Below are 230,686 nucleotides of genomic sequence, written 5' to 3'. Positions count from 1 at the left end.
AGAAGATGTGGCGGCCCAAGGTTCCGATCGCCATCGCCGTCGGCGAGCCGATCCAGCCGACGTTGCCGCCCACCGAGCTGACCGCGCTGCTGCGCTCGCGCATGCAGCATCTGCTCGAGCAGGTCCAGGATGCCTACGGCCCCTATCCGGCCGGTGAGTTCTGGGTGCCGCACAAGCTGGGCGGGGGTGCGCCGACGCCGGCGCAGGCGGCCGAGCTGGAGGCCGCCGAGGCCGCCGAGAAGGCGGCCCGCAGGGCGCAGCGCGACGGGACAGGACCGCCGGGATAGGCAGCCATGGAGCCCGTCTTCCGCACTCTGGAGATCGCCGCCTCGACCGCGGTCAGGGCAGCCGGGACCAAGATCATCGTCGACTATCTGATCGGTAGGACCGGCGCCATCCCGGTCACCGAGGCGACCATCAGCCACGCCTTCGAGTCGAAGGACTTCAAGAACGGAGCGGTACGCATGTCGCTGGTCCCCTACACCGTTCGGTACGGCGAATCGTTGCCGCGTCGGGCCTCGGAGCGCAGTTGATGTTGCCCGCACTAATCGCCACCGACGTGGACGGCACCCTGCTCAACGACGATGAGCGCGTCACCGACCGGACCCGCCAGGTCATCCGGGCCGCGGTGGCATCGGGTGCGCACTTCGTCCTGGCCACGGGCCGCCCGCCGCGTTGGATCCCGCCGATCGTGGAAGCCCTGGGGTTCGCGCCGATGGCGGTGTGCGCCAACGGTGCGGTGATCTACGACCCCGAGCATGACCGGGTCATCTCCGCGCGCACGTTGCCGGTCGACGTGCTCGGCGAGCTCGCCGAGATCGCGACCCGCGTGATCCCCGGTGTGGGGCTGGCGGTCGAACGGGTGGGCCGCAGTGCGCACGACTCGGCTACCCCGCAGTTCGTCAGTTCGCCCGGTTATGAACATGCCTGGCTCAATCCGGACAACACCGAGGTGTCCTTCGAGGACCTGCTGAGCGCCCCGGCGGTCAAGCTGTTGATCCGCAAGGCCGGGGCGCGTAGCTCCGATATGGCCGAGGTGTTGCTCAAACACATTGGTATCCAGGGGGATATCACCTACTCGACCAACAACGGCCTCATCGAGGTCAATCCGATCGGCACCAGTAAGGCCACCGGGGTCGAAGAGGTGGCCAGGCCGCTGGAGATCACCGCGCAGGACGTGGTGGCGTTCGGTGACATGCCCAACGACGTGCCGATGCTGCGCTGGGCGGGCCTCGGCGTGGCGATGGGCAATGCCCACCCGGAGGCGATCGCGGCCGCCAACGAGGTCACCGCACCCAATACCGACGACGGGTTGGCGCGGGTGCTCGAACGCTGGTGGCTCTAGCCGGCCCGACTGGTGGGCGCGGGACGAATTACCTTGCGGGTTCGGTACAGCCCGGCCGCCATCAGCGCCACATACGTATAGGGCATCACCATCACCGGTGATCCGGTCGCCAGAAAAAATCTGGTCGCCATGACGGCGTCATGAACGCCGACCCACAGTAGGCAGAACGCGAGGAACCACCAGGCCCATGGTTGACCCGCCCGCAGCGCGAAGCGCGATACAACGATGACCGCCACCGCAGCAGCGGCGACGTTGACGCCGCCGACCGAACCGAGGAGCCGCAGCCACCCGTCTGCCTCGGCGCTCACCGAGGACAGTCCTGAGTACGTGAAGTCCAGGTGACCCAGGCCCGTCCACACCGGAGATTGTGGCCTGGCTGCAGCGATCCAGAACGTCAACAAGGTCATCAGTCCTGCGATCAGCGGTACGAAACCGGCCGCGAAGGTCAGCCACCACCCGGCGACCGGCGAAGCGGTCTGTCGGTCCTGCAGGGCTGATGCGGGCAGTGAAGGGGAATTCATGCCAGCGTGGTGTGGTCCTGGTGCCCCCGCGTTACAGGACTAGCCGGCCGGCTCCAGGATCGGATTGGCGATGCGGGTGAAGCGTTCCAGCTGAACCGGCGGACCATCCACCGGCGGTGGCGGCATGACCAGGGTCAACCCGTCGATCACCCGCAGCACGTTGTGCGTCTGCCGGTCGAAGTTCAGTGTGCCGTGCTGGAAGTTCTGCACGATCCACTCGGGTTCCTGAATCTCGCCGCTGGTCGGCAGTCCCAGCGCGCCGCGCTCGTAACCCAGTGACGCCCACGCTTCATAGATCGCGCCGGTCAACGGCTGCGCCCCGCTCGACGGTGACCAGTAGACCGCACCGTGCTCGAACGTCGCATACCGTGCGTCACCGTCGCCGGCGGCTTCCGGGCTCGAGGGTGCCCCCAGGGGACCGTCCTTGCCGCCCATGGCTTCCCAGCGGTCGAATATCGCCCCACCGCGCAGTGAGTCGACGATGTCTGGCGGCCGGTTGAACCGGGCGGCGATGTCGCGGATCACGGGCAGTGCGGCATAGCCTGCGTTACCGGGGCATTCGGTGTTGCCGACGTCGCGGTGGGCGAAGATCGTCGGCAATGTCGGAGTCGAACCGGCGGGGAAGAACGTGTAGTCGCCACCGGCCGACGTCAATTGCACTGTGCCCAAGGGGTTGACACGGTCGAGGCCCATCCGCCAGCCGAGCAACCGGCCCACGGTACGGATCATGACGTCGTCGGGCGGGACCGTCTCGAAGTCGCCGATCATCGACACGCCCCACACGTCCCGGTTGAACCCGCCGGTGTGAGATCCCTGGACATCCTTGGTGATTCCGCCCGCGCGCCCCTCGAACACCTGGCCGTACTTGTCCACCAGCGCGTTGTAGGCAATGTCGCACCAGCCCAGTGTGCGGGTGTGATATGCGTAGATCGATCGTACGATCGCAGCCGAATCCTCCGGCGCGTAGTCGTTGCTGCCCGCGGTGTGGTGGACGACTGCGGCCCGTATTCCACCGCCGTATATCGGTGCACCACAACGCATGTGGTCGTCAGCGCCCCATTGGGAACGGCTGATGATATTCGGTGGCTGGCCGGGTCCCAGTGCCGCGGTCGGCGGTGTCCACTGCGAGTCGACCGGCGCCTTGGGCGGTGTGATCAGGACCGCTGAGATGTTCTGCGCGAAGGGCTGTTCGACGTTGGCCGGCACGTAGCCGAGTTCCTTGCCGGCATCCAGGCCGTGCTCGGGGGGCGCGGTGGTGACGGGAGCGCCCTTGGGCCTGTTGACGGCGATCTGCACGGCGGTGGTGGTGCCGACGAACACCGGGTCGGTGCCGCGGGGTCCGCCGGACTGGCCGTCGTCTGCGTTGGATTCCAGTGTGTCGGCCTTGTACCAGGGGCCCCAGGAGCCGTCCGGCCGCTTGGCCCGCACCTCGGCGGTGGTTCCGGTCAGGTCGGTGCCGGTGAGTGCCACCATCGAGAACGGCGCGGACTGGCTGATCTCGCGGATCGTCTGGCCGTCGCCCAGCCCGGTCAAGGGTTGTTGGTTGAGCACCGTGTCAGCAGCGCTGGGTCCGTCCTTGTGCTCGGATCCGGGTACTCCGTTGATTGCCCACGGCAGGATGACGACAGTCGCCGCGAGCGCGGTGAACAGGATCGTCGGTGTGGGTCGTCGAGACGGCACACAGCGATGTTACGTATGTGATATCTGATGCCAGTGTTTCGACACGGGCCAGTGTGCAGAAAGTGATTATTGGTTCCTGCAACGGCACCGCAGGGGCCTCTCCGGGTGCACAGACCTTCCGGTCGGCCCCACCCTGCGGTGCCGTTCTGATGCAGGCTTCTTATCCGGCCGGAGCCGCTGCTGCAGGTGCCGCCGCGGCCGCCGACGAGGCGCCTTGAATCGCCTGCGTGATCGACGGCATCAGGACACCTTTGAGCAGGTCAACGGCCTGCCCAACACCAAGCTGGTTGGCTGCGCTGCTCAGATCGCTGATGATCCCGCCCGAGCTGGTCGGCGCGGTCGGCACCCCCAGCGAGGGATCACCGAGGATCGGGTAGGTCCCGGCGACCGGGCCCAGGGGCGCGCTGATCGGCTGCTCGTTGGGCAGTCCGATACCGGTGGCCGACGGGCTGGTGAGTGACGGGGTCCCCAGCTGGGGTGTCGTCAGACCCGGCGTGGTCAGGCCCGGATCGGTGAGCGACGGCGTCGTGGCCGCCGCGCCGCCCGGAAGCGTCGCACTCGGCGTCGTCAGACCAGGTGTGGTCAGACCGGGTGTGGTCAGACCCGGCGTGGTCAGACTGGGCGTGGTCAGGCTGGGCGTGGTCAGCCCCGGCGTGGTCAGGCTGGGCGTGGTCAGCCCCGGCGTGGTCAGGCCAGGAGTGGTCAGACCGGGCGTGGTCAGGCTCGGGGTGGTCAGACCAGGGGTGGTCAGGCTCGGGGTGGTCAGACCGGGGGCGGTGAGCCCCGGCGTGGTCAGTGCCGGCCCGGCCTGAACGGGCTGCGCGCCTGCCGGGCTCAAGCCTGTCGGCAGCGGAGGGATGTTGATCCCGAACTGCGACAGACCCTGCTGGAGTGCGGACAGCAATTCGTTAGGCAGGTCGGTGACGACAGCGGCCTGGACGAAATCATGGTGCTCTGGTGCCGCGGTGTTGGACGTCAGTTCGATGACACCAACGGCTGCAAACGGACTTGCGACGGCCAAGGCGGCGACTGCGCTCATGGCTGTCGAGAGCTTGCGTCGACGACGGTTAGGCACGGAAGTCTCCTCAATGTAGACATCAGTTCATGTCTGAACTTCTTTCGCGAGCCCCGAAATTCGGCCGTGCGCCGAGACCGAAGCCAACGTGTTCGATGGTACGGCTGTGACTAGTGTGTCTAGAGTGACGATGCGGAATCGTGAGCCAATCGCGACCTTGATTGAGATGGAACGCCACTACTTCTCCTGATGGCACCCCGGCTTGAGATGCGGGTCACATAGGCCGGGTCGGATACCCTAGGCGCCGATGACCTTTCCTGATTCCCGGGTCGCTCCGCTCCTGCCCACCGGCCCCCCTGATCTCTTCGTCGTCGGCTCGGGCTTCTTCGGCCTGACGATCGCTGAACGCGCGGCCACCCAACTGGGCAAGCGCGTCCTGGTCGTCGAGCGTCGCAGCCATATCGGCGGCAATGCCTATTCCGAACCCGAGCCGCAGACCGGCATCGAGATCCACAAGTACGGCGCTCACCTGTTCCACACGTCGAACACCAGAGTGTGGGACTACGTCCGCCAGTTCACCGACTTCACCGGCTACCAGCATCGCGTGTTCGCCATGCACAACGGCCAGGCCTACCAGTTCCCGATGGGCCTGGGCCTGGTCGCCCAGTTCTTCGGCCGGTACTACAGCCCGGCCGAGGCGCGGGCCCTGATCGCCGAGCAGTCCGCCGAGATCGACATCGCCGACGCGCAGAACCTCGAGGAGAAGGCCATCTCGTTGATCGGCCGGCCGCTCTACGAGGCGTTCGTGCGGGACTACACCGCCAAGCAGTGGCAGACCGACCCCAAGGAACTGCCCGCGGCCAATATCACCCGGCTGCCGGTCCGCTACACCTTCGACAATCGCTACTTCAACGACACCTACGAGGGCCTGCCGGTCGACGGCTACACGAAGTGGCTGGAGAACATGGCCGCCGACGAGCGCATCGAGGTGCGCACCGACACCGACTGGTTCGACGTCCGTGAAGAACTCCGTGCTGCGGCCCCCGAGGCCCCGGTGATCTACACCGGTCCGCTGGACCGCTACTTCGACTACGCCGAGGGACGGCTGGGCTGGCGCACCCTGGACTTCGAGGTCGAGGTGCTGCCAACCGGGGACTTCCAGGGCACGCCGGTGATGAATTACAACGACCTCGACGTGCCCTACACCCGCATCCACGAGTTCCGGCACTTCCATCCCGAGCGGCAGTACCCCACCGACAAAACCGTGATCATGCGGGAGTACTCCCGCTTCGCCGATGACGACGACGAGCCGTACTACCCGATCAACACCGAATCCGACCGCGCGCTGCTGGCCTCCTACCGGGCCAGAGCCAAGGAGGAGACCGCCTCGGCGAAAGTACTCTTTGGTGGCAGGCTGGGCACTTATCAGTATCTGGACATGCACATGGCCATTGCCAGCGCGCTGAGCATGTTCGACAACGTCCTGGCGCCCCATCTGCGCGACGGGACCCCGCTTACGGAAAGCAGCACAGAATGAGCGACATCCCGTCCGGGCCCATCGCGACCGGCGAGACCAGAGCGGTGAGCCTGCTGGCCCGCGTGATCCTGCCGCGCCCCGGTGAACCGCTGGACGTCCGCAAGCTCTATATCGAAGAGTCCGAGACCAATTCCCGGCGCGCGCACGCACCCAACCGCACCACGCTGGAGATCGGCTCGGAGTCCGAGGTCTCGTTCGCCACCTACTTCAACGCGTTCCCGGCCAGCTATTGGCGCCGGTGGTCGACGCTGGACTCGGTGGTGCTGCGAGTCGAGCTCACCGGATCGGCGCGCGTCGACGTCTACCGCTCCAAGGCCACCGGGGCCCGCATCACCGTCGGTGGCACCGAGGTCACCAGCCCGGACGCCGAGACACCCACGGCCGCCGAGTTCGAGATCGGCCTGGACCCGTTCGAGGACGGCGGCTGGATCTGGTTCGACATCACCACCGACACCAAGGTGACGTTGCACAAGGCCGCTTGGTACGCATCCGTGCCCGCTCCCTCGCGGGCCAACATCACCGTCGGTATCCCGACCTTCAACCGCCCGGCCGACTGCGTTAATGCCCTCAAGGCCCTGACGTCGGATCCATTGGTGGACGAGGTCATCGGTGCGGTGATCGTCACCGACCAGGGTGCCGACAAAGCCTGCGCACATCCTGACTTCCCTGCCGCCGCAGCGCGTTTGGGCGACCGGCTCACGATTCACAACCAGCCCAACCTCGGTGGCTCCGGCGGCTACAGCCGCGTGATGTACGAGGCGCTGAAGAACACCGACTGTGAGCAGATCCTGTTCATGGACGACGACATCCGCATCGAGCCCGACTCGGTGCTGCGTGCCCTGGCGCTCAACCGCTTCGCCAAGACCCCCACCCTCATCGGTGGGCAGATGCTCAACCTGCAGGAGCCGTCGCATCTGCACGTCATGGGCGAGGTCGTCGACCGGTCCAACTTCATGTGGACCAATGCGCCCCACACCGAGTACGACCACGACTTCGCCAAGTACCCGCTCAGTGACGACGACGAGCGCAGCCTTGCCCTGCACCGCCGCATCGACGTCGACTACAACGGCTGGTGGATGTGCATGATCCCGCGCCAGGTCGCCGAGGAACTCGGGCAGCCGCTTCCGCTGTTCATCAAGTGGGACGACGCCGACTACGGGCTGCGTGCCGGTGAGCACGGCTACGGAACGGTGACGATGCCCGGCACCGCGATCTGGCACATGGCCTGGAGCGACAAGGACGACGCCATCGACTGGCAGGCCTACTTCCACCTGCGTAACCGGCTGGTGGTCTCGGCCCTGCACTGGGACGGCCCGGTGCGCGGACTGTTGGTGAGCTCGCTGAAGGCGACGTTCAAACACCTTCTTTCCCTTGAATATTCGACGGTCGCGATCCAGAACAAGGCCATCGCCGACTTCCTGGCCGGCCCCGAGCACATCTTCTCCATCCTGGAGTCGGCTCTGCCGGAGGTCCGCAGCATGCGTGCCCAGTACCCCGATGCCGTCGTCCTTGCGGGCGCCACCTCATTGCCCAAGCCCAGTGGCCGAACCAGAGTGCACAAGCCGCCGGTGTCGTTGCCCGCCATCGGATTCCGGCTGGCCCGGGGTGTGCTGCACCAGCTGCGCAAGGAGAACCCGGACCACCACGAGCGCCCGCAGCTCAACGTCCCCACTCAGGATGCCCGCTGGTTCCTGCTGTGCAAGGTCGACGGCGTCACCGTCACCACCGCGGACGGCCGGGGCGTGGTGTTCCGCCAGCGCGACCGGGCCAAGATGTTCGCGCTGCTGCGTGCCTCGATGCGTCAGCACATCAGGCTGGCCCGCAAGTACAACCGGATGCGCAAGGTATACCGCCAGGCGCTGCCGGTGCTCTCCAGCAAGGAGAAGTGGGAGACGGTGCTGTTCGACAAAGCCGCGGTCAATGCCTGACCGCGAGCCGGTCGCCCCGCCGCCCAGCGGCGAGGTCGCCGCGCTGGTGGCGGTGCAGTCGCGACTAGCCACCCCGCCGGTGCTCACCGTCGCCCGGGCCATGTCGCACTTCGGTGAGCACGCCCAGGGCTGGGTGGCGCTGTCCGCGGTCGGCGCGCTGGTGTCATGCACGCGGCGCCGGGACTGGCTGCTGGTCGGTGTCGGCGCGGTGGCCGCACATGCCGCGGCGATCGCGATCAAACTCGTGGTGCGCCGCAAGCGTCCGCATCACCCGGCTATCGCCGTCAATGTCGGCACGCCGAGTGCCCTGAGCTTCCCCTCGGCGCATGCCACCTCGTCGACCGCCGCGGCTATGCTGCTGTGCCGGGCCACTCGCTCACCGCTTCCGCTGGTTGTGGTGCCCGCGATGGCCCTATCGCGGCTCGTGCTCGGTGTGCACTACCCGACCGATGTGCTCGCCGGGGCAGCTGTGGGCGCGGTGGTCGCGCGCACGGCCGCCCGCTTTGCCTCACCGCAGAAGGAGACGCAGAAGTGAGTGAGGAAGCGGCACCGGTCACCGGGCCCCCGAGCAATCTGGCCGCTGGCATCGTCAAGGCCATCCGCCCCCGACAGTGGGTGAAGAACCTGCTGGTGCTGGCAGCTCCGCTGGCAGCGCTGGGTCGCGACGTGCACTACGACTACGGCGACGTGCTGTTCAAGGTGTCGATCGCTTTCGTGGTGTTCTGCCTGGCGGCGTCGTCGATCTATCTGGTGAACGACGCCCGCGACGTGGAAGCCGACCGGGCCCACCCGACCAAGAGGTTCCGGCCGATCGCCGCCGGTGTGCTGCCCGTCGGGCTGGCCTACGGCATCGCGACCGTGCTGGGGGTCGCCTCGCTGGGCATCGCCTGGTGGCTCAAGCCGCAGCTGGCGCTGGTGATGGCGGTCTATATCGCGATTCAGCTGGCGTACTGCTTCGGCCTCAAACATCAAGCGGTGCTTGACATCTGCATCGTCTCCTCAGGTTTCTTGATCCGCGCCATCGCCGGTGGTGTGGCGGCAGGCATTCCGCTGTCCCAGTGGTTCCTGCTGGTGATGGCCTTCGGATCGCTGTTCATGGCGGCCGGAAAGCGTTATGCCGAACTGCAACTCGCCGAACGCACCGGGGCCAAGATCCGCAAATCGCTGGAGCGCTACACCAGCACCTACCTGCGCTTCGTGTGGACCCTGTCGGCGACCGCGGTGGTCCTCTGCTACGGCCTGTTCGCCTTCGAACGGGACGGCACCACCGGGTCCTGGTGGGCGGTGTCGATCGTGCCGTTCACCATCGCGATTCTTCGCTACGCCGTCGACGTCGACGGCGGACTGGCCGGGGAACCCGAGGAGATCGCACTGCGCGACCGGGTGTTGCAGCTGTTGGGGCTTTTGTGGATCGGAACAGTAGTTGCAGCGATCGTCTTCAGTTGAGCTGCTGACTCCTGAACCCGGCGGGGTGAAACCCGAAGGGCCCAAGAAGCTTTGGGCCCTGGCTTTCCCGTATGCACCGGTCACCCGAATCAGCCTGTGGGTCAGCGTTGTGGTGGTCGCCGGGCTGTTCGGCTGGGGTGCATGGCAACGCCGCTGGATCGCCGATGACGGCCTGATCGTGTTGCGCACCGTGCGCAACCTGCTGGCCGGCAACGGCCCGGTGTTCAACGCCGGCGAGCGGGTGGAGTCCAACACCTCGACGCTGTGGACCTACCTCAACTACCTGGGTGCGGTGATCGGCGGGCCGGTACGTCTGGAATACGTGGCGCTGACGCTGGCGCTGTCGCTCTCGGTGGCCGGTGTGGTCCTGGTGATGCTGGGCACCGCCCGGCTCTACGCGCCGAGCCTGCGAGGCCGAAGTGCCCTGCTGCTGCCGGCCGGCGTGGTGGTCTACATCGCGATCCCGCCGGCCCGGGACTTCGCCACCTCGGGGCTGGAGAACGGTCTCGTGCTCGCCTGGATCGGCCTGCTGTGGTGGATGCTGGTCTGCTGGTCCCAGCGTCCCCTTTCGCGGCCCGCCACCCCTTGGTTCACCGCGGCACTGGCTGTGGTTGCCGGGCTGAGCGTGTTGGTCCGGCCCGAACTGGCACTCATCGGCGGGCTGGCGCTGCTGATGATGTTCATCTGCGCGCGCGGCTGGCGCGCCCGCGTGCTCATCGTGGTCGCCGGCGGCCTGCTGCCGGTCGCCTACCAGATCTTCCGGATGGGGTACTACGCCCTGCTGGTCCCGCAGACCGCGCTGGCCAAGGACGCCACCGGCGACAAGTGGGGCCAGGGACTGATCTATCTGGCCAACTTCAACAAGCCCTACGCGCTGTGGATCCCGGCGCTGCTGCTCATCGGTCTGGCCGCAGTGCTGCTCGCCGGTCGCGCCACACCGTGGTGGGTCCGGACCCCCGAGGCGCCCCGCGGTTCCGGTCGGCTGGTCCACCGCATTCAGAGCCCTGCCGCGGTGGTGATCTTCATGCTCCTGAGCGGGCTGCTGCAAGGGCTGTACTGGATTCGCCAGGGCGGCGATTTCATGCACGGGCGGGTTTTGCTGACCCCGGTGTTCTGCCTGCTGGCCCCGATATCGGTGATTCCCTTCGCCTTGCCCGACGGCATCCGATTCTCTCGGGAGAAGGGGCGCCTGCTGGCCGGCGCGGCCTGCGCACTGTGGCTCGCGGTCATCGGGTGGTCGCTGTGGGCGGCCAACTCGCCGGGAATGGGCTCGGACGCCACCCGTGTCACCTACTCCGGCATCGTCGACGAGCGCCGGTTCTACTCCCAGGCCACCGGTCACGCGCACCCGCTCACCGCCGCCGACTACCTGGACTACCCGCGGATGCGTGCGGTGGTGGTGGCCATCAACAACACACCAGACGGTGCCCTGCTGCTGCCGTCGGGTAACTACGACGTATGGGACGTCGTCCCCGCATTCCCGCCGCCTCCGCCTCCGCCCGGTGTGCCGATGGACACCTGGCGTCGTCAAATCGCGCCTCACACAGTCTTTTTCACCAACCTGGGTATGGTCGGGATGAACGTCGGACTCAACACCAGGGTGATCGACCAGATCGGCCTGGCCAATCCGCTGGCCGCGCACACCGCGCGCCTCGAGGACGCCCGCATCGGGCACGACAAGAACCTCTTCCCGGACTGGGCGGTCGCCGAGGGGCCGTGGCTCAAGGAACACCCCTACGTTCCGCCCTACCTCGACGAGGGGTGGATCAAAGAGGCCGGGGTGGCGTTGCAGTGCCCCGAGACCGCCAGGAAGCTGGAGTCCATCCGGGCCCCGCTCGGCGTTCGTCGCTTCCTGTCCAACGTCATGCATTCCCTCGATTTCACCGGATATCGGATCAATCGGGTGCCCCAGTACGAGCTGTTGCGCTGCGGACTCGATGAGCCCGCGTTGGACGGCACCCCGTACACTGGGTTACCGGCCACCGGGCCCTAGCCGTCGCAGGACGTTAGCTGGGAGGGCCCCGGCCGGTAACGCTGCGGTCAGTTCGCGGCGATACACAGCGCAAGTGGGGAAACGCTTGCCCAGACCAATGTCGGCAGATAGCGGCAGACGCATGCCGTGGAACGGATAACAGAGCAACCGATGCTTCGTGCAGTGAGTGGGTCGGGCGTGCGCGCCCTGGGCCACCGACTGACCGCCACGGTGGCCACCGTCCTGATGATGTCGGGCATGGCAGCGATGGCAGGTTCCACACCCAGCGCCAAGGCGTTCTCCCGAGACGGTCTTCCGGTGGAGTACCTCGACGTGTACTCGGCCTCGATGGGCCGCAACGTCCGCGTCCAATTTCAGACCGGAGCCGCCGGGCCGGCGCCTGCCGCGCCGACCAAGGCCGTCTACCTGCTCGACGGCCTGCGTGCCCAGGACGACTACAGCGGCTGGGACATCAACACCCCGGCCTTCGAATGGTTCTACGGCTCGGGTGTCTCGGTGGTGATGCCCGTCGGCGGGCAGTCCAGCTTCTACTCCGACTGGTATTCGGCGTCGAGCTTCAACAGGCAGACCTATACCTACAAGTGGGAGACCTTCCTCACCCGCGAGCTGCCGGAGTGGCTGGCGGCCAACCGGCAGGTCTCCCGGACCGGCAACGGCGTCGTCGGCCTGTCGATGTCCGGCGGGGCCGCACTGATCCTGTCGGCGTATCACCCGCAGCAGTTCGTCTACGCCGCATCGCTGTCGGGTTTCCTCAACCCGTCCTCGGTGCTGATGCAGCAGGCCATCCGGGTGGCCATGCTCGACGCCGGCGGCTACAACGTCGACAACATGTGGGGTGCGCCCTGGGATCCGGCGTGGAAGCGCAACGCCCCGATCGCGCAGGCCGCCACCATCGCACGCAACGGCACCCGGCTGTGGATCTACTGCGCACCCGGCGGGCAGACCGACATCGATCAGGCCGCCGACCCGAGCCTGGCGTTGAGTGCCAACAGCCTGGAGTCCATGGCGATCAAGAGCAACAAGGATTTCCAGGCCGCCTACACCAGCGCCGGCGGCACCAATGCGACCTTCAGCTTCCCGCCGTCGGGCAATCATTCGTGGCCTTATTGGGGGGCTCAGTTGACCGCTCTGAAACCCGACCTGATCAGCACAATCAACCGATGAGAGCCAATCACGAGGAGATCTCTGAAGAGGAACGATCACATCAACTGTGGTTGACTACCAGGGCACTGCCGCGCGGATCGCATGCGGTGCGGCACACACAAAAAAGATGGGAATAGTTGTATGAAGTTCGTTGAGAAGTTGCGAGGCGCATGGCTGCGCCGGCTGACGGTCGCCGCCGCGGCTGCCGCCGTGCTGCCCGGCCTGATCGGCGTCGTCGGCGGCTCCGCAACGGCCGGAGCGTTCTCCAAGCCAGGCCTCCCGGTGGAATACCTGGATGTGCCGTCGGCCGGTATGGGCCGCGACATCCGCATCCAGTTCCAGAGCGGTGGCGCCAACTCACCGGCGGTCTACCTGCTCGACGGTCTGCGCGCCCAGGACGACTTCAACGGCTGGGACATCAACACCCCCGCCTTCGAGTGGTACTACGGCTCGGGCCTGTCGGTGATCATGCCCGTCGGTGGCCAGTCCAGCTTCTACAGCGACTGGTACAAGCCGGCGTGTGGCAAGGCCGGCTGCCAGACCTACAAGTGGGAGACCTTCCTGACCCAGGAGCTGCCGGCCTGGCTGGCGGCCAACAAGGCGGTCAAGCCGACCGGTAGTGCCGCCGTCGGTCTGTCGATGGCCGGTTCGGCCGCACTGACCCTGGCGATCTGGCATCCCGAGCAGTTCCCCTATGCCGCCGCGCTGTCGGGCTTCCTGAACCTGTCCGAGGGCTGGTGGCCGATGCTGGTCAACGTTTCGATGGGTGATGCCGGCGGTTTCAAGGCCAACGACATGTGGGGTCCGACCGAAGACCCGAACAGCGCCTGGAAGCGCAACGACCCGTTGGTCAACATCCAGAAGTTGATCGACAACAACACCCGCATCTGGATCTACTGCGGCGACGGTAAGCCGTCGGACCTGGATGCCGGCACCAGCACAGGCAACCTGTTCAATGCCAAGTTCCTGGAAGGGTTCACGTTGCGGACCAACAAGACGTTCCGTGACACCTACCTGGCTGACGGTGGCACCAACGGGGTCTTCAACTTCCCGGCCAACGGCACCCACCAGTGGAACTACTGGGGCCAGCAGCTCCAGCAGATGAAGCCGGACATCCAGCGCGTCCTCGGGGCCACCCCGACCGCCTGATCCGTCGGCATCGACATCCGCTCAACGGCGGCGCCCCGATTCGTTCGGGTCGCCGCCGTTGGCGTTCAGGGATCGATGCCCCGGCCACTGCCGCATGTGATTCACTACCTGCAGGTGGCCGGGGTCTTTTTATTGTGACGAGTCGACGTGAGGTGCCCATGAAGATGTTGTCGAGGTTGTTCGGCGGAGTGTGCGCGGCAGCCCTGGCTGTCGGTGTCTGGGGTGCGACGGCCCCGACGGGCCACGCCGCCGGCGTCGAGTACCTGATGGTTCCGTCCCCGGCGATGGGGCGCGACATCCCGGTGGCCTTCCAGGCCGGCGGTCCGCACGCCGTGGTTCTCCTCGACGCATTCAACGCCGGTGATCCCGTCAGCAACTGGGTGACCGCAGGCAATGCGATGAACACCCTCGCCGGTAAGGGCATCTCGGTGGTGGCCCCGGCCAGCGGCGCGTTCACTCTCTACACCAACTGGGAGCAGGACGGCACCCGGCAATGGGAGACCTTCCTGTCCGACGAACTGCCCAACTGGCTGGCGGCCAACAAGGGTCTGGCCCCCAGCGGGCACGCGATCGTCGGCGCCTCCCAAGGCGGCACCGGCGCCCTGATGGAGGCCACCTTCCATCCCGACCGCTACCGCTACGCCGGCTCGCTGTCGGGCTTCCCGAACCCGTCGAACACCTTCGTCAACGGTGCTCTCACGGCCGGCATGAACGAATTCGGCGGCGTCAACACCCAGGCGATGTGGGGTGCCGCCCAACTCGGCCGGTGGAAGTGGCACGACCCCGACGTGCACGCCCAGCTGCTGGTCGACAACAACACCCGGCTGTGGGTGTTCAGCCCGCAAACCACGTCGTGCTCCGACGTCCCGGCGATGCTGGGCTACTGCGACCAGGCCCAGGGCGGCAACCGCACGTTCTACGCGCACTACCGCGCGCTGGGCGGCCGCAACGGCCACTTCGACTTCCCGGTCGACGGTCAGCACGATTGGGGCAGCTGGTCGGCTCAACTGGCCGCCATGGCGAACGACGTTGCGGCAGCAATCAAATAGTGCACGTTCTGTGACCAACTGTTAGCCATCCGCAACCACTCGGCGATCCTGGGTGCATGTGTTCACCCGGTACCGTGGAGACGTGCAGCCCACGGATGCCCGGGTGACCGGCAACGCTGCCGGTGAGGCGACGGCGCCCACCGGTTCGTCGCGGCACGTCCTGGCCGTGGCCGGCCTGTTGGTACCGGCGGCCTGGCTGTTGATCGGCTGTAGCGCCGGGGAGGATCTGGTCACCACCGCCGCCCCGGCGGAACAGGTGCTGGGGCCGGTGCACGGGCAGGGCGCATCGTTGTCGCCCGACAACGAGATGCAGTCGGCCAAGCTCGACGTCACCCCGGTTCAGCGTTCCTTCCTGGACGCGTTGTCCGGCGCGGGTGTGCACCCCTCCAGCGAGTTGCAGGCGCTGTCCATCGGCTCCTCGGTGTGCCAGGCCCACGCGGCCGGCCAAAGTGACCAGGCGGTGTGGGACTACATCGCCCCGATGGTGCGCAGCGACGTCGCCGATGCCCCCTCGTCGTCAGCGCAGACGGCTTCCGACATCCAGGTGAACACGGCGACCGCGGATTACATCCGCATCGCCACCCAACGCCTCTGCTAGCAGGAAGACAGCTCCCCTCTCAATGGCTCGAAAAACCCGGACTAATGCCCGGCGCCGCCGGCACCGCATCCTCGGCCTGATCGCTGCGGGTGCGATGGCGATCGCGGTGGCACTGATCGTCGCGATCATCGTGATCGTGGTGCGTAAACCGGAGTCACCGCCGAGCGCGGTGCCACCCACGGCGGTCCCGCCGACCACGGCTCAGCCCGGCAAGAAGCCGCGCCCGGAGTTCCAGGACGCCAGTTGCCCGGACGTGCAGCTGATCGCCATCCCCGGCACGTGGGAGTCCTCGCCGACCGACGATCCGCTCAACCCGACGCAGTTCCCCATCGCGCTGCTGCGCAACGTGACCGGGCCGCTCACCGAGCAGTTCGGGCGTGACCGCGTCGAGGTGTACACCGTTCCCTACACCGCGCAGTTCCACAATCCGCTGTCGGCCGACAAGCAGATGTCGTACAACGACAGCCGCACCGAGGGAACCCGCGCCACGGTCAAGGCCATGACCGAGATGAACGAGCGTTGCCCGTTGACCTCGTATGTGATCGTCGGCTTCTCCCAGGGCGCGGTGATCGGTGGCGACCTGGCCAGCGACATCGGCAATGGCCGCGGCCCGGTCGACGAGGACCTGGTGCTGGGTGTGACGTTGATCGCCGACGGCCGCAGGCAGGACAACGTCGGTCAGGACATCGGCCCCAACCCGCCGGGGCAGGGCGCGGAGATCACGCTGCACGAGGTACCCGTGCTCTCGGCGATGGGGCTGACCATGAGCGGCGAACGCCCGGGCGGGTTCGGCGCGCTGAACAACCGGACCAACCAGATCTGCGCGCCGGGGGACCTGATCTGCGCCGCACCGGAGCAGGCGTTCAACATCACCAACCTGCCGGAGACCCTCGATGTCCTCGCCGGGGGCGCCGGGCAGCCGGTGCACGCGATGTACAACACGCCGCAGTTCTGGAACCTCGACGGCCAGACGGCGACGGCGTGGACACTGAATTGGGCGCGTGACGTCATCCAGAACGCTCCGGTACCGAAACACGGATGATGCGGTAACGACACCCGATCCGATTTGGCCGCCGCCGCTACTGCGCCTAACATTAAGAAGAAAATAAGAGCTACGGCGTCGGGGTATCCAGAATCTCGGTACAGCCGGGACTTAGATGTTCTCTGTACCATCTGTGAGGTTTGGGCCCCGCGACGCAGGGTGACCGGTGGCGCGACCTACGCGCGGCCGCCGAAGGACCCGACACAGAAGTGTTGTGACAGGAGAGTGGTATGCCGTTCCATAACCCGTTCATCAAGAACGGCCGCATCACCTTCCCTGAGGGCGCCAGTGTGGTCAAGCACGTCGAGCGCTGGGCCAAAGTCCGCGGCGACAAGCTCGCCTACCGTTTTCTCGACTTCTCCACCGAACGCGACGGCCTGGTTCGCGAGCTGCGCTGGGCCGAGTTCAGCACCCGTAACCGCGCCGTGGCCGCCCGGCTGCAGCAGGTGACCCAGCCCGGTGACCGAGTAGCCATCCTGTGCCCGCAGAACCTCGAGTACCTCATCGCCATGTTCGGCACGATGTACTCGGGTCGTATCGCGGTGCCGCTGTTCGACCCGTCCGAGCCCGGCCACGTCGGTCGTCTGCATGCGGTCCTCGATGACTGCGCGCCGTCGGCGATCCTGACCACCACCGATTCGGCCGAAGGTGTGCGCAAGTTCTTCCGCAGCCGCCCGGCCAAGGACCGGCCCCGCGTCATCGCGGTCGATGCCGTGCCCGACGAGGTCGGTGCGACGTGGGAGCACTACGACAGCATCGACGAGAGCACCGTCGCCTACCTGCAGTACACGTCGGGCTCGACCCGGATCCCCACCGGTGTCCAGATCACCCACCTGAACCTGGCCACCAACATCGTCCAGGTTATCGAGGCTCTCGAGGGTGAAGAGGGCGACCGTGGTGTCTCGTGGTTGCCGTTCTTCCACGACATGGGTCTGATCACCGCGTTGCTGTCACCGATGATCGGCCACTACTTCACCTTCATGACGCCCGCGGCGTTCGTTCGCCGCCCCGGCCGGTGGATTCGTGAGCTGGCCCGCAAGCCCGGCGACACCGGCGGCACCATCTCGGTGGCCCCGAACTTCGCGTTCGACCACGCCGCTGCGCGTGGCCTGCCCAAGGACGACGAGGAGCCGCTGGACCTGTCCAACGTCAAGGCGATCCTCAACGGCAGCGAGCCGATCTCGGCGGCCACCGTGCGCCGCTTCAACGATGCCTTCGGGCCGTTCGGCTTCCAGCCCAAGGCCATCAAGCCGTCCTACGGCCTGGCCGAGGCCACGCTGTTCGTGTCGACCACCCCGTCCTCGGAGGAGCCGACGATCATCTCGGTGGACCGCGACGAGCTGAACGCAGGGCGCTTCGTCGCCGTTCCGGACGACTCTCCCAAGGCCGTCGCCCAGGCCGGCGCGGGCAAGATCGGGGTCGACGAGTGGGCGGTGATCGTCGACAACGATTCGGCCACCGAACTTGTCGACGGCCAGATCGGCGAGATCTGGATCAGCGGCCAGAACATGGGCACCGGCTACTGGAACAAGCCCGAAGAGACCATTGCCACCTTCCAGAACATCCTCAAGTCGCGTACCAACCCGTCGCACGCCGACGGCGCGGCAGACGACGCAACGTGGGTGCGCACTGGTGACCTGGGCGCCTATCACGATGGCGAGCTCTACATCACCGGGCGCACCAAGGACCTGGTGATCATCGACGGCCGCAACCACTATCCGCAGGATCTGGAGTACTCCGCGCAGGAGGCCACCAAGGCGGTGCGCACCGGATTCGTCGCGGCGTTCTCGGTGCCGGCCAACCGGCTTCCCGACGAGGTGTTCGAGAACGCCCACGCGGGTCTCAAGCGCGATGCCGACGACACCTCCGAGCAGCTGGTGATCGTCGCAGAGCGAGCACCCGGCTCGCACAAGCTCGAGCTGGGGCCGGTCGTCGACGACATCCGCGCGGCGGTCGCCGTGCGGCACGGTGTCACGGTGCGTGACGTGCTGTTGACGCCGGCCGGCGCGATCCCGCGTACCTCCAGCGGCAAGATCGGCCGGCGCGCCTGCCGGTCGGCCTACCTGGACGGCAGCCTGCGCAGCGGGAAGGTCGCCAATGCCTTCCCGGACGAGACCGAATGACGACTGGAAGAAGTTCCTAAGTGGACGAAGGGGCGTACGGCACGAGACCGTGGTCGAACGCTCCCTCGTACGAGGTGAGGCCTGATGTCTGAATCAAACACGCCCCCAGAAGATTTCACGACGACTGACCCGGAGCCGGCAGCGGTAACCCCGGCCCGAACCGACATGACTGTGGCCGAGATGCGCGAGTGGCTGCGCAACTGGGTGGCCAATGCCACCGCACAGTCGCCGGATAAGATCGACGAGTCCACCGCGATGGTGGAGCTCGGACTGTCCTCGCGTGACGCGGTGGCGATGGCCTCCGACATCGAGGACCTCACCGGTGTCACGCTGACCGCCACGGTGGCCTTCCGTCACCCGACCATCGAAGCGCTGGCCACCGTCATCATCGAAGGCGAGCCGGAGGTCGAGTACAGCGACGACGAGCAGGACTGGGCCCGCACCGTCGACGAAGGTGTCGCCAACATCGCGATCGTCGGTCTGGCCACCCGTTTCCCGGGGGACATGAACACTCCCGACGAGATGTGGCAGGCGCTGCTCGAGGGCCGCGACGCGATCACCGATCTGCCGGACGGCCGCTGGGCCGAGTTCATGACCGAGCCCCGGCTGGCCGAGCGGATCGCCAAGGCCCGCACCCGCGGCGGCTACATCAAGGACCTCAAGGGTTTCGACGCCGAGTTCTTCGCGCTGTCGAAGATGGAAGCCGACAACATGGATCCGCAGCAGCGGATGGTGCTCGAACTCACCTGGGAGGCACTGGAATACGCCCGCATCCCCGCCTCCAGCCTGCGCGGGGAGAGTGTCGGCGTCTTCATCGGCAGCTCCACCAACGACTACAGCTACCTGGCCATGATGGATCCGCGTACCGCGCATCCCTACGCCATCACCGGTACGGCGAGCTCCATCATCGCCAACCGGGTGTCCTACTTCTATGACTTCCGCGGCCCGTCGGTCGCCGTCGACACCGCCTGCTCCAGCTCGCTGGTGGCCGTTCACCAGGGCATGCAGGCGTTGCGTGCCGGCGAGGCCGACGTCGTCGTCGCGGGTGGGGTCAACGCGCTGGTGACCCCGGCGGTGACGCTGGGCTTCGACGAGGTCGGTGGCGTGCTGGCCGCCGACGGCCGGATCAAGTCGTTCTCGGCCGACGCCGACGGCTACGCGCGGTCGGAGGGCGGCGGCGTCCTGGTGCTCAAGCGCCTCGCCGATGCCCGCCGCGACGGCGACGAGATCCTGGCGGTGATCGCCGGTGGTGCGATCAACCACGACGGGCGCTCCAACGGCCTGTTGGCACCGAACCCGGATGCGCAGGCCGAGGTCCTACGTAAGGCCTACAAAGACGCCGGTATCAACCCGCGCAGCGTCGACTACATCGAGGCACACGGCACCGGAACGATCCTCGGTGACCCGATCGAGGCCGACGCGCTGGGCCGTGTGATCGGCCGCGGCCGGCCCGCCGACGAGCCGGCGCTGCTGGGCGCGGTCAAGTCCAATGTCGGGCACCTGGAGTCGGCGGCCGGTGCGGCCAGCCTTGCCAAGGTGGCACTGTCGTTGAGCCGCAACAAGATTCCGGCGTCGATCAACTACGCGGGACCCAACCCGTACATCGACTTCGACGGCGTGCACCTCAAGGTGGCCGAGACCGCGACCGACTGGCCCCGCTACAGCGGCCATGCGATCGCCGGTGTGTCGGGCTTCGGCTTCGGCGGTGCCAACGCGCACCTGGTGCTGCGCGAGGTGCTGCCGTCGGATCTCGTCGAGCCCGAGCCGGTTTCCGAACCGGTGGAGGACAAGTCTGCCTCCGATGCGGACGCGGTCTATGTCGGCGGTGTGCTCGTCGAGGATGACGAGGACGACTTCGTCGGGGGCTACGACTATGAGTCCGCGGAGTACGGAACCGAAGGCTCCGAACCCGAACTGCCAGGCCTCACCGAGGAGGCGCTCGAGCTCATCGAGGCCGCCCGCGCAGAGTGGGAGGCCCGCGACGACAAGCCGGTTCCTGTTGTCCCCATTGTCATTTCGGGCTTCCTGACCTCCCGTAAGCGGGCCGCTGCGGCTGACTTGGCGGACTGGATCGACAGCGCCGAAGGCCGGGACTCGTCGCTGGAGTCCATCGGCCGTGCGCTGTCGCGGCGCAACCACGGCCGCTCGCGGGCCGTCGTGATGGCCCACGACCACGACGAGGCCGTCAAGGGTCTGCGTGCGATCGCCGACGGCAAGCAGAGCCCGTTGGTGTACAGCGCCGACGGCCCGGTCACCAACGGACCGGTGTGGGTGCTGGCCGGATTCGGTGCGCAGCACCGCAAGATGGGTAAAGAGCTGTATCTGCGCGACGACGTGTTCGCCGAGTGGATCAACAAGGTCGACGCGCTGATCCAGGACGAGCGGGGCTACTCGATCGTCGAGTTGATCCTCGACGACGCCATCGACTACACCAACGACACCTGCGAATACCCGATCGAGGTCGTCCAGACGGTCATCTTCGCCCTCCAGATCGCGCTGGGTGAACTGCTGCGCCACCACGGCGCCACACCCGGTGCGCTGGTGGGACAGTCGCTCGGTGAAGCCGCCGCGGCGTACTTCGCCGGCGGGCTGTCGCTGGCCGACGCCACCCGCACCATCTGCTCGCGTGCGCACCTCATGGGTGAGGGCGAGGCAATGCTGTTCGGTGAGTACATCCGGCTGATGGCGCTGGTGGAGTACTCCGCCGACGAGGTCAAGACGGTGTTCTCGGACTACCCCGACCTGGAGGTGTGCGTCTACGCCGCACCGACCCAGACCGTCATCGGCGGTCCGCCGGACCAGATCGACGCCATCGTCGCCCGCGCCGAAGCCGAGGGCAAGTTCGCGCGCAAGCTACAGACCAAGGGCGCCAGCCACACTCAGCAGATGGATCCGCTGCTCGGTGAGCTTTCGGCCGAGATCACCGGGATCGAGCCGCATCCGCTGCGGATCCCGTACTACTCGACGGTGCACGAGGGCAGCTTGATCCGCGCCGGCGGTGAGCCGATCCACGACGTCGAGTACTGGAAGAAGGGTCTGCGCCACAGCGTCTACTTCACCCAGGGCATCCGCAACGCCGTCGACAACGGGCACACCACGTTCCTGGAGTTGGCGCCGAATCCGGTGGCGCTCATGCAGGTTGGCTTGACCACCGCGTCGGCTGGGCTGCATGACGCGCAGCTCATCGCGACCCTGGCCCGCAAGCAGGACGAAGTCGAGTCGATGATCGCGGCGATGGCGCAGCTCTATGCGTACGGCCACGACCTGGACATCCGGACTCTGTTCGGGCCAGGCGAGTTCGCCGCCGTCCCGCCGACCCGGTTCAAGCGCAAGGACCATTGGCTCAACGCGCAGTTCTCGGCCGACGGCTCGACGATGATCCCCGGCACCCACGTGGCAACCCCCGACGGCAAGCATGTCTGGGAGTTCGCGGGCCAGGGCCAGACGGATCTGGCCGCGTTGGTGAAAGCCGCTGCGGTACAGGTGCTTCCGGATGCGACGTTGACCGCCTCGGAGCAGCGCGCGGTGCCTGGTGACGGCGCCCGGCTGGTGACCACGTTGACCCGCCACCCCGGCGGCGCGTCGGTGCAGGTGCATGCGCGTATCGATGAGTCGTTCACGCTGGTGTACGACGCGATCGTCGCCCGCTCCGGTGCTGTGTCGGCACTGCCGGCGGCAGTGGCCACCGGAGTCGCGGTGAGCGAGCCCGCCGCAGCAGCACCCGAAGATGACGCTCGATCTGATGTCGCCGCCGGAGCGGCTCCGGCCATCCTGACCGACAATCTCGCTGCCGGCGCCGGTGTCGCTGCGTCGCTGGGCAAGTGGTCCCCGGATTCCGGTGAGACGGTGCATGACCGGCTGTCGACGATCGTGGGCAGCGCCATGGGGTATGAGCCCGAGGACCTCCCGTGGGAGGTGCCGCTGATCGAGCTGGGCTTGGACTCACTGATGGCGGTGCGGATCAAGAACCGGGTCGAGTATGACTTCGATATGCCGCCGATCCAGTTGACCGCGGTCCGGGACGCCAACCTCTACGCCGTCGAGAAGCTCATCGAATACGCGATCGAGCACCGCGACGAGGTCGACCAGCTGGCCGAGGCGCAGAAGGGCAAGACGGCCGAGGAGATCGCTGCCGCCCAAGCCGAGCTGCTGGGCGGGGCGACCACGGTCGCCGAACTCGAGGCCAAGCTCGCCGAGGCCGGCCATCCGCTGGCTGACGAGTCGGAGCCTGCCGCGGTTCCGCCGCCGCCGACCAACCCGGCCGGGCCGAACATCCCGCCGCCGCCGACAGATCCGTCGGGCCCGGGTAAATCTGCCGCTGCGGCGGCTGCCAAGGTCCTCACCCAGGAGGCCGTAACCGAGGCGCTGGGCGCCGACGTCCCGCCGCGCGAGGCCGCCGAGCGGGTGACCTTCGCGACGTGGGCCATCGTCACCGGCAAGTCGCCGGGCGGCATCTTCAACGAGTTGCCTGCCGTCGACGACGACACCGCCACCAAGATCGCCGCACGGCTCTCGGAACGGGCCGAGGGCACCATCGCCGTCGAGGACGTCAAGAAGGCCAGAACCATCGAGGAGTTGGCCACCACGGTGCGCGGGTTCCTCGAGGCTGGTGAGCTCGAGGGCTTCGTGCGCACGCTGCGCGCGCCGAAAGAGGGCTCCACCCACGTTCCGGTGTTCGTGTTCCACCCGGCCGGCGGGTCGACCGTCGTCTACGAACCCCTGCTCAAGCGTCTGCCGCCGGAGACCCCGGTCTACGGACTCGAGCGTGTCGAGGGCTCCATCGAGGAACGGGCCGCCGAGTATGTGCCCAAGCTGATGGAGTTGGGCGGCAAGGGCCCGTACATCCTGGCCGGCTGGTCGCTGGGTGGCGCGCTGGCCTACGCCTGCGCGGTCGGTCTCAAGCGCAACGGTTGTGACGTCCGCTTCGTGGGGCTCATCGACACGGTGCGCGCCGGCGAGGAGGTGCCGCAGACCAAGGAGGAGATCCGGGCCCGCTGGGACCGCTACGCGCTGTTCGCCCAGCGGACGTTCAACGTCGAGATTCCGGAGATTCCCTACGAGCAGCTCGAGCAGCTCGACGACGACGGTCAGGTGCGCTTCGTGCTCGACGCCGTCAAGGACGCCGGGGTCGACATCCCGGGCGGCATCATCGAGCACCAGCGGACGTCGTATCTGGACAACCGGGCACTCGACACCGCCAACATCGAGCAGTACGACGGTCACGTCACGCTGTACATGGCCGATCGCTACCACGATGACGCGATCATGTTCGAGCCGCGCTACGGAATTCGCCAGCCCGATGGCGGCTGGGGTGAGTTCGTCTCCGAGCTCGAAGTCGTTCCGATCGGGGGCGAGCACATCCAGGCGATCGACGAGCCGTACATTGCGAAGGTGGGCGCCCACATGAGCGCGGCGATCAACCGCATTGATGCTGAGGAGAACCAGTGACCGCCAGCACAACTGCCGAGAAGCTGGCCGAACTCCGCGCGAAGCTGGAGCTGGCCAAGGAGCCCGGCGGGGAGGCGGCCGCCAAGCGCGACAAGCGCGGCATCCCCAGCGCCCGTGCCCGCATCCACTCGTTGCTCGACCCGGGTAGCTTCCTGGAGATCGGTGCACTGGCCCGTACCCCGGGTGACCCGAACGCGCTCTTCGGCGACGGCGTGGTCACCGGCCACGGCACCATCAACGGCCGCCCGGTGGGCGTCTTCTCCCACGATCAGACCGTCTTCGGCGGTTCGGTGGGCGAGATGTTCGGCCGCAAGGTGGCCAAGCTGATGGAGTGGGTCGCCATGGTCGGCTGCCCGATCATCGGCATCAACGACTCCGGCGGCGCCCGCATCCAGGACGCCGTCACCTCGCTGGCCTGGTACGCCGAACTCGGCCGCCGCCATGAACTGCTGTCCGGTGTGGTGCCGCAGATCTCGATCATCCTGGGCAAGTGCGCGGGCGGCGCGGTGTACTCGCCGATCCAGACCGACCTGATTGTCGCGGTGCGTGACCAGGGCTACATGTTCGTCACCGGACCCGACGTCATCAAGGACGTCACCGGCGAGGAGGTCACCCTCGACGAACTCGGTGGTGCGGACTACCAGGCCCGGTACGGCAACATCCACCAGGTCGTCGACTCCGAGAAGGACGCCTTCACTTACGTTCGCGATTTCTTGGAGTTCCTGCCGCCCAACATGTTCGATGACGCCCCGGTGGTCAATCCTGGCCTGGAGCCCGAGATCACCCCGCACGACCTGGAACTGGACAGTCTGGTTCCCGATGCGGACAACACCGCTTACGACATGCACGAGATTCTGATCCGGATCTTCGACGATGGGGACTTCCTCGATGTGGCGGCCCAGGCCGGCCAGGCGATGATCACCGGTTTCGCCCGCGTGGACGGACGCCCGGTCGGTGTGGTGGCCAACCAGCCGATGTACATGTCGGGTGCGATCGACAACGAGGCTTCCGACAAGGCGGCGCGGTTCGTCCGGTTCTGCGACTCCTTCAACCTCCCGCTGGTCTTTGTCGTCGACACCCCGGGCTTCCTGCCCGGCGTGGAGCAGGAGAAGAACGGCATCATCAAACGCGGCGGCCGCTTCCTCTACGCCGTCGTCGAGGCCATGGTGCCGAAGGTGACGCTGACTATCCGCAAGTCCTACGGCGGCGCATACGCGGTAATGGGCTCCAAGCAACTCACCGCGGATCTCAACTTCGCGTGGCCTACCGCCCGGATTGCGGTGATCGGCGCCGACGGTGCTGCCCAGCTGCTGGTCAAGCGGTTCCCGGACCCCAAGGCTCCCGAGGTGCAGAAGATTCGCGCCGACTTCGTCGAGGGCTACAACCTCAACATCGCGATCCCCTACATTGCCGCCGAGCGTGGATTCATCGATGCGGTGATCGAGCCGCACCAGACCCGGCTACTGCTGCGTCAGACACTGAAGTTGTTGCGCGACAAGCAGGTCACTCGCGTGCTGCGTAAGCACGGCCTGATCCCGATCTAATCAGATGACCAGGCTGGCGGCCGGTGACGTGGTCGAACCCGTTGCACTCACCGCACTGGACGGATCGGTCATCGCCGTGCCGGGACCGGGACGGGTGCACCTGCAGTTCCGCCGGTTCGCCGGCTGCCCGATCTGCAGCCTGCACCTGCGTGGCTTCGCCGGCCGGCACGCCGAGATCGCGGCCGCCGGTATCACCGAGGTGGCGTTCTTCCACTCGTCCGCCGAGCACCTGCGTGGTTATCAGGCCGACCTGCCCTTCGCCGTCGTCGCCGACCTCGACCGGGGGTACTACCGCAGCTTCGGGGTGGAGAAGGGTGTGCGGTCACTGGCCAACCCGCGGGCGCTGGCCGCGGCTTTCCGCGGCGGCCGGCAGTGGATGGCGCATCGCGGCGACCCGGACTGGGCCGGTGTGGGGGACAACGACGGGACGACGCATCTCGGGCTGCCTGCCGACTTCCTGATCGACACCGACGGCACCCTGCTCGCCGTGCACTACGGCAGCCACGCCGACGACCAGTGGTCGGTCGATCAGCTGCTGGAAATTAGCCGGACCAGCTAGTTTCCGGCTATCCACAGAACTTACTCACACCTGTGTAATTCGAAGTAACTTAGCGCCGGTGTCATTTTTGACGAAACAACAGTCCCGTCGGGGCCCCCGAACTACCGTGACGAGGTGACCACCGAGCCGCTCGCCACCACCGGCCGGGACGGCCGCCACCTCTACACCTGCCCGCTATGTGAAGCCATGTGCGGCTTGGAAATTCAGGTCGAAAGCGGCCGCGTGGCCAGTATCCGGGGCAACCCCGACGACGTGTGGAGCCGCGGGCACCTGTGCCCCAAGGGCACCTCGCTGGGCGCCATTCATCACGACCCGGACCGCATCCGGGCACCGATGATCAAGGTCGACGGTCAGTGGCATGAGGTCAGCTGGGACGAGGCGTTCCGGCGCTGCACCGAACTGCTGGCTCCGGTGATCGCCGAGCACGGTATCGGGGCGGTCACCTGTTATACCGGCAACCCGCTGGCGCACTCATTCTCGCTGGGCCGCTATACCGGCGTGCTGCTGGGCATGTCCGGCATCCCGGTCAGCTACTCGCCGGGCACGGTCGATCAGTGGCCCAAGAACCTGTCCTCGCACCTGATGTACGGCAACTGGTGGGGCTTCCCGGTGCCCGATATCGAGCGCACCGACCTGTTGGTGATCATGGGTGCCAACCCGGCGGCATCGCAGGGTTCGCTGCTGGCCGCACCCGATGTCATGGGCATCATCTCCGGTATCGACACCGTGATCGTCATCGACCCGGTGCGCACCCCCACCGCGGCCAAGGCCGACGAATGGCTGCCCATCACCCCGGGCACCGACGCCGCCCTGCTGCTTGCGGTCGTGCAGACCCTGTTCGCCGAGAACCTGGTGAACCTCGGCCGGCTCGGTGACCACATCGACGGCGTCGACACCCTGCGCGAGGCGGCAGCGGACTGGACGCCCGAGCGGGTGGCCCCGGTCACCGGCATCGACGCCGACCGCATCAAACAGCTGACCCGCCAACTGGCGGAGACGGAACGAGCCGTCGTCTACGGCCGAATCGGCTTGTGCAATCAGGAGTTCGGCAGCCTGGCCAGCTGGCTCGTCGACGTTGTCAACATCCTCACCGGACACTTCGACACCCCGGGCGGTGCGATGTTCCCGCGCCCGGCGGTCTGGACTGTCACCGCCCAGCCGCAGCCCGGGATGGAAGGCGGACTGCCCGAGTTCGGTCGCTGGAAGACCCGGGTGCGCGGCGCCAAGGAGGTGCTCGGCCAGGTGCCGGTGTCGTGTCTGGCCGAGGAGATCGAGACCCCGGGTGAGGGCCAGATCAAGGCGCTGATCACCGTCGCCGGAAACCCGGTGCTGTCCACCCCGGGTGGGCACCGTCTCGCCGAACTGCTGCCGCAACTCGACGCGATGATCGCCGTCGACCTGTGGCTCAACGAAACCACCAGCCACGCCGACGTCATCCTGCCGGGGCTGTCGCCGTTGGAGCAGCCGCACCACGACGACCTGATCCTGGCGTTCGCGATCGGGAGCATCTCCAACTACTCCGCGCCGGTGTTCAACCCCGAGGACCCGGATCGGCCGCAGGAGTGGGAGATCCTGGTCCGCCTGACCGGGCTGTGTGCGGGAACGCCTGCCGAGGACGTCGATGTCGCCGCCATCGACGACGGCTTCTTCGACTACCTCTGCTTCACGCAGGGTCTCGACGGTGCCGAGATCCGCAGCCACTATCGCAGCGGCGGGCCCGACCGCATCCTGGACCTCACGCTTCGCACCGGGCCGTTCGGTGACCGCTACGGCCAGAACCCGGGCGGTCTGTCGCTCGACCTGCTCAAAGCTCACCCGAATGGCATCCACTTCGGCCCGATGGTGGCCCAGGTGCCCGACATCCTCAACACCACCGACAAGAAGATCCGGTTGGCCCCGCAGTATCTGCTCGACGACCTGCCCCGGCTGGCGGGCCGGCTGGAGCGTGAGCCCGAGGAACTGGTGTTGGTCAGCCGTCGGCACCTGCGCTCGAATAACTCGTGGCTGCACAATGTTTCGGCGTTGATGAAGGGTCGCGACCGGTGCACGCTGCTGATGCACCCGGCGGACGCGACCCGTCGCGGGGTGGCCGACGGCGACACCGTCAGCGTCGCCTCCTCGGCGGGCCGCATCGAGGTTGCCGTCGAGGTGACCGATGCCATCAAGCCGGGGGTTGTCTCCATGCCGCACGGCTGGGGTCACGGTCAGCCGGGAACCCGGCTGTCGGTGGCCAACGGCTCACCCGGGGTGAACACCAACATCCTTTCTCCGCCAACATTTCTCGACGAGCCCTCGGGTAACGGCGCGCTCAACGGCATCCCGGTCACGGTGGCCGTCGCGTCAGGCCAGTTGCCGTGAACTGGCTTCGAGTGTGGGCCTAAAGTGCGAATTCGCGACGAAATGTGTACATAGCCCACACGATCGAGGCATGACACGAGGAGATCAATCATGAGCACGGTCGATATGGACGCCGTCCGCAGCGCAGGCGCCGCCATCGGCGAGGCCGTGAGCATCTTCATGCTCAGCCCGGAAACGATGGAAAAGAGCCTGGCCGCCGGTTACCCGGACCCGTTCGCCGCGTACTTCGCCGGCCGCGGCGGGGTACTGGGCCGGGCCACCGGCACCACCATCAACGCCGTGTTCGCCGTCTTCGAGCCGACCGTGGCCCGAACCTGCTGGGAGGCCGGCGTCGCCGTGCACGACGCGCCTGAGAGCGCGCGGCTGTACTGGGAGCAGGCCGCAGACTTCGGCCGCGCTCATCTGGCCGGAGCCGAGGGCCTGGACCAGATCGCCGAGTTGGGCGAGAAGGTGATCGCCGCCGCGCCGGAGCCGGGCCTGCCGCTCTACGCCGGTTGGCGCGCCATGCCGCTCGCGGACGACTCCGCGGCACGGGCGTTCCAGGTGATGTTTGTGCTGCGCGAACTGCGGGCCGCCGTGCACTTCAACGCGCTGACGATCTCCGGGATCAGCCCGGTCGAGGCGCACCTGCTCAACAAGGGCCCCGAGTACGCCGCGTTCATGGGGTGGCAGCCGCCCTACGTGGAGGTCGATCCGGCCAAGAAGGGCCGCTATACCGAGGTTGAGGAGCTGACCAACCGCCGGATCGCCGAGATCATCGGAGCCGTGCTGAGCCCCGCGGAGACCGAGGACTTGGCGCGGCTCAGTATTGCTGCGCTCGCCAGGCTCAAGGCACCCACGGAAAGCTAGATCGAATCGCCGCGATTCTGGGCGTCGACGACGGCGTCAGAATTTTTTCAACGGTGTGATTGTGGTTGCGCAGATAACAAAGCTGCAGTTGGGGCGCAGTCATGCCGGTAGCTGTCGTGGCGACGCGCCACGACGCGCACCGGGAAGGGGTGTGGCGAACTTATTGCTCGTGTGACACCCTCCGGGTACGAATTCCACAGTCAACTGCCAGGAATCGCTCGACGCTAAGGGAGAACATGAGGGTTATCGGTCGGCTGCTGGTAGCGATGATCGCCGCTGTCGCGGCATTGTTCGTGGGTACGGGTACCTCGAACGCGGGTCTGGACAATCAGCTGAGCTTGGTCGACGGCGGTGGCCGTACGTTGACGATTCAGCAGTGGGACACCTTCCTCGACGGTGTGTTCCCCCTGGACCGCAACCGGCTGACCCGTGAGTGGTTCCACTCCGGCAAGGCGGTCTACAGCGTGGTCGGCGACGGTGCCGACGACTTCGCGGGCACCTTGGAGCTGGGCTACCAGGTCGGCTTCCCGTGGTCACTCGGTGTGGGTATCAACTTCAGCTACACCACCCCCAACATCCTGCTCGACGACGTGGACCTGTCCCCGACGGGTTTCAACCCGCTGGGCTCGGTCATCACCCCGAACCTGTTTCCGGGTGTGTCGATCAGCGCTGACCTGGGCAACGGCCCCGGTATCCAGGAAGTCGCCACCTTCTCGGTGGACGTCGAGGGCCCCAACGGCTCGGTGGCCGTGGCGAATGCCCACGGCACCGTCACCGGTGCGGCCGGCGGCGTGCTGCTGCGCCCCTTCGCCCGCCTGATCTCCAAGGCCGGTGACAGCGTCACCACCTACGGCGAACCCTGGAACATGAACTGATCCGACGGATCGGGAGCGTGACTACGATTCCGGGGTGCCCTGGGAACACCTGCCGCTGATCGGGGGGTGGCTTCGCACCACTCGTGTCGAAGCCACCCGGGTCACTGTCGCGGCCGCGACCAAGATCACCGAGTTGGTGCTCGACCAGATCGATCTGACGGCGCTGGTCCGCGAGCGCGTCGATATTGATGCCATCGTGGCCGATGTCGACATCGACGCCATCATCGCCAGAATTGATCTGATCGGGCTGGCCGACCAGATCATCGACGGGGTCGATCTGCCCACGATCATCCGGGAGTCCACCGGGACCGTCACCGCCGAAGTGATGACCGACGTCCGCACCCAAACCGCCCGTGCCGACGACGTCGTCTCCGGTTTCGTCGACCGGATGCTCGGCCGCAACCAGGACCCCCAGGACCTTCAGTGACCAATGCCGGCATCGTGTCGCGTGGCCTGGCGGCCCTGGTCGACATGCTGGTCGTCATCGGGACCATGGGGCTGCTATATCTCGGGCTGGTGCTGACCACGCTGATCGTCAGCCCGACCGCGTTCCGGTTCCCGGCGCCGAACGTGATCTTCTCGACCGCGGTGACGTTCGCGGTGTCGGTGTTGTATCTGACCGCGTGCTGGACGCTGTCCGGGCGGACCGTGGGTGCGGTGCTGCTGGGGGTGCGGGTGATCGGGCGGCGCTCGGAGCGCATGCCGTTGGCGGTTGCCGTGCTGCGTGCCCTCGGGTGTGTGCTGTTCCCCATCGGGCTGCTGTGGGTCGCCGTCGACAAAAAGCGACGTTCCGTGCAGGACGTCATACTGGGCAGCCGTGTCGTCTACGACCGTCCCGCGTGACTAGGATTCCCCAATGCCGTTAGCGGACGGCCAGGTCGTTGCTGGTTACACCATTGTTCGGACCTTGGGTGCCGGAGGAATGGGTGAGGTCTACCTCGTCCAGCATCCGCGACTGCCACGACACGATGCGCTGAAGGTGCTCGGGTCGGCGGTCAGCCGTGACGAGGAGTACCGGCAGCGGTTCAACCTGGAAGCAGACATGGTCGCCACCCTGTCGCATCCGCACATCGTGACGATCTACGACCGCGGCGAGTTCGAGGACAAGCTGTGGATCGCGATGGAGTTCATCGACGGCACCGATGCCTCGCATCTGCTCGCCGATCGCTACCCGTACGGGATGCCGCCCGACGACGTCGTGCGGATCGTCACCGCGGTGGCCGAGGCGCTCGACTACGCGCACAGTCGTGGGCTGCTGCACCGCGACATCAAGCCGGCCAACATCCTGCTGGGCCGTCCCGACTCCGGTGACCGGCGTGTCGCACTGGCCGACTTCGGTATCGCCCGCTGGATGGGGCAGGCCAGCAATCTCACCGGAACCAATATGACGGTCGGGACGGTGGCCTACGCCGCCCCCGAGCAACTCAAGGGCGAGGAGATCGACGGTCACGCCGACCAGTACGCCCTGGCCGCCACCGCGTATCACCTGCTGACCGGAATGCCGCCGTTTCAGCACACTAACCCGGCCATCGTCATCAGCCAGCATCTCAGTTCGGATCCCCCGGCGATCGGCGCCACACGTCCGGAACTCGCCGGGCTGGGCCCGGTGTTCGCCAAGGCGCTGGCCAAGAAAGCCGACGCCCGGTATGCGCGCTGCGTGGACTTCGCGGGTGATCTCAGGCGCGGTCTTGGTGCTGCCGAGTTCGAGTCAGGTGCGGTCCATGTGACAGCCCTGTCGGCGACGGCGGGCCGGCCGAAGAAGGTCGTGGGTTCCCGCGCCCGGCACGCCAAACCGGAGTCGGTCCGGTCCCGTCGGCGGTTGTTGATTCCTGCGGTCTTGGGTGCGGTGATCGTCTTCGCCGGTGCGGCCGCCGGGGTCAGCCTGCTGTTCGGTCACCGCGGCGTGCACACCACGGCGACCACTCAGTCACCCGCGGCGGCACCGCCCCCGCCACCGGCCGTCTCGAGCCGAATGGATCTGCCGATCGTGGTGATCGGCGCCAATTGCGCGGTGATGGGGGCGGCGGCCGTCAGTGAGACGGGTGCGGCTGCCTACTGCGCGCACGCCGAACCGGGTGCGCCGAACACGGTGTGGTCGCTGCAACCTGAGCAGCTGCTCCGCGATCGGCAGTCACCGGCCGGGTGATTACAGGCCGATCCACTGGCCGAGGAACCAGAAGCCCCAGCCGTGGCCATTGCCTGCGGGCATCGGCTGTACCCACTGCCCGTTGTAGTTGAACGGCTGATGATCCTGGCGAGCCTGATTGATGCCCGGTCCGCCCGGCCCGCCAGGTCCGCCCGGTCCGCCCGGACCCTGTTGGCAGGCAGCCGGATTCGGCCCGCCACAGGGCTGGCCGGGGTCTGCACTGGCGGTGCCGACGCCCAGCCCGAACAGGCCGGCTGCACCGATAGCGGTCGCCGCGGTCGCGGTGGACACCATGCGCTTGAGATTCATCGCTTACTCCGATTAAGTCGGTTGTGTTTGCGATCTCAACGGTATGGATGACCGATTGGCGCGAGCTGTGTCGAGGTTAGGCCCACACTGGGCATTGGGTAACAGGTCGAAAACGGTCCGCAGACAACGTATCTGACGCCTGCGTCAGGTTCGCTCGGTGGGCAGTGTCTCGCCGCGGAAGAAGGCCGGCGCCTTGATGTTCCACAGGATCATCAGCACCACCCCGAATGCCAGGCTGAGTACGCCGACGACGAACACCGTGCCGATACCGGCGACCGAGCCGCCGGAGCCGTACTCGGGGTCGACCATGTGATAGGCCTCGGTGATGCCCACCGGGATGAGGATCAGGGCCCCGATACCCGGCAGGATGACCTGCTCCAGCGCGGTCTTCACCGACCGAAATGCGGTGCGCCAGAAGTACACCACCGAGGACACCGCGACCACCGAGTAGTAGGTCATGATGGCGATGCCGACGCTGTAGACCGAATCCTCCACGATGGATTCGCTGACCAGGGTGAGGCCCCCGTAGATCGCCAGACTGGTCAGGCCGATCACCCAGGTGGCGAACTTCGGCGTCTGGCTCACCTCGTCGACCGAGGCGAACCGGTTCGGCAGCGCTTTGTACGTGGCCATCGACAGCACCCCGCGGGCGGTCGGCATCACCGTGGACATCGTGGCCGAGAACGCCGAGATGCCGACGATCAGCGCGGCGATCACCGCGCCCCGGGTGCCGATGGCCTGACCGGCCAGCGTGGTGAAGACGTCGTCGATGTTGGTGGGATTGGTCAGGCTGGTCGGGCTGGTTTCGTCGATACCTGCGAAAGCCAGTGCGGCGACGCTGAATACGACGTAGGTGACGACGGTGATGATGATGGCCGTCACGCCGCTGCGGCCGGCCTGCTCGGGGGTGCCGGTGGTCTCCTCGGACATCGCCAGTGAGGCGTCGAAGCCCCAGAAGATGAAAATGGCGACCAGGAATCCGCCCAGCAGCGCCCCGGGGCTCTCGATGGCGAAGGGGTTGAACCACTCGAGGGAGAACGCCTCGGCGGTCGGGCTCTGGTGGCCACGGAACGCGGCGATCACCATGATGCCCGCGAACACGGCCAGCCCGCCGTACTGCACGATGGTCAGGATCAGCGTGGTCCGCGACGACTCCTCGGCGCCGCGCGCCACCAGCCAGGTAGTCGTCAGAATGAACACCGCGGCCACCAGCACGTTGAACCAGGACGGCGGATCGTCGAGGCCGAGCACGACTGCGGTGGCATTGACCAGAATTCCCGCCGCACCGACGCCGGCGAGAATGCTGGAGAGCACCAGCGCATAGCCGCCGATCCAGCCGATGTGTGGCGCGATCGCCTTGGATCCCCAGGTGAACACGGTGCCCGCGTCCGGGGCAGCGTCGGTGAGGTGCTTGTAGGCCACGGCGACGAAGTACATCGGGATGACCGCGATGATGAACACGATCGGCAGCTGGTAGCCCGACTCCGCCGCCCCGTGACCCAGCGCCCCGGTCAGCGAGTAGGCCGGTGCGGTGGCAGCCAGGCCGATCGCCACCGCGCCGACCAAGGACACCGAGCCCTTCTTGAGGCCTTTGGAGCGCAGGCCGTGCATCAAGGGGTCGATGATCGCCGCGTCGTCAGCCATCCTGGGATTCTGTCACCGCGGCGGGCCGTGGGCGTGGCTACGCCTTGATTACGCCTTGATTCGGATGCGTCCCGGCTTCCACAGCCCGCTGCGGGTAGCGGTGCCCAGATCGATCTGGGCCGGCTCGGCGTCGACGATCGTCGCGAACTTACGCAGCGAGCCCCAGTCGCGGCCCCAGTCGTGGGACAGGTAGGTGGCCATCACGTTCTGGCGCAGTAACAGGTCGCTGATGCCGAGCAGACCGCCGTTGCGGCCGTCCTCCCAGGTGTCGGTGTCCTGCTTCTTGGCGGTGTAGTCCGGTGTGATGCGGAACTTCGGCACCTCGGTGACACCGTTGGCGTGCAGCATCGGCTGCTGGCAGGGGAAGGCCAGGCCTACCGCCCAGTCCATCAACACTGGCTGTGTGGAGCCGACGTACTCCTGCACCGAGCGTAACTCCGGAACCCGCGGCGGCGTCACGGCGATCCAATCGCCCTGCGAGAGCGAGCGGTCCTGGGCCACGATCCGCACCGCGGTGGCGTCCGACGGCATCTCCGAGCGGGCGAATCTCAGGTTGCGCCATGACGGTGCGGGCCCGAGGTCGTAGGGGGCCACCCGGCCGGCCGGCACCGGCGCGCCGTCGGGGCCGAGCCTGCCGTACTCCAGCTCCACGAGCTGTCCGTCGGTCAGACCGTTGAGGACGCTGCGCCCGGCGATGGTGCCCGCGGCGGTGACGACCACCAGCGGATGACCGCTGTCGTTGGGCGGCAACGTGTACCAGGCCGAGTTCAGCGTCGCTTCCTGCTGCGGGCCGGCGGCATAGCTGCCTGCCAGTGCCACGCGGGCCGGATCGAGGCCGTACGGTAGCGGCACGGTCGAGCCGTTGACTCCCGGGGTGGCCAGCTTGATCGACTGGTCCCAGTCGTAGTCGGTGCCGGGCTGCGGGTTGGTCATCCGAATCGACTCGGCGACAATGTGTTCCGGCACCCCGCTGGGGGTGAATCCGACGGGCTTGGTGCCGCCCAGCGGCCCCAGCGGACCGTAATCACCGGGCAGCGGACTGAGGAAGCCCGCATTGGGGTCGGGCTCCACGAGAACGTCGTCGGCCAGACCGCAGCCGCCGGAGAACGACCGCAGGTTCGCCCACGCGTTGGAGTAGGTCGGGTACTGGCGCACGATTCCCGCCGTCATCGAGCCCACGAACACCAGCACCATCAGTCCGGCCGCCAATGGGATCGGCGCCGCGGTGGCGGCCCGCGCCAGCCGGCCCTCGCCGTGGTCGCGGGAGTTGAAGTGCAGCCAGACGGTGTAGAGCGCGGAGACCACGAAGAGGAAGAAAAAGATTGTGCTGACGGTGATTCCGGCGATCCGCGGCATCGCGTTGTTGAACGGCACACCGTAACTCGACACGTACCACCAGCCGTTGGTGGTCGCGAAGCACAGTGCCAGCACGAAGAGCACCGCGGTGACGACGGTCATCCGGTTGCGCGACCAGCGCAGCACCTTCGGCGAGACCAGCACGGTGGCCAGCGCGGCCATCGCCGCACCCACGGCGGCGAACAAGCCGAAGTGATGCACCCACTTGGTCGGGGTGAACATCAGGAAGAACATCGTCGCGAAGATGACACCCATCAGCCGCCAGGCCGGTCCGCGGGCCACGCCGGGAACTCGCTTGCGGCGCAACATCACGAACATCGAGATGAACAGCGACAGCGCGGTGATCAGGAAACCGAACCGGCGCGACAGCGAGCCGTCGACGGTCGGCAGGATCAGGTAGTAGTAGCGCAGGTTCTCGGTGTACCAGGCCTGGCTGGGCCCGATGTCGGTGCGAATCCTGGTCGCCTCCAGCACCGTTGCCAGGGTCTGGTCGGCGAAGACGACGACCAGCACGATCGTGCCCGCCGCCAGCAGTGGCGCGATGAGCGGCCAGGTGCCCACGATGGCGCGGCGGCGCACCAGGATTCGCAGAATCGGGCGGCCACCGGCGATGAGCGCTGCCACGGCGATCAGCCCGGTGGGCTGGATGCCGAGGGTGAAGGCGGCGCTGATGATTGCCAGCGCGAACGGGGTCAGCCGGCCGGAGATGATCGCGCGTTCGATGAGCACGTAGGTGATCAGGGCGCCGGTGGCGATCTGACCTTCGGGGCGAAGACCGTTGTTGAACGGCATCCACGCCGCCATCAACACCAGGCCCGCGGCCCACAGTGCGGGTCTGCTGCCTTCGACGGCGGGACCCAAGCGGGGCAACACTTCCCGCGACAGCAGCAGCCAGCACAGCAGCGCGCAGAACAGGTCCGGCAGGCGCATCCAGATGCTGGCGTCGGACACGTGCGTCATCAGGGCCAGCACGTTGTAGAACCAGCCGAACGGGTCCTCGGGACTGCCGAACCAGCGGAAGTAGTTCGACATGTAGCCGGCGTGGTCGGCCACCCGGGCCATACCGAGGATGTAGCCGTCGTCCGAGGAGTTCGCACCGATGACGTGCCACACCAGGAACCCGGTCACCACGGTGGCGTCGACGGCGGTGAATGTGCGCCAGCGCTGGGGAATCCACGAGTGCATGCGGTGGCCGTCGAGCCGGTCCAGCCGCCACAGTGCGCTCAGCGCGACCGCCGTGGCGGCGATCGCCAGCAGCATCGCGGCCAGCTTCAGCGCTGTCGGCTTGGTGGAGAACCGGGTGTCGATGGTGGCCGAGAACGTCAGGCCCGGGGGAGCGGGCCCGGTCAGGTCGGTGAACACCCCGACGATCGCGGGCCGCAGGTTCGGGTCGGGGAACCCGCTGCGCATCTCCTTGCCCGTGGTCGGATCGGTCAGCCCGACAAAGGTCGCGAACGTGCCAGCTTCGTCCGAGCTGATCTCGATCCGGGAGCAGCCAGCGATCTTCGACCGCGGCACGCTGGCGATCACCACGTTGCGGTCGGTGATGTCGACCCGCTGCGCGGTGACGTTGACGAACAGCGAATTCAGCGCTGCCTCTTTGCCTTTCTTCGGTGCGAGACCCAGCACCAAACCGCCCTGGGCAGGCATGGATCCGATGACGTCGCACGGAATCGTGGCGGTCAGCGACACCGGCGCCTGAGAGATCAGCGGCGAGGTGACATTGCCGAACTGTCCGCCTTGCGGCCAATTCAGCGTGGCGGTGGTCTGCACCACCGGCAGCAGCGGCGTCAGCACCGCCAGCACGAAGCCCACCAAGCCGGAGATCGTCGCCACCCAGCGGGTGACCTTCACATCGTGGGCCGCGTCGCGGGCGTTGGCGGCGAGAGTCTGTGTCATGGCGCCCCTGTCACGGCAAAGCCCTGATCGGTCCGTTGCGGCTCCAGCCGAACACCTTCACCGAACCCTGGTCGATGACGGCGGTCGGCGCCTGGTCGGCGGGCACCAGGCGGATGTAGCGCTCCAGGGCGCCCCAGTCCCGGTACCAGTCGTTGCGCAGGTAGGTCGGGATGGTCGCGGTGGTCAGCAGCGCCTGGATGAACAGGAACGGGCCGCCGGCGCGGGCCGACTGCCACATATTCGACGACACCACAACCTGTTTGAGGTTGGGCAGAATCCGGTACTCGGGCAGTTCGGCGACGCCGAGGTGTTCGGCGAACGGCCGCTGGCACGGGAAGTTCGCCGCGGTGGCGATGTCCATCAGGATCGGCGTCTTGGCGCCCAGGAACTCACTTGCGGTCTGTAGCACCGGCACCCGCGGCGGGGTGAATCCGAACCACTGGTCGTCGCTCAGGTTCGGGTCGTCGGCCACAATGCGTGCCACATTGGCCTCCGGCGGCGCCCACGCCAGCGGGAAACGCAGGTTGCGCCAAGCCTTTTGGGCGATGACATCGATGGGCTGCACCGAGTTCAGCGCCTGGAAGCTGCCGTCGGGCCGCGCCACACCCCACTGCAGTTTCAACGACTGGCCGTAATTGAACTGGCCCTCTTCGTCGTAGAACCAGATCGCGCCCGCGGCGGCGACGGTGACCAGCGGCCGGTCGGGGGTGCGCGGCGGCAACTGGTACCACGCCGAGGTGGCCTTGGCGGCGACGGTGTTCTCCTTGTAGGAGCCCATTACCGGGGTGGTCTTGGGGTCCAGGCCGAACGGCAGGAACACCCGGGATCCGTTCACGCCCTCAGGTCCGTAGCCGCCGCCGGTGCCCGCCGCGAAAGCGATGCCCGCGTTGGGCTTGTTGGGCGAGCCGTCGGAGTTGACCGTGCCCGGGTTGGCGACGAACGGCTCGGCAGGCTCGAGGGTGTCGCTGATTCCGTTGGGGGTGAAGCCGATCGGGTTCTCCCCGCCCAGCGGACCGTACTGGCCCCACTTCTGGCCCGGAACCGGTTGCAACATACCGGCATTCGGATCCGGCTCGACGAGGACGTCGTCGGCCATGGCGCAGCTGTTGTTCGACAGACCTGAGCTCAGCGCCGACACGTTGGCCTTGGCGGTGGTGTACACCGGGTAGCGCTGCACGAACGCCTTGGTCATCGAGCCGACCTCGAGCAGCACCATGATGATCGCGAACACCAGCAGCGGGGTCGAGGCCAGCACCCGATTGCGGCGGGTGTTCTTGACCTCGGTGTGCCCGGCGTAGTCCATCCGGAAGTGCAGCCACCCCGCCAGCAGGCCGGTGACGACGGCCAGGCCGAGGAACATGCTCGTCACCGGCTGGTGGGCGATGACGGGCTGGCGGTCGAACCACGGCACCCCGTAGTTGCCGACGTAGAACCAGCCGTTGATCCCCGAGGTCGCCCAGGCCAGCACGAACAGCAGAGCGGTGACCCACAGCGCGAGGTTGCGTCGGTTGTGCAGGCCCACCCTGGCGAAGGCGAACGCGGCGACCCCGCCCAGCGCGCCGGCCAGTCCGGCGAACGCACCGAACTGCACCGCCCACTTGGTGGGGGTGAACGTCAGCAGCAGCAGACCGATCGCGGTGCTGCCGACCAGGCGCCACACCGGCCCGTTGGCCACCCCGGGTACCCGGCCGCGCCGCAGCAGCACGGCCAGCAGGCCGAACAGGCACAGCAGCATCAGCAGGACGGCGAAGCGCCGCGTCAGCGAGCTTTCGACGTTGTCTTCGACGGTCAGGAAGTAGTAGCGCAGGAAGTCCTGGTACCAGGCGATCGTGGGACCGACGACGTATTTGATGCGGGCGGATTCGGCGACGGTGGCCAGCGTCTGGTCGCGGAACACCACCACGAAGATCGTCGAGAGCGCAGCGGCCAGCGCGGCCAACGGCGCCAGCAGTCCTGCGGCGGCGCGGCGGCTGCTGATGACCTGCCAGATTGCCCGGGACCCCACCAGCAGCGGTGCGGTGGCGATCAGGCCCTGGGGCGCGAGCGTCACGCTGAACACCACGATCACGATGGCGACGGCCGCAGGCAGCAGTCTGCGGGTGGCGATGGTGTTCTCGACCAGAATCCACGCGGCCAGCGCGCCGAAGGCGATCAGCGGCTCGGGCCGAAGGCCGTTGTTGAAGGGCAGCCAGGCCGCCAGGAACACCGCGCCTGCCGTCCATACCGCGGCCCGGTCGAGCGAGAGCCGCCTGCCCAGCCGGGGCAGTACGCAGCGGCTCAGGATCAGCCAGGTGGCGATGCCAGCCAGCGTTGCGGGAAGCCGCATCCACACCCCGGCGGTGCTCACCGAGGCGAGGTGGGCCAGCACCGACTGGTACCAGTCGAACGGGGCTTCGGTGGCGCCGAAGAACCGGAAGTAGTTGGCGGTGTAGCCGGCCTCGCCGGACACCCGCGCGATGGTCAGGTTGTAGCCGTCGTCGGAGGAGATGGCGCCGATGACGTGCCAGAGCGCCAAGGTGCCGAGTACCGCGACATCAGCCAGCCAGGTGGCCCATCCGACCCGCCAGAACCGCCGCCATGCCCCGGCGACCCGCCGGCCCGATCGCGCGTCGAGCACCGCGAGCGCAACCAGCGAGGCAACCACGCAGGCGATGCCCAGGGCCATCACGACGAGCTTCAGCGAGGTGGGGTCGGTGATGAACCGGGTGTCGATGTCGACCCGTGCCGACAGTCCGGCTTGCGGTGGCACTTTCAGGTCGGTGAAGATCCCGGCGATCTGGGGCTTCTTCTCCGGCGACAGGGTGCCGGTGGCACCGGGGATCCCGACGAAGTCGGCTCCCGTGCCGCCCGGGCCCGCCCACAGGTGCAGCGTGCTGCAGGCCGGTGTCGCCACCGCGGAGCGCGGCGCCACGGCGGCCACCGTGTCGCGGAATGCGACGACGACGGTCTCGGCGTTGGCCCGGACGAACAGGCCGTTGCGGCTGGCGTCGATACCGGCCGGCGGGATCGTCGAGAACACCAGGCCGCCCTCGGCGGGCAGGGTCGCGATGGCCTGGCAGGGGATCGACACATCCATCGACTGCGGGGCCCCGGACACCAGGGGCGCGGTGATGTCACCGACCCGGTCCCCCTGCGGCCACTGGATGGCCGCGGTGGTCTGGGTGACCGGCAGCAGCGGCGTCAGCCCGCACAGCACGATGCCCAGGAGGCCGGCGACGACGGCGACGAGCTTCGCGATCCGGAGAGAAGCGTCGCTGTCGCTAGGCACGAGGCTCGATGGTAGGCGACGCGGCTTAGTGGACTTGGAAGGCCTGCGGGGGCGCACCGATTTGAGACTGGATTGCAGCCCTAAGGACTACGTCGGCCGCAGCGGAGCCGGGCTCCAGAAGCCGCTGCGGGTGGCGGTGCCGAGGTCCAGGCGAGCCGGCTGGGCGTTGGGGTAGAACGCGTTGAGCCGCTGCAGCGCGCCCCAGTCCCGGAACCAGTCGTCCTTGAGGTAGGTCGGCACGGTGACCGCGCGGTACAGCAGTTCGCTGATGCCCAGCGGGCCGCCGCCGATGTTGTCCATCACCGGCGAGTTGGCCTCGGCGCCGAACCGGTCCGGCAGGATCCGCCACTTCGGCGGCTCGATGACGCCGTTCTGGTGGCCGAACGGCCGCTGGCAGGGGAATGCCAAGCCGACCAGCCAGTCCAGCAGCACCGGGTCGGCGGAGCCGACGACCTCCTGCAGCGTGCGGAGCTTGGGGATGCGGGGCGGGGTCAGCGCGATCCAGTGTTGCGGGGCAAGGTCGTCGTCTGAGGCGACGACGCGGATCTGGGTGGCATCGCGCGGGATCGCGGCCAACGGGGCCCGCAGGTTGCGCCAGGCCGGTGCGGCGCCGATATCGGCGAAGCCCAGCCCGCCGCCGGGCTTGTTGGCGGCAGCGCCCTCGTCGGTGGCCCATTGCACCTGGACCTCGTCCTGGTCGAACCGGCCGGCGGCCGACACCACCAGCAGCGGAGACGAGCGCCAGTCGTCGGGCAACCGGTACCAGGCCGACCGCAGCCTGGCGGGCTGCTGAATGCCCGAGCGCCAGCTTCCCAGCACCGGGGTGCGGGACGGGTCGAGCCCGTAGGGCAGCCGGGCGCGGGAGCCGTTGACGCCGGCGGCCGCGGTGGTACCGCCCTCGGTGCCGGCCTCACTGCTGGTAGCCACGCCGTCGTCCTCGGCGAGGCTGCCGCCGCCGGGCGGTTCCAGCACCGGGTCGGCGGAGACGTCAGCGGGAACGCCGCCGGGGGTGAAGCCTTCGGCGGTCGAGCCCAGTCCCGCGCCGAGGGGGACGCCGATCGGGATGAGTGTCCCGGCGTTGGGGTCGAGTTCGACCATGACGTCGTCGGCCAGACCGCACGTCTTGCCGGTCAGCGCCTGCAGATTCGAGCGGCCCACCGACCACGCCGGCCACTGCTCGGTCATCCCGAGCGTCAGCGACAGCACCTCGAAGATCACCAGCAGCCAGGCCACCACCGCCAGCGGTGAGCCGACGATCCCCGACCACCACCGCCGCCGGCCGGTGCTGCCGTTGTCGCGGCCGGAGAAGTGGAACCACGCGGCCAGCAGCAGTGTCAGCACGGTCAGCCCGAGCAGGAACGTGGTGAACCCGAAGTGCCATTCGGGGAACTGATTGGACCACGGCACACCGAAGTTGGAGACGTACCACCAGCCGTTGACGCTGGCGAACGACAGCGCGGTCACGAACAGCACCAGCGCGGCGAACATAGTTCGGTTGCGCCGGGATCGGAGCACGTGCGCGGTGACCGCGACGGCCGCCAGCGCACCGAGTGATCCGGCCAGACCGGCGAACACCCCGAAGTGGTGCGTCCACTTGGTCGGGGTGAACATCATCGCCAGGAACGAGATGATCGTGATGCCGATGATGCGCCGGCTCGGCCCCGCGGCGGTGCCCGGGATGTGGCCGCGGCGCAGGATCATCGCCACCGACACCGCCACGGCGATCAGCAGGGCCAGGACGGCGAACCGCCGCGCGACCGAGCCGTCGGGGCTGGCCATGAACAGCCGCTCGTAGCGGATGTGCTCGTCGAACCAGCTCAGGCTCGGCCCGACGGCAGACTTGAGCGTGTTGGCCTGGATCTCCCCGACCAGGGTCTGGTCCCGGAAGATCAGGATGATCGTCACCGTCGCGGCGGCCAGGATGGGCGCCAGCAGCGGCAGCAGCCCGAACTGCCGGGAGCGGCGGTGCAGGATCGTGCGCAGCGGCCCGATGGCCACCAGCAGCGCACCGATCGAGGCGATACCGGTCGGGCCGGAGAACAGGGTCAGCGCGCCGACGATGCAGGCGAAGGCCACCGGCAGCAGGCGGCTGGTGGCGACGCCGCGCTCCACGCAGATCCAGGTCAGCAGGATGCCGATAGCGATGATCGGTTCGGGGCGCAGGCCGTTGTTCAGCGGCAGCCAGAACGCCAGGAACATGCCCGCCGCCGTCCACGCCGCCGCCCGCGTCGTCTTGACGGCATGGCCCAGCCGGGGGATCACCTCGCGGCTGATGATCCACCAGCAGGCCAGCGCCATCACCAGCGTGGGCAGCCGCATCCAGACGCTGGCCGTCGACACGTGTGCCCACAGCGCCAGCAGGTCGTAGTACCAGCCGAACGGGGCTTCCGGGGTGCCGAACCAGCGGTAGTAGTTGGCCATGTAGCCGGCGTGCTCGGAGACCCGGGCCATCGTGAGGATGTAGCCGTCGTCGGAGGTGTTGGCGCCGACGAAGTGCCACCACACCAGGACCGCGATGACGACCCCGTCCAGTGCGCCCAGTGACCACCACCGCGGCGGCAGGAAGCGGCGGTGCCGCATTCCGTCGGCGGTGTCCATGACGTGCAGCGCGATCAACGCGACGATCGTCAGCACGACGCCGAGGACCATCGCGGCCATCTTCAGCGCGGACGGCGCGCTGCTGTAGCGGGTGTCGATGGTGGCCGACAGGCTCAGGCCGGGCGGCGCCGGTCCGGTCAGGTCGGTGAAGACCCCGACGATCTGAGGCCGGAAGTCGTAACCGCCGCGCTCACCTTTGAGCGGCGCCCCGGGATCGTCACTGTCGGGTCCCTTGGTCAGGCCGACGAACTCGGCGGTGACCTTGTCGGCGTGGGCGGTGAACGTCACCTTCTGGCAGGCCGGGCTGAGCACCTGGGACAGCGGTGCCACGACGACGGGGGTGTTGCGGACGACGATGACCAGGCTGTCGTTGGCGCGCTGGATCAGAAGGCCGCGGTCGACCGCTTTGGGAGCCTGCTTGGGGACGGTGGACAGCAGCACGGTCCGGCCGGTGGGCGCGAGCCCGGCGGCCGCCTGGCAGGGCACCTCGATGTTCAGGTCGGTGGCCACGTAGCTGATGAGCGGTGCCGTGACGCTGTCCAGGACACCGTTCTGTGGCCAGTTGAGTTCGGCAGTGGTCTGCTTGACGGGCAGCAACGGCGTGAGGATCGCCAGTGCGGCACCCAGCAGACCGGCGATCACGGCGACGAGACGCGCGGTCCGATAGTTCGCCCGCGTCTGCTCCACGGAGCTAGATGGTAATTGCCGGGTGCGCGAGCCAGTCACTACGGATTCCTGATGGCCAGGATGAACGGTCCGATGTCCTTGACGGTGAACTGCGGACCCTTGAACAACTCGGCGTTGAGTTCGACGGCGTAGCGCCGCACGTTGGGCTGGTTGGGGTAGACGTCCTGGGCCAGTCGCAGGGTGTAGGTGTCGTTGGCTCCGCGGCGCATCAGGAACACCGTCGGCGCCTTCCACGGCAGCGTGTCGAGGGCTTTGACGAACTGGTCGGTGTTCTTGAGCTCACCCCACGATTCGATGGCCGCTGCACGCTTGTCGAACTCGGCAAGCGGATTGGCGTAGTGCGAGGTCAGCCCCTGGAATCCGTAGTACGGGTAGTAGGACAGGAAGCTGTAGTCGGCAGTCATCACCACGGTGTCCTCGCGGGGTCTGCCGGTGATCTGCTGGATGGCCCCGTCGATCTGGTCGTAGTACTTCTCGGCGCCGGGCGGTCTGCGGTCACCACGCTGGCCGTTGCCGTCGGTGTCGGTGTAGGCAACGGTCAGGTCGGGGCGCAGCACGTCGGGGATGTCCTGGCTGAAGCCGATGGCCCCGATCAGCCCGATCGCGGCGGCCACCGGGATGACCTTGCGGGTGGTCCTGGCGGCGATCACCACGGCGATCTCGATGAAGCCGAAGGCGCCTGCGGCGGACAGCAGGACGGTGAGGGTGGGCTGCAGCCGGAAGGACAGCAGTGTGGTGCCGACCAGGGTGGTCAGCATCGACAGCAGCGACCAGGCGTAGAGCGACAGCACCCCAATGCCCAGGGCGGCTGCGCGTACCGAGGTGCTGGCCCGCCAGACCAGCCACAGCGTCCCGAGCATGCACAGCGCGCCCAGCAGGGAGAACTGCAGCATCGGGAAGGTCAGGACGGCGCCGTCGGCGGGCAGGTAGTGCTGGGCGCTGCCGGTGTCGCTCATCGGGCCCTTGGCGGCCCGCAGCAGGAACGGCAGCCAGGTGATCAGTGCGATGGCCCCGGCGATGACGCCCGCTACCAGCAGCCGCAGCAGCGGGCCGAAACTGCGGCGGCCGACCGCGACCAGCACGGCCATCACGACGACGGTGAACGCCGTATAGCCCAGCAGCAGGGTGTAGAAGGTGGCGGCGACGCCGAGGAAGATCCCGACGCCGACGACGGCGGCCCAGCCGCCGCTGCGGGCCCCTCCGCGCAGGCCCGACCAGGCCAGTACGAGCACCGGCGGGATCAGCACGGTGATCATCGCCGCGTACGGCTCCGGCGAGCCGTAGGCGAGCATGACGGCCGCGGTGGCGATCGTGACCACCAACGCGTACTCGAATCGAATCAGCGCCGACCACAACACCATTGCCAGCACCACCGCGATGGCGATCGAGGTGATGGCCCAGGGTTTGAACATCTCCCAGGCCGGTGTTCCGGTGAGTGCGGCAGCGCGTCCGCCCAGCCAGAACCAGCCCGGCGGGTAGAAGGGCGGCAGACCGGAGTAGGTCATGTCGCGCAGAGCCGGGCTCTCGGTGAGCCTGGCGAGGTATTCGGTGCGGAACTGCTGGTCCACCGAGATGCCGAAGAGGTAGAGCTTGGTGGCGCCCAGCGGCATGCCGAGGGTCACCACCGTAAACGCCGAGAGGACGACCGCCGCGGCGATGCGGGCCAGCCAGGCACGTCCGCGGCGCCAGAGGAAACCCGTGCCGACCAGCAGGACCAGGCAGCCGACCTGGCCGACGGTGGTCAGGGCGTGCAGCTGGTTCGACGACGGGAACGCGGGCCATTCGACCGTGGCGATCGCGAACAGCGAGATGGCCGAAACGACAACGGCGACACAGGCTCCCGCGACCATCTGGCCGGTCGTGGCCAAGACGCTGCGCATGCGGGGCTAGATCGGCAGCTTGCGGAAGATCGGGCGCGGAATGTGCCGCAGCACCGACATCAGGACCCGCACCTGGCCCGGCGCCCACACCAGGGTCTTGCCCTTGGCGGCCGACGTCACGGCCAGTTCGGCGACGTCGTCGGCGTTGACGGTGAAGGGTGCTTCCTTGGCGCCGGTGGCCTTCCAGTGTTCCAGTGTGGTGGTGGTGCGCACCTGGCCGGGCCGGATCACCAGTACGTGAACACCGAACTCGCGCAAGGCCTCTCCGAGGCCGAGGTAAAAGCCGTCGAGGCCGGCTTTGGTGGAACCGTAGACGAAGTTGTTGCGACGCACTCGCTCACCGGCCACCGAGCTCATGGCGATGATCTGGCCGGAGCCCTGGGCGCGCATCTTCTCGCCGATCAGCACACCCACCGAAACCGCTGCGGTGTAGTTGATCTGGGCGCTCAGTACCGCCTTGGCCTGGTTCTGCCAGAGTTCCTCGGCATCGCCAAGGATGCCGAACGCCACGATTGCGACGTCGACATCACCGTGTGCCCAAGCCTTTTCGACGACATCGGGGTGGCTGGCGGTGTCCAGGGCATCGAAGTCGACGTATTCCACCGACTTCGCGCCGGCGGCCTCCAGTTGTGCGATGGCGGCATCGCGCTTAGGGGCATTCGGCAGGTCCGCCAGGGTGACCCGCGCCTTGGCGTTGCGCAGATAACGCGCGACGATGGCCAGGCCGATCTCGGAGGTTCCGCCCAGCAGCAGGATCGTCTGCGGGTTGCCGGTGGCGTCGAAGACCATTTAGTAAAGCTCCAAGCGTCGGGCCATATCGGACATGAATACCCCGTCTGGATCCACCTTGCGGCGCACTGCAATCCACTCGTCGATACGTGGATACATGGCGTGGAAGGTGTCCGCCGTGGTGCGAGAATCCTTGGCTGTGTAGAGCCGCCCACCGAACTGCAGCACGCGGCTGTCCAGCTCGTCGACGAACTCGCTGAGCCCGGCCTTGATGGGGAAATCCACGCACACGTTCCAGCCGGGGATCGGAAAGCTCAGCGGGGCTTGGTTTCCCGGCCCGAAGAGCTTGAACACGTTGAGGAACGAGTAGTGCCCGGAGCGCTGGATGTCGACGATGATGGCCTTGAACTCGTCGACCGCCTCGGTCGGCACCACGAACTGGTACTGCAGGAAGCCGGCCGGCCCGTAGGCCCGGTTCCACTCGCCGAACATGTCCAGCGGGTGGTAGAACTGCGTCAGGTTCTGGACCTTGCCGCGGTAGGTACCCGACTTGCGGTACCACAGTTCGCCGATCGGGCCGAAGGTGTACTTGTTGGCCAGCCCGTTGGGAAAGACGTCGGGCAGCGTAAGTAGTTGTGGCGCATCGAACTTCAGGGGGTTCTTCTGCAGCTTCTTGGGAAGCTGGTCCAGCCGGGCCAGTGAGCCGCGGGAGATGGCGGCGCGGCCCAGCTTCGGCGGAGCGCTGATCGCGTCGAACCATGCGCTGGAGTAGGTGTAGTTGGATTCGCTTCCGTCACTGTGGAAGGCGATGGTCTCGTCCAGAGTGTGGGTGACGTCACCGTCGGCGATGAAGTAGGCGGTCTCGGTGGGGGTCATCTCGATGGTGGCCCGCAGGATGATGCCGGTAAGTCCGTTGCCGCCGACGGTTGCCCAGAACACGTCGGCGCCTTCGCCGTCGGGCGTGACGGTGCGGACCTGCCCGTCAGCGGTCAGCAGCTCCATCGATCGCACGTGGTTGCCGAAGCTGCCGGCGCTGTGGTGGTTCTTGCCGTGGATGTCGCATCCGATCGCACCGCCGACGGTGACCTGGCGGGTGCCCGGCAGCACCGGCACCCACAGCCCGAACGGCAGGGCGGCCTTCATCAGCTGGTCGAGGTTCACGCCCGCGTCGACGTCGACCAGGCGGGTGTCGGAGTCGATGGAGTGGATGCGGTCCAGCGCGCTCATATCGATGACCAGACCGCCGCCGTTCTGGGCGTTGTCGCCGTAGGAACGGCCCAGCCCGCGGGCGATCACACCGCGCTGATTGTCGTCGGCGGCGCGCGCCACGGCCTTGACGATCACCTCGGGGTCCGGCGTCGACAACACCTCGGCGACGGTGGGCGCGGTGCGTCCCCAGCCGCTCAGGCGCCGGGTTGTCGTGGTTGTGGACATCGTGACGAGGGTACCGTGCGGGGCCCTACGGTCACCGCAGCCGGAAGATCCAGACCCGTTGAACGATGAAGTTGATCACGGTCGCGGTGCCCTGTGCGATCACGAACGCGACGGGTAGCGCCCAGGTGCGGTAGTCGAGAAGATGCAGGGTGAAGTGGTTAAGCCCCACCTGGACGGCGAAGGTCAGCGCGTAGAGCGCCATGACCGCCAGGAACCGGGACCGGCTGGGCGGAGCCTGGAACGTCCAGCGCCGATTGATCAGGTAGGCCGTGATCGTCCCGACGATGAAGCTCAGCGCCTTGGCGAGGTCCACCTGGACGCCCCCGGCCTTGTACAGCAGGACATAGAGGCCGAAGTCGACGATCGCGGACAAGCCACCGGTGACGACGAACCGCACGACCTGCGTTCTGAGGCTCAGCGGGGCCGCCGGGGTTGTCTCGGACACGCGCTGAAGCTTAGTTTCCCCGGGCCGCTTCGCGTCAGCGCCGTGACCTGTGCACCATAGAGGTGTGCAGGACCTGCTCGAGAGATGGGCGGAGTTACTCGCCCGGCATACCGCGGACCCCGGCGCTCAGAACGTCGGCCGCGAGCTGCTGGCTGCCTGGTCGGAGCCGCACCGCCGCTACCACTCCCTTGAACACCTGCGCGACATCCTCGGTCATGTCGAGGAGCTGGCCGTTCTCGCCGAGGATGCCGATGCCGTCCGACTGGCTGCCTGGTACCACGACTCGGTGTACGCGGGACGCCCCGACGACGAGGAGCTCAGCGCCCGCCGGGCTGAGGACGACCTGTCCGGGTTGGGGGTGCCACCGCAGTTGGTCGACGAAGTGGCCCGGTTGATCCGGATGACCGTCACCCACGATCCGGCGCCCGGCGACCACAACGGGGAGGTGCTCTCCGATGCGGATCTGGCGTCACTGGCCGTACCCCGTGAGCGGTATGTGGCCAACACCGCTGCCATCCGTGCGGAGTACCGGCACGTCCCCGACGACGTGTTCCGCAAGGGGCGTCTGCAGGTGTTGGCCAGTCTGCTGGGCGGTCCGGGTGTCTTCCGCACCGAGCATGCTCGCCGGCATTGGGAGCCGCTGGCGCAGGAGAACCTGCGGGCCGAGTTGGCGACGCTGACCGGCTGACCGGATTCCGTTGCCCCCCAATGGCTTCACCAGGTATCGGGGGTGGCGCCGTCGCGGCAGGTTGCGCGGGGTCGATCGTCGCGCTGGCGAAGGGTCGTTGGACCCTATGCGAGCCACTCATTGCCGGGGCAAAATCTGGCCATGACAGTCGAACAGGGTCCGATTACGGTACTCAGCGCTGACGAGAGTTGGGATCTGCTGAACAGCGTCGCGCTGGGTCGGCTGGTCACCCATATCGGCGATCAGCTCGAGATCTTCCCGGTCAACTTCGTCACCCAGAACCGCACGCTGCTGTTCCGGACCGCGGAGGGCACCAAGTTGTTCAGCACTGTGATGAACGACAAGGTGCTCTTCGAGGTCGACGATCACACGACCAGTGAGGGCTGGAGCGTGATTGTCCGCGGCACGGCTCAGGTGTTGACCGCCGCCGACGACGTCCACGAAGCCGAACGGGCGCAACTCCTGCCGTGGGTGGCGACTGAGAAGCTTCGCTTCGTGCGCGTGACGCCGTCGGAGGTTTCCGGCCGACGCTTCCGGTTCGGGCCCGAACCCGACCATGGGTCCTACCCGGGCTGAGCCCGGCTAGTTCTTCGCGTGCCGCGCTGATGCGGCGGCTGCCTTGTGTCCGGTGGGCGCCTTAGCCACGGAGGCCGATGCCGACGTGGTGGCCTTGTGTTGAGCCGCGGCCCCGCCCACTACGACGTCGTTGATGTGGAAGCCCGGCCCGCTACCGCGAACGGACCCGGACCCGCCGCGACCGTGTTGCTCTTGCCCAAGATCGTGAATGCCACGCTGGCGAAGGCGGCATTGGGCGGGAAGATGTCGTAACTCGCCGTCGAGGTGTGGTCGGTGAACAGGTTGGTGGCGTTGCTCAGCGCCCCGAATGCCTCGGCGTCACTGCCGGTTCCGAAGAAGCTGAATGCGGTATTGCCCACGCCCCTTGCCTGAGCGGTCTGGTCTTGCCCGAGCACCACGGCAAGGTTGCCAATGCCCTCTGACTCGCTCACCGCGAGCGGACGGCCAGGGCCCCGCAATGCCAGTGTGATGTTGCCGATCTGGGTTGTGCCGGTGAACGGGCTGGTGCCCAGGCCGGCATTGGCGCCGGTGTTGTCGCCGCTGGCCACCGCGATGGAGAACAGGCCACCCGTCTGCGCGTAACTCTTGGTGCCCACGGCGATCGCGGTGTTGAAGTACCCGCCGCCGCCCAGGAAGGGTCCATTGGCGATGTAGGCCTGCGCATCCGTGCCGATCGCGAATGCGGCACCGAACAGGCCGCCGGCGTGGGCGGTTGCATTGTTGCCGAGTGCGATCGCGATGGTGGTGATGGTGCTGCTGCAATCGGCGCTGTTGCCGATGCCGAAGAACGACGCGCAGCTCGCGTTGGCTGCGGGAGCTGAGCCCAGCCCCGCTGTCGCGAGCGTGCCTGCGGCAGCCGCGCAGGCCAGAAGTGTCCCGGAATACCTAGCCTTACCTGCGCTGCGTAGACGCATGTCATCTCCTCATATAAGGAGCACCCCGGGGAGTAATTTACGCGGGCGTCAGTACGGAGCGGGGGATTTTGCGCAACCGGGTCAGAACGGCGCCGGTGCGTTGCGGTCGGCGACCAGAACGTCATTGAGCGCACGCTCACGCCGGATGTTCAAGGCGCGCTGGGCAGCCCGGGTTCGTCGCCGGGCCGGCATCATCAGGCCCGTTGCTCGCGGCGGGTCACCCGATGGCTCGGGTAGTTCAGCGGTCGTGGTGTTCCACTGCGGGATGAGTAATCGGCTGCCGGGATGGGTGACGTAGCGCTTGCCCGCCGGCGATGTCCAGATGAGCGTTCCGTCCGGCAACTGTCGATCGGACCAGCCCTCCCAAAATGTCTTGAGCAGGTGGTGTTTTCGGCACTTGCACGACAGGTTCGACGCGTGTGTCGGGCCGAGCGGCCACGGCACCGTATGGTCGATATCGCAGAACTCCGCTGGCACATCGCAATTCGGGAATCGGCAGGTCAGGTCGCGCAGGCGAACGAACTCAGCCAAGGCGGTCGAGGGTCGATAGCCCGGTTCCGGCTCGTCGCCCGGCCGTCGCAGGAAGCGCACCTTGGCTCCCGAGCGGATCATCTGCGCGAGCAGAGCAGGCGGCACGATTCCGCCACGCCCGGTGAGTACCGCGGTCGACGGCTTGGCGGTCGGCTCGGGTTCCGGGCTGGGTGTCAACAGCTCGGCCAATGGCGTGTCCCGCGTGAACCGCAGCTTCTCGGTCTCACCCGACATGGCCGGATCCGGTTCACCGGCAAGCACTTCAGCCTCTGTCAGGACGTGGATCACGATGCTCGACCCGCGGCCATCGTCGGAACCCGCGGGGCATTCGGGTGAGCCGCAGGTGCAGGCCAGCCGGTCGGAACCGGCCGCCAGCGCGCCGAGGGCATCGGCCCGGCGCTGGGCGATGGTGCGCGGGTCGTCGTCGCAGACACCATGCGCCATCTGGGTGAGCCGGCGATCCAGCATCGCCGCATCCGTCGAAAACAGCCGACCCCGCAACGCTGTTGTGCCCGCCGCGTCGTCGCGGGATCCCAGTTCCACGTCGCGACTGCGCGCCTTTGCGCGTGTCCGTCGCAGCGCTGCCGGGTCGTACCGGTCGATCCACACGTCGATGGCTTGCCCCAGTTTGTACTCCGACATCGGACCCCAGAGCACCGCGGCTTCGGCGAGGGCGCTGTCGATGAGAGCCAGCGCCTCCTCGTCTTCGACGAGCATGGTGCGCCAGCCGATGGCGCTGCACACCTGATAGCTCAGCCGGCCTGCCATGAACAGTGCGCCGACCCGGGGAAGGCGATGCCGCATGGCCTGACTCAGGTGCATCTCGCCCGAGGCACGGCCATGCGGGATGCCCAACGCCGCTGAGACCTCCGCGGCTGCGGCGTCCCAGGAATCACACGCCCAGCGATCCCGCGCGTCGTCCCCGCAGCGTCGCCGCACCAGCTCACCGACGGCCGCGATCCGGCGCGCGGCGGCCTTCGCCTCACTGACGGCCCACTCCTCGATAGCGGCGACTACAGCGCCGTCATCAGCGGAGACAAGACCACTATCGAACATACGTTCGAGTATACTCAACCCGGCGACAAGTTGCCTTCTCCTGAGACAACACAGGTCTGACCACGCGACTCATCTGAAATGCGCCCGTACGGGTGGTGCGCGCGCATCTTGACGTTAGGCCAACGGTCCGACGAGAACCGCCCGGTGCTACACCCAGTACGGAACCCGCGCCCGGTATTGCCGTAGCGCCAACGCCGCCAGCAGCCAGCCGATCACCGTCAGGGCGAGCACCACGATCCAGTGCCGCAGCTCCTGATGGGCGCCCAGCAGTGGGGCACGCAGGATGTCCAGGTAGTGCAACAGCGGGTTCAGCTCGATGATCTTGGCCCACCGGCCCGCGCCCTGCTGCTCGAGTGTCTCGGCGTTCCAGATGATCGGTGTCATGAAGAACAGCAGCTGCACGATCGAGAACAGCAGCGGGCCGATATCGCGGTAGCGGGTGGCCAGGATGCCGAAGCAGAACGAGACCCATACGCAGTTCAGCATGATCAACAGCAGCGCCGGGATCACCGTCAAGTCGGCCCATGACCACGGTTTGGGGAAGATCATCGCGATCACGACGTAGATGACGATGTTGTGCCCGAACAGGATCATCTGCCGCCACACCAACCGGTACACATGCACGCTCAGCGGAGTGGGCAGCTGCTTGATCAGCCCCTCGTTGGCGATGAACACGTCGGCGCCTTCCAGGATGGAGGCGTTGATCATGTTCCAGATGATCAGCCCGAGCGTCACGTAGGGCAGATGCTCGGAGAGCTTGAGGTGGAACAGCTGCGAGTAGAGCGCACCCATCGCCACGGCGGTGGCGCCGGTGGCGATGGTGATCCACCACGGGCCCAGTACCGAGCGACGGTACTTCTGCTTGATGTCCTGCCAGCCCAGGTGCAGCCAGAGCTCGCGCTTGCGGAAGCCGTCGATCAGGTCACCCCAGGCCCGGGTGAAGGTCTTCGACTGTGCGGCGGCGTCGGTGAAGGTCACGCTGAAGGCCTCCCGAACCTCTCCTTGCGGCCCATGCGCCGCAATCGAATCCACTCGCGTAGTCCGGCCGGATCGCGGCGGGTCACCAGGAAGTACCAGCCGAAGCGCAGCCACTCCTGGGGTAGCAGCTTGCGCAGACCCGGCTGCGCCAGCAGATAACCGCGGTTCCGGTAGGTGAAGAAGCGTTTGGTCGGATCGTCGGGGTACTGCGTGTGCATCCGCCCGCCGAGGATCGGCTTGAACTCGTCGGTGCCGTACGGGTGCAGGTACACCGCGTCCAGGCAGGTGCCGAACGGGAGCCCGCTGCGTACCAGCCGGCGGTGCAGCTCGACCTCGTCGCCCCGGACGAACAGACGCAAGTCCGGAACGCCAACGGCGGTAAGGGTTTCCGCGCGGAATAGTGCACCGTTGAACAGCGACGCGATTCCCGGCAGCAGGTCCTGGCCTTCGCCGTCGGTTCGCAGTTCCTCGACGCGCCGTCGCCACACCAGGCCGCGCCGCAGCGGGAACGCCAGTCGGTCGGGGTGGTCGAGGTCGCACACCATGGGTGATACCTCGGCCAGGCCGTGCTTCGCCGCGCAGGCCAGCAGCGTGGCCAGTACGTCGCTGTCCTTGGGGCGGCCGTCGTCGTCAGCCAGCCAGACCCAGTCCGCGCCCAGAGTCAGCGCGTGCAACATACCCAGCGCGAATCCGCCTGCACCGCCGAGGTTTCGGCGTGAACCGAGGTAGGTCGTGGGCACCGGCTGGCCCACCACCAGGTCCCGGACCTGTTCGTCGTCATCGTTGTCGACCACGATGAGGTGGTCCACCATCCGGCTCTGGGTGGACAGCACATCGAGCGACTTGGCGAGATCGTCGGGGCGGCGGTGGGTGACGACGACCGCGCACACCAGATCGGTCACTGAGTGGCCCAATCGCCGCTCGATTCTTCTGTCGGCGACCAGTCGCCTCGGTGTTCCTCGAGCACCTCGCGCACGTGCCGGGCGGCATCCTCGCCCTCGTAGGCGCGCACCACGTCCTCGATCTCACCGCTCATCCTGATCGTGCCATGGTCGATCCACATCGCGGTCTTGCACAGCCGCGCCAGGAATTCGTTGGAATGGCTTGCGAAGACCAGGATTCCGGAGCGCTCGACCAAACTCTGCAACCGCGACTGGGCCTTCTTCAGGAAGTCGGCGTCCACAGCGCCGATGCCTTCGTCGAGCAACAGGATCTCCGGGTCGATACTGGTGACCACGCCCATCGCCAGCCGAACCCGCATACCCGTCGAGTAGGTCCGCAGCGGCATCGACAGGTACTCGCCCAGTTCGGTGAACTCGGCGATCTCGTCGACCTTGGCGGCCATCTGCTTGCGGGTCTGGCCGAGGAACAGTCCCCGGATGATGATGTTCTCGTAGCCGGAGATCTCCGGGTCCATCCCGACGCCGAGGTCGAAAACCGGTGCGACACGGCCACGTACGGTCGCCGAACCCCGCGTCGGCTCGTAGATCCCGGACAGCAGCCGCAACAGGGTGGACTTGCCGGCCCCGTTGTGGCCGACCAGCCCGACCCGGTCGCCCATCTTCAGCGACAGCGTGATGTCGCGCAACGCCTCGATGACGACGACGTTCTCGTTGTTACGCCCGATCGCGCCGCCGGCCTTGCCGAGGAACGCCTTCTTCAGCGATCTCGTCTTGGCGTCGAAGATCGGGAACTCGACCCAGGCCTCGCGGGTCTCGATGTAGGGATCGGCTGCGGACACTGCGCTACAGGTACTGCCCGGTCCCATGACCGCCGGGGCCGCCGGGTACTCCCGGCTGTCCGATGCCGGGCGGCAAGGCGCCCTGGCGCATGTGCTCCAGTTGGGCGCGGGCGGCCATCTGCTGAGCGAACAGCGCGGTCTGAATTCCGTGGAAAAGCCCCTCGAGCCAGCCGACCAGCTGTGCCTGTGCGATGCGCAGTTCGGCATCTGAGGGCACGGTCTCTTCGGAGAACGGCAGCGCCAGGCGCTCCAACTCCTCGCGAAGCTCCGGAGCCAGGCCATCCTCGAGCTCCCGGATGGAGGTGGCGTGGATCTCGCGCAGCCGGGTGCGGCTCGCGTCGTCAAGCGGAGCCGCCCGGACCTCCTCGAGCAGTTGCTTGATCATCGTGCCGATCCGCATCACCTTGGCCGGCTGTTCCACCAGTTCGGTGATCGAACGCTCGTCGTCGCCGCCGCCCGGCAGTGCATCCGGGCCGCTGATGATTTCGATGTTGTCGTCGTCGGTATTGGCTGTCATGCGCTGAGCATTCCCTTGCCCCGTAGTTTCATCGGCTGTCCGCCGGCGTCGACCCGCGCCACTCGTAGATGCGGGCCTCACCGTTGTCGTAGATCTTCGCCCACGACGCGGACTTGTCTAGTGACACTAGACCGTCGGGCATCACGAACCCGCGAACTATCCGGCTGCCGGTCAGGACGTAGCGGATGTTCAGTGCCTTGACCGCCTCGGCGATGCGGGGATCGTGATCGGCGTCATCGGCGTACGCCCAAAAGACGAATCGGTGGTACCCGGGACCCTGCTGCACCGGGTAGTCGTAGTGCGTCCACAGTGGGTGCAGGCCCGCGACCGCGTACATCCAGGCGGTGCCGTCCGTATTGGCGTTGCCGATCAACGTGTCCCGCGCACCGGGCAGGCTGGCCAGGTACGCCATCGCCGCGAGGTCCTTGTTGTCGACCATCACCTGGTCGTACTTCTCGCCCATCAGATACCGGTGCCGCGGGAAGTAATGCCAGCTCAACGCGACGACCACCGCGATCAGCAGGGACGCCGTCGCACCTATCCACACGCCGCGGTCCGGGTCGGACGCGCCCCGCCGCCGGGCCAGCCGCCGCGCCCCCGCCATCACCAGCACCGCCAGCGACCACAGCGCGACGCCCGCCATCGGCGCGAGCAGCAATGTCACCACCGCCGAGAGCCGGCGCGGGTCGCTGTAGAACAGGTCGCTGTACTTACCGGTGATCACCCCGATGGGTCCGCCGAACGGGGCCGAGGAATGCACGATCGACACCACCAGCAGCGCCCACACCGCCGCCGGCCACCAGACCCGCCTGACCAGCAGCAGGACGAATCCCGCGGCGGCCAGTCCGATGAGGATGTTCTGGATCGGGAAGTCGTTGAGGTGCCGGGTGTGCTGGACGATCGCGTCGAAGAGCGCCTTCTTGCGGCCCTCGTGGGTGAGGAAGGCGTGCCCGGTGATGATCTCGGCTTGTTGCAGCACGCCCAGGAACTGGGGCAGCAGCACGGCGAGCGTCGTCGCCGCGATGGTAACCAGCGTCACGAAGTCGCGGAACCTGCCCAGCAGGGGGTGCCACAGCGCGTCGAGCAGCCACCACGCCGCCACGAACGTGACCACCACCACGCCGCCGGTGATGTGCACCGAGAACACCCCGACCAGGGCCAGCACCGCCAACGGGACGCGCTCCGGGTGTCGCAGCGACGAGGTGATCAGGACAAACGCCGGCACCGCGAGGCCGTAGGCCGCCATGTTCGGCATCGAGGCGGTGTCGAATTCGACGTAGGGCACCGAGGTGAACGACGCCGAGAGCGCAGCCGCGGTGGCCGCAGCCCCCGCGGTGCGCCATTGCGACATACGGGGCCGCAGCACCTGCCAGGTCAGCAGCGCCGCGCTGAGCGGAAAGAGCCAGCACGCCGCCGCCAGCGCGCTCAGGGTGTACGCGGTGGTCGGCGCGGCACCGGTCAGTTGGGCCAGCACCGCGCCGAGGGCGTGGAAGGCCGACGGGTAGTAGAGCGCGGCGTGAGTCTCGACGTTGCGTAGCTCACCCATGTGGGTCGGGGAGGCCTGGCCGGTGTCGAGGATCCAGCGGATGGTGTTGGCGTGCCACACCGAGTCCCAGTTGCTGGGGATCGATTGCCAGTGGGGCGTGCCCTTCCAGGCTGCGAAACCGATCACGAGGGCACCGAGAACAACCCCGGCTCCCGCCAGCAGGGCCGGGCCCGGCGATACCGCGGGCCTGGCGCTATCCAGATTGCGTAACCGGGTGAGCAGAACCCGCAAACCCAGGACGATTGCTGCCACAACGATCAGGGCGGCGAGCGCGGTCAGCGCGTTCCACGGAATCCCGACCGCACCGAACGGGATGATGGCCACGCTCACAACGCCGTAGGTCAGCGCAGGGCCGACGGCGAGGGCGACGGGCCAGCTCAGCCGCCCCGCCATCGCCACCACAGCGCCTGGCAGGGTCAGCAACAGGACCGCGGTCAGGACTCCGAACCCGAAGCTCACTGGACTAGTATGGCTGCCGAGGTGATCCTGGCTTCAGCGCCGCTGGCGGGGCCGGAGGCGCCATCGCTGTCTCGGTAGCGAAATCGCTGACGCTTTAAGGTGGGCTGCATGCCATATGACGTTGCCCGGGTGCGAGGTCTGCACCCAGCGCTGGGCGACGGATGGATGCGCTTCGATGCCCAGGCGGGGATGCTGATCCCCGAGTCCGTTGCCACGACCGTGTCGACGGCGTTTCGCGGTTCGGCGACCAACCTCGCCAGCCCGCACCCGTCCTCGCGGCGCAGCGTCGCGGTTCTCGAGGCGGCCCGCCAGGCCGTTGCCGACCTCGTCAACGGTGACCCCGGCGGGGTGGTGCTCGGTGCGGACCGATCGATCCTTCTGACGTCGCTGGCCGACGCGTCGTCGTCGCGCGCGGGGATCGGCTATGAAGTGGTCCTGAGCCGACTCGACGACGAGGCGAATATCGCGCCGTGGCTGCGTGCGGCCAACCGATATGGCGCGAAGGTCAAGTGGGCCGAGGTCGACATCGAGACCGGCGAGCTGCCCACCTGGCAGTGGGAGAACCTGATCACCCCGCCCACCCGGCTGGTGGCGCTGACGTCGGCGTCCTCGACGTTGGGCACGATGACCGACGTCGGCGCCGTCACCAAGCTCGTGCACGACGTCGGCGGACTGGTCGTGGTGGACCATTCGGCGGCTGCGCCCTATCAGCTGCTGGACATCAACGAGGTCGAGGCCGACGTGGTCGCGCTCAACGCGCCGGCCTGGGGCGGCCCGCCGATCGGCGCGCTGGTGTTCCGCAACCCGTCCTTGATCGACTCCTTCGGTTCGGTGTCGATGAACCCGTATGCCAGTGGCCCGGCTCGCCTGGAGCTCGGTGGCCACCAGTACGGGATGTTGGCCGGTGTGGTCGCCAGCGTGGAATACCTGGCCGGGCTCGACGAGTCCGCTCGGGGTACCAGACGCGAAAGACTCGGCGTATCAATGCAATCGGCGAACGGCTACCTCAGCCAGCTGTTCGACTACCTGATGACCTCGCTGCGGTCGCTTCCACTGGTGATGGTCATCGGCCACCCCGAGGCACACATTCCGGTGGTGAGCTTCGCGGTCAATGGCGTGCCCGCCGAACGGGTTGTCCAGCGGCTGGCCGACAACGGAATCCTGGCCATCTGCAACGCCAGTTCACGCGTACTCGACCTGATCGGCGTGAACGACATCGGCGGCGCGGTCACCATCGGACTGGCGCACTATTCGACCCTGGGTGAAGTCGACCAGCTGGTCCGCGCGCTGGCTTCGCTGGGCTGAACCACTATTCGCTGACGGTCAGCAGGACCTTTCCGTAGGTCTGTCCACTGGCCAGCGCCCGATGCGCCTGGACGGCGTCGGTGATCGGGTAGCGCCCACCGATGACGGGACGCACCCGGCCGTCGCCGACCATCGGCCATACCGATTCCACCACCGCCGCGACGATCGCGCTCTTGCCGTGCGCACCCTCGACCGGTCGGGCGCGCAGCGTAGTTCCGATCACGCGCAGCCGCTTCGTCAATAACTTGCCGATGTTGAGTTCGGCTTTGACGCCGCCCTGCATGCCGATGATGACCAGCCGGCCGTCCGGCGCCAGTGCGTTGAGATTCCGGTCGAGGTAGGCCGCGCCCATGATGTCGAGAATCACGTCGGCACCCGCGCCGCCGGTGGCTTCGCGGATGCGATCGACGAAATCTTCGGCACCGTAAGAAATCACGGTGTCGGCACCGAATTCGCGACAGAGTTCAAGCTTTTCCGCTGAACCCGCGGTCGCAGCCACCACAGCACCGAGTGCATGCGCGACCTGGATGGCGTGCGTGCCGATGCCGCTGGCGCCGCCGTGCACGAGCAACACTTCACCGGGCTGCAGCGCGGCGGCGGTCACCACGTTCGACCACACGGTGCACGCCACCTCCGGTAGCGCGGCGGCGTCGTGCAGGCTCACACCGGCGGGCAACGGCATCACCTGACCGGCGGGCACCGCCACATATTCTGCGTAACCACCGCCTGCCAGCAAAGCGCAAACCTCTTGTCCCACGCTCCATTCCGAGACACCATCAGCCACAGCGGCGATGACGCCGGAGACCTCGAGTCCCAGAATCGGGCTCGCGCCCGGCGGCGGCGGATAGTTGCCGGCGGCCTGCAGCAGATCGGCCCGGTTGACTCCCGCAGAGCTGACCTTGATCAGTACCTCGCCGTGTTCCGGTGAGACATCGGGTACTTCCCGCCAGAGCAGGTTGTCGGAGGACTCGGCGACGATGGCGTACATGCCCTAAACGTACTACCGGTACGTTTCGCCCGAAGCGAGGCTTTTGGCCTCGAACTCGGTAGCGTCGCTTACGATTGCGCTATGGGAGGGATTATTGCGGGGCGGACTGCATCTGAAATGCCGGGACTAGATATTGCCGAGCAACGAGCTTGGCAAAATTTTCTAGACGCGGCGCTGCGACTCTACGGAACGTTGAATCGTGGCTTGGTGGACAAACACAAGCTGACGCTGGTGGATGTCCGTTTGTTGGAGATCTTGGACAACTCTGAGACAGGGTCGGCGCGGATGGGGGATCTCGCCGAGCAACTCATGTCGTTGCCGAGTCGGGTGACGCGCCAGATTCGGCGTCTGGAGACGGCCGGGTTGGTGCGTCGTGACGCGAGCCCTGATGACGGGCGCGGAGTCTTGGCGAGCATCACCGATCGCGGCCGCGAGGTGGTCGAGGAAGCGATGCTCACCTACGCGCGTGGCGTACGGGAGAACTTCCTCGGGCCGCTGTCGCGTCCTCAGATGTCGGCGATGGGGGAGAACTGCCGCAGGATCAGCGCATCGCTGAAAACCGGCGGCTCTTCGGCGAAAATCGGCCGGGTCTAGCTCGGCCGATACCCGCATCGGAAACGCACACCGCTACGCTTGTTCGCGGTGGCGTGGCAGAGCGGCCTAATGCACTCGCCTTGAAAGCGAGAGACGGCTAACACCGTCCGGGGGTTCAAATCCCTCCGCCACCGCTCTGTGATGGGTGGGGGCTGCTTCCTGGCAGTCGGTTGGCGCCTTTCTGGCGGTTCGGTGCGTGGCTACTGTGCACCGGCGACCGAGTTTCTGTGGGTCACCTTGAGGACCGTGCTTTGGCGGCCAAGTCGGGCGTACAACGGAGTTACAGGCGACAAATTCGTTGCTCGGCCAGTCGATGAGGACTGGTCGGGCCGGTTGACGCCGCCCTCCACGCGCTCGAAAGGTGTTGTCCCAGATGAACTCACATGCGAATCTGCAAGAAGGCTCGGATTCCCGTAAGAGGTTGCTGGCAGCGACCGTAGGCAGTGCCGCCCTAGCGGTGATGGCTCTGTTCGGCATCGCCCATTCGCTTCCGGCTGGAGGGACCGGTGTCAGCGCGGACTCGGGTGCCGAGACCAAGTTCCCGCCCTACTCTTCGCCGGCGGTGCATCCGATCGAGATGGGCGCCACGACCACGACCCAGCCGACGGATGAGCCCACTGTCCTGGCAACGTCGAAGGCCGTGCCTGCGATCAAGGCCGGCTAGGCGCGCTATTCGCCGGTGAACTCCGGCTTGCGCTTCTCGAACATCGCCTTGATGCCCTCACCGAGGTCCTTCGACGGCAGGAACGCCGAGTTCCACGCCGCGACATAGCGCAGGCTGGCGGCGACATCTGCGGTGCGCTGCTCGTCGAGCACGTCCTTGATGCCGTGCACCACCAGCGGTGAGTTGGCGGCGATCTCCGCGGCGGTGGCGTGCGCTGCGGCCAGGCTGGCCTCGGGGTCGGGGTAGACGTCGTTGACCAAGCCGATCTTCTCGGCGCGGACGGCGTCGATGTCCCTGCCGGTCAGGGCCAGCTCGCGCAGGTGACCGTCGTTGAGGATGAAGGGCAGCCGCGCCAGGCTGCCTACGTCGGCGACGATCGACAGCTTGACCTCGCGTATTGAGAACTTCGCGTCGGCGCTGGCATAGCGGATGTCGACCGCACTGATGAGGTCCACACCGCCGCCGATGCACCAGCCGTGGATCGAGGCGATGGTGGGGGTGCGGCAGTCGGCCACCGCGGTGATCGACTGCTGCATGCCCTTGAGCTTCTTGTGGAACTCGGCGCGCGGGCGGGCCGACGGATCGCCGCCCGCCGACGGCAGCATGCCGCCCATGGCCATCAGGTCCAGGCCGTAGCTGAAGTTGCGGCCCGAGCCGGTCAGTACGATCGCGCGGACCTCGGGGTCGGCGTCCAGGTCGGCGAAGACGGCCGGCATCTCGGCCCAGAAAGCGGGGCCCATGGCATTGCCCTTGCCCGGTCCGAGCAGCGTGACCTGGGCGACGTTGTCCTTGACCTCGATGGCCAGCGATTCGTAAGGCTCACTCATGCCACGAGGCTACGACGCGGAACTAATCCAGGGTCACCTGGGGCCGCCGTGCGGCGATGCCGGCGCCGATGGCGAAGAACGCCACCAGGAGGGCGCCGACACCGATGGCGATCGGCGTCGAGTTGCCGACGAGGGCGGGCAGGTTCTGCAGGATCAGGCCGAACGCGATCACCAGGCCGACCAGGCCAAGACCGGGTGCGATGAAGGCGCGCCAGGTCGACACCTCGAGCTGGCCCGCTTTCTTGCGGCGTGCGAAGAACACCAGCACGGCAACAGTGGTCGCGATCAGCAACGTGGTGATACCGACCGTGGAGATGCCCGCCAGCCAGGTGTAGAACTGCGTCACCGGGTCGAGCTTGAACAAGATGCCGATCAGGATCGCCACCGCCACGATGACCGCGTCGGCCCCGGAGGCCAGGTGCGGTGAGCCGTGGCTTTCGTGCGCCTCTCCGAGTTGGCCGGGGAAGACGTTGCGATTGGACAGTGTGAACACGTATCGCGCGACGATGTTGTGGAACGACAGGATGCAGGCGAACAGGCTGGTGACGAAGAGCACCTGCACGATGTGCAAGCCAGCCGTACCGAGGTACTCCTGGGTGGCGGTGGGCAGCACGTCCGACGGAGTGTTGACGGCGGCCTCGACCACCCGGCTGTCGCCCCAGGCGCTGATCAGCGCCCAGGTCGAGACCGTGTAGAAGACGCCGATGAGGATGACGGCCAGGTACGTGGCGCGCGGGATGGTGTGCAACGGGTCGCGGGCCTCATCGCGGAACACGGCGGTCGCTTCGAACCCGATGAAGCTCAGGATCGCAAAGAGAAGCGCCAGACCTGGTGCGCCCGAGACGATTTCAGACGGTGTGATGATGCCGGTGGACAGTCCCTCGTGACCGCCGGTGAAGATGACGGCGGCGTCGAGTGCGAGCACGATGGCAACCTCGCCGATCAGAAGGATGCCGAGGACGTTGCGGGACAGGTCGATGTTGAAGTGGCCCAGCAGCGTGACAATCGCGAACGCGATGAAAGCCCAAATACCCCAGTGAATTTGGGGAAGCCCGTAGGAGGCGAACAGCGCCTGGGCGCCCTGGCCGATCAGGCCGTAGACCGCGATCTCAAGGGTGAGATACGAGATCAGCGCGACGAATGCGAACCCGAACCCGGGGATTCGTCCCAGGCCCTTGCCGATATAGGAGTAGAAGGCTCCGGCATCCGGCACATACGGCGTGAGGGCGGTGAATCCGACTGCGAACAGCAGGATGATCACGGTGCTGACGACGAAGATGGCGGGAAAGCCGGTGCCGTTGCCGATGCCGATGCCCAGCGGCACCGGGCCGCCCATCACGCCCAATGGTGAGGCGGCTGCCACCACCACGAACACGATGCCCCACACGCCCAGCGTGCCGCGGAGCTTGCGGTGCGGGCGCTCGCCCGTCGCGGTTGCGGTGGCCGAAGCCACGCCCGATTCGTCAATCTGGTTCGACATGGTGTCCCCTCGAGGGTTGATCTCCTTCGAAGACAGGGAAGTCCACGAGGGGTCCGTCTTCGCGCCTGCCGAACGGTAACCGCGTGTGCTGCCCGGCTGGATACTTCTGATCAGCGCGATTGCATGCCGCGCTCGCGCGGCCGCGGCGGCGTAAGACAGTCGGGTGAGTCGATCAACGCAGCCCCCGTCGAGTACGACGTTCGGGGTCGAAGAAGAGTTCCTGTTGGTCGATGCCGGGACGGGCATTCCGGCCGGGCAGAACCTGGCCGTCGTCGAGGCCGCGAAAGCCCTCGGCCTGAGCCTGTCCACCGAGTTCGCCAACTGCCAGGTCGAGATCGACACCTCGGTGCACACCTCCGCGGCCGAGCTGCGTGACGAACTCGCTCACGCGCGAACCCTGGCCGCCAGGGCCGCGGCGAGCCTGGGGGCGCGGCTGCTCCCGGCCGGGGTTCCGCCGGTCGGCAAGCCACCCTTCACGCTCACCGACAGCAGCCGCTTCGAGTGGATCACCGACTCCTTCGGCAGCCTCACCTACGGGCAGGTGATCTGCGGCTGCCACGTGCACGTCGGTATGCCGGACCGCGAAACTGCCTTGCAGGTAAGCAATTACGTCCGGCTGTGGTTGCCGGCGCTGCTGGCGCTCAGCGCCAATTCGGCGGTGTACGGCGGCTTCGACACCGGCTACGCGAGTTGGCGTGCGGTGCAACAGACCGGCTGGCCGGTGTCGGGACCCCCGCCCTACTTCCGGTCGGTAGAGCACTTCAACGAACTCGCCGCCGTGCTGCACGAGACCGGCGCGGTGCTCGACGAACGGATGCTCTACTGGGACATCCGGCCATCGAGTCACCTGCCGACAATCGAAGTGCGGGTCAGTGACGTCCCGGCCACCGTCGACGAGACGGTGACGTTGGCGACCCTCATTCGCGCTCTGGTGATCACGGCGCTCGGTGAACTCGACGCCGGGCGCACCGCGGCGGAGATCGGGACGGAGACGTTGGTGGCCGCGAAGTGGAAGGCGGCCCACGACGGTGTGACAGGACAGGGATACGACGTGCTGGGTGGCACTATCACCTCGGCGCGCGCCGTTCTGGAGTCTCTCGTGACGTGGGTGACGCCGGCGCTCGAGGAGCTCAGCGAACTCGCCAACGTTCGGCAGTCGCTGCAACGGACTCTCACCGATGGCAATGGTGCTGTGCAGCAGCGCGCTGCGCTCAGATCGGACGGCGGGCTCGCCGCCGTCGTCGAGCTACTGAGCCAGCCGACCGCCGACGGCGTATCCCAGGCCGCGAGCTGACCGGGGTGAGCCTTCGGCGCTGCGCGTGGTCGCCGTAATGCGTTGTCCGCGTTCGCTGGCGGTCGTTGCGCCCCACACCCCGAACTGCTCGGGGGTATTGATCGCGTGCTCCAGGCATTGAACCTTGATGGGGCAGCCCCAGCAGATGTTCTTGGCCTGTTGTTCGAGTCTGCGACGGTCCCGCCGTGGACTGTCCTCGGGAAAGAACACTTCCACGGGGTGCCCGACACAGTTGCCGGCCGACTGCCACTCCCACTCACGCACGAACGGCTGGGCAAGCGGCCGGGGATTACTGCGCGAAGGTTTCGCCACGGGATTATTCCGCCGCACCATGATGTTTCCCCTCCAATGGCGTCGAACTGGCACTGTGACCGCAATCATGGTCGGCGAAGCCCGCTGGCCCGAGGTATCGGATCGTTGTGAATCTGGACCATACAATCTGCCCGACTCCAACCCTGGTGCGTACCAGTCGGGTCCACTTCATTGAGGCATCGTGAAGTTCCTTCTCCTCACTCTGATCGCCCATCAACAGGACCCTGTGTCGGGTGAGAAGAAGAGCCCTGCCGAGCGGCTCAACGAGGTCATCGAATCAGCGGTGCTCGCCGAGGAACTCGGGTTCGACGGCTTCGCCGTGGGCGAGCGGCACGAGGACCCGTTCATCTCCTCCTCGCCGCCCGTGGTGCTGAGCAACATCGCCGCCCGGACATCGACGATCGGTCTGTTCACGGCGGTGACCACGCTGAGTCTGCTCGACCCGGTCCGCGCCTTCGAGGACTACTCCACGCTCGACAACCTGTCCGGCGGCCGTCTGGAGCTGATCATCGGCAAGGGCAACGGCACCGCGCAGGCCGATCTGTTTCACGTGACCCCCACCGACCAGTGGGATCGCAATCGTGAAGGCTACGAGCTCTTCCGCCTGCTCTGGGAGCGCGAACTGGTGACGTGGTCCGGCCAGTTCCGCCCGCCTCTCGTCGACGCCAAGGCGCTGCCCCGGCCGCTGCAGCCCCACCTCCGCATCTGGCACGGAAGCGCCACGAGCACAGAGTCCGTCGATCTCGCCGCCCGACACGGCGACCCATTGTTCTCGGCCAACGTGACCTTCCCCATCGAGCCCTACGCCGAGCTGGTCCGGCACTACCGGCAGCGCTGGGAGTCCTACGGCCATCGTCCCGAGGACGCGCTCGTCGGTGCCGGAACCGCGGGCTTCCACATCGCGCCTACGTCACAGCAGGCGATAGAGGAGTATCGGCCTGTCTTCCAGACCCGGCTGGAGTTTCACCGCCGGGCCGGGCTTCCGGTGGTCTTCGAGTCCATCGACGACTTCGTCGAGCGCAGTTCGGCTTTGATCGGCAGCCCGCAGCAGGTGATCGACAAGGTGGGCCGCTATCACGAACAGCTCGGCCATGAGGTCATCCACCTCAGTGCCGACACCGACGGTGGCTCCGCCGCCCAGAGGCGCCGTAGCCTGGAGCTGTTCCAGTCGGAGGTGGCGCCGGTGCTGCGAGATTTCATCCCGAGCAGGCCACTGAGTGCCCAGTCGAGACTGAAAGGGGCTCCGCTGTGAGTAGTCCGGAGGATTTCGCCGCGTCCTGGAAAGGGTGGCACACCGAACGAGAGCGCTACTTCGGCGATCCGCTCGGCTGGGTGAGTATCACCGGGTTGCACTGGCTCACCGACGAATTCGAGACGATCGATGACCTTCCCGGCCGCTGGCGGGCCGACACCGAGGCGGCCTACGTCGAGGGAATCGCGGGTCTCGACAGGCTCGAACCGGTGGAGGGCGCGCCGGGGTTGATCGTCGAGGACGGTGATCGGCGCATCGAGGTGATCCGCCGGACCGGCTCGGTGGCCCTGCGGGTGCACGACCCCAAGGCGCCATACCTGCTGTCCTACAACGGTATTCCCGCGTACCCGCCGAGCGGCGGCTGGGTGGTGCCGGGCCGGTTCACCCCGTACACGCAGCCCACCACCGTGACCACCGGTGCTGTCGTGGAAGGACTGGAGCACCACCACAGCGCCGTCGGCGTCGTCGACTTCGAGTTGTCGGGCGCCGGGCAGCAACTCGTCGCCTTCGCCGGCGCGCAGGGCGGCCTGCACGTGCTGTTCACCGATGCCACCAGTGGCGTGACGACATACCCTGCCGCCAGGTCGCTGGCGATCGCCGCACCCGACCCCGACGGTGCGGTGACACTCGACTTCAACCGAGCATCGAACCTGCCGTGCGCGTTCACCGACTACGCGACCTGCCCGGTGGCACCCGCGCAGAACAAGCTCACCGTCGCCGTCGAGGCAGGCGAAAAGACGCCCCGGCGCTAACCCGTGTTCGACCCGCCTTCGGCGATGCGTCGTACGGCGTCGATGAACACGTCGATTTCGTCGTAGGTGTTGTAGAACGCGAAGGACGGCCGCACGGTGGTTTCGACTCCCATGCGCCGCAGGATGGGTTGTGCGCAGTGGTGTCCGGCGCGTACGGCGATGCCTTCGGCGTTGAGGGCTTTGCCGATTTCGATCGGGTCGTGGCCGGCCAGGACGAAGGACAGCACGCTGGCTTTTTCATCGGCGGTGCCGATCAGGCGTACGCCGGGGATGGCGGCCAGCCGCGGGGTGGCGTAGTCCAGTAGTGCGTGTTCGTAGGCTGCGATCCGGTCGATGCCGACTTTCTCGACGTAGCGCAGCGCTTCCCCCAATCCGACGGCGTCGGCGATGTTGCCGGTGCCGGCTTCGAATTTGTTGGGCAGGCCTTGGTAGATCGAGCGTTCGATGGTGACGTCGGCGATCATGTTGCCCCCGCCCTGCCACGGCGGTGTCTCGGCCAGTGCTTCTTCGGTGCCGTAGAGCACCCCGATGCCGGTGGGGCCGAAGATCTTATGTCCGGAGAACACCAGGAAGTCCGCACCGGTCTCGGAGACGTCGATCGGGATGTGCGGCACGGATTGGGCGGCGTCGATGAGCACCCGGGCGCCGTAGCGGTGGCCGAGTTCGACGATCTTCTCCACCGGGGTCACGGTGCCCAGGGCGTTGGAGACCTGGGTGGCTGAGACCAGTTTGGTGCGGGGGCCGAGCAGGTCTTCGAATTCGCTGAGCAGCAGGTTTCCGGCGTCGTCGACGGGGGCGACTTTGAGGATCGCGCCGGTCTGTTTGGCGATCATCTGCCAGGGAACGATATTGGCGTGGTGCTCGAGGTTGGTGATGACGATCTCGTCGCCGGGCTTGAGGTGCTTGCCGCCCCAGGCTTTGGCCACCAGGTTGATGGCTTCGGTGGTGCCGCGCACGAAGATGATCTGCTCGGATTTCGGTGCGCCGATGAAGCGGCGCACGGTGTCGCGGGCTTCTTCGTAGGCGTCGGTGGCGCGGGCGGCCAGTTCGTGGGCGGCGCGGTGGATGTTGGAGTTTTCGTGGGCGTAGAAGTAGGCCAGGCGGTCGATGACGGCTTGGGGTTTTTGGGTGGTGGCGGCGTTGTCGAACCAGATCAGTGGTTTGCCGTTGACCGTTTCGCGCAGGATCGGGAAGTCCGCGCGGATGGCGTGGACGTCGAAGATCTCGTGCTTGTCGGGGATCTGCGGCACCGGTTGGGTCAACCCGGGAACCGCCGAGGTGAAGTAGTAGTTCGCCTCGTCTCCGGTTGGGGCCGAAGCGGATTGGGGTGCCGACAGGAAACTGAGATCGGGAATCCCGGGGACTTCATGCAGAAAACCGGGAACGGACCCGCGCGGCGCCACCGGCGCGGTCGGGGTGGCACCGGCCAACACCCCCGGCACCGTCGGAACGATGCCGTCGGGCACGGCGAACTCCTCCAGGTGCGGCGGGGCGTAGACATCGGCCACGCCCGAGGCGGCGTGACCCGCCGACGGTGCGGTGGTCAGGTCCGGTGCAGTACCGCGCGGTGCCACCGGAACGGTTCCCGGCGGAACCGGTTCCGGCCCAGGTGAACTCGGCGGCGGCAACGTCACACTCGGAGCTTCGAGGAACACCGCAGGCGGCGAGAAGGGAACCCCACCCGCCGCGGCCGAGGCGTAGGACGCCGCGGCTGTGGTGTCGGGAACCGACCCGCGGGGTGCCGGCGGCACCGTTTGCGGCGGTGAATCGTTGCCGGGCCGGATGCTGGCCGCGAGCAATTGTGTTGCCATGGCGGCCAGTTCGGCCTCGCTGATCGGGAGGCCGCCTTCGGCGGCTACCGATCGATACTCACTTGTACTCATGGTATTGGTCCACCGCCGCGCCTTCGAGCACTGCCAGCGCGTCATCGGTGAGCACGGCCAGCGAGGAGTACAGCGTCACCAGGTAGGAGGCGATACCGGAGCGGTCGATGCCGGTGAAACGCACCGACAGACCCGGGGCCTGCTCACCGACCAGACCCGGCTGGAACAGCCCGACCACGCCTTGGCGTTCCTCACCGGTGCGCACCAGGATGAACTTGGTCTTGCCCTTCTCCACCGGCACCTTGTCACTGGGGATGATCGGGATCCCGCGCCAGGTGATGAACTGCGCACCGAACAGGTTGACCACCACCGGGGGCACCCCACGCCAGGTGGCCTCGCGGCCGAAGGCTGCGACGCCGAGTGGGTGGGTCAAGATGAACGCCGGGGTCTTCCACACCTTGGTCAGCAGCGCATCGAGATCATCGGGGGTCGGGGCGCCCTTGATGGTCTTGATCGTCTGCTCCGGGGTGACCTGGGACAGCAACCCGTACTCGGGGTTGTTGATCAGCTCGGATTCCTGGCGTTCCTTGATCGTCTCGATCGTCAGCCGCAGCTGCTGGGTGATCTGATCGTGCGGGCTGGAATACAGATCCGAGACCCGGGTGTGCACGTCGAGCAGCGTGGAGATGGCCCGCAACGTGATCTCGCGCGGGCTGGTCTGGTAGTCGACATAGGTCTGAGGCAGCGGGTCTTCGATGTTCTCCCCGCCGACCTCGGCATGGATCGCTACCCGGTCGGGATTGACCACCCGGTTGACCCGGTAGATACCGGCCTCGACCGGCACCCAGCTCAACAGATGCAGCAAAAACCGCGGAGTAATGGTCTCCAACTGCGGGACCGTCTTGGTCGCGTTCGCGAGTTGCCGCGCGGCAAGCGCACCAAGCGCCTGAGACTCATTCTGGGCTGACGTCATTGTGGTTCCTCCCGACTAATGGACGCCCCAATGATGGTGCCTGCAGCTGGGAGTTGCACAGGTTTGAACATCAGCGTGATGCGAACCCCCATGTGGTTTGGCCCGCACATCGCGTATGGTATGGGGCATGCAACAGCACGCTCCGCTGCGCTTTGTCTCCACGCGCTGCCTTGACGTGCACTTCTGTTGTTGTTGTTGATTCTTCTGACGCCGTAAATCCCTGCGCTCAGCCCGCCGCCTTTTGGCGCGTTGATCTGCGCTGTCGACGTATCCAGAGAGATCAACCCGATGACAACTTTCGCTGTCCCAGCCCCCGCTGTCGCGCCGGTCGCCGTCCGGCGCCGGGTGAGCCCGACACCGTCCGTCGATCTGTCGCGGATGACCCGGTACCGCCCGGGCACCTACTCGCACACCGTCGACACCATTCTGTTCACCGACGGCACGTCGGCGCGCACCGACCTGATCCGGCTCAACCCGAACATCGAGGCCTACTCCCTGGACTTCGCCGGTGTCTCACCGAGCAGACCGTCGCGCTACCGCGCCGATACCTGGTCGGCGGTGCCGCACCTGCAAGCCCGCGCCCACGAGGCCGAGGTTGACTGGATTCTGCGTAACTCCTTCCCGACGCTGTCGACCACTGAGATCAGCCGCCGGCTCCGCGCCGCGGGCTACCCGCTCGGCACCCGCAACATCGCCGAGCACGAGGCCATCGCCGGCACCCAGGCCGCCATCTGGCGGCTGACCAACGGACTCGAACTCGACGATCGTCCGCTCAACATCCCGGCTCGCGTCCTGCACACCAGTGACTCGGTGCGCGTCGAGTTCGACGGTGAGCGGCAACTGGCCGGCTATAGCGCGATGGTCTCGTCGAGCACCGAATCGGTTCTGACACTGCAGAAGTCGGCCGACGCGGTGGCCTGGGAGGATGTGCCAACCTCGCACCTGAGGGTGACTGAGGGTGTCGGCCTGATCAGCAAGACGCTCGGTGTCGGCAGCACGATTTCCGACAACCGCACCAACCGCGGCGGCCAGGGTTTCCGGCATTACCGGCTGCTCATCGACGGGGACGCCACCGTCAGCGACGTGAGCTTCGAACTTCACGGTTCGCGCACCTACCGCAACGCCGAGCCCGTCGTGCACCTCTATGACTACCTGCTCTCCGGGGCCCGCTCGGCAGCCCGGCAGACGGTGACCCCGTCGCTGCTGGCCTCGTCCGCCGCCGTCGATGGTGCGGTAGTGGGCCCGTTCCGATTGGCCGCCACCGACGCCGCTGCGGTCCGGGTGTCCGACGGTCATACCGTGGTCGACGCCGACGGCGCTGCTGTAATCCAGCCCCTGGAGCCCGGTGCCGAGTTCTATCTGAGGGTGCTCCCCGGTTCGTCGGGGGCGACCCTCACCATCGAGGTTCCCGGCCGGGCGGGCGGATTCGGTGGCCGGGTGATCACGGGCGTGGCCCGTGACGAGGTGGCCGGTGGGTACACGCCCCTGGCTTTGGCCGTCCCTGCCCAGTTGGTGGTCGAGTTCGACGTCGAGTGGGCAGCGGCGGTCGCAACCGCTCTGTAGCGCTGTCGGTGGGCCGTCGTACGGTGGGCTCATGGGCGACGAATTCACCGCAGGACCCGAAGCTGCACCGACCGATGAACTGGCTAGCGCCGAAGCGACGCTGAAAGTGCTCCAGCAGGCGGTACACCGCATCGCCACCGACGACCTCTCCAAACAGACCCCGTGCCGCACGTTCGATGTCGCCGGTCTCACCGACCACGTCCTGAACTCCATCACGTTGCTCGGCCAGGCCGCCGGGGCCGAGATCCCCGACCGTGACACCAACGACTCCGTGGAACGCCAGATCATCGCCGCCGCCCGTCCTGCACTGGACGCGTGGCATCGGCGCGGGCTGGACGGGACGGTTCCCTTCGGTGCGGGTGAGGCGCCCGCGGGCTTCATGGCGAGCATTCTGTCGCTCGAGTTCCTGGTCCACGCTTGGGATTACGCGGCCGCCACCGGTCAGCCGGTTCATGTCTCCGACTCGCTGGTCGACTACGTCTCGGGCCTGGTGCATCGCATCATCACCCCGGAGGGCCGGGTGCGGGCCGGCTTCGACGATCCCGTCGAGGTATCCGCCGACGCGTCGGCGCTGGACCGGCTGATCGCATTCACCGGCCGGGTGCCGGTCAGCTGACGGTCTTGATCCAGTCGGCGGCGAAGGCCAAGAAGGTGTCGTTCTCTTCGGGCGCGCCGATCGTCACCCGCACGCCGTCGGTGCCGTAGGGGCGGACCAGCACGCGGGCGTTGGCGGCCTGCTCGACGAAGTCCAGCGTGTGCTCGGCCAGTGGCAGCCACACGAAGTTGGCTTGGGTGGGCGGGAACGAATAGCCCAGATCGGCCAGCGCCGCGGTGACCCGGCGGCGTTCGGCGACGACGGCGTCGGTGCGGGCCATCAACTCGTCGGCCGCGTGCACCGAGGCGATCGCCGCGGCCTGCGACACCGTGGTGGCGGTGAACGGCACGTAGACCTTGCCCAGGGCGGTGATCACGTCAGGATCGCCGACCGCGTAGCCCACCCGCAGGCCGGCCAGGCCGTAGGCCTTGGAAAAAGTGCGTAGCACAACCACATTCGGGTGCGTTCGGGCCAGCCTCAGGCTGTCGGGGACCATGCCGTCGCGGATGTACTCGACGTAGGCCTCGTCGATGACGACAAGGATGTCCGACGGCACCGCGTCGACGAACCGGGCCAGCTCGTCGGGGTCGACGACCGTCGACGTGGGGTTGTTCGGGTTGCAGACGAAAATGAGCCGGGTGCGGTCGGTGATCGCGGCCAGCATGGCGTCCAGGTCGAAGGTGTGGTCGCGCAGCGGGATCTGGACCGGGGTGGCGCCGGCCACCCGCACTTGCAGCGGGTAGATCTCGAAGCTGCGCCAGCCGAAGACCACCTCGTCGCCGACGCTCGTGGTGATCTGGATGAGCTGCTGGCACAGGCTCACCGAGCCGCAGCCCACCGCGATGTTCTCGGGGGCGACGTCGACGTCCTTGCTCAAGTGCTTGGCCAGCTCGTCCTTGAGTTCGATGTAGCCGTTGTCGGGGTAGCGGTTGATGGTCTCGGCGGCGACCGCGATGGCCTCCCGGACGCTGGGCAGCGGGCCGTGCACGGTTTCGTTGCTGGCCAGCTTGATCGCACCCGGCACGGTCTTGCCCGGTGTGTAGGCCGGAATATCAGCCAGTTCGGGGCGCAGGCGAGCGGTCACGTGCCCAAGTCTAGGGGCCTGGCAGAACCGCTTTGCCATCGGTTATCCGGCCTGTGTACTCTCATCCATCGGCGGTTCTGGGGCTGCAGTATGGCTCCGGTACGCTGAGGAAGTTCAGGAGGCGTGCCAGAGCGGCCGAATGGGACTCACTGCTAATGAGTTGTCCCCCTTAAAGGGGACCGGAGGTTCAAATCCTCTCGCCTCCGCCGCGGCTGACTCGTCAGCCGAGAACAACTGAATACGAAGGCGCCCGTAGCTCAACGGATAGAGCATCTGACTACGGATCAGAAGGTTAGGGGTTCGAATCCCTTCGGGCGCACTCAACATCATCATCGGGCCTGTCGTCCTGCTTGCTTGACATTCCCTCCTGGCGATTCCGTGTTTCTACTCGCTCCGGTGGCGGATACTCGCGGTTGAACCGGTCGACAATTTCTTTTTGGCGCTCGGACTCCCGCTTCCATGCCGCGCGCACTCGACTGCCAGCAGCGGCCACGATGGCGACGCTGAGGATGGCGCTGGCGGCCCACGCCGCCCACGACCGTTCTGGTATGGCCAACCCAATCACCATGACGAGGGCCAGCGCGGTTCCGAAGTAAAGCCAGAAGCGTTTCATGCAACGGCGGCCATCATCGCGGCGCGCATCTCGTCATCCCACACCGTGCTGGGCGCCGCGCCGCCACCCCGATGGGATCGGTTTGGCAACGCACGTGTTCATGATGGCAAACCGTAGACCTGAGGTTGCGACCGCAAGTATGTTTTCTGGGAAATTCCCATACCGTCGTATTGTCTACTCGACGTGGGGAGGTTCCCGCACGACGATGCCACCGGTCGGCGTTAGTACGCTCCGGCGTTCTCGCCCATATCGGTGTACTGCGGGACCTGCGGCTGCGGCACATTTCCGGTGCCGCCGGCGTTCTCGCCCTCTTTCCAGTACAGATCGTCGGTGGGCAGGGGAGCCGGCCCGGTGCCCTGGGCGTTCTCGTTGGCGTCCCAGTAGTACGGCTCATTGGGATCGGGCCACAAAAGGCCGCTGCCGGAGTCGTCGGCCGACGCCGTCGCCGCCGGGGCCAGGAGAATCCCGGCCGCCGCTACGAGGACCAGACCCATAGTTCGCGCACACACCATGAGGACAATGGTGGCCGACAAATCCCCTCTGCGGCTGCTTTCAGGTAAACGGCGTCTGAACGCTGCCCCGTGGCCCTAAGAGCGGTTCGCGGCGGGCACGGGGGGTTCGGTCACCCGGACGCGGGTCGCACGCAATCGTCGGACGAGGTAGCGCAGCGCCTGCAGTTGGACCACACCCACCACGATGACAGGCCACAGCGCGCCCGCCACCAGTGCGGCTGCTGCTCGGACCGCGTCACTGGGGGCGTCGAGGGACTGGAAGTGATAGCTCACGTGCCACGCGATGGCCGCTACGAGAATCGCCGCTACGAGGTACAGCGCAATCCACACCGGACTACACCTCCTCGGCTCGCGAGTAGCTAACCCGTTCAGCGTTGCAGACCTGTCTGTGGCCTTTCTGACCACACGCCGTGAAAAGTCTGAGAGGTACCCGATTGGTGCCGAGTCTTTACCGTTGCGTGACAATCACTTACGTGACTGTCAAGCCGCCGTCGACCACGATCGTCTGCCCGGCGACGTAACCGCCCGCCGGGGATGCCAGCCACACTGCCGTGGCTGCCAGCTCCACCGGATCACCGGTGCGTCCCAACAGGATTCGCGGCATCTGGCTGTCCAGATAACCCGGCTTGTACTCGTCGGTCATCTCGCTCTTGAAGAATCCGGGAGCCAGCGCGTTGACCCGAATTCCCTTGCGCGGTCCCCATTGCTGGGCCAGATCACGAGTCAGGCCGATCACCCCGGCCTTCGAGGCGGCGTAGGCCGCCTGCGGCAGGCCGGCGGTGGTGATGCCCAGAATGCTGGCGATATTGACGATCGAGCTTCCGGGCTGCATCACCCGTCCGCACGCCTGCGCCATCCAGTAGGAACCGTTGAGGTTGACGTCGACGACCCTGCGGAAGTCGTCGGGCGCCTCCCGGGTGGCGGGCACGGCCGTGCCGACACCGGCGTTGTTGATCAGGACGTCGACGCGGCCGAACTCTGCGACGGCCGCATCGACCAGCTGCTGGCACTGATCGGGGTCGGCGACGTCGGTCTTGCGGGTGTAGGCCTTGCGGCCGGCGTCCTCAACCAGAGCCGCGGTCTGGGCCATCTGTTCGAGCCGTCGTGCGCCGAGCACCAGGTGCGCACCGGCCTGGGCGAACGCCTGGGCAAAGGACACCCCGAGACCGGAGGACGCGCCGGTGACGATGACGACCTTGTCGTCGAGGCGGAACAAGTCCAGGACGCTCATGACGACGGGGTCCTCAGCACCTGGCGGGCGATCGCGTACTTGTGCACCTCGGTCGGACCGTCGTAGAGCCGGAAGGCGCGCATGTCGGAGAAGATCATCCCGACGGGCGTCTCGTCGGAAATTCCCATCCCGCCGAGAACCTGCACGCAGCGGTCGGCCACCTTGAAAAGCTCTTCGGATACATAGGCTTTCACCATCGAGCTCTCGTGGCGGCCCTTGGCGCCGGTGTCCAGCGCCCAGCACGCCCACCAGATCGCCAGGCGGCACTGCTGCAGCGCGATCTCGTTGTCGGCGAGCATGAAGCCCACGCCCTGGTGCTCGCCGAGCGGCTTGCCGAAGCCGGTGCGGGTACGGGCGTGCTCGACCGCGATGGAATGAGCACGCGTCGCCGCGCCGAGCCAGCGCATGCAGTGCGTCAACCGGGCCGGGGTCAATCGCAGCTGGGCGTACCGCAGGGCCTGGCCCACCTCGCCGAGGACCGCCGAGGCAGGCAGGCGCAGGTCGTTGAACTGCACCACGCCGTGGCCTTCGACGTAGTTGCGGTCCATCGTGTCCATGACCCGCTCGAGTTCGATGCCGGGGGTCTGCCCGTCGCAGAGGAACAGGGTGGGCCCGTCGGCGCCGTGCGAATTCGGTGCGACGCGGGCCATGATGATCCACGTCCGTGCGCCGTTGGCCCCGGTGATTAGCCATTTGCGGCCGTTGATCACGTAGTCGGTGCCGTCGAAGATCGCCTCGGTGGCCAGCTGGCCGGGATCCGAACCGGCACCGCCTGGTTCGGTCATCGCGAACACCGACCGCTGGCGCCCGTCGATGACCGGCAGCAGGAACGTCTCGACCTGCTCGTCATTGGCGATCTTGGACAGCACGAACATGTTGCCCTCGTCGGGTGCCGCGCAGTTCAGTGCCACCGGTCCCAGAGTCGACCAGCCGGCCGCCTCGAAGAGCACCGCCTGGTCGCGATGGGAGGGCTCCCGGCCGCCGAAGCGACGCGGTGCCTGGAAGGTGAGCAGCCCCGCCGCCCGGGCCAGTTCCACGAGCTCGGTCCGCAACTCCTCGTTGGGCCCGTGCCGAGTCAGCCGCGGGTCACGTTCGAAGGGCACGATCTTGTCGACGACGAAGGCTCGCACCTCGTCACGCAGTGCGGCCACGTCGGCCGGAATCTCGAAGTCGATCATCGTTGTCCCTCCATGATTGCCAGTGCCCGCTCGAACAGTCGCACGGTCGCGATGTGTAGGCGATCGCCAATTTCCTTGGGCGCCAAGCCTGCCGCCGCCCGAGCATTCGACCCTTCGAGAATGATGCCGAGTTTGAAGCAGGCCAGCACCGTGTACCAGTCGATGCCGGTCAGGTCCCGGGTGGTGTTGTGAGCGTATCGCTCGATCAGTTCGTCGGGAGTCGCCAGATCGCCGGTCTCCATGAGGACGTTGGTCAGCACGGAGTCGTGGCCGGGGGCGTACCAGGTCGCCAGCATCCAACCCAGGTCCAGCAGCGGGTCACCGATGGTGCACATCTCCCAGTCGACGATCGCGACCACGTCGGGCCCGGTAGGGGAGAACATCACATTGGCGGCGTGGTAGTCGCCGTGCATGATGCCCGGCTTCCACTGCGCGGGCTGATTCTGCTGCAACCAGGTGGCCACGGAATCGACGTTGCCGATCTCCGGACCGCTGTAGTTGTCGAAGCCGCTGTAGGACTCGAGCTCTGAAAGCCACCGTGGCACTTGGCGATCCAGGAATCCGTCGGCCTTGCCGAAGTCTGCCAGACCCACCGCGACGTGGTCCACCGCACCGAGTCTGGCCACCGCCTCGGCCATCGACAACCCCATCTCACGCCGGATGTCGGCGTCACCGGCGTGCAGTGCGGGCAGACCGGCGCCTGCGTTGAACCCGTCAACCGGCTCCATCAGATAGAACACCGCGTCGCCGAGAACCGAGGTGTCCTCGCAGACCGCGATCAGATGCGGGTGAGGCACGTCGCTGTCGGCCAGTGCGCTCAGCACCCGGGTCTCCCGCAGGATCACCTTGTTGCTGATCGGTCGCAGATGGCGGGGCCCGCGCCGGAAGACGTATTCGCGGCCGGATCGGCGGAATCGCAACATGACGTTCTGGGTACCGCCGACGATCTCGGTGACGTTCTCGATCGGCCCGTCGCCGAGGCCGTGTTCCGACATCCAGTCGGCTACTGCGGTCAGGTCGTCCACTCCGGTGAACCTACCGTACGGTTGGTTGGTCCAGCCCCTTCGGCCATGGCAGCCGGCTGTCGATGGTGTGAAACACGCTCCACCCGACCACCGTGCCCAGCGCGATCGACAGGATCGCGGCCCCGGTGGAGCCCAGGCTGGACACCCCGACATTGCCGCCCGAAGCCGCCTGGCTCACCGATTCGAAGCTCAGTGCGCCCGGCACCAGCGACCAGAACGCCGCGAGCATCATCACAACCGCCGGTGGTGCGGTCTTGATCCGCGCGGCCAGCATCGCGAACGGCACCACCAGGATGGCGCCGATGAATCCGGAGTGGGCTGCCGACATCACCTTGCCGGCCAATTCCTGCCCCACCAGGGCCACAGCGATCGCGGCGATCAGCCACAACAGCGATCCCCGCGGCGCGGACAGGTAGACGTAGAGACCGATGCCGACCACCACGATCGCCACGTAGAGCGACCACGGGCCCATCTGGGCCGACGGACTCTGCGGATAGACCTGGCCGGCGACCTGTATGCCCAGGGCCACGCCGAACACCAGCAAGGCCAACTGCGCCATTCCGTAGACCAGCCGACTGGCCCCCGAAATGATCTGGGAGGCAGCCAGTTCCATCGCACCGATGGTCAAGGCCATTCCGGGCAGCGTCGCCACCAACGGCGGGGCGATGACCCGCAGCAGCCCGTCGTGGGCGGTGTCGGCGACAAACCAGGTTGCCAGGACCGTGACGAGGGTGGCCGACAGCGTCGGCAGCATCGGGTTCAAGCCCGGAAACGGGCGCCCGAGTTGGACGATGGCGCCCACCACCAGACCGAGGAACAGATAGCCGGGAAGCGACGCCCACGTCGGATTGATCACCATGCCGAATCCCACTGTGGTGACGGCGTATCCGATTGTCGTGGCGATCGGCCCGTACCGGGGCTTGAGTGTGCGCGCCGCCTCGATCGACGCGACCGCATCGGCTGGGGTGATGGCGCCGACGGCGGCCAGGCTGGCGATGTCGTCGATGCGCCCGGCCATGTCGAGCTGCAGCGACGAGTGTGTCGACCCGTCGACCTGGTATCCGACGGTGCCCACCTGAATCATCAGCATGGTCGGCAGCACCACCACCCGAACCGGTTCGCTGGTGTACTGCGCGGCGATCTGCAGCAGACGGCCCTCGACCAGTTGGGTCGGCTGCTCGACCTCCACCAGTGCGATGCCGATCGCCCGCAGCATCGCCGCGACTTCGACCTGGTCGTGGGTATCCGGCGGCCCCAGCGGCTCCGGGGGAGTCTTGCGGATTGCGTCGAAGATCCGCGTCCGGCGGGCCCGGCGCGACTGCTTGCTCATCGTTTCGATGCCGCTGCTGCGGCGTCGTCCTGCTCCTGGCGGGATTTCTGCCACGGCCAATAGCCGGTGACCTCGAGCTGCAACGAGAAGCTCAGGAACGTCCGGATCAAGACGATGCCGCCGAGCACCGCGACGCTACGGGCGTCAGGGGTGACCGCCACCGTGCGGATGATGTCGGCGGCGACCAGGAACTCCAGGCCGAGCAGGATGCTGCGGCCGAGCTGCTCGCGGAACACCCGGTATGCGGTGCCGGTTTTGAGCCGGGGGATCGTGCCGGCGGCTGAGATCAGCGCACCGAGGGCGATGACGGCGACGCCGACCCCGTCGATCGTCTTGCCGACTGTCTCGATGACCTCGAAGAAGCTCACTGAAGGGATTATGGAGCGCCGACCCCTATCGAGCCGGTAGCACCGCCGTGGCGTTGGCCGTTCCGTTGGTGACAGTCGCCCGCACCGTGACCTGTTCGCCGCTCTGCACGGGCTGATGGGGTCGGCGGGTGTCGGCGTCGAGGACGTAGGAATGGGTGAATCCGTCCTGGCTGCGCACGGTGATCGCGGTGTCGGTGGCAGACGAGACGTCGCCGGTCTGGGTCAGCTCGGTGAGGTATCCGCCCTTGCCGTCGGAGACGACGGCCTCGCTGTGCAGGGTCCGGGTGTTCCCGCCGGGGAATCCCGGGCCGCCGGGCCCGCCCGGCTCCCAGCCGGCCGGCGGGCCCATCCGCCCGGGTCCGCCGTCGGTCGAGCCGCCACCGGCCGCGTGCACGACGAGTCCGCCGCCGACGGCCAGTGCGGCCGCGATACCCACCGCGGTCAGCGTCGTCCGGGTCGACCAGGCCGGCGGCCGTGCGGGCGCAGCGCCCCACACCTCGCGCTCTTCAACAGTCATGCCACCACGGTGTGCCGTGAACATGGGAAGCGGCTGTGGCCGCAATCGGTGGGTTCTGTGCGGTGCAGCTTTCACAGCCGACACATAGGAATGGCATAGGGTCAGCTCATGGCACGTCCGATACTGGAGTTATGACCTCCTCTGCGGCCGAACGCGTGGTGATGCGACGGGCCGACGGTAACCCGATCAATGTGCTGGTCGTCGATGACGAAGCAGTGCTCGCCGAGATGGTGTCGATGGCACTTCGCTACGAAGGCTGGAACATCACGACGGCGGCCGACGGGGCCTCGGCGATCTCCGCGGCGCGCGGCACCCGTCCCGACGCCGTGGTGCTCGACATCATGCTTCCCGACATGAGCGGCCTCGACGTGCTCCGCAGGCTGCGTGAGCACAGTCCGCACCTGCCGGTTCTGTTGCTCACCGCCAAGGACGCCGTCGAGGACCGGATCGCCGGGCTGACCGCCGGCGGCGACGACTACGTCACCAAGCCGTTCTCCATCGAGGAGGTCGTGCTGCGGCTGCGCGCTCTGCTGCGGCGTACCGGCGTGACCACCGAGGACAGCGGCGCCCAGATCGTGGTCGGCGACCTCGTGCTCGACGAGGACAGCCACGAGGTGACCCGTGCTGGTTCGCCGATCGCATTGACGTCCACCGAGTTCGAACTGCTGCGTTTCCTCATGCGCAATCCCAAGCGTGTGCTGTCGAAGGCGCAGATCCTCGACCGGGTGTGGAGTTACGACTTCGGCGGCAGGTCCAACATCGTCGAGCTGTACATCTCCTACCTACGTAAGAAGATCGACAACGGCCGCGAACCGATGATCCACACGCTTCGCGGTGCGGGCTATGTCCTCAAACCTGCGTGCTAGCACCTGGTCGCTGAGCGCACGGCTGCTCATTGGTCAGGTGATGCTGCTGGCAGCGGTCTGCCTCGGTATCGGCGCGGTGACCATCGTGGCGCTGTATCAGTACCTCGTCGGTGAGGTCGACGCGCAGTTGCGCGAGACCGCCCACCGGGGGGCCATGATGTACGGCGAGCCGCTGCCGCTGCCACCGCCGGGATCCCCGCTGCGCGAAGAGGTCTATCCCAGGCCGGGCCCCGGGCCGGACTTCCTCGACGCACCCGGACAGCCGATCGGAATGACCGCTGCGGTGGTGCGCGACGGCGTCACCACCGACGCCGGGGTGCTGGCCGTCGGTGGTGTGCGTGCCGCGCTGTCGCCCAAAGCTCGACAGCAGCTTGCCGATGCGATCGGTGAACGGCACTCGGTGACCCGTGACATCGACGGTCTGGGCCGCTACCGGGTGATCGCCGCGCGCAGCAGGATGACCGGCGACACCCTGGTTATCGGGCTGAGCATGCGCAATGTGGACGGCACGCTGTTTCGGGTGGCGTTGATCTTCGGCGTGGTCACCGCGGCAGCGATGATCATCGCGACCACCGTCGGCATACTGATCATCCGGCGTGCGCTGACACCGCTGACCCGGGTGGCGACCGCGGCCGGAGAAGTCGCCAACCTGCCGTTGGATCGTGGCGAAGTCGAACTGCCCGTTCGTGTTCCGGTCCCAGACGCCAACCCGCACACCGAGGTGGGTCGACTCGGCCTGGCGATCAACCGGATGCTCGACCATATCTCCTCCGCGCTGTCCACGCGGCAGGCCAGCGAGAGCCGGGTGCGCCAGTTCGTCGCCGACGCCAGCCATGAGCTGCGAACGCCGCTGGCCGCCATCCGTGGCTATACCGAACTGGCGCAACGTAAACGCGATCAGATGCCGGAAGACGTCGCGCATGCCATGGGACGGGTCGAGTCCGAGGCGGTGCGGATGACGCACCTGGTCGAGGATCTCCTGCTGCTGGCCCGGCTCGATTCCGGTCGCCCACTGGAACGCGAACCCGTTGATCTGGCCCGGCTTTCGGCCGACGTGGTCAGTGATGCCCATGTCGCCGGTCCCGAACACCGCTGGCAACTGGACCTGCCGCCGGATCCGCTGTACGTGGTCGGTGACGACGCCCGTCTGCATCAGGTGGTGGCCAACCTATTGGCCAACGCCCGTACCCACACGCCGCCGGGAACATCGGTGACGCTGTCGCTGGACACCGAACCGGGTGCGGCCGTGCTGCGGGTGGTCGACAACGGCCCGGGTATCCCGGCCGAGCTGCAGTCCGAAGTCTTCGAGCGGTTCGCCCGCGGAGACACCTCGCGCTCCCGCAAGGGCGGTTCGACCGGTCTCGGCCTGGCAATCGCCTCGGCGGTAGTGCGGGCGCACGGCGGCAGTATCGGACTGCAGAGTGTGCCGGGCAGCACGGAATTCACTGTGCGGCTGCCCTGCACAGCAGGGGCTTAGCCGGCACTCAGTTCCGGGACAAGGTTTTTCGGCAGCATGGGGCAGTGACCACCCGCAACCGATTCGACCGTGTCGCGCTGGCTGCTCTGCTCGCAGTGACCGCAGCGCTGTACCTGTGGAACCTGGGCGCCGGCGGCTGGGCGAACGCTTTCTATTCTGCTGCTGCCCAGGCGGGTTCGATGAACTGGACCGCCTGGCTGTTCGGTTCGAGCGATCCCGCCAATGCCATCACCGTCGACAAGACGCCCGCAGCGCTGTGGGTGACCGGCCTGTCTGTGCGGCTGTTCGGTCTCAATTCGTGGGCCATCCTGGTACCGCAGGCGCTGTGTGGCGTCGCGGCCGTCGCGGTGCTCTACGCCGCGGTCCGCAGAGTCGCAGGACCGCGGGCGGGCCTGCTGGCCGGTGCGATCCTGGCCGCGACTCCCGCTGCGGCGCTGATGTTCCGATTCAACAACCCTGATGCGCTGCTGGTACTGAGCCTGGTCATCGCCGCCTACGCCACGCAGCGCGCACTGGACCGTGACGCCGCGGCGTGGTGGTTACCGCTTGCCGGTGTCGCCGTCGGTGTCGGGTTCCTGGCCAAGATGCTGCAGGCCTTCCTGGTCCTCCCCGCGTTGGCGGTGGTCTTCGTGATCGCGGCCGATCTACCCCTGCGCACGAGGGCATGGCGGTTGGTGGCCGCCGCAGTGGCAGTGGTGGTGTCCAGCGGCTGGTACCTGGTACTGGTCACGGTGTGGCCCGCGGCGGCGCGGCCGTACATCGGCGGTTCCCAGCACAACTCGGTCATCGAATTGGCCTTGGGGTACAACGGTCTCGGCCGGCTCACTGGCAACGAGACCGGTGGCTTGGGAAATCTGAACCACGACGTGGGCTGGGCGCGCCTCTTCGGTGCCGAGATGGGTCCCCACATCGCCTGGCTGTTGCCGGCCGCCGTGGTGGCACTGGTTGCCGGTCTGTGGATTACCAGACGCGGGCCGAGAACGGATCGCACCCGCGCCGTGCTGCTGATGTGGGGTGGCTGGCTGGTTGTCACGGCGGTGGTGTTCAGCTTCGCCAACGGCATCCTGCACCCCTACTACACGGTCGCGCTTGCTCCGGCCATCGCGGCGGCGGTGTCGATCGGCACCAGACTCTTGTGGGACCAGCGGACCGACATCCGGGCGGCCGTTGTGCTGGCGGGTATTTCGGGTATCACGGTTTCCCTCAGTTATGTTCTGCTGCAGAACTATTCGAACTGGCTGCCCTGGCTGCGGATGAGCATCCTGACCGGCGGCATCGCGGCGACGGTTCTGCTAGTCGTCGTCGCACGCCTGCCGCGGGCGGTCGAACGATCCGTTGCGATCCTGGCGCTCGTCGCGGCCCTGGCCGGACCGGCCGCGGTGTCGGTGGCGACGGCCGCATCTGCGCGCAGTGGGGCCATCCCATCTGTCGGGCCCTCCGACGGCCGGGCCGGTGGAATGCCGGGGTTGTTCGGCGCCCCTGAGCCCGGTCCGGATCTTGTCGCGGCGTTGCGTTCCGATGCCGGCCAATACACCTGGGCCGCAGCCGTTGTCGGATCGAGTAACGCCGCCGGGTACCAGCTCGGGGCCGGTGTTCCGGTGATGGCCGTCGGTGGATTCAACGGCACCGACCCGGCGCCGACGCTGCAGCAGTTCCAGGACTACGTCCGAGCCAACCGCATCCACTGGTTCATCGACCGTTCCATGCCTGCCCCGTTCCTCGGCGCCCGGTCGGGCAGTGACGCCGCCGAGCGCATCCGGGATTGGGTGAGCGAGAGCTACGCCTCCCGAAATATCGACGGCGTCAACGTTTACGACCTCTCGCAATCACTCACAGCAGGGTCATAGCCCGGTCCAACGTCCAGCCCAATCCGTTCCTCGATGATCGAGTCATGACCATCACCGACCTTCCCGAGATGCGCCGGCGCAACGCGGCACTGATCGCCGCGGACAGTGGCGCCCCAGTGCTTGATGTCGTCGTCCCGGTGTACAACGAGCAGGCTGTCTTGGCTGACTCGATCCACCGGCTGTACCGCTATCTGGGCGACGATCTCCCGTTCACGTTCCGGATCACCATCGCCGACAACGCGAGTACCGACGACACCTGGCGCATCGCCACCGGGCTGGCCGCCGAACTGCCGCAGGTGCGGTGTGTGCGTCTGGAGCAGAAAGGCCGCGGCCGGGCGTTGCACGCGGTGTGGTCGTCGTCGGACGCCCCCGTGCTGGCCTATATGGACGTCGACCTGTCCACCGATCTGGCCGCCGTGGCACCGTTGGTCGCGCCGCTGGTATCCGGACATTCCGACCTTGCGATCGGTACCCGGCTGAGCCGTGGCTCCAGGGTCGTGCGTGGCGCCAAGCGGGAGATCATCTCGCGCTGCTACAACTTCATCCTGCGCTCGACTCTGTCGGCGAAGTTCTCCGATGCCCAGTGCGGCTTCAAAGCGATCCGCGCCGACGTCGCGGCCGAACTTCTGCCACATGTCGAAGACACCGGCTGGTTCTTCGACACCGAACTGCTGGTGCTCGCCGAACGCAGTGGGTTCCGCATTCACGAAGTGCCCGTCGACTGGATCGACGACCCCGATAGCCGTGTCGACATCGTCGCCACCGCTGTCGCCGACCTGAGGGGAATCGCTCGCTTGGTCAAAGCATTCGGCACCGGGGAGATCCCGGTGCATGCGATCGCCGCGCAGTTCGGCAACTGCGCGGGTGCGCGACGCTCGCTGCTGAACCAGAGTGTGCGCTTCGCGGCGATCGGGATCCTGTCCACGCTGGCGTATCTGGCATTGTTCGTCGCACTGCGTCCGATCGGTGCGCAGGGAGCCAACCTCGTCGCGCTGCTGGCAACCGCGGTGGCGAACACCGCCGCCAACCGGCGCTTCACCTTCGGGGTACGGGGCCGCGGCGGCGTCGGTCGCCACCAGTTCGAGGGTCTCCTGGTGTTCGGCATCGGCTTGGCGTTGACCAGCGGCGCGCTGGCCGTGCTGCAGAGTCTGAGTGAACCCCCGCGGACGCTGGAGCTGGTGGTTCTGGTCGCGGCCAACCTGGTCGCCACTGTGGTTCGATTTGTTCTGCTGCGCGGCTGGGTGTTTCACCCGCGCCGCAACGGCGGGGCGAAGGGAGACATCCGATGACCATCCTCGAGGATGTGACCGTGTTGCCGGATGCCGAGCCGACGTCGCCCGTGCGGCCACGGTGGGTGCGCCCCGCATTGTGGTCGCTACTGGGTGTGACCGCCGTGCTGTATCTGTGGGGACTGAGCGCCGCCGGCTGGGCCAACGAGTACTACGCCGCCGCGGTTCAGGCCGGCACGCAGAGTTGGAAAGCACTGCTGTTCGGCTCGATCGACGCGGGCAATGCGATCACCGTCGACAAACCGCCCGCGGCGCTGTGGGTGATGGCGCTGTCCGGCCGGATCTTCGGGTTCGGCACGTGGGCGATGCTGATGCCCCAGGCGCTGATGGGTGTGGGGTCAGTGGCACTGGTCTATGCCGCGGTACGCCGGGTCGGCGGCTACGGGGCAGGGCTGCTCGCCGGTGCGGTGCTGGCGCTGACGCCGGTGGCCGCGTTGATGTTTCGGTACAACAACCCCGACGCGCTGCTGGTGCTGCTGCTGGTGGCCGCCGGGTACTGCATCATCCGCTGCCTCGACGGCAACCCGGTCAGGTGGGTCGCCCTGGCGGGTACCGCCGTCGGCTTCGCATTCCTGGCCAAGCTGCTGCAGGCACTGCTGATCACACCCGCGCTGGCCCTGGTGGTGCTCGTCGCGCTGCCCGGCAGTGTGTGGCATCGATTGCGGGTTCTTCTCGTCGGTCTGGTCGCCATGATCGTGTCGGCCGGCTGGTATCTGGCGCTGGTGAGCCTGTGGCCGGCGGACTCTCGCCCCTACATCGGCGGGTCGACCGACAACAGCCTGCTGCAGCTGGCGCTGGGATACAACGGTCTGGGCCGGGTGTTCGGCGGCGACGGCAATCCCGGCGGCTCGGGTGGCGGTCCGGCTGAGGGCCCCGGCCCGATGGGTGGTTCGGCGATGTTCGGCGGCTCCACCGGGATCGGCCGGATGTTCGGCGAATCCATGGGGACCGAGATCTCCTGGTTGCTGCCCGCCGCACTCATCGGTCTTGCGGCCGGGCTGTGGTTCACCCGACGCGCACCGCGCACCGACCACACCCGCGCGGCGCTGCTGCTGTGGGGTGGGTGGCTGGTGGTCACCGCGCTGGTGTTCAGTTTCATGAAGGGGATCATGCATCCCTACTACACGGTGGCACTTGCTCCCGCGGTGGCCGCAGTGCTCGGCATCAGCGTCCGAGAGTTGTGGCGCGGCAGGCAATTCGCCGTCCCCCGCTGCACTCTGGCCGCGATGATCGCGGCGACTGGGATATGGAACGTCATCCTGCTCGACCGCACGCCGGACTGGCTGCCCTGGTTGCGCTGGGTGATCCTGGTGGGCGCCATTGCCGTGGCGGCGGTACTCGCCGCGGGCGGGCACCGGCTCGGCCGGTGGACCGTCGTCCTCGCGGCGGCCGGGTTGATCGTCGGCCTCGCCGGCACCTCCGCCTACACCGCGGCGACCGTGCTGAACAGCCACGGCGGTGGCATCCCTATCTCGGGCCCGAGTCGCGCAGGCGCGACCTTCGGACCGGGCGGACCCGGCGGCCCGAGCCGTGACGGCGTTGCACCCTCGGATAACACCGAACTGAAGTCTCTGCTTAAGGAGTCGGGAAGGCGTTGGGCTGCAGCCACTGTGGGCTCGCACACCGCTGGGAGCCTCGAACTGAGCACCGGCGCCTCGGTGATGTCCATCGGTGGGTTCAGCGGCGGGGACAACTCACCCACGCTCGAGCAGTTCCAGTCCTACGTCAGTACCGGACAGGTCCAGTACTTCATCGTCGGCAATTCGCCGGACGGCCATGGCGGGCCCGGCGGACCGGGCAGTGGATCGGGCACCGGTGCCGCGATCACGCAGTGGGTGCAACAGCACTTCACCGCCCAAGACATCGGCGGCACCGAGGTCTACGACCTCACGGCCTGATTCAGGGCCGCAGGGCGGCGACCGCGGCCCGGTTGGTGTCGAACACCTGATGCCCCCGCAGCAGGTGCATGCGGTCCAGATTGGCGGCCAGTTCGGGGCGCACCCGCGAGTAGGCGAAGGTGATCGAGCGGCCCTGCAGCCACTGCAGCTCTTTGGCCAGCGCTTCTGCGCCGGTGACGTCGACGTCGGTCACGCCCTCCATGTCGAGGATGAACGCCTTCACCGGATGGGGTGCGCCCTTGACTGCGCGACGGATCTCGGCACTCAGCGTCTGGGCGTTACCGAAGAAGATCGGCGCAGCGAACCGCATCGCGACCACTCCCGGCACCGTCTCGTGGATGTCGCCATGGCCGACGGTCAGTGACACATGCGGATCCTCGGACCCCTCGAGCACGTCGACCGCGGGGCGAGCGGCCTTGCGTAGCAGGTTGATCAGGGAAAGCGCGAAAGCCAGCACGATGCCGGCCAGCGGTCCGATGAGCAGCACACCGAGGAAACATGTTGCGCCGATGAGGAATTCGAACCGCGACAGCTCCCACAGGTGGCGGAACTCGCGGATTCCGATCAGCTTGGCCACCGAGACGCCGACGATGGCGCCGATCGCGGGCGACGGGATATCGGCGAGCAGTCCGGCGCCGAACAGCAACAGTGCCAACGCGCCGGCGGCCATCACCAGCAGCGGAAGTTGCGTGCGGGATCCGGCCTGATCCATCGCCGCAGCCCGCGACGTCGAGGATCCGACGGTGAAGCCCGAGGACAGGCCGGAGGCGACGTTGGCCGCACCGAAGGCCAGCAGGTCCCGATCCGGTGAGGTGCGGTAGCCGTACTTGTCGGCGTAGGAGCGGGCTAGCAGCAGTCCTTCACCGACGGTCACGGTGGTGATCGCGAGGGCGGGCAGCATCACCGAGACCCACTGCGACCACGTCAGGTGCGGAACCGCCAGCACGGGTGGGCCCGACGGCACCGAGCCCAGCACCGACACGCCCTTGGCGGGCAGATGCAGCAGCGTCGAGGCGACGGTGGCGAGCACCAGCACGATCAGCGCCCAGGGCACCGCGGGCCACCGCCGCCGAGCCGGCACGAGCACCGCGACGGCGGCGATCCCCAGCGCCAGCGACCACCCGTGCACGGTGCCGATTTTGGTGACGAGTTGCACCAGCCGCTCGAAGAACTCCGCCCCGCTGGGCACCTTGATCCCCATGATCTTGGCGATCTGGCTGAGCAGGATGTCAGTGGCCAGCCCCCCGACGAATCCGATGAGGATCGGCTTGGACAAGAAGTCCGCCAGGAACCCCAGCCGGAACACCGCGCAGGCTCCGAACAGCAGCCCGCCGACGATCGCCTGAGCGGCCGCCATGGCCGCGTACTGCCCGCTGCCTGCGGGCGCCAGACCCGTCAGCGCCGAACCCACCAGGGCGGCTGCCGCGGCGTCGGGAGCGGCGACCAGATGGCGCGAGGATGCCAGCAGGGCGAAGGCCACCGACGGCAGCACCAGCGCGTAGAGCCCGGCGGTCGGGGGCAACCCGGCGATCTGGGCGTACCCGATGTTGAGCGGTAACGCGATGGCCAGCAGCGTGACACCGGCCAGAACCTCGGTTCCGACGTTGCCTCTGGTGAGACCGGGCAGCACGTTCATCGGCGCAATCATGAGCTACCGGGGAAGCCGACGGGAGGCAAACGGCCGACCTAAGCGGGGCTCGGTTCCACTCGAAGCCGTCGGCCGGTGCGCCGTCGGTACACGTATTCGAAGGCGAAGCTGACCACCAGCACCCCCAAAAGCGTGATCCACGTGCTGGCCGGTCCGGTGTGCACCGTATAGGCGAGCAGAAGGACGAACAACGCCAGATTGAGTAGCACGGCGGTGACGAGCAAGGCCGGTTTGGCGCCGGTCTGCCGCCACACCCGCAGATGTCCGAGGCTGACCGTGCCGTACACGATCAGGAACGCCAGGCTGGCCATCTGCCCGACGGCGGCCAGCGGGAAGAACAACACGAACAGGGCGGTCAACCCCGCGGCGGTGAACAATCCGGCGGTGCCGCCGTGCCACACCCCGCGAGCGAAACTGCTCGGCATCTCACCGGTCTTTGCCACCAGGAACGCGAGGTTGGCATCACCGAACATGGTGGCGTTCACACCGGACGCAGTGGCCAACAGTGCGGCAAGTCCGATGACGATGAAACCGGCTCGGCCGAGCACCTCGCGCGCCGCCTCGGACAGGACGTGTCCCTGGCTGGCATCCATCGCGGGCAATGTCATCGTCATCACCACCAGCGAGCTCACCACCACGTAGACCGCAACCACGATGGCCAGCGAGGTGAACATCGCACGCGGCAGTTCACGAGCCGGGTCGCGCATGTCGCCCGCGGAGTTGGTGACCACGCCGAAGCCCTCGTAGGTGACGTAGAGCAGGCCCGCGGCGAACAGCACCCCGATGAACGAGTGGTCGGTGTTGTGGGTGAAACGGGCCGGATCGGCCTTCGTGGCGGCAACGGCGGCGAACACGACGAGAATGACGAGTTCGACGCTGACGACCACGATTTCGGAACGAGCGACGAGCTTGTTGCCCACCAGGTTCACCGCGACGACGGCGGCGATGAGCCCGATGCCGACTGCCTTGCCCGCCCAGTCCGGCGTGTGCCAGGGCAACAGCGCCAGCAGGTAGCCGGCGAATCCCGATGCGTACAGCGCCATCGCGATGATCCAGCCGAGGAATTGGAAGACGTTGAGCCCACCCGCGACGATGCCGTCGCCGAAACAGCGGATCAAAAACTGTGCGGCGCCACCGCGGCTGGGGAAGACCGCGCCGAGTTTGGCGTAGGAGTAGACGCTGAAGACCGACACCACTCCGCCGATCAGGAAGGCGACCGGCAGCCAGACTCCCGCCGTGGTGGAGGCCAGGCCGAGCAGTGTGTACAGGCCGGCGCCCATCATGCCGCCGACACCGATCGCCGTTGCCCCAGCGACGCTGATCGATGCTTTGGCCATCGTGCATGTCTACTCGCCGCTGGTCTATTCGAGCATCCGGCCCCCGTCTTCTGGAAGGATTTGCCACATGGAGCACAAACCGTCGGCCACCGCCATCGAGACCGCCCACGCCGAACACCTGCAGTCACTCCCCTTCGAGGACACCAGGGACTTCGCCAACGCCGACCGCGGGTTCCTCGGGGCGCTGGAGCCATGCGTGGTCACCGCTGCCGACGGCCGGGTGGTGTGGGACAACGACGTCTACGACTTCCTCGGCGGCGACGCGCCCGCGACGGTGCATCCGAGCTTGTGGCGGCAGTCGATCCTGGCGGCGAAGCAGGGCCTCTACGAGGTGGTCGAGGGCATCTATCAGGTCCGTGGTCTGGACCTGTCGAACATCAGCTTCATCGAGGGTGACACCGGCGTCATCGTCATCGACCCGTTGATCTCGACCGAGACCGCCGCGGCCGCGCTGGAGCTGTACCGCGCCCACCGCGGCGAGCGCCCCGTGGTGGCCGTTATCTATACCCACAGCCACGTCGACCACTTCGGCGGCGTGCTGGGTGTGACCACCCAGGCCGACGTCGACGCCGGCAAGGTCGCGGTGATCGCCCCGGAGGGCTTCGTCGAGCACGCCGTGCAGGAAAACGTCTACGCCGGCACCGCGATGGCGCGCCGCGCCTCCTACATGTACGGCACCCTGCTGCAGCGTGGCCCGCAGGGCCAGGTCGGCTGCGGGCTCGGTCAGCAGACGTCCACCGGTGAGGTCGCCATCATCGTGCCCACCATCGACGTCAGCGTTACCGGTGAGACGCACACCATCGACGGTGTCGAGATCGAATTCCAGATGGCGCCCGGCACCGAAGCGCCTGCCGAGATGCACTTTTACTTCCCGCAATTCCGTGCGCTGTGCATGGCCGAGAACGCCACCCACAACCTGCACAACCTGCTGACGCTGCGCGGCGCACTGGTCCGCGATCCGCACGCCTGGTCGGGGTATCTCACCGAGGCCATCGACAGCTTCGCCGGCCGCACCGACGTCGTCTTCGCCTCCCACCACTGGCCCACGTGGGGCCACGACGACATCGTGGAATTCCTTTCCCTGCAACGTGATCTGTATGCCTACCTGCACGACCAGACGCTGCGCCAGCTCAACCAGGGCTACACCGGCATCGAGATCGCCGAGACCTTCGAGATGCCGCCCGCGCTGCACAAGGCCTGGCACGCGCACGGCTACTACGGTTCGGTCAGCCATAACGTCAAGGCGGTCTACCAGCGCTACATGGGCTGGTTCGACGGCAACCCGGGCCGACTGTGGGCGCATCCGCCGGAGGCGATCGGCCCGCGCTACGTCGAGGCGATGGGTGGCATCGACCGTGTCGTCGAGATCGCCCGATCCGCGTTCGATTCCGGCGATTATCGCTGGGCTGCAACGCTTCTCGATCACGCGATCTTCACCGACGAGAACCACGCCGGTGCGCGCGAACTGTACGCCGACACCCTCGAGCAACTGGGCTACGGCGCCGAGTGCGCGACGTGGCGCAACTTCTTCCTGTCCGGGGCGACCGAACTGCGGGACGGCAACTTCGGCACACCGGTCGGCGCCAACTCGAAGGCGATGATGGCGCAGCTGACGCCGGAGCAGATCTTCGACACCCTGGCCATCAATGTGAACGGGCCCCGCGCCTGGGATCTCGATGTCGCCATCGACATCTCGTTCACCGACCTCGCGACCAACTACCGCCTAGCACTGCGAAACGGTGTGCTGGTCTACCGCAAGTGTGACGCCGACCCGTCGACCGCCGACACCACCGTCACGCTGGCCACCAGGATGCGGCTACTGGCCGCCGCCGCAGGCGATTTCACCTCGCCGGGGCTGGAGATCAGCGGTGATCCTCAGGCTCTGCAGGCGCTGCTCGGTGTTCTCGACCGGCCCGACCCGGGGTTCAACATCATCACGCCCTAGCGCGGCGGATCACGCGACGTCGATGACGACCTTGCCCACCGCTTTGCGGTCGGCGACGTAGCGCAACGCCGCCGCGGCCTGGTCCAGCGGGAAGCGCGCCCCGATGTAGGGACGCAGCTTGCCGTCGGCGAACAACGACGCGAGTTCGGCATCGTCGCGCCCGACCTGGTCGGGATAGTCCTGCGCGAAGGTCCGGATCTCCATGCCCAGCACGGTGATGCCCTTGAGCATCACCAGGTTCAGCGGGATCGCGGGGATCTCGCCGGCGGCGTAGCCGAGCGTGACGAACCGGCCGCCGCGGCCAAGGCCGCGCAGGGCGGGCTCGGAGTACTTACCGCCCACCGGATCGAGCACCACCTGCGCGCCGGCCGCACCGGTGATCTCCTTGAGCCGCGTCTTGAGGTCCTCGCGTTCGTAGTCGATGCACGCCTGCGCACCGCGCTGCCTGCACACGTCGAGCTTCTCCGGACCGGAGGCGACGGCGATCACCTTGGCGCCCATGAGAACTGCGATGTCGACGGCCGCCAACCCCACCCCGCCGGCTGCGCCCAGGACGACGACCCAGTCGCCGGGTTTCACCGGCGCCACGGTGCGAAGGGTGTAGTAGGCGGTGCGGTTGGTGACGCCGAACGCCGCCGCGTCGGCGTAGTCGACCCCGTCGGGGATGGGCGTCAGCCCGCGTGCGTCGAGCACCGCCTGTTCGGCGAAGGCGCCGACGAACGTGGTCGCCGACACCCGGTCGCCGGGTGTGAAGTCCACGCCCTCACCAACAGCCAGCACGTCACCGGCCATCTCGCTGCCCGGGCTGAACGGGGGCGGAACCTTGATCTGATACTTACCGGCGATCAGCAACACGTCGGGATAGTTCACCGCCGCGGCGCGAACCCGCACCACCACCTGGCCGGGACCCGGTGTGGGATCGGGCTGTTCGACGAGGACCAGATCCTCCGGGGTGCCGTACTCCCGGCAGACGACGGCGCGCATCAGCGTTCTCCTTCGGTCACGCCCAGCCCGGTGAGGCAGAAGCGTACGAGGTGGTCGATATCGGCGCGACCCGGCTGGCCGCTGGCCTCCACATACCGGCGCATCGTACCGATCGTGCAGTTGAACACGGCATCGGCATCACGCCCGGGGTCGCGGCGGCCGAGTTGGCTGATCGGCTCGAGCAGCAGTGCGCGCAGGGTGCCCAGGATCTCCTCCTGGGCGAGCCTGCCCGTGTCAGAACCGGGGAACTGGATGACCAGCGCGCGGCTCATCGCCGTCAGATCGGGGTCCACCACCTGGGCAAGCGCACCCCGAATCCAGCGCGCCACCTTGTCCTGTGGGCGTTTCTCCTTGGCCATCTGATGCTCCAGATAGGAGACCACCAGTGCCACACCGCGTTCCATGGCCGCCAGCATCAGGTCGTCCTTGCCCGCGAAGTAGCGGTAGAACGCCTTGTTCGACACCCCCGCCTCGGTGACGATGTCGCTGACGCGGGGCGCCTCGGGAGACACCCGCTGCATCACCCGCACCGCCGCGGCCAGGATGCGTTCCACCTCTTCGGTGGCCTCCCGCTGACGGTCGTCGAGGGCGCGCCCGACAGCGGCTGCGGCGCGACTGGTCACGACGAAACAGGCAGCGCCGGAATGTGATCGACCAGATGGCCGTACTTCGCGCGCGCCCGCTCGATGCGGTTGCTCAGGAACTCGCTGGGCCACACGGGATCCTCGGCCTCGTATCCCTTGAGCACCATCCGGGCCAGGTTCACCTTGTGGGCCTCGGTGGGGCCGTCGGCCAGGCCGAGGGCCAGGCCGCCGAACAGCACGCTCGTCAGCGGCATCTGGTCGGTCAGGCCGAGACCGCCGTGGACCTGGATCGCGCGCAGCCCGATCGATTTGAGTACGGCCGCGGTCTGGATCTTGCACGCGGCGATCGCTTCCCGCGCGGCGTGCTCGCCCTGGCTGTCGACCAGCCACGCCGCGTAGAGGACCAGCAGCCGGAACTGGGTCAACTCGACGTAGGAGTCGGCGACGAACTCCTGGATCAGCTGCTTATCGGCGAGCAGACTGCCTTGGGTGAAGCGGCTTTTCGCCCGCCGGGCCATCATGTCGATCGCCCGCTGCGCCACCCCGATGGAGCGCATCGCGTGGTGCAGCCGCCCACCGGCCAGGCGGGACTGCGCGACGCCGAACCCGTGCCCTTCCTCGCCGAGCATCGCCGAGGCGGGAACCCGGACGTTGTCGTATCGCACCAGCGAGTGCCCGGGATCGTGCTTGTGCGAGCCGACCAGGTGATGAGTCGCCTCGATGGTGACACCGGGAGTGTCCTTGGGGACCAGGAAGGTCGACGCGCCGGTGTGCACCGGGACGTCCGGGTTGGTGATGGCCACGACGATGAAGAAGGACGCCACGGACGCGTTGGACGACCAGTACTTGAGACCGTTGATCACCCAGTCGTCCCCGTCGCGCACCGCGCGGGTGGTGAAGACCCGCGGGTCCGAACCACCCTGCGGCTCGGTCATCGAGAAGGTGGAGAAGATCTCCCCGGACAACAACCCCGCGAGATAGGTGTCCTTCTGTTCCTGGGTGCCGAAGCGGGCGATGATCTCGGCATTTCCGGTGTCGGGCGCCTGGGTGCCGAAGACGATCGACGACCACGTCGCCCGGCCGAGGATCTCGTTGATCAGGGTCAGTTTGACCGCACCGAACCCCTGGCCGCCGAGGTCGGGGCCCAGGTGTGGCGCCCACAGCCCCTGGTCGCGAACCTTCTGCTTGAGCGGATCGACGATCCTGCGGCGCTCGTCGTTCAGCGGCAGGAACTCGCAGCTGGGGAAGACCACCTCGAGCGGCTCGACCTCCTCGCGGACGAACTCGCGAATCCAGGCGAGCTTCTCTTCGAACTCGGGCTCGACGGAGAAGTCGAAGGCCATGTCAGTCTCCTTTAGGGAATGCCGCCGTCGGCGCGCAGGATCGAGCCGGTGGTGAAGCTGGATGCGTCGGACATCAAAAACAATGCGGCGCCGATGATTTCGTCCGGCTTCCCGGCACGCTGCAGGGCATGTCGGCTGAACGGGTTGTCCACGCCGAAATCCCACGCCTTGCTGATGTCGGTGAGGAAGGGTCCGGGCATGAGCGTGTTGACCCGCACCGTGGGCCCGAAAGCCTGGGCCAGCCCTTCGGTCATCGCGTTCAGCCCGGCCTTGGACGCCGCGTAGGGAATGAACGACGGATGCGGGCGCAGCGATCCGTGTGTGCTGACGTTGATGATCGCCCCGCCACCCTCGGCGACCATCCGCTCACCGACGAGCGCCGAGAGCCGGAAGGGCCCCTTCAGGTTGAGGTTCATCACCGCGTCGAACAGCTTCTCGCTGACGTCGGACAGCTTGTCGTAGGTCGGCGACATGCCGGCGTTGTTGACCAGGACGTCGACCTTGCCGAACCGGTCGTAGACGGCGTCGACCAAACCGTCGAGCTGATCCCAGCGGCCCACGTGAACGCCGTACGGCATTGCGGTGCGGCCGGTTTGGGCCTCGATCTCCTCGGCGGTCTGAACACAGGTGTCGTACTTGCGGCTCGCGATGACCACGTCGGCCCCGCAGCGTGCCGCGGCGAACGCCATCTCCCGGCCCAATCCCCGGCTGCCGCCGGTGATCAGCACGACGCGGTCGGTCAGGTCGAAAAGATTTTCGGCATAACCCATTTCAGATGTCCTCTCCGGACTGGGCCAGTCTGGCCGCCGTCGTGATCAGGTCGGGCACCATCGTCGCGAACGCCTCGACGACCTTCGGGTCCGCCTTACCGCCGTTGACTGCTGAGGCGTAGGTCTTCTCCAGAACGATGCCAAGCTTCCAGTTCGCCAGCACCAGGTAGTAGTGGATGTTCTCGGTGGACAGTCCGCTGACCTTCTCGTAATGGGAGAGCAACTCGCTGCGGGTGGGCATACCGTCCATCGGCAGGTAGAAGCCCTGCTCCTTGGGCATCTCCCCGTCGTAGCCCAGCAGCGCCCAGGCTACGTCGAGCAGGGGATCCCCGATCGTCGTCATCTCCCAGTCCACGATCGCCGCCAGCCGGGCCGGCGCGCCGTGGGCGTACATGACGTTGGCGAACTGGTAGTCGCCGTGCATGATGCCCGGCGTGAAATGGGCGGGCCGGTTGGCGCGCAACCACTCTGCGGCCACGTCCAGTCCGGGTAGTTCGCGGACCTGGTAGGCCGACAGGAACGCCAGCCAGCGGTCCACCTGGCGATCGTGGAAACCCTCGGGCTTACCGAAGCCCGCGAGGCCCTGCGCTTTCCAGTCCAGCCTGCCCAGCTTGGCGGCCCCTTCGATGAGCTGGAGCGCCAGGCCGCGGCGCGCGTCGAGATCGGTGTCGAACGGCGTCTCCCACCCGCCGTCCATCGGGCTCCACCCGTCGATCTCCTTCATCAGGTAGAACGGCTTTCCCAGCACCGCGCCGCTCTCGTCGGAGGCCACGAGTTCGGCATGCGGGACGTCGGTGCCTTTGAGCGCGCGTTCCAGCCGAATCTCCCGCAGCAGTTCGCCCAGCCGCCGCTCGTCGGCGCGTGGTCCGGGCATCCGCAAGACCATGCCCTGGCCGCCGCGGCTGACCCGGTAGAGCAGGTTCTGCGACCCGCCTTTGAGGATCTCGACGATCGGCTCCTCGCCGTCACCCGGCGCGTCCTGGGTGTCCAGCCAACGACCCAGCGCGCCGCTGTCGAGGTCCTCGGAACTCTCGGTTCTCGTCATGGAACTCCTTGATCTCCATTTGGAGAATAGCATTCTCTGGTCGCTGCGCCAGTAGTGTTCCGGGAATGCCAGGACCGTTGGACGGGATCACAGTCGTCGAGCTCGGAGTGTGGGTGGCCGGCCCGGCCGCCGGGGGCATCCTCGCGGATTGGGGCGCCGACGTCGTCAAGATCGAACCGCCCGCAGGCGACCCCGCCCGGATGTTCGGACGGATGCTCGGCATCGAGGACGGCAGCAGCCCGCCGTTCGAGATGGACAACCGCTCCAAGCGCAGCATCGTGCTGGACCTGACCACCGAGGAGCACCGGGCCGTCGCCCACGAGTTGATCTCCCGCGCAGACGTTTTCATCACCAATGTCCGACCGGACGCGCTGCTTCGCCTCGGTCTGGACTATCCGGCGCTTGCGCAGCGCAACCCGGAACTGGTCTACGGGTTGATCACCGGCTACGGAGAGACCGGTCCCGACGCCAACCGGCCCGCCTACGACATCGCCGCGTTCTGGGCCCGCGGCGGGGTGGCCGGATTGCTGACCAGACCCGGCGACACCCCGCCCTTCCAGCGCGGCGGCATGGGCGATCACCTGACCGGCATGACGCTGGCCGCCGCGGTCAATGCCGCGCTGGTGGCCCGCTCGCGATCGGGATCGGGCCAACTGGTCACGACCTCGCTCTACCGCCAGGGCACCTACACCGTCAGCTTCGACCTCAACACGTTCCTGTTGAGCGGGTCGCCGATCTCGATCGGCCAGCGTGAGTCGATGGGCAACCCCTGCATGAACAACTACGTGGCCGCCGATGGGCGGCGGTTCTGGCTCGTCGGTTTGGAGGCCGACCGGCACTGGCCGCCGCTGTGCCGCGCGGTGAACCGGCCGCAATGGTTGGAAGACAGCAGATTCGGCACCGCGCGTGGCCGTGCGAAGAACGCACGCGACCTCATCGTCGCTCTCGACGACATTTTCGCCACCAAGACCCTCGACGAGTGGGCGGAGATCTTCGAGGCCGAACCGGAGCTGTTCTGGTCGCCGGTGAACTCGATGGAGGACATCCTCGGCGACGAACAGTTCTATGCCGGCGGCGGACTCGTCGACGTGCCTGACGGCGACTCGTCGGTCCCGATGATCGCCACCCCGGTCGACTTCCACGGCACCCCCTGGGCGCCGCGGTCGGTGGCACCGCTCCTTGGTGAGCACACCGAGGAGATCCTGGCCGAACTACGCAGTAGCTGACTGCTGTACGACGGCGTGCACGAAGCCCAGCTTGGTGGCCACCGGCGCGCTGATTTCGAACGGGTACAAGGGGTTCTTGCCCATCGCGGTGTTCACCCGGTTGAAGAACAGTGAGATCCACTTCCAGTCGAACAGCAGCTGGTCGATCGACGCGTCGGCGTAGGACTCCAGCGGGACGATGTCACGCGGCCAGGCGAAGCGGACCCGGTCCTTGTGCAGCACCAGGCCCCCCTCGCGGGCGGTGTCGATGGTGTCGGTGATGTGCAGATAGTGGGCGAAGCACTCGGCGAAGTCCTCCCACGGGTGCATGGTCGCGTATTCGGAGATGAACGAGTCGGTCCAGTCCGCCGGCGCCCCGAACTCGTAGTGCCGTGCGATGGCCTCGGAGTAGCTGGCGCGCTCGTCGCCGAACAGTTCGCGGCAGCGGGCCAGATGGTGCGCTGCGCCGGGCCCGGTCTCGACGAGAATGTTCTGGTAGTAGTGCCCGACCTCGTGGCGGAAGTGGCCGAGCATGGTGCGATACGGTTCGCCGAGCCGCACCCGCAGCGACTCCCGGTATGCGTCAAGGGATTCCACCAGGTCGATGGTGATCACACCGTCGGCATGCCCGATCATGATGCGCTCACCGGTGCTGTAGCTGGACAGCAGATCGAACGCCAGGCCGCCATCTCGGCTCCACCACGGCTCGATCGGCAGGCGCAGATCGTCGAGTTGGTAGACCAGCCTGCGCAGCGCCACCGTGGTGGGCACCAGCTTCTCCAGGGCGATCGTGTCGTCGGATTCGGGTTCGCGGCGGATCAACGAATCGGCGAGGCAGCGGCCCCGTTGCCCGGCGGGCACGCTGTCGGGCACCAGCCAGTTGCACCCGAGCGGCTCGGCCTGCGTGCAGCGCACCCATGCGGCCCCCTCGATGAGCGCGGCGCCGTCGGACAGGGCGACCATCGTCCGGCTCGGCAGATGCAGACCCACGGCGGTGCCGCACGACGGGCAGCGATCACGCTCGAACAGAACAAAGTTGTGGCACACCGGGCAGGCGAAGGCGCGCATAGACCTCATCGTTGCACGTCCGCCGGGCTGCAAGACCGCAGTGCAGACGACCAGTCAGCCGTACTGTGTGCCACATGCCGCCCGACGATCCCGACCGTCTCTCCGAGGATGACGGCCGCATCCTCAATCTGGAGTCGACGTCGATCACCGGGCACACCCTCAAACTGATGATCCTCGAACCCGGCGCCGGGCCACTCGATCTCGAGACATTGCAGGCCGCCGTGGCCGAGCGACTCGACTCCCAGCCGCGCGCGACCCACCGGGTGGACACCTCAGGTGCGGACCCGCGCTGGGTACCGGCGGAGGATTTCGACATCGGTGCGCACATCCGGCGCCGGACCGACCCGCAGTGTGTCTCCAGGGCCGACCTGTGGCGGATCGTCGGCGGGCTGATGTCCGAGCATCTCGACCGCACCAAGCCGCTGTGGACGTTCGACGTGATCGGCCCGCTGTCCGACGGCCGGGAGGCGATCGCCGCGCGCATCCATCACGCGATGGCCGACGGGATCGCCGGGGTCCACTTCCTCGATTCCCTGCTCTTCGACCCCCGCGCCGAAGCCGGCGCCGCGGCGAGTCAGCCCGGTCTGCGCGAGGCGCCCAAGCCCTCCCGGCTGGCCGAAGCGCGTCGACTTCCCGGCGCGGTGCTCCGCGAGCTGGGTCATCCCGGCGGGCATTCGCCGTTCGACCGGCCGATCACCGTCGCCCGCGAACTAGCCTTCGTCGTCGCCCCGCTGGCGCAGTTCAAGGCCATCGGCGCCGCACGGCCCGACCCCGCGACGGTCAACGACGTCCTGCTCGCCACCATCGCCGGTGGGCTGCGCAGGTGGGTCGGCACGTCCGCGGCGCACCAGCTTCGCGCACAGGTGCCGGTGAGCCTGCACCATCGCGACGAGTCGGCAGCCGTCGCGGGCAACCAGGATTCGTTTCTCAACATCGATCTACCGATCCACGAACCCGATCCGCTGATCCGCCTGGACCGCATCAGCGCCGAGACCCGCCGCCGCAAGCGCCTCGACGACGCCGACGAGATGTACGACCTGTTCCACGCGCTGGGGCGGGTCGGCCACCTCGGCTCGGCCGCGCAACGTCTGGCCGGCAGCGCGCGCGAATTCAGCCTGTCGATATCGAACGTTCCCGGACCACGCGAGCCGGTGAGTGTGTCCGGACGGCGGGTGCAGAATCTGTTTTCCTCGTCCGAGCCGGCCGCCCACCACGCGCTGCGCATCACGGCGATCTCCTGTGCCGGTGAGATGGGTATCGGCTTGTGCACCGATCCCAACGCGCTGCCCGACATCACCCGTCTCGCCGATGCGATCGAGGCATCGTATGCTGAATTGCTCTCCGCCACAGACACTTAAGGACCACCTCACCCATGCAGCTGCTGTTCGTCAGGCACGCTTTGCCGTTTCGGACCGAGGCCGGTGAGGGTTCTGATCCCGAACTGTCGCAGGAGGGCTGGCAGCAAGCCGATCGACTGCCTGACGCGCTGGCCCGTTTCCCGCTGACCCGGCTGGTCAGCAGTCCGCAGCGTCGCGCGATGCAGACCGCCGAGCCGGTGGCGCAGAGCCGGGGTCTGAGCGTCGATATCGACGATCGGCTTGCCGAGTACGACCGCGGCCTGTCGCACTACGTGCCCATCGAGCAGGTGCGTGCCGAACGTCCCGAGGAGTGGGCCCGGATGGCCGCGGGTCATCTGCCGAGCAGCGTCGACGAGGACGAGTTCATCGGACGGGTGATGGCTGCGGTGTCCGATCTGGTCGCCGGCTGCGACCACGACGACACGGTGGCGGTGTTCAGCCACGGCGGGGTGATCAACGTGGTGCTGCACGAACTGCTCGGCACGGCTCGGCTGCTGTCGTTCCCGATCGACTACGTGTCGGTGACCAGGGTGTTGTTCGCGCGCACCGGTCAGGCCACCGTGGCGTCGGTCAACGGCACCGAACACGTCTGGGATCTTCTGCCCCGCAACAGGCGCTGAGGCACATCGGTTATACATAGCGGGTGACTGGACTCGACGGCCTCGATCTGACGGCGCTGGACGCCCATTTGCGCGCGGTGGGCATTCCGCGCAGCGGGGAACTGCGGGGGGAACTGCTCTCCGGTGGCCGGTCGAATCTGACGTTCCTGGTCTACGACGACGCCACCAAGTGGGTGCTGCGCCGGCCGCCGCTGCACGGCCTGACGCCGTCGGCCCATGACATGGCACGGGAGTACCGGGTGGTGGCGGCACTGGCCGGAAGTGCCGTCCCGGTCGCCCCCGCGGTGACGATGCGCGACGACGACTCGGTGCTGGGTGCGCCGTTCCAGATGGTGGAGTACGTGGACGGCCGGGTGGTGCGCACCCGCGCGGAACTCGAGGCGCTCGGCGGCCCGGATGTGGTGAGTGCGTCGGTGGACAGCCTGATCAAGGTCCTCGTCGACCTGCATGAGGTGGACCCCGACGCGGTGGGCCTGTCCGACTTCGGTAAACCCACCGGCTACCTCGAGCGCCAGGTGCGGCGGTGGGGTTCGCAGTGGGATCTGGTGCGACTGCCCGACGACCCGCGTGATGCCGACGTGCGGCGGCTGCACACCAAACTCGCCGAATCTGTTCCGGCACAGAGTCGTACGTCGATCGTCCATGGTGACTACCGGATCGACAACACCATGCTCGACAACCAGGATTCGACAGTTGTTCGGGCCGTGCTGGATTGGGAGCTCTCGACGCTCGGCGACCCACTGTCGGATGCGGCGCTGATGTGCGTGCATCGCGACCCCGCACTGAACCTGATCTTCGGCGAGGAGATGGCATGGTCGGCCCCGACCATGCCGTCACCGGACGAACTTGCCCACCGGTACTCGGTGGTCTCGGGTAATCCTCTGGCGCACTGGAACTTCCAGATGGCCCTGGGCTACTTCAAACTGGGCATCATTGTTGCCGGCATCGACTACCGGCGGCGGATGGCGGCCGGCGGTGAGGACGACCCGAAGGCCGGCGCGATGCTGGGTGAGGCCGTAGCCGTCCTCGTCAGCGGCGGGCTGAGCGCTTTGGGCTAGCCCGTGGCTAGACCTTTCGCGCGGCCTTGAGGTTCTTCTTCGCGGCTCTGCGCAGCTGGAAGATTCGCGCGGCGCCGACAAACACCGTCAGCAATCCGCCGCACACAGCGGCGAGCAGGATCGCCACCCCCAGGGGCAGCGTCCAGTGCCAGCCGAAGAAGGCGAACGACGCGGATTCGGTGTTCTGTGCGATGAACACCAGCAGCACGATCAGGATCAGGAAGCCGGCGATCAACGACATCCACAGGGCCGCCGCCTTGGTCAGCTTGACCTCGTCGACCGGTCCGACCTGCGTCTTCGGCGGTGCGGGCGGTGGCGAAGGCACCGGTGGGCCCGGCGGCGTCGGATCGGCGGGCGATACCTGCGGTTCGCTGCTCATGAGGTCATCATTGCCCGTTCGGGGCCAGAAAGAAACCACCGGCGAGGCAACGAGACGCTGACATCCACAGTGATCCAAATCGGGGCGTCGGCGGCTCGGGGTGGCTAGGGTCGGTTGAGGGCCCGGGGTGGAAAGGACGCTCAATGATCGCGTCGTGTCGACCGAAGCGAATGTGGTTGGTGGCGCTGTTGGTTGCGCTCGTCGCGCCGATGGCCGCAGGCTGCGGCAGTTCGAACCCGCTCGGCGGTGGATCGGCGTCGGGCGATCTCAAGACGCTGGTCGTCGGCTCCGCGGACTTTCCCGAGTCGAAGATCGTCGCCGAGATCTACGCACAAGCCCTGGAGGCCAACGGTTTCACCGCGGGCAGGCAGTTCGGCATCGGCAGCCGGGAGACCTATGTCCCGGCGGTGCGCGACCACTCGATCGACCTGGTGCCCGAGTACACCGGAAACCTGCTGCAGTACTTCAATCCCAAAGCCAACGTGACCACCCCTGATCAGGTCGAGCTGGCGTTGATTCGGGCCCTGCCGGGGGACTTGTCGATTCTGACGCCGTCGCCGGCGAACGACACCGACACCGTGGCGGTCACGCAGGAGACCGCGCAGAAGTGGAACCTCAAGACAATCGGCGATCTCGCCGCGCATTCCCCCGAGGTGAAGTTCGGTGCTCCTTCGGAGTTCCAGAGCCGCACTGAGGGACTGCCCGGTCTGAAGGCCAAGTACGGGCTGGACATCAAGCCGGACAACTTCGTGTCGATCAGCGACGGCGGTGGCCCGGCCACGGTGCGCGCATTGATGGACGGCACCGTCACGGCGGCCGACATCTTCAGCACCTCCCCGGCGATACCGCAGAACAATCTGGTCGTGCTCGAGGATCCGAAGAACAACTTTCTGGCGGCCAACGTCGTTCCCCTGGTGAGCTCACAGAAGAAGTCCGAGGAACTCAAGCGGGTGCTCGACGCGGTCTCAGCCAAGCTCACCACGCAGGGGCTGATCGAACTGAACACCGCGGTGTCGGGCAACTCCGGCGTCGACCCCGACGAAGCCGCCCGAAAGTGGATCAGCGACAACGGGTTCGACAAGCCGATCGGGAAATAGATGATCACCTTCGCCAACGTCACCAAGACGTACCCCGACGGAACTGTCGCCGTCGACGACCTCACCATCGAAGTGCCGACGGGAACGCTGGCGGTGTTCGTCGGCCCCTCGGGGTGTGGCAAGACCACCTCGATGCGGATGATCAACCGGATGATCGAGCCCACGTCGGGCACCGTCACCGTCGACGGCCGTGACATCGCCGACGTCAACCCCGTCAAGCTCCGGCTGGGCATCGGCTACGTCATCCAGAGCGGCGGGTTGATGCCGCACCAACGGGTGGTCGACAACGTTGCGACCGTTCCGGTGCTCAAGGGCCAGTCCCGCAGGGAAGCCCGCAAGGCCGCCTACGCGGTGCTGGAGCGGGTGGGGCTGGACCCGAAACTGGGCGACCGCTACCCGGCTCAGCTCTCCGGTGGCCAGCAACAGCGTGTCGGCGTGGCGAGGGCTTTGGCCGCCGACCCGCCGATCCTGCTGATGGACGAACCCTTCTCGGCGGTCGACCCGGTGGTCCGCGACGAGTTGCAGGTCGAAATCCTGCGTCTGCAAAGCGAATTGCGTAAGACCATCGTCTTCGTCACCCACGACATCGACGAGGCGATCACCCTCGGCGACCGGGTCGCGGTCTTCGGGCCCGGGGGCACACTGCAGCAGTACGATGAGCCGTCGCGGCTGCTGTCCAATCCGGCCAACGACTTCGTGGCGGGTTTCATCGGAGCGGACCGCGGCTACCGCGGGCTGCAGTTCCGGGCCGCCACCGGGCTGCCGTTGCACGACGTCGCGACGGTGACCGAAGCCGACATCGACGCGTTGTCGCTGGCGCCCGGTGACTGGCGCCTGGTCACCAGGGATGACGGCCGGCCGTACGCGTGGATCAACGCCGACGGGGTGGCGCTGCACCGCGGCGGCAGTGCGTTGTACGACAGCACGATCGCCGGCGGATCGCTGTTCGGCCCGGACGGCACCCTGCGGCTGGCGTTGGACGCGGCACTGTCCTCACCGTCCGGCCTCGGGGTGGCCGTCGACGGCGACGGGCAGGTGATCGGCGGAGTGAAGGCCGCCGACGTGCTGGCCGCCCTGGACAGCGGCGGGTGAGCCGATGAATTACCTGCTCACCCACCTCGACAAAGCCTGGGCGCTGACGGTCATCCATCTGCGGCTGTCGCTGATCCCGGTGGTGCTCGGCCTGCTGATCGCGGTGCCGCTGGGTGCTTACGTGTGGCGGACCACGGCGTTGCGACGGCTCACCACTGTGACGGCCAGCATCATCTTCACCATCCCGTCGCTCGCGTTGTTCGTGGTGCTGCCGCTGATCATCCCCACCCGAATCCTCGACGAGGCCAACGTCATCATCGCGCTCACCCTCTACACCACCGCGCTGCTGGTTCGGGCGGTGCCCGAAGCGCTCGACGCCGTCCCGGGCCAGGTGCGTGACGCCGCCACCGCAGTCGGCTACACCGGACTTGCCCGGATGCTCAAAGTTGAACTGCCGCTGTCGATTCCGGTTCTCATCGCGGGCTTGAGAGTGGTTGCGGTGACCAATATCTCGATGGTCTCGGTCGGCTCGGTGATCGGCATCGGTGGGCTGGGCACCTGGTTCACCGAGGGCTATCAGGCCGACAAGAGCGATCAGATCGTCGCCGGGATCATCGCGATCTTCGTACTGGCGATCGTCATCGACGTCCTCATCCTGCTGGCCGGGCGGGCCATCACGCCGTGGGCGCGGGCGAAGGCGGCGGCATGAACTTCCTGAACCAGGCGCTGAGCTTCATCTTCACCGCGGCCAACTGGGAAGGTAAGTCCGGCATCGGCGCGCGCATCCTCGAGCACCTGCAGTACACCGCGATCGCCGTCGTCGTCTCCGCGCTGATCGCCATCCCGGTCGGCCTGCTGATCGGGCACACCGGGCGCGGCACCTTCCTGGTGGTCACCGGGGTCAACGCGCTGCGGGCTCTGCCGACCCTGGGCGTGCTGCTGCTCGGCGTACTGCTGTGGGGCCTCGGTCTACTGCCGCCGACCATCGCGCTGATGTTGCTGGGCATCCCGCCCCTGCTGGCAGGTACCTACGCCGGGGTGGCCAACGTCGATCCGAAAATCGTCGACGCGGCCCGGTCGATGGGGATGACCGAGACGCAGGTGCTCACCCGCGTCGAGGTGCCCAACGCGCTGCCGCTCATCCTCGGCGGGCTACGCACCGCGACGTTGCAGGTGGTGGCCACGGCCACGGTGGCCGCCTACGCCAGCCTGGGTGGGCTGGGCCGCTACCTGATCGACGGCATCAAGATCCGCCAGTTCCACATTGCGTTGGTCGGTGCGCTGCTCGTCACGGTGCTGGCGCTGGCGCTTGATGCGTTGCTGGCCCTGGCGGTGTGGTCCTCGGTGCCCGGCGCCGGCCGGTTCCGGCGGATGCCGCAACCCCTGCTCGACGACGAGGTCAGCGTCGACGCGAAAGCACCCACGTCACAGAAGGGCCGCACTTGGCGACCTGGCTACGAACGTGGCGACCCGTCGCTTACGGTAGACGGGTGAGTGCAGCCAAAGATGCGACTGAAAGCGCTTGGCCGGCGACCCTGACCTGGCGCGCGTACGACGCTTCGCGGATGGAATCGACCCGCGTCCAGCTCTCCGGTAATCGGATCAAAGCCTACGGCCGCATCGTGGCCGCGGCCGCTGGTACGCACCCCGCCTTCAGCGCCTCATATGACCTGGTCACCGACGAGAGCGGGGCAACCAAACGGTTGTCGCTCAGCATCACCCTGGCCGAACGGGACCGCCAGCTGTCGATCGCCCGCGACGACGAGAACATGTGGCTGATCACCGACCACCAGGGCCAGTCGCGGGGCTCTTACGAGGGTGCCCTCGACGTCGACGTCGTCTTCAGTCCGTTCTTCAACGCGCTGCCGATCCGGCGCACCGGGCTCTACCGCCGGGTGGATGCGGTGAACCTGCCGGTGGTCTACGTCAACCTGCCCGACCTCACCGTCAGCCAGGCGTCGATCAGCTACAGCAGTTCCGGGGCGGACAGCGGTGAGGGCATCAAACTGCATTCGCCGGTGGCCGAAACCACCATCACCGTCGACTCCGACGGGTTCATCCTCGACTACCCGGGCCTGGCAGAGCGGATCTGATCACCGCGCCGGCCCGGCCGGCCGCGGCGAGTTCCTCACGCCAGTTCTCCCCGCCGAGGGCGGTCGTGATGATCTGCGGGCGCGAGAAACTGTCATAGCGGGCGCGCGCGGCGTGCCCGGCCTCGACCAGTTCGGCCACCGAGCCCTTGTCGGCCAGTGACGCCCGGGTGTGGGTCAGCAGCTCCAGGGCGCGGTCGAGCAGGGGCAGAAGCTGCTCGGCGTTGGCCTCGCACATCGCCCGCACCAGATCCGGCGAGGTGGCCGCCACCCGGGTGCCGTCCCGGAAGGAGCCGGCCGCCAGCGAGAAGGCCAGCGGCACTTCGCCTGCGGTGATCGCCAGCGCCTCGGCCAGCAGGTGCGGCAGGTGCGAGATGCTGGCCGCCGCGGCGTCGTGCTCGTCGGACTTCGCGGGAACCACGACGGCACCGCAGTCCAGGGCCAGGTACATCACCTGCGCCCACACCCGGGCATCGACGTGCTCGTCGACCGACAGCACCCACGGCGCCCCCGTGAACAACCGGGCATCCCCGGCGGCCCAGCCGGAGTGCGCGGTGCCTGCCATCGGATGCCCGCCGACGTAGCGGTCCACCAGACCGGCCGAGCGCACCTCGTCGAGGACCGCGCCTTTGACGCTGATGACGTCGGTCAGCGGGCATTCGGCGGCGACATCCTTGATGTGGCTGAGCATCAGTGACACCGCGGGCATCGGCACGGCAAGGACGATCAGGGCCTCGCGTTCAACTGCCCAGGACAATGCCTCGGTGAGGTCGGTGGTGGCGTCGAAGCCGTCCACCTTGGCCGCGTCGGCGCCCTCGACCGACCGGTTGTATCCGAAGGCCGCGCGCCCGGCCGTCACCGCCGCGCGCATCACCGATCCGCCGATCAGGCCCAGCCCGAGCACGCATACGGGAGTCTTCGTCACATCTTCCAGGTTGGCACATCGGCCGGGGGCGCCACCGATTGCCTGGTCAAAAGGCCTGCTCAGCGACTAGCGTATGCGGCCATGGAAGCACAGCGAGCGTCAGCACCGGGGTCGGCGGACACCCCGGACGGCTTCGGCGTGGCTGTGGTTCGCGAAGAAGGCAAGTGGCGGTGTTCGCCGTTGAGCGCGAAGGTGCTGACGAGCTTGAACGCGGCCGAGACCGAGTTGCGTGAATTGCGCAGTGCCGGAGCGGTGTTCGGGCTGCTCGACATCGACGACGAGTTCTTCCTGATCGTGCGTCCGGCGCCGTCGGGCACCCGGCTGCTGCTCTCGGACGCCACCGCCGCGCTGGACTACGACATCGCCGCGGAGGCGCTGGAGACCCTCGACGCCGACATTTCCGCCGAAGACCTCGAGGATTCTGACCCGTTCGAGGAGGGCGACCTCGGGGTGCTCGCCGACATCGGTCTGCCCGAGGCGGTGCTGGGCGTGATCCTGGCCGAGACGGACCTCTACGCCGACGAACAACTCGGCCGGATCGCCAGGGAAATGGGTTTCGCCGACGAGTTGGCGGCAGTTCTGGACCGCCTCGAGCGGTGAGCTCTGATGCGTCGCTGATTCGCGCAGCGATTGCGGCCGCCGGTGCGGCCGGCCCCGATGACGTGCCGATCGGTGCGGTGGTGTTCGGCCCCGACGGTCGTGAGCTGGCCCGAGCCGCCAATGCCCGTGAAGAACTCGGCGATCCGACCGCGCACGCCGAGATCCTGGCGCTGCGCGCGGCTGCCCGGGTGTATGGCGACGGGTGGCGGCTGGAGGGCGCCACGATCGCGGTGACCGTCGAACCCTGCACGATGTGCGCGGGCGCGCTGGTGATGGCGCGGGTGGCCGCCGTGGTGTTCGGGGCGTGGGAGCCGAAGACCGGCGCGGTGGGTTCGCTGTGGGATGTGGTGCGCGATCGGCGGCTGACGCACCGCCCGCAGGTGCGCGGGGGAGTGCTGGCCGACGAGTGCGCCGCGCTGCTGGAGGGCTTTTTCGCCCGTCAACGCGATTTGGGTTAGCCCGGGCAGGGACCGTAAGCTTGCCGACGGTGGCGTGTCCGAGCGGCCTAAGGAGCACGCCTCGAAAGCGTGTGACGGGTAACCCCCGTCCGAGGGTTCAAATCCCTCCGCCACCGCCATACGAAACCGGCTCTCCCTTCGCGGGAGAGCCGGTTTCTGTGTCTGCGGTCCACCGGCGGGCTCAGGGCTTGTGCGCGGTGATCCCGTCGCCGGAGATCCGGACGCGGTTGCGGCTCCCCGGACCGGCGGTCACCGTGTTGTCCCCGCCGACCACCGCCGCCGAGTTGTGGTTCGACGTGCCCGCGGGGTTCGTCGGATCACCCACGTTGACGGTGTTGTTCTCGCCGAGCACGAACGCGCCGTTGCGGTTTCCGCCGCCGGCGTTGACGACGTTGGATGCGCCGATGACGGTGGCGTCGTTGCCGTCGCCGAAGGTCACCTTCACGGTGTTGCCTTTGCCGAACACGGTGACGCGGCCGCGGTTGCCGGTGCCTGCGTAGGCGGAGTTGCTCCGGCCGGTCGCGGTGGCACGGTTGAAGTCACCGTCGGCGGCCGAGGCGGTGTTGTCCTCGCCGATCGCACTGGCCACATTGAAGTTGCCGGTGCCCACCTGTCCACCGGCCCAGGCCTGGTTGTTGTCGCCCATCGCGGTGGCGACGTTGAAGTTGCCGTTTCGGGCGTTTGCCGTGGCGTTGGTGTCGCGCGCGCTGGCAATGTTGAAATTGCCGAACGACGCGAGCGCCTCGCCGCCGTTCTGAGCGATCGCGAGGTTGCCGACGCCGGTGAAGGCCCCGGCCGAGGAACTGTCACCGACGGCGAATGCGGTGTTGAAGACGTCGTTTGCACCGCTGCCGGCAATGGCGTTGGCGCCCGTTCCGACCGCGAAAGCCATTCCGAACAGGCCCGCTGCAGTGGCCGTGGATCCCGGTCCGAAGGCCACCGCGAGCCCCAGCAGACCCGTGGACGAGCAGCTCGCCGAGCCGGTGTGCAGATTGAGCGAGCCGGCGGAGAAGCACGCGTCGACTGCCTTCGCCGGTGCCGGTGTGCTCACCGCCAGTGTCAGCGCCGCCGCCGCCCCCAAGACGAGCGCGCCGCCCTGGCGGACGCGGTTGTGGGTTGCTGTGTGTGAGGACATGTGACCCCCCTTTGCTCGGCGGCCACCGTTGGCTGCGTCTTCGCGACATCTAACGCCGCACGCAGCAAAACCTGCGGTATTTCCCACGCAATTGACGCTCGTGTTGAATTCGTTCCCAGGAAGCTGACCTACCCTGGCTTCATCGACAAGGGGGTTGTGAGCATGGCGACCAATTCACTCGGGGGCCGACGGCTGATCTACGGTGCCGTGGGCATCGCGATCGCGCTGACCCCGGCGGCGTTCGCCGCATCAGGCGCGCAAGCGCCACACGTCCTGGCGCAATGCCAGGACACCGACACCGAGGACAGTTTCTCGATGAACTGCGCCCCGACGGTCATCCCCGACACCAGCGACCAGCTCACCGAAGCCGAGGTTGCCGAGCCCGGCTTCAACGGTGGCGGTGGCGGCGGTGGCGGTGGCGGCGGTCATCGCTGACCGAGGTCATCGTCGAGGATGCCCTTGGCCGTCGTCAGGTGATCGATCGCTCTGGCGAGGTAGGTCTGATACGTCGTTGCGTCCTCGGGATGCCGCGAGGCGGTGAACCGCAAGCACCCGTGCGCGGCGGTGTTGACGTCATCGATCATGCTCTGCAATTCGGCCGTCAGCGCGGGATCCGGTGTGGGCAGATCGGCCTGCAACCCGACGGCGTTGGTGTCGTGCAGGCGCTGGCAACCCGAGCGGACGCCCGCTTCGTCGTCGCCTGCGGTGGCTTCGGACACCTGCTCGAGGGCTCGGGCGGATTCTTTGAAGTGGTCACCGGCGCGGACTTCCCACGCGCGCACCGCCACCGCCAGGTCCGACGGCGCACTCGACGTTGTCGCACCCGTCGTCGACCGCGACTCGGCCCTGTCCACGGGGTGGCGGGTCATGCCGATGAGCGCGATCACCAGCAGCCCCGCCCCGACCAGCGTGGCCCCGACGAGCACGGTCACCGCTGCCCGCATGCGGCGATTGGCCACCATGGCTCTCACGGTGCGCCGTTGCGGGCCCGGACAGACAGGGTCTTTCGACCCGAAAAGGGGTATGACCGGAATGCTATTGAGCACTAGTAGCTTCGGACGCGGAGGCAAGTAATGGAACTGATTTCACCGACCGATTCGATGTTCCTGCTGGCCGAGTCCCGCGAGCATCCGATGCATGTCGGCGGGCTGCAGCTGTTCGAGCCGCCCGAGGGTGCGGGCCTGGAATTCATCCAGGACATCTTCTCGACGCTGCTGACCCACGAGGACGTCCAGCCGACCTTCCGTAAACATCCCGGCGAGTTGTTCGGCGGGATCGCCAACCTGGCGTGGTCGTTCGACCGGGACATCGACCTCGAATACCACCTGCGGCGCTCGGCGCTCCCGTCACCCGGGCGTGTCCGCGAGCTACTCGCGCTGACCTCCCGACTGCACGGCACACTGCTCGACCGGCACCGTCCGCTGTGGGAGACGCACCTCGTCGAGGGGCTCGACGACGGCCGCTTCGCCGTCTACACCAAGGTGCACCATGCGCTCCTTGACGGTGTTTCGGCGATGAAGCTGATGCGCCGGTCGCTGTCGGAGGATCCGCTGGACTCCGAGTTGCGGGCCCCGTGGACTATCGGGCCGCGTGAGCGCGGCAGGGACCGGCCGCGGTCCTCGCGGTTGGCCGGGCTGGCCAGAGCTGCGGGATCGGTTGCGGGCCTTGGCCCTTCAGCGTTCACGCTGGCCCGGTCGGCGTTGCTCGAGCAGCAACTCACCCTGCCGTTCGGCGCGCCGAAGACGATGTTCAACGTTGCGATCGGCGGTGCGCGGCGGTGCGCAGCGCAGTCGTGGCCACTCAAACGTGTCATCGCGGTCAAAGACGCTGCCGGGGTCACCGTCAACGATGTCATCCTGGCGATGTGCGCGGGGGCGCTGCGGGCCTACCTCATCGAGCAGAACGCCCTGCCGGACCGGCCGCTGATTGCCATGGTGCCGGTGAACCTGCGCTCCGAGGACGACACGTCCAGCGGCGGCAATCAGGTGGGGGCCGTGCTGTGCAGCCTGGCCACCGACGTCGAGGATCCGGCACACCGTCTCGACACCATCCACGCCTCGATACGCGGCAACAAAGAGGTGTTCACCCAGCTGCCCAGGATGCAGCAGCTGGCCCTGTCGGCGTTCAACATCGCACCGCTGGCGCTGTCCCTGCTGCCGGCGCTGGCCGCGGCCGCGCAGCCGCCGTTCAACATCGTCATCTCCAACGTGCCCGGGTCGCGCGAGCCGTTGTACTGGCACGGCGCCAAACTCGACGGCAACTACCCGATGTCGATCGCGCTCGACGGCCAGGCGCTCAACATCACCCTGTCCAACAACGCCGACAACCTCGATTTCGGACTCGTCGGCTGCCGGCGCAGCGTCCCGCATCTTCAGCGGTTGCTCGGCCACCTCGAGGATTCGCTGACCGGACTCGAAGAGGCGCACGGGGTCTAGTCGAGTCGACGGGTCTAGCCAACGAAAGGCGGCGACGACCCCTCGGGTCGCCGCCGCCCAGTCCACGCCTGCCGCTAGGGGCAGGTGACCTCGATCTCGAAGGGCTTGTTCACCGGCTGCATCGGGTTGGCCATGTCGACACCCGTAGCAGTACCGCTGATCTTGATGTTTTTGCCGTCCTTGGTCGCCGTGGCGGCTGCGCCACCGGGCACACCCTCGGTGTAGCCCAGGGTCACGCCGTTGACGTTGCCCAGGCCGACCGACTTGACCGACGACGCATCCTCACTCATCACAACCGCGATGCCGGTCGTGGCCTCACCGATGGCGATGTTGTAGTTCCCGCCGGCGGTCGCGCAGACGACCTGCCCGTTGATGGTCTGGGGCTGACCGTCGATGGTCACCTTGGCAGTGCTGGCACCGGCACTGGCGCTCGGGGTTTCGGCACCCGACGATGCACTCGCCGCCGCAGACGAAGACGCACTCGACGTCGACTCTGCCTTCTTGTCATCCTTGGAACAGCCGGACAGGCCGGCGACCAGAACTGCGGCGCCGGCTACGGCTACCACAAAGCCACGATTCACCGATTTCTCCTTTGTTGACGTGAGCCGTCGACAGTGACGGACCATCGGGGAAGATTATGGTCCGCGCTTTGCCAGCGATGTCCTGAATGAACGAAGTCGTCGGCGGGCATTCGACCGGCATTCCCGGCAGTAACGAACTTCTTCCCACTTCAACATCGGTATCGTCAGGCACCGTGCAGACACTGCGTACTCCCGACGAAAGATTCGCTGAGCTTCCCGATTTTGCCTATCGGCCGCACTATGCCGAACTCGATGACGACGAAGGCGGGACACTGCGGGTCGCCTGGGTCGAACACGGCCCCGCCGACGCTGACCCGATCCTCATGCTGCACGGGGAACCGACCTGGTCGTTCCTCTACCGCAAGATGATCCCGATCCTTGCCGCCGCCGGACACCGGGTGATCTGTCCCGATCTGGTCGGATTCGGCCGCTCCGACAAGCCGATCGAGCGGGAGGACCACACCTACGCCCGCCACGTCGAGTGGATGCGGGCGCTGGCGTTCGACGTTCTCGACCTGCAGCGGGTGACGCTGGTCGGCCAGGACTGGGGTGGGTTGATCGGTCTGCGGTTGGCTGCCGAGAACCCCGACCGGTTCAGCCGCATCGTGGTCGCCAACACCGGCCTGCCGACCGGGGACTTCGACATGCCCGAGATCTGGTGGCAGTTCCGCAAGGCCATCGAGGCGGCCCCGAGCGTGGACGTCGGCCTGTTCGTCATCAGCGGCTGCCGGCGCCCGGTCAGCCCCGAGGTGCGAGCCGGCTACGACGCACCGTTCCCCGACGACGCCTACTGTGCGGGCCCGCGGGCGATGCCCACCCTGGTGCCGACGCGCCCGGACGACCCGGCGTCAGACGCCAACCGCCGGGCCTGGGCCGTGCTCTCGCAGAGCCCGACGCCGATGCTGGTCGCGTTCAGCGACGGCGATCCGATCACCGGCGCGATGGGCCCGATCTTCACTTCACAGATGCGCGGCGCCCAGGGCATCGAGCACCCGACGGTCCACGACGCCGGTCACTTCCTGCAGGAGGATGCCGGCGAAGAGCTTGCCGAGCACATCGTGAATTTCTTGGGCTAGTTTCACGCTGGTTAGATGTCGACGTGCCTTTCTTCACCGTCGACGCGGAGCTAGCCGGCCGGCGGGGACGCAGCGGGGTCATCCACACCCCGCATGGCGACATCCACACCCCGGCCTTCGTCGCGGTCGGCACCAAGGCCACCGTCAAGGCTGTGCTGCCGGAGACGATGCGCGAACTCGGTGCGCAGGCGGTGTTGGCCAACGCCTACCACCTGTACCTGCAGCCCGGCCCCGACATCGTCGACGCCGCCGGTGGCCTCGGCGCGTTCATGAACTGGCCGGGGCCGACGTTCACCGACAGCGGCGGGTTCCAGGTGCTTTCGCTGGGCGCCGGTTTCCGCAAGGTCCTGTCGATGGACGCCGACCGGGTCCAGGCCGACGACGTCATCGCCGAGGGCAAGCAGCGGTTGGCTCATGTCGACGACGACGGCGTGACGTTCATCTCGCATCTGGACGGTTCGACGCACCGGTTCACCCCGGAGGTGTCGATGCAGATTCAGCACCAGCTCGGCGCGGACATCATCTTCGCGTTCGACGAGCTGACGACCCTGGTGAATACCCGCGGCTACCAAGAGGATTCGGTGGCTCGCACGCAGGCGTGGGCGGTGCGCTGCCTGACCGAACATCGGCGGCTGACCGCCGAGCGTCCGGAACGCCCCAGCCAGGCGCTGTTCGGCGTGGTGCAGGGGGCGCAGTACGAGGATCTGCGCCGGCAGGCCTCGCGGGACCTGGCCGCGATCGTCGACACCGACGGGCGCGGGTTCGACGGGTACGGCATCGGCGGCGCGCTGGAGAAACAGAACCTGGCCACCATCGTCGGCTGGTGCACCGATGAGCTGCCCGACGACAAGCCGCGCCACCTGCTCGGGATCAGTGAGCCCGACGACCTGTTCGCGGCGATCGAGGCGGGCGCGGACACCTTCGACTGTGTGTCACCTTCACGGGTCGCGCGCAACGCCGCGGTGTACTCGCCGGCGGGCCGGTTCAACATCAACACTGCCCGGTTCCGGCGTGACTTCACCCCGATCGACGACGAGTGCGACTGCTACACCTGCGCTCACTACACCCGGGCGTACCTGCATCACCTGTTCAAGGCCAAGGAGATGCTGTCGGCGACGCTGTGCACGATCCACAACGAGCGCTTCATCGTCCGGCTCGTCGACCGGATCCGCGACTCCATCGCCGCCGGTGAGTTCGACGACCTGCGTGCGGACGTCCTGGGCCGCTACTACTGAACGTGTGGACAATAGGGGGATGACCGCTCCGGCACCCTCGCAGGCGCTGCTCGTCGAACTCCTCGATCCGGCACACCGGGCCAATCCCTACCCGGTGTACCGCCGGATCCGTGAGAGCGGCGTCCTGGCGGTGCCCGACAACGATCTGCACGTCTTCTCCGGCTTCGCCGACTGCGACGAGATACTGCGCCATCCGGCCTCGTGCAGCGACCGCACGAAGTCGACCGTCGCCCAGCGCGCCATGGCAGCCGGCCAGCAGCTTCGGCCCTTCGGAACCCCGGGTTTCCTGTTCCTCGATCCCCCCGATCACACCCGGCTGCGCCGGCTGGTCAGCAAGGCGTTCTCGCCCAAGGTCGTGAAGTCGCTGGAACCCGATATCGCGGTCATGGTCGACGACCTGCTCGACAAGGTGGCCGCCAAAGGCGAATTCGAGGCGATCGAAGACCTGGCCTACCCCCTTCCCGTCGCGGTGATCTGCCGGCTCCTCGGCGTGCCGATCGAGGACGAGCCCAAGTTCAGCTGGGCCTCGGCACTGCTGGCCCAGGGGCTGGATCCGTTCATCGCCTTCACCGGTCAGGCCCAGGGCTTCGAAGAGCGTCTGGAGGCCGGGCTGTGGCTGCGCGGCTATCTGCGCGAGCTGATGGAGAAGCGGCGCGCTGAGCCCGCCGACGACCTGATCTCCGGACTGATCGCCGTCGAGGAATCCGGCGACCAGCTCACCGAGGACGAGATCGTCGCCACCTGCAACCTGCTGCTGATCGCCGGGCACGAGACCACGGTCAACCTGATCGCCAACGCGATCCTGGCCATGCTGCGCCACCCGCAACACTGGCGGGCGCTGAGCGCCGACGCCGAGCTGGCCGCGGGCATCATCGAGGAGACGCTGCGCCACGACCCGCCGGTCCAGCTTGTCGGCCGGGTCGCCGGGGAGGACATGACGATCGGCGGCGTCGATATTCCCAAGGGCGACAACATGATGCTGCTGCTGGCCGCGGCCCACCGCGACCCGTCGGCCAACGAACGGCCCGACGAGTTCGACCCCACCCGGGAACCCTTGCGCCACCTGGCATTCGCCAAGGGGCCGCACTTCTGCCTCGGTGCGCCACTGGCGCGGCTCGAGGCCACCGCGGCGTTGACGGCGGTGACCAAACGCTTCCCGAACGCGCGACTGGCCGGCGAACCCGAGTACAAGCCGAACGTCACGCTGCGAGGAGTGACCCGCCTCGACGTCGCTGTGTGACCCCGCTCAGCACTGGTGAGGTGGCGCCCCCGAGATCAGCGCCTGGTCGTAGCGCGGCGCAATACCTTTGACCGACTCCATGAAGCTGTCGAGGTCGACGCGGCGGGCCGACACCCAGGTGCCCAGCGTGCGGATGGTGTCCTGGAGCCGGGCCGGGTCGACGGTATAGGGGTCGGCGCTGAGCAGCACGAAGTCCGCGAGCTTGCCCGTCTCGATCGAGCCGATCTCGTGCTCTCGCTTCTGTTGCCACGCCGCGTTGATCGTGTGCGCCTGTAGCGCTTCGTCGAGGGTGAGGGATTGCTCGGGTGCATGAACCGTCCCGGACGCACTTCGTCGGGTGACCGCGTTCTGGATGTTGAGCCAGGGCAGGGGCGGTGACAGGTAGCCGTCGTTGTGGAAGGTGGGTCTCACCCCGCCGTCGTAGGCGTCCCGATACGGCTGCCAGCGGGCTCCGTAGGACGGCTCGAAGATCACGCCGTCATACAGGTCGCCCCAGTAGAGCGCCTGGAACGGTGACATCGAGGCGGTGACCCCGAGCTCGCCGGCTCGCAGGCACTGCTCCCTGCTGGGAGTGGCGAAATGCTCGACGCGCCAGCGGTGGTCGCCGCCGGTGAGCCCAAGGTGGCTCAGCGCCTGCTCGTAGCCGTCGAGGACCACGTCGATGCCTGCGTCGCCATTGATGTGGGTCGCGATCTGAAAGTCCTTGTCGCCGAACCGGCTTACCAGGGCGAGGAACTGATCCAGCGAGTAGTTCAGCACCGACAAGCCGGGAGCGGAGCCCACGGGAACATCGGCGATGCGGGCGCGGGCAGAGTCCAGATACGGCACACTGATGGCGGCTGTTCCGATGGAGGGGCTGCCATCCATCCAGATCTTGTAGCCGACGCGGCGGATCATGGGAGACAGCTCACCGAAGTCCATGTCCGAGTGCGCCGCCGGGTCGTAGGTGGTCTGATACAGCGAGTAGCGCACGGGACAGCCGGGCAGCGCGGCCAGGGCCTCCATCGGCGCACGCAGCCTGCTCACGAATCCCAGATCGCCGACGGCGGTGAAACCGTTGCGCGCCAACGTGGAATACCACGCGCCGAGATTGAACAGCGGCGACGGGACAACCCCGGGTAGGAAGGCGCTGAGCGCCATCAACGTTGCCTGGGTTTCGAACCCGACTCCTCCCGCCGTCCCATCAGGCCGACGGCTCCACCGCGCGTCCGGGGTGTCGGCCGGGGGTATGGCGTTCTTCCAGCCGAACAAGTGGGTGGCACGCGAGTTGAAATACAAAGCGTGGCCGGTGATGTCGAAGATCAGCACCGGGTGGTCCGGGAAGTAGCGGTCCAGGCTTGTCCGGTCCGGCATCGGGATCGACAGCAGGAGCCGGTCGAGGCCATTGAACAACAGCGGTTGGCCGGTCGGCGTCTGCTTGCGGAGGCGGTCGAAGAGCGCCTCCAGTTCGGACCAGGTGGGAAAGCCCACGAACGGGGCGATCCAGTGCGCCGGCTGCTGGCAGAGCACTGCGGCGGGAACGGGGTGGTCGTGTGCCTGGATGAACCCCGGCATCAGCACGGCCGGCCCGAGGTCTTCGATCGAGGCGTCCGGCGCCGCACCCCGGCAGTGTGCGAGTGAGCCCACCGCGGTGATGGTCCCGGAGTCGACGTCGACCGCCACGGCTTGCGCCCTGGGTTGCGCGGGGTCCATCGTGATGATCGAGGCGGCCTTGAGAATGGATCGGCTACCCACGCGCACTCCTCTCCTGGGTGGGCGGCGCTGGCCGTGAAATGCGGCTAGTTGCCCAGTGCGGCAATGACTTCCGCGGCAGCACGCTCGCCGGCCTCGACCGCACCCTCCATGTAGGCACTCCAGAACGTGGCGGTGTCGGTTGAGGCCCAGTGTATGGTCCCGATCGGAGCGCTGAGCGCCGACCCGTAGGTGGTCCACACGTGGGGGCCGTGATTGGCGTTGTAGCAGCCGCGGGTCCATTGCCGGTCGGACCACTCGCCGTCGACGTAGAACTCCGGCTTGGCGGCCTTGCTGCCATAGTGGCGGACAAGTTCGGCGGTCAGGGCCTCGCGCCGATCCTCCTGCGACCAACGGGAGTAGTCGCGGGCCTGTTCGCCCTCGAGGAACATCAGGATCACGCCGTGGTCGTCGTCGGGCAGGCAGGTGTCGTTGGACATCCGGGCCGGCCCGATATCGGAGATCAGCTGGCCATTGAAACCCTCTGAGCGCCAGAACGGTTCGTCGTAGACGAAGAATGCCTTCATGGACGAGCCGTTGGGCATCCGCTGGGTGAGTTGGTCGCGGACACCGGACAGCGGCGGGTCGTACATGATCCGCCCGGCCAGCGTCGGCGAGATCGCGACGATGACGCGCCGGCCCTGGGCCACCAGTCCGCCGCGGCAGTGCACGGTGACGTGATCGGCGGCGTGCTCGATCAGCAGCACCGGAGATTTGAGCACGATGTGCTCGGAGATCAGTGCGGCCAGCCGGTTGGGGATCTCGGCGGTGCCGCCGACGAACCGCGTCGTCTGTGCGCCTCCCTCGGACTCGGCGAACAATTCTGCTGTGACACCGCAGGTTTGGATGGTGAACAGCAGATGCAGGAACGAGACCTCGACGGTGGGCACCGCGAGAATGCCGACGGTGCAGATCTCCAGCAGCGTGCGGGCCACCGGCGCCAGGCCCTGCGCGTCGTACCAGTCTGCCGCCGTGATGACATCCCACTCTTCGGCGTGTGGGGCCAGCCACGGCGCTTCCGGCGGAACCTCCGTCGCCAGCTCGTCGAGGCGGCGCAGCACGCGCTCCAACTCGGCCAGCTCGTCGGCGAAGCGGGTATGGAAGTCGTTCTCGCCCAGCACTCCTGAGCCCACCAGTTCGTAGGACGTCTGCCCCTCGTCGAACTGTGGGTAGGTCTGCACGCCGAGTTCCTCGGCGAGCGCGAACATCCGGTGGTGAGTGTCGCCGATCCACTGCGCGCCGAGCTCCACCGGCAAACCCGGCAAGGCCTCCTCGGTGAGGATCCGGCCCCCGACCCGCTCGTCGGCCTCCAGAACAAGGGGCTGCAGCCCGGCTGCGAGCACCGTGCGGGCGGCGATCATTCCGGACAGGCCTGCGCCGACAATGATGACGTCGGCTTTACGGGGGGTGCTGGTTGCCATGGGGACAATCTAGAGGGGGTTGAGCACCCGTTCCAGGAATTGCCGGGTCCGGGCCTCTTTCGGGTTGCCGAGGACCTCCGACGGCGGACCCTGCTCGAGGATGATTCCCTGGTCGGTGAACAGCACCTGATCGGAAACCTGCCTGGCGAACTGGATCTCGTGCGTCACGATCACCAAGGTCCAGCCCTCGACCGCGAGGTCCTTGATCACCGAGAGCACCTCGCCGACGAGTTCGGGATCCAGGGCCGAGGTCGGCTCGTCGAAGAGCACTAGTTTGGGCTTGAGTGCCAGCGCCCGCGCGATGCCCACTCGCTGCTGCTGACCTCCGGAGAGTTCGTACGGGTATTGGTCCCGTTTCTCGGCCAGCCCGACCTGGTCGAGCAGTGCGAGGGCCTCGGCGATCACCTCGTCCTTGGGGCGCTTCTGCACGATCAGCGGGCCCTCGATGACGTTCTCCAGAACGGTCTTGTGCGGGAACAAGTTGTGCCCCTGGAACACGAAGCCGCTGCGCGACTGGAACCTGCGGACCTCCGGCTTGGGCACCGGCTGGGAGAAGTCGAGCTCGATATCGTCGACCCGGATCACGCCGGCGTCGGCCCGATCGAGCGCGTTGAGGGTGCGCAACAAGGTGGTCTTTCCGGAACCGGACGGCCCGATGATCGTGGTCGCCGTGCCCTTCCGCACCTTGAACGACACGCCTCTGAGTACCTTGTTGTCCCCGAACGCCTTCTCGACACCCTCGGCGGTGACGCGATACTCGACGTCCCCGGTCTTCTCGTTGCCGGTCATCGCGCCACATACCTTTCCAGCCGGTGCTCAAGGCGGCTCTGGCCGAACGAGAGCACCAGGCAGATGATCCAGTAGTACACCGCCGCCGTGCCGTAGAGCGCGAAGAATTCGAAGGTCGGTGCGGCGGCCACCTGTGCGGTGCGCAGCAGCTCGGTGACCAGGATCGTCGAGGCCAGCGACGTGTCTTTCACCAGCGATATCAGGGTATTCGACAGGGGCGGCACCGCCACCCGGGCGGCCTGCGGGAGGATGATCCGCCGCAGCGCACCGGTGTAGTGGTAGCCGATGGTCTCGGCGGCCTCCCACTGGCCCTTCGGGATGCTCTGGATCGCCGATCGGATGATCTCCGCCGCATAGCCGCCGACGTTGAGGCTGAACGCGATCACCGCGGCGAGGAACGGCTCGAGTTTGATCCCGATCTGCGGGAGCGCGAAGAAGATGATGAACAACTGCACCAGCAGCGGAGTGCCGCGAATGATCGAGATGTAGAACCGGGCGACATTCGACACGACGACGTTCTTCGACAACCGGCCCAGCGCGACCGCCAGCGCGATCACCAGGCCGATGACGAAGCTGATGACGGTCAGCGGAATCGTCACCGTGATCGCGGCCTTGGCCAGGGGCCACAGGTTGTCGGCGATCAGCTTCCACACCGAGCGGTGTCCGGGGTCGGCACCGCCGGCTGTCGGGTCTCCGGTGACATTGGCCTTCAGGTACTTCTGCGAGATCGCCGCCAGTGTGCCGTCGGCTTTCAGTTCATCGAGTGCCCTGTTCAACTCGGGCAGCAGGCCGCTGTTCTTTCGGGCCGCGAAGCCCTGCTCGCTCTTCTCCCCGATGGTGGCGCCGATCTTGACCGACTGGTCGTTGGTCTCGGCCTGGTAGGCGTGGAAGGCGATGCTGTCGTTGACCACAGCGTCCACCCGGCCCTGGTTGAGCAGGGTGATCGCCTGGGTGAAACCCTCCACCGGTTCCAGCTTCGCGCCGGCGTCACGGGACACCTGGGCCCAGTTGCTGGTGACCGTCGCACCGACCGTCTTGCCCTTGAGATCGTCGACCGACGTGATCGAGTTGTCGTTGGCCCGGGTGATGACGACACCTTCGCCCACCGAGTACGGCTCGGACAGGTCGTATTTGCTCTTTCGCTCGGGGGTGATGGTGACCTCATTGGCCACCACGTCGAATCGGTTGGCTTCGAGCGCGGCGAAGATGGAATCCCATGGCGTCTGAACGAACTGGACCTTCTTACCGAGCCGCTCGCCGACCGCGTTGGCGACGTCCACGTCGTAGCCGGCGAGCTGTCCGGTCGCGGGATCCTGGTAACTGAACGGTGCGTAGGTACCTTCGGTACCCACTCGCAGGACACCCGACGACGAGATGCGGTCGGCGCCGGTGTCACTCGATCCGCAGGCCGCGCTCACCAGCGCGGCTAACAGGACGAGCGCGAGCAGGGCTCTGCGGACATAGCGGGGCACCTTCGCACGCTAACAATCCCCGCAGCGCCGCCCAAGAGTTCCGATCAGCGCGGCCGGTATATCCACGGCCCGCGCGGCAGGCGTTCCGGATCGAATTCCGCGAGCATCCCCTGCGTCGTCGTCGCAGCGAAACCCAGCGACTGCGCGATCTGCGCCAGGGCGGCGTCCGTGCCGATTTCGGCCAGGGTCACCGCACCGTCGCGCTTGGCCAGTCGTTTGCCGCCGGCATTGAGCACCAGCGGCACGTGGGCATAGACCGGCTGCGGATAGCCCAGTAGTGCGCCGAGGTAGGCCTGCCGCGGCGCGGACGCCAGGAGGTCGTCGCCGCGGACCACCTGGTCGATACCGCTTTGTGCGTCGTCGACCACCACGGCGAGGTTGTAGGCGGGCACACCGTCGCCGCGGCGCAGGACGAAATCGTCGACCACACCGGTGTAGGCGCCGTGCACCAGATCAGTCACCGTGTATTCGGTTGTGTCAGCCCGCAACCGCAGCGCCGGCGGCCGGGCGGCGCGTTTAGCGGCGCGGTCGTCGTCGGACAGCTCGCGGCAGGTGCCGGGATAGGCCCCTTCCGGGGCGTGCGGCGCGCGCGGTGCGCTGAGGATATCCCTTCGACTGCAATAACATTCGTACACAAGACCGGCTGCGGCCAGGTGGTCCACGACAGCGTCGTAGCGGCTGCGGTGTGCGGACTGCCACTGCGGTTCGGAGTCCCAGGTGATCCCGATGGCGGCAAGGTCGGCGAGTTGGCGCTGCGCGATGTCGTCGTGGGTGCGGTCGTCGAGGTCCTCGACGCGCACCAGGAACCGCCTGCCCGTCGATCGGGCGAACAGCCATGCCAACACTGCCGTGCGCAGATTTCCGGTGTGCAGATCGGCCGACGGGCTGGGTGCGAACCGGCCCGCGCCGCTCACCCGCCCAGCCCCGGAACGATGTCGCCGAGCCGGAACCGCACCGGTTCGTCGAGCTGCTCGTAGGTGCACGAGCGCGGGTCGCGGTCGGGGCGCCAGCGGTTGAACTGCGCGGTGTGCCGGAACCGGTCGCCCTCCATGTGGTCGTAGCGGACCTCGACCACCAGCTCGGGGCGTAGCGGCGTGAAGGACAGATCCTTGCCGGCGTTCCAGCGTGAGCCTTCGTTCTTGCGGGGGGTGCGGTCACCGGCCTGGTGGGCGGCCCAGTTCCACGGGTGCCCCTCGAAATCGGTGACGAGCGGCTGCAGTTCGGCGAACAGCTCGCGCCGCTTGGCCATCGGGAAGGCGCCGATGACGCCGACGGAGGCCAGCGCGCCGTCGGGCCTGTACAACCCGAGCAGCAGCGAGCCGATCGCGTCGGCACCCGACTTGTGCACGCGGTAGCCGGCGACCACACAATCGGCGGTGCGCTCGTGCTTGATCTTGAACATCACCCGCTTGTCGGGTTGATAGGTGACGGTCAGCGGTTTGGCGATGATGCCGTCGAGGCCGGCGCCTTCGAACTCGGAGAACCAGCGTTGTGCGGTCGCCAGATCAGTGGTCGCGGGGGTGACGTGGAAGGCGGGGCCGGCGGCGGCGAGGGCGGCCAGCAGCGCGGCGCGGCGTTCGCTGAACGGGCGGCCGGTGAAGTCCTCGTCGTCGAGGGCCAGCAGGTCGAACGCGATGAAGGCGGCGGGCGTCTGTTCGGCGAGCATCCGCACCCGCGAGTCGGCGGGATGGATGCGCTGCTGCAGCGCATCGAAATCCAGCCCGTCCGCGGTGGCGATGATGATCTCGCCGTCGAGCACGCACCGCGCCGGCAGTTCGGATCGGGCGGCCTCGACCAGTTCGGGGAAGTAGCGCGTCAACGGCCGCTCGTTGCGGCTACCCAGTTCGACCTCGTCGCCGTCCCGAAAGCAGATCGACCGGAAGCCGTCCCACTTCGGTTCGTAGGAGGCCTCACCGGGGAAGGACGTCACCGACTTGGCCAGCATGGGAGACACCGGCGGCAGCACAGGCAAGTCCATGTCCCCATTGTGCCGACCTCTATAGGCGTAATTTCGAAGAGTGGCGACCAAAGCCGAGGAACTCGACGTCGACGGTGTCGCGGTGCGGCTCACCAACCGGGACAAGATCTATTTTCCCAAGCTCGGGTCGGCCGGGACCAAGGGCACGCTCGTCGAGTACTACCGCACGCTGGCCTGCAGCGGCCCACTGCTGACGGCACTGCGCGATCGCCCTACCCATCTGCAGCGCTTCCCGGACGGGATCGAAGGCGAGGAGATCTACCAGAAGCGGGTTCCCGAAAAGCATCCCGACTATCTGCAGACCTGCCGGGTGACATTCCCGTCCGGCCGCACCGCCGATGCGCTGAAGGTGACGCACCCGTCGGCGGTGGTATGGGCTGCCCAGATGGGCACCGTGACGTTTCACCCGTGGCAGGTTCGCTGCCCGGACACCGACCATCCCGACGAACTGCGGGTGGACCTCGATCCTCAGCCGGGCACCGGATTCGCCGAGGCGCGCACCATCGCCGTCGACATCCTCAAGCCGTTGCTCGACGAACTCGGTCTGATCGGCTACCCCAAGACGTCCGGCGGGCGCGGGATACACGTGTTCCTGCGCATCGCACCGCAGTGGGACTTCATCGCGGTGCGCCGGGCCGGTATCGCGTTGGCACGTGAAGTCGAAAGGCGCGCAGAGGATTTGGTGACCACCTCGTGGTGGAAGGAGGAACGCGGCACGCGGGTCTTCATCGACTACAACCAGAACGCGCGCGATCGCACGTTCGCCGCCGCGTATGCGGTGCGCGCCACCCCGATCGCCACGGTGTCGACGCCGCTGACCTGGGACGAGCTGGCCGACGCCGACCCCGACGACTACACGATGGCCACCGTGCCCGCGTTGGTCGCCCAACGCGGCGATCCGATGGCCGGGCTGGATTCGTTGGCGCAGTCGATCAATCCGCTGCTGGCGATGGTCGCCGCCGACGAGGAACGCGGCCTCGCCGACCTGCCCTACCCGCCGAACTACCCGAAGATGCCGGGCGAACCCAAGCGGGTGCAGCCGAGCCGGGATACCGATCGCAAGGCCGACGAGACCTGAACCGAGCGCGGAATTGCCCTCGCGGTCAATTAAAGTCGCGTTTTCGGGCGTCGCGACGGCACCGTCAATTTTTGCGATTTGCGCCGGAAACACCCCCGCGGATGGCTACCTTTGAGATCCGCACTCGGAGGGGTTCGATATGGCAGCGGCAGCGTGTATAGGGCGAGTTGGTGGACTGGCGGTCGCCCTCGGGGTAGGGGTGGCGATCGCGACCGGCGGTTCCGCAGTGGCGTGGGCGGACTCGGGTGACTCCACGGGCTCCTCGGCGCGGCACTCGGCGACCCAACGGGCAAGCAAGGCCGCCAAGCCGGATACCGCGGCAGTCCGGTCCGTAGAATCCACGAAAGTGGTTGCTGTCAAGCCTATTTCGGCTGCATCGACATCGACACGACTGGTCAAGCTGTTGGGAGACAACCCCGCCGTGCCCGCGGAGTCGCCACTGTCGTGGGCCGTGTTGGCCGCCGCGCGAAGGCAAATCGGGCAACCCCAAGTCGCGCCCAGTGCGCAGCCGACGGTGGCGGCCGTGGTGGTCAACAGCGCCCCGGTGATAACCGGTGTGGCAGTGGGTGCGCCGAGCGTATCGACCGGTGCCGTCACCGCCACCGTCACCGCTAGCGATCCCAACGGTGACAAACTCACCTACCGCGCAACGACGTCGGGCAAGGGGACGGTCGCCATCACCACCGCCGGCGTGTTCACCTACACCCCGACGGCCAAGGCCCGCCACGACGCGGCACTGACAACCGCCGATGCCCTGCTGACCGCAGACGCCGTCACCGTCACCGTCACCGACCCCGCCGGCGCCAAGGCCGTCACGACGGTGACCGTGCCGATCACGGCGAAGAACGCCGGGCCCACCGCCCAGACCACCGTCAACGCCCCCAACACCGGCAACGGATACGTCGGCGGCAAGGTCGCCGGAGTCGACGCCGACAGGGACCTGCTGATCTACAGCGTCAACCCCACCACCGCCAAGGGCGGCACCGTCACCGTCAACGGCGGGGGAGCCTTCGCCTACACGCCCACCGCGGCCGCCAGGCACAACGCGTCGGCTCTGAGCGCCACCCTCGCCGACAAGACCGACTCGTTCGTCGTCACCGTCGACGACGGTCACGGCGCACCGCTGGCCGTGACCGTCACGGTGGCGATCAGCCCGAAAAACGTTGCGCCGACCGGTAAGACCACCATCGGACCCCGCGACGTGAACTCCGGTGTGGTCACCGGATTCGTCGTCGGCTCAGACGTCGACGGCGACACCATGACCTACGCCGGGCCAGCCACCACGGCCAAGGGCACCTTCGCGCTGAGAGCCGACGGCAGCTTCACCTACACACCGACCGCGGCCGCCCGCGACAAGGCCGCGGCCTTCACCGGGCCACTCGCCGACAAGGTGGACACCTTCTCGGTCAACGTCGCCGACGGGCACGGCGGCACGGTCGCCGTACCGGTGAACATCACCATCAGCCCGAGTAACACCATCGCCGCCAACGGGCAGACCACCTTCTGCGGGTGCACGCTGATGCCGACCGACACGATCTTCCACGCCGACGTCCGTGCCCTCCCGGTCAAGGCCCAGTCGGGGGCGTGGATGAACGTCCTCGGCGCGAGCCGCGGCGCCACGCTGAAAGCCAACTGGGGCTACACCTGGCAGAACGCCACCGCCGGAATGCCGGTCAACGTGATCGGCGCGACCGCCCGCACCGAGAAGGTGATCTTCAACCGCGGTTACGCCACCAGCGGGCCGAGCATCGACAGCAGGCCGTATGCGATCCCGGACCGGCCCATCGTCGAAGGCATGCCCTCGGCGCCGGCGTGGGACCGCCACCTGCTGGTCTTCCAGGAGGGAACCTGCATCTCCCAGGAGCTCTACAACGTCGCCAACGGCGTCGAGTTGCCTGCCAACAGCCTGCTCGACGCGCTCGGTAACGCCGTCTACCGGGCGATGTACGGATCGTCCTGGGTGGCCGAAGCAGGCGTCCACTACGACATGAGCTCGCCGTACTACCCGACCACCGGGTGGGCGAACGCCGCGCGACTGCCCTACCTGCCGATGATCCTGCGCCCCGACGACCTGGCCCGCGGCAGCATCGACCACATGCTCGGCATCGTGATCTCCAAGGACCGCGGGACCGGATTCAGCTGGCCGGCCGGCTCCGGCGACGGCAACGGCACCAACGGCGTTCCGATGGGCAGCGTGCTTCGGCTGCGCGCCGACTTCGACATGTCCGGCTACTCGGCGTCGACCCAGGTGGTCCTCAAGGCGCTGCAGGAACACGGCGCGGTCATCTACGACTCGACGGTGGCGGGCCAGGACGGTGCCAAGCTCCTGGCAATGAGCAACGGGTGGGCCGGCACGGAGCATCTGACGGCTCAGGCAGAGCTCAACCAGGTGCCGATGAGTGCTTTCGACGTGGTCGACCTGTCGGGCATCCTGGTTGACCCGGCCGTCGGCTGGCAAATACGCCAGTGACTTCCACCCGTGCTGCTTAGGTGCCAGCTGTGAGCCGCGCGCGTTGGCTATCGCCGCCCATTGGCACTGTGATAGACAAACTCAGCAAACTAGCGCCTGCGACAGCGCGCTGTGACGAGCCTTCCAGGCAAGGGGAAGCTATGAGGCAAACCGACAGCAAGAACGGCCGAGGCGGCAAGCATCGCGCGAGGCGGCGGCTACAGCCCTATGCCTGGCTGGGTGCCGGGGCTGTGACTCTCGGTGTCGGGATGGCACTGACCGGTGGAACCGCTGTGGCCTACGCCGAGGACGGCGCCTCCGGCGGCAGCGCCAAGAGCGCGTCGGCCAGTTCGGACAGCGGTTCGTCTGACTCCACGTCCAACGATTCGTCCACCACGGCTAAGAAGGCCACCGCTCACTCGGCGCGCAGCAGCAAGGTGTCCTCGTCGGGCGGCAATACCAGCGCGAAGGATTCTTCGGGCACCGCCACGGCCGCGGCAGCGGTCACAACCGAGCCCTCGGTGACCACTTCCTCCACCGTGTCCTCCACCCTGTCCTCCACCGAGGCCACTTCCGCCACCGAGGCCACCACGGCGAAGGCGACGACGGTCGCGCATTCGGCCAGGGTGACCGCCAGCACCGAGACGACGACGTCATCGTCGGGTGCGGCGACGGCACTGCCGGCTGCCGACCCGGCACCGAGCATGAACTCGTACCTGCCGACGGACCCGATCGTCCCCGGTGTGGCGCTCTCGCTCGGCAAACAGCAGCTCGCCGACGCGCAGACCGAGCTGAACGCGGTCACCTGGGGCAGTGGGAACATCGCCGGCGGCCTGGCCGCGATCGTGCCGCAGCTGCTGCTGTCCAGCGCATCGGCCACCCTGAACTTCTACTCGGCGACCAATTCCGGTGCGCAGGGCTTCTTCGCCACCACCGCGGACATCCCGATCATCCACCAGCTGGCCGGTGGCAATCTGCTGATCAACATCCTGTTGCCATCGCTGGCCGGGGCGGAGATGAACGCCGCGGCGTTCTTCCTGCCGCTGGTTGGGGTGTTCACCGGCGGCACCGCGCTCGATCCGGTGACCAACAGCCTGAGCGCATCGATCTCGAACAGTCGCGTCTACGGATTCGTGCCGGTCTCCATGAAGGCCACCACCGAGCCGGTCGTCTACATCTCGGTCAACGGCGGCCCCAGCGTGCCGGTGCTCGTCGACACCGGGTCCTCGGGCCTGGTGATCTCCCGTAACGCCGTGAACACCAGCGGCCTCGGCAGCGCGACCGGCACCGGCTCGGCGACCTACAGCGGAGCGGTGACCGAGACCTACCACTACACCGACTACACGACCACGGTGGACTTCGGGAACGGCATCGTCACCGACCCGACGACGGTCCACATCGTCGACCAGGCCGACTCAGCGGCGTTCGAGAACTTCCTCAGCTGGGGTGCCGACGGCATCCTGGGCATCGGGGCGAACGCGGCCGGCTTCGCCCCGAACGTGCCGACGGCGGCGCTGCCGGGTGAGCTCAAGGACGGCGTGTTCCTCTACCAGGGGCTGTTCTTCGGGTTCGCCGGGCTGATGATCGTCGGCCAGAACCCGATGCCGGTGCGCACCTCGGTGCCCGGCGCGCCGACCGCCTACGTGCAGGTTCAGGTCGGCAACGGCGCCAAGACGACGGTGGGGTCGATCATCGACTCCGGTGGTGTGTACGGGACGATTCTGCAGTCGATCTCCGGTGGGGCCGTCGGTTCCACGGTGCCGGCCGGCACCAAGATCTCGGTGTACACCGCCGACGGCAGCACGCTGCTGTACTCCTACACCACCACGTCCTACGGCAGCCCGACGGTGATCTCGACCGGCCTGATCAACACCGGCTATTTCGCCTTCCAGCAGGGCCCGGTGTACATCAACTACGCCGCGCCGGACCGCATCGGCTCGACGGATTTCGACTACGCCTGAGGCATTGCGCCGCAAGGAAATTCGGGTAGTAGTTGCCGACAGCAGCAAACCCACAATTGACGATTTGGGAATTTCGGAGATCCCAGCCCGTGGTGGGACTAATCTCCGCTGAGGTGGCGTTCGCCAGTCCTCAGGAGGAAGAACAAAATGGGTGCTTCGCGGTTTGTGGGTCGGGTCGGCGGATTAGCGGTGTCCCTGGGGGTGGGCGCCGCCCTGTTGTCCTCCGGATGCGGTCTGGCATGGGCGGACGACTCCACCGGAGGAGCGGCCAGCTCCGGCACTGACAACTCCAGCTCGGCCAACGCCGGCTCGTCTGGCTCGCACGCCAAGACCACCGGCGGCACCCGGCGGGTGTCGTCCGACACCGGCAAGGTGAGCAGCAGCGGCGGCGCGCAGAGCAGCTCCAAGCACTCGAGCAGCGTCACGCTGACGACGCCGGCGGCGGCGTCGACAGCCACCGGCGGATCGGCTGAAGCCACGACGACCACGGCGGTGTCCACCATCGCCGCACCCTCGACCTCGACGGTCGGTTCGGTGAATCCCATCGCGCCGGCGACGGCCACCCCGGCGACCGGCGACCCGGCGGTGCCGGTCGACTCGCCGCTGGCCCTGGCGCTGGCCGCATTCACCCGCCGCGAGGCTTCCAGCACGCTCAGCACCGCCAACGTCGCCGCGCAGACCACCGCGTCGCTGACCATCGGCAGCAACCCGATCGTCGTCACCCCGGCCCTGGCCATCAACAACGGAATCGTCGTCGGCCAGAACTACGTCACCGCGCCGGTGGGCACGACTCTCGTCTACACGCTGGTCGGTTCGCCGGACAAGGGCGGCAAGGTCACCTTCTCGGCGACCACCGATCCCAACTACGTCCTGGGCAACTTCAGTTACCTGCCCGATCAGTCCGTGCTGACCGGCGCCGTCAACGAGAAGTTCACCATCATGGTGGCCCAGAGCACCGCCTTCGACCAGTTCCTGGGCGGCATCCCGATCCTCGGGTCACTGGCCACCCCGCTCATCAACGCCCTGCACCAGGCCCCGATCCTCGGTGACTTGCTGGCACCGATCATCGGCTACGCCAGCTTCGCGACGTTCAACTCCAACACCGTGCTGCCGAGCACCGCCCCGGTGGCCTACACCTACAAGATGCCGTCGTTCGACGGCACCCTGATCAGTGTCAACTGGTTCCCCGCCAAGAACCTCACGTCCGTTGATCAGCAGCAGACGGTGCTTGACGGCCCGGGTCTGGCCACCGCCGGCCAGACCGACCCGTATCAGCTCTACGGCATCTCCGGCCTCACCGCGGGTGTGGCCCAGCTGCGCGAGGCCGGCTTCAACGTCGTCACCTGGGATCCGCGCGGCGAGTTCGCCTCCGGTGGCGTCCTGCAGCTGGACAACCCCTTCTTCGAGGGCCGTGACGTCTCGGCGATCGTCAGCTGGGTCGCCGGGCTGTCCGCATCCAAGCTCGACAGCGCAGGCGATCCCGTCGTCGGCATGGTCGGCGGCTCCTACGGTGGCGGCATCCAGCTGACCACCGCTGCCACCGATCCCCGGATCGACGCCATCGTCCCGGGCATCGCCTGGAACTCGCTGAACAACTCGCTGTACCCCGACGGTGCGTTCAAGACGGCCTACGGCTCGCTGCTGCTGCTGTCGCTGATCACCAGCGGCGCCCGGATCAACAACCAGATCTACCTCGGCGTGCTCTCCGGTGACCTGATCGGCTACTTGAGCCAGACGGCGCAGGCGGTGTTGAGCAGCAGTGGTCCGACCTCGCTGCTGAACAACCTCGACATCCCGGTGCTGTTCCTCCAGGGCACCGTCGACGTGCTGTTCACGCTGCAGCAGGCCATCGACAACGCCGAGACCGTGCTGGCCAACGGCAACACCGACCTGAAGATGGTCTGGTTCTGCGGCGGCCACGGCGTGTGCCTGACCGGGCCCACATCGCCGAACCCGAACATCGCCGACACCATCACGTTCCTCAACCAGCAGCTGAAGGGGATCGTGCCCCCGGTCGGCACGGAGATCCCGACGTTCGAGTACACCGACCAGAAGGGCAACTGGTACACGGCCACCAACCTTCCGGTGTCGGGCAGCCCGTTCTTCGGCACCCCGGTTCAGGTGCTCAACAACGCTGCCGGCGGAGTGCTGGGGATCGTGCCGTTCCTCGGCGGTTCCGGGCCGGGATCGGGCACCCCGCCCTATCAGGCGACGCTGCCGTATTCGTTGGGACTGGCCTCGAAGGCCCAGAACGCGATCAACGTTGCGGTCAACACCACCGGGATCAACCAGATCGTCGGGGCACCCACGCTCAGCTTCGACTACCAGGGTCTGGGCACCAACCGCTTCGTCTACGCCCAGCTGGTCGACAACGCCACCGGCCTGGTGGTCGGCAACCTGATCACTCCGGTCGCCGTGACGATGGACGGCCAGACCCACACCGCCACCGTCAACATGGAGAACATCGTCTACACCGTCGCCAATCCGAACGTCGACAACCTGACGCTGCAGATCACCAGCGCGACCACGGCGTACTGGAGCTTCACCTCGTTCGGCGTGGTCAATATCTCCAACATCGACCTGACGTTGCCGACCCCGGCGACGATCACGCCGTCACCGTAAAAGGGCTGGGCGGCTAGCGCTTTCGGCCTACCGCTGCCACGCCGCGGGCGTTGGGCAGCGGTAGGTCGTTGTAGGTCGCGATACCCGGGGCAGCCGCGACAACGGCCGGGATGGCATGGATCGGCGGCATCGCCGTCATGATGTGGCCGAGGACGAAGAAGTCCTCGATGGACTTGGCGTTCTCGATCAGGTCCGGCGGCGGCAGGAAGCCGACGGTCATGGTGACCGTCGGGCGGCCGTCGATGGTGATCTTCCAGCCGTCGCCGTCCAGTTTCCAGTCCGGGTCCAGCGTCTGGCCCTTGCGCCACCGCACGTTGAGGTCGATGACGGTGGTGCCGTCGACCCGGCCCTGCCAGCTGGCGAACACCCCGGCGACATGGCCGGCGGGGATGGTCCAGGACGCCATCACGAGGTCCTCGGTGGTCTGCGCGTACTCGGCTTCGCACACGATCTCGTCGAGGTCCACGCCGAGGGAGTCGGCCACCAATTGGACGGCTTCGGCGAAGATCGCGGTGCCCTCGGCGGCTTTGCCCGGCAACTCGGGATCGTCGATGTGCATCCCGAACCCGCACGGCCGCTCGGTGTCGGGGGAGTCGTAGAGCGTGGTGTCGGCGGATTCGGCGATGGTGACCTTGTCGACGCGGTCGCAGGCGGTGGTGGCGACGATCGCGAGTAGCTCGGCGAAGCCCGGACTGACACCTGAGCCAAACATCGTCGAGCCGCCCGCTAGGCAGGCCTGCACGATGCGGGCACGATCCTCGCCGAGGTTGTGGCCGGTGACGAAGGATGCCGAGGCGACGACGTTGACCCCGGCCGACAGAATGCGGACCAGTTCGTCGACGTCGTTCCACATCGGGTTGTAGACCACGCAGTCCGGCTTGAGTGCCAGCAGCGCGTCGACGTCATTGGTGGCTGTTACGCCGAGCGGCTCGATCCCGGCCAGTTCGCCGACGTCACGGCCGGTCTTGTCCGGCGACCAGGCGTAGCAGCCGACGAGTTCGAGGGTGGGGTTGGCCGCGATGGCCGCCACCGAGCTTTTTCCGACGTTGCCGGTCGTCCACTGGACGACTCGATACGGGGCAATGTTGTGCACTCGCTCAGCATAGGAGAACACGGTCGTTGAGATCGCGCCATTGCGTCGATCTCGGCGGGGCGATCAGTCTTCGGGGGCGATGGTGCCGCGGCTGCTGCGCCGCAGGCGATGCTTGGTCTTCCCGGTCGGCCGCTTGTTGAGAAGGGCACCGGATTCGGGTTCGGCTTCGGGCGCTTCTGCCTCTGCCTCGGGCTCCGTCGCCTCGGCCTCCTCGGCTTCGGCCTCCTCCGGCTCCTCGGCCTCGGTTTCCTCTGCCGCGTCTGCCTCGGGCTCCGTCGTCTCGGCTTCTTCGGCCTCTTCCGCTTCGGCCTCGGCCTCGGCTTGCTTGCCGCGCTTACGCTTCGGCTTCTTCTCCTTGGGCGGCTTGGGCGCCTGCTCGGCGACAAAGGAGAGGTAGAACGCGGCCAAGGCCAGGACCGCCACCGCAGCGGCGGCACCGTAGACGCCGAACAGCCACGGCCCGGCGGTCTGCAGGCTCACCCAGATCTCGGCGATCGCCGTGCTCACGATCAGCGCAGCGGCGACCAGGTGCAGGATCAGCGACCACAGCCGCAGCCGCAGGGCGAGGGCGGGTGTGCCCAGCGCCGGCTCGCGGGTGCGCTGCAGAGTCAGCAGCACCGGCAGCGCGGCCACCGCGAACAACAACCCGGTGACAATGCGCAGCACCGTCCCGAGCGTGTGCGACGTATCGCCCATGAGCTCCCACCACCGCGGCAGGACGAACAGGAAATACAGGACGCCCCCGATCAGCCACACCGTCAGGTGCACTGCCGTCGTGGTGAAGCGACCCATACCCCTCCTAATGCTGTGAATCCGAGGTGCGATCGGTGGTGACTCACCCCCGATCGCACCTCGGATCAGGTGCGGAGGATAGGGGATTTGAACCCCTGAGGGCTATTAACCCAACCCGCGTTCCAGGCGAGCGCCATAGGCCACTAGGCGAATCCTCCGTCGGCAATGGTAGCCGACTTGAAAGGCGCTCGGATCCGGCTGGCTGACAGGCCGGGTTGGCGCGGGTATTAGACTCGCTGTGGACCCCGCGCGGCGTCTATCCTGTGAACTCCCCCAGGGCCGGAAGGCAGCAAGGGTCAATGGGCTCTGGCGGGTGCGCGGGGTCCCCTATTTGTCGGGTACATCTCCACCCGGTGATCACGGCGTTGACGGTCGAAAGGCGCATGGTGTCGTTCCACTCCCTGAGCCCTGCCGAGTTGGCTGCACAGCATGAGACCCAGCTGCAGAACTACGCCGATCTGCAGGCCAAGAAGCTGGCCCTGGACCTGACCCGCGGCAAGCCGTCCAGCGAGCAGCTGGACCTGTCCAACGCCCTGCTCGGCCTGCCTGGCGCCGACGACTACCGCGACGACGAGGGCACCGACACCCGCAACTACGGCGGCCTGCACGGGCTGCCCGCGCTGCGGGCCATCTTCGGCGAGCTGCTCGGTGTCCCGGTGCCCAACCTCATCGCCGGCAACAACGCCAGCCTGGAGATGATGCACGACGCCGTGGTCTTCTCGTTGCTGCACGGCGGGGTCGATTCGCCCCGGCCCTGGATCCAGGAGAGCGCAGGGATCAAGTTCTTGTGCCCGTCGCCGGGCTACGACCGTCACTTCGCGATCACCGAGACCTACGGCATCGAGATGATCAACGTCCCGATGCTCGAGGACGGCCCCGACGTCGACCTCATCGAGGAACTGGTCGCCGCGGACCCGGCCATCAAGGGCATGTGGTGCGTGCCGGTGTTCTCCAACCCCACCGGCGCCACCTACTCGTGGGAGTCGACTCGCCGTCTGGTCCAAATGCACACGGCAGCACCGGATTTCCGGTTGTTCTGGGATAACGCCTACGCGGTGCACACCTTGACGCTGGACTTCCCGCGCCAGGTGGACATCCTGGGCCTGGCCGAGAAGGCCGGCCACCCCAACCGGCCGTTCGTGTTCGCCTCGACGTCGAAGATCACCTTCGCGGGCGCCGGGGTGAGCTTCTTCGGCGGCTCGCTGGGCAACATCGCCTGGTACCTGCAGCACGCGGGGAAGAAGTCGATCGGCCCGGACAAGGTCAACCAACTGCGGCACCTGCGGTTCTTTAAGGACGCCGACGGAGTGCGGCTGCAGATGCTGCGTCACCAGCAGCTGATCGCCCCCAAGTTCGCGCTGGCGCTGGAGATCCTCGACAAGCGGCTCTCGGACTCCAAGATCGCGTCGTGGACCGACCCCAAGGGCGGTTACTTCATCAGCCTCGACGTGCTGCCCGGAACGGCCAAGCGCACGGTGGCACTGGCCAAGGATGCCGGTATCGCCGTGACCGAGGCCGGGGCGTCGTTCCCGTACCGAAAAGATCCGGACGACAAGAACATCCGCATCGCTCCGACGTTCCCTCCCACGTCTGACCTGACCGATGCGATCGACGGCCTGGCAACCTGTGCGTTGCTGGCCGGCACCGAGGCGCTACTGCGGTCGGACTCTGTCACCGACGGTCGGTAGCCTTCTCCCGTGGCGCTCTACCGCAAGTACCGGCCGGCAACCTTCGCCGAGGTGGTTGGGCAGGAGCACGTCACCGAACCGCTGTCGATCGCGTTGTCGGCGCATCGCATCAACCACGCGTATCTGTTCTCCGGTCCGCGCGGCTGCGGTAAGACGTCCTCGGCGCGCATCCTCGCCCGCTCACTGAACTGCGAGCAGGGCCCGACGCCGACGCCGTGCGGGGTGTGCGACTCGTGTGTGGCACTCGCCCCCAACGGCGGCGGCAGCGTGGACGTCACCGAACTCGACGCCGCCAGCCACGGCGGTGTGGATGACACCCGCGAACTGCGCGACCGGGCGTTCTACGCGCCCGCACAGTCGCGCTACCGCATCTTCATCATCGACGAAGCGCACATGGTCACCAACGCCGGTTTCAATGCGCTGCTCAAGATCGTCGAGGAGCCACCCGAGCATCTGATCTTCGTGTTCGCCACCACCGAACCGGAGAAGGTGCTGCCGACGATCCGGTCGCGGACCCACCACTACCCGTTCCGGCTTCTGGCGCCCCGCACCATGCGGTCGTTGATCGAGCGCATCCTGGCCTCCGAGGATGTCGAAGTCGACGACGCCGTCTTCCCGCTCGTGATTCGGGCGGGCGGTGGGTCCCCGCGCGACACCCTCTCGGTACTCGACCAGCTGCTGGCCGGGGCCCAGGACAACCGGGTGCACTACCAGCGGGCGCTGGGGCTGCTCGGTGCCACCGACGTAGCGCTGATCGACGACGCGGTGGACGCGCTGTCGGCCGGTGACGCAGCCGCCCTGTTCGGTGCTGTCGAGTCGGTCATTGACGCCGGCCACGACCCACGCCGGTTCGCCGTCGATCTGCTCGAGCGTTTTCGCGATTTGATTGTGCTGCAAGCGGTTCCGGATGCGGCCAGCCGCGGCGTGGTGGACGCCCCCGACGACGTCCTGGAACGGATGCGCGATCAGGCCGCGCGGGTCGGCCCGGCGACGCTGGCCCGCTACGCCGAGGTGGTGCATGCCGGGCTGGGGGAGATGCGCGGGGCGACGGCACCGCGGCTGCTGCTGGAGGTGGTGTGCGCCCGGCTGCTGCTGCCGTCGGCCAGCGATACCGAGTCGGCACTGCTGCAGCGCATCGAGCGGATCGAAACCCGGATGGACATCTCCATTCCGGCGGGCGAAGCGGCATTGAGCTCACAGGCGCCGGCCCCGGCCAGACAATACGTGCGCAAGACGCAGGCACCTGCTGTTGATCCGGCGCCCGCCCCCGCGACACCGGCGCCCGCGCCGCCTCCCGTCGCCAAGCCGGAGCCGGTGGTTGAGCCCGTTGCGAAGCCGGAGCCTGTTGCTGAGCCGGAACCCGTAGCCAAGCCAGAACCCGTTGCGCAGCCGGAACCCGTCGCGCAGCCTGAGCCGGTTGTTGAGCCTGAGCCTGAGCCCGCGCCGGTGGCCCCGCCGCCGGCGCCCGTCGCGAAGCCGGAGCCGGTCGCCCCGGCTGCGGTCGCCGGTGAGCCCGGGGCCGCGGCGGTGCGCAGCATGTGGTCGACGGTGCGCGAGAAGGTCCGCGATCGCAGCAAGCCCCTCTACGCGATGCTGGATGCCGCGATCGTTCTGGCAGTCGATGGCGACACCCTGGTGCTGGCGCACCCGTCGGGCCCGCTGGCAAAGCGGTTGGGCGAGCAGCGCAATGCCGACGTCATCCGCGACGCGCTCAAGGACGCCCTCGGGGTCGACTGGCGAATCCGCTGCGAGGTCGGTGCGGGCCAGCCCGTCGCCGCCGCGGAGCCGCTGCCGCCCGAGCCGGCACCCGATCCAGTTGAGGCGCAACGCGCCGAGGAAGACAGCATGATCGCCGAGGTCGGCCGCGACGAGGACGCTGCACCGCGCCGCGACCCCGAAGAGGTCGCGTTGGAACTGCTGCAGACCGAGCTGGGCGCCCGCCGCATCGAGGGCTGAGTCGGACGAATTCGCTGTGTAGTCGCTGGGATTGGCCGTCTCCGGCGTGCGGAACAGCCCCACGCCCCTTACTGTCGACCTCACATGCGGTCCGGCCCGGGCCGCTCGTTGACGCAGAACGGAATGAATCGGCGATGCCCAGGACTCTTCTGACCCGGCGACTGACGGCTGCGGCGTTCGGCGCGCTCACGGTGACGCTGGTGGGTGTGGCACCGGCCGCCTCCGCCGACCCGCCGCCCAACTGCACTGCCGCCGACCTCGAAGGTGTGCGCACCGGTGTGCAGTTCGCGACCTCTGCATACCTGTTCACCCACCCCGATGTGAACGCCTTCTTCAGCAGTCTCGGCGGGCTGCCCCGTGCCGACGTTCTGGCGCGGGTGAAGACCTATATGGCGGACAATCCGCAGGTGAAGACCGACATCGCCGGGATCCGACAACCGTTGCTGGACATCAAGACTCGCTGCGGGGACGCGGGCGCGCCCGGTCCGATCTGAGCGCTCATGCCGGCGTGATCCGCCGCCTGGGCAGCGGACTGGAGTACACGACGCTGGTCGTGATGCTGCCGAGCGTGGCGAGCTTTCCGGCGATGCGTTCGAGGTCGGTCATCGACCGGGCCAACACCTTCATGATGAAGCAGTCGTTGCCTGTGACGTGATGTGCCTCAACGACTTCCGGCACAACCTCGAGCAGGTCGTGGACAGGCTTGTAGTTACCGGACGGAAACGCCAGCCGGACGAAGGCCGTGATGGGGTAGCCCAGCGCGTCGGCGTCCACGGTGGCGGCGTAGCCGGTGATGATGCCGGCGTCGACCAACCGCCGAACTCGGTCGGCGGCCGAACTGGGCGACAGCGCGACCGTCCGGGCCAGATCGGCCATGCTCACCCGGCCGTCTGACTGCAGTGTGTCCAGGATCAGCTCGTCGGTGCGATCAAGCGTCACCCGTCGATCGTTCGGCATAGGGCGAATGATGCCATCGATTCCACGGGGATTCTCACCGATTCACGTTGATCTGCCCTTCCGTGAGGGTGCGGGCCGTTGTTCGATTACAGGATGACTGGGGATAAGACACTGACTGCCCGCGACTTCTTCGCCGCCAAGCTCGCCTTCGAAACCGACCCCGCCGACCTGGCCGCAGCCCGTCAGGCCGGGCAGTGCCCGGTTGTCGTCGACACCCGCTCAGCGATCGCCTGGGGGCAGGGCCACATCCCCGGAGCGCTGCACATCCCGGGTGCCGAGCTGCGGCAGCGGGCTGGCGGTGAACTGCCGGATCGCGACGCCGACATCGTCGTCTACTGCTGGGGGCCGGGCTGCAACGGCTCGACCCGCGCGGCACTGCTGCTCACCGAATTGGGCTACACCCGGGTGCGTGAGCTGATCGGCGGGTTCGAATACTGGGCGCGCGAAGGATTGTCGATCGAGACCGCGGCGGGCCGCACCCGCCGGCCGGTGGACGATCTCACCGCACCCGTGCCCGAGGCGTCGGGCTAGGCGTTCCACCACGGCCGCAGCGGCAGGCCGCCGTCGCCGCCGCTCTCGTCCAGTTTGACGGCCAGAACCTGGTGCAGCTGAACCACATTGGTCTCGAACCCCAGCCGCGACCCGGCCATGTACAGACCCCACACCTTGGCGGTGGGCAGTCCGACCTCGTCGACCGCCTCGTCCCAGTGCTCCACGAGGTTGCGGCACCAGTCCCGCAGGGTCAGCGCGTAGTGGTGGCGCAGGTTCTCTTCGTGGATGACCTCCAGACCGGTGTTCTGCACCGCGGTGATGATGCGGCCCGAACCCGTGAGTTCCCCGTCGGGGAAGACGTAGCGGTCGATGAAGCCGCCTGCGGTCGGCCCGCTGCGGTTGTCGTGGCGGGTGATGCAGTGGTTCAGCAGCAACCCGCCGGTGCGCAGCTTGGACTTCAGGAAGCCGAAGTAGGACGGGTAGTTGGCCACCCCAATGTGTTCGGTCAGCCCGATCGAGGACACCGCGTCGAACTCGCTTTCCAGGACGTCGCGGTAGTCGCAGTGCCGGACCTCGGCCAAGTCGGCCAGGCCCTCGTCGGCGATCGCTTTCTGCGCCCACGCCGCCTGTTCCCGGGACAGCGTCACGCCGGTGGCTTTCACCCCGTGCCGCGCAGCGTGGCGGACCATGCTGCCCCAGCCGCAGCCCACGTCGAGCAGCCGGTCACCGGCCTTGAGGTTGAGCTTCTCGAACAACAGCCGGTACTTGTTGTCCTGCGCCTCTTCCAGCGTCGCCTCGGGGTTCGGGTAGCACGCGCAGGTGTAGGTCATCGACGGCCCAAGTACCCACTCGTAGAACGCGTTGGACACGTCGTAGTGGTGGTGGATGGCCTCGGCGTCGCGTTTCTTGCTGTGCCGCAAGCCCTCTGCGATGCGGCGCCAGCGCGGCAACGCCTCCTGCGGTGGTGGTGCGATCGGCTTGAGATGCTCGATCCCGATGGACCGGACGATCTCGACCAGCACGCGGGCCGGCGGGAGCTTGAAGTCCATCGATTGGCCGAGGGCCTTGAGCAATTCGTAGGGGTCACCGGGGTGCACACCCTGCACACCCAGGTCACCGGCGACGTAGGCGCGTGCGAGGCCGAGGTCACCCGGTGCGGTGGCCAGGTAGGTGGTGCCGCGCGGAGTGAGAAGTTCCAGGCCCAACTGGGCGTCCTCGGGGCCAGCGCTACTGCCGTCGTAGGCGCTGAACTTCAGCGGCAGTTCCCTACCGGTGGTGAAGATCTCGATGATCTCGGCCAGGCTGAGCTTTCCCGGGGCTTCGGTGGGGTCGTCGCTGAAGGTCGTCATTGTCGTTGCACCGCCTTTGCATACAGGTCCAGCAGCCGCGAATCGGGGTCGTAGATCTTCTTCACGGTCCTGTAGGTTTCTCCGCCGTAGAGCTCGTCAAACTCCTCCCGGCTATAAAAAGAATCTGAGTACAGCGACTTGTGGCCGTGCAGGTCACTGATTTTGCCCTCGATGAGTCGATTGGTGTACCCCTCGGATGGGCCGACCGGCACCGACGACCAGAAACCGGCATTGACATAGGTGTGGTGGGCGCGCAGCGGGTACAGCGGCCAGCCGCCCTGGTCGCGCAGCCGCAACGGGCACAGCCAGATCGGTTCGATCGGGACGTTGTCGAGGAACCAGGACAGGAACTCCTCGATGCCCTCGATCGGTACCTCCACGTCCTGCACCACTCGTTCCCGCGGTGGCCGGCCGTGCCGCGCTTCGATGCGGTCGGCGATGTTGAACTTCTGGTCGTAGCCGATCAACTTCCAGTAGACGCTGCTGCGGCGGTAACGCCGGGGCCACAGCCGGCGGATGGTCGGGTTCTGCGCGCCGAAAGCCCTTGAGCACCAGAACCAGTCGGTGTCCCAACGCCACAGGTAGTCGTGGATCGTCAGCCGGTCGTCCTTGACTCCGGCGGCGTGCTGGATCGACCGGTAGTAGATGTCGGATCCCGTGTAGTCACTGACCGGGCCCGGCGTCGTGGTCTGAGTGCCCAGGCACAGGTAGCTCTCGTCGGCGCTGAACACCACACCGTCGAGGTAGTCCACCGGCTGCCCGTTGTATCCGCCGGTGTCGACGATGCGGTCCATCTCGGCGACCAGGTCGGCCAGCGTGTGGAACCGGATGTGCTGCAGGCTGACGAACGGTTTGACCGTCTCGAGCTCGATCCGCAGACGAACTGAATAGCCCAGCGTCCCATAGGAATTCGGAAAGGCTCGGAAGAGGTCGGTGTGCTGCTCGGGGCTTGCGGTGAGCACCTCGCCGGACCCGGTGAGGATGTCCATCTCCAGCACCGACTCATGGGGCAGGCCATTGCGGAACGAGGCCGACTCGATACCCAGACCCGTCACCGCACCACCGAGGGTGATGGTCTTGAGTTGGGGGACGACCAGTGGGGACAGGCCGTAGGGAAGTGTCGCCGCGACGAGGTCCTCGTAGCTGCACATGCCGGCCACGTCGGCGGTCTTGCTGTCGGGGTCGACACTGATGACCCCGGTCAACCCGGAGGTGTCCAGGCCCGGTGCGTCGCGCTTGGCGCGGGCCCGGAACAGGTTGGACGTCGGCTTGGCCAGCCGCACCGACGCGGCGGCGGGGATAGCGCGGTAGCTGGCAAGGAGCCGGTCAACTCCACGCCCGTGAGTGGTCGGTGCTGCGTTAACAGCCACACGACTACGCTAGTCGCCAGCCCCAGTCGATGCGACCGCACGACTGATCAACACACCGGTATAGCACCGCCACTAGAGGAGTTTTTCCTGATGGGACAGGTCAGCGCGGACAGCACCATTCTGATCGACGCCGAACCCGCCGCCGTGCTCGATGCGATCGCGGACTACCAGGGCGTGCGCCCGAAGATCCTCTCGCCCCAGTACAGCGACTACCAGGTGCTGCAGGGCGGCCAGGGCCAGGGCACCGTAGCCAAGTGGAAGCTGCAGGCCACCAAATCGCGGGTGCGCGAGGTGCAGGCCAACGTCGATGTGGCCGGTCACACCGTCATCGAGAAGGACGCCAACTCGTCGATGGTCACCAACTGGACCGTCGCCCCGGCGGGCCCGGGCTCCAGCGTCACGGTCAAGACCACCTGGACCGGAGCCGGAGGCGTCAAGGGCTTCTTCGAGAAGACGTTCGCACCGCTGGGCCTGCGCCGGATTCAGGGCGAGGTGCTGGCCAACCTGAAGAAGGCCGTCGAGAGCGCCTAACTGGGCTCTAACTGGTGCGGGGCGGTTGGGTGGCCAGGAACGCCGCGATGCCCTGCACCACGGCAGCCGCGTATTTCTGGCGGCCTTCCGGGCTTTCCATCAACGCCGAGTCGACCGGGTTCTTCATGTTGCCCATCTCGACCAGGATCGACGGGTACTGCGCCAGGTTGAGCCCGGCGATGTCGGCGCGCGGGTTGAGTCCCTCGCTGCCGATGTAGGTGGACGGCGGGATGCCCGAGGCGGCCAGGTTGTCGCGCATGATGCGGGCGAACTGGACCGACGGGCCGGCCTGAGCCTGATTGAGCGGCGGGCTGGAGTACAGGACATGGAAGCCGCGGCCGTTGGCCGGGCCGCCGTCGGCGTGGATCGACACGATGGCGTTGGGTGCGAACGAGTTGGCCATCGCGGCGCGTTCGTCCACGCAGGGACCCACCTGGTCGTCGTTGCCGCGGGACATCGCGGTGCGTACGCCCAGTTGGGTCAACGCCTGGCGGATCAGCAGCACGGTGTCCCAATTGAAGGTGTGCTCGGGGAAACCGTCGTCGGTGGCGGTGCCACTGGTCTGGCAGTCTTTCGTCCCGCCGCGGCCGGTGGGCACCTGTTTGGTCAGCGAGGCGTCGTTGGCGCCGTTGTGGCCGGGGTCGAGGAACACGATCATTCCCGCGATGTTCCCGGGCGCGGCCTGGGTCACCGGGGTCGCCAGCGGGTAGGCCGCGATCAGAATGCTGGCGCAGACTGCGGTCGCGACACGCCTGGGAACGGACATAAGCACGCGCGTCACCGTAACTCTTCGGCGTCTAGGCTTGAAGTCGGTAAGCGCTGTAATCCACAGGCGCAACCAAGTCGAGACCAATACGCAAGGAGACTGTCATGCAGCCCGGTGAAGTGCCCAACCTCGAGGGCTTGCGTGAAACGGCTGAGCAGATGCGCGACCAGCTGATGCCGGGACTGCAGGCCGCGCTGGCCCAGGCGCAGGAGTTGCAGCAGAAGCTGATGGAAGCCCAGGAGAAGCTGGCCGCCGCGGAGGTGCACGGGCAGGCCGGTGGCGGGCTGGTGCAGGTGACCATGAAGGGCAGCGGGCAGGTGGTCGGCGTTCGCATCGACCCCAAGGTCGTCGACCCCAATGACATCGAGACGCTGCAGGACCTCGTGGTGGGCGCCATCGGCGACGCCTCCCGGCAGTTCACCATCCTGGCCCAAACCCATCTGGGGCCGCTGGCGAACCAGACTCCGCCCGGTATTCCGGGCGTCGGCGGGCTCGGTACACCCGGGCTCCCGCAGGTCTGACGCTGCCTGATGTTTGAAGGACCTGTCCAGGATCTGATCGACGAGCTCGGCAAGCTGCCCGGTATCGGTCCCAAGAGCGCCCAGCGGATCGCGTTCCACCTGCTGTCGGTGGAACCCCCGGATATCGACCGGCTGACCGCGGTATTGGCGCGGGTCCGCGACGGTGTGCAGTTCTGCGAGGTGTGCGGCAATGTGTCCGACGCTGAGCGCTGCCGGATCTGCAGCGATGCCCGCCGCGACGGCACGCAGGTGTGTGTGGTCGAGGAACCCAAGGATGTGCAGGCTGTCGAGCGCACCCGCGAATTCCGTGGGCGCTATCACGTGCTGGGCGGTGCACTGGATCCGCTGTCCGGGGTGGGGCCGGATCAGCTGCGAATTCGCCAGCTGCTCAACAGGATCGGTGAACGAATCGACGGGGTGGACATCACCGAGGTGATCATCGCCACCGACCCGAACACTGAAGGTGAAGCCACCGCAACGTATTTGGTGCGGATCCTGCGCGACATCCCGGGGTTGACCGTGTCGCGGATCGCCTCCGGACTGCCGATGGGTGGTGACCTGGAGTTCGCCGACGAGCTGACCCTGGGCCGAGCCCTGTCCGGCCGCCGCCAAATGGTTTAGCTGGTTTCCCGCTTTCGCCGAAACCGACAAACGGGCGGAGAAGTGCGAGTAGATCGCGCCATTTCGTCGATCTCGGCGAGTTGTCAGACCCGTGGACGAACATGCCGCCATGGCTGAAGTATTTCTCGGCAGGGAAGCGTTAGGCGCTGGAATGTCGCGCCATGACTTGCGGCGTTGGTATCGGCAGATGTTCAGGGGCGTGTACATCCCGAAGTTTGCCGCGCCGACGGTGGCCGACCGTGCACTGGGCGCGTGGCTCACCACGGACCGCACGGGTGTCATTGCCGGCGTGGCAGCTTCTGCGCTACACGGTGCGCGGTGGGTCGGTGACGATGAGCCGATCGAGGTCCTCGTCGACGAACGACGTCGGCAGCCTGGATTGCTCGTGCGGATGGACCGTCGATCCGATGACGAGGTCACCGAGATCGATGGACTTCCGGTCACCACGCCAGCGCGCACCGCGTTTGAACTGGGCAGATACCAGAAACGGACGGCTGCGCTGGCGCGACTCGACGCACTCATGCGGGCCGCGCCGTTCGCGGCAGCCGACGTTGAGTTGCTCATGCGGCGTTATGGGCCCGTCAGGGGCGTCCGTCAGCTGCGGGACTTACTGCCGTTGGTGGATGCGGGTGCCGAGTCTCCCAAGGAGAGCTGGCTTCGCCTCTTGCTGATCGACGGCGGACTGCCGATCCCCGAAACGCAGATTCCGGTGCTCGACGGGGGCATCCCTGTTGCGTATCTCGACATGGGCTACCGCGGTATCGGGTTGGCCTTCGAGTACGACGGAGACCAACACCGCAGCGATCGGCGACAGTACGTCAAGGATCTGCGACGTCTGCCCATGGTGGAAAGGCGGGGCTGGGAAGTGATTCGCGTGATCGCAGAAGATCGACCAGCCGAGGTGTTGCTGCGCGCCAAGGAGGCGTACCTCCGCCGAGGCGGCGCCGAGATCGACGAAATGGCGCGATCTACTCGAACTTTCGCTGCGTAACGTCGGTTTGGGCGAAAGGAAAAAGGGAAAGTTAGACGCGGCGGGGGGCGGCTAGGCGTTCCCGGCGCAGTTCGTCCACCTCGGGCAGGCTCAGCGGCGGCAGCGGCCCGACCACCCGGGAGAGCAGCAGGTCTGCCAGCTCCGGGTTACGCGCCAGGCACGGCCCGTGCAGATAGGTCGCGACCACGCTGCCCTGCACGGCGCCGTCGTACCCGTCGCCGTCACGATTGCCCGCACCCTTGACAACCGTGGCCAAGGGCCGCGCATCCGGGCCCAAAACCGTTCCGCCGCGGTGGTTCTCGAAGCCGGTCAGCGGCTGGGACAAGCCCTCTACCACCGGGTTGGACACCACCTCGCCGATCGTGCGCGCCTGCTGCGGTGAGGTGGTCACGTCCAGCAGCCCAACCCCTTCGACCCGTTCGCCGGCCGAGGTCTCATACCAGTGGCCCAGCACCTGGATTGCCGCGCAGATCGCCAGGACCGGCGCGCCGCGGGACGCCGCCCGTTGTAAACCCTGATGTGTCAGAAGATGTTTGGTGGCCAGCCGCTGCGCGTAGTCCTCGGCGCCGCCCAGGGTGTAGAGGTCCAGGGAGTCGGGCACCGGGTCGGCCAACGTGATCTCGACGATCTCCGCCGCAATACCGCGAAGCCGCAACCGCTGCCGCAACACCACGGCATTGCCACCATCGCCGTAGGTTCCCATCACATCGGGCAGCACCAGCCCGATCTGCACGGTGTCAGCCATCGTGCTTTCCCATCCGCCCCAGCGCCCGGGACAACTGCAGGAATGCCGTGTAGTTGGCCACCACCTCGACATGACCCTTCGGGCACGCCGCGATCGCATCAATAGTGTTGTGCACCAAGGTATGCGGCACCGAGGCATACCCCAGCCGCACCGCCAGATCGGTGCCGCGTTCGCCGGCTGCCACCACCGGCACGCCTTCGAAATGCTCGAAGTTGACGTCCCACAGCCACGACAGGTCCTCCCCGTCGGGCACCTGACCGTTGACGGCGATCACCACGCCCTGCGCACTGGTGTCGACCATCGACAGTGCCTCCTGCCAGCCGGCCGGGTTCTTGGCCAACAGGATTCGTGCGGTGTGCTCACCCACCGGCACGGTCTGATACCGCCCAGCGACTTCGTCGACCGTCGACACCGCGGCCACCGCGGCGGCCGGATCGGCACCGAGGGCCACCGCGGCCGCGACTGCCTGCGCGGCGTTGCCCCGGTTGACCCGGCCGGGCAGCGAGAGTCGCATCGGCAGCTCGAGACCGGATGGCCCATAGAGGTTCGTCTCGTCGTACCACCACTGCGGGCTGGGCCTCGCGAAGTCAGTCCCGGTGGAGTGCCAGTGCGAACCGTCGCGCACGATCACCTCGCCGCTGCGCGGGCAGCTCACCGAGTCGTTGGCCCAGCCGGCGCCCGCGGCCACCCACACCACGTTCGGGCAGTCGTAGGCCGCCGACGTGATCAGTACGTCGTCGCAGTTGGCCACCACCACCGCATCGGGATGACGGGCCAGCCCGGCGCGCAGGGTGCGCTCGATGTGGTTGATCTCCCCGACGCGATCCAACTGGTCGCGCGAGAGATTCAGCAGCACGATCACCGCCGGATGCACCGCGTCCGAGACGTGCGGCACGTGCATCTCGTCGACTTCGAGAGCGGCCAGGGTCGCACCCGGTGCGCCCGCCAGCGCCGCGATCAACCCGGCGTCCATGTTCGCGCCCTCGGCGTTGGTCGCGACCTGTCCCAGCGTGCCCAGCGCGGCGGCCGTCATCCGGGTGGTCGTCGACTTGCCGTTGGTGCCGGTGACGACGACGGAGCGTCGTCCCACCCCGAGCTGCCCGAGGATCGACTTGTCCATGGTCATCGCGACCAGGCCGCCGATCATGGCGCCGGCCCCGCGGCCGGTGACCCGGGACGCCCAGCGCGCGGCGGCGCCTGCGGCAAGCGCGGTGCGCCCCCGGATCGTCATCGTCGGCCTGGGCATCGGACGCAGTTTATGCGGCGCGCACGTGTGCGGCCCGACACGGTTCGATGTACCCGGTGCTGTCGGGGGTGCGTGCCATCCTGACTGTGTGAGCCACACCTGGGGCAGACCAGCCCACGAGCCGGGGGATGGTTGGGTCGTCGTCGACGTCGAGACCACCGGCTTTCGGCCAGGTCACGCCCGGGTTATCAGCCTCGCCGCCCTCGCGCTGGACCCCGAGGGCCGGGTCGAACACTCGGTGGTCAGCCTGCTCAACCCCGGCGTCGACCCCGGCCCCACCCACATCCACGGCCTGACCGCCGAGATGCTCGAGGACCAGCCCACCTTCGGCGATATCGCGGCTGACGTCGTCGACCTGCTGCACGGCCGCACCCTGGTGGCCCACAACGTGGCCTTCGACTACGCATTCCTGACCACCGAGGCCGAGATGGCCGACACCGCGCTGCCGATCGACACCGTCATGTGCACGGTCGAACTGGCCCGACGGCTAGATCTGGGCCTGGAGAACCTGCGGCTGGAGACCCTGGCCCGGCACTGGGACGTCGCCCAGACCCGCGCCCACGACGCGTTCGACGACGCGCTGGTGCTCTCCCGGGTGCTCACCCCGGCGCTGCAGCGTGCCCGTGACAACGGCGTCTGGCTGCCGGTGCGGCCGGCCAACCGCAGGCGCTGGCCGAACGGCCGCATCACCCACGAAGAACTGCGCCCGCTGAAGATGCTGGCCTCCCGGATGCCGTGCCCGTACCTCAACCCCGGCCGCTACGACGGCAGGCGATTGGTGCAGGGCATGCGGGTGGCGCTGTCGGCCGAGGTCAACCGCACGCACGAAGAACTCGTCGAGCGCATCCTGCACGCCGGCCTGGCCTACACCGACGCGGTCGACCCCGAGACGTCACTGGTGATCTGCAATGAGTCCCGGCCCGAACAGGGCAAGGGCTACCAGGCGCGCGAGCTGGGCGTCCCGACCGTCTCCGACCGCCAGTTCATGGACTCGGTGACATCGGTGGCCAACGGCACCGGGATCGACGCGTTCGAGCCGTCGGTCGACCAGGGCCAGCAGTTCGCCCTGTTCTGAGCCGCGTCAGACCTCGACCGGAACCTTGCCCGCGGGCGTCGACGAACTCATCTGCTTGCGCAGCGTGGAGAACTCGGCGATCGTCTTGGTCGCCACTGTGGCCACCGGCCGGGCGTTGCGGCCGTTCGCGTCGGTCTTGGACACCATCACCACGCTGTCGATGTAGGGCTGGATCGTCGTGGCGTTCTGCACGGTGGCCACGATGATGAGCTGGAACCCGAACTTGCGGAACGCCTGCAGCGCCTGCTGGGCGAACTGCGGGTCCGACTTCGAGAACGCCTCATCCAGCATCAGCTGCGCGAAGATCGGCCGGTTGTCCACACTGTCGGGGCTGGCCAGGTTGAAGCTCAGCGCGCCCGCCAAACAGAACGCCATCAGCTTCTCCTGCTCACCGCCGGAGTTGTCCCCGGCGTTGCTGTGCGTCCTGATCAGTTCGTCGCTGTGGATGTCCCATTCGGCGCAGTCGAAGGTGAACCGGTTACGCACGTCCAGCGCGTCACGCGTCCACGCCCGATCCTCAGGAGTGTTGGACGCCAACCGGTTTCGCAGCCGGATGATGTCAGCGTACTGGTCCAGGATCGCCTGGTTGTCACCGAGACCCACCTCGGCGATACGACCCGAGATGGCCTTGACGACCGCGGTCAGCTCGGACACCGCGGCCAGCTGCCGTGGCGTGGCGCGCAGCGTCAGCCGGGTGCCGCGGTTGAACTCCACCGAACCCAAACCGGTGTTCACCCTGGTGATCTGATCGCTGATCCGGCGGGCCGCCTGCTCGGCCACCCGGTGCAGGGTCAGGATCGCATCGGGTGCCTGCTCGGTGACCAGACGCATCATCCGCTCGTAGGCCTCGGGTAGTTCGCGCTCGTCGATGTGCCGGCACAGCGCCACATAGTCGTGCACCCGCTCGTCGAACACGTCGCTGTCATTGGGGATCGCATCGGGGAACGCGGTGTCGAACGTGTTGAGAATCCGGGCCAGCTCGTCGTACGAGCGGCGCCGGCTCTCCCGCAGCTGCTCGCGCTCCCGGCGGATCGCGGTGAACAACGCCTCGCGGTGCGGTTCGGGGTCGAGAAGCTCCAGCGCCACCGGCAGATCCGCCGAGTAGCGGTCCAGCAACTCCGTCAACGGCTCGCTGACGAACGCCGGAGTCAGGCGTTCCTGCAACTCCAGCAGCCGGGTGCGTCGCATGTCGAGGTCGTCGCGTCGGGTCTGGATGGCCCCGCGGCGGGTCATCAGAGTCTGGATCTCGGTCCAGCACTCTTCGGCCCGCTCCGAGAGGGCCTCGATGTTGGGATGGTCGGCCAGCAGGATCTCGAACTGCTCGCGCAGCCGGTCGGCGTGCTTGTCGGCGGTCTCGGTGTCGATGTGGCTCCACTGCGGGAACTGCTCGCAGATCGCTTTGTAGGCGGCCGCCCGGTCACGGCACTGCTGGCGTTCAGCCGCGATGTCATCGGCGACCCGGCGGGCCTGCCGGTAGTCCTCCTCGGCGGTGCTGAGATCGACTGTCAGAGCGTCGATCTTGGTCCCGACGTCGCCCTGATAGATGTACTCCGAGGGCCGCAGCGCACGCCGGTCGTCCTTGATGGCCAGCCGTTCGGAGTCCTTGTAGAGCCCGGTGTCGGTGACCGCCCGCCGGAATCGCGGGAACACGTCGGGGGTGTCGACGCAGATGTGGTCACCTGCTGCGGCGATGACGTCGGCGGCTTCCGCGGCGCACGGATGGGTGGGATCGACGATGAAAAGCTTGCCCGCCAACGTGTTCGGCTCCGCTTCGCGGCCACTGGCCGAGGCCCGGACATGGTGCAACTGCAGCCGGCCCCGCATGTTGGTCTCGTTGACGAAGCGCAGCACCGCGGCGTAGTGCTGGTCGGGTACCAGCAGCCGCAGCCCGACGCCGCGCAGCACCTTCTCGACGGCGACTCGCCAGCGGCTCTGCTCGGGCCGCAAGTCCAGCAACTCGGCGATGTAGGGCAGCTCGGCGGGGTCGACACCGGCTGCGGCGCAGATCTCTTCGCGCATCGTGATGGCCGACTCCGGCAGGGCCGAGCCGACGTGCTCGACGCGGCGCAGTTCCTTGGCGGCCTCGTCACGGGCCATGCGCGCGACCTTCTGGGCGTACTCGGCGTCGGTGGACGCTTCGCGGCCGCGGTCGAGCCGGGCCAGCAGTTCGGTGGCCTGCTTGGTCAGATCGTCGCGCAGGTTCCAGAAGTCGTCGGCGGTGTCGGGGACGTCGAGGTCCTGGGCCTCGACCATCGACTCGTAGGCGGCCCAGCGTCGCGACACCTCCTCGGCCTGTGCCTCGGCGCCAGCGACCTGCGACTGCAGCGGCCCGACGGTCGAACTCGACCCGTTGATCTGTGCGTTGAGCGAATCCGATTCCGCCTTGGCAAGATTCAGTGCACGGGTGACGTCTTCGTACTCGTTGCCCAGCTGGTCGATGGTGCCATCGAGCGCCTCGATCTGCGCCGGGCACTGCGCCAGGCGTACGTGGTCGGAGTACGCCCGCACCATCGGCAGGTCGACGAGGTCGATGATGCCCAGATCCGAGGACTCCGAGGCGTAGCGCTGCTGGATGGCCTCGATATCGCCGAGGATCTTGCGCTTGCGCTGTGCGACGGCCAGCAGTTCGCGGGCCTCGACGAGCGGGTCGATCTGCTTGAGTGCCTCGGGCAGGCGGGCCAGGCTCTCCGGTTCGTCGAGCATGAACTCGCGAACGAACTGTTCAAGTCCACCAACGCTTTTCAGCGACTTGGCCTTGCCGAGCAGCTGCTGGGCGGCGTCGGAGGCGCGGATGCCGATGGTGGCGTACAGCTGGGCGAGGTACTGGGACTCGACCTTGGTGGAGAAGCGCCAGTTGTCGTCCTTGAACACATTGCTGTCGAAACGTCCTGCGGCCCAGCGGTTGCATACCTCTTCGATGTCCCGGTCGCCGTCGGCGAGGACGAACCGGCTTGAGGAGTCCGAGCGGGACTCGCCGACCAGCCACTTGAGCACCAGTCCCGTGACGCTGCGGCCGGTGTTGCTGGCATAGGTCACCGCGACCGCCGACCACGCCGTGCCCTCGCCGCGGAGGTACATCACCCGGCTGGTGCCGCCGTCGGTGCGCTCGCCCCAGGCGCCGCGCACGTACTTGTCGACGGTGCGCCGCCCGGCATTGGACCCGGCGGCCGAATGGTCACCGGAGGCATTGAAGTTGCGGCGGTTGAACGGTAGGAAACCCAACGAAATGGCATCCAGCAGTGAGGATTTGCCACTTCCGGATGCGCCTGCGATCAGCGCACCGCCTTCGGTGAACGCGATGTCGTGGTATCCGTCGAACACACCCCAGTTGACGATCTGAAGGCGGGCCAGGTGGAACTGCTCAGGCATCGACGTCGACCTCTTCCTGCTCTTGCGGCGCGCCACCACTGAGCAGCAGTTCGAACTGCTGCTGCAACTCGGTGATCACCGATGCGGTCATCACCGCGGTGATCACCGGACTGATGGTGTAGCTGTCCTCGTCGTCGCGGCTGCGCCGCAGGATCTCCAGCGACGCCAAACGGGCGATCGCGCCGTCGACGCGGGCGGCGAAGGTGACGGTGTCGCGGTCGGTGTCGTTGAGCACCCCGGCGAACAGCCCGTGCATCTCGTCGCGGGAGATCAGCACGGTATGGTCGCTTGCCGCACGCATCATCTGCGCCAGGTGCAGCGCCAGGATCGAGTCGTAGGTGCCGAGCGGCTCGCGACGCAAAAGCTTGACGCCCCTTGCCGATTCGTAGCGAGCCTGTTCGATGAAGGCGACCTCGACAGCCTCGACGATACGCAGCAGCAGATCCAGCTCGGACAGCCGGACACTGAGCTGGTCGCGGTATTCGACCACCCAGCCGTAGAGCTCGCGGTCCGATTCGGCGCTGATGTAGCGGCGGGTCAGCAGGTTCTGCAACGCCCAGCACGCCCGGTCGGGCAGCTCGCCGACGTCGCCGTCGAACCGCGGCCTGCGCTCCTGCGGCACCCGGGAGGTCTTGTTGACCTGGGGCAGCGACGAGAAGTCGATGGCAGGTTCGGTGGTCACTGCGCGGCTCCCTGCAGGGTGGAGATCGGTTCGGTGAACATCAGCAGCGGGACCTCGATCTCGCGGTCACGCCCGTCGAGGGACTGGAAGCGGACTGTCGTCGACGCGTCGGCGCCGTCGGTGCGCGGTTGCTTGAGCGCCCACGACCACAACACGATCACGTGGCCGAGATAGGCCGAGTCGAGCATGGACACCGCGTCGGGCAGCGACAGCGGCCCGCGGGAGACGGCGGAGTTGATCATCTCCGACATGCCGGGAGCGTCGACCTGGGTGGTCAGCGCGGCGAAGCTGGCCAGGTCGACGGTGCTGTCGGCGGCCTGCGCCGGCTTGGGCGCCGACAGGTCGCTGATCCGGAAGCTCAGCGCCCCCACGGAGCTGATGGTGTGCCGGGCCAGCGGCAGTTCGAGGTCCAGCCGGGAATCGGTCAGCGACTCCTTGAGCAGCGTCCGCGCGGCGGCGATGGCGGTGTTGAGCTGACGGGCCACCCCGCGGCTCTGTTCCAGGGTGCCGAACGCGGTGAACCGTTTCACGCGCTGGGCACAGCGCTGCTGAATGCGCTCCACCTCGTCGATCTGCTGGCCGACCAGCTCGAAGAACCCGGTCATCACCTTGCGCAGCGCCGGATCAAGCGACGGCAACGCGTCGGCGACCGCGGCCACGTCGGACTCGAACTCGGCGCGCTGATCGGGGTCGTTGACCATCGCCAGGAACGCGCGGTGCGAGTCACGGCCCTGGGAGTCCCAGGCCGCCTGGTAGTCGGCGTACATCTGGCGCTGCCGGTCGCGGTACTCGAGGTTGGTGTCGATCGGCTCGTCGAGGGCCGCGGTGGCCTGCTCGATCATCGTCCCGTACTGGCCGATGTCGGTGATCATGCGCTCCATCTGCAGCGCGATCGCATGGGCTTCGTCGTAGGAGTCGCTGACGTCGTCATGCACCCGGGTGACGCCCTGGTCCAGGTCGTCGAGCTCGGCCTGCAACGCGGCGATCTGCGCCTGGATCCCGGCGCGAATACGATCCGGGTCGTTTCCGACGCGGATCGCGACCTGCTTGAGCCGGGAGGCGATGCCGTTGATGGACCCGCCGGTGGCGATGGTGTCCTGCCGGCGGATGCCGCGCAGGAAGTCCAGCGCCCGGCGGGCTTCCTGAGTCAGGTAGCACAGATTGCGCTCGTAGCCGCTGCGGGTGTCGGCGACCCGGTGCAGCCAGCCCTGGCTCGCCCACACCTTGATCAGGGCCAGGCCCGACAAACCCTCGGGACGGTCGAGGTCGTCGAGGTCACGCTCGAGCGCGACCACCAGTTCGGTCTCCACCGCCACACCGCCACTGAGATGGCGCTCCATCAGGGTGGCGTACATGCTCATGTTGAGCGCGGCCAGCAGCCGGATGGTGGGTGAGGCCTGGATGTCCCGGTTGGATTGTGCGAGCTCGGCGATGGACAGGGCGACGTCGTCCACCTGGGCCGTCTCCTTACCTTCCGCGAGTAGTCATCGGCCCGTCAAAGATAGGCGACGGCGGCGCCACCGATCGCCCGGGCACGGCGTGTTGCCGACACCCGGCGTGTCCCGGGCCAATGGCCTAGGCGAGTGCCTTGGCCTTGAGCGATTCGAACTCGGCAGCGCTGATGGCACCCGAATCCAGCAGCTGCTTGGCGTGCTCGATCTCCTGAGCCGGTGAGCGGCCCGCGGCCTCCCGGATGTAGGCGTCGGTCTGGCTCTTGGCCTGCTGGGCGGCTTCCCGAGCGCGCTCCGTCATGCCCTGACCGCGCGCGATCAGGTAGATCAGCGCGGTGATCCACGGGAAGACGATCAGGAAGATCGTCCACACCGCCTTGATCCAGCCTGAGGTCTTGTGGTCGCGCCAGAACAGGTCGGTCAGGATCTGGAACAGCACCAGCAGGTAGGCGATCCAGGCGAAGATGATCAAGAAATGCCAGAGAAAATCCCAGGTCGATCCCCAGTCCATGGCCTACTCCTCAGCTAAATGCGGTGCGCATGTGCGCCGCGCCAGCTTAGCCCTGCCGGGCCGCTAACCCTGCCTGGCTGCCCGGTTGACGGCCGAGACCACGGCGCGCAGTGACGCGGTGGTGATCGACGTGGCGATTCCGACACCCCACACGGTGCGCCCACCGACGGAGACCTCGACGTAGGCCGCCGCGGCGGCCTCCTCACCGGCGGACATGGCGTGCTCGGAGTAGTCCAGCACGCTGACGTCGAATCCGACCGCGCTCAGCGCGTCGACGAACGCGGCCAGCGGGCCGTTGCCCTCGCCGCGGATCTCGGTCTCGACGCCGTCGATCTTCACGGTGGCCTCGATGACGTCGATACCGCCGTCGACCTCGGAGCCGATCACCTTCTGCTTGATGCGCTCCAGCGGCGTGATCGGGGCCAGGTACTCGTCGGCGAACGCGTCCCACATCTCCTTGGGCGACACCTCGCCGCCCTCACCGTCGGTGATCTGCTGGATCGCCTTGCTGAACTCGATCTGCAGCCGCCGGGGCAGCACCAGACCGTGGTCGGCCTTCATGATGTAGGCCACGCCGCCCTTGCCGGACTGCGAGTTGACGCGGATCACGGCCTCGTAGGTGCGCCCGACGTCCTTGGGGTCGATCGGCAGGTACGGCACCTGCCACAGGATGTCGTCGACGTCGGAGTCTGCTTCGTCGGCGGCGATCTTCATCGCGTCCAGGCCCTTGTTGATGGCGTCCTGGTGGCTGCCGGAGAACGCGGTGTAGACCAAGTCGCCGCCGTAGGGGTGGCGCTCGGGTACGGCCAGCTGGTTGCAGTACTCCACGGTGCGGCGGATCTCGTCGATGTTGGAGAAGTCGATCTGCGGGTCCACGCCACGGGAGAACAGGTTCAGCCCCAGCGTCACCAGGCAGACGTTGCCGGTGCGCTCACCGTTTCCGAACAGGCAGCCCTCGATGCGGTCCGCACCCGCCTGATAGCCCAATTCGGCTGCGGCAACAGCGGTTCCGCGGTCGTTGTGCGGATGCAGGCTCAGGATGATCGAGTCGCGCCGGTTCAGGTTGCGGCTCATCCACTCGATCGAATCGGCGTAGACGTTCGGGGTGGCCATCTCGACGGTGGCCGGCAGGTTGACGATCAGCGGCCAGTCGGGGGTGGGCTCGATGATCTCGGAGACCGCGTCGCACACCTCTTTGGCGTAGGACAGCTCGGTGCCGGTGTAGGACTCCGGGGAGTACTCGTAGCGCCAGCGCGTGCCCGGGTGCTTGGCCGCCTCCTCCAGGCACTTGCGGGCCCCGTCGGTGGCGATCTTCTTGATCTCGTCGCGGTCGGCGCGGAACACCACCCGGCGCTGCAGGATCGACGTCGAGTTGTAGAAGTGCACGATGACGTTCGGTGCGCCGTGACAGGCCTCGAAGGTCCGCTCGATCAGCTCGGGGCGGCACTGCGTCAGCACCTGGATGGTGACGTCGTCGGGGATCGCGCCCTGCTCGATGATCTCGCGGACGAAATCGAAATCGGTCTGGCTGGCCGACGGGAAGCCGACCTCGATCTCCTTGTAGCCCATCTTGACCAGCAGCTCGAACATGCGGCGCTTGCGGGCCGGGCTCATCGGATCGATCAGGGCCTGGTTACCGTCGCGCAGATCGACCGCACACCACAGCGGGGCGCGGTCGATCACCTTGTCCGGCCAGGTGCGGTCGGGCAGAGCGACGGATTCGACTTCCTGCGCGAACGGGCGGTAGCGGAATACCGGCATCGCGCTGTTGCGCTGGGTGTTGTACGCCGGTTGGCCGTCTTGGCGCGGTCCGGCTGGGGTTTTGATGGTCCGAGCGGATACGTAGGCATCCAGGGAATCGGAAGAAATGTGGGTGGTCACGATTGGGCTCCGGGAGTTCTGGTGTGGACTTCAGACCGGCGCATCGCAAACACCCGCGACGGGAAGCCAGTCTGGATCAGACCCCGTCGCGGCGTCCGAGGAGGAGCACCCGCTGCACAAGGACGTACTGTACTCCCGATGCGTCACCAGGCCAAAGCCCGGGTTTTTCGGACGGCTCTACCGCTAGCGTGACGGCGTGATCGACGTCCGGTCCTACGGCGCCGCCGGTGACGGCCGCGCCGACGACACCGCGGCCATCGCGTCCGCCCTGCGCGCCGCCCACGACGGCGGCGGCGCCACCGTCTTCCTGCCCGCCGGGGTGTACTGCGTCTCGGCATCGCTGGGACAGGCCAGTGGGCTGGCCCGGGTCTGCCTGACCGGCGACGGCGAGCGCGCCTCGACGATCAGGGCCACCGCCGACATCGCGCCCATCGCCGGGGTGTGGTCGCAGTCCCGGATCGAGAACCTCGTCATCGACGCCGGCCGCCACGGCTCCCCGGGCCTGGTCGTCGAGATGGACAAGAGCTACCTTCGGCACTGCCTCATCAAGGGCTGGACACAGTTCGGGATACGGCTCAACCCGACCACCGACGGGCTGCTGAACTGGATCGACGACAACTTCGTCGAACAGGGCACCGGATACGGCATCCACACCACCCACCACTTCTACGACTCGTGGATCGTCAACAACAACGTCGGCTCCACCGGGCCGAACCTGTCCGTGGAGAGCGGCCCGCTGCGCATCATCGGCAACCACCTCAACGGAACCCCCACGCACAACATCGAATTGCGCGGCAACAAGAACCTCACCATCGTCGCCAACATCTGTGAGGGGTCGCGCCGCGAGGCCATCATCTACACCATGCCGGCGTGGCTCGACTCGGACGCACCGCACGTGCAGATCGTAGGCAACAACATCACCAACGGCGGCAAAGGATCACCGGAGGCCTATCCGGCCATCGGTATCTACGCCCGCGACGCCGAGCACCGTGTCCGCGGGTTCAACATCACCGGCAACCTGTTCGCCTGCGAGGACGACGGTGCCGGCTGGTCGCACGCAGTGGCCGCCGAACACGTCGATGACCTGTCGATCTCCGGAAACCAATGGGACGACCACGGATTCGCCACCGCCGCGGTACGCGGCACAGGGCGCAACCTGGCCATCGCCGGCAACACCTCGGCCAATACCGGGGCACGGGTGGTGGCCACCGTCGCCGGCCCGCTCACCCTGGCCTGCGCCCCGGGCACCGACTACGTGTACTTCCTGGCGGCCGGAGCGCGGCCGAAAATGCCTGCTGCCCAAGGTAATACGAGCCGCTACACGTGCAAGAACGTCAGTGACGGCGACATCGCAGTCGCGGGCGTGACGTTGGCGCCGGGCGACGCCGTGGAGCTGCTGTCCGACGGGCACACGTGGCAGGCGCTGTAGCCGCCTCAGACCTGCGAGTCGGGGAAGGCGATGACCGACAGGAACCGGATCGGCACCTCGATCAGGTCCACCGGCCCGTGGGCCCCCTCACCGTCGAGTTGTAGCGAGTCACCCGGGTGCAACCGGTACACCGAGCGGCTGTGCGCGTAATCCATGACACCGGAGAGCGCGTAGATGAACTCGGTGCCGGGGTGCTGGAACAACGGATAGGTCTGGCTCTTCTCCGACAGCGTCACCAGCAGGCATTCCAGCCGCTTGTGCTCACCCCGCAGGGAGCCGAGAAGCTCGTACTCGTGGCCCTCCCTGCTGCCGTTGCGCACGATGCGGGCACCGGTACCGGCCTTGACAAATGCGGCCGGCCGCTCGACGTCGGCGCCGCGGAACAAACTGGTCACCGGCACATCCAAACCCCTGGCCAACAACGCCAGGGTGGACAGGCTCGGTGAGGTCTGGGCGTTCTCGATCTTCGACATCATCGCCTTGGAGATGCCCACCCGGGCCGCCATGTCGGCAACCGACAACCCCAGCTGTTGCCGGAGCTGACGCACGTTGCGTGCGATCGCCGCCTCGAACTCGAGTTCCGCGACCGGCTCGTTGGGTTCGCGGTCGCGAGCGGTTCCTGACTGGTTGCGGAGCAGATCCGTCACTAAGAGTGTCTATCGCATCTGGCCGGCACCCACATAGGGGTACGGGCTCTTCAGCAGCTCACCCTCGGCGAAGCGGGACAGTCGGAAGTCGGATTCCGGGACCCGTGGATCACTGCTGTGCCCGTCGACCACCAGGTCGGCGACCAGCAGCCCGACCGCCGGCGCGATCTTGAAACCGTGGCCGCTGAACCCGGCCGCCACGAACAGACCGTCCGGGCCGCCCGGCGAGATCACCGGGTTCCAGTCGGGTGTGACGTCATAACAGCCGGCGTAGCTGGTGGCGATGGACGCGTCGGTGAACCCGGGGAAGCGGGTGCCCACCTTGTCGACGGTGAGGTCGACGAAGTCCTCGGTGGCCCGGTTGAGGTAGTTGTCGGGGTCCGCCGTTGCGACGTCGGACAGGTCGCTGTTGCCGAACAGGACATCCCCGCCGACCTCCGGGCGCACGTACTGCAGCGACACCAGGTCGGAGAACACCGGCACCGGTCCCAGCTCCACCCCGGGGGAGATCATGACGATCTGTTCGCGGACCACCCGGATCGGAACGTCCACGCCGTAGGGCGCCAGGAACGCACTCGTCCACACCCCGGTCGCGACGACGACGGTGCCCGCGATGATCTGACTGCCGTCGGCCAGTTGCACACCGGTGACCGTGTCGCCGTCGGTGAGCAGGCCGCTCACCGTGGCCCCCTGCCGGATCCGCACGCCGGCGGCGCGCGCCGCCACCGCGAACGCCTGGGCGGTCTGGTAGGCGTCCCCGTAGCCGCCGCGGGCTTCCCAGCCGAATGCGGCGAACGGCGACAGGTCGGCGAACGGCCACAGCCGGGCCACCTCGGCGGAGTCGATCTCCTCGGTCTGCACACCGACGGCACGTTGGGCGGCAAGGCTTTTGCGCAGTGATTCGACGTTGGGTTCGCCGACGCCGACGACGTAGCCGGTCTGCCGGAAGCCGATGTCGGTGCCGAAGATCTCCTGCGCCTTCTCGAACACCTCCAGCCCGATCGTCGCCATGGCGGCCAGCGAGCTCACCCCGTAGTGGCAGCGCACGATTCCGCTGGACTTGCCCGTCATGCCGGAGCCGACCGTGTTGCGTTCGAGCACAACCACATCGGTGATGCCGCGCTGGCTGAGCGCCCACGCGGCGGCGCACCCCTCGATACCGCCGCCCACGATGACGATGTCGGCCGTGTCGCTCACAGCCCCGCTCCGGGAATCCAGGACGTGCCCGCCAGCGGGACCCGGGCCATCGCGGCGGCCTCGATGGTGACCGCCACCAGATCCTCGGGTTCCAGATGCCGAAGGTGGGCCTTGCCGCAGGCCCGGGCAATCGTCTGGGCCTCCATCGTCAGCACACGCAGATAGTTGGCCAGCCGGCGCCCGCCCTCCACTGGATCCAGCCGCGAAGCCAGTTCGGGGTCCTGGGTGCTGATACCGGCCGGATCACGGCCGTCCTGGAAGTCGTCGTAGAAACCGGCTGCGCTGCCGAGCTTTTCGTACTCGGCCGCATACCGGGGGTGATTGTCGCCCAGCGCGATCAACGCCGCGGTGCCGATTGCGACGGCATCGGCTCCCAGGGCCATCGCCTTGGCGACGTCGGCGCCGCTGCGGATCCCGCCGGAGACGATCAGCTGGACTCCCTTCTTCCCCGTCGCTCCGCTCGCCCCGGTACGGTGCACACCGAGTTCGGTCAGCGCCTGAACCGCCTGCGGCAGCGCGGCCAGGGTGGGGATACCGACGTGCTCGATGAAGACGTCCTGAGTAGCGGCCGTGCCGCCCTGCATGCCGTCGACGACCACGACGTCGGCACCGGCGGCCACCGCCAGCTTCACGTCGTAGTAGGTGCGGGTGGCACCGACCTTGACGTAGATGGGCTTCTCCCAGTCGGTGAGCTCACGCAGCTCGTTGATCTTGATGGTCAGGTCGTCGGGTCCGGTCCAGTCCGGGTGCCGGCAGGCCGAGCGCTGGTCGATCCCCTCGGGCAGCGTGCGCATCGACGCGACCCGCTCAGAGATCTTCTGGCCCAGCAGCATTCCGCCGCCCCCGGGCTTGGCACCCTGGCCCAGCACGACCTCGATGGCGTCGGCCTTACGCAGGTCATCGGGATTCATCCCGTACCGCGACGGAAGATACTGGTAGACAAGGTACTTCGACTGACCGCGTTCCTCGGTGGTCATGCCGCCGTCGCCGGTTGTGGTCGACGTTCCGACCTCACTGGCACCGCGGCCGAGTGCCTCCTTGGCCGGGCCGGACAGCGCGCCGAAGGACATCCCGGCAATGGTGACCGGGATGTCGAGGTGCAGGGGATGTTTGGCGTGCCGGTCGCCCAGGACGACGTCGGTGTCGCAACGCTCCCGGTAGCCCTCGAGTGGATACCGGGACATCGATGCACCGAGGAACAACAGGTCGTCGAAATGGGGCAGGGGGCGTTTGGCGCCCCAGCCGCGGATGTCGTAGATGCCGGTCTCGGCCGCCCGTTGGATGGCGGCGATCGTGGCGCGGTCGAAGGTGGCGGATTCGCGCAGGCCCAGCCGGGCCCGGTCATCGTAGGTGTATGTCATCAATAAACCGATGCGTTGTCGATGTGGAAGTGGTAGAGGGTGCGGGCCGAGCCGTAGCGCGAGTATGAGGAGGTGTCGTCGTCGTCGTATCCGGCGGCCTTGAGTAAGCGGGCGAGTTCTTCGTGGTGTTCGGCGCGCATCTCCTTGGCGATGCAATCCGCTCCGAGAGAGGCGATCTCGCCGCGGACGTACAGCCGCGCTTCGTAGATCGAGTCGCCGAGAGCTTCGCCGGCGTCGCCCCGGATCACCAGCCGGCCGGCCTGGGCCATGAACGCGCTCATGTGTCCGACGTTGCCGCCGACGACGATGTCGACCCCCTTCATGGAGATGCCGCACCGTGCCGCGGCATTGCCTTCGATCACCAGCAGCCCACCGTGTGCGGTCGCCCCGGCCGATTGCGACGCGTTGCCCTTGACCCAGACGGTGCCGCTCATCATGTTCTCGGCCACTCCGGTCCCGGCGTTGCCGTTGACGATGACCTCGGCCTGCTGGTTCATTCCGGCCGCGTAGTAGCCGACATGGCCGTCAACGGTGACCCGCAACGGTGCGTCGAGGCCCACCGCGACGTTGTGGGCGCCGGCCGGGTTGGCGATGCGGAACTCGCCGGAGACGTCCGGTGCATGCAGGGCGGAGTTCACCGCGCGCAGCGGTACGGACCCCAGATCGAAGGTCGTCACCGTGTCCATGCGTAGACCACCTCCGGTTCGGGCTCCCAGATCGCCGCCTTCTCGACACCGGGCAGGCCCGCCAGCGCGCGGTACTCACTGGCCATGGCCACCCAGTCGTCGGTCTCGGCGATGACGGCGGGCTTGCAGGCGATCGCGTCGCGCACGACGGCGAACGAGTCATGGTTGGACACCAGCAGCGTGTAGAACCCGTCGAAGGTGGTGCAGAGTTCCTTCAAGGCGGTCTCGACGTCGCGGCCCGCGGCCAGCTGCTCGGCGACGAACCGGGCGCCGACCTCGGTGTCGTTCTCGCTGTCGAAGGCGACACCGCGGGCGATCAGGTCCCGGCGGATCGTGGCGTGGTTGGCGAACGAGCCGTTGTGCACCAAACACTGCCCGGGGCCCACGGCATACGGATGGGCGCCGGCCGGTATGACCGCGGATTCGGTGGCCATCCTGGTGTGCCCCACGCCCTGCCAGCCCTGAGCACCGGCCAGTGTCCAGGCGTCGGCGAGGGCTCGCGGATGCCCGACTCCCTTGAATACAGCCAGATCCCGGCCGAAACCGGCGACCAGAGCATTCGGGTAGTGCGCGGTCACGGCGGCGCGCAACGTCTCCGCTTCGACCTCTGCCGAGACCAGTAGCGTCTCGTCTACCCGGTGCGCGGACACCGCGGTGGCCAGGGCGGCCCGCAGTGCCGCGGTGACGTCTTCGGTACCGTCCTCGATATCGAGGACCGAAACCGTGCTCTGCCCCGGCGGTGACCACCGGGGGTCGCCGTAGACGGCTACCCCGGCTGAATCACTTCCGCGGCCGGACATTTCGCACAGCATCCCTGTCAGCAGCTCCCCGAGCCGGGGATAGAGCCCAGGGTTGCGAAGGTGAAGACCCACGATTCCGCACATAGCGTGTCCTTTCTCGCTCTCGCCTTTAGAAAGCGGTCAGGTACTGGTCGACTTCCCACGTGCTCACGGCACTGTGGTAGGCGAAGAACTCGTCGCGTTTGATGCCCGCGAAGTAGGCGGCCACGCCGTCACCGACGGTGTCGAGAACACCTGTGACCACCGGGTCGCCGACCAACTCGTCGACGGCATGCAGCAGCGTCGGTGGCAGCGCGGAGCGGCCGTCACCGTTGCCGATGGCACCGGGATCCAGACTGCGTTTGATGCCGTCGATACCCGCCCCCAGGGCGGCGGCGATGGCCAGGTAGGGATTGGCCGATCCGTCGCCGCCACGCAACTCGATGCGCTGGGAGTCCGGTACCCGGATGTAGTGGGTCCGGTCGTTGCCGCCGTAGGTGGGCAGCCTGGGTGCCCACGAGGCGCCCGATGCGGTCGTCATAGCACCGGTTCGCTTGTAGGAGTTCACTGTTGGGCCGACGATGGCCTGCAGCGCGCAGGCGTGGTCGAGGATGCCCCCGATGAACGCATAGGCGGTCGCCGACAGGCCGAGGCCGCGGTCGTCGCCGTCCTCGGGGAACACCGGCGTGCCGGCACTGGTCAGTGACAGGTGCAGGTGCATGCCGCTGCCGGTGCGGTCGGCGAACGGCTTGGGCATGAAGGTGGCGATCATGCCGCGCTCGGCGGCGATCATCGATAGCAGGTAGCGCAGGGTCACCACGCGATCGGCCGTGGTCAGTGCGTCGGCGAACTGGAAGTTCTGCTCGAACTGGCCGTTGCCGTCCTCGTGGTCGTTGGCGTAGTTCGACCAGCCGAGGGTGTTCATGGCCGTCGAGATCGCGGTGAGGTGGTCGTACATGCGGGTCACGCCGCGCGCGTCATAGCAGGGCTGGGCGGCGGTGTCCGCGACGTCGGCGGTCGCCAGAGCTCCGTCGGCGCCACGGGTCAGCAGGAAGTACTCGACCTCGGCTCCCACCCAGGGTTCGTACCCGGCGTCGGCGGCGCGCTGGATCAGAGACTTCAGGATGACCCGCGGGGCATACGGCCACGGGTTGCCCTCGACGTGCGGATCGCAGTGCACGATGGCCAGCCCCTCCTTGATGAAGGGGATCGGGGTGAACGAGGCGACGTCGGGGATCGCCATGATGTCCGGGTCTTTGGGCTCCTGGCCCATCGCTCCGACCGCGTATCCCGCGAATCCGACTCCCTCGGTGGCCAGCAGCTCGACTGCTTCCACCGGAACCAGCTTGGCGCAGGGCTTTCCACGCAGATCGACGAACAGCGCGAGGATGAACTTGGTTGCCGATGACTCGGCCAGCTCGGCAAGGGTGGTGGGGGACATGTTCTCCAACAACTTCGTTCGGGGTGTCAGTGGGGGAGGGACGAGCCGGGCGCGCTGGGTGAAGGTGCGCGCCCGGCTCGGGTCCTCAGGCGTACTCGAGCTCGTACGCCGGATCGCGATGCACGTGGGCGTCGATACCCTTCTCCTCGACCTCGGAGGAGATCCGGATACCCATGGTCTTCTTGATGACCCATGCGATGGCGAAAGCGATCGTGAACGAATAGACCATCACCGCGCCTGCAGCGACCGCCTGGCGCCACAGCTGGTCGAAGCCGCCGCCGTAGAACACGCCGTTGACCTTGTTCGGCATGCTGTCACTGGCCAGGAACCCGATCAGCAAGGTCCCGATGACACCACCGACGAGGTGTACGCCGACGACATCGAGGGAGTCGTCGTAGCCGAACTTCTCCTTGAGTCCCACGGCGTAGGGGCAGATCGCGCCGGCGACCAGGCCGAGGATGATCGCACCGACCGGGGTCACCGAACCACAGGCCGGGGTGATGGCGACCAAGCCGGTGATGGCACCCGCGGCGGCGCCCACACCGGTGACGTGGCCGTCCTTGATCTTCTCCACCGCCAGCCAGGCCAGGGTGGCAGCACAGGTGGCGACGAACGTGGTGACCATGACGATGGCGGCCGAGTTGCCCGCGGCCAGCGCCGAACCGCCGTTGAACGCATACCAGCCGGCCCACAGCAGCCCGGCACCGAGCAGCGTCAGCGGGACGTTGTGCGGCTTGCGCAGCTTGCCCCAGCTGGCGCCCTTGCCGAGCACGATGGCCACCGCCAGCGCGGCTGCACCGGCGTTGATGTGCACTGCGGTACCGCCCGCGAAGTCAATTGCCTTGAGGTTGTTGGCAATCCAGCCGCCGACCGAGTCGGGAGTGACGACACCGTTGAAGGCGAACACCCAGTGCGCGACGGGGAAGTAGACCAGAACCGCCCACACGGTCGCGAACACCATCCAGGCCGCGAACTTCATCCGGTCGGCGGCCGCACCGGAGATCAGCGCCACGGTGATCGCGGCGAACAGCGCCTGGAACAACGCGAACAAACTGACCGGCAGCCCGGAGATGGTGGTCTGCGGCTCCAGCAGATCCTTCATGCCGGCGAATTCGGTGACACTGCCGACGAATCCGCCGTAGGTGTTGCCGAACGTCATGGAGAAGCCGAACAGCACCCAGAGCACGCCGACGATGGCCACGGCGCCAAACGTCATCATCATCATGTTGGTCGAGCTCTTGACCGAGACCATGCCGCCGTAGAACAGCGCGAGGCCCGGGATCATCATCGTCAGCCCGATGATGCAACACAGCATGAATGCCGTGGTCCCTGTATCCATTGAATCTCCTGCGAGGTGGGCGGCCCGTGCACGTAGGGCCGTTCACTAGCAGTGAACAATGTTTCTGTTACGTAGACTTCCGCGCGGTGTTGCCGCCGGGTTAACGATTCACCCCGCGGCTACGCTCAACGGTCATGCGCCGCCCGCCCCGCTGGACCCTCACCGTCATCGTGCTCGTGATCGCGGCCGGGTTCGCCGCCTGGACGTACTTCGACAAGCCGCCGGAGAAGTGCAAGCCGGTGATCGACATGCTGAGTTTCAACAAGAGCCAGTCCGAGCTCATCCAATCCAAAGGCGGCTCCGGCGTGCCCACCGCCGCTGAGGACATCCTCTATCAGCAGTGGGCCGACGGGATGGCCGAGCGATCCCAGAAGGTCAACGACCCCGGATTGGCGGCCCAGGCCACCCAACTGGCGCAGTTGATCAACGAGTTCGTCTCGGATCTGCCCAAGGTGCGGGCCGAGAAAGACAACCGGGCCCCGGGTGCCCCGGCGCCGGTGATCGTCTTCCAGATGTCGGCGCTCAGCGATCAGATCACCGACGTGACCAACCAGCTGTCAAAGACCTGTTCCTGACCAGTTGAGCACCACATCCTCCAACTCCAGCCGCTCGCGGGGCCGGGAGTCACGGTCGAGGATCTCCGGCGCCATCGCGTCATAGTCACCGAGTGCGCCGACAGCGACCATGATCAGCGGCCGCACCCCGTCGGACAGCCCGAACACCGAGGCGGCGGCCTCCACATCGAAACCGGCCATCGGATGGGCGATCAACCCCTGGGACACCGCCTCGATCGCCAGGTTGGCCGCTGCCGCTCCGGCATCGACCGCGGAGTACAGCGCGGTGCGCTCGTCCTCGCCCTCGTCGGCGCACAGCAGGATCAGGGCACCGGCCGCCTTCGCGTAGCTGTTGCCCCGTCTCAGTAGGCCCGACAGTGCTTGACACGCCTCATCTCCCCGCCGGCCGACCACGAACCGCACCGGCTGGCGATTTCCCCAGGTCGCAGCCCACCGGGCAGCCTCCAGCAGGGCGGTCAGCTGCTCGTCGGTGACGACGGCGTCGGGGTCGAAGGCCCGGGGACTCCACCGGGCTGCGATCGGCGGGTGCACCGGCACCCGGGTGTGAGCGTGGCGGTCGGAGGGTTGATCGGGCACCGCTGGGACGTTACCGCCGATCTCGGCGGGAAAAGCAGGTGTGCGTACCCCTTATCCTTATGGGCGAACCCACGCTTTCAGAAAGGGCAGACAGTGGCGCTCGTCGTGCAGAAGTACGGCGGATCCTCGGTGGCCTCCGCCGAGCGGATTCGTCGGGTGGCCGAGCGCATCGTCGAGACGAAGAAGCAGGGCAACGACGTCGTCGTCGTGGTTTCCGCGATGGGCGACACCACCGACGAACTGCTCGATCTGGCTCGCCAGGTCTGCCCGGCGCCGCCACCGCGCGAGCTGGACATGCTGCTCACCGCCGGCGAGCGGATCTCGAATGCCCTGGTCGCCATGGCCATCGAGTCACTCGGTGCGCACGCCCGCTCCTTCACCGGATCGCAGGCCGGCGTGATCACCACCGGCACCCATGGCAACGCCAAGATCATCGACGTCACCCCGGGCCGGCTGCGCGCCGCGCTCGACGAAGGGCAGATCGTCCTCGTCGCGGGCTTCCAGGGCGTCAGCCAGGACAGCAAGGACGTCACCACGCTGGGCCGGGGCGGGTCGGATACCACCGCGGTCGCCCTGGCCGCCGCACTGCACGCCGATGTCTGCGAGATCTACACCGATGTCGACGGCATCTTCACCGCCGACCCCCGCATCGTGCCCAACGCCCGCCGGCTGGACACCGTCAGCTTCGAGGAAATGCTCGAGATGGCGGCATGCGGCGCCAAGGTGCTCATGCTGCGGTGCGTGGAATACGCCCGCCGCTACCACGTTCCGATTCATGTCCGGTCGTCGTACTCCGACAAGCCCGGCACGATCGTCACCGGATCTATCGAGGACATCCCCATGGAAGACGCCATCCTGACCGGAGTAGCCCACGATCGCAGTGAGGCCAAGGTCACCGTCGTCGGCCTGCCCGACGTGCCCGGCTACGCAGCCCGGGTGTTCCGCGCCGTCGCCGACGCCGACGTCAACATCGACATGGTGTTGCAGAACATCTCCAAGGTCGAGGACGGCAAGACCGACATCACCTTCACCTGCTCGCGCGACGTCGGGCCGACGGCGGTGGAGAAGCTCGCCTCGCTGCAGAGCGAGATCGGCTTCACCAAGGTGCTCTACGACGACCACATCGGCAAGGTGTCGCTGGTCGGCGCGGGTATGCGCAGCCACCCCGGCGTCACCGCCACGTTCTGTGAGGCACTGGCCGAAGTCGGCGTCAACATCGAGCTGATCTCCACCTCCGAGATCCGAATCTCGGTGCTGGTCAAGGATTCCGAACTAGACAAGGCCGTCGCGGCACTGCATGAGGCGTTCGGACTCGGCGGCGCGGAAGAAGCCGTCGTCTACGGCGGGACGGGGCGGTAATGGTGAATCTCGGAGTTGTCGGAGCGACCGGCCAGGTCGGTCAGGTCATGCGCGCTCTGCTCGAGGAACGCGACTTCCCGGTGACCAGCGTGCGGTTCTTCGCCTCGTCGCGCTCGGCGGGCAAGAAGCTGCCGTTCCGCGGCCAGGAGATCGAGGTCGAGGACGCCGAGACCGCTGACCCCAGTGGCCTTGACATCGCGCTGTTTTCGGCTGGCGCGACGATGTCGCGGGTGCAGGCGCCGCGGTTCGCCGCCGCCGGTGTGGTCGTGATCGACAACTCCTCGGCGTGGCGCAAGGACCCGGACGTTCCGTTGGTGGTCTCCGAGGTCAACTTCGACAGGGATGCGGCTAATCGGCCCAAGGGCATCATCGCCAACCCGAACTGCACCACCATGGCCGCGATGCCGGTGCTCAAGGTGCTGCACGACGAAGCCCAACTGGTCCGCATGATCGCCGCGACGTACCAGGCGGTTTCGGGCAGTGGGCTGGCCGGGGTGGAAGAGCTTGCCTCGCAGGCCCGTGCGGTCATCGACGGCGTCGAGGAGTTGGTGCACGATGGCTCCGCGCTGGATTTCCCGCCGCCGAGCAAGTACGTCGCCCCGATCGCCTTCAACGTGGTTCCGTTGGCCGGTGCGCTGGTCGACGACGGCTCGGGTGAGACCGACGAGGATCAGAAGCTGCGCAACGAGAGCCGCAAGATCCTCGGCATCCCCGACCTTGCCGTCAGCGGCACGTGTGTGCGGGTTCCGGTGTTCACCGGTCACTCGCTGTCGATCAACGCCGAGTTCGCCCAACCGATCTCACCGGAGCGCGCCGCCGAGCTGCTGGCCGACGCGCCGGGTGTGACGCTGGTCGACGTGCCGACGCCGCTGGCCGCCGCGGGAGTGGACGACACCCTGGTGGGCCGGATCCGCCGCGATCCCGGTGTTGCCGACGGTCGTGGCCTCGCGCTGTTCCTCTCCGGGGACAACCTGCGAAAAGGTGCGGCGCTCAACACCATCCAGATCGCCGAGCTGCTGGCCGCACAGCTTTGACCCCCGCACGCCGAAACGGGAGTTTGGGCGTGAAACTGCGAGTGGCATGCGCCATTTCGTCGATCTCGATACTGGTTCCATCTGCCGTCGCGGCCGCCGATCCGCCGAGCCCGGTGCCGGGTCCGGTGCTGCCGCCGCTGGGGCTGGGTCAGGTGGTGCTCATCGGTCCGACCGCGGGTACCGGTACACCGACGCGCGACTACGGTATCGGCGCCACCGATCTGTGCGAATTCATGGAATTCCCAACCGAATTGCTGCAGATCTGCGGTGACAGCTTCGCCGGTCAGGGAGTCGGCTTCGGCGGCTGGTTCTCGCCGGTGGCGCTGCGGGTGGCCGGTGACTCCGTCGACGACCCGGACGGCGTGCGCTACACCGGTGTCACCGGGGTGGACACGCCACTGCTGGCCGATGCCGCCGCGCCGGGATCCTCACAACTGCCCGCGGGCGTCGTCTCGATCAACCGGCAGAACTATCTTTTGGTGACCACCACCAAGAACCTGGTGCCGCAAACCTCTCGCCTGGTGAAAGCCGAAGCGGGCCGGGCAGGGTGGCAGACGGTGCCGGGATCGGTACGCAAGGCGGATTACGCCGACGGCCGTCAGACCCAGATCAGCGGCTACTACGACCCGATCCCCGCGCCGGACTCCCAGACCGGCTGGGTCTACATCGTCGCCAACAACTTAGCGCACCGGACCGGCGGTGCTCTATCGGGTTGTGCCGCAATCGTTCACGGACAGGAGCCGCTGGCAGGGCTGGGCGGCAGGGGCCGGCTGGAACAAGCCCCCGACACCGCTGTGGCCGGACCGGGTGGGGGAGATGAGCATCCGCCAGATCGACGGCAAGACGGTCCTGTCCTACTTCAACGCCAGCACCGGCAACATGGAGGTCCGAGTCGCCTACGACCCGACCGGGCTGGGCAGCGCACCGGTGACCACGGTGGTGCGGGCGGGGCAGTGGCCCGAGCCGGCAGACGCCCTGCCGGCATCCGGCGACAACCAGCTGGCGCAGCCCTACGGCGGCTACATCTCGCCGGGGTCCACGCTGGAGGAGGTGCGGGTGTTCGTCAGCCAGTGGAATACCGCGCCGCGCGACCGCGCGCCGTATCGGGTGCTGCAGTTCGCGGTGAACCCGGTCAAACCCTGGGACAACTGAGAACCGTCACCGACAACGCCACACCCGTGTTTGACGAGTGTGTTAATAAAGACCATGGTTTCCGGCGAGCGGTTCCGCTCGTGACCGATGCCGTGATCCTGATCCTGACGGGCGTCGTGGCGGCGTTCCTCAATACCGCGGCGTCCAGCGGATCAGCGGTGTCCATCCCGGTCATGATCATGCTCGGTGTCGAACCGGTCATCGCCAATGCCTCCAACCGGCTTTCGATCGTCATCGGATGTGCAACGGCCGCATGGGCATTCCACCGTGCCGGGCATCTGCCGTGGCGGGACGCAATCAGGTTCGCAGTCCCGGTGGCCGTGGGGGCTCTGCTGGGAGCATCCCTGGCCTCGATGTTCGACGACGTCCGCACCACGAACCTCGTGATCGTCGCGGTCGTCGTGGCGCTGCTGCTGCTGTTCGCCAACCCCGCGAAATGGCTGTCCGCCGATCGCACCGATCGACCCCCCAACCGGGGACCGCTCGTGCTGGGCCTGATGGGTTTCGTCGGGCTGTGGGCGGGGCTCATCGCCGTGGATTCCGGAACCTACGCCCTGGCCGTGCTGGTGTTGGCCGGCCGCTTTCCCATCCGCGAAGCCAACGCGATCAAGGTGACCGCGCTGGGCATCGCCGCGCTCGTATCGCTCGTCGTCTTCTCGGACAAGGGTGAGATCGACTGGCGGGTAGCAGTTCTGCTCGCGGTCGGCAGTGTCGTCGGTGCCTTCCTGGGCGCTCGTCTGGCGCTGGGGCCGCACGCTGCCAAATGGGTGTTCCGGCTTCTGGTCCTGGTTCTGGTCCTCGAGGCTGCACACCTGGCCCTGGGCGTGTGGGCGCCCGAGCTGTTGGGGCCGTGGACGCACACCTCCCGCTGAACTCAGCGGCTGTCGCGCTTGGCCTGCCGTCGCGCGCCCGCCGCTTTCGACCCGGCCTCGCGCTTCTTGCGGCCCGGGGACTTACGGGTTTCGTCCACCCGGGCCCGCCCGAGCGACTTCACCTTGCCTGCGCCCTTGGCGGGCGGCGCCGGAGCTGAGCTTTCCTGACGCGCCCGGGCCAGCCGCTCCGCTTTGAGCTCGCGGGCGCTGCGGGTGGCGGCGATACCGAGCTGCTTGCTCACCCGCCCCAGCGCGCCTTCGAAGATCTCGGCCTTCGTGCCGTTGCGCTCGTTGGCGGATCGGGCCGCGCCACGCGCGCCTTTCGACGACACCTTGGCCGCACCCTTTCGGCGGTAAAGCCCGACGTACTTGTTGCGGGCACGCCGAATCCTGCGGTGCAGTTCCAGCAGCGCGTCCTCGTCGAGGTCGGTCAGCTCGGCTGGCTCGGTCTCACGGATCAACAGGAACTCGGCCTCGGTCAGGGAGGTGAGCAGCTTGGTCATCCATGCTTCATAGCGCGTCGGGAACCGGTTGCGTGCCGGAACGGCCGCGCAGGCCTGGATCCGTCATTCACATCCTTTTCAAAGCCGCTTCCTACGGCGCACTGGGTGCGCGGCTCGCATGATCGAAGGATGACCGATACACCAGAGCGGGTCGACGAACCCGCCACCGGCCCCGTAGCCACCCTGCCCCCACCCCCGCCACCGGTCTACGTCGAGCCGGCGCGCAACGACCGGCCCAACCGGCTCTATCAGGTGGCCGCCTGGGTCGCGATCGTCGCGGGCGTCATCTTCATCGTCGGTGCGGTCTTCTTCACCGGATTCGCGCTCGGCAGGCACAGCGGATACGACGGTGGCTGGCGCCACCACGGCAACTCCGAGTTCCGCGATCGCGGCGGCCCGCCGATGTTCCCCATGCCGATGGGTCCGATGGGTCCGATGGGCCCGGGCGGCCCCGGTGGTTTCGGCGGCCCAGGCTTCGGACCCGGGCCCGGCGGCCCGGGCGGCCCCGGCTTCGGACCGATGATGCCCGGTGGCGGCGGCCCGGGAGCCACCGCGACCCCGGCACCTCGCCCCTGACCTGATACCGACGAGAGCCCAGTGCGCCGCGCTGGGCTCTCGTCGCTGTCTGGGGCAGAACCTGCCGAAGTGGGTACACCCACGGACATGACTGAGAAGTACGCAACCACCGACGCCGGCGCTCCGGTGCCCAGCTTCGAACACTCCCTGACCGTCGGGTCCGACGGCCCGATCCTGCTGCAGGACCACTACCTCATCGAGCAGATGGCCAACTTCAACCGGGAGCGCATCGCCGAGCGTCAGCCGCACGCCAAGGGCGGTGGGGCGTTCGGCCACTTCGAGGTGACCCAGGACGTCACGGCGTTCACCCGGGCCGCGGTGTTCGCCCCCGGCACCAAGACCGAGATGGTGGCCCGGTTCTCGACGGTCGCCGGCGAGCGCGGCAGCCCAGACACCTGGCGGGACCCGCGCGGCTTCTCGCTGAAGTTCTACACCTCAGAAGGCAACTTCGACATGGTGGGCAACAACACGCCGGTGTTCTTCATCCGCGACCCGATGAAGTTCCAGAACTTCATCCGATCGCAAAAGCGGTTGCAGTCCAGCAATCTTCGCGACCACCACATGCAGTGGGACTTCTGGACGCTGTCACCGGAATCCGCCCACCAGGTCACCTGGCTGATGGGGGACCGGGGAATCCCCAAGACCTGGCGGCACATGAACGGCTACTCCAGCCACACCTACAGCTGGGTCAACCGCGCCGGTGAGCTGTTCTGGGTGAAGTACCACTTCAAGAGTGACCAAGGGGTCGACCACCTCACGCAGGAGGAGGGCGACCAGATGGCCGGCACCGACGGCGACGCTCATCAGCGGGACCTGTTCGACACCATCGAAAGCGGTGATTTCCCGAGCTGGACCCTGCACGTCCAGATCATGCCGTTCGAGGATGCCAAGACCTACCGGTTCAACCCCTTCGACCTGACCAAGGTGTGGCCGCACAGCGACTACCCGCTGCACGAGGTAGGCCGGATGACGTTGAACCGCAACGTCACCGACTATCACGCGCAGATCGAGCAGGCCGCCTTCGAACCGAACAACATCGTGCCCGGGACCGGTCTGAGCCCCGACAAGATGCTGCTGGCCCGGGGATTCTCCTACAGCGACGCTCACCGGCACCGGCTCGGGGTGAACTACAAGCAGATTCCGGTGAACACGCCGAAGGTGGAGGTGCACAGCTACTCCAAGGACGGGGCGATGCGGATCGCCAACGTCACCGACCCCGTCTACGCGCCGAACTCGATGGGTGGGCCGCAGGCCGATCCGGCGCGTGCGGCCGAGGTGCACTGGGCCTCCGACGGGGACATGGTGCGAATTGCATACGCCTTGCGTCAAGAGGACGACGACTGGGGCCAGGCCGGCTCACTTGTTCGTGAGGTGCTCGACGATGCGGCCCGAGAACGTCTGGCGCACAACATCATCGGCCACGTCTGCAAGGGCGTGAAGGAGCCGGTGCTGTCGCGGGTGTTTGAGTACTGGCGCAACGTCGACCCGGATCTGGGTAAGGCCGTCGAGGAGGGTGTGCGCGCGAACCTCGGCGAGTAGGGCACGCCGACGATTGCTGGCATGATCGACTGCATGCGCCAGGAGGTCAGCCACACCGCCGCGGCGGTCGTCGCGCTGGCGGCCGCGCTCGCGCTGGCCGCACCGGCGCCGGCCCGCCCGTCAGACCCGGGAGTGGTGTCCTACGCGGTGCTCGGCAAGGGGTCGGTCGGCAATATCGTCGGCGCGCCGATGACGTGGGAGTCGGTGTTCACCGATCCGGTCCAGGCGTACTGGGTGGACCTGCCGGTCTGCAACAACTGGGCCGACATCGGCCTGCCCGAGGTGTTCTACGACCCGGATCTCGCCTCGTTCAACGGCGCGGTGACCCAGACCTCGGCCACCGACCAGAACCATCTGGTCAAGCAGGCGATCGGGGTGTTCGCCACCCCTGAGGCCGCCGGTCGCGCCTACCACCGTGTCGTCGACCGCACCGTCGGTTGCTCGGGTCAGACCACGGCCATGCACCTCGAGGACGGCACCGCCGAGGTGTGGTCGTTCAGCGGAGCGGCGCCGAGCGCCACCGACGCGGTCTGGGTCAAGCAGGAAGCCGGTGTCGATCGGCGCTGTTTCACCCAGACCAGGCTGCGGGAGAACGTGCTGCTCCAGGCCAAGGTCTGTCAGTCCGGCAACGGCGGTCCTGCGGTCAATGTGCTCGCCGGAGCGATGCAGAACACGCTGGGTCAATAGCAGTAACGGCGCCGGAGTTTGGGTACACGTCACAGACGTGTTGCTCGATCAGCGGGGAGTTTTGTCGGTGCGGGCTGGAAGATGGAGCTCATGACGTTCGTCGTCACGTCCCAACCGGGCCGAGCGCAGCGCGGGCCGGGGGTTGACGAGCGCGTTCTGGCCGATGCCAACGCGGCCGCTGCCCACATCGCCGGGGCTTGTCTGCGCGACGGCCCGATCGGACGGGTCGGCCTGGAACTCGAGGCGCACTGCTTCGACCTCGACGATCCGCACCGCCGCCCCGGCTGGGCCGAGCTGCGTGAGGTGATCGCCTCGGTGCCCCGTCTCGCCGGAGGCAGCGCCATCACCGTCGAGCCGGGTGGGGCGGTCGAACTGTCGGGGCCGCCGCTGGACGGCCCGCTCGCGGCGATCACCGCGATGACCGCCGACCGCGACGCCATTCGGTCGGTGTTCGACGACGCCGGGCTGGGCCTGGTGTTGCTGGGCGCCGACCCGTTGCGGCGCGCGCAGCGCATCAACCCCGGCGACAGGTATCAGGCGATGGAGAGCTACTTCGCCGGCAGCGGAACCGAGCGGGCGGCGGCGGCGATGATGACGTCGACGGCCTCGATGCAGATCAATCTCGAGGCCGGCCCCCAGAGCGGCTGGGCCGAGCGGGTGCGCCTGGCCCATGCGCTGGGCCCCACGATGATCGCCATCGCGGCGAACTCGCCGCTGCTGTCCGGCAAGTTCACCGGCTGGCAGTCCACCCGGCAACAGGTCTGGGGCCAGTTGGATTCCGCGCGCTGCGGGCCCATCCTCGGCGCCAGTGCCGACGATCCGTGCACCGACTGGGCCCGGTATGCGCTCAAGGCGCCGGTGATGCTGGTGCACACCCCGGACGCGGTGCCGGTGAGCACCCACGTACCGTTCGCCGACTGGGCTGACGACCTGGTCCGCCTCGGTGACCGGCAGCCCACCATCGCCGACCTCGACTACCACCTGACGACGCTGTTTCCCCCGGTGCGTCCGCGAGGCTGGCTGGAGATCCGCTACCTCGACAGCGTGCCCGACGCACTGTGGCCGGCCCTGGCGTTCCTGCTGGTGACTCTGCTCGATGACCCTCGGGCGGCGCAGGTGGCCGCCGAAGCGGTCGAACCGGTGTCGACGGCCTGGGACCTGGCGGCCCGCGTGGGTTTGGCCGACAAGCGGCTCTACGTCGCCGCGAACCAATGCGTCGCTGCGGTGGCGGATCGGGCGCCCGCGGAATTATCGGAGTCCATGCAGCGGTTGGTGCACAACGTGGAAGCCGGCCGAAGCCCCGCCGACGACGTCGCCGACCGGGTCATCGAGAGCGGAATCGTGCCTGCGGTTCGCCGGCTTGCCCGAGGCCAGCTGTGATCTCCCGCGAGGTATTGGCGCGCAACCTCGAGCGGGCGCGGCAGCGGACGCTGGTGCTCACCGACTTCGACGACGCCGAACTGCACCGCCAGTACAACCCGTTGATGAGCCCGCTGGTGTGGGACCTCGCCCACATCGGTCAGCAAGAAGAGCTGTGGCTCCTGCGTGACGGCAACCCGGACCGGCCGGGCATGCTGCCCACCAACATCGAAGGTCTCTACGACGCCTTCGTCCACACCCGGGCCAGCCGGGTCGAGCTGCCGTTGTTGTCCCCAGCCCAGTCCCGTGCCTACTGCGGCACCGTGCGCGCCGCGGTGCTCGACGCCCTCGACGCTGCGCCCGAGCACGACGGTGAACTCGCTTTCCGCTTCGGTCTGGTGATCAGTCACGAGAACCAGCACGACGAAACCATGTTGCAGGCGCTCAACCTGCGCGCGGGCGCCCCGATCCTCACCTCGCCCGCCGCCCTGCCGCCCGGCCGTCCCGGGGTGGCGGGAACATCGGTGCTCGTCGCCGGCGGTGAGTTCGTGCTCGGTGTCGACGCCGGGGACGAGCCGCTGTCCCTGGACAACGAGCGGCCCGCCCACTGGGTCGAGGTGCCGTCGTTTCGGATCGGGCGGGTGCCCGTCACCAACGGTGAGTGGCGGCAGTTCATCGACGACGGCGGCTACACCCAGCGGCAGTGGTGGTCGGCACGCGGCTGGGAGCATCGGATGCAGGCCGGCCTGAGCGCGCCGCAGTTCTGGAACCCTGACGGCAGCCGCACCCGGTTCGGCTACGTCGAGGAGATTCCCGCCGACGAACCCGTCCAGCATGTGACGTTCTTCGAAGCCGAGGCGTATGCGGCATGGGCGGGCGCACGGCTGCCCACCGAGATCGAATGGGAGAAGGCCTGCGCGTGGGACCCGTTGTCCGGCAAGCGCCGCCGCTACCCGTGGGGGGACGGCGAGCCGACCGCGCGCCTGGCCAACCTCGGCGCCGACGCACTACGCCCCGCTCCGGTCGGGGCCTACCCGCAGGGCGCCTCGGCCTACGGCGCCGAGCAGATGCTCGGTGACGTGTGGGAGTGGACCACCTCGGAGCTGCGGCCGTGGCCGGGATTCACCCCGATGATCTACCAGCGCTACTCCGAGCCCTTCTTCGGCGGGGACTACAAGGTTTTGCGCGGCGGGTCGTGGGCGGTGGCCGCCGACATCCTGCGGCCGAGTTTCCGCAACTGGGACCATCCGATCCGGCGGCAGATCTTCTCCGGTGTCCGACTGGCCTGGGACGCCTGATGTGCCGTCATCTGGGGTGGCTGGGCGAGCCGGTGTCGGTGGCCTCACTCGTGTTGGACCCGCCGTCGGGTCTACGGGTGCAGTCCTACGCCCCGCGCCGCCAGAAACACGGACTGCTCAACGCCGATGGCTGGGGCGTCGGGTTCTTCGACGGGACCGGCCCCGGCGGGCAGGTGCGACGCTGGCGCAGCGCATCACCGTTGTGGGGTGACGTGTCATTCGCCTCGGTATCGCCGGCGCTGCTCAGCGGGTGTGTGATCGCCGCGGTCCGCTCGGCCACCGTCGGGATGCCGATCGAACCCAGCGCATCGGCACCCTTCACCGACGGCCGCTGGTTGTTGTCGCACAACGGGATCGTCGACCGCGCCGTGCTGCCGGTCACCTCGGCGGCCGAGTCGACCGTCGACAGCGCCATCCTGGCCGCCCTGATCTTCGAGCGTGGACTGGACAACCTCGGCGACACCGTCGTCGAAGTCGCCGCCGCCGACCCCGGCGCACGGCTGAACATCCTGGCGGCCAACGGTTCCCGGCTGCTGGCGACAACCTGGGGGGATACGTTGTCGGTGCTCGAGCGGGCCGACGGGGTGGTGCTGGCGAGCGAACCCTATGACGACCACCCGGGCTGGCATGACGTTCCCGACCGCCACCTCGTCGAGGTCACCGAAGGCCGGGTGACGTGGACACCGCTGAAAGGATCGTCGTGACGTTCACGCTGTCCAACTTCCTGGCCGCCGACTCGGCGGCGCAGGCGCTACGCGACGACGTGCGCAGCGGGCTGCAGCAGAGCCCGAAGTCCTTGCCGCCCAAGTGGTTTTACGACGCCGTAGGTAGCGAGCTGTTCGACCAGATCACCCGGCTGCCCGAGTACTACCCGACCAGGGCGGAGGCGGCCATCCTGGGTGCCCAGTCAGCCGGCATCGCGCAGGCCAGCGGTGCCGACACTCTCGTCGAACTCGGCAGCGGCACCTCGGAGAAGACCAGGATGCTGCTGGCCGCCATGCGCGAGCACGGAGCGCTGCGCCGGTTCGTCCCGTTCGACGTCGACGCGGGCGTGCTGGAGTCCGCGGGGGAGGCGTTACAGGGCGAGTTCCCCGATCTCGAGATCGACGCCGTGTGTGGGGATTTCGAGGAACACCTGGCCAAGATCCCCGGCGGCGGGCGGCGGTTGTTCGTCTTCCTCGGATCCACCATCGGCAACCTCACGCCCGGGCCGCGCGCGGAGTTCCTGTCCTCGCTGGCCGACGTCCTGGAGCCCGGCGACTCGTTGCTGCTCGGCACCGATCTGGTCAAGGACGCCGACCGGCTGGTGCGCGCCTACGACGACAGCGCGGGCGTGACAGCGCGGTTCAACCGCAACGTGCTGGCCGTGGTGAACCGGGAGCTCAACGCAGATTTCGACGTCGAGGCGTTCGCTCACGTCGCCCGCTGGAACGCCGAGGCGGAACGCATCGAGATGTGGCTGCGCGCCGACGACGCACAACACGTTCACATCGCGGCGCTGGACCTCACCGTCGACTTCGGCAAGGGTGAGGAGATGCTCACCGAGGTGTCGTGCAAGTTCCGGCCGGACGCGGTCAGCCGGGAACTCTCCGAGGCAGGCCTGCGACGGACCCACTGGTGGACTGACCCGGCAGGTGATTTCGGCCTGTCGCTGGCGCTCAAGTGAGCACCCTGAGGGACCGCTGGCGTCAGGCCCGGCTGCCCTCGGCCGGTGTACATCTCGACAGCGCCGCCTGCTCACGCCAAACGCTGGCCGCGATCGAGGCGGCCGCGGCACACGCCCGCCACGAATCCGAGGTCGGCGGATACGTCGCCGCCGAAGCGGCAGCACCCGTGCTCGACGCCGGGCGCGCCGGTGTCGCCGCGCTGACCGGAATGTCGCCTGCTGACGTCATTTTCACGACCGGCTCGGGGAACTCGCTGGAATTGCTGCTCGGGGCGTGGCCGCTGGCCACGACGGTTGCCCACCTGCCCGGGGAGTACGGACCCAACCTCGCCCAGTTCGCGGCCCACGGTTTCACCCGCTCGATCCTGCCGGTGGACGGTGCCGGCCGGGTGGATCCCGACGCCGCCGCGGCGGCACTGCGTGCTGAGCCCCCCGCGATGGTGCACCTGACGGCGGTCGGCAGCCACCGCGGTGTGGTGCAACCGGTTTCGGCGCTGGCCGCGGTGTGCCGCGACCTCGGGGTGCCGCTGGTCGTCGACGCCGCGCAGGCGCTGGGGCAGATCGACTGCGTGGCCGACGTCGACGCCGTCTACTCGTCGTCACGCAAGTGGATCGCCGGCCCCCGGGGTATCGGGGTGCTGGCGGTCCGCCCGGCGCTGGCCGACCTGTTGCGCTGCCCGGAGTGGGCCGGCTCGCTGTCGGCCTTGCAGTGCCTGGAGTTCGGCGAGGCCAATATCGCTGCCCGAGTGGGATTTTCGGTTGCGGTGGGGGAGTACCTCGCTGCCGGACCGGAGGCGGTGCGGGCCGCGCTCGTCGCCCTGGCGGGGATGACACGGAAGGTGCTCGCCGACATCCCCGGCTGGCGCGTCGTGGAACCCGTCGACGAGCCCACCGCGATCACCACCCTGACGCCGACCTCCGGAGCGGATCCGGCGGCCGTGCGGGCGCGCCTGATCGCCGAGCACAACATCGTCACGACCGCCGCCGGCACTGAGCGGGCACCGCTGGAAATGCAGACACCGGTGCTGCGGGTGTCACCGCATGTCGACAACAGCGGCGAGGACATCGAGACCTTCGCCGCCGCGTTGACGGCGGTGACCAACGCCTGAGACGTCAGTGCTCTTTGTGGGCGCTGAGCAGGAAGGCCGGCATCATCGTGCGGCCCTTCTCGTCGGTGTCCACGGGCATCGGACGGCCGGGCAGGTCCGGGTGTTCGGGCTCGTGCGCGTGAATCTTGGCCGGGCGGATCTCGTCAACCACGAAGTACTTCGAAACCGCCGTGCGCAACTCGTCCTCGTCGACCTCGTTCGGCTTGGTCTCCCACTCAGCGGGGAACGCGCCCTTGGCGAACACCAGGATGTAGTAGCGCGCGCCCGGCGCAGCCGCCCGGTGCACCGACTGCAGGTAACCGTCACGGAGTTCGACCGGCAGTGAATGGAACAGCGTGCTGTCGATGATCGTCGCGAACCGGCCGTCGAAGCCGGTGAACGCGGTGATGTCGTCGCACACGAACGTCGTGCCGGGCAGGTCGCGGTCCGCAGAGGCTTTGGTGGCCGCGGCGATCGCGGTCGGTGAGACGTCGATCCCGACCACGGTGTAGCCCTGCGCCGCCAACGCCAACGACAACTCGGCGTGCCCGCACCCGGCGTCGAGTACCTCGCCGGTGACCTTTCCGTCGCGGATCAGGGCCGCCAGCTCCGGCTGCGGCTCGCCGATGTTCCACGGAGGCGGGCCCGGGAAGGACCCCTCCTGCTTGTAGGCGCTGTCCCAATCCATAACCTCAGAAGCCATGCACCCAACCGTACGCCGGTCGGCACCGGGTCCTCAACGGTCAGGGAAGCTCCCAGGTGTGCACCGGGGAGTTGGAATGCATCAATTCGCAATAGCGCCTGAGCATCTCGGCTAGCGCCTGCGGTCTGGCCAGACCCTTCTCCTGGAGCGCCTGCACCGTCGCCACCTGCCAGACCGACCCGTTGCGGCCCGTTTTGGCGCGTCCCTCGATCACCCCGAGGTAGCGATCACGTACCTCGGGTGCGACCTGCCAGCGGCGCAAACCCTCATCGGCCATCGGCAACAGCGTCCGCAGCACCAACTCGTCGGCGGTCACTTCGCCGAAACCCGGCCAGTACAGCCGGGCGTCCAGGCCGTGGCGGGCGGCGTCGAGGAAATTGTCATGTGCGGCAGTAAAACTCATCTTCGTCCACAGCGGACGGTCCTCTTCCGAGAGGTAGCGCAGCGCGCCGTAGTAGAACGCCGAGTTGGCCATCATGTCGACGACGGTCGGGCCGGCAGGCAACACGCGGTTCTCCACCCGCAGATGCGGCCTGCCGTTGACGACGTCGTAGACCGGCCGGTTCCAGCGGTACACCGTGCCGTTGTGCAAACGCAGTTCCGGCAGATGAGGAGTGCGCCCGGCGGCGAGTTCGGCCACCGGGTCCTCGTCGGACAGCTCGGGCAGCAGCGACGGGAAGTAGCGGACGTTCTCCTCGAACAGGTCGAAGATGGAGGTGATCCAGCGCTCGCCGAACCACACCCGCGGGCGCACCCCCTGGGTCTTCAGCTCCTCAGGCCGGGTGTCGGTGGCCTGGGCGAACAGCTCGATGCGCGTCTCGGACCACAGGTGATGGCCGAAGAAGTACGGCGAATTCGCGCCCAGCGCCAACTGCGGGCCGGCCAGCACCTGTGCGGCGTTCCAATTGTTGGCGAAGTCGGCGGGTGACACCTGCAGGTGCAATTGCATACTGGTGCAAGCAGATTCGGGCGCGATGGACTCCGCGTGCACGCTGAGCCGTTCGGGGCCGGCGATGTCAATCAGGATGTCCTCGCCGCGGGCGGTGAAGATCGAGTCGTTGAGCGCCTGGTAGCGCATCGACGGGCTCATCCAGTGGCCCGTCAGATGCTCCTGCATCAACGTCGGCAGGATGCCGATCATCACGATGTGCGCGCCGTCGGTGTTGGCCTTGGTCTCCGCGGCGTTGAGGCTGGCGCGGATCTCGTCTTCCAGCTCCAGTGCGGTTCGGCCCGGCAGCCGTCGCGGCGGCACGTTGAACTCGATGTTGTAGGCGCCCAATTCGGTCTGGTAGGCCGGATCGGCGATCGCCGCGAGCACCTCCTGGTTGGACATCGCCGGCTGGTAGTCGGCGTTGACCAGGTTGCACTCGATCTCCATCCCGGTCAGTGGCCGGTCGAAATCGAAGCTGGACTGGGCGAGCATGGTTTCGAACACGTCCAGGCAGAGCTGTACCTTGCGCCGGTACTCCTGCCGGTGCGCCCGGGTGTAGCTGGCGTGCTTGACCTCTTCGCCCACGGGGCCATGCAACCGGTTCGGTGCCGGGCGCGCAAGCGAATGGCGCAGATCAGCTCTTGCGGCTGGCCAGTACCGTTTGGCGGTCGAAACCTGAGCTACTCACCTCGACGTCAACGCCCGCGTAGTCGCCCAGCGCGCGCAGCGCCGACGGGCTGTAGGCGCGCAGTGAACTGATGAACCCGTCGTGGGCGAACGGCCACCACAACGCGAACGGGGCGAACACCGCCAGCTTCGCGATGTGCAGAACCGACGGCATCCGGGGGAGGTCGATGACGAGCAGCGTGGTGGCCACCCGGGTGGCTTCGGCGAAGACCTGTGCCGCCTGTTGCGGCGGCAGGTGATGGAACGACAGGGCGAACACCGCCAGGTCGAAGGAGTCGTCGGGGGCGTCGATGGCGGTGGCGTCGACGACGCGCACGGTGGCCCGCGGATCCTGGCCCAGACCGGAGGCCGCCATCGCCGCCACCGACTCGGGGTTGATATCGGTGACCGTCACCTCGGCGGTGGGGTGCTGCTCGAGCACGATGCGCGACAGCGCGCCGTGCCCGGCCCCGAGTTCGAGGATCTTGGGGTCGGCGACGTCGGCGACCTCGCGCAGCACCAGCTGCGCATTGCGTTCGTGCTCGTTGAACATCGAGCCCATCACGTCGAGGGCGCGGATCACGCCGCGTTTGACGTCGTCGTCGACGTCGTCGCGGTCGAGGTACTCGGGGCGGTCGGTCTGCAGGAGGCGGTCCAGCCACGACGCGTCCGGCCCGCCCCTGGGCATGTCGGCGATGTCTGCCACTGGTTTTGCCACGTAGGCCATCATGGACGATGCACCGCCACGTTTCTAGGAGCACTGTTGGCCGACTTCGTCGCATCGATTGACCAGGGCACCACCAGCACCCGTTGCATGATCTTCGACCACAACGGCATCGAGGTGGGCCGCCACCAGCTCGAGCACGAGCAGATCCTGCCGAAGGCGGGCTGGGTCGAGCACAACCCGGTGGAGATCTGGGAGCGCACCAAGACCGTCGTCCAGTCCGCGCTGAACACCACCAAGCTGTCCGCCGGTGACCTCGCCGCGCTGGGTATCACCAACCAGCGCGAGACCACGCTGGTGTGGAATCGCAAGACCGGCCGGCCGTACTACAACGCGATCGTCTGGCAGGACACCCGCACCGATCGCATCGCCACCGCGCTCGATCGTGACGGGCGCGGGGACGTGATCCGGCACAAGGCCGGTCTGCCCCCGGCGACCTACTTCTCCGGCGGCAAGCTGCAGTGGATTCTGGAGAACGTCGACGGTGTGCGCGCGGCCGCCGAACGCGGTGATGCGCTGTTCGGCACGCCTGACACGTGGGTGCTGTGGAACCTCACCGGCGGCGCGGCCGGCGGGGTGCACGTCACCGACGTGACCAACGCCAGCCGGACCATGCTGATGAATCTGGAGACGCTGGATTGGGACGATGAACTGTTGTCGTTCTTCGGGATTCCCCGGGTGATGCTGCCGGATATCCGTCCGTCGTCCTCACCGGAGCCCTACGGCATGACCCATCCCGGTGGGCCCACCGGCGGCGAGGTACCGGTCACCGCAAGCCTGGGTGATCAGCAGGCGGCGATGGTGGGTCAGGTGTGCCTGGCGCCGGGGGAGGCCAAGAACACCTACGGCACCGGCAACTTCCTGCTGCTCAATACCGGCGAGAAGATCGTGCGCAGCTCCAACGGCCTGCTGACCACGGTGTGTTATCAGTTCGGTGACGCGAAACCTGTTTACGCCCTTGAGGGTTCGATTGCGGTGACGGGTTCGGCGGTGCAGTGGCTACGCGACCAGCTGGGCATCATCAGCGGCGCCGCGGACAGCGAGACACTGGCCTCCCAGGTCGCCGACAACGGTGGGGTGTACTTCGTGCCGGCGTTCTCCGGGCTGTTCGCGCCGTACTGGCGCTCGGATGCCCGGGGCGCGATCGTGGGGCTGTCCCGGTTCAACTCCAACGCGCACGTCGCCCGCGCGACGCTGGAGGCGATCTGCTACCAGAGCCGCGACGTCGTGGATGCGATGGAGGCGGACTCGGGTGTGCACCTGGAGGTGCTCAAGGTCGACGGCGGGGTGACGCTCAACGAGTTGTGCATGCAGATCCAGGCCGACGTGCTGGGTGTGGACGTGGTGCGTCCGGTGGTCGCCGAGACCACGGCGCTGGGTGCGGCGTATGCCGCCGGGCTGGCGACCGGCTTCTGGGCTGACCCCGACGACCTGCGTGCCAATTGGCATGAGGACCGGCGTTGGTCGCCGGCCTGGAGTGAGGAACAGCGTGCCGCCGGCTATGCGGGCTGGCATAAGGCGGTGCAGCGCACCCTCGATTGGGTCGACGTGTCGTGATTCGGGCGCGGTTATCGCCGCTGGGCGACGATAACCGCGCCGAAATCGCTACTCGGACTCGCCGAGGATCTGGTAGACCTCGCGGCGCGCAGCGTTGACGATGTCGACGATGCGCTGCTGCTGTTCGGGGCTGGCGGTGTGCGCGGACTGCGCGACCGCCCCGAACAGCTGGCCCATCGCGGCGCGCAGGTTGACCTGGCCGGGCTCGATGTCCTCGTTGATCTCCTCCCACGGCGGGGTGGTGATCTTCTCCGCGGCGGTCCGCCCGTCCTCGGTCAGCTCGAAAAGCTTCTTGCTGCCGTCGGTTTCGGTGCCGACGATGACGCCTTCGTCGACGAGCAACTGCAGGGTGGGGTAGACCGAGCCGGGGCTGGGCTTCCACACACCGTTGGTGCGCTCGGCGATCTCCTGGATCATCTCGTAGCCGTGCATCGGCCGTTCGGCCAGCAGGGCCAGGATGGCGACGCGGACGTCACCTCGCCTGCCCCGGCTGCGACCGTGGCCACGGCGTCCGCCGCCGGGTCCGAAGCCGAAGCCAGGGCCGAAGCCCGGACCGAACCCGAAACCGGGGCCGAAGCCGCCGCGGGGACCGAAACCGCCCGGGCCGTCACCGCCGGCCATCTGTTCGCGGAGGTGCTCACGGAAATGCCGGCGGGCATGCCGGCGTGCGGGTCCTGGCGGCGCAAAACCGAAGCCGGGACCGAAGCCCGGGCGGAAGCCGGGGCCGAAGCCGCCGGGACCGGGGCGGCCCGAGTCAGGGCCGTCGCACTGGGGGAATGGGGTGCTCATAGGAGCTCTCTTTTCTCGACGGGAAACGCCGAATGCGCTTCCGATACGTCAACGATATATCGGAAACTATCGCGATGCAACGGTCAATGTGCCGAGCGGCGGTCGATCTCCGTGATCAGCCAGCGTGCCCAGTCGGCTTCCATGGCCTGTGCGCGCAGTCCGTACTCCAGTGCCGCCCGGCCGTAGAAGTCGGCGTCGCTGTCATCCCAGTCGACCGAATCGCGCAGCTGCTCATAGCGTTTGTGCTCGGTATCGGCTTGTTCGGCGACCGTCTGGATGTGGTCGCGGGCCTGCCCTGGCGGCATCTCGCCGAGCAGGAAGACCCGCAACAATTCGGCGCTGCGGTAAGGCGGATCGTCCTGCGCGTTGGCCATCCAGCGCAGCAGGTCCTCGCGGCCTGCCTCGGTGACCCGGTACTCCTTGCGGCCACGGGGACCGATGTCGCTGACCTCGATCAGCCCGGAATCGGCCAGCTTGTTCAACTCGCCGTAGAGCTGGCTCTGGGTGGCCGGCCACACGTTGGCCATTGAATACTCGAACCGTTTGAGCAGGTCATAGCCGCTGCCGGGCTGTTGGGCCAGCAGGCCCAGTGCCGCGTACCGAAGACTCACCCGATCATCGTAGAGCGCGACATGTCAGAAGTGGAATGTCACGGCTGCGCCACGCCTAGTGCGGACGACTGATTCTGGTGTGTGCGGTCAGCAGCACGTGGTCGTACACCGACCGGGCCGGGAGTCGCTCGTCGAAGCTCAGGGCACAGACGTCGATGACGATCTGCTCGGCCAGTAGCCGCAGCTTGGTGTTGGTTCTGCCTGATCGCCACCGCAGAATCTCGAAGGCGCGGTCGGCATCGACCCGGTACACCAGCATCAGCATGCCCTTGGCCTGCTCGATGGTGGCCCGGTTGGAGGCCACCTCGGCCACCGCGGCAGCCAGTTCCTCGTCGGCTTCCCGATGGATCGGCGTGACGTCGACGTAGTGGCCTTCGGTGCCGACGATCCGACCTGTCTCATCGCGCAGGTGAGACCCGACGACCACGACTTCGCGCACCTCGCCGCTGGTGTCGATGATGCGGTGCCGGCTGCTCCACGGCTGTTGCGATTCGCGCACTGTGGCCAGCACCGCGCGCACTATCGGCAGGTCGTCGGGGTGCTTGTGGGACATCACCAGATCGGTGGTCGGCGTGACGGCCCCGGGCTTGTAACCGTGCAGGCGCGCCACCACCGGCGACCATTCCCACGACTCATCGGCGAAGTAGAAACGGGTCCACCCCACGGTGTCGGACGGGTCGGTGACCTCGCCCGCCGCTTCGGTCGACATGCCCGAGAAATGTACTCACCGAATCCGGCATCCGGTCTGTTTTTTTGTGAGGCGGATACGCCCAATCTGGATAACCGTTCACTGTTGACATGTCATCTATGGACTGTCAGAGTGGACGCCATGACCGACGTCACAGCAGACTCCGCCAACCTGCCCACCGAAGGCCAGTTCTTCCAGCGCGGCAACTACGCGCCCGTGCCGGACGAACTCACCGACTATGACCTGCCCGTCGAGGGTGCCATTCCGCCCGAACTCGACGGCTGGTACCTGCGCAACGGCCCCAACCCGCGCCAGCCCACCGGGCACTGGTTCACCGGCGACGGGATGATCCACGGCGTGCGGATCGAGGGCGGGGCGGCCAAGTGGTACCGCAACCGCTGGATCCGCACCGACAGTTTCACCGACCCCTTCCCGCTCTACAACGACGACGGCACCCGCAGCTTGAACGCCTCGGTCGCCAACACCCACGTCGTCAATCACGCCGGCAAGACGCTCGCGCTCGTCGAGTCCTCACTGCCCTACGAGATCACCAACGATCTCGAGACCGTCGGCTGCTACGACTTCGGCGGCAAGCTCAACGACGCGATGACCGCGCACCCGAAGATCTGCCCCACCACCGGGGAACTGCACTTCTTCGGCTACGGCAACATCTTCGAGCCGCACGTCACCTACCACCGTGCCGACGCCAACGGCGAGCTCACCGTCAACCGCCCGCTCGACGTCAAGGCGCTGACGATGATGCACGACTTCGCGATGACCTCGGGGCACGTCATCTTCATGGACCTGCCGATCGTGTTCAATCTCGACATCGCCATCGAAGGCAAGGGCGACATGCCCTACCGATGGGACGACAACTACGGTGCGCGCCTGGGTGTTCTGAGCCGTGACGACCCGTTCGGCGAGGTTCGCTGGTTCGACATCGATCCCTGCTATGTCTTCCACGTCGCCAACGCCTACGAATCCGGCGATTCGATTGTGCTGCAAGCAGTTCGGTACCCCGAGCTCTGGCGTGACAACGGCGGCTTCGAAGCCAGTGCGGTGCTGTGGAGCTGGACGATCGACCTCAAGACCGGCACGGTCAGCGAACGCCAGCTCGACGACCGGGCGGTCGAGTTCCCCCGTATCGACGACCGGCTGGCCGGGTTGCCCGCCCGCTACTCGGTGTCGGTCGGCGACGCAAAACTGGTCCGCTACGACCTGAACACCGGCGACGCCGTCGAGCACACCTTCGGCACGGGTTTGGTGCCGGGTGGGCCGGGGGAGGCGGTCTTCGTGCCGTCGCCGTCGGGTCCGGCCGACGAGAGCAACGGCTGGTACATCGGCTACGTCTACGACGCCGCCCGCGATGGCAGCGATCTGGTGATCCTGGACGCGTCGGATTTCGGTGGTGACCCGGTCGCCAGGATCGCGCTGCCGCGCCGGGTCCCGTACGGATTCCACGGGAACTGGATCAGCGCCTAGCCTTCCGGGGCATGGACGACTTCAGTGCGTTGCCTGGGACCGCCTTGGTCGTCGGTGGTACCGGCGGCATCGGGTCCGAGATCGTTCGGACGCTGGTGTCGCGCGGGTCGCGGGTGGCGCTGACCTATCACGGCAACGAGGACAAGGCGGCACAGCTGACCGACGGCCTGGGCGTCAGCGCGCACCGACTGGACCTGGCCGATGCCGCCGGCGTGCAGGGCGTCGTAGCGTCGGTCGCCGATTACGCCGGCGGCCTGCACACCGTGGTCTACACGGCCGGGCTGCACGTGCCGATGCGTCACCTCAGCAGGATCGAGCCCGACCAGTTCGGGCGCCAGATCGCCACCGACACCGGCGGCTTCTTCACTCTCATCGCCGCCTGCCTGCCGCACTTGCGGGCCGCACGCGGCAGCCTGGTGGCCGTGACCACCGCGGCGACGCGGCGCTTCGCGGTGCGCGACGGACTGTCGGTCGCCCCCAAGGCGGCCATCGAGGCGCTGATCCGCGGCATCGCGGCCGAGGAGGGTCGATTCGGGGTGCGCGCCAACTGCGTGGGTCCCGGCATGCTCGTCGACGGCAACGCCGAACGGCTGATCGCCGACGGGGACCTCGACGACCGCGCGCTGCAGGCCGCCCGCGACAACACCCCGCTGGGTAGATTCGGTTGCGCCGCCGACGTGGCCGAGGCGGTGTGCTTCCTGGCCTCGCCGCGGGCCGGCTTCATCACCGGCCAGAAGCTCGACGTAGACGGAGGTTACGGTGTCTGATGCACTCGAGCGGCTGACTGACCTCCAGGCGATCCGCGACGTCGTGGCGATGTACTGCCGTGGCGTCGACCGACTCGACCTCGACCTGGTGCGGCAGGCCTACCACCACGACGCCGTCGACCACCACACCGGGTTCGACGGCAGTGCGGATGACTTCGTACGCTGGCTCGGCAAGAGCCTCGAGTACCTCGCCGGGTCGATGCACCTGATGGGCAACCATCATGTCGAGTTCATCGGCACAGACCGTGCAATCAGTGAAACCTACTGCACGGCAACGCATTGGGGCCGTCCCGAGGACCCCGACAGGCTGAACTTCACCAGCGGCGTGCGCTACGTCGACCTCATGGAACGCCGCGACGGCCGATGGGCGATCGCGGAGCGCTGGGCGGCCCGGGAATGGACCCGGCGCGAGACGTTCATTCCCGCGGAAAAGCCGGGCCCCCGCGGCCGGCGCGACGCCGACGACCCGCTGCACGTTCTCAGGAGACGTTACGGTCCGAGTTGAGGTTCGGGGCCCCACAGGCGAGTAGCCTCAGCACACCATGGCGGTGAAATGGCTTGACGACCCTGAAGACCACGACTACGACGCGGCGGCCGACTATCTGAGTCTGCTGGCCGAGCCGGCCACTGTCACCGCCACAGTGGCTGCCCTGCGCACGGCGAAACCGGTGTACCGCAAGGCCAAGGACATTCTGCGGGCCGCGCGTCTGAACCTGCTGTCAGCTGATAACCCCCACGTGCGGTCAGACCTGGACAAGATCGGTCGCGGCAAGAAGCTGTCACCGATCCTGCTGGTGCGCGGCAGCGCAGCCGATGCCCTGCAGATCGCCGACGGTTACCACCGTGTGTGTGCCAGTTACCTGACCGACGAGAACACGGCGATCCCGTGCCGGCTCGCGTCATGGGCCACGCATTGAGTGGTTTCGGCTTCAGCACCCTGGCGCTGGTCGCGGTGGTCGGCATGGTCGGCCCGCTGCTGGCGTCGGTGCCGGGCCTGCGGATCCCCGTGGTGATCGGGGAGCTCGCTGCCGGATTGATCATCGGCAGAACGGGATTCGGCATCGTCGATGCGGGTGACCCGACCTTCCGCCTGCTGGCCGACATCGGCTTCGCGCTGGTGATGTTCGTGGTCGGCACCCACGTCCCGATCCGCGACACCACGCTGCGCTCGTCGGCCGGTACCGCTGTTCTGCGCGCCGTCCTCGTCGGCGCGGTCGCCACCGGGCTGGGGTTGGGTCTGGCGCAGGTGTTCCACACCGGCCACGCCGCGGTGTACGCCGTGCTGATGGCGTCGTCGTCCGCGGCGCTGGCGCTGCCGGTCATTCAGTCCCTGGGCCTGGCGGGTCCCCAGGTGCTGGGTGTCACCGCCCAGATCGCCATCGCAGACTCCGCTTCGATTGTGTTGCTGCCCTTGGTGATCGACCCGCACCGGGCGATCTCGGCAGCCCTCGGCGCGGCCGTCATCGGGGTGTGCTCGGTCGTGCTGTTCGTGGCGCTGTCGACCTTGGAGCGCCGCGGACTCCGCAAGCGTCTGCACCGTTACTCCGAGACCAACAGAATTGCCCTCGAACTGCGGATCAGCCTGATCGTGCTGTTCGCCCTCGCAGCGCTGGCAGCCAGCACCCATGTGTCGATCATGCTGGCCGGGTTCGCGCTCGGCCTGGTGGTCAAGGCAACCGGCGAGCCGCGCCGGTTGGCCCGGCAGTTGTTCGGCATCACCGAGGGTTTCTTCAGCCCGTTGTTCTTCGTCTGGCTCGGTGCGTCGCTGCAGGTGCGCGAACTGGGCGACCGGCCCGCCTACGTCCTGCTGGGCCTCGCCCTGGGCGTCGGGGCGGTCCTGGCCCACCTGACGTGCCGTCTGACGGGTCAGCCGCTGGCGTTGGGGGCGCTGGCCGCCGCCCAGCTCGGGGTGCCGGTGGCCGCGGCCACCCTGGGCACCCAGAACCACCTGCTCTCCCCGGGCGAACCGTCGGCGCTGATGCTCGGAGCGCTCTTGACGATCGCGGTGACCTCCGCGGCCGGCGTGGTGGCAGCCCGGCGCCAGCGCGCGCAGCCGCAAGCCTGATCCAGGGTTGTGCGGTGCCCGGTTCGGGTAGCCGGTCGCCATGACCGCATCGAATGCCACCGAAACAGACTCCGGCCGGGCACACCGCACACGGCTGTGGGTCAACTGGCTGCTCGCGCTGTCGACCATCCTCGGCGCCGCCGCCGTGCAGGTGCTCGCCATGGGCGCCGTGATGAGCACCGCAGCATGCGGTGAGCCGAACTGCCCTAAGCCGACCGGGTTCGTCTACGGGTTGCTCATCTACACGCCGCCTGTCGTGGCGGTGGTGGCGATCCTGCTGTCGTTCCTCACCGCCGGGTACCGCCGTGGCTTCCTGGTTCCGCTGCTCGCCTGGGTGGTCATCGTCGTCGACGTCGCCGTGCTGGTGGCGACGTTCTCGTCGTAGTCGGCTCAGCCGGTGACGCGCCGCTGGTGATCGGGATGCAGCTGCGTTAGCCCGGCGGCACGAACCCGCCGGGACCCGCGCCCGGAGCCACCGGCGGTGCGGCCACCGGCGGGCCCGGGGGTGCCGGAGGGTACGACGGGTACATCGGGGGCGCAACGGCCGGACGCAGCCGCGCCAGTTCGCGGCGATGCCGTTCGGCGAGCACGGCCGCCAGCACATAGTGCGGCGGCGTGCCGGGCGGCGGTGGCGGCGAGATCCGCGCGACCACCTCCGAGGTGATCCGGTACGCCATCTGGTCGCGGATCTGCGGATCCAATTGTGTTGCACGGGAGAGGAACTGGCGGGCCATCTCGGCCTGCTCGGGTCCGAGCCCAGACAGCTCCAACGATGCCGCCCACCACGCCAACGCAGGTGGCATGACTGGTGGGGGAGCGAGTTTGGGGCCGCGTTCGCTGATCACCACCGTGCCGGCGAACACGTCACCGATGCGCTTGCCCTTCGGGGAGGCAAGGCTGCAGATCACCGCCGGCCCACCGAAGAGCGTCCAGATCTCGACGAACCCGGCCAGCGAACGAAACAGCGCCTGCCGGAAGCGTTCCGGGCCGCCGTCCTCGGACACCACCCGCAGGCCCATCACCATCTTGCCGATCGAGCGGCCGCGGGTCGCGGTCTCGAAGATGATCGGATAACCCACCAGAGCCAGCACCGTGAAGATGATCATGATCGCGGCGCTCAGGGCCTCGTCGAACTGGAGCGCGGTGGCCACCCACAGCATCATCCCGATCAGGTAGGCGATCATCACGACGCAGATGTCGATCAATGCGCCGACGGCGCGAACCGGTAACTGCGCGATCTGGACGTCGAGGACGACCGCGTCCCCGGTCACCACCGTCTCGGGCACCGGCATCATGCCGACCAACGGTACTAGTCTCGGCCCGGTGGACGTCGACGCATTCGTCCTGGCTCACCAGGACACCTGGAACCGGCTCGAGCAGCTGGTCAAGAGGCGCCGTCGTCTGACGGGCCCCGAGGTCGACGAACTCGTCGACCTCTACCAGCGGGTTTCCACCCACCTGTCGATGGTGCGGTCCGCGTCCTCGGACAGCGTCCTGGTCGGCCGGCTGTCGACCCTCGTCGCCCGGGCCCGCTCGGCGGTCACCGGTGCGCACGCCCCGCTGTGGAGCGAGTTCGCCCGGTTCTGGACCGTGTCGTTCCCGGTGGTGGCCTACCGTGCCTGGCGGTGGTGGCTGGCCACCGCCGTCGCGTTCTTCGTCGTGGTGGTGATCATCGGCATGTGGGTGGCGGGCAACCACGAGGTGCAGTCCGCGCTCAGCACGCCCGCGGAGATCGACCACCTGGTCAACCACGACTTCGCCAACTACTACAGCGAGAACCCCGCGGGCTCGTTCGCACTGCGGGTGTGGCTGAACAACTCGTGGGTGGCTGCGCAGTGCATCGCGTTCGCGATCCTGCTGGGCATCCCGATTCCGTGGGTGCTGTTCCAGAACGCCGCGAACCTCGGCGTCACCGGCGGCCTGATGATGCACGCCGGCAAGGGTGACGTGCTGTTCGGGCTGCTCATCCCGCACGGCCTGCTGGAGCTGACGGCGGTGTTCCTGGCCGGGGCGGTCGGTATGCGGCTGGGCTGGACGGTGATCTCGCCGGGCGACCGGCCCCGCGGGCAGGCACTGGCCGAACAGGGCCGGGCAGTGGTCGCCGCGGCAGTGGGCCTGGCCGTGGTGCTGCTGGTGTCGGGTCTCATCGAGGCGTTGGTGACACCGTCCCCGCTGCCGACATTCGTGCGCATCGGCATCGGCGTTTTCGCCGAAGCGGCATTCCTGGCCTACGTCGTCTACTTCGGGCGGCGTGCCAGCCTGGCCGGTGAGACCGGTGACCTGCAGGACGCGCCCGACGTGGTGCCGACCGGGTAGAGGCTCGGCGGCCTACAGCCGGCCGGTGGCCTTCATCGCCAGGTACCGGTCGGCCAACGCCGGCGCCAGATCCTCCGGCGCGGCATCGACAACTTCAATTCCCTTGTGCCGCAACCGCGATGCGATGAGCCGACGGTCGTTGCGGGCCCGCTCCGCGGCGGCGGCGTCGTACACCTGAGCCGCGTCGGCGCGCCCGGCCGCCAGCTGATCGACGCGCGGATCGGACACCGAGGCCACGATCACCTGATGCTTGGCCGACAGCTGCGGCAGCACCGGCAGCAACCCCTCGTCGAGTGCCGAGGCGTTGAGGTCGGTGAGCAGGACCACCAGGGCCCGGCGGCGCACCCGCCGCAGCACCGAGGCCACCATCGCGGCGGCGTCGGACTCGATCAACGCCGGCTCGAGCGGAGCCATCGCATCCACCAACTGGGCGAGCAGTTCGGTGCGCGAGGCGCCGAAGACGCCCGTCCGCGTCACCCGGTCGTGCGCCAGGAAGTCGACGTGGTCACCGGCGCGGGAAGCCAGCGCGGCCAGCAGCAGCGCGGCGTCCATCGACCAGTCCAGTCGCGGCCAGCCGCCGGGATCGCGTGCGGTCGGGTCAACCCCGACCCGGCCCGCCGAGGTCCGGCCGGTGTCGAGCACGATCACCACCCGGCGGTCGCGCTCCGGGCGCCAGGTGCGAACGACCACGTCCGCGCGGCGTGCGGTGGCCCGCCAGTCGATGGAACGGACGTCGTCGCCGACGACATACTCCCGCAACGAGTCGAATTCCGTTCCGTGGCCGCGGATCAGCACCGGCAGCAGCCCGTCGATCTCGCGCAGCTTGGCCAGCCGCGACGGAAGGTGCTTGCGGGACAGGAACGGCGGCAGGATCCGGATCTGACCCGCGACGTCGTGCGACCGTTGCCGGCCGGCAAGACCGAGTGGTCCGGTGGACCGGGCCGTGATCACCTGTGAGCGCTGATCGCCCCGTCTGCGCGGCTGCAGCGTGGTCGCGATCGTCTCGGTGTGGCCCGGCCGTATCGCCAGGGCGTGCGTGCGGGGTTGTGCGCAGGCACTCGGCGGCCAGGCGTCGCGCAGCGCTCCGCGAAACCGCCGGGTACCGGCGTTGTGAACCCGCAGCACCGCGTCGACCTGCTGGCCGAGGCGGGCCGAGGCGGCGCCGTCGCGCTCGAAGCGCAGGGCCCGGGGGCTGCCGGCGAGTGCGACGTCGACGGCTACCGCGGCGGCCAGCGCCAGCAGTGCTACCACGAAAGCCGTTGCCGGCCAGGGTGACAGTGCGATCGGCAGCACACACAGCAGGGCGATCAGCCCGGTGCGGCCGGTGAGCGTCACTACCGTGGCACCGGCACGGCGGCCAGGATGCCGTCGAGCACCCCGTCGGGGGTGGCTCCCTCGAGTTCGGCCTCCGGGCGCAGCCCGATCCGGTGTCGCAAGGTCGGGCGCGCCATGGCCTTGACGTCGTCCGGAGTGACGTAATTGCGGCCCGACAGCCACGCCCACGACCGCGCCGTGCCCAGCAGGGCGGTCGCGCCACGCGGTGACACACCCAGCTGCAGTGACGGGGAATTCCTTGTGGCGCCCACGATGTCGACGATGTAGCCCAGTACCTCATCGGCGATCAGAACCTGCTTCACCGCGGCGCGGCCCGCGGCCAGTTCAGCGGGACCGGCCACCGCCCGCAGGGCGCTCAGGTCGCGGGGATCAAACCCCTGGGCGTGCCGTCCGAGAATCGCGATCTCCTGATCCCGCGGCGGCAGCGGCACATTGAGCTTGAGCAGGAAGCGATCCAGCTGCGCTTCGGGCAGCTGATAGGTGCCCTCGTATTCGATCGGGTTCTGAGTGGCGACCACGATGAACGGATCCGGCAGCGGCTTCGGATCGCCGTCGACGCTGACCTGTCGTTCCTCCATGGCCTCCAGCAGTGCGGCCTGAGTCTTCGGTGGGGTGCGGTTGATCTCGTCGGCCAGCAGCAGATTGGTGAACACCGGGCCCTCCCGGAACACGAAGGCCGCGGTGCGCGCGTCGTAGATCAGTGAACCGGTGATGTCGCCAGGCATCAGGTCCGGGGTGAACTGCACCCGCTTGAACTCCAACTGCAGGGCGGCGGCCATCGCGCGGACCAACAAGGTCTTGGCTACGCCGGGCACACCTTCGAGCAGGACGTGCCCGCGGCACAGCAGTGCGATCACCAGACCGCTGACGACGGCGTCCTGCCCGACAACGGCTTTGGCGATCTCGTGGCGAAGAGCCAGCAATGCGTTGCGTGCCTCGTCGTGTTGAGGGGATGGCGCGAATTGAGTCACGACTTCGTGACCTGCCTTTCGATGTCGTCGAGAGCGTGGGCCAGCTGGAGGAGGTCGGCGTCGGTGGCTGGTACCGGACCGAACAGGATGTGTGCCACGGTGGTGGTGTCGCCGCTGTAGCGCTGCGCGACAGCCGAGGCGATGGCGGCATGAGAAGCGTTGGCGCCCAGACCGAGCCGGGGTGTCAGCCGCTGGACGGTGGCGGTACGCAGTGCCTCGGCCGCCTGGTCGCGGGCGCGCCGGGACCGGTAGAGCCGGGCCCGGCCCTCGACGGTCTCCGACGCGCGGACCACCACGGGAAGCTTCTCGGCCACCAGCGGGCCCAGTCGGCGGCCCTGCCACAGGGCCAGCAGGACCACCGTCAGGCACAGCTGCCAGACGATCCAGCTCACCGCGTCGGGGATGAGGTCACCGATCTCGGCGCCGCCGCTGACGTCGCCCTCGGCTTGCTGTGGGGCGTACCAGATCAGCCGTGGGCGTTGCCCGGCGAGGTTCATCGCCAGCGCGGCGTTGCCTTCTGTCAGTAGTGCGCCGTTGGTCATGAACTCCGAACTGCCGGCGACGGTGATCGTGCGCCCGTCGGCGCGGTAGCGCACCAGTGCACCGCCGTAGCAGCGGGTGAGGTCGACATCGCCGACCTTCTCGTAGGTGTCGGTCGGGCCCAGTTGTACGACGCCGGCGTGATTGGCCTCGGGCAGATCACAATCCGGCTCATCGCCCAGGACGCTCGCCCCGCCGGTCCGGATACCGGGAGCCAGGGCGTCGCGGACCCGGGCGGTGGGTTCGAGCAGCAGTCGGTCACCGGGAACCGCGGCCAGCCTGTTCAGTAAGTCCGCTCCGCGGGTCTGGTAGGTCTCGGCTGCCAGCAGCAGGGTGTCCGGGCCCGCGGCGCGTTCCACCCCGGCGACATCCTCGGCCACAAGGACATCCACACCGCGATCCCGCAGCAGGGTCACCAGCGCGTGCGCGCCTTCCGAGGACGTCGACTGCGGATCCATCCGCCCGCCGGGGCGCGGCGCGGTGAGATAGGCACTGACTGCGGCCACTGCCGAGATCACGATCAGGCCCAGGGCGAGCCAGCGTCCGGTGCGCCAGCGTTGTCCGATAGTCGTGCTCACCGCAGCGGGGTCCAGGTGTCGGCGATCGTGGTGGCCGTGACGTCGGCGCCGGTGGGTGCCGCGTGCTGGCGCAGGGCATCGTCAAGGCCGGCGATCATCCGGTAGTTCGGCTCGGTGCCGGGTTGCTCGCCGTAGGTGACATCGTTGAATGTTGTTGCCGCACGCCGTAGGTCTGTGGCGAAGCCGGGCAGCAGTTCACCGGCGTCCTGGGCGAGCTCAGTGGCGGTGCGTCCGGCGACCGGGTTCAGTGTGCCCGACTCCTCCAGTTGGCGTGCCACAGCTCGAAGTCGATGGCGAATCGCCGCGGCCCAATTTCCCTGGGCTGCATAGCCTTCGGCAGTCGAACGATGCTCGGCTGCCGAGAGTTCATGGGCGCCGAACAATCCTGCCCCGGTTCCCCGGTTGGTCCGCATGGTCCGCCGCGCGATGCGCACGGCGACGACGAACGCCACCACGACGAGAATCGCCAGCACCGCGATGGTGAACCAGCCGCCCGGGATCGAGCCGCCCTTGAGGATCAGGCGGTTGATGAGGTCGTCGAGCCACTCGCTGATCCGGTCGGTCAGCGAGGCTCGGGGGTAGATCGGTTTGGCCAACTCGCGCTGCGCTGCCTCATGGGCGGTCTCGCGGTCGATATCGATGGTGGGCATGGTTGTTGGGCCCTCAGCGCGCCGGGGTGCGCCACAGCGCGTCGGCGGCCTCGACATCGGCGGTGCTCGTGGTGGCACCGGTCTGCAGGACGAGGTCGAAGGCCTCGGCACGGATGCGGATGTCGGTGTAGAGCAGCACGACCACCCCGGCATTGAACGGCGCGGTGACGATCTGCCCGATCGCGCTGCCGACGGCGGCGATCGCGGTGGCCAGGATGAAGGGCCCGGAACTATCGGCACTGAAGGCGACGATCTGCCCGGCGATGCTGAACGGGACGGCGACCGCTCCCGCGACCACGGCGGCCACCAGCGAGGCCAGCAGCCGGATACCCAGGACGCGCCAGAAGTGGTTGCGCACCAGGGCGAATGACCGGTTGATGGAGTCCATCACGGACTTTCGCTCCAGCACGATCGCCACCGGAGCGAACGCGAGCGCGGTGTACAGGTAGAGCAATACCGCCACGGCCGCCAGCACCAGTGGTATCCCGACAAGCACCGCGATCCCGGTGTTGGCGGCGAGGCTGATCCCCAGGATCGCCAGCGCGACGGCACCGATGAGCACAACTGCCGCAACGACTTCCAGGGCACTGAGGCCGATCAGCGCAAGCAGTCGACCGCGCACCCGTCGCCAGGCCTCACCGATGGTGATCGTCGAACCGAACACCGCCCGGCCCACCACGACCGTCAGCATGCCCGACAGCAGGATCGCCGACAGCGCGGTGGCGATACCACCGGCGGCGCTTGAGGCGAGGGTGCCGACCAGCACGGGGGTGGACAGCTCGCCGTCACCCTCAGCGCTGATCCGCCCGACGTAGGCCAGCGGTCCCGCTTGCAGCAGCAGCGCCAGGATCTGGGTGATGACGACCACCACAGCCGTCAGGCCGAGGGTCGCCTTGGGATTGGCCCGGATATAGCCGACCGCGCCGTTGAAGATGTCGCTGAGCGACAGCGGACGCAGCGGGATGACGCCTGGCTTGAGGGCCATCGCGGGAAGGCCCCCGTAGCCCGGCGGCAGGTAACCGGGTGGTGGGTAGCCCGGCGGGGGGTAGCCCGGCGGGGGATAGCCCGGTGGTGGATAACCGGGCGGGGTATAGCCCGGTGGTGGATAGCCGGGCGGTGGGTAACCCGCCTGGGGGTAACCGGGCGGCGGGAACGCCGGTTGACCTGGCCAGCCCTGCGGTGGACCGCCCTGGCCGTGGGGTGGTGTGGTCACCGGACAACGCCCCCGACGTCGTTGCTCATCACCCCATCCTGTCGACAGGCCGGGTAATTCTCAACGTCCTCCCACTCCGTGCGCGTAGCGTTTGCGCCATGGCGGAGCTCAAAGACCAGCTGAGATCGGACCTCACCGACGCGATGAAGGCCAAGGACAAGCTACGGACCGCGACATTGCGGATGCTGCTTGCGGCGATTCAGACCGAGGAGGTGTCCGGCAAGCAGGCCCGGGAGCTGTCCGACGACGACGTGCTCAAGGTGCTGGCCCGCGAGTCCCGCAAGCGCAGCGAGGCCGCCGAGATCTACACCCAGAACGGCCGCGGCGAGCTGGCCGCTGAGGAACATGCCGAAGCGCGCGTCATCGATGAGTATCTGCCCACCCCGCTGACCGAGGCCGAAGTCGCCGACGTGGTGGACACCGCGATCGCCCAGATCGCCGAGGAGATCGGCGAACGCCCCTCGATCAAGCAGATGGGCCTGGTGATGAAGGCGGCCACCGCGATCGCGGCGGGCAAGGCGGACGGCTCAAGGCTCTCGGCGGCGGTCAAGGACCGGCTCTAGCTCGTTTCGCCCGCTGACGTGCGGGTACCCGTCGGCCATGACGCGCTTCGGATACACCCTCATGACCGAGCAGAGCGGACCCAAAGAGCTTGTCCGCTATGCGATGTCAGCTGAGCAGGCAGGTTTCGACTTCGAGGTCTGCAGTGACCACTTCTCACCGTGGCTGGTGTCGCAGGGCCACGCCCCGAACGCCTGGACGCTCCTTGGCGCGGTCGCGCACGCCACCGAGACAGTCGACCTCTACACCTACGTGACCTGTCCGACGATGCGCTACCACCCGGCTGTCGTCGCTCAGCAGGCGGCGACATTGCAGATACTCGCCGACGGCCGCTTCACGCTGGGACTGGGCTCCGGGGAGAACCTCAACGAGCATGTCATCGGACGCGGCTGGCCGGCGGTAGCGCGACGCCACGACATGCTGCGTGAGGCGATCGTCATCATCCGGCGGCTGCTCAGCGGCGAACTGGTCGACCACAAGGGCGAGTACTTCCAGGTGGATTCGGCGCGGATCTGGGACGTCCCCGAGGTGCCGGTGACCATCGGCGTCGCCGTATCCGGGGAGCGCTCGCTGGACGCCTTCGCCACCGCGGGCGATCACCTGATCGCCGTCGAACCCGACGGCAAGCTCGTCGACGGCTGGCACAGTGCCCGCCAGGCGACCGGGCTGCCCGGCGGTGGACGGGTGATCGGACAGATCCCGATCTGCTGGGACCCGGACCGCGACGCGGCGATCCAGCGGGCCCACGAGCAGTTCCGCTGGTTCAGCGGTGGCTGGGCCGTCAATGCCGACCTGCCCACACCGGCCGGCTTCGCCGGCGCCACCCAGTTCGTCACCCCGGACGCCGTAGCCGAGAACATTCCGTGCGGGCCGGATCTGGACGCCATCGTCGAGTCGGTCAGCGCGTATTGGAAGGCCGGGTTCACCGACATCGCGCTGGTTCAGATCGGCGACGACGGGCAGGAGGCCTTCCTCGCCAAGGCTGCCGAACCATTGCTGGCGGCCCTGCGCGAGGCAGCGAACTGAACCCCTACATCTGTTGTCGGGAAACGTGTTTGGTCGCATAGCCCGCAACGGGTTGAAACGGCGGTGGATGGGTTATCCCCACGGCCATGACCGACCGGACTTCCGACGAGGACGATCTCGCCGACTACACCGACGACCACCAGGAAGAACGCCGAACTGACCTGCCCGACCGGCGAGACGGTGACCGCACTCCCGACGTCGACGACGGCCCCGACTTCGAAACACCCGATTAGGAAACGTCCCTAGGTGGTCGGCGGCGGGTCGGTCCGATCCCGCGTGGTTTAACACAACGGTAATCGGGCATCTATATGCATCTATGCCGTGGCACCACAACGGCTTCGATCTCGAAAGGCCGACGTTGACCATCCTCTATCCCGACGTGCAGGATTCGGTTGCCGCGACAACGGGCGTCTATGCACCGCAGCATGATTCGATGCTGCTCATCGACGCGATGACAGTTGCCGCCGACATGGCAGGGCGGCGCGTTCTCGACGTCTGCACCGGAAGCGGTGTGATCGCCATCGCGGCGGCCCAACTCGGTGCGCGCAGTGTCTGTGCCGTTGACATCAGCCCCCGCGCCGTGCGGTGTGTCCAAGCCAACGCCGCGCGTGCCGGTGTGACGGTCGACGCCCGGCTCGGTGATGTGACCGGCGCAGCCGACACTGGACCGTACGACATCGTCGTCTCCAATCCTCCTTATGTGCCAACAGGTCCCGACTCGCATCTGGAGCAGATCTCGCCGGACGTCGGTCCCTCGAGTGCGTGGGACGCCGGTCCGGACGGCCGGATGGTGCTCGACCCGCTGTGCGATTCGGCGCCGATGTTGCTGGCCGACAGGGGCACGATGCTGATCGTGCAGTCCGAACTCGCCGGTGCCGGGCGCACCCTGCGACGGCTCCGCCGTGGTGGCCTGCACGCCGAAATTATTATGACGCAACTCATTCCGTTCGGTCCGGTGCTCAACGCCCGGGCGCACTGGATGGAGCAGATCGGCATGATCCCGGTCGGCAGGCGCGAGGAGGAACTCGTCGTGATCAGAGCGGTGAAAGCAGCATGACCGAGGTGCAGCCGCGCCTGGTCCGCATCGTGTCGTCGGGGCCCATGATGGTGCAGGGACCGGTGCGCATCGAACTGGCGGACGGAACCGTCGTTGAATCCGACCGCTTCATGGTCGCGATCTGTACGTGCAAGCGCAGCAAGACCTATCCGCTGTGCGACACCAGCCACCGGCGTCGCCGCCGTCACGGTGACGCGGCGTCAGCCGATCGGCCTGCGTAGCGAGCTCTCGCCGGTGGTCCAGCTCGCCATCAGGTGACGGGCCAGGCGATCCTCGACCGCTTCATGCGCCCGGATCCCGAACACGACGTCGCGCTCCAACTCGGGTTCGCGCCCGACCAGATCGCCGACGACGTCGGTCCGCACCACCTGCTCGTGCACGGCATCGGCCTCGACATGCTCCCGGTAGAACGCCACGCAGGTGTCGGGGGCGCCGAGCCGTTCGAGTGCTTCGACGAGTCGGCGCGAACCGGGTGAGGACGTGATCTCGGTGGATGCGAAATGCCCGATGGCGCTGCCGCGATGCTCGCGGTGCAGGCCGAACATCGACATCAGGTTGACCACCGCCAGCGACTCGGCGGGCACGGCGTCGATGTAGCCGAGGTAGTCGGCGTCGAGCCCGGCGGCGACCATCAGGTCGGCGAACAGCTGCTGGTGAACCTGGTCAGCGCGACCGCCACCGAACTCGTCGTACTCGACGGCCACGAATGCGGCTTTCGCCTGACCGGTGAGCCGGGGGATGGCCCAGGCGTGCGGATCGCCCTCCTTGAGGTGATACAGCGAGCGGTGCACGAAGTACTCCTGCATCTGCTCCCAGGTTCCCTTGTCGCGCAGGAAGTACGACGGACCCGATCCGTCGACGGGTTCGACCGTCAGGCGCTCCATCTCGGCGGCCGCGGTCTCGCCGGCGCCGATGTCGCCGACGTCCTGGCTCACCGCCGCGAGGAAGGTCTCTTCAAGACGGGCCCGCAGATGCAGCAACCCGGGGTTCCACTCCCAGCCGTCGTCGACGCCGGCGAACCCGCGGTAGTGCAGTTCGTAACACACGTAGAGGCTCAGCTGAACGTCGATGCCGTAGGGATCGGAGTCGCCGACGGAGGCCTCGACGCGATTGAGGTGCGCCCGCGGTGCCCGCTCGGTGAGGAGATCGAGAACCGCCATGGACAACGGTCCCCTCGGTGCCGGAAGGAAGGGCTGCAGGGTCAGGGGAGCGAGTGTCACCCCTCAGGTTTTCCCGCTCAGCACATCGCTAAACCCCGTGCGTCACATCGGTCCCGCTCAGGCGGCGGTACGGTGAGGGCTGCTCCGAGTCGGGAGGGTGTCATGGACGCAGACGTCGTCGTCGTCGGCGCCGGTCTGGCCGGCCTGGTCGCCACGCACGAACTGACCAGCCGCGGCAAGACGGTGGCGCTGGTGGACCAGGAGAACGCCGCCAATCTCGGTGGGCAGGCGTTCTGGTCGTTCGGTGGGCTGTTCATCGTCGACACCCCCGAGCAGCGGCGCCTCGGGGTCAAGGACTCCTTCGAGCTGGCCTGGAACGATTGGCGCGGCAGTGCCCAATTCGACCGGCTCGACGACGAGGACACCTGGGCAGTGAAGTGGGCCCGCGCCTATGTCGAGTTCGCGGCCGGCGAGAAGCGGTCCTGGTTACGCGGGCACGGGATCAGCTTCCTGCCGACGGTCGGCTGGGCGGAGCGAGGCGACCTGCGCGCCGACGGTCACGGCAACTCGGTGCCGCGCTTCCACGTCGCATGGGGCACCGGCACCGGTGTCGTCGAGCCGTTCGTCAACTCCGCACTCGCCGCCGCCGACCGCGGGCTGGTCAGGTTCCATCACCGTCACCGGGTCGACGAACTGGTCATCAGTAACGGCGTCGCGACCGGTGTGCGCGGCACGGTACTCGCGCCCGACGACGCACCGCGCGGTGCGCCGAGCAACCGGGATCCGTTGGGCGACTTCGAAATCAACGCCCAGGCTGTCATCGTCACCACCGGCGGTATCGGTGCCAACCACGACATCGTGCGCAGGTACTGGCCCGCGCGGATGGGCACCGCCCCCGAGTCGATGATCACCGGCGTGCCCGCCTACGTCGACGGCAGGATGCTCGACATCGCCGCGGGCTCCGGGGTTCGGCTGGTCAACCGGGACCGGATGTGGCATTACACCGAGGGCATCCAGAACTGGGACCCGATCTGGCCCAAGCACGCCATCCGCATCCTGCCGGGGCCCTCCTCGATGTGGTTCGACGCCCTCGGCAGGCGGCTGCCGCAGCCGTATCTGCCCGGCTACGACACCCTGGGCACACTGCGCTACCTGCGGACGACTCCCGACATCGCCGGCTACGACCACAGCTGGTTCATCCTGACGCAGAAGATCATCGAGCGGGAGTTCGCATTGTCGGGCTCCGAGCAGAACCCCGACATCACCAACTCCGACCGCAGCGGATTCCTCAAAGAGAGGCTGCTGACCAAGGGGGCACCGGCCCCGGTCGAGGCGTTCAAGCAGCACGGCGCCGACTTCGTCGTCGCCGGCACTCTCGAGGAACTCGTCGCCAAGATGAACACCCTGACCGACGAACCGCTGCTCGAGGCGGCCACCATCCGGTCCCAGATCGAGGCACGCGACCTGCAGATGGCGAACCCGTACGCCAAAGATGCTCAGGTGCAAGGGATTCGGAACTCGCGCCGCTACATCGGTGACCGGATCGGCCGGACGGCCGCCCCGCACCGGATCCTCGACCCCGATGCCGGGCCGCTGATCGGCGTCAAACTGCACATTCTGACCCGAAAGACACTGGGCGGAATTCAGACCGACCTGTCGTCGCGGGCGCTCGGCCTGGACGGAAACCCCATCGGTGGGCTCTATGCCGCCGGTGAGGTGGCCGGTTTCGGTGGCGGCGGCGTCCACGGGTACAACGCGCTGGAGGGCACATTCCTCGGCGGCTGCCTGTTTTCCGGCCGAGCAGCCGGTCGCGCCGCCGCCGATTCCGTGTAGCCGTTCGGTTGAGTCTTACCAGTTACTGACAGCGCCGATTCAATCGCCTGACAGCAGGTTCGGTGATGACAGGCTGACGCCAGGAGGTGACCGATATGACCGCAACCACCGGACGGGGCCCGATCAAGGCGCTCGTGGTCGTCACGTACTTGGCGATGATCACCATGAACGTGCTGGCCAATGCGCTACCGCTCAACGGCCGCAACACCGGCGAGGTGTCTGATGCCTATCCGAGCCTGTTCACCCCGGCGGGGATCACGTTCTCGATCTGGAGTGTCATCTACCTGTTGCTCGGGCTGCACGTGCTCTACCAGCTCGGACTGTTCCGCGAGGACGCCCCCGACGTCGGCCGCACCCCCCTTCTCAATCGGGTCGGAGTGCTGTTCTCGATCTCCTCGCTGGCCAACACCGCCTGGGTGTTCGCCTGGCATTACGACGTCATCCCGCTGTCGGCCGTCCTGATCCTGGTGATCCTCGTCTGCCTGATCCTGATCGCCGACACCCTACGGGTGGCGAATCTCACTAGCCGCGAAAAGTGTTTCGTCGCAATACCGTTCAGTGTCTACTTCGGCTGGACCACGGTGGCCACCGTCGCGAACATCACGGTGCTGCTGGTCAGTCTGAACTGGGATGGCTTCGGGATCAGCGCCGCGGTGTGGGCGACGATCATCGTGTTGGTGGCCATGCTGATCGGCACGGCCACGATGCTGCGTAACCGTGACGTCGCCTACGGGCTGGTGCTGATCTGGGCGTTCACCGGAATCCTGATCCGCCAGGTGTCCGCCGGCGGCTTGGACAGCCGCTATCCGGCGATCATCGCCGCGGTGATCGCATCGCTGCTGGTCTTTGTGGGGGCTGAGGCTGTCGTCCTGCGGCAGCGGAGGCGCTCGCCGTCTTAGCTGAGTAGACGTTTGCGTTGATAACGATTGCTGTCTTGGGCCGGGTATGCCGGATACTATTAGTCGCATCCCCGGAAAAGGAGTGATCATGGGCCTTCGGCATACCTCAGCCCGCATGGCGGCCGCCGCGTCGCTGTGCGTCGGGGCGTTGCTGACCCTCAGTGGTCCGGCCCTTGCGGCTCCCGGCGACGACGACACGATTCTTCCGGCCGAGGGTCAGTCCGCCGCGGCCCCGAAGGCCAACTCTGACCTGCAAGGTTTGCTCAACAGCCTGACCCAGTCCTGGAATGACAGCTTCGGGCGGCAGTTGGACGCCGCGCGCGAGACAGCGGTCCAGCAGGCCAACTCCAACATCGCGGTCAGCGTCGCGACCCCGATCGCCAACGGTGCTGCCGGTGTGGTGTCAGGTGCGGCATCGGGAGCGGCGTCGGGCCTGTTCTACCTGCTTGCGCAGAACATCGGGAACAACTCGGCGGCCTCAGCGTCGACCTTCGCGTTGCCGGCCGCCTCGACCTTCGCGATGCCGGCCGCCCCGACCTTCTCGTTGCCCGCCGCGTCGGCGTTCTCGTTACCTGCCTTCAGTGCGCCGGCGATGCCGGTCGGGCTGCCGCAGCTCCCGCCGCCGCCGGCCATCGGTCTGCCGCAGTTCCCGGCCATTGGTCTGCCGCAGTTGCCGCCGCCCCCGCCGATCGGTCTGCCGCAGTTCCCGCCCATTGGGCTGCCGCAGTTGCCGCCGCCCCCGCCCATTGGGCTGCCGCAGCTTCCGCCGATCGGGCTGCCGGAGTTGCCGCCGCCCCCGCCGATCGGGCTTCCCTCGCTGCCGTGCATCATCTTCTGCCTGCCGAAGCTGTTCTGATTCGGCGCTAGCGCCGATTGCCCACTCTGCGTGTGACTGAAGTTGCATGTGGGGAGCCTGTGACTTGCAATGAGTTGGCTATGAGACACCGTGCCCACCCTGCAGTGTGGTTGCGCTGTCAATAATCTGCCTGGCATGTCCGGCTTCTCCGTCGAACGCTTCTGCTGGGTAGCGGCAGTCCTCCTCGGCATCGCCACGGCAGCACCGGCCCAGGCTGATGAGGTGGTGTGGGTCGGAGGTACCAGCGGCACTCTGGGCAGGCTGCTGGGTGGTAACACCTCCGACGTCGCGGAGGATCTGCTGGGCGGCGTGTATCGCGGGGACACCGTGACCACGGTCGACTACCCCGCGTCGATCTGGCCCTTCACCGGGATTCTCGATCCGAGCCTGGGCGCATCGATCCGGACCGGTGTCGCGGAGACCAAGGCCGCCATTCGAGCCTCGCTGGCGCGAAGCCGAACACCGCTGTCGGTCGTCGGAACATCGCAGGGAGCCATGGTCGTCCAGCAGGTGGCCGCCGACTTGAACACCGACCCGAGCGTGCCGTCGGACACCACCTTCATCCTGATCGCCGACCCCAATTTCGGCGCGTTCACCACCGAGGTCGACAGGTATCTGCCGCAGTTCGACTACACGCCCATTCGTCTTCCGCAGACCCGCTTCCGGCAGATCGAGGTGGTCAACCAGTACGACGGCTTCGCCGTTCCGATCGCCCAGACCTCGAACCACCTGACTGTCCTGAACGCGCTGATCGCCATTGCAACCGTGCATACCGTGGCCCAGAAATCAGATCTGTCGGCCGTCCCGGCGCAGAACATCACCGTCACCCGAAACACTCAGGGCGGCATCAACATCGTCTACGGCGTCCCCACCAAAAATCTGCCACTGACCACTCCGTTGCGTGAGATAGGAGTTGGCGCGGCGACGGTCGACGGTATCGACCGCACGCTTCGGCCGATCATCGACCAGGGATATCTACCGGCCCAACCGAATTCCCCGCGCACCCCGTCGCCCGCGCCCTCGGTCGCCGTGGCCCCGTCGTACTGAACCCGCCTTACAAGGAGCTCTAGTTACAAGAGGCGGCCGAAACCCCACCTATGGTTGGTCCTCCGAGTAGCGTCGCCAGCATCGACTTCACCAGGGGGTTCGCATGGGTCGGCAGCGGTACCTATTCGTTGGCTTAGTCGTTGCGGCGCTGCCGCTCAGCGGGTTGGTCGCTCCGGTCGCCTCGGCGGATTGCACCAGTGCGGGAGCAGCAACCGTGTGTGCGCAGGGCGAGGTTCGCGGTGGCGGGCCCACCGCTCCGGTGGCCGGGCCGGTCTACCCGTCGTACTGTGCCGATCCCTGGTATTGCGATGACGGCTGGGATCTCGACCTCTCTCTTCCGAGGCCACCACGGCCCGGCGGACCCGGTCGGCCCGGTGGCGGCGGAGGCGGTATCGGGCCGCGCTGACTTTCTCGTTCTGACCCGTCCACTCATCGTTCAAGGAGCCATCAATGTCTTTCCGAATCCTGATCAGCGCCGGGGTGATCGCCGGCGCGACTCTGATGGGTACCGCAGCCACCGCGGTCGCCGACCCGCCGAACTGTTCGGCGGCCGATCTGGCCGGGGTCATGTCCGGCGTGAACGCCGGGATGTCGGCCTACCTGTTCACCCATCCGGACGTCAACGCATTCTTCACCAGTCTCAAAGGGAAGTCCCGGGACGAGATTCGGACTGCTATCGCGGATTACGCCCAGGCAAATCCTCAGGTGCAGAACGAGATCCAGGCGATACGGCAGCCGGCGGCGGATTTCCGTGATCGCTGCGATGCGCCGGTACCCGACATGCCCATGGGCTGACGTTCGGCTGCCGCTGACAGCGGCCGAAAAGACAACGCCCTGACCGCAAACCTGCGGTCAGGGCGTTGCTCTCACTGTCGGGGTGGCGGGATTCGAACCCACGACCTCTTCGTCCCGAACGAAGCACGCTACCAAGCTGCGCCACACCCCGCGTGAAGCCACGACAGCGTATCGCACCGGCCCCACGGGAAGCCAAACGGCTCGTCAGGGCACACCCCGGCGCAACCGGCAGCGGATGACGGGAAGCATCTGGCTTGTCGGTGGCGTTGTGCACACTAACGGCGCGACGACAACGCCGGCAGGCGAAAGGTGGGGCGGATGATGACCGCTTTGGGGGCCGTGGTGTACGGGGGATTCTTCCTGCTTGCTGCGCTGTGGCTGGTGGTGACCGGCGACTACGACGCCGTCGACGACGCCTCCGGCGACCAGCCGCAGGAGCGTTCGAACTCGGCAAGCGCGCCGGCGTGCTCGCTCGGGTCCAGGTTGTGAGCGGTTAGCCACTCGGGGTCGTAGTAGGTGTCGGCGTACCGGTCGCCGCTGTCGGCGATCAGAGTGACCACCGATCCGCTGGTGCCCGCGGCGACCATCTCGCACAGCAGGCTGAAGGCGCCCCACACGTTCGTGCCCGTCGAGGGTCCCACCCGGCGGCCCAGTACCCGCGATACGTGATGGGCCGCGGCGACGGACGCGGCGTCGGGGACCCGTTCCATCCGGTCGACGACATCGGGCAGAAACGACGGCTCCACCCGAGGTCTGCCGATGCCCTCAATGCGTGAGGACGCCGCAACGACGACGTCGCGCCGGCCTTCGGCGTAGGACGGGAAGAACGCGGAGTTCTCCGGGTCCACGACGCACAGTCGGGTGCTGTAGCGGCGATAGCGGATGTAGCGCCCGATCGTGGCACTGGTGCCGCCGGTGCCGGCGCCGACCACGATCCAGGACGGAATCGGGTGCGGTTCGTCGCGCATCTGCTCGTAGATCGACTCGGCGATGTTGTTGTTACCGCGCCAGTCGGTGGCCCGCTCGGCGTTGGTGAACTGGTCCAGATAGTGGCCACCCGTCTCATGGGCGATGCGCTGGGCTTCGGCGTATACCTCGCCCGGATGGTCCACGAAATGGCAACGGCCACCCTGAGATTCGATGAGCGCGGTCTTGCTCGGGCTCGTCGAGGCGGGCATGACCGCGACGAACGGCAGGCCGAGCAGCGCGGCGAAATAGGCCTCCGACACCGCGGTGGATCCCGACGACGCCTCCACCACTGTGGTGTGCTCACCGATCCAGCCGTTGCACAGGCCGTACAAAAACAGTGAACGCGCGAGCCGGTGCTTGAGGCTGCCGGTGATATGCGTGGACTCGTCTTTGAGATAGAGCTGGACGTCAACCCGCTCACACCATGAAGACGGCAGCGGATAGCGCAACAGGTGGGTGTCGGCACTGCGGCGTGCGTCGGCTTCGATCAACCGGATCGCATTGTCGACCCAGCGCCGGGGCTGGTTGTGGACGGCGACTGCACTCATCGCCCGTGGGCTTTCAGCGGACGGAAGCGGTGGGGCTGGAGCGCACCGCGTTGCGGGACTGGTCATGCCCGCCCGTCGGTGCTGCCACCAGCGTCAGCAGAGTGGCCTCCGGTCGGCAGCAGAATCGGAACGGTGCGAACGGCGAGGTGCCGATGCCGGCCGACACGTGCAGCGCGGTGTCGACGCCCCAGCGCGACGCGCCTTTGGCGCGGGTCCGGTCCAGGTCGCAGTTGGTGGCCAGCGCGCCGTAGAACGGCAGGCACAGCTGACCGCCGTGGGTGTGTCCGGCCATGATCAGCTGGTAGCCGTCGGCGGCGAAGCGGTCCAGCACCCGCGTGTAGGGGGCGTGCGTCACGGCCAGGCTCAGATTGGCGATCGGGTTGGGCGCACCGGCCACGGTGTCGTAGCGGTCCCGCTCCAGATGGGCGTCGTCGACACCGGCCGCCGCGATCGTCAGGCCCGCCACCTCGAACTCGCGGCGGGTGTGGGTCAGGTCGAGCCAGCCGCGCTCGGTGAACGCTGCCCGCAGGTCCTGCCAGGGCAGCGGCTTGCCCAGCACGCGATGGTCGGGGTCGGTGAGGTACTTGGCCGGGTTCTTCAGCCGCGGGGCGAAATAGTCGTTGCTGCCGAAGACGAAAACCCCGGGGAACGACAACAAATCCCCGATGGACTGCACCACCGACGGGACGGCCTTGGGGTGCGACAGGTTGTCTCCGGTGTTGACGACCAGATCGGGTTCCCAGCGGGCCAGTTCACGCAGCCAGGCCTGCTTGTGACGCTGGGTGGGGCGCATGTGGATGTCGCTGAGGTGCAGCACCCGCAACGGTGTGGAGCCGGGTGTGAGCACCGGCATGGTCACCTCGCGCACGACGAACGCGTTGCGCTCGATCACCGTGGCATAGCCGACCGCGAGCGCGGCCGATCCTGCGGCCACGAGGGCGGAGGATTTCACTGCTGAAGGCACAGCCATAGGTGTCAGAGTACTGCCAACAGGCAATGGTCAGCGGGTCGAGGCCGCTTCAAGCGCCCCCACGTCAGACAGACGTCACGGCGGCGGGGGCGGCGCCAACAGCGGGATCGTGATCGGCGGCAGGCCCGGAATCTCCACCACGGTGACCGCCGGCGGCGGGAGCCCGTCGAGACCCGGCGGCAGTGCGCCCGGCGGGGGCGGGGGCGGGGCCGGCGGGATGCCGTTGCTGGTCTGGATCGTCACGATCGAGCCGGGCACGGTCTGTCCGCCCGGCGATGTGCCGACCACGCTGCCGGCCGGGGCTGCGCTGTTGACCGGCGTGGCCTGGTCGGCCACCTGGAAACCGGCGTCCTTGAGCCGTTCCCGGGCGCTGTCCACGGTCAGGCCGGCCACGCTGGGCACCCGGGACCCCGGTGCCCCGTCGACGTAGCGCGGATCTGTCGGCGGCATGGTGACGTCGCCGAAGCTCTGGGCGATCGGCATCATCGCGGTGAACCACGTCTTGGCGGGCTCGTTACCGCCGTAGAGATTGCCGTCACCGCACTGCCGCAGCGGCCAGGAGCACAGATCCGACGGGTTCGGGGAGTCGTCGTAGATGTAGTTGGCCGCCGCATAGCGGTTGGTGTAGCCCAGGAATCCGGAGGACCGGTGCGCCTCGGTGGTGCCGGTCTTGCCGGAGGCCGGCAGGTTCCAGCCGACCGAGCCGGCCGAGTTGGCGGCCGTGCCGCTGGTGTCGTCCTTGCTCAGGGCGTTGGACAAGGTGTTGGCCAAACCTTCGGGCACCACCTGGTCGCACGTCTCGGTGGTGACGGCGACCTCGTTGCCGTGCCGGTCGTAGAGCTTGTCGATCGGGTTGGGCGGGCACCACACGCCCCCGGAGGCCAGCGTGGCCGCGACGTTGGACAGTTCGAGTGCGTTGACCTCGATCGGGCCCAGGGTGAACGAACCCAGGTTCTGCCGCTTGACGAAGTCGGCCAGGCTCTCGTTGGTCTCGGGGTCATACGGGCGGGCCGTACCCGGTTCGGCGTAGGACCGCAGACCCAGCTTGACGGCCATGTCGACGGTGCGCTGCACACCCACCTGCGAGATGAGCTTGGCGAACGCCGTGTTCGGCGAGGTTGCCAGCGCGTCGGTCACGCTCATCGAGCCGCGGTAATTACCGGCGTTCTGCACACACCAGGTGTCGCGGGGGCAGCCCTTGGCGCCGCCGCTGCCCAGGCCCTTGGCCTCGAAACGCACCGGCGCATCGAGGTTGGCGTTGATGCCCAGGCCCATGTCGAGAGCAGCGGCGGTGGTGAAGATCTTGAAGATCGACCCCGCGCCGTCGCCGACGAGGGAGAACGGCTGTGGCTGCATGGTTTCGCCGGCCGCGGTGTTCAACCCGTAGGTGCGGTTGCTGACCATGGCCACCACCGGGTGAGCCGTCTTGCCGGGCAGCACGACGCTCATCACGCTCGCGATGCCCTGGACGTCCGGGGGCGCCAGCGAGTCGACGGCTTGTTTGGCCGAGTTCTGCACGTCGGGGTCCAGCGTGGTCTTGATCAGGTAGCCGCCCTTGGACAGCTGTTCCTTGCTGATGCCTGCGCGGGCCAGGTATTCCTGCACGTAGTCGCAGAAGAAGGCGCGATCGCCTGCCGCGATGCAGCCGCGGGGCAGCTCGTTGGGCTGCGGCAGGATGCCCAGCGGCTGCTCCTTGGCGGCGCGCAACTCGTCAGCTTTGTCCGGGAGGTTCTCGATCATGGTGTCGAGCACCAGGTTTCGGCGGGCCAGCGCACCGTCGGGGTTGGTGTAGGGGTTCAGCGCGCTCGTCGACTGGACCAAGCCCGCCAGCAGCGCCGCCTGTTGCCAGTTCAGAGCGGAGGCGTCGACGCCGAAGTAGGTCTGCGCGGCGTCCTGGATTCCGAAGGCGCCGTTGCCGAACGAGACCAGATTGAGGTAGCGGGTCAGGATCTCCGGCTTGGTGAACGTCTTGTCCAGCGTGAGTGCCATCCGGATCTCACGCAGCTTGCGGGCCGGCGTGGTCTCGATGGCGGCACGCTTCTCGGCGTCGGTCTGGGCGATCACCAGCAGTTGGTAGTTCTTGACGTACTGCTGCTCGATGGTCGACCCGCCGCGGGTGTCGAGATCCCCGGAGGCATACCCGGCCAGGCCGGTCAGGGTGCCTTTCCAGTCGACACCGTTGTGCTCGGCAAACCTCTTGTCCTCGATCGAGACGATTGCCAGTTTCATGGTGTCGGCGATTTTGTCGCTGGTGACCTCGAAGCGGCGCTGGGAATACAGCCACGCGATGGTGTTGCCCTTGGCGTCGACCATCGTCGTCACCGCGGGCACCTCGCCCTCGACCAATTGGGCCGATCCGTTGGCCACGACGTCGGAGGCCCGGTTGGACACCAGACCCAGCCCGCCGACCACCGGGAACAGGAGCGCCGCCATGATCACACTGGCCAATAGGCAGCACCAGGCCAACTTGATGATTGTGGCGCCGGCCGGGGGGCGTTCCGACATGGGTACAGAGTACTGAGGGTCTTTTGGGTCTTGCGTGCCGTCCCATCGGGGGCAATGATGGCGGCGGGGAATTTACGGGGGAGTCAGAAATGGCAGCTCACGCCACATTTTGGCTGGGCCTGGACGATCGTCCCAAAAAACCTGTGATCTAACTGTTGCGCAAACGATACCTGACCACCTAACTTAAACAGACAGTGCGATTCAGGTAACACTCAGGATCGCAATGTGGCGTAGATCGCAATGACGTTCTACTCCTGAAGAGTGAGCCGCCCAGTGGCGGCCCGGACGAAGGGGATCGCCGGTGTCAGCTACTCGGCCCGCTGCCCGCAGGACCAGCGCAGTTTCGGTACACGCTTCCATCCACGGTGCGGAGGGTGAAGCCCGCATCGCCTGGGTTTCCAGGGCTCTGTGCCGCTCGACTGATCCCGATGAGCTCTTCGTTCGTGGTGCTGCCCAGCGCAAGGCCGCGGTCATCTGCCGGCATTGCCCGGTCATGGCCGAGTGTGGTGCCGACGCCCTGGACAACCGGGTGGAATTCGGCGTGTGGGGCGGTATGACCGAACGTCAGCGTCGCGCTCTGCTCAAGCAGCATCCCGAGGTGGTGTCCTGGTCGGAGTTCTTTTCTGCCCAGCGCAAGCACCGCAGCGTTAGCTAATTTGTAGCTCTTCCGGGGCGAGCGCCCCAAGCAAATATTCGTCCGCGTCAAACGCGAACAGTCACGCCGTCTCGCCGGTGATCTGATCGGCGATGGCCTGCAAAGCGTCGAGGTCGGAGACGTCGAACGGCAGGGACGGCACCCCGATCCACGGCACGTGCGGGTTGGCCCCGGTGAAACGCGACAGCAGCCGCACCTCCCGTTTGGCGGTCTGCGCCCGGTCGGCGTGGATGTCCAGCACCGCCGCGGCCAGCAGATCACCGTTCTTGGCCCCGCCGCTCTTCAACTCCTCGGCGCCGTCGACGGCGCGCTCCACCGTCAGCGAGCACAACGTCGGGTGGGTCCGGTTGAGAACCAGCCCGGCCAGCGGCATTCCTTCCTCGGAGAGCCGGTCGACGAAGAACGACGCCTCCCGCAGCGCGTCCGGTTCGGCGGCCGAGACCACCACGAACTGGGTGCCGCGGCGCTTGAGCAGTTCGTAGGTGCGGTCCGCCTTCTCACGGAAGCCGCCGAAGGTCGAATCGAGCGACTGCACGAACGCCGAGGCGTCGGAGAGCATCTGTGAGCCGAGGATCGTCGACATCGCCTTCATCGCCAAGCCCACCACGCCGGTGACGAGGCGCCCGATGCCCTTGCCGGGAGCCAGCAGCAGCCGCCACAGCCGGCCGTCCATGAAACTGCCCAGCCGCTTCGGGGCGTCCAGGAAGTCCAGGGCGTTGCGCGACGGCGGGGTGTCCACCACCACCAGATCCCAGCGGTCCTGCCCGAGCAGTTGCCCGAGCTTCTCCATGGCCATGTACTCCTGCGTGCCGGCCAAGGACGTCGCCACGGTCTGATAGAACTGGTTGTCCAGAATCGCTTGTGCGCGTTCGGGTCCCGAGTGTTCGACCACCATGTCGTCGAATGTGCGACGCATGTCGAGCATCATCGCGTGCAGTTCGCCGGTCACCTCGGGAGCCAACGGAACCCGCTGCGGCTCGTTGCCGAGCTCCCTGATGCCCAGGGCCTGCGCCAGCCGCTTGGCCGGGTCGATGGTCAGCACCACCACGGTGCGGCCGTACTCGGCGGCCCGCACCGCCATCGCCGCCGCGGTGGTGGTCTTGCCGACGCCGCCGGCGCCGCAGCACACCACGACACGGTTGGACCTGTCGGTGAGGATCGACTTCATATCGAGCGTTGCAGGTGCGCCACTCATTTACCTGACTCCTTGCTGCGCAAGCGTTTCGGCGAGTTCGTACAGGCTGCCGAGATCGACACCGTCGGCGATGGTGGGCAGTTCCAGCCGTGGCACCTTCAAACGGTCGAGCTGTTCGGCACTTTCCGATCTGGCCCGGATCCGGGTGGCGTGCTCGATGGTCTCGGTCAGCAGCCCGGCGAAGTCGCCGTCCTCCAGCGTGATGCCGGCCTTGTCGAGCCCGGCCCGCACGGCGTCGGCGTCGATATCGCCCTCGGCGGCCTTCGCCAGGTCGGCGGGGGGCAGGAACGGCGGGATGTTGCGGTTCACGATCACGCTGCCGATGGGCAGGCCCAGATCCTCGAGTTCCTCGATGGCCTCGATGGTCTCCTGGATGGGCAGCGCCTCCAGCAGGGTGACGAGGTGGATGGCGGTCTGCTCCGAGTGCAGCAGCTTGACCACCCCCTCGGCCTGGGAGTGCACCGGCCCGCCCTTGGCCAGGTCAGACACGGCCTTGGTGACGTCCAGGAAGCGTGCGATGCGCCCGGTCGGGGGAGAGTCGACGACGATCGCGTCGTAGACCGGCTTCTTATTGCGGTCCACCCGCACCACCGATTCCTTGATCTTGCCGGTGAGCAGGACGTCACGCAGCCCTGGTGCGATGGTGGTGGCGAACTCGATGGCACCGATCCGGCGCATCGCCCGCCCGGCGATGCCGAGGTTGTAGAACATGTCGAGGTACTCCAGGAACGCGGCCTCGATGTCGATGGCCAATGCGTTCACGTGCCCGCCGCCGTCGGCGGTGGCGATCTTGGACTCCTCGTAGGGCAGCGGCGGCACGTCGAACAGCTGCGCAATGCCTTGGCGCCCTTCGACTTCCACGAGCAGTACCCGTCGCCCGCCGGCCGCCAGGGTCAACGCCAACGCCGCGGCGACGGTGGTCTTGCCGGTCCCGCCTTTGCCCGTCACGAAGTGCAGACGGGCTTTGGTCAGGCGGGAGGGCCAGCCGACGGCGCTGCCGTCGCTTGAAGTGGTCGCCATCAGTGCATGCTAGCCAAGGCCGTACCGGGCCCCTCAGCGATTGCCGTGTTCAGCGATAGGCTTCGGCCATGAGCGAACCGACGACATGGGAATACGCCACCATCCCGTTGCTGACCCATGCGACTAAACAGATCCTCGACCAGTGGGGCGCCGACGGCTGGGAACTGGTGGCCGTATTGCCCGGCCCGACGGGCGAACAGCACGTCGCCTACCTCAAACGCCCGAAGTGACAGCTTCACAACGGCTCGCCGAACTGGGCCTGGCGCTGCCAACGCCTGCCAAGCCGCTGGCGGCCTACGTACCCGCGGTGCGCACCGGCAACCTGGTCTACACCGCAGGTCAGCTCCCGCTGGCGGCCGGTGAGCTCACCGACACTGGCAAGGTCGGCGCCGAGGTCAGCCCGGAACGGGCTAAGGCCGCCGCAAGGCTGTGCGCGCTGAACGCCCTGGCAGCCATCGACGCGGTGGTCGGCCTCGACAACATCACCAAGGTCGTCAAGGTCGTCGGGTTCGTCGCCTCTGCGCCCGGATTCACCGGGCAGCCCGGTGTCATCAACGGGGCCTCCGAACTCCTGGGCGAGGTGTTCGGTGAGGCGGGCGCGCACGCCCGCTCCGCCGTCGGCGTCTCTGAACTGCCGCTGGACGCCCCGGTCGAGGTGGAGCTCATCGTGGAGGTGGGGTGACCCATCCCTCCTACGGCGTCCTGCGGCCCGTCACCGAAATAGCGTCGGTGCTGCTGTGCAACAACCCGAACGTCATGACGCTGGAGGGCACCAACACCTGGGTGCTGCGCGGGCGCGGCAGCGACGAGATGGTGATCGTCGACCCCGGCCCCGACGATGACCAGCACCTGGCCACACTCGCCGGCCTCGGCACCATCGCGCTGGTGCTCATCAGCCACAAGCACGAGGACCACACCGGCGGCATCGACAAACTCGTGGACATGACGGGCGCCACCGTCCGATCGGTCGGCAGTGGTTTCCTGCGCGGTCTCGGCGGGCCGCTGACCGACGGCGAGGTCATTGACGCCGCCGGGCTGCGCATCACCGTGATGGCCACCCCGGGCCATACCGCCGACTCACTGTCCTTCCTGATCGACGACGCGGTGCTCACCGCCGACACCGTGCTCGGCCGCGGCACCACTGTGATCGACGACGAAGACGGCAGCCTGACCCAATACCTCGACTCGCTGCGGCGGCTGCAAGGTTTGGGACGGCGCAGGGTCCTGCCCGGCCACGGTCCTGAACTCGATGACCTGGCCGCTGTGAGCGCCATGTACCTGGCGCACCGTGAGGAGCGCCTCGAGCAGGTTCGGGCGGCGTTACGCGCGCTCGGTGAGGATGCGACGGCACGCCAAGTCGTCGAGCACGTCTATACCGATGTCGACGAGAAGCTGTGGGACGCCGCGGAGAAGTCCGTGCGCGCCCAGCTCGACTACCTGCGGGCCGACTAGCGCCCGGGCCTCCGCAAGCTCCGCCCGCGCTTACCTCGCGCTGAGCCGATACTCGCTCGGTTGCGCGCGGGCTCCGCAAGCTCCGCCCGCGCTTACCTCGCTCGGCGCGCCAGCCGCTCGGAATCGCTGATCAGCACGCTCTTGCCTTCCAGGCGGATCCACCCGCGGTGGGCGAAGTCGGCCAGCGCCTTGTTCACCGTCTCGCGGGAGGCGCCCACCAGCTGAGCGATCTCTTCCTGCGTCAGGTCGTGAGTGACGCGCAGCGCGCCACCCTCCTGGGTGCCGAAGCGCTGGGCCAGCTGCAGCAGCTGCTTGGCAACCCGGCCCGGGACGTCAGTGAAGATGAGGTCGGCCAGGTTGTTGTTCGTGCGCCGCAGTCGGCGGGCCAGCACGCGCAGCAGTTGCTCGGCGATCTCGGGGCGGTCGGCGATCCACGCCCGCAGCGCGTCACGGTCCATCGAGACCGCGCGCACCTCGGTGATCGTGGTGGCGCTGGACGTCCGGGGACCGGGGTCGAAGATCGACAGCTCGCCGAACATGTCCGACGGGCCCATGATCGTCAGCAGGTTCTCCCGGCCATCCGGGGACCGCCGGCCGATCTTCACCTTGCCGGAAATGATGATGTAGAGCCGGTCACCAGGCTCGCCTTCGGCGAAGACAGTGTGTCCCCGCGGGAAATCAACCGGCTGCAGTTGCTTGGTCAGCGCGGAAACGGCGCTGGGTTCAACCCCCTGGAAGATTCCGGCCCTCGCCAGGATCTCGTCCACGTTGCCCCTCTTAGGTCATCGATTATTTGTCACGCTCAGGCCAGCATTACGCGAAGGTCAGTCTAGTGCCAGCCGGTCTAGCAACGTGCCAACGCTACACACGATTGGCGTACGGAGTCCGGTGAAACTGCGGATTCGGCCGTGCGTGGGCATAGGACCGGGTCGGCAGGCCGGGCTCGTCGGCGTCCAGCAAGTACCGAACGTCGACCGGCCGGGATTCCTCGGGTGCCGGCCGCGGTGGCGCCTGCTTACGGGCCTCCTCGACCTGCTTGAGCAGTTCGTCGACCTCTTCGGTGCCCGGCTGGTCGGTGTGCAGCCAGCTTTCGACACGCTGCAATCCGAACGTCGCGAGCATCATCAGCCCGGGGACACACACCGCGAGCAACCAGGTCACCCGGGCAAGTAAACACGGGCAAGGTCTCGGCGAGATCACGAATTGTCACCGGTATGTCCGCAGGTCGTCGCTGCTTGTCGCGGCTCGTCAGTACCCTTGTCAGCGTGCCTGCGGCCGCCAAGAAACCTGACTCCAAGAAGTGGGACGCCGAAACCCACCTTGGCCTGGTGCGCCGTGCCCGCCGGATGAACCGGACCCTGGCCGTCGCATTCCCGCATGTGTACTGCGAGCTCGATTTCACCAACCCGCTCGAACTCGCGGTCGCCACGATCCTGTCGGCCCAGTCCACCGACAAACGGGTCAACCTGACCACTCCGGCGCTGTTCACGAGGTACCGCACCGCGCTGGACTACGCCCAGGCCGACCGCACCGAACTCGAAGAACTGATCCGGCCCACCGGTTTCTACCGCAACAAGACCACGTCGCTGATCCGGCTGGGCCAGGAACTTGTCGAGCGTTTCGACGGGGAGGTTCCGCAGACATTGGACGAGTTGGTGACCCTGCCCGGTGTCGGGCGCAAGACCGCCAACGTCATCCTGGGAAACGCCTTCGACATCCCCGGCATCACCGTCGACACCCATTTCGGCAGGCTCGTCCGGCGCTGGCGCTGGACAGCCCTGGAGGATCCGGTCAAGGTCGAGCATGCGGTCGGCGAGTTGATCGAACGCAGTGAGTGGACTCTGCTGAGTCATCGCGTCATATTTCATGGCCGCCGGGTCTGCCACGCCCGCAAGCCCGCCTGCGGGGTGTGCGTGCTGGCCAAGGACTGCCCATCGTTCGGGATCGGTCCCACGGAGCCGCCGGTGGCCGCAGCGCTGGTGAAAGGTCCCGAGACCGAGCATCTGCTCGCCCTGGCCGGGCTGTGAGCGCCCGCCTCGCGGCCCGCCGATGACCAGATCCACCCGCTGGACCGTGGTGGTGCTGGCCGCGGTCGCCGTGCTGATCGGTGCGCTGGTGGTCGAGATCGGTGGTGACCCCGGCGAGGGCGACGGAACCCCCGCCACCCAGGTGGCCCGCGCCCACCGCGACGCCGACACGCCCGAGGCGCTGGCGGGCCCGCGCCAGCAGGCCGACCTGCCGCCCTGTCCGGCTGGCGGGCAGGAACCCGGTCCGGAGAAGCTGCGCGGCATCGTCATCGAGTGCGCGGCTGACGGCGCACCGGTCGACGTGGCGCGGGCACTGGCCGGTCGTCCGGCGGTACTGAACCTGTGGGCCTATTGGTGCGCGCCGTGCGCCGAGGAACTGCCCGCTCTGGCCGAGTATCAGCGCCGGGTGAGTGGTGACGTCCGCGTGGTCACCGTCCACCAGGACGAGAACGAGGCGGCGGCACTGCTGCGCCTGGCCGACCTGAAGGTGCGGCTGCCCACGCTGCAGGACGGCCAGCGTCGGGTGGCCGCTGCCCTGGGTGTGCCCAACGTCATGCCCGCGACGGTCGTGCTGCGCGCGGACGGTACCGTTGCCCAGATCCTGCCGCGCGCGTTCACCAGTGCCGATGAAATCGCCGCCGCGGTGAAGAATGCTCTGCAATGACGACGAGCGAGGTGGCGCGGGTGACGGGTGGGATACCGCTCACTCCCGACGTGAGGCCGCCCTGGCTGGCCCCATTGGTGGAAAACGTCGACCTCGTGCCGCATGCCTATCGCCGCAAGGTTCCGCCTGAACTGCTGGCCGCTGTGACCGGCGCCGGAACCGCCGGACGCGATGCCGCGGTCCTGGTGTTGTTTTCCGGCCCGCCGTCCGATCACCCGGCCGGACAGGTCCCCGACGACGCCGATCTTCTGCTGACCGTGCGCGCCAGCACATTGCGTCACCACGCCGGCCAGGCGGCCTTCCCGGGCGGGGCGGCCGATCCCGGTGACGCCGGACCGGTGGCGACCGCACTGCGGGAAGCCCAGGAGGAGACGGGGATCGACCCGAATCGTCTGCATCCCCTGGCCACACTCGAGCGAATGTTCATCCCGCCCTCGGGCTTTCACGTCGTTCCCGTGCTGGCGTATTCACCGGACCCCGGACCGGTGGCTGTGGTCAACGAAGCGGAGACGGCCGTCGTCGCACGGGTTCCGCTGCGCGCCTTCGTCAATCCTGAGAACCGGCTGATGGTGTACCGCACCGGTGCGGGCCCGCGTTTCGCCGGACCGGCGTTTCTGCTCAACGAGATGTTGGTGTGGGGGTTCACCGGTCACGTAATCTCGGCGATGCTCGATGTGGCCGGTTGGTCACAACCGTGGGAGACCGAAGACATCCGAGAGTTGGACGAGGCCATGGCGCTCGTCGGCGACAACAGTAAGGGGCCGCTGTGACGAGTTCGCAATGGCTGGACATCGCCGTGCTGGTGGTGGCGTTCGTCGCCGCGATATCCGGTTGGCGCTCCGGTGCGTTGGGCTCGTTGATGTCCTTCGTCGGTGTGGTGCTGGGCGCCATCGCCGGAGTGATGCTGGCCCCGCATATCGTCAGCCACATCCATTCGCCGCGGGCCAAGCTGTTCGCTGCGCTGTTCCTCATCCTGGCGCTCGTGGTCATCGGCGAGGTCGCCGGTGTGGTGCTCGGGCGCGCCGTGCGCAGTGCCATTCGCAACCGCGGGGTGCGCACCGTCGACTCGATCATCGGTGTGGCGCTGCAGCTGGTGGTGGTGATGGTGGCGGCCTGGCTGCTGGCCAGCCCGCTCACCTCGTCGGATCAGCCCAACCTTGCCGCCGCCGTACGCGGTTCCAAGGTCCTTGCCCAAGTGGACAAGTACGCGCCGGAGTGGCTCAAGTCGGTGCCCAAGCGGATGTCGACGCTCCTGAGCACCTCCGGGCTGCCCGACGTCCTGCAACCCTTCGGGCGTACCCCGATCCAGGCGGTCGAGGCCCCGGACGCCTCGCTGGCCGACAGCTTGGTGGTCGCGAGCTCGCGGCCCAGTGTCGTCAAGATCCGCGGTGTCGCGCCGGGCTGCCAGAAGGTGCTCGAGGGAACCGGTTTCGTGATCGCCCCCAACCGGGTGATGTCCAACGCCCACGTGGTCGCCGGGTCCGACAGTGTCACGGTGGACGCCGAGGGCCAGACCTATGACGCCACGGTCGTCTCCTATGACCCCAACGCCGACATCTCCATCCTCGACGTGCCTAACCTGCCGCAGCGACCGCTGGTGTTCGCCGAACAGCCCGCCAAGTCGGGTACCGACGCGGTGGTGCTCGGTTACCCGGGCGGTGGCGAGTTCGCCGCCACCCCGGCGCGGATCCGCGAAACCATTGAGCTCTCCGGGCCGGACATCTACCGCACCACGACGGTCAACCGCGAGGTTTACACCATCAGAGGTACTGTGCGGCAAGGCAATTCGGGTGGTCCGATGATCAACCGCGCGGGCCAGGTGCTCGGCGTGGTGTTCGGTGCCGCGGTCGACGACAATGACACCGGTTTCGTCCTGACGGCGAACGAGGTGTCGCGTCAGCTGGCCAAGATCGGCAATACCGAGAAGGTGCCCACCGGCGCCTGCGTCACCTAGCCGGGCCGTACACCTGATCCAGGAACCGGCGCAGGTGGTCGTTGACCTCCGCGGGGGCTTCCTCGTGCGCGTAGTGGCCGACGCCGGCCAGCGCCACGAACCGGCCGCGCGGGGCGTAGCGCTGGGTCCGGTCCACCGGGTCGGCGAGCACATAGGGGTCGGCTTCGCCGCGCAGATGCAGCACGGGCACGTCGAGCTGGCGATTCATCAACTTCATGAACCGCCATCCTTCTGATCGCAGCTGGCTGCGGACCGCCCAGCGTTGATACTCCATGGCGCAGTGCGCCGCGGACGGAATCTGGATGGCCCTGCGCATATGCGCGATGGTTTCGGAAAAGTCCTCGGAGGCAAGCCATTTGCCGCAGGATCGGCTGCGGACGAGGTGCTCGAGCTGATCGGCGTTGTGGGCGGTGAGGGCGCGCTCGGGCAGCACAGGCACCTGGTAGCGAAGCAGGGTTGGCAGCAGGGCGCGGCCCTGGTCGCGGCGGGTCAGCGCGGATGCCCGCAGCGCGGCAGGGTGCGGTGAGCTCACCAGTGCGATGCCGCGCACCACTCGCGAGTGCAGTACCGAGGTGGCCCAGCAGACCAACCCGCCGTCGGCGTGGCCGACGAGGGTGGCCGAGCTGTGGCCCAGCGCCCGAACCAGGCCGGCGGTGTCACCGGCGAGCGTCCAGCCGTCGTAACCGCGCGGAGGTTTGTCGCTGCCGCCGTAGCCGCGCAGATCGACCGCGACGACGCGGACTCCCGGCAGGCCCTGCAGCTGATGGCGCCAGGACCACCAGAACGACCCGAATCCATGCAGCAGGATCACCAGCGGCCGGGCCGTGGCGGGCGTGCTGTCGTCGGAGAGCGCCTCGACGCAGTGGAACCGGATTCCGTTGGCGTGCACGTCGAGATGACGCCACGGCCCCGCGATGCGGGTGACCGACGGGTCCGGCTGTGGCATTACCAGCCCGACGGGTCGGTGGGCGGTGCGGCGGCGTTGCCGTTGGTCTGGGCCACCGTCTTGGCAGGTGTGCGATCGGCGCCGGGAGTCAGTGCCTCCCTGGTCTCCTTGACCGATTCGATGGTCTGCTGGGGCCCGCGGATGCGACGCACCTTCAGATAACCCAGTAGGGCGAAGACCGCCGTGGTGACCACCATGAGGGCGAACACGATCAGGAACGCCACCCACCGCCACAGCCAGGTGTCGAGAAGTTCGGCGAGGAAGAAGAAGAAAAAGAAGGTCGAGTAGAACAGCACGACCAGCGCCAGGATAAAGAAAACGCTGCCGGTGAGGCCCTTCTTGACGTCGCGGGTGATCTCCGATTTGGCCAGCTCGACCTCGGCGCGCACCAGGGTGGACACCTGCGCGGTGGCCTCCTTGACCAGGTCGCCGATGGAGGGGTTGGCCGGTATCGCGTTCGGGTCCACCAGTGGGATCGAGGTCACGGTGGCGGGAACCCCGTTCTTGCGATCGCCATTGCTCACGGTCGTCCTCCAACTGTCGCGGTCGTCGCGGTTCATGTTGCCATGCCCGGTCCGCGGCGGGATACCCACTGAGCTGTTACGCAAGTTACTGGAGTGATACGGGTAGACTCGCTAGTCAGGGTGGGTGTGGATGGAGGTTTGCCAACAGTGACGACCGCACGCAAGCGGGTGATGGCGGGGGCTGCGGTCCTGGCCGTCGGCGCACTGTTCGTCAGCCCCGCGTCCACTGCAGGCGCCGACGACAAAGTCCCGATCGGTGGCGGTGCGGGCATCGTCGTCAACGGCGACACCTACTGCACATTGACCGCGATCGGTAACGACAAGAGCGGCGCCCTGATCGGCTTCACCTCCGCGCACTGCGGCGGACCCGGTGCACAGGTGACCTCCGAAGCCAGCGAGGGCAGCGGGGTGATCGGCACCATGGTCGCCGGCAACGACGGCCTCGACTACGCCGTGATCCGATTCGACCCCGCCAAGGTCACACCGGTGGCCAACTACAACGGATTCCTGATCGACGGCATCGGGCCCGACCCCGATTTCGGTCAGGTGGCCTGCAAGCTCGGTCGCACCACCGGCTACTCCTGCGGTGTCACCTGGGGGCCGGGCCAGGACCCCGGCACCATCCTCAACCAGGTGTGCGGTCAGCCCGGTGACTCCGGCGCACCGGTGACGGTCAACAACAAGCTCGTCGGCATGATCCACGGCGCGTTCAGCGATGCGCTGCCGACATGCGTCATCAAGTACATCCCGCTGCACACCCCGGCGGTCACCATGTCGATCAACTCGGTCCTCGGCGACATCGCGGCCAAGGATCGTCCAGGTGCCGGCTTCGTGCCGACGCCGAACATGGCGCCGGCACCGGCCGCCTGACTAGTTGGCCTTACTGGCCCGGATCGCTTCGAACACCGTCGGGTCGACCAGCGTCGAGGTGTCGCCGAGTTCGCGGCCCTCGGCGACGTCGCGAAGCAGCCGCCGCATGATCTTGCCGCTGCGAGTCTTGGGAAGCTCTGGTACGACGTGGATTTCGCGTGGCTTGGCGATCGGCGAAATCTCCTTGGACACCTCGGCCCGCAACTCGTCGACCATCTGCTCGGTCGGGGTGTCGGCGTGGTGCGCCTTGAGGATGACGAACGCGCAGATGGCCTGACCGGTGGTGTCGTCGCTGGCGCCGACGACGGCGGCCTCCGCGACACCGGAGTGACCGACCAGAGCCGACTCGACCTCGGCCGTCGAAATGCGGTGTCCTGACACGTTCATCACGTCGTCGATGCGGCCCAGCACCCACACTTCGCCGTCGCTGCCGAAGCGCGCACCGTCACCGGCGAAGTACCAGCCGCGCTCGCCGAACCGCGACCAGTACGTCTCTTTGAAGCGCTCCGGGTCTTTCCAGATGCCGCGCAGCATCGCCGGCCACGGCTTGTCCAGCACCAGATAGCCGGTGACGTGCTCGCCCTGATCGGTTGCCGGCGCAAGGTCGTTGCCGTCGTCGTCGACGATCTTGGCCGAGATTCCCGGCAGTGGACGCATCGCCGAACCGGGCTTGCAGGTGGTCACGCCGGGCAGCGGCGAGATCATCGCCGCACCTGTCTCGGTCTGCCACCAGGTGTCGACGATCGGTGCTGCGTCGCCGCCGAACACCAATCGGTACCAGCGCCAGGCTTCGGGGTTGATGGGCTCACCGACCGAGCCGAGTAGGCGCAGGCTGGACAGATCGTGCTGGAAGGCCAGCTCGCGACCCCACTTCATGAAGGTCCGGATCAGTGTCGGCGCAGTGTAATAGATTGTCACACCGTACTTTTCGATCACCTGGAAGTGGCGGTGTTCATCGGGGGAGGCCGGGGTGCCCTCGTAGACCACCTGAGTCGCACCGTTGGACAGCGGACCGTAGACGATGTAGGTGTGGCCGGTAACCCAGCCGATATCGGCTGTGCACCAATAGACGTCGCTGTCCGGCTTGATGTCGAAGACGTTGTAGTGGGTGTAGGAGGCCTGCGTCAGGTAGCCGCCGGAGGTGTGAATGATGCCCTTGGGCTTACCGGTGGTCCCGGAGGTGTAGAGCAGAAACAGCGGCTGTTCGGCGTCGAAGGCCTCGGGGGTGTGCTCCGGTGAGGCATTGGCCACGGTGTCGTGCCACCACAGGTCGAGGCCGTCGGTCCAGTTCACGTCAATGCCGGTGCGCTGCACCACAAGTACGTGCTCGACCGAAGGCTGGCCTTTGACCGCCTCGTCGACAGCGTCCTTGAGCGACACCGGCGCCCCGCGTCGGTACTGGCCGTCGGTAGTGATCACGAGCTTGGCTTCGGCGTCTTCGATTCTGGCGCGCAACGCCGACGCGGAGAACCCGGCGAAAACGACGCTGTGCATCAGGCCGAGGCGTGCACACGCCAGCATGGCCACGATCGCCTCGGGCACCATCGGCATGTAGATGGCGACCCGGTCGCCTGTCACCAGGCCAAGATCGGTGAGTGTGTTGGCCGCCTTGCAGACCTCGTCCTTGAGCTCGGCGTAGGTGATGGTCCGGGCGTCACCGACCGGCTCACCCTCCCAATGGATGGCGACCCGGTCACCGTTGCCCGCCTCGACATGCCGGTCGACACAGTTGTAGGCCACGTTGAGCTTGCCGCCGACGAACCACTTGGCGAAGGGTGCGTCGGACCAGTCGAGGACCTCGGTGAACGGCGTGTCCCACGACAACCGATTGGCCTGCGTGGCCCAGAAGGCGAGCCGGTCGGCCTCGGCCTCGTCGTAGAGATCGGCTGTGGCATTGGCCTTGTCGGAGAACTCCGCAGCGGGCGGGTAGTAAGACAGAACTTCGGTGTGCGCCTCGGTCATGGTTGTGAGCGTAGTCACTCACCGTTGCATCGGCGTTGGGGAGTCACATTCGTCGGCGGGCGGTGTGTGCCACGCGGCGAACGGTCGAATCACGACCCAGCGCACGCCTGCGTCCGTGTCGCCGATAGCGTGGCAGAACGTGACTGACCTGCTTGCGCCACTGCTCGACCTGCCGGGGGTGGCCGACGCCGCCGAGGCCGCCCGCGAGGCGCTGGCCAAAGCCCATCGGCATCGCACGAATCTGCGGAACTGGCCGGTGACGGCCGCCGAATCGGCGATCCGCGGCGCGCGCTCCTCGTCGGCTCTCGACGGTGGCGCCGTGCAGTTGGACGGCTCCGGCGTCGAGCCCAACGATCCGGTGCTGGCCGGTGCCCTGCGGGTCGGTCAGGCACTGGAGGGCGGGACCACCACACTGGTCGGGGTGTGGCAGCGCGCACCGTTGCAGGCGCTGGCACGCCTGCACGCGCTGGCCGCCGCAGACCTGACCGACTCCGACCGCCTCGGCAGGCCACGACAGGACCCCGAGGTGGCCGCCCGCCTCGACCTCGTCACGCGACTGGTCACCGGAGCCAGCGGCGCCCCGGCGCCGGTACTCGCGGCCGTGGTCCACGGCGAGCTGTTGGCGCTGGCCCCGTTCGGCAGTGCTGACGGCGTCATCGCCCGCGCGGTGTCGCGGCTGGTCACCATCGCCACCGGGCTCGACCCACACGGTCTCGGGGTGCCCGAGGTGTACTGGATGCGCCGCGCCGAGGACTACCGTTCGGCGGCGCACGCGTTCAGTTCCGGCAGCCACGAGGGTGTGGCCGACTGGCTGCTGATGAGCTGCGCGGCGCTGGAAGACGGTGCGCGAGAAGCATTGTCGATCGCCGAGGCCGCTACGAAGTAGGCCGGCGCACGACAGCGGGCGACGACCCGAGAAGAGTTCGGCTCGCCGCCCGCTAGCACGGTTACCCGGTTACCAAGCGTGCGGTGTCGGTTGCGTGGGTTGGCCTCGGCGGTCTTGCGCTGCGCTACGTAAGCGATCCCACCCAAAGGATCGTCGTGTTCGTCCGCTTTTCGCAATTACGCAGGCCCGCAACACTTCTGCCCTATCGCGGCATGCTCCGCGTGGGTGCCGGGTACCGTGCTGGGCCGCTTGGTTCGGGAGATAGTGCCTTCTCTTCCGGCGCTACCTTGGCCTCTCCATGCGACCGTGCTTCCTTTGTACTCCGTGACGACCGTCACATCAAGCACTTCGCAGGCAACGGTTTGGACGCTAGAACGTCAAGCGCCGTAACACCGAGTACGTGAGGGCGCCGGCGGCCAGCGCGCTGATCCCCAGAGCCGCCGACGTGGCGACGGCCGCACCCGACGGCGCCGAGATCCGGTCCCGCAAGGGCACCGGCCGGGAGAACGTGAGCACCGGCCAGTCCCGGGCCGCGGCCTCCTTGCGCAGCGCGCGATCGGGGTTCACCGCATGCGGGTGGCCCACCTCGTCGAGCATGGGCAGGTCGGTGGACGAGTCGGAGTACGCGTAGCAGTGCTCCAGGGGGTAGCCCTCCAGGGCGGCCAGTTCGCGGATCGCAGCGGCCTTGGCGTCGCCGTAGCAGTAGAACGCGACCTCGCCGGTGTACTTGCCGTCCTGCACCACCATCCGGGTGGCCATCGCGTGGGTGGCCCCAAGGGCGCGGGCGATCGGGGCGACGATCTCCTCACCGGAGGCTGACACGATCACGACGTCGCGCCCGCAGTGCCGATGGTCGGCGATCAGCTCGGCTGCCTCGGCGAAAACCAGCGGGTCGACGATGTCGTGCAGCGTCTCGTTGACGATCGCCTTCACCTGCTCGACGTCCCAGCCGGCGCACATGCTGGTCACATAGGAGCGCATCCGGTCCATCTGGTCGTGGTCGGCACCCGACATCAGGAACAGAAACTGGGCGTAGCTGGATGTGAGGACGGCACGCCGGTTGAGCAGTCCTTGATTGAAGAAGGGTTTGCTGAAAGCGAGCGTGCTTGACTTGGCAATCACGGTCTTGTCGAGATCGAAGAACGCCGCGGTGCGGGGTGCGATGCCCGGCCTGGTGCTGCGCTGTGCGGGTGTTAGCTGGGTGGCGGCCCGCGGAGCGTCGGTCACAGGCCCAGGATAGGTGCGCCGTTGGGCAATATCAGGGTGGGGCGGAAAATGGCAGTTCACGCCACCTGTCGCGAACTGCATTTTCACAGCAAAATCATTGGTTTTTTCGCCCCCCGAAGACTTGCGCGACTCCACATCGTCGTGTGTATAGTGAGCATTACTCGGCTTATGCCGGGTGTGCATCAGCCCGACCCCCCGGGGCTGATACACGACGACCTCCGCCTCCTCCCCCCCTGGCGGGGGTCGTCCCTTTTGTGGGGTAGTTTCCGAAGCCTTCTGGCTAACTCGCGAAACGTTGCCACGGTCTCGCGCCGGCCTCTTCTCACCACATTCAGGTACTCGGCGTCGTGCTCGTCTTCTAGGCAGAACTCCCACGGGTCGGCTATCTCTGGCCTGCCAGCTTCCCGGGTGTCAGTGGGCGTGTCTAGTGTTGGCGTCGGTCCAATTTGGACGTATTGCTTGTTTTTGGGGTGTGGGATGGACGCGAAGAGTCTCGGGGAATTCGTCAGAGCGGCGCGACTGCGCGCCAGGTTGTCCGGCGCGGAGCTCGCCGATGCGATCAGTCACAGCCTGACCTGGTTGTACCGGCTCGAGAACGGTCAGCGAGCCACCCCTACCGCCGCTGCGCTGGAGGCCATTTCGACCGCATGCGATTTGTCGCCGTGGGAGATGCGGTACCTGTTCATGCTCGCGGAACTGCAGCCGCCGCCGGCGGCCGGCTTCGGCAGCCAGCCGTTGGGCGAGTACGTCGAGCGGCTGTCGGAGCCCGCTTCATGGATCTCGCCCGAAGGCAGCTGCTACTGGAATGCAGAGTGGCGCCGCCTCTTCAAGGAGTCCGAACGTCACCAGGACATCGCGAACTGGCACTTCAACAACCCCGTGGCCCGGCAGATCATCCACAACTGGGAAGAAGTCGCCGACTGGTGGGTGTCGGCGGGGCGTTTGCGCATGGCGCAGGATAGCCACGATCCGATGTTGGCCTACACGCTGCGGCGCAATCTCGAGAATCCGGACTTCCGACAGCGCTGGGAGCAGCAAGTCATTCCGTTCGATCCGTCCGCCCGCATCTGGGTTGTGCGTGATCTCGACCGCGACCTGCTGCGGCGCATCCACATCCAGATCTGGCGGCACCCGCACATCCCGGGCGCGCTGGTGATCGGCTTCCCGTTGGACGGGCCTGCCCCGTCATCCCCACTCCCGGATTGATCCACAGTTCGGTCTTGCGCTGCTGTCACAGTGATCGCTGGGCCGACATGGTGGTCTGGTGACGTCCAACTCCGATGTGGTGCTGACCCTGCTCGATGACATCGAGATGCGCGAGCTCTGCGCCCGGGCCGCAGCCGCGGCGGGCTTGCGGGCCGTGCAGCCGTCGGCCTCGGTCACCCGCAAGACCTGGCTGGCCGCGAGGGCTGTCGTACTCGACGAAGACGCCGCGCGCCGCTGCGAGCGGGCGGGGCTGCCGCGTCGCGCCGCGATCATCCTGGTCGCCGCCGGCGACCCGCTGCCCTCCACCTGGACGGCGGCCATGGGCGTGGGGGCACAGCACCTGTGTGCACTTCCCGCCCAGGAGGACCAGCTGGTGCGCCACCTCTCCGAAGCTGCGGAGGCCGAGCAGGAGAACCCTGCGGGCGGCCGGTTGATCGCGGTGACCGGCGGCCGGGGCGGGGCCGGTGCTTCGATCTTCGCTGCCACCCTTGCCCTCGTCGCCGCCGAGGCGCTGCTGGTAGACCTCGATCCATGGAGCGGCGGTATCGATCTGCTGCTGGGGGCTGAGTCCGCCACCGGACTGCGCTGGCCCGATCTGAGCCTGCAGAGCGGTCGGTTGAGTTGGGCGGCGGTGCGCGACGCGCTGCCCACCCAGCGGGGTGTCACCCTGCTGTCCGGGAACCGGTCGGGCCACGACATGGATGCCGGACCGGTCGAAGCGGTACTCGACGCCGGCCGGCGCGGCGGAGTCACCGTGGTCTGCGACGTTCCGCGCCGGACGACCCCGGCGGCCACCTCGGCCATGGAATGCGCCGACCTCGTGCTAGCGGTCACCACCTGCGATGTGCGCGGTGTTGCCGCGATGTCGGCGCGGGCGGCGATACTGCGCGCGGCCAATCCGAATGTCGGCCTGGTGGTCCGGGGTCCGTCCCCGGGTGGCTTGCGGGCCGCCGAGGTCGCCGAGGTCACCCGGCTACCGCTGCTGGCAGCGATGCGTCCCGAGCCGATGCTGGCCGAGCGTCTCGAGAACGGTGGGCTCCGGCTGGGCCGGCGTTCACCGCTTGCCGCCGCCGCTCGCCACGTGCTCGAGGCATTGCGCCGCGGTCCGGGAGTGCGGGCGGCATGAGCGCCTCGCTGATCGAGCGGGTCCGCGAGCGGTTGGCCGCCGAGTCGGCCACCCTGCGCCCGGCGACGGTCGCCGCCGCGATCCGAGCCGAATCCGGCGGTGTGCTCGGCGACACCGAAGTGCTGACCAATCTGCGTGTGCTGCAGACCGAACTGACCGGTGCCGGTGTCCTGGAGCCGTTGCTGCGGGCGCCCGGCACCACCGACGTCCTGGTCACCGCGCCCGACGAGGTGTGGGTCGACGACGGAGCCGGATTGCGCCGCAGCGCCGTGCGTTTCGCCGACGAGCCTGCTGTCCGCCGGCTGGCCCAGCGTCTTGCGGTGGCCGCCGGCCGTCGTCTCGACGACGCCCAACCCTGGGTGGACGGTCAACTGACAGGGCTGGGCACCGGCCAGTACACGGTGCGTTTGCATGCCGTGCTGCCGCCGGTGGCGGTGGCCGGCACGTGCGTGTCGCTGCGCGTGCTCCGCCCGGCTACCCAAGACCTGGCGGCACTGACTGCATCCGGCGCGATCGACGAGCAGGCCGGCCGGCTGCTCGCCGGCATCATCAGTGCGCGGCTGGCGTTCCTGGTGTCGGGCGGCACCGGCGCCGGAAAGACAACCCTGTTGGCTGCTGCGCTGGGTGCGGTCAGCGGCAACGAACGGATCGTGTGCGTCGAGGACGCACCCGAACTGGCCCCGCGCCACCCTCATCTGGTGCGCCTGGTGGCCCGCGGCGCCAACGTCGAGGGCATCGGCGAAATCACTCTGCGACAACTCGTGCGCCAGGCCTTGCGAATGCGGCCGGATCGCATCGTCGTCGGCGAGGTGCGCGGGGCCGAGGTAGTCGACCTGCTCGCCGCCCTCAACACCGGCCACGACGGCGGGGCAGGAACAGTTCATGCCAACAGTCCCGCCGA

At 67.5% G+C, this 230,686-nt stretch carries 214 protein-coding genes, 6 tRNA genes, 1 other RNA gene and 1 pseudogene (2 of these 222 running past the window's edge); 119 read left to right on the top strand and 103 right to left on the bottom strand.

Annotated elements, in window-relative coordinates; all coding sequences use genetic code 11:
* The 3 genes in view from OG976_RS12270 to OG976_RS12260 are tightly spaced (at most 6 nt apart) and all read left to right on the top strand, a layout consistent with a single transcriptional unit that may run on beyond the window.
* Window positions 1-287, top strand: partial view of a lysophospholipid acyltransferase family protein gene (locus OG976_RS12270; protein WP_328362443.1) — the 3' portion only. It extends 487 nt beyond the left edge of the window; 287 of the gene's 774 nt are visible here — the last part of the coding sequence; the start codon falls outside the window, past its left edge; its stop codon occupies window positions 285-287.
* Window positions 288-293: 6 nt separating this feature from the next.
* Window positions 294-533, top strand: a complete 240-nt coding sequence (locus OG976_RS12265) for a hypothetical protein (RefSeq protein ID WP_328362440.1) — start codon at window positions 294-296, stop codon at window positions 531-533.
* On the top strand, window positions 533-1,345 hold the full coding sequence (locus tag OG976_RS12260) for an HAD family hydrolase (RefSeq protein ID WP_328362438.1): 813 nt from the start codon (window positions 533-535) through the stop codon (window positions 1,343-1,345). Before OG976_RS12265 ends, OG976_RS12260 begins: the two co-directional genes overlap by 1 nt.
* Here OG976_RS12260 and OG976_RS12255 read toward each other — a convergent pair.
* The 3 genes from OG976_RS12255 to OG976_RS12245 form a co-directional block, all read right to left on the bottom strand.
* Window positions 1,342-1,866, bottom strand: coding sequence for a hypothetical protein (locus OG976_RS12255; RefSeq protein WP_328362437.1), 525 nt, complete (start codon window positions 1,864-1,866; stop codon window positions 1,342-1,344). The two genes, OG976_RS12260 and OG976_RS12255, sit on opposite strands and share 4 nt — an antisense overlap.
* A gap of 39 nt (window positions 1,867-1,905) precedes the next feature.
* Window positions 1,906-3,546 carry an N-acetylmuramoyl-L-alanine amidase gene (locus OG976_RS12250; protein WP_328362434.1) on the bottom strand — a complete coding sequence of 547 codons (1,641 nt, stop codon included), beginning with the start codon at window positions 3,544-3,546 and terminating at the stop codon, window positions 1,906-1,908.
* 160 nt (window positions 3,547-3,706) lie between these two features.
* Window positions 3,707-4,621 (bottom strand): hypothetical protein, encoded by a 915-nt coding sequence (locus tag OG976_RS12245; RefSeq protein WP_328362431.1) that lies wholly within the window; start codon window positions 4,619-4,621, stop codon window positions 3,707-3,709.
* A 247-nt stretch (window positions 4,622-4,868) separates the two neighbouring features.
* Here OG976_RS12245 and glf point away from each other — a divergent pair, with 247 nt between their 5' ends.
* The 20 genes from glf to OG976_RS12145 all read left to right on the top strand — a co-directional run bounded on the left by glf (window position 4,869) and on the right by OG976_RS12145 (window position 32,348).
* Window positions 4,869-6,098 (top strand): UDP-galactopyranose mutase, encoded by a 1,230-nt coding sequence (gene glf, locus OG976_RS12240; RefSeq protein ID WP_328362428.1) that lies wholly within the window; start codon window positions 4,869-4,871, stop codon window positions 6,096-6,098.
* Window positions 6,095-8,026 (top strand): glycosyltransferase, encoded by a 1,932-nt coding sequence (locus OG976_RS12235; protein WP_328362425.1) that lies wholly within the window; start codon window positions 6,095-6,097, stop codon window positions 8,024-8,026. The genes glf and OG976_RS12235 overlap by 4 nt, the downstream gene beginning before the upstream one ends.
* Complete coding sequence (locus OG976_RS12230; RefSeq protein WP_328362422.1) at window positions 8,019-8,561, top strand: phosphatase PAP2 family protein; 543 nt, start codon at window positions 8,019-8,021, stop codon at window positions 8,559-8,561. Before OG976_RS12235 ends, OG976_RS12230 begins: the two co-directional genes overlap by 8 nt.
* Window positions 8,558-9,472, top strand: a complete 915-nt coding sequence (locus OG976_RS12225) for a decaprenyl-phosphate phosphoribosyltransferase (protein WP_328362420.1) — start codon at window positions 8,558-8,560, stop codon at window positions 9,470-9,472. The genes OG976_RS12230 and OG976_RS12225 overlap by 4 nt, the downstream gene beginning before the upstream one ends.
* Window positions 9,473-9,497: 25 nt before the next feature.
* Entirely contained in the window at window positions 9,498-11,465 is a 1,968-nt protein-coding gene (zomB, locus tag OG976_RS12220) for a flagellar motor control protein ZomB (RefSeq protein ID WP_328362417.1), read from the top strand.
* 150 nt (window positions 11,466-11,615) lie between these two features.
* A complete protein-coding gene (locus tag OG976_RS12215; RefSeq protein ID WP_442930463.1) occupies window positions 11,616-12,629 on the top strand; it encodes an alpha/beta hydrolase in 1,014 nt (337 codons plus the stop codon).
* Between the two features lie 120 nt (window positions 12,630-12,749).
* Window positions 12,750-13,757: an esterase family protein gene (locus OG976_RS12210; RefSeq protein WP_328362414.1), complete on the top strand. Its 1,008-nt coding sequence runs from the start codon at window positions 12,750-12,752 to the stop codon at window positions 13,755-13,757.
* 158 nt (window positions 13,758-13,915) lie between these two features.
* Window positions 13,916-14,806 carry an alpha/beta hydrolase family protein gene (locus OG976_RS12205; protein WP_328362411.1) on the top strand — a complete coding sequence of 297 codons (891 nt, stop codon included), beginning with the start codon at window positions 13,916-13,918 and terminating at the stop codon, window positions 14,804-14,806.
* An 82-nt stretch (window positions 14,807-14,888) separates the two neighbouring features.
* Complete coding sequence (locus OG976_RS12200; protein ID WP_328362408.1) at window positions 14,889-15,404, top strand: DUF732 domain-containing protein; 516 nt, start codon at window positions 14,889-14,891, stop codon at window positions 15,402-15,404.
* A 22-nt stretch (window positions 15,405-15,426) separates the two neighbouring features.
* The gene (gene culp6 / locus OG976_RS12195) at window positions 15,427-16,446 is read left to right on the top strand and encodes a carboxylesterase Culp6 (RefSeq protein WP_328362405.1); all 1,020 of its coding nucleotides are present in this window, start codon (window positions 15,427-15,429) and stop codon (window positions 16,444-16,446) included.
* Window positions 16,447-16,676: 230 nt separating this feature from the next.
* A complete protein-coding gene (gene fadD32 / locus OG976_RS12190; protein ID WP_328362402.1) occupies window positions 16,677-18,569 on the top strand; it encodes a long-chain-fatty-acid--AMP ligase FadD32 in 1,893 nt (630 codons plus the stop codon).
* Window positions 18,570-18,734: 165 nt separating this feature from the next.
* Window positions 18,735-24,017 carry a polyketide synthase Pks13 gene (gene pks13 / locus OG976_RS12185; protein ID WP_328363478.1) on the top strand — a complete coding sequence of 1,761 codons (5,283 nt, stop codon included), beginning with the start codon at window positions 18,735-18,737 and terminating at the stop codon, window positions 24,015-24,017.
* A complete protein-coding gene (locus OG976_RS12180) occupies window positions 24,014-25,561 on the top strand; it encodes an acyl-CoA carboxylase subunit beta (RefSeq protein ID WP_328362399.1) in 1,548 nt (515 codons plus the stop codon). The genes pks13 and OG976_RS12180 overlap by 4 nt, the downstream gene beginning before the upstream one ends.
* Window positions 25,562-25,565: 4 nt before the next feature.
* The gene (locus tag OG976_RS12175) at window positions 25,566-26,120 is read left to right on the top strand and encodes a peroxiredoxin-like family protein (RefSeq protein WP_328362396.1); all 555 of its coding nucleotides are present in this window, start codon (window positions 25,566-25,568) and stop codon (window positions 26,118-26,120) included.
* A gap of 114 nt (window positions 26,121-26,234) precedes the next feature.
* Entirely contained in the window at window positions 26,235-28,478 is a 2,244-nt protein-coding gene (locus OG976_RS12170) for a molybdopterin oxidoreductase family protein (RefSeq protein WP_328362393.1), read from the top strand.
* 90 nt (window positions 28,479-28,568) lie between these two features.
* Window positions 28,569-29,327 (top strand): SCO6745 family protein, encoded by a 759-nt coding sequence (locus OG976_RS12165; protein WP_328362390.1) that lies wholly within the window; start codon window positions 28,569-28,571, stop codon window positions 29,325-29,327.
* A 236-nt stretch (window positions 29,328-29,563) separates the two neighbouring features.
* Complete coding sequence (locus tag OG976_RS12160; RefSeq protein ID WP_328362388.1) at window positions 29,564-30,202, top strand: MspA family porin; 639 nt, start codon at window positions 29,564-29,566, stop codon at window positions 30,200-30,202.
* Window positions 30,203-30,236: 34 nt separating this feature from the next.
* A complete protein-coding gene (locus OG976_RS12155) occupies window positions 30,237-30,629 on the top strand; it encodes a hypothetical protein (RefSeq protein ID WP_328362385.1) in 393 nt (130 codons plus the stop codon).
* Window positions 30,626-31,045, top strand: a complete 420-nt coding sequence (locus OG976_RS12150) for an RDD family protein (RefSeq protein ID WP_328362382.1) — start codon at window positions 30,626-30,628, stop codon at window positions 31,043-31,045. The genes OG976_RS12155 and OG976_RS12150 overlap by 4 nt, the downstream gene beginning before the upstream one ends.
* Before the next feature lie 13 nt (window positions 31,046-31,058).
* Window positions 31,059-32,348, top strand: coding sequence for a serine/threonine-protein kinase (locus tag OG976_RS12145; RefSeq protein ID WP_328362379.1), 1,290 nt, complete (start codon window positions 31,059-31,061; stop codon window positions 32,346-32,348).
* Here OG976_RS12145 and OG976_RS12140 read toward each other — a convergent pair whose 3' ends face one another.
* The 9 genes from OG976_RS12140 to OG976_RS12100 all read right to left on the bottom strand — a co-directional run bounded on the left by OG976_RS12140 (window position 32,349) and on the right by OG976_RS12100 (window position 48,549).
* A complete protein-coding gene (locus OG976_RS12140) occupies window positions 32,349-32,657 on the bottom strand; it encodes a hypothetical protein (protein ID WP_328362376.1) in 309 nt (102 codons plus the stop codon). It lies immediately after the preceding gene.
* A 144-nt stretch (window positions 32,658-32,801) separates the two neighbouring features.
* Window positions 32,802-34,301: an APC family permease gene (locus OG976_RS12135; protein ID WP_328362373.1), complete on the bottom strand. Its 1,500-nt coding sequence runs from the start codon at window positions 34,299-34,301 to the stop codon at window positions 32,802-32,804.
* Window positions 34,302-34,349: 48 nt separating this feature from the next.
* Window positions 34,350-37,556: an arabinosyltransferase domain-containing protein gene (locus tag OG976_RS12130; RefSeq protein WP_328362370.1), complete on the bottom strand. Its 3,207-nt coding sequence runs from the start codon at window positions 37,554-37,556 to the stop codon at window positions 34,350-34,352.
* Between the two features lie 10 nt (window positions 37,557-37,566).
* Entirely contained in the window at window positions 37,567-40,824 is a 3,258-nt protein-coding gene (locus OG976_RS12125) for an arabinosyltransferase domain-containing protein (RefSeq protein WP_328362367.1), read from the bottom strand.
* Window positions 40,825-40,911: 87 nt separating this feature from the next.
* Window positions 40,912-44,148 (bottom strand): arabinosyltransferase domain-containing protein, encoded by a 3,237-nt coding sequence (locus OG976_RS12120; RefSeq protein ID WP_328362364.1) that lies wholly within the window; start codon window positions 44,146-44,148, stop codon window positions 40,912-40,914.
* A complete protein-coding gene (locus tag OG976_RS12115; protein WP_328362362.1) occupies window positions 44,148-45,989 on the bottom strand; it encodes a galactan 5-O-arabinofuranosyltransferase in 1,842 nt (613 codons plus the stop codon). The genes OG976_RS12120 and OG976_RS12115 overlap by 1 nt, the downstream gene beginning before the upstream one ends.
* 6 nt (window positions 45,990-45,995) lie before the next feature.
* Window positions 45,996-46,778: a decaprenylphospho-beta-D-erythro-pentofuranosid-2-ulose 2-reductase gene (locus OG976_RS12110; protein ID WP_328362359.1), complete on the bottom strand. Its 783-nt coding sequence runs from the start codon at window positions 46,776-46,778 to the stop codon at window positions 45,996-45,998.
* Window positions 46,779-48,152, bottom strand: coding sequence for an FAD-binding oxidoreductase (locus OG976_RS12105; RefSeq protein WP_328362356.1), 1,374 nt, complete (start codon window positions 48,150-48,152; stop codon window positions 46,779-46,781).
* A 31-nt stretch (window positions 48,153-48,183) separates the two neighbouring features.
* Window positions 48,184-48,549 (bottom strand): GtrA family protein, encoded by a 366-nt coding sequence (locus OG976_RS12100; protein WP_328363475.1) that lies wholly within the window; start codon window positions 48,547-48,549, stop codon window positions 48,184-48,186.
* 112 nt (window positions 48,550-48,661) lie between these two features.
* Here OG976_RS12100 and OG976_RS12095 point away from each other — a divergent pair, with 112 nt between their 5' ends.
* Both OG976_RS12095 and OG976_RS12090 read left to right on the top strand, forming a co-directional pair.
* On the top strand, window positions 48,662-49,285 hold the full coding sequence (locus OG976_RS12095; RefSeq protein ID WP_328362353.1) for an HD domain-containing protein: 624 nt from the start codon (window positions 48,662-48,664) through the stop codon (window positions 49,283-49,285).
* Between the two features lie 141 nt (window positions 49,286-49,426).
* A complete protein-coding gene (locus OG976_RS12090) occupies window positions 49,427-49,861 on the top strand; it encodes a pyridoxamine 5'-phosphate oxidase family protein (RefSeq protein WP_328362350.1) in 435 nt (144 codons plus the stop codon).
* 119 nt (window positions 49,862-49,980) lie between these two features.
* Here OG976_RS12090 and OG976_RS12085 read toward each other — a convergent pair whose 3' ends face one another.
* The 7 genes from OG976_RS12085 to OG976_RS12055 all read right to left on the bottom strand — a co-directional run bounded on the left by OG976_RS12085 (window position 49,981) and on the right by OG976_RS12055 (window position 57,603).
* Complete coding sequence (locus OG976_RS12085) at window positions 49,981-50,775, bottom strand: hypothetical protein (RefSeq protein ID WP_328362347.1); 795 nt, start codon at window positions 50,773-50,775, stop codon at window positions 49,981-49,983.
* 81 nt (window positions 50,776-50,856) lie between these two features.
* Complete coding sequence (locus OG976_RS12080; protein WP_328362344.1) at window positions 50,857-52,362, bottom strand: HNH endonuclease signature motif containing protein; 1,506 nt, start codon at window positions 52,360-52,362, stop codon at window positions 50,857-50,859.
* A 147-nt stretch (window positions 52,363-52,509) separates the two neighbouring features.
* Window positions 52,510-53,340 (bottom strand): galactan export ABC transporter permease subunit Wzm/RfbD, encoded by an 831-nt coding sequence (gene wzm, locus OG976_RS12075; RefSeq protein ID WP_328362342.1) that lies wholly within the window; start codon window positions 53,338-53,340, stop codon window positions 52,510-52,512.
* Window positions 53,337-54,242, bottom strand: coding sequence for a galactofuranosyltransferase GlfT1 (glfT1, locus tag OG976_RS12070; protein ID WP_328362337.1), 906 nt, complete (start codon window positions 54,240-54,242; stop codon window positions 53,337-53,339). Before glfT1 ends, wzm begins: the two co-directional genes overlap by 4 nt.
* Entirely contained in the window at window positions 54,239-55,081 is an 843-nt protein-coding gene (gene wzt / locus OG976_RS12065) for a galactan export ABC transporter ATP-binding subunit Wzt/RfbE (protein WP_328362333.1), read from the bottom strand. The genes glfT1 and wzt overlap by 4 nt, the downstream gene beginning before the upstream one ends.
* Window positions 55,082-55,085: 4 nt before the next feature.
* On the bottom strand, window positions 55,086-55,598 hold the full coding sequence (locus OG976_RS12060; RefSeq protein ID WP_328362331.1) for a bacterial proteasome activator family protein: 513 nt from the start codon (window positions 55,596-55,598) through the stop codon (window positions 55,086-55,088).
* Window positions 55,599-55,626: 28 nt separating this feature from the next.
* On the bottom strand, window positions 55,627-57,603 hold the full coding sequence (locus OG976_RS12055; protein WP_328362328.1) for a DUF6541 family protein: 1,977 nt from the start codon (window positions 57,601-57,603) through the stop codon (window positions 55,627-55,629).
* A gap of 108 nt (window positions 57,604-57,711) precedes the next feature.
* Between OG976_RS12055 and OG976_RS12050 the strand changes: the two genes are divergently transcribed.
* Complete coding sequence (locus tag OG976_RS12050; protein ID WP_328362325.1) at window positions 57,712-58,908, top strand: cysteine desulfurase-like protein; 1,197 nt, start codon at window positions 57,712-57,714, stop codon at window positions 58,906-58,908.
* Window positions 58,909-58,912: 4 nt separating this feature from the next.
* Here OG976_RS12050 and OG976_RS12045 read toward each other — a convergent pair whose 3' ends face one another.
* On the bottom strand, window positions 58,913-59,896 hold the full coding sequence (locus OG976_RS12045) for an NAD(P)H-quinone oxidoreductase (RefSeq protein WP_328362322.1): 984 nt from the start codon (window positions 59,894-59,896) through the stop codon (window positions 58,913-58,915).
* Between the two features lie 81 nt (window positions 59,897-59,977).
* Here OG976_RS12045 and OG976_RS12040 point away from each other — a divergent pair, with 81 nt between their 5' ends.
* The 3 genes from OG976_RS12040 to OG976_RS12030 all read left to right on the top strand — a co-directional run bounded on the left by OG976_RS12040 (window position 59,978) and on the right by OG976_RS12030 (window position 61,154).
* Window positions 59,978-60,490, top strand: a complete 513-nt coding sequence (locus tag OG976_RS12040; protein ID WP_328362319.1) for a MarR family winged helix-turn-helix transcriptional regulator — start codon at window positions 59,978-59,980, stop codon at window positions 60,488-60,490.
* Window positions 60,491-60,537: 47 nt separating this feature from the next.
* A tRNA-Ser gene (locus tag OG976_RS12035) sits at window positions 60,538-60,624 on the top strand.
* Between the two features lie 239 nt (window positions 60,625-60,863).
* Entirely contained in the window at window positions 60,864-61,154 is a 291-nt protein-coding gene (locus OG976_RS12030; RefSeq protein WP_328362316.1) for a hypothetical protein, read from the top strand.
* A 5-nt stretch (window positions 61,155-61,159) separates the two neighbouring features.
* Here OG976_RS12030 and OG976_RS12025 read toward each other — a convergent pair whose 3' ends face one another.
* Together OG976_RS12025 and OG976_RS12020 are read right to left on the bottom strand one after the other, a co-directional pair.
* Window positions 61,160-61,981, bottom strand: coding sequence for a crotonase/enoyl-CoA hydratase family protein (locus tag OG976_RS12025; RefSeq protein WP_328362314.1), 822 nt, complete (start codon window positions 61,979-61,981; stop codon window positions 61,160-61,162).
* A 22-nt stretch (window positions 61,982-62,003) separates the two neighbouring features.
* Window positions 62,004-63,461 (bottom strand): APC family permease, encoded by a 1,458-nt coding sequence (locus OG976_RS12020; RefSeq protein WP_328362311.1) that lies wholly within the window; start codon window positions 63,459-63,461, stop codon window positions 62,004-62,006.
* Between the two features lie 163 nt (window positions 63,462-63,624).
* Here OG976_RS12020 and OG976_RS12015 point away from each other — a divergent pair, with 163 nt between their 5' ends.
* Window positions 63,625-64,755 (top strand): carboxylate-amine ligase, encoded by a 1,131-nt coding sequence (locus OG976_RS12015; RefSeq protein ID WP_328362308.1) that lies wholly within the window; start codon window positions 63,625-63,627, stop codon window positions 64,753-64,755.
* Here the strand turns inward: OG976_RS12015 and OG976_RS12010 are convergent.
* Window positions 64,708-65,067 carry a WhiB family transcriptional regulator gene (locus OG976_RS12010; protein ID WP_328362305.1) on the bottom strand — a complete coding sequence of 120 codons (360 nt, stop codon included), beginning with the start codon at window positions 65,065-65,067 and terminating at the stop codon, window positions 64,708-64,710. The genes OG976_RS12015 and OG976_RS12010 overlap by 48 nt on opposite strands.
* A gap of 181 nt (window positions 65,068-65,248) precedes the next feature.
* On the opposite strand from OG976_RS12010, the gene OG976_RS12005 reads away from it, so the two are divergent.
* Together OG976_RS12005 and OG976_RS12000 are read left to right on the top strand one after the other, a co-directional pair.
* Window positions 65,249-66,319, top strand: a complete 1,071-nt coding sequence (locus OG976_RS12005; protein WP_328362302.1) for an LLM class flavin-dependent oxidoreductase — start codon at window positions 65,249-65,251, stop codon at window positions 66,317-66,319.
* Entirely contained in the window at window positions 66,316-67,071 is a 756-nt protein-coding gene (locus OG976_RS12000) for a DUF1684 domain-containing protein (protein ID WP_328362299.1), read from the top strand. Before OG976_RS12005 ends, OG976_RS12000 begins: the two co-directional genes overlap by 4 nt.
* Here the strand turns inward: OG976_RS12000 and OG976_RS11995 are convergent.
* Window positions 67,068-68,954 carry a family 2A encapsulin nanocompartment cargo protein cysteine desulfurase gene (locus OG976_RS11995; protein ID WP_328362296.1) on the bottom strand — a complete coding sequence of 629 codons (1,887 nt, stop codon included), beginning with the start codon at window positions 68,952-68,954 and terminating at the stop codon, window positions 67,068-67,070. The two genes, OG976_RS12000 and OG976_RS11995, sit on opposite strands and share 4 nt — an antisense overlap.
* A complete protein-coding gene (locus OG976_RS11990; protein WP_328362293.1) occupies window positions 68,941-69,867 on the bottom strand; it encodes a family 2A encapsulin nanocompartment shell protein in 927 nt (308 codons plus the stop codon). The genes OG976_RS11995 and OG976_RS11990 overlap by 14 nt, the downstream gene beginning before the upstream one ends.
* A 288-nt stretch (window positions 69,868-70,155) precedes the next feature.
* On the opposite strand from OG976_RS11990, the gene OG976_RS11985 reads away from it, so the two are divergent.
* Window positions 70,156-71,430 (top strand): TQXA domain-containing protein, encoded by a 1,275-nt coding sequence (locus OG976_RS11985; protein ID WP_328362290.1) that lies wholly within the window; start codon window positions 70,156-70,158, stop codon window positions 71,428-71,430.
* A gap of 31 nt (window positions 71,431-71,461) precedes the next feature.
* Window positions 71,462-72,046 (top strand): TIGR03086 family metal-binding protein, encoded by a 585-nt coding sequence (locus tag OG976_RS11980; protein WP_328362287.1) that lies wholly within the window; start codon window positions 71,462-71,464, stop codon window positions 72,044-72,046.
* On the opposite strand, the gene hisC is transcribed toward OG976_RS11980, so the two are convergent.
* Entirely contained in the window at window positions 72,039-73,109 is a 1,071-nt protein-coding gene (gene hisC / locus OG976_RS11975) for a histidinol-phosphate transaminase (RefSeq protein ID WP_328362284.1), read from the bottom strand. The genes OG976_RS11980 and hisC overlap by 8 nt on opposite strands.
* A gap of 117 nt (window positions 73,110-73,226) precedes the next feature.
* Between hisC and OG976_RS11970 the strand changes: the two genes are divergently transcribed.
* Window positions 73,227-73,315: transfer RNA gene (locus tag OG976_RS11970), tRNA-Ser, on the top strand.
* Between the two features lie 40 nt (window positions 73,316-73,355).
* A tRNA-Arg gene (locus OG976_RS11965) sits at window positions 73,356-73,428 on the top strand.
* Here the strand turns inward: OG976_RS11965 and OG976_RS11960 are convergent.
* The 9 genes from OG976_RS11960 to OG976_RS11920 form a co-directional block, all read right to left on the bottom strand.
* Entirely contained in the window at window positions 73,402-73,722 is a 321-nt protein-coding gene (locus tag OG976_RS11960; protein ID WP_328362281.1) for a hypothetical protein, read from the bottom strand. The two genes, OG976_RS11965 and OG976_RS11960, sit on opposite strands and share 27 nt — an antisense overlap.
* A 221-nt stretch (window positions 73,723-73,943) precedes the next feature.
* Window positions 73,944-74,234, bottom strand: coding sequence for a hypothetical protein (locus OG976_RS11955; protein WP_328362278.1), 291 nt, complete (start codon window positions 74,232-74,234; stop codon window positions 73,944-73,946).
* A gap of 75 nt (window positions 74,235-74,309) precedes the next feature.
* A complete protein-coding gene (locus OG976_RS11950) occupies window positions 74,310-74,564 on the bottom strand; it encodes a hypothetical protein (protein WP_328362275.1) in 255 nt (84 codons plus the stop codon).
* A 139-nt stretch (window positions 74,565-74,703) separates the two neighbouring features.
* Window positions 74,704-75,465, bottom strand: coding sequence for an SDR family NAD(P)-dependent oxidoreductase (locus OG976_RS11945; protein ID WP_328362272.1), 762 nt, complete (start codon window positions 75,463-75,465; stop codon window positions 74,704-74,706).
* Entirely contained in the window at window positions 75,462-76,643 is a 1,182-nt protein-coding gene (locus OG976_RS11940; protein WP_328362269.1) for an acyl-CoA dehydrogenase family protein, read from the bottom strand. The genes OG976_RS11945 and OG976_RS11940 overlap by 4 nt, the downstream gene beginning before the upstream one ends.
* Window positions 76,640-77,638 (bottom strand): phosphotransferase family protein, encoded by a 999-nt coding sequence (locus tag OG976_RS11935; RefSeq protein ID WP_328363472.1) that lies wholly within the window; start codon window positions 77,636-77,638, stop codon window positions 76,640-76,642. The genes OG976_RS11940 and OG976_RS11935 overlap by 4 nt, the downstream gene beginning before the upstream one ends.
* A gap of 40 nt (window positions 77,639-77,678) precedes the next feature.
* Entirely contained in the window at window positions 77,679-78,998 is a 1,320-nt protein-coding gene (locus OG976_RS11930; RefSeq protein ID WP_328362267.1) for a threonine/serine ThrE exporter family protein, read from the bottom strand.
* The gene (locus tag OG976_RS11925; RefSeq protein WP_328362265.1) at window positions 78,995-79,366 is read right to left on the bottom strand and encodes a DUF1622 domain-containing protein; all 372 of its coding nucleotides are present in this window, start codon (window positions 79,364-79,366) and stop codon (window positions 78,995-78,997) included. The genes OG976_RS11930 and OG976_RS11925 overlap by 4 nt, the downstream gene beginning before the upstream one ends.
* A 25-nt stretch (window positions 79,367-79,391) precedes the next feature.
* Entirely contained in the window at window positions 79,392-79,883 is a 492-nt protein-coding gene (locus OG976_RS11920) for a hypothetical protein (protein WP_328362263.1), read from the bottom strand.
* 161 nt (window positions 79,884-80,044) lie between these two features.
* On the opposite strand from OG976_RS11920, the gene OG976_RS11915 reads away from it, so the two are divergent.
* From OG976_RS11915 to OG976_RS11895, 5 genes are read left to right on the top strand one after another with little or no spacing between them, the layout of a single operon-like run.
* On the top strand, window positions 80,045-80,749 hold the full coding sequence (locus tag OG976_RS11915; RefSeq protein ID WP_328363469.1) for a response regulator transcription factor: 705 nt from the start codon (window positions 80,045-80,047) through the stop codon (window positions 80,747-80,749).
* Window positions 80,727-82,226, top strand: coding sequence for a sensor histidine kinase (locus tag OG976_RS11910; protein ID WP_328362260.1), 1,500 nt, complete (start codon window positions 80,727-80,729; stop codon window positions 82,224-82,226). Before OG976_RS11915 ends, OG976_RS11910 begins: the two co-directional genes overlap by 23 nt.
* 44 nt (window positions 82,227-82,270) lie before the next feature.
* Window positions 82,271-84,073 (top strand): glycosyltransferase family 39 protein, encoded by a 1,803-nt coding sequence (locus OG976_RS11905; RefSeq protein WP_328362257.1) that lies wholly within the window; start codon window positions 82,271-82,273, stop codon window positions 84,071-84,073.
* Window positions 84,074-84,117: 44 nt separating this feature from the next.
* A complete protein-coding gene (locus OG976_RS11900; RefSeq protein ID WP_328362254.1) occupies window positions 84,118-85,362 on the top strand; it encodes a glycosyltransferase in 1,245 nt (414 codons plus the stop codon).
* A complete protein-coding gene (locus OG976_RS11895) occupies window positions 85,359-87,260 on the top strand; it encodes an ArnT family glycosyltransferase (RefSeq protein WP_328362251.1) in 1,902 nt (633 codons plus the stop codon). Before OG976_RS11900 ends, OG976_RS11895 begins: the two co-directional genes overlap by 4 nt.
* A 1-nt stretch (window position 87,261) precedes the next feature.
* On the opposite strand, the gene OG976_RS11890 is transcribed toward OG976_RS11895, so the two are convergent.
* On the bottom strand, window positions 87,262-88,896 hold the full coding sequence (locus OG976_RS11890; RefSeq protein ID WP_328362249.1) for a SulP family inorganic anion transporter: 1,635 nt from the start codon (window positions 88,894-88,896) through the stop codon (window positions 87,262-87,264).
* A gap of 50 nt (window positions 88,897-88,946) precedes the next feature.
* On the bottom strand, window positions 88,947-90,245 hold the full coding sequence (locus tag OG976_RS11885) for an APC family permease (RefSeq protein WP_328362246.1): 1,299 nt from the start codon (window positions 90,243-90,245) through the stop codon (window positions 88,947-88,949).
* Between the two features lie 67 nt (window positions 90,246-90,312).
* Here OG976_RS11885 and OG976_RS11880 point away from each other — a divergent pair, with 67 nt between their 5' ends.
* Window positions 90,313-92,190, top strand: coding sequence for an alkyl/aryl-sulfatase (locus OG976_RS11880; RefSeq protein WP_328362243.1), 1,878 nt, complete (start codon window positions 90,313-90,315; stop codon window positions 92,188-92,190).
* A gap of 9 nt (window positions 92,191-92,199) precedes the next feature.
* On the opposite strand, the gene OG976_RS11875 is transcribed toward OG976_RS11880, so the two are convergent.
* The 5 genes from OG976_RS11875 to OG976_RS11855 are packed head-to-tail and all read right to left on the bottom strand — an operon-like array spanning window position 92,200 to window position 96,916.
* The gene (locus OG976_RS11875) at window positions 92,200-93,174 is read right to left on the bottom strand and encodes an NADPH:quinone oxidoreductase family protein (RefSeq protein WP_328362240.1); all 975 of its coding nucleotides are present in this window, start codon (window positions 93,172-93,174) and stop codon (window positions 92,200-92,202) included.
* Window positions 93,174-93,797 (bottom strand): TetR/AcrR family transcriptional regulator, encoded by a 624-nt coding sequence (locus OG976_RS11870; protein WP_328362237.1) that lies wholly within the window; start codon window positions 93,795-93,797, stop codon window positions 93,174-93,176. The genes OG976_RS11875 and OG976_RS11870 overlap by 1 nt, the downstream gene beginning before the upstream one ends.
* A complete protein-coding gene (locus tag OG976_RS11865) occupies window positions 93,794-95,101 on the bottom strand; it encodes an acyl-CoA dehydrogenase family protein (protein WP_328362234.1) in 1,308 nt (435 codons plus the stop codon). The genes OG976_RS11870 and OG976_RS11865 overlap by 4 nt, the downstream gene beginning before the upstream one ends.
* A gap of 11 nt (window positions 95,102-95,112) precedes the next feature.
* The gene (locus OG976_RS11860; protein WP_328362231.1) at window positions 95,113-95,871 is read right to left on the bottom strand and encodes an SDR family NAD(P)-dependent oxidoreductase; all 759 of its coding nucleotides are present in this window, start codon (window positions 95,869-95,871) and stop codon (window positions 95,113-95,115) included.
* A 1-nt stretch (window position 95,872) separates the two neighbouring features.
* Window positions 95,873-96,916 carry a phosphotransferase family protein gene (locus OG976_RS11855; RefSeq protein WP_328362229.1) on the bottom strand — a complete coding sequence of 348 codons (1,044 nt, stop codon included), beginning with the start codon at window positions 96,914-96,916 and terminating at the stop codon, window positions 95,873-95,875.
* Window positions 96,917-96,981: 65 nt separating this feature from the next.
* On the opposite strand from OG976_RS11855, the gene OG976_RS11850 reads away from it, so the two are divergent.
* Complete coding sequence (locus tag OG976_RS11850) at window positions 96,982-98,142, top strand: CaiB/BaiF CoA transferase family protein (RefSeq protein ID WP_328362227.1); 1,161 nt, start codon at window positions 96,982-96,984, stop codon at window positions 98,140-98,142.
* Here OG976_RS11850 and OG976_RS11845 read toward each other — a convergent pair.
* Window positions 98,128-99,189 (bottom strand): zinc-binding metallopeptidase family protein, encoded by a 1,062-nt coding sequence (locus OG976_RS11845; RefSeq protein ID WP_328363467.1) that lies wholly within the window; start codon window positions 99,187-99,189, stop codon window positions 98,128-98,130. The two genes, OG976_RS11850 and OG976_RS11845, sit on opposite strands and share 15 nt — an antisense overlap.
* A 74-nt stretch (window positions 99,190-99,263) precedes the next feature.
* Between OG976_RS11845 and OG976_RS11840 the strand changes: the two genes are divergently transcribed.
* From OG976_RS11840 to OG976_RS11830, 3 genes are read left to right on the top strand one after another with little or no spacing between them, the layout of a single operon-like run.
* Window positions 99,264-100,547, top strand: a complete 1,284-nt coding sequence (locus OG976_RS11840; RefSeq protein ID WP_328362225.1) for a wax ester/triacylglycerol synthase domain-containing protein — start codon at window positions 99,264-99,266, stop codon at window positions 100,545-100,547.
* 14 nt (window positions 100,548-100,561) lie between these two features.
* Window positions 100,562-101,167: a histidine phosphatase family protein gene (locus OG976_RS11835; RefSeq protein WP_328362223.1), complete on the top strand. Its 606-nt coding sequence runs from the start codon at window positions 100,562-100,564 to the stop codon at window positions 101,165-101,167.
* A 23-nt stretch (window positions 101,168-101,190) separates the two neighbouring features.
* A complete protein-coding gene (locus tag OG976_RS11830) occupies window positions 101,191-102,225 on the top strand; it encodes a phosphotransferase family protein (protein ID WP_328362220.1) in 1,035 nt (344 codons plus the stop codon).
* A 7-nt stretch (window positions 102,226-102,232) separates the two neighbouring features.
* On the opposite strand, the gene OG976_RS11825 is transcribed toward OG976_RS11830, so the two are convergent.
* Window positions 102,233-102,604: a LapA family protein gene (locus OG976_RS11825; RefSeq protein WP_328362218.1), complete on the bottom strand. Its 372-nt coding sequence runs from the start codon at window positions 102,602-102,604 to the stop codon at window positions 102,233-102,235.
* 170 nt (window positions 102,605-102,774) lie between these two features.
* Here OG976_RS11825 and OG976_RS11820 point away from each other — a divergent pair, with 170 nt between their 5' ends.
* The 5 genes from OG976_RS11820 to OG976_RS11800 all read left to right on the top strand — a co-directional run bounded on the left by OG976_RS11820 (window position 102,775) and on the right by OG976_RS11800 (window position 106,826).
* The gene (locus tag OG976_RS11820) at window positions 102,775-103,701 is read left to right on the top strand and encodes an ABC transporter substrate-binding protein (RefSeq protein WP_442930530.1); all 927 of its coding nucleotides are present in this window, start codon (window positions 102,775-102,777) and stop codon (window positions 103,699-103,701) included.
* Entirely contained in the window at window positions 103,702-104,793 is a 1,092-nt protein-coding gene (locus OG976_RS11815; protein ID WP_328362212.1) for an ABC transporter ATP-binding protein, read from the top strand. It begins immediately after the preceding gene.
* A gap of 4 nt (window positions 104,794-104,797) precedes the next feature.
* A complete protein-coding gene (locus OG976_RS11810) occupies window positions 104,798-105,442 on the top strand; it encodes an ABC transporter permease (protein WP_328362210.1) in 645 nt (214 codons plus the stop codon).
* A complete protein-coding gene (locus tag OG976_RS11805) occupies window positions 105,439-106,227 on the top strand; it encodes an ABC transporter permease (RefSeq protein WP_328362208.1) in 789 nt (262 codons plus the stop codon). Before OG976_RS11810 ends, OG976_RS11805 begins: the two co-directional genes overlap by 4 nt.
* Window positions 106,228-106,298: 71 nt before the next feature.
* The gene (locus tag OG976_RS11800; RefSeq protein WP_328362206.1) at window positions 106,299-106,826 is read left to right on the top strand and encodes a putative glycolipid-binding domain-containing protein; all 528 of its coding nucleotides are present in this window, start codon (window positions 106,299-106,301) and stop codon (window positions 106,824-106,826) included.
* Here the strand turns inward: OG976_RS11800 and OG976_RS11795 are convergent.
* Window positions 106,789-107,694, bottom strand: a complete 906-nt coding sequence (locus tag OG976_RS11795) for a prephenate dehydrogenase (RefSeq protein ID WP_328363464.1) — start codon at window positions 107,692-107,694, stop codon at window positions 106,789-106,791. The two genes, OG976_RS11800 and OG976_RS11795, sit on opposite strands and share 38 nt — an antisense overlap.
* Before the next feature lie 135 nt (window positions 107,695-107,829).
* On the opposite strand from OG976_RS11795, the gene OG976_RS11790 reads away from it, so the two are divergent.
* The 3 genes from OG976_RS11790 (at window position 107,830) to OG976_RS11780 (ending at window position 108,925) form a co-directional block, all read left to right on the top strand.
* A complete protein-coding gene (locus OG976_RS11790) occupies window positions 107,830-108,348 on the top strand; it encodes a tRNA adenosine deaminase-associated protein (protein ID WP_328362203.1) in 519 nt (172 codons plus the stop codon).
* Complete coding sequence (locus tag OG976_RS11785) at window positions 108,345-108,806, top strand: nucleoside deaminase (protein WP_328362200.1); 462 nt, start codon at window positions 108,345-108,347, stop codon at window positions 108,804-108,806. The genes OG976_RS11790 and OG976_RS11785 overlap by 4 nt, the downstream gene beginning before the upstream one ends.
* A 28-nt stretch (window positions 108,807-108,834) precedes the next feature.
* Window positions 108,835-108,925 (top strand) — tRNA-Ser (locus OG976_RS11780).
* Window positions 108,926-108,987: 62 nt separating this feature from the next.
* Here OG976_RS11780 and OG976_RS11775 read toward each other — a convergent pair.
* Complete coding sequence (locus tag OG976_RS11775) at window positions 108,988-109,941, bottom strand: hypothetical protein (protein ID WP_328362197.1); 954 nt, start codon at window positions 109,939-109,941, stop codon at window positions 108,988-108,990.
* A 162-nt stretch (window positions 109,942-110,103) separates the two neighbouring features.
* On the opposite strand from OG976_RS11775, the gene OG976_RS11770 reads away from it, so the two are divergent.
* Window positions 110,104-110,376: a hypothetical protein gene (locus OG976_RS11770; RefSeq protein WP_328362194.1), complete on the top strand. Its 273-nt coding sequence runs from the start codon at window positions 110,104-110,106 to the stop codon at window positions 110,374-110,376.
* On the opposite strand, the gene OG976_RS11765 is transcribed toward OG976_RS11770, so the two are convergent.
* Window positions 110,367-110,903 (bottom strand): hypothetical protein, encoded by a 537-nt coding sequence (locus OG976_RS11765; RefSeq protein ID WP_328362191.1) that lies wholly within the window; start codon window positions 110,901-110,903, stop codon window positions 110,367-110,369. The genes OG976_RS11770 and OG976_RS11765 overlap by 10 nt on opposite strands.
* A gap of 111 nt (window positions 110,904-111,014) precedes the next feature.
* Between OG976_RS11765 and OG976_RS11760 the strand changes: the two genes are divergently transcribed.
* Complete coding sequence (locus tag OG976_RS11760; protein WP_328362188.1) at window positions 111,015-112,376, top strand: WS/DGAT/MGAT family O-acyltransferase; 1,362 nt, start codon at window positions 111,015-111,017, stop codon at window positions 112,374-112,376.
* A gap of 74 nt (window positions 112,377-112,450) precedes the next feature.
* On the opposite strand, the gene OG976_RS11755 is transcribed toward OG976_RS11760, so the two are convergent.
* Complete coding sequence (locus tag OG976_RS11755; RefSeq protein ID WP_328362185.1) at window positions 112,451-112,957, bottom strand: lipoprotein LpqH; 507 nt, start codon at window positions 112,955-112,957, stop codon at window positions 112,451-112,453.
* Between the two features lie 173 nt (window positions 112,958-113,130).
* Here OG976_RS11755 and OG976_RS11750 point away from each other — a divergent pair, with 173 nt between their 5' ends.
* Genes OG976_RS11750 through OG976_RS11740 form a run of 3 tightly spaced genes read left to right on the top strand, consistent with a single transcriptional unit; the run spans window position 113,131 to window position 116,508 of the window.
* Window positions 113,131-114,033: a haloalkane dehalogenase gene (locus OG976_RS11750; RefSeq protein ID WP_328362182.1), complete on the top strand. Its 903-nt coding sequence runs from the start codon at window positions 113,131-113,133 to the stop codon at window positions 114,031-114,033.
* 23 nt (window positions 114,034-114,056) lie between these two features.
* Window positions 114,057-115,268, top strand: a complete 1,212-nt coding sequence (gene tgt, locus OG976_RS11745) for a tRNA guanosine(34) transglycosylase Tgt (protein WP_328362179.1) — start codon at window positions 114,057-114,059, stop codon at window positions 115,266-115,268.
* 19 nt (window positions 115,269-115,287) lie between these two features.
* Complete coding sequence (locus OG976_RS11740) at window positions 115,288-116,508, top strand: cytochrome P450 (protein WP_328362176.1); 1,221 nt, start codon at window positions 115,288-115,290, stop codon at window positions 116,506-116,508.
* Window positions 116,509-116,514: 6 nt separating this feature from the next.
* Here the strand turns inward: OG976_RS11740 and OG976_RS11735 are convergent, their stop codons facing one another.
* From OG976_RS11735 to OG976_RS11710, 6 genes are read right to left on the bottom strand one after another with little or no spacing between them, the layout of a single operon-like run.
* Window positions 116,515-118,242, bottom strand: a complete 1,728-nt coding sequence (locus OG976_RS11735; RefSeq protein ID WP_328362173.1) for an amidohydrolase — start codon at window positions 118,240-118,242, stop codon at window positions 116,515-116,517.
* 44 nt (window positions 118,243-118,286) lie between these two features.
* Window positions 118,287-119,660, bottom strand: a complete 1,374-nt coding sequence (locus OG976_RS11730) for a flavin monoamine oxidase family protein (RefSeq protein WP_328362170.1) — start codon at window positions 119,658-119,660, stop codon at window positions 118,287-118,289.
* A 9-nt stretch (window positions 119,661-119,669) separates the two neighbouring features.
* Entirely contained in the window at window positions 119,670-120,449 is a 780-nt protein-coding gene (locus OG976_RS11725) for an amino acid ABC transporter ATP-binding protein (RefSeq protein ID WP_328362167.1), read from the bottom strand.
* Window positions 120,446-121,921: an ABC transporter permease subunit gene (locus tag OG976_RS11720; protein ID WP_328362165.1), complete on the bottom strand. Its 1,476-nt coding sequence runs from the start codon at window positions 121,919-121,921 to the stop codon at window positions 120,446-120,448. Before OG976_RS11720 ends, OG976_RS11725 begins: the two co-directional genes overlap by 4 nt.
* A gap of 44 nt (window positions 121,922-121,965) precedes the next feature.
* The gene (gene gluQRS, locus OG976_RS11715) at window positions 121,966-122,835 is read right to left on the bottom strand and encodes a tRNA glutamyl-Q(34) synthetase GluQRS (RefSeq protein ID WP_328362162.1); all 870 of its coding nucleotides are present in this window, start codon (window positions 122,833-122,835) and stop codon (window positions 121,966-121,968) included.
* A complete protein-coding gene (locus OG976_RS11710; protein WP_328362159.1) occupies window positions 122,832-123,899 on the bottom strand; it encodes an ATP-dependent DNA ligase in 1,068 nt (355 codons plus the stop codon). Before OG976_RS11710 ends, gluQRS begins: the two co-directional genes overlap by 4 nt.
* A gap of 40 nt (window positions 123,900-123,939) precedes the next feature.
* Between OG976_RS11710 and OG976_RS11705 the strand changes: the two genes are divergently transcribed.
* On the top strand, window positions 123,940-124,977 hold the full coding sequence (locus OG976_RS11705) for a DNA polymerase domain-containing protein (protein ID WP_328362156.1): 1,038 nt from the start codon (window positions 123,940-123,942) through the stop codon (window positions 124,975-124,977).
* A 346-nt stretch (window positions 124,978-125,323) separates the two neighbouring features.
* A complete protein-coding gene (locus OG976_RS11700) occupies window positions 125,324-127,447 on the top strand; it encodes an Ig-like domain-containing protein (RefSeq protein ID WP_328362153.1) in 2,124 nt (707 codons plus the stop codon).
* A 394-nt stretch (window positions 127,448-127,841) separates the two neighbouring features.
* Here the strand turns inward: OG976_RS11700 and OG976_RS11695 are convergent, their stop codons facing one another.
* A complete protein-coding gene (locus tag OG976_RS11695) occupies window positions 127,842-128,132 on the bottom strand; it encodes a hypothetical protein (protein WP_328362150.1) in 291 nt (96 codons plus the stop codon).
* Here OG976_RS11695 and OG976_RS11690 point away from each other — a divergent pair.
* Together OG976_RS11690 and OG976_RS11685 are read left to right on the top strand one after the other, a co-directional pair.
* A complete protein-coding gene (locus tag OG976_RS11690; protein WP_328362147.1) occupies window positions 128,131-129,387 on the top strand; it encodes a PecA family PE domain-processing aspartic protease in 1,257 nt (418 codons plus the stop codon). The genes OG976_RS11695 and OG976_RS11690 overlap by 2 nt on opposite strands.
* A 189-nt stretch (window positions 129,388-129,576) precedes the next feature.
* Complete coding sequence (locus OG976_RS11685; RefSeq protein ID WP_328362144.1) at window positions 129,577-132,009, top strand: CocE/NonD family hydrolase; 2,433 nt, start codon at window positions 129,577-129,579, stop codon at window positions 132,007-132,009.
* A 13-nt stretch (window positions 132,010-132,022) separates the two neighbouring features.
* On the opposite strand, the gene OG976_RS11680 is transcribed toward OG976_RS11685, so the two are convergent.
* The 3 genes from OG976_RS11680 to OG976_RS11670 form a co-directional block, all read right to left on the bottom strand.
* Window positions 132,023-133,102: an NAD(P)H-dependent amine dehydrogenase family protein gene (locus tag OG976_RS11680; RefSeq protein WP_328362141.1), complete on the bottom strand. Its 1,080-nt coding sequence runs from the start codon at window positions 133,100-133,102 to the stop codon at window positions 132,023-132,025.
* A gap of 63 nt (window positions 133,103-133,165) precedes the next feature.
* Window positions 133,166-133,894 (bottom strand): hypothetical protein, encoded by a 729-nt coding sequence (locus tag OG976_RS11675; protein ID WP_328362138.1) that lies wholly within the window; start codon window positions 133,892-133,894, stop codon window positions 133,166-133,168.
* A gap of 72 nt (window positions 133,895-133,966) precedes the next feature.
* A tRNA-Ser gene (locus OG976_RS11670) sits at window positions 133,967-134,052 on the bottom strand.
* Between the two features lie 79 nt (window positions 134,053-134,131).
* Here OG976_RS11670 and ffs point away from each other — a divergent pair.
* The 4 genes from ffs to OG976_RS11650 all read left to right on the top strand — a co-directional run bounded on the left by ffs (window position 134,132) and on the right by OG976_RS11650 (window position 138,032).
* Window positions 134,132-134,226, top strand: an RNA gene (ffs, locus tag OG976_RS11665) — signal recognition particle sRNA small type.
* Between the two features lie 54 nt (window positions 134,227-134,280).
* Entirely contained in the window at window positions 134,281-135,582 is a 1,302-nt protein-coding gene (locus OG976_RS11660) for an aminotransferase class I/II-fold pyridoxal phosphate-dependent enzyme (protein WP_328363461.1), read from the top strand.
* Between the two features lie 9 nt (window positions 135,583-135,591).
* Complete coding sequence (locus tag OG976_RS11655; RefSeq protein ID WP_328362135.1) at window positions 135,592-137,538, top strand: DNA polymerase III subunits gamma/tau; 1,947 nt, start codon at window positions 135,592-135,594, stop codon at window positions 137,536-137,538.
* Window positions 137,539-137,672: 134 nt separating this feature from the next.
* A complete protein-coding gene (locus OG976_RS11650; RefSeq protein ID WP_328362132.1) occupies window positions 137,673-138,032 on the top strand; it encodes a heme-binding protein in 360 nt (119 codons plus the stop codon).
* 4 nt (window positions 138,033-138,036) lie between these two features.
* Here OG976_RS11650 and OG976_RS11645 read toward each other — a convergent pair whose 3' ends face one another.
* Window positions 138,037-138,477: an Lrp/AsnC family transcriptional regulator gene (locus tag OG976_RS11645; protein ID WP_328362129.1), complete on the bottom strand. Its 441-nt coding sequence runs from the start codon at window positions 138,475-138,477 to the stop codon at window positions 138,037-138,039.
* A 111-nt stretch (window positions 138,478-138,588) separates the two neighbouring features.
* On the opposite strand from OG976_RS11645, the gene OG976_RS11640 reads away from it, so the two are divergent.
* Entirely contained in the window at window positions 138,589-139,026 is a 438-nt protein-coding gene (locus OG976_RS11640; protein ID WP_328362126.1) for a rhodanese-like domain-containing protein, read from the top strand.
* On the opposite strand, the gene OG976_RS11635 is transcribed toward OG976_RS11640, so the two are convergent.
* Window positions 139,023-140,336: a class I SAM-dependent methyltransferase gene (locus OG976_RS11635; RefSeq protein ID WP_328362123.1), complete on the bottom strand. Its 1,314-nt coding sequence runs from the start codon at window positions 140,334-140,336 to the stop codon at window positions 139,023-139,025. The two genes, OG976_RS11640 and OG976_RS11635, sit on opposite strands and share 4 nt — an antisense overlap.
* The gene (locus OG976_RS11630; RefSeq protein ID WP_328362120.1) at window positions 140,333-141,706 is read right to left on the bottom strand and encodes an FAD-binding oxidoreductase; all 1,374 of its coding nucleotides are present in this window, start codon (window positions 141,704-141,706) and stop codon (window positions 140,333-140,335) included. The genes OG976_RS11635 and OG976_RS11630 overlap by 4 nt, the downstream gene beginning before the upstream one ends.
* A gap of 90 nt (window positions 141,707-141,796) precedes the next feature.
* Here OG976_RS11630 and OG976_RS11625 point away from each other — a divergent pair, with 90 nt between their 5' ends.
* Window positions 141,797-142,237, top strand: a complete 441-nt coding sequence (locus tag OG976_RS11625) for an SRPBCC family protein (RefSeq protein WP_328362118.1) — start codon at window positions 141,797-141,799, stop codon at window positions 142,235-142,237.
* Window positions 142,238-142,244: 7 nt separating this feature from the next.
* Here OG976_RS11625 and OG976_RS11620 read toward each other — a convergent pair whose 3' ends face one another.
* A complete protein-coding gene (locus OG976_RS11620; protein ID WP_328363458.1) occupies window positions 142,245-143,003 on the bottom strand; it encodes an Rv3717 family N-acetylmuramoyl-L-alanine amidase in 759 nt (252 codons plus the stop codon).
* Between the two features lie 158 nt (window positions 143,004-143,161).
* Here OG976_RS11620 and OG976_RS11615 point away from each other — a divergent pair, with 158 nt between their 5' ends.
* The 3 genes from OG976_RS11615 to OG976_RS11605 all read left to right on the top strand — a co-directional run bounded on the left by OG976_RS11615 (window position 143,162) and on the right by OG976_RS11605 (window position 145,136).
* Window positions 143,162-143,524, top strand: coding sequence for a YbaB/EbfC family nucleoid-associated protein (locus OG976_RS11615; protein ID WP_328363455.1), 363 nt, complete (start codon window positions 143,162-143,164; stop codon window positions 143,522-143,524).
* A gap of 9 nt (window positions 143,525-143,533) precedes the next feature.
* Complete coding sequence (gene recR / locus OG976_RS11610) at window positions 143,534-144,145, top strand: recombination mediator RecR (RefSeq protein WP_328362115.1); 612 nt, start codon at window positions 143,534-143,536, stop codon at window positions 144,143-144,145.
* Between the two features lie 109 nt (window positions 144,146-144,254).
* Window positions 144,255-145,136, top strand: a complete 882-nt coding sequence (locus tag OG976_RS11605; RefSeq protein WP_328363453.1) for a hypothetical protein — start codon at window positions 144,255-144,257, stop codon at window positions 145,134-145,136.
* A 31-nt stretch (window positions 145,137-145,167) separates the two neighbouring features.
* Here the strand turns inward: OG976_RS11605 and OG976_RS11600 are convergent, their stop codons facing one another.
* Both OG976_RS11600 and OG976_RS11595 read right to left on the bottom strand, forming a co-directional pair.
* A complete protein-coding gene (locus OG976_RS11600; RefSeq protein ID WP_328362112.1) occupies window positions 145,168-145,881 on the bottom strand; it encodes a type 1 glutamine amidotransferase in 714 nt (237 codons plus the stop codon).
* Window positions 145,874-147,112 carry a Mur ligase family protein gene (locus OG976_RS11595; RefSeq protein ID WP_328363450.1) on the bottom strand — a complete coding sequence of 413 codons (1,239 nt, stop codon included), beginning with the start codon at window positions 147,110-147,112 and terminating at the stop codon, window positions 145,874-145,876. Before OG976_RS11595 ends, OG976_RS11600 begins: the two co-directional genes overlap by 8 nt.
* A gap of 103 nt (window positions 147,113-147,215) precedes the next feature.
* Between OG976_RS11595 and OG976_RS11590 the strand changes: the two genes are divergently transcribed.
* The gene (locus tag OG976_RS11590; RefSeq protein ID WP_328362109.1) at window positions 147,216-148,202 is read left to right on the top strand and encodes a DEDDh family exonuclease; all 987 of its coding nucleotides are present in this window, start codon (window positions 147,216-147,218) and stop codon (window positions 148,200-148,202) included.
* 6 nt (window positions 148,203-148,208) lie between these two features.
* On the opposite strand, the gene OG976_RS11585 is transcribed toward OG976_RS11590, so the two are convergent.
* From OG976_RS11585 to leuA, 5 genes are all read right to left on the bottom strand, one after another.
* The gene (locus OG976_RS11585; protein ID WP_328362106.1) at window positions 148,209-151,571 is read right to left on the bottom strand and encodes an ATP-binding protein; all 3,363 of its coding nucleotides are present in this window, start codon (window positions 151,569-151,571) and stop codon (window positions 148,209-148,211) included.
* Window positions 151,564-152,253: a DUF4194 domain-containing protein gene (locus OG976_RS11580; RefSeq protein WP_328362103.1), complete on the bottom strand. Its 690-nt coding sequence runs from the start codon at window positions 152,251-152,253 to the stop codon at window positions 151,564-151,566. The genes OG976_RS11585 and OG976_RS11580 overlap by 8 nt, the downstream gene beginning before the upstream one ends.
* Window positions 152,250-153,707, bottom strand: coding sequence for a DUF3375 domain-containing protein (locus tag OG976_RS11575; RefSeq protein WP_328362100.1), 1,458 nt, complete (start codon window positions 153,705-153,707; stop codon window positions 152,250-152,252). The genes OG976_RS11580 and OG976_RS11575 overlap by 4 nt, the downstream gene beginning before the upstream one ends.
* 121 nt (window positions 153,708-153,828) lie before the next feature.
* Entirely contained in the window at window positions 153,829-154,215 is a 387-nt protein-coding gene (locus OG976_RS11570) for an SHOCT domain-containing protein (protein WP_328362098.1), read from the bottom strand.
* A gap of 63 nt (window positions 154,216-154,278) precedes the next feature.
* Window positions 154,279-156,084, bottom strand: a complete 1,806-nt coding sequence (leuA, locus tag OG976_RS11565) for a 2-isopropylmalate synthase (protein WP_442930529.1) — start codon at window positions 156,082-156,084, stop codon at window positions 154,279-154,281.
* 208 nt (window positions 156,085-156,292) lie between these two features.
* Here leuA and OG976_RS11560 point away from each other — a divergent pair, with 208 nt between their 5' ends.
* Entirely contained in the window at window positions 156,293-157,525 is a 1,233-nt protein-coding gene (locus tag OG976_RS11560) for a glycosyl hydrolase family 28-related protein (protein ID WP_328362093.1), read from the top strand.
* A gap of 5 nt (window positions 157,526-157,530) precedes the next feature.
* Here OG976_RS11560 and OG976_RS11555 read toward each other — a convergent pair whose 3' ends face one another.
* From OG976_RS11555 to OG976_RS11525, 7 genes are all read right to left on the bottom strand, one after another.
* A complete protein-coding gene (locus OG976_RS11555; protein WP_328362091.1) occupies window positions 157,531-158,172 on the bottom strand; it encodes a helix-turn-helix domain-containing protein in 642 nt (213 codons plus the stop codon).
* A 9-nt stretch (window positions 158,173-158,181) separates the two neighbouring features.
* A complete protein-coding gene (locus OG976_RS11550) occupies window positions 158,182-159,369 on the bottom strand; it encodes an NAD(P)/FAD-dependent oxidoreductase (protein WP_328362088.1) in 1,188 nt (395 codons plus the stop codon).
* The gene (locus tag OG976_RS11545) at window positions 159,366-160,730 is read right to left on the bottom strand and encodes an FMN-binding glutamate synthase family protein (protein WP_328362085.1); all 1,365 of its coding nucleotides are present in this window, start codon (window positions 160,728-160,730) and stop codon (window positions 159,366-159,368) included. Before OG976_RS11545 ends, OG976_RS11550 begins: the two co-directional genes overlap by 4 nt.
* Entirely contained in the window at window positions 160,730-161,416 is a 687-nt protein-coding gene (locus OG976_RS11540; RefSeq protein WP_328362082.1) for a protein glxC, read from the bottom strand. The genes OG976_RS11545 and OG976_RS11540 overlap by 1 nt, the downstream gene beginning before the upstream one ends.
* Window positions 161,404-162,300 carry a glutamine amidotransferase gene (locus OG976_RS11535; RefSeq protein ID WP_328362080.1) on the bottom strand — a complete coding sequence of 299 codons (897 nt, stop codon included), beginning with the start codon at window positions 162,298-162,300 and terminating at the stop codon, window positions 161,404-161,406. The genes OG976_RS11540 and OG976_RS11535 overlap by 13 nt, the downstream gene beginning before the upstream one ends.
* A 25-nt stretch (window positions 162,301-162,325) precedes the next feature.
* Window positions 162,326-163,636: a type III glutamate--ammonia ligase gene (gene glnT, locus OG976_RS11530; RefSeq protein ID WP_328362078.1), complete on the bottom strand. Its 1,311-nt coding sequence runs from the start codon at window positions 163,634-163,636 to the stop codon at window positions 162,326-162,328.
* Between the two features lie 85 nt (window positions 163,637-163,721).
* Complete coding sequence (locus OG976_RS11525; protein WP_328362076.1) at window positions 163,722-164,975, bottom strand: ammonium transporter; 1,254 nt, start codon at window positions 164,973-164,975, stop codon at window positions 163,722-163,724.
* A 134-nt stretch (window positions 164,976-165,109) separates the two neighbouring features.
* Here OG976_RS11525 and OG976_RS11520 point away from each other — a divergent pair, with 134 nt between their 5' ends.
* Entirely contained in the window at window positions 165,110-165,550 is a 441-nt protein-coding gene (locus OG976_RS11520) for a hypothetical protein (protein ID WP_328362073.1), read from the top strand.
* On the opposite strand, the gene OG976_RS11515 is transcribed toward OG976_RS11520, so the two are convergent.
* Window positions 165,533-166,126 (bottom strand): nitroreductase family protein, encoded by a 594-nt coding sequence (locus OG976_RS11515; RefSeq protein WP_328362070.1) that lies wholly within the window; start codon window positions 166,124-166,126, stop codon window positions 165,533-165,535. The two genes, OG976_RS11520 and OG976_RS11515, sit on opposite strands and share 18 nt — an antisense overlap.
* 93 nt (window positions 166,127-166,219) lie before the next feature.
* Between OG976_RS11515 and OG976_RS11510 the strand changes: the two genes are divergently transcribed.
* From OG976_RS11510 to OG976_RS11495, 4 genes and pseudogenes are all read left to right on the top strand, one after another.
* Window positions 166,220-167,485 carry an aspartate kinase gene (locus OG976_RS11510; protein WP_328362067.1) on the top strand — a complete coding sequence of 422 codons (1,266 nt, stop codon included), beginning with the start codon at window positions 166,220-166,222 and terminating at the stop codon, window positions 167,483-167,485.
* Complete coding sequence (locus OG976_RS11505) at window positions 167,485-168,519, top strand: aspartate-semialdehyde dehydrogenase (RefSeq protein ID WP_328362064.1); 1,035 nt, start codon at window positions 167,485-167,487, stop codon at window positions 168,517-168,519. Before OG976_RS11510 ends, OG976_RS11505 begins: the two co-directional genes overlap by 1 nt.
* 62 nt (window positions 168,520-168,581) lie before the next feature.
* A pseudogene (locus OG976_RS11500) lies at window positions 168,582-169,671 on the top strand (DUF4185 domain-containing protein).
* Between the two features lie 80 nt (window positions 169,672-169,751).
* Entirely contained in the window at window positions 169,752-170,543 is a 792-nt protein-coding gene (locus tag OG976_RS11495; protein WP_328362062.1) for a sulfite exporter TauE/SafE family protein, read from the top strand.
* A gap of 2 nt (window positions 170,544-170,545) precedes the next feature.
* Here the strand turns inward: OG976_RS11495 and OG976_RS11490 are convergent, their stop codons facing one another.
* Entirely contained in the window at window positions 170,546-171,046 is a 501-nt protein-coding gene (locus tag OG976_RS11490) for a hypothetical protein (RefSeq protein ID WP_328362060.1), read from the bottom strand.
* 129 nt (window positions 171,047-171,175) lie between these two features.
* Here OG976_RS11490 and OG976_RS11485 point away from each other — a divergent pair, with 129 nt between their 5' ends.
* From OG976_RS11485 to egtE, 8 genes are all read left to right on the top strand, one after another.
* Window positions 171,176-171,622, top strand: coding sequence for a hypothetical protein (locus OG976_RS11485; protein WP_328362057.1), 447 nt, complete (start codon window positions 171,176-171,178; stop codon window positions 171,620-171,622).
* Window positions 171,623-171,709: 87 nt separating this feature from the next.
* Window positions 171,710-173,161, top strand: a complete 1,452-nt coding sequence (locus tag OG976_RS11480) for a catalase (protein ID WP_328362054.1) — start codon at window positions 171,710-171,712, stop codon at window positions 173,159-173,161.
* Window positions 173,162-173,194: 33 nt separating this feature from the next.
* Window positions 173,195-173,848: a sensor domain-containing protein gene (locus OG976_RS11475; protein ID WP_328363447.1), complete on the top strand. Its 654-nt coding sequence runs from the start codon at window positions 173,195-173,197 to the stop codon at window positions 173,846-173,848.
* A 90-nt stretch (window positions 173,849-173,938) separates the two neighbouring features.
* Window positions 173,939-175,228, top strand: coding sequence for an ergothioneine biosynthesis glutamate--cysteine ligase EgtA (gene egtA / locus OG976_RS11470; RefSeq protein ID WP_328362052.1), 1,290 nt, complete (start codon window positions 173,939-173,941; stop codon window positions 175,226-175,228).
* Window positions 175,225-176,505, top strand: coding sequence for an ergothioneine biosynthesis protein EgtB (gene egtB, locus OG976_RS11465; RefSeq protein ID WP_328362050.1), 1,281 nt, complete (start codon window positions 175,225-175,227; stop codon window positions 176,503-176,505). The genes egtA and egtB overlap by 4 nt, the downstream gene beginning before the upstream one ends.
* The gene (gene egtC, locus OG976_RS11460) at window positions 176,505-177,209 is read left to right on the top strand and encodes an ergothioneine biosynthesis protein EgtC (protein ID WP_328362047.1); all 705 of its coding nucleotides are present in this window, start codon (window positions 176,505-176,507) and stop codon (window positions 177,207-177,209) included. Before egtB ends, egtC begins: the two co-directional genes overlap by 1 nt.
* Window positions 177,206-178,171: an L-histidine N(alpha)-methyltransferase gene (gene egtD, locus OG976_RS11455; RefSeq protein ID WP_328363444.1), complete on the top strand. Its 966-nt coding sequence runs from the start codon at window positions 177,206-177,208 to the stop codon at window positions 178,169-178,171. The genes egtC and egtD overlap by 4 nt, the downstream gene beginning before the upstream one ends.
* Window positions 178,168-179,280: an ergothioneine biosynthesis PLP-dependent enzyme EgtE gene (egtE, locus tag OG976_RS11450; RefSeq protein WP_328362044.1), complete on the top strand. Its 1,113-nt coding sequence runs from the start codon at window positions 178,168-178,170 to the stop codon at window positions 179,278-179,280. Before egtD ends, egtE begins: the two co-directional genes overlap by 4 nt.
* 4 nt (window positions 179,281-179,284) lie before the next feature.
* On the opposite strand, the gene OG976_RS11445 is transcribed toward egtE, so the two are convergent.
* From OG976_RS11445 to OG976_RS11435, 3 genes are read right to left on the bottom strand one after another with little or no spacing between them, the layout of a single operon-like run.
* Window positions 179,285-179,962, bottom strand: a complete 678-nt coding sequence (locus tag OG976_RS11445; protein WP_328362042.1) for a class I SAM-dependent methyltransferase — start codon at window positions 179,960-179,962, stop codon at window positions 179,285-179,287.
* A 40-nt stretch (window positions 179,963-180,002) separates the two neighbouring features.
* A complete protein-coding gene (locus OG976_RS11440) occupies window positions 180,003-181,478 on the bottom strand; it encodes a glutamate--cysteine ligase (protein ID WP_328362041.1) in 1,476 nt (491 codons plus the stop codon).
* Between the two features lie 49 nt (window positions 181,479-181,527).
* Entirely contained in the window at window positions 181,528-182,286 is a 759-nt protein-coding gene (locus OG976_RS11435) for a class I SAM-dependent methyltransferase (RefSeq protein ID WP_328363441.1), read from the bottom strand.
* Between the two features lie 36 nt (window positions 182,287-182,322).
* Between OG976_RS11435 and glpK the strand changes: the two genes are divergently transcribed.
* Window positions 182,323-183,840: a glycerol kinase GlpK gene (gene glpK / locus OG976_RS11430; protein ID WP_328362038.1), complete on the top strand. Its 1,518-nt coding sequence runs from the start codon at window positions 182,323-182,325 to the stop codon at window positions 183,838-183,840.
* A 48-nt stretch (window positions 183,841-183,888) separates the two neighbouring features.
* Here the strand turns inward: glpK and OG976_RS11425 are convergent, their stop codons facing one another.
* From OG976_RS11425 to OG976_RS11415, 3 genes are all read right to left on the bottom strand, one after another.
* Window positions 183,889-184,629, bottom strand: a complete 741-nt coding sequence (locus tag OG976_RS11425) for a PadR family transcriptional regulator (RefSeq protein WP_328362035.1) — start codon at window positions 184,627-184,629, stop codon at window positions 183,889-183,891.
* Between the two features lie 83 nt (window positions 184,630-184,712).
* Window positions 184,713-185,240 carry a PadR family transcriptional regulator gene (locus OG976_RS11420; RefSeq protein ID WP_328362033.1) on the bottom strand — a complete coding sequence of 176 codons (528 nt, stop codon included), beginning with the start codon at window positions 185,238-185,240 and terminating at the stop codon, window positions 184,713-184,715.
* Window positions 185,241-185,295: 55 nt separating this feature from the next.
* A complete protein-coding gene (locus tag OG976_RS11415; protein ID WP_328362030.1) occupies window positions 185,296-185,949 on the bottom strand; it encodes a PAS and ANTAR domain-containing protein in 654 nt (217 codons plus the stop codon).
* A gap of 120 nt (window positions 185,950-186,069) precedes the next feature.
* Between OG976_RS11415 and OG976_RS11410 the strand changes: the two genes are divergently transcribed.
* Genes OG976_RS11410 through OG976_RS11385 form a run of 6 tightly spaced genes read left to right on the top strand, consistent with a single transcriptional unit; the run spans window position 186,070 to window position 190,627 of the window.
* Window positions 186,070-187,410: a carotenoid oxygenase family protein gene (locus OG976_RS11410; protein ID WP_328362027.1), complete on the top strand. Its 1,341-nt coding sequence runs from the start codon at window positions 186,070-186,072 to the stop codon at window positions 187,408-187,410.
* Window positions 187,411-187,421: 11 nt separating this feature from the next.
* Complete coding sequence (locus OG976_RS11405; RefSeq protein ID WP_328362024.1) at window positions 187,422-188,177, top strand: SDR family NAD(P)-dependent oxidoreductase; 756 nt, start codon at window positions 187,422-187,424, stop codon at window positions 188,175-188,177.
* The gene (locus OG976_RS11400; RefSeq protein ID WP_328362021.1) at window positions 188,170-188,682 is read left to right on the top strand and encodes a nuclear transport factor 2 family protein; all 513 of its coding nucleotides are present in this window, start codon (window positions 188,170-188,172) and stop codon (window positions 188,680-188,682) included. Before OG976_RS11405 ends, OG976_RS11400 begins: the two co-directional genes overlap by 8 nt.
* 37 nt (window positions 188,683-188,719) lie before the next feature.
* Entirely contained in the window at window positions 188,720-189,094 is a 375-nt protein-coding gene (locus OG976_RS11395) for a hypothetical protein (protein ID WP_328362018.1), read from the top strand.
* A complete protein-coding gene (locus OG976_RS11390; RefSeq protein ID WP_328362015.1) occupies window positions 189,079-190,242 on the top strand; it encodes a cation:proton antiporter in 1,164 nt (387 codons plus the stop codon). Before OG976_RS11395 ends, OG976_RS11390 begins: the two co-directional genes overlap by 16 nt.
* 40 nt (window positions 190,243-190,282) lie before the next feature.
* A complete protein-coding gene (locus OG976_RS11385) occupies window positions 190,283-190,627 on the top strand; it encodes a hypothetical protein (protein ID WP_328362012.1) in 345 nt (114 codons plus the stop codon).
* Between the two features lie 46 nt (window positions 190,628-190,673).
* Here OG976_RS11385 and OG976_RS11380 read toward each other — a convergent pair whose 3' ends face one another.
* Window positions 190,674-191,537, bottom strand: a complete 864-nt coding sequence (locus OG976_RS11380) for an RDD family protein (RefSeq protein WP_328362009.1) — start codon at window positions 191,535-191,537, stop codon at window positions 190,674-190,676.
* Window positions 191,538-191,565: 28 nt separating this feature from the next.
* On the opposite strand from OG976_RS11380, the gene OG976_RS11375 reads away from it, so the two are divergent.
* Window positions 191,566-192,558, top strand: a complete 993-nt coding sequence (locus OG976_RS11375; RefSeq protein WP_328362004.1) for a stage II sporulation protein M — start codon at window positions 191,566-191,568, stop codon at window positions 192,556-192,558.
* 12 nt (window positions 192,559-192,570) lie between these two features.
* Here the strand turns inward: OG976_RS11375 and OG976_RS11370 are convergent, their stop codons facing one another.
* Genes OG976_RS11370 through OG976_RS11350 form a run of 5 tightly spaced genes read right to left on the bottom strand, consistent with a single transcriptional unit; the run spans window position 192,571 to window position 197,845 of the window.
* Window positions 192,571-193,893 carry a DUF58 domain-containing protein gene (locus tag OG976_RS11370; protein WP_328362001.1) on the bottom strand — a complete coding sequence of 441 codons (1,323 nt, stop codon included), beginning with the start codon at window positions 193,891-193,893 and terminating at the stop codon, window positions 192,571-192,573.
* Entirely contained in the window at window positions 193,893-194,864 is a 972-nt protein-coding gene (locus OG976_RS11365; protein ID WP_328361998.1) for an AAA family ATPase, read from the bottom strand. Before OG976_RS11365 ends, OG976_RS11370 begins: the two co-directional genes overlap by 1 nt.
* Window positions 194,861-195,982 carry a DUF4350 domain-containing protein gene (locus OG976_RS11360; RefSeq protein WP_442930457.1) on the bottom strand — a complete coding sequence of 374 codons (1,122 nt, stop codon included), beginning with the start codon at window positions 195,980-195,982 and terminating at the stop codon, window positions 194,861-194,863. The genes OG976_RS11365 and OG976_RS11360 overlap by 4 nt, the downstream gene beginning before the upstream one ends.
* Window positions 195,979-196,632: a DUF4129 domain-containing protein gene (locus OG976_RS11355; protein ID WP_328361995.1), complete on the bottom strand. Its 654-nt coding sequence runs from the start codon at window positions 196,630-196,632 to the stop codon at window positions 195,979-195,981. The genes OG976_RS11360 and OG976_RS11355 overlap by 4 nt, the downstream gene beginning before the upstream one ends.
* Before the next feature lie 13 nt (window positions 196,633-196,645).
* The gene (locus tag OG976_RS11350) at window positions 196,646-197,845 is read right to left on the bottom strand and encodes a DUF7847 domain-containing protein (protein WP_328361992.1); all 1,200 of its coding nucleotides are present in this window, start codon (window positions 197,843-197,845) and stop codon (window positions 196,646-196,648) included.
* Window positions 197,846-197,943: 98 nt separating this feature from the next.
* Here OG976_RS11350 and OG976_RS11345 point away from each other — a divergent pair, with 98 nt between their 5' ends.
* The 5 genes from OG976_RS11345 (at window position 197,944) to OG976_RS11325 (ending at window position 200,710) form a co-directional block, all read left to right on the top strand.
* A complete protein-coding gene (locus OG976_RS11345; RefSeq protein ID WP_328361990.1) occupies window positions 197,944-198,408 on the top strand; it encodes a GatB/YqeY domain-containing protein in 465 nt (154 codons plus the stop codon).
* Between the two features lie 37 nt (window positions 198,409-198,445).
* Entirely contained in the window at window positions 198,446-199,432 is a 987-nt protein-coding gene (locus tag OG976_RS11340; RefSeq protein WP_328361987.1) for an LLM class F420-dependent oxidoreductase, read from the top strand.
* A gap of 86 nt (window positions 199,433-199,518) precedes the next feature.
* Complete coding sequence (locus tag OG976_RS11335) at window positions 199,519-199,665, top strand: hypothetical protein (RefSeq protein WP_328361984.1); 147 nt, start codon at window positions 199,519-199,521, stop codon at window positions 199,663-199,665.
* Window positions 199,666-199,790: 125 nt separating this feature from the next.
* The gene (locus OG976_RS11330; protein WP_442930528.1) at window positions 199,791-200,489 is read left to right on the top strand and encodes a HemK2/MTQ2 family protein methyltransferase; all 699 of its coding nucleotides are present in this window, start codon (window positions 199,791-199,793) and stop codon (window positions 200,487-200,489) included.
* Entirely contained in the window at window positions 200,486-200,710 is a 225-nt protein-coding gene (locus OG976_RS11325) for a CDGSH iron-sulfur domain-containing protein (RefSeq protein WP_328361978.1), read from the top strand. Before OG976_RS11330 ends, OG976_RS11325 begins: the two co-directional genes overlap by 4 nt.
* Here OG976_RS11325 and OG976_RS11320 read toward each other — a convergent pair.
* Window positions 200,690-201,649: an iron-containing redox enzyme family protein gene (locus OG976_RS11320; RefSeq protein WP_442930456.1), complete on the bottom strand. Its 960-nt coding sequence runs from the start codon at window positions 201,647-201,649 to the stop codon at window positions 200,690-200,692. The genes OG976_RS11325 and OG976_RS11320 overlap by 21 nt on opposite strands.
* A 162-nt stretch (window positions 201,650-201,811) precedes the next feature.
* On the opposite strand from OG976_RS11320, the gene OG976_RS11315 reads away from it, so the two are divergent.
* The 6 genes from OG976_RS11315 to OG976_RS11290 all read left to right on the top strand — a co-directional run bounded on the left by OG976_RS11315 (window position 201,812) and on the right by OG976_RS11290 (window position 207,079).
* Complete coding sequence (locus OG976_RS11315; protein ID WP_328361972.1) at window positions 201,812-203,482, top strand: FAD-binding dehydrogenase; 1,671 nt, start codon at window positions 201,812-201,814, stop codon at window positions 203,480-203,482.
* 95 nt (window positions 203,483-203,577) lie between these two features.
* On the top strand, window positions 203,578-204,381 hold the full coding sequence (locus tag OG976_RS11310) for a tryptophan-rich sensory protein (RefSeq protein ID WP_328361969.1): 804 nt from the start codon (window positions 203,578-203,580) through the stop codon (window positions 204,379-204,381).
* An 88-nt stretch (window positions 204,382-204,469) separates the two neighbouring features.
* Window positions 204,470-205,237, top strand: coding sequence for a hypothetical protein (locus tag OG976_RS11305; protein WP_328361966.1), 768 nt, complete (start codon window positions 204,470-204,472; stop codon window positions 205,235-205,237).
* A gap of 135 nt (window positions 205,238-205,372) precedes the next feature.
* On the top strand, window positions 205,373-206,284 hold the full coding sequence (locus OG976_RS11300; protein ID WP_328361963.1) for a PE-PPE domain-containing protein: 912 nt from the start codon (window positions 205,373-205,375) through the stop codon (window positions 206,282-206,284).
* Window positions 206,285-206,387: 103 nt separating this feature from the next.
* Window positions 206,388-206,690, top strand: coding sequence for a hypothetical protein (locus OG976_RS11295; RefSeq protein ID WP_328361960.1), 303 nt, complete (start codon window positions 206,388-206,390; stop codon window positions 206,688-206,690).
* A gap of 44 nt (window positions 206,691-206,734) precedes the next feature.
* Window positions 206,735-207,079 carry a heme-binding protein gene (locus OG976_RS11290; protein ID WP_328361959.1) on the top strand — a complete coding sequence of 115 codons (345 nt, stop codon included), beginning with the start codon at window positions 206,735-206,737 and terminating at the stop codon, window positions 207,077-207,079.
* A 77-nt stretch (window positions 207,080-207,156) separates the two neighbouring features.
* Here the strand turns inward: OG976_RS11290 and OG976_RS11285 are convergent.
* The 4 genes from OG976_RS11285 to ponA2 form a co-directional block, all read right to left on the bottom strand.
* Window positions 207,157-207,230, bottom strand: a tRNA-Pro gene (locus OG976_RS11285).
* A 244-nt stretch (window positions 207,231-207,474) separates the two neighbouring features.
* Window positions 207,475-208,596 (bottom strand): PLP-dependent cysteine synthase family protein, encoded by a 1,122-nt coding sequence (locus tag OG976_RS11280; protein WP_328361957.1) that lies wholly within the window; start codon window positions 208,594-208,596, stop codon window positions 207,475-207,477.
* A 13-nt stretch (window positions 208,597-208,609) separates the two neighbouring features.
* Window positions 208,610-209,566 (bottom strand): metallophosphoesterase, encoded by a 957-nt coding sequence (locus tag OG976_RS11275; RefSeq protein WP_328361955.1) that lies wholly within the window; start codon window positions 209,564-209,566, stop codon window positions 208,610-208,612.
* Window positions 209,567-209,641: 75 nt separating this feature from the next.
* Window positions 209,642-212,071, bottom strand: coding sequence for a transglycosylase/D,D-transpeptidase PonA2 (ponA2, locus tag OG976_RS11270; protein ID WP_328361952.1), 2,430 nt, complete (start codon window positions 212,069-212,071; stop codon window positions 209,642-209,644).
* Window positions 212,072-212,372: 301 nt separating this feature from the next.
* Here ponA2 and OG976_RS11265 point away from each other — a divergent pair, with 301 nt between their 5' ends.
* The gene (locus OG976_RS11265; RefSeq protein ID WP_328361949.1) at window positions 212,373-212,726 is read left to right on the top strand and encodes a WhiB family transcriptional regulator; all 354 of its coding nucleotides are present in this window, start codon (window positions 212,373-212,375) and stop codon (window positions 212,724-212,726) included.
* A 61-nt stretch (window positions 212,727-212,787) separates the two neighbouring features.
* Here the strand turns inward: OG976_RS11265 and OG976_RS11260 are convergent, their stop codons facing one another.
* Together OG976_RS11260 and OG976_RS11255 are read right to left on the bottom strand one after the other, a co-directional pair.
* Window positions 212,788-213,921: an ArsA family ATPase gene (locus tag OG976_RS11260; RefSeq protein WP_328361946.1), complete on the bottom strand. Its 1,134-nt coding sequence runs from the start codon at window positions 213,919-213,921 to the stop codon at window positions 212,788-212,790.
* Window positions 213,922-214,944: an ArsA-related P-loop ATPase gene (locus OG976_RS11255; RefSeq protein WP_328363435.1), complete on the bottom strand. Its 1,023-nt coding sequence runs from the start codon at window positions 214,942-214,944 to the stop codon at window positions 213,922-213,924. It lies immediately after the preceding gene.
* Window positions 214,945-215,009: 65 nt separating this feature from the next.
* On the opposite strand from OG976_RS11255, the gene OG976_RS11250 reads away from it, so the two are divergent.
* From OG976_RS11250 to OG976_RS11240, 3 genes are read left to right on the top strand one after another with little or no spacing between them, the layout of a single operon-like run.
* Window positions 215,010-215,171, top strand: a complete 162-nt coding sequence (locus OG976_RS11250) for a DUF4177 domain-containing protein (protein ID WP_167097077.1) — start codon at window positions 215,010-215,012, stop codon at window positions 215,169-215,171.
* Entirely contained in the window at window positions 215,168-215,623 is a 456-nt protein-coding gene (locus OG976_RS11245; RefSeq protein ID WP_328361939.1) for a RidA family protein, read from the top strand. Before OG976_RS11250 ends, OG976_RS11245 begins: the two co-directional genes overlap by 4 nt.
* Window positions 215,620-216,393, top strand: a complete 774-nt coding sequence (locus OG976_RS11240; protein ID WP_328361936.1) for an MBL fold metallo-hydrolase — start codon at window positions 215,620-215,622, stop codon at window positions 216,391-216,393. The genes OG976_RS11245 and OG976_RS11240 overlap by 4 nt, the downstream gene beginning before the upstream one ends.
* A gap of 92 nt (window positions 216,394-216,485) precedes the next feature.
* On the opposite strand, the gene crp is transcribed toward OG976_RS11240, so the two are convergent.
* On the bottom strand, window positions 216,486-217,160 hold the full coding sequence (gene crp, locus OG976_RS11235; protein ID WP_005138643.1) for a cAMP-activated global transcriptional regulator CRP: 675 nt from the start codon (window positions 217,158-217,160) through the stop codon (window positions 216,486-216,488).
* A gap of 94 nt (window positions 217,161-217,254) precedes the next feature.
* Window positions 217,255-217,554 (bottom strand): hypothetical protein, encoded by a 300-nt coding sequence (locus OG976_RS11230; RefSeq protein ID WP_328361924.1) that lies wholly within the window; start codon window positions 217,552-217,554, stop codon window positions 217,255-217,257.
* A gap of 185 nt (window positions 217,555-217,739) precedes the next feature.
* On the opposite strand from OG976_RS11230, the gene nth reads away from it, so the two are divergent.
* Genes nth through marP form a run of 4 tightly spaced genes read left to right on the top strand, consistent with a single transcriptional unit; the run spans window position 217,740 to window position 221,038 of the window.
* Window positions 217,740-218,420 (top strand): endonuclease III, encoded by a 681-nt coding sequence (nth, locus tag OG976_RS11225; RefSeq protein WP_328363433.1) that lies wholly within the window; start codon window positions 217,740-217,742, stop codon window positions 218,418-218,420.
* 22 nt (window positions 218,421-218,442) lie between these two features.
* A complete protein-coding gene (locus tag OG976_RS11220) occupies window positions 218,443-219,084 on the top strand; it encodes a TlpA family protein disulfide reductase (RefSeq protein ID WP_328361921.1) in 642 nt (213 codons plus the stop codon).
* A complete protein-coding gene (locus OG976_RS11215; RefSeq protein ID WP_328361918.1) occupies window positions 219,081-219,854 on the top strand; it encodes an NUDIX hydrolase in 774 nt (257 codons plus the stop codon). Before OG976_RS11220 ends, OG976_RS11215 begins: the two co-directional genes overlap by 4 nt.
* Window positions 219,851-221,038, top strand: a complete 1,188-nt coding sequence (gene marP, locus OG976_RS11210) for an acid resistance serine protease MarP (protein WP_328361915.1) — start codon at window positions 219,851-219,853, stop codon at window positions 221,036-221,038. The genes OG976_RS11215 and marP overlap by 4 nt, the downstream gene beginning before the upstream one ends.
* Here marP and OG976_RS11205 read toward each other — a convergent pair.
* Complete coding sequence (locus OG976_RS11205; protein ID WP_328361912.1) at window positions 221,031-221,984, bottom strand: alpha/beta fold hydrolase; 954 nt, start codon at window positions 221,982-221,984, stop codon at window positions 221,031-221,033. The two genes, marP and OG976_RS11205, sit on opposite strands and share 8 nt — an antisense overlap.
* A complete protein-coding gene (locus OG976_RS11200) occupies window positions 221,984-222,508 on the bottom strand; it encodes a phage holin family protein (RefSeq protein ID WP_328361909.1) in 525 nt (174 codons plus the stop codon). The genes OG976_RS11205 and OG976_RS11200 overlap by 1 nt, the downstream gene beginning before the upstream one ends.
* A gap of 147 nt (window positions 222,509-222,655) precedes the next feature.
* Between OG976_RS11200 and OG976_RS11195 the strand changes: the two genes are divergently transcribed.
* A complete protein-coding gene (locus tag OG976_RS11195; protein WP_442930455.1) occupies window positions 222,656-223,378 on the top strand; it encodes a S1 family peptidase in 723 nt (240 codons plus the stop codon).
* Here OG976_RS11195 and acs read toward each other — a convergent pair whose 3' ends face one another.
* Window positions 223,379-225,340 carry an acetate--CoA ligase gene (gene acs, locus OG976_RS11190; RefSeq protein ID WP_328361906.1) on the bottom strand — a complete coding sequence of 654 codons (1,962 nt, stop codon included), beginning with the start codon at window positions 225,338-225,340 and terminating at the stop codon, window positions 223,379-223,381.
* A gap of 139 nt (window positions 225,341-225,479) precedes the next feature.
* On the opposite strand from acs, the gene OG976_RS11185 reads away from it, so the two are divergent.
* Entirely contained in the window at window positions 225,480-226,226 is a 747-nt protein-coding gene (locus OG976_RS11185) for an oxidoreductase (protein WP_328361903.1), read from the top strand.
* 369 nt (window positions 226,227-226,595) lie between these two features.
* Here the strand turns inward: OG976_RS11185 and OG976_RS11180 are convergent, their stop codons facing one another.
* Window positions 226,596-227,483 (bottom strand): HAD-IB family hydrolase, encoded by an 888-nt coding sequence (locus tag OG976_RS11180; protein WP_442930527.1) that lies wholly within the window; start codon window positions 227,481-227,483, stop codon window positions 226,596-226,598.
* 447 nt (window positions 227,484-227,930) lie between these two features.
* Here OG976_RS11180 and OG976_RS11175 point away from each other — a divergent pair, with 447 nt between their 5' ends.
* The 3 genes from OG976_RS11175 to OG976_RS11165 form a co-directional block, all read left to right on the top strand.
* A complete protein-coding gene (locus OG976_RS11175) occupies window positions 227,931-228,659 on the top strand; it encodes a helix-turn-helix domain-containing protein (protein ID WP_328361900.1) in 729 nt (242 codons plus the stop codon).
* Window positions 228,660-228,738: 79 nt separating this feature from the next.
* The gene (ssd, locus tag OG976_RS11170) at window positions 228,739-229,785 is read left to right on the top strand and encodes a septum site-determining protein Ssd (protein ID WP_442930526.1); all 1,047 of its coding nucleotides are present in this window, start codon (window positions 228,739-228,741) and stop codon (window positions 229,783-229,785) included.
* On the top strand, window positions 229,782-230,686 hold the 5' portion of the coding sequence (locus tag OG976_RS11165) for a TadA family conjugal transfer-associated ATPase (RefSeq protein ID WP_328361897.1). 262 nt of this gene lie beyond the right edge of the window; 905 of the gene's 1,167 nt are visible here — the first part of the coding sequence; it begins with the start codon at window positions 229,782-229,784; its stop codon lies beyond the right edge, outside the window. Before ssd ends, OG976_RS11165 begins: the two co-directional genes overlap by 4 nt.

The sequence above is a fragment of the Mycobacterium sp. NBC_00419 genome (genome assembly GCF_036023875.1).
GTDB lineage: Bacteria > Actinomycetota > Actinomycetes > Mycobacteriales > Mycobacteriaceae > Mycobacterium.
The sequence above is the reverse complement of the archived record's forward strand: the minus strand, read 5'-3'. Positions and strand labels throughout refer to the sequence as shown.

Bases quoted from the DNA above. Each gene is read 5' to 3' on its own strand.
- OG976_RS12265 (WP_328362440.1), top strand. From the start codon at position 294: ATGGAGCCCGTCTTCCGCACTCTGGAGATCGCCGCCTCGACCGCGGTC.
- OG976_RS12260 (WP_328362438.1), top strand. From the start codon at position 533: ATGTTGCCCGCACTAATCGCCACCGACGTGGACGGCACCCTGCTCAAC.
- OG976_RS12255 (WP_328362437.1), bottom strand. From the start codon at position 1,866: ATGAATTCCCCTTCACTGCCCGCATCAGCCCTGCAGGACCGACAGACC.
- glf (WP_328362428.1), top strand. From the start codon at position 4,869: ATGACCTTTCCTGATTCCCGGGTCGCTCCGCTCCTGCCCACCGGCCCC.
- OG976_RS12235 (WP_328362425.1), top strand. From the start codon at position 6,095: ATGAGCGACATCCCGTCCGGGCCCATCGCGACCGGCGAGACCAGAGCG.
- OG976_RS12230 (WP_328362422.1), top strand. From the start codon at position 8,019: ATGCCTGACCGCGAGCCGGTCGCCCCGCCGCCCAGCGGCGAGGTCGCC.
- OG976_RS12215 (WP_442930463.1), top strand. From the start codon at position 11,616: ATGCTTCGTGCAGTGAGTGGGTCGGGCGTGCGCGCCCTGGGCCACCGA.
- OG976_RS12210 (WP_328362414.1), top strand. From the start codon at position 12,750: ATGAAGTTCGTTGAGAAGTTGCGAGGCGCATGGCTGCGCCGGCTGACG.
- OG976_RS12205 (WP_328362411.1), top strand. From the start codon at position 13,916: ATGAAGATGTTGTCGAGGTTGTTCGGCGGAGTGTGCGCGGCAGCCCTG.
- culp6 (WP_328362405.1), top strand. From the start codon at position 15,427: ATGGCTCGAAAAACCCGGACTAATGCCCGGCGCCGCCGGCACCGCATC.
- fadD32 (WP_328362402.1), top strand. From the start codon at position 16,677: ATGCCGTTCCATAACCCGTTCATCAAGAACGGCCGCATCACCTTCCCT.
- pks13 (WP_328363478.1), top strand. From the start codon at position 18,735: ATGACTGTGGCCGAGATGCGCGAGTGGCTGCGCAACTGGGTGGCCAAT.
- OG976_RS12175 (WP_328362396.1), top strand. From the start codon at position 25,566: ATGACCAGGCTGGCGGCCGGTGACGTGGTCGAACCCGTTGCACTCACC.
- OG976_RS12165 (WP_328362390.1), top strand. From the start codon at position 28,569: ATGAGCACGGTCGATATGGACGCCGTCCGCAGCGCAGGCGCCGCCATC.
- OG976_RS12160 (WP_328362388.1), top strand. From the start codon at position 29,564: ATGAGGGTTATCGGTCGGCTGCTGGTAGCGATGATCGCCGCTGTCGCG.
- OG976_RS12145 (WP_328362379.1), top strand. From the start codon at position 31,059: ATGCCGTTAGCGGACGGCCAGGTCGTTGCTGGTTACACCATTGTTCGG.
- OG976_RS12140 (WP_328362376.1), bottom strand. From the start codon at position 32,657: ATGAATCTCAAGCGCATGGTGTCCACCGCGACCGCGGCGACCGCTATC.
- OG976_RS12135 (WP_328362373.1), bottom strand. From the start codon at position 34,301: ATGGCTGACGACGCGGCGATCATCGACCCCTTGATGCACGGCCTGCGC.
- OG976_RS12130 (WP_328362370.1), bottom strand. From the start codon at position 37,556: ATGACACAGACTCTCGCCGCCAACGCCCGCGACGCGGCCCACGATGTG.
- OG976_RS12115 (WP_328362362.1), bottom strand. From the start codon at position 45,989: ATGCGCAGCGTCTTGGCCACGACCGGCCAGATGGTCGCGGGAGCCTGT.
- OG976_RS12110 (WP_328362359.1), bottom strand. From the start codon at position 46,778: ATGGTCTTCGACGCCACCGGCAACCCGCAGACGATCCTGCTGCTGGGC.
- OG976_RS12105 (WP_328362356.1), bottom strand. From the start codon at position 48,152: ATGTCCACAACCACGACAACCCGGCGCCTGAGCGGCTGGGGACGCACC.
- OG976_RS12090 (WP_328362350.1), top strand. From the start codon at position 49,427: ATGACAGTCGAACAGGGTCCGATTACGGTACTCAGCGCTGACGAGAGT.
- OG976_RS12085 (WP_328362347.1), bottom strand. From the start codon at position 50,775: ATGCGTCTACGCAGCGCAGGTAAGGCTAGGTATTCCGGGACACTTCTG.
- OG976_RS12080 (WP_328362344.1), bottom strand. From the start codon at position 52,362: ATGTTCGATAGTGGTCTTGTCTCCGCTGATGACGGCGCTGTAGTCGCC.
- OG976_RS12060 (WP_328362331.1), bottom strand. From the start codon at position 55,598: ATGACAGCCAATACCGACGACGACAACATCGAAATCATCAGCGGCCCG.
- OG976_RS12050 (WP_328362325.1), top strand. From the start codon at position 57,712: ATGCCATATGACGTTGCCCGGGTGCGAGGTCTGCACCCAGCGCTGGGC.
- OG976_RS12045 (WP_328362322.1), bottom strand. From the start codon at position 59,896: ATGTACGCCATCGTCGCCGAGTCCTCCGACAACCTGCTCTGGCGGGAA.
- OG976_RS12040 (WP_328362319.1), top strand. From the start codon at position 59,978: ATGGGAGGGATTATTGCGGGGCGGACTGCATCTGAAATGCCGGGACTA.
- OG976_RS12030 (WP_328362316.1), top strand. From the start codon at position 60,864: ATGAACTCACATGCGAATCTGCAAGAAGGCTCGGATTCCCGTAAGAGG.
- OG976_RS12025 (WP_328362314.1), bottom strand. From the start codon at position 61,981: ATGAGTGAGCCTTACGAATCGCTGGCCATCGAGGTCAAGGACAACGTC.
- OG976_RS12020 (WP_328362311.1), bottom strand. From the start codon at position 63,461: ATGTCGAACCAGATTGACGAATCGGGCGTGGCTTCGGCCACCGCAACC.
- OG976_RS11995 (WP_328362296.1), bottom strand. From the start codon at position 68,954: ATGAGTACAAGTGAGTATCGATCGGTAGCCGCCGAAGGCGGCCTCCCG.
- OG976_RS11990 (WP_328362293.1), bottom strand. From the start codon at position 69,867: ATGACGTCAGCCCAGAATGAGTCTCAGGCGCTTGGTGCGCTTGCCGCG.
- OG976_RS11985 (WP_328362290.1), top strand. From the start codon at position 70,156: ATGACAACTTTCGCTGTCCCAGCCCCCGCTGTCGCGCCGGTCGCCGTC.
- OG976_RS11980 (WP_328362287.1), top strand. From the start codon at position 71,462: ATGGGCGACGAATTCACCGCAGGACCCGAAGCTGCACCGACCGATGAA.
- OG976_RS11960 (WP_328362281.1), bottom strand. From the start codon at position 73,722: ATGAAACGCTTCTGGCTTTACTTCGGAACCGCGCTGGCCCTCGTCATG.
- OG976_RS11955 (WP_328362278.1), bottom strand. From the start codon at position 74,234: ATGGTGTGTGCGCGAACTATGGGTCTGGTCCTCGTAGCGGCGGCCGGG.
- OG976_RS11945 (WP_328362272.1), bottom strand. From the start codon at position 75,465: ATGAGCGTCCTGGACTTGTTCCGCCTCGACGACAAGGTCGTCATCGTC.
- OG976_RS11940 (WP_328362269.1), bottom strand. From the start codon at position 76,643: ATGATCGACTTCGAGATTCCGGCCGACGTGGCCGCACTGCGTGACGAG.
- OG976_RS11935 (WP_328363472.1), bottom strand. From the start codon at position 77,638: ATGTCGGAACACGGCCTCGGCGACGGGCCGATCGAGAACGTCACCGAG.
- OG976_RS11930 (WP_328362267.1), bottom strand. From the start codon at position 78,998: ATGAGCAAGCAGTCGCGCCGGGCCCGCCGGACGCGGATCTTCGACGCA.
- OG976_RS11920 (WP_328362263.1), bottom strand. From the start codon at position 79,883: ATGACTGTTGAAGAGCGCGAGGTGTGGGGCGCTGCGCCCGCACGGCCG.
- OG976_RS11915 (WP_328363469.1), top strand. From the start codon at position 80,045: ATGCGACGGGCCGACGGTAACCCGATCAATGTGCTGGTCGTCGATGAC.
- OG976_RS11910 (WP_328362260.1), top strand. From the start codon at position 80,727: ATGTCCTCAAACCTGCGTGCTAGCACCTGGTCGCTGAGCGCACGGCTG.
- OG976_RS11900 (WP_328362254.1), top strand. From the start codon at position 84,118: ATGACCATCACCGACCTTCCCGAGATGCGCCGGCGCAACGCGGCACTG.
- OG976_RS11895 (WP_328362251.1), top strand. From the start codon at position 85,359: ATGACCATCCTCGAGGATGTGACCGTGTTGCCGGATGCCGAGCCGACG.
- OG976_RS11890 (WP_328362249.1), bottom strand. From the start codon at position 88,896: ATGAACGTGCTGCCCGGTCTCACCAGAGGCAACGTCGGAACCGAGGTT.
- OG976_RS11885 (WP_328362246.1), bottom strand. From the start codon at position 90,245: ATGGCCAAAGCATCGATCAGCGTCGCTGGGGCAACGGCGATCGGTGTC.
- OG976_RS11880 (WP_328362243.1), top strand. From the start codon at position 90,313: ATGGAGCACAAACCGTCGGCCACCGCCATCGAGACCGCCCACGCCGAA.
- OG976_RS11875 (WP_328362240.1), bottom strand. From the start codon at position 93,174: ATGCGCGCCGTCGTCTGCCGGGAGTACGGCACCCCGGAGGATCTGGTC.
- OG976_RS11865 (WP_328362234.1), bottom strand. From the start codon at position 95,101: ATGGCCTTCGACTTCTCCGTCGAGCCCGAGTTCGAAGAGAAGCTCGCC.
- OG976_RS11860 (WP_328362231.1), bottom strand. From the start codon at position 95,871: ATGGGTTATGCCGAAAATCTTTTCGACCTGACCGACCGCGTCGTGCTG.
- OG976_RS11855 (WP_328362229.1), bottom strand. From the start codon at position 96,916: ATGACGAGAACCGAGAGTTCCGAGGACCTCGACAGCGGCGCGCTGGGT.
- OG976_RS11850 (WP_328362227.1), top strand. From the start codon at position 96,982: ATGCCAGGACCGTTGGACGGGATCACAGTCGTCGAGCTCGGAGTGTGG.
- OG976_RS11845 (WP_328363467.1), bottom strand. From the start codon at position 99,189: ATGCGCGCCTTCGCCTGCCCGGTGTGCCACAACTTTGTTCTGTTCGAG.
- OG976_RS11840 (WP_328362225.1), top strand. From the start codon at position 99,264: ATGCCGCCCGACGATCCCGACCGTCTCTCCGAGGATGACGGCCGCATC.
- OG976_RS11835 (WP_328362223.1), top strand. From the start codon at position 100,562: ATGCAGCTGCTGTTCGTCAGGCACGCTTTGCCGTTTCGGACCGAGGCC.
- OG976_RS11825 (WP_328362218.1), bottom strand. From the start codon at position 102,604: ATGAGCAGCGAACCGCAGGTATCGCCCGCCGATCCGACGCCGCCGGGC.
- OG976_RS11820 (WP_442930530.1), top strand. From the start codon at position 102,775: ATGTGGTTGGTGGCGCTGTTGGTTGCGCTCGTCGCGCCGATGGCCGCA.
- OG976_RS11815 (WP_328362212.1), top strand. From the start codon at position 103,702: ATGATCACCTTCGCCAACGTCACCAAGACGTACCCCGACGGAACTGTC.
- OG976_RS11810 (WP_328362210.1), top strand. From the start codon at position 104,798: ATGAATTACCTGCTCACCCACCTCGACAAAGCCTGGGCGCTGACGGTC.
- OG976_RS11805 (WP_328362208.1), top strand. From the start codon at position 105,439: ATGAACTTCCTGAACCAGGCGCTGAGCTTCATCTTCACCGCGGCCAAC.
- OG976_RS11800 (WP_328362206.1), top strand. From the start codon at position 106,299: ATGGAATCGACCCGCGTCCAGCTCTCCGGTAATCGGATCAAAGCCTAC.
- OG976_RS11795 (WP_328363464.1), bottom strand. From the start codon at position 107,694: ATGCGCGCGGCGGTGACGGCCGGGCGCGCGGCCTTCGGATACAACCGG.
- OG976_RS11790 (WP_328362203.1), top strand. From the start codon at position 107,830: ATGGAAGCACAGCGAGCGTCAGCACCGGGGTCGGCGGACACCCCGGAC.
- OG976_RS11775 (WP_328362197.1), bottom strand. From the start codon at position 109,941: ATGTCCTCACACACAGCAACCCACAACCGCGTCCGCCAGGGCGGCGCG.
- OG976_RS11770 (WP_328362194.1), top strand. From the start codon at position 110,104: ATGGCGACCAATTCACTCGGGGGCCGACGGCTGATCTACGGTGCCGTG.
- OG976_RS11765 (WP_328362191.1), bottom strand. From the start codon at position 110,903: ATGGTGGCCAATCGCCGCATGCGGGCAGCGGTGACCGTGCTCGTCGGG.
- OG976_RS11760 (WP_328362188.1), top strand. From the start codon at position 111,015: ATGGAACTGATTTCACCGACCGATTCGATGTTCCTGCTGGCCGAGTCC.
- OG976_RS11740 (WP_328362176.1), top strand. From the start codon at position 115,288: ATGACCGCTCCGGCACCCTCGCAGGCGCTGCTCGTCGAACTCCTCGAT.
- OG976_RS11730 (WP_328362170.1), bottom strand. From the start codon at position 119,660: ATGGCAACCAGCACCCCCCGTAAAGCCGACGTCATCATTGTCGGCGCA.
- OG976_RS11725 (WP_328362167.1), bottom strand. From the start codon at position 120,449: ATGACCGGCAACGAGAAGACCGGGGACGTCGAGTATCGCGTCACCGCC.
- OG976_RS11710 (WP_328362159.1), bottom strand. From the start codon at position 123,899: ATGGACTTGCCTGTGCTGCCGCCGGTGTCTCCCATGCTGGCCAAGTCG.
- OG976_RS11690 (WP_328362147.1), top strand. From the start codon at position 128,131: ATGAACTCGTACCTGCCGACGGACCCGATCGTCCCCGGTGTGGCGCTC.
- OG976_RS11695 (WP_328362150.1), bottom strand. From the start codon at position 128,132: ATGCTCGGTGCCGGGTCGGCAGCCGGCAGTGCCGTCGCCGCACCCGAC.
- OG976_RS11675 (WP_328362138.1), bottom strand. From the start codon at position 133,894: ATGGGTCGCTTCACCACGACGGCAGTGCACCTGACGGTGTGGCTGATC.
- OG976_RS11650 (WP_328362132.1), top strand. From the start codon at position 137,673: ATGCCCAGGACTCTTCTGACCCGGCGACTGACGGCTGCGGCGTTCGGC.
- OG976_RS11640 (WP_328362126.1), top strand. From the start codon at position 138,589: ATGACTGGGGATAAGACACTGACTGCCCGCGACTTCTTCGCCGCCAAG.
- OG976_RS11635 (WP_328362123.1), bottom strand. From the start codon at position 140,336: ATGACGACCTTCAGCGACGACCCCACCGAAGCCCCGGGAAAGCTCAGC.
- OG976_RS11625 (WP_328362118.1), top strand. From the start codon at position 141,797: ATGGGACAGGTCAGCGCGGACAGCACCATTCTGATCGACGCCGAACCC.
- OG976_RS11620 (WP_328363458.1), bottom strand. From the start codon at position 143,003: ATGTCCGTTCCCAGGCGTGTCGCGACCGCAGTCTGCGCCAGCATTCTG.
- OG976_RS11615 (WP_328363455.1), top strand. From the start codon at position 143,162: ATGCGCGACCAGCTGATGCCGGGACTGCAGGCCGCGCTGGCCCAGGCG.
- recR (WP_328362115.1), top strand. From the start codon at position 143,534: ATGTTTGAAGGACCTGTCCAGGATCTGATCGACGAGCTCGGCAAGCTG.
- OG976_RS11605 (WP_328363453.1), top strand. From the start codon at position 144,255: ATGGCTGAAGTATTTCTCGGCAGGGAAGCGTTAGGCGCTGGAATGTCG.
- OG976_RS11600 (WP_328362112.1), bottom strand. From the start codon at position 145,881: ATGGCTGACACCGTGCAGATCGGGCTGGTGCTGCCCGATGTGATGGGA.
- OG976_RS11595 (WP_328363450.1), bottom strand. From the start codon at position 147,112: ATGACGATCCGGGGGCGCACCGCGCTTGCCGCAGGCGCCGCCGCGCGC.
- OG976_RS11585 (WP_328362106.1), bottom strand. From the start codon at position 151,571: ATGCCTGAGCAGTTCCACCTGGCCCGCCTTCAGATCGTCAACTGGGGT.
- OG976_RS11570 (WP_328362098.1), bottom strand. From the start codon at position 154,215: ATGGACTGGGGATCGACCTGGGATTTTCTCTGGCATTTCTTGATCATC.
- OG976_RS11545 (WP_328362085.1), bottom strand. From the start codon at position 160,730: ATGACATACACCTACGATGACCGGGCCCGGCTGGGCCTGCGCGAATCC.
- OG976_RS11540 (WP_328362082.1), bottom strand. From the start codon at position 161,416: ATGGACACGGTGACGACCTTCGATCTGGGGTCCGTACCGCTGCGCGCG.
- OG976_RS11535 (WP_328362080.1), bottom strand. From the start codon at position 162,300: ATGTGCGGAATCGTGGGTCTTCACCTTCGCAACCCTGGGCTCTATCCC.
- glnT (WP_328362078.1), bottom strand. From the start codon at position 163,636: ATGTCCCCCACCACCCTTGCCGAGCTGGCCGAGTCATCGGCAACCAAG.
- OG976_RS11525 (WP_328362076.1), bottom strand. From the start codon at position 164,975: ATGGATACAGGGACCACGGCATTCATGCTGTGTTGCATCATCGGGCTG.
- OG976_RS11520 (WP_328362073.1), top strand. From the start codon at position 165,110: ATGCGCCGCCCGCCCCGCTGGACCCTCACCGTCATCGTGCTCGTGATC.
- OG976_RS11505 (WP_328362064.1), top strand. From the start codon at position 167,485: ATGGTGAATCTCGGAGTTGTCGGAGCGACCGGCCAGGTCGGTCAGGTC.
- OG976_RS11490 (WP_328362060.1), bottom strand. From the start codon at position 171,046: ATGACCAAGCTGCTCACCTCCCTGACCGAGGCCGAGTTCCTGTTGATC.
- OG976_RS11485 (WP_328362057.1), top strand. From the start codon at position 171,176: ATGACCGATACACCAGAGCGGGTCGACGAACCCGCCACCGGCCCCGTA.
- OG976_RS11480 (WP_328362054.1), top strand. From the start codon at position 171,710: ATGACTGAGAAGTACGCAACCACCGACGCCGGCGCTCCGGTGCCCAGC.
- OG976_RS11475 (WP_328363447.1), top strand. From the start codon at position 173,195: ATGCGCCAGGAGGTCAGCCACACCGCCGCGGCGGTCGTCGCGCTGGCG.
- egtA (WP_328362052.1), top strand. From the start codon at position 173,939: ATGACGTTCGTCGTCACGTCCCAACCGGGCCGAGCGCAGCGCGGGCCG.
- egtC (WP_328362047.1), top strand. From the start codon at position 176,505: ATGTGCCGTCATCTGGGGTGGCTGGGCGAGCCGGTGTCGGTGGCCTCA.
- OG976_RS11445 (WP_328362042.1), bottom strand. From the start codon at position 179,962: ATGGCTTCTGAGGTTATGGATTGGGACAGCGCCTACAAGCAGGAGGGG.
- OG976_RS11435 (WP_328363441.1), bottom strand. From the start codon at position 182,286: ATGGCCTACGTGGCAAAACCAGTGGCAGACATCGCCGACATGCCCAGG.
- OG976_RS11425 (WP_328362035.1), bottom strand. From the start codon at position 184,629: ATGAGCACCCCATTCCCCCAGTGCGACGGCCCTGACTCGGGCCGCCCC.
- OG976_RS11415 (WP_328362030.1), bottom strand. From the start codon at position 185,949: ATGTCGACCGAAGCGGCGGGCGAGGTCACCGACCCGTCCGACACCGTG.
- OG976_RS11410 (WP_328362027.1), top strand. From the start codon at position 186,070: ATGACCGACGTCACAGCAGACTCCGCCAACCTGCCCACCGAAGGCCAG.
- OG976_RS11405 (WP_328362024.1), top strand. From the start codon at position 187,422: ATGGACGACTTCAGTGCGTTGCCTGGGACCGCCTTGGTCGTCGGTGGT.
- OG976_RS11395 (WP_328362018.1), top strand. From the start codon at position 188,720: ATGGCGGTGAAATGGCTTGACGACCCTGAAGACCACGACTACGACGCG.
- OG976_RS11390 (WP_328362015.1), top strand. From the start codon at position 189,079: ATGGGCCACGCATTGAGTGGTTTCGGCTTCAGCACCCTGGCGCTGGTC.
- OG976_RS11385 (WP_328362012.1), top strand. From the start codon at position 190,283: ATGACCGCATCGAATGCCACCGAAACAGACTCCGGCCGGGCACACCGC.
- OG976_RS11380 (WP_328362009.1), bottom strand. From the start codon at position 191,537: ATGATGCCGGTGCCCGAGACGGTGGTGACCGGGGACGCGGTCGTCCTC.
- OG976_RS11355 (WP_328361995.1), bottom strand. From the start codon at position 196,632: ATGCCCACCATCGATATCGACCGCGAGACCGCCCATGAGGCAGCGCAG.
- OG976_RS11345 (WP_328361990.1), top strand. From the start codon at position 197,944: ATGGCGGAGCTCAAAGACCAGCTGAGATCGGACCTCACCGACGCGATG.
- OG976_RS11340 (WP_328361987.1), top strand. From the start codon at position 198,446: ATGACGCGCTTCGGATACACCCTCATGACCGAGCAGAGCGGACCCAAA.
- OG976_RS11335 (WP_328361984.1), top strand. From the start codon at position 199,519: ATGACCGACCGGACTTCCGACGAGGACGATCTCGCCGACTACACCGAC.
- OG976_RS11325 (WP_328361978.1), top strand. From the start codon at position 200,486: ATGACCGAGGTGCAGCCGCGCCTGGTCCGCATCGTGTCGTCGGGGCCC.
- OG976_RS11320 (WP_442930456.1), bottom strand. From the start codon at position 201,649: ATGGCGGTTCTCGATCTCCTCACCGAGCGGGCACCGCGGGCGCACCTC.
- OG976_RS11315 (WP_328361972.1), top strand. From the start codon at position 201,812: ATGGACGCAGACGTCGTCGTCGTCGGCGCCGGTCTGGCCGGCCTGGTC.
- OG976_RS11310 (WP_328361969.1), top strand. From the start codon at position 203,578: ATGACCGCAACCACCGGACGGGGCCCGATCAAGGCGCTCGTGGTCGTC.
- OG976_RS11305 (WP_328361966.1), top strand. From the start codon at position 204,470: ATGGGCCTTCGGCATACCTCAGCCCGCATGGCGGCCGCCGCGTCGCTG.
- OG976_RS11300 (WP_328361963.1), top strand. From the start codon at position 205,373: ATGTCCGGCTTCTCCGTCGAACGCTTCTGCTGGGTAGCGGCAGTCCTC.
- OG976_RS11295 (WP_328361960.1), top strand. From the start codon at position 206,388: ATGGGTCGGCAGCGGTACCTATTCGTTGGCTTAGTCGTTGCGGCGCTG.
- OG976_RS11290 (WP_328361959.1), top strand. From the start codon at position 206,735: ATGTCTTTCCGAATCCTGATCAGCGCCGGGGTGATCGCCGGCGCGACT.
- OG976_RS11280 (WP_328361957.1), bottom strand. From the start codon at position 208,596: ATGAGTGCAGTCGCCGTCCACAACCAGCCCCGGCGCTGGGTCGACAAT.
- OG976_RS11275 (WP_328361955.1), bottom strand. From the start codon at position 209,566: ATGGCTGTGCCTTCAGCAGTGAAATCCTCCGCCCTCGTGGCCGCAGGA.
- ponA2 (WP_328361952.1), bottom strand. From the start codon at position 212,071: ATGTCGGAACGCCCCCCGGCCGGCGCCACAATCATCAAGTTGGCCTGG.
- OG976_RS11260 (WP_328361946.1), bottom strand. From the start codon at position 213,921: ATGAGTGGCGCACCTGCAACGCTCGATATGAAGTCGATCCTCACCGAC.
- OG976_RS11250 (WP_167097077.1), top strand. From the start codon at position 215,010: ATGAGCGAACCGACGACATGGGAATACGCCACCATCCCGTTGCTGACC.
- nth (WP_328363433.1), top strand. From the start codon at position 217,740: ATGAACCGGACCCTGGCCGTCGCATTCCCGCATGTGTACTGCGAGCTC.
- OG976_RS11220 (WP_328361921.1), top strand. From the start codon at position 218,443: ATGACCAGATCCACCCGCTGGACCGTGGTGGTGCTGGCCGCGGTCGCC.
- OG976_RS11215 (WP_328361918.1), top strand. From the start codon at position 219,081: ATGACGACGAGCGAGGTGGCGCGGGTGACGGGTGGGATACCGCTCACT.
- OG976_RS11205 (WP_328361912.1), bottom strand. From the start codon at position 221,984: ATGCCACAGCCGGACCCGTCGGTCACCCGCATCGCGGGGCCGTGGCGT.
- acs (WP_328361906.1), bottom strand. From the start codon at position 225,340: ATGACCGAGGCGCACACCGAAGTTCTGTCTTACTACCCGCCCGCTGCG.
- OG976_RS11175 (WP_328361900.1), top strand. From the start codon at position 227,931: ATGGACGCGAAGAGTCTCGGGGAATTCGTCAGAGCGGCGCGACTGCGC.